Source organism: Maribacter sp. HTCC2170 (assembly GCF_000153165.2).
Classification (GTDB): domain Bacteria; phylum Bacteroidota; class Bacteroidia; order Flavobacteriales; family Flavobacteriaceae; genus Maribacter_A.
In genome coordinates this window covers 2,578,358-2,809,043 of record NC_014472.1, presented here as the reverse complement: position 1 = coordinate 2,809,043, position 230,686 = coordinate 2,578,358, and the positions used below count along the sequence as shown (strand labels likewise).

Genomic DNA, 230,686 nt, shown 5'->3' with positions numbered 1-230,686 from the left:
GTTATTCCTATCTGAGGAGGTTATTTTATTAAAATGCCCTCTTGCCTTATCATATTCCCCATTCCAACTATACGTACTTGCCAGTAAATTACGAACATCATGGTATTTCGGGTATTTTTTTAGAATATGGTTCAAGGTATCTTGGGCGATATCATATTTACCACTAAATGCCAAATCCTGAGCTACATAGAAAGACATGTCTGGGTTACCATTGTACTCCTTTTCTTGGGTTAAGCCCAAAAAGCAGGAAAAGCAACTTAATAAAAGTAGATATATTTGTTTAGTTGTCATTTGTTGTCTGCAGAAACCATATTCGATTCCTTTTTTGCTTGTTCAGTAGCTTTTTTCAAAGCCATATTTCGTATTTGTTCTTTGGCCCTAATAATTTTGGCTTCAATTTCATGGGAAGAAATGTCATTCCGCGAGATTGTTTTAAAAAGTTCAGTAACCTCTTCGATATTCTCTGACCAATAGTAAGTATCCAATAAAGCGGAATACGCGTCTGTATATGTCGGGTATTTTCTAATTGCCTCTTTCAAAAGGCTTATCGAAGTCTTATAATCTTTTTTCCAGGAATAAACTCTTCCTTTTAAAACCTCAGCATCGGCATGTCTTGGAATCTGGCTCAAAATATAGTTGGACAATAGTAAAGCTCTGTCCCAATCCTTATCAAAGGCCAACTCTCTAGCAGTTTTATAGGCGTTATCAAAGTCGCTTCCATTAAAAACACTCTGTAGCCAAACCATTTCCGTCTTTGTGAATTCATAGGATGCTTCAGCATACATGGCCTCTGAATCTGGAAGTATTTTATTGTTGGCGGTTACATAGTTATTTATCGCCCTAAAAGATTTGAAATTATCCTTTGCTTGGTCGATTTGAGCATCATCTGCTGCGCTTTCAAGCTCTAAATCTGTATTTATTTCATAAACATTGGTGCCAGAAACAAATAGATTCTCATGAATATAATCTTTGATATTCTTCTTGTCCCTGAATAATGGAATTTGTTTTGTCTTCTCGAAAACTCCGTAATGTATAAGGTTATCACCTAACCAAGCGACTTGATTTGGCATTTTCAATTCATATTTTTTGTGCAGCATGGAGAGAATGGATGGGGCTATATCAGCATGCGAAACCAAAGCCTCGATTCTTTTTGGAAATTTCAATAATGGTCCAAACACCATTAGCGGCACTTTATATCTTCCTAAATTGTCTTCCTGCGGTAATTCTTTTAAATTATGACTACCGGTAACCATGAAAATTGTGTTGTTGTAATTGGGTTGTTCTTTATACTCCTGAATAAATTCTTCAAGGGCTTTGTCGGCATAGATCAAGCTAGCGAACACTTCTTTGTTTTTCTTTATGACCTTATTTGTTCTTCTGCCCATTTTAGAGTTGATGAGTATACTGTCAACTTTTTCTTCGTAAGTATGGAGATTTGGAGCCAGAAATGGCTTTTTGGTGCTAAGAGTCAAGAAAACATCCAATCTAGGCTTATCTATTGGTTTGTCCAGCGAGAGCCATTTCTTGAAAAGCTCTTTATCAGGATAGCCGAGTGATATTCCTGCTGCATCTTCGTCTTGCATTTGATAACCTTCCCCAAATCCTTTTTTGTCCAATATTTGGTCTACCCGTTCTTCATCTAAAAATCTATCCAAACCGTTCAAAGCACTATTGCCACCATAACTAAAAGATGTCTTATATCCGTTTTCCTTAAGAAGGCTAAATATAGTTTGTCGATTGACTTTACCAGAAAGGTTGGTGAATCCTGTTTTGCCAAATGGTAAAGAGCCCATTATCGAAGGTAGGGCGGCAAAACTCTCGCCAGTATTACTCAGGTGGTTGTTCCAAAAAAGCGATTGCTTGGAAAGTGATTCCAAGAATGGCGTAAAACCCTTATATTTAGGCTCATTCCCAATAAAATCGGAACCAAACCCATCAATAATCAATACTACGATATTCGGTTTCTTGGTTGATAATTCAAAGTATTTACCCAGCTCTTTATGATGGTCGAGCTCTTTTAGCGCATTAAGCTCTTTTGCCATCGGGTACTCAATATCTCCCTCATATTTGTTAAAATCGAAGATAATATTTATCGCACTCTCAAGATAATGTTGGGTTTTGTTTTCGTTAATTGGTTTTTTGGCTGAGTTCAAGACTGCCAAAAACAAACTGAACAATATAATGGTCAGAGGATAGGTTCTACTCACAACATTGTACAAAGACTTTGTAATTTTTCCGAACCAAAGAAATAAGAATATTAGGACCACCAAGGTAATCAGGATAGGTATTATCGAATATCCTGCCCTAATAACTTCAGTAAGACTGAACCTACCATAACCCAAGGCCTCATAATTTTGAATATAATGTTCTATCAGAGCGCCTTCTATAAGAATAAGCACCGACAAAACTATTATGGAAACCTTATAACCCAAATGAGGGGTTTTTCTTTCCAGATAATTAAATAAAAATGACAATAGCAATGCGGCCAGAGCCCCAAAACCGGAGTGATGCATTATCAATAAAAAGAGGCTCTTATTAAAAAAACTATCCAATACGCCATCAAAAAACAATCTTAGATTTTGATAGAATGATAACAATATCATACAACCATAGAATGCAAACACCAGAGGAATAAAGTCCTTTAGCGCTTTACGCTCCAAATTTGATGATATGTTTTCTTTAACCTGCATATTTTTATGTTGCCTTGGCAAATCCTTTTCGTACTTGAGACCCCCAACCAGATTTTATTTTGAACAGCTTCTTATAATTACCTCTTATTGCAGCCCAGACTACTATTGGATGAAAAACAAAGGGTTCAATTATAGCGCATAGCATTAGCGTAAGTATATCCTTGGTTTTTCGGTATTCGTTATAAGAATAGACATCCCAAAGAATGGCAAAAAAGGAGAACATAACCGAAAACACATAAACAGTGGTTGTTATTGCTATGAAAAAATCAAAGTTCAAAATACCTAAATAGATGAATAGGATTACCGAGATAAACCCAAAGAACTCTAATAAAGGAGATAGCCATTCATAAAAAAACCAATATGGATAACTTACCATTCCCAATCTACCATAACTTGGGTTAAAGAACATTTCACGATGCTTGTACAATGTCTCTAGGTTTCCTCGACTCCATCTATCTCTTTGATTCACTAAAATCTTCAAGTCTTCGGGAACCTCTGTCCAACATAATGGATCAGGCATATATTCAATGGTGTATGGCTCTTTGCGCTCATGCATATATTTACGCATCTTGAAAACAATCTCCATATCCTCACCTACGGTATTGGTATCATAACCACCTACCTCAAGAGCTATTTTTCTATCAAAGAAGCCAAATGCACCTGAAATAATCAAAAGTCCATCAATACGCCCCCAAGCCATTCGACCAAGAATGAATGATCTAGTGTACTCCAATAACTGAAATTTTGCCAACCAGTTTTTAGGCAAACTGATCTTTTCCAATTCCCCACCAGTAATGGTACACGAATTTGCGACCCTGATAACACCCCCAACGGCAATGACCTTTTTTTTAGATCGACGATAAAATGATTTAGCTACATGTAACAATGCATCAGGTAACAAAAGACAATCTACATCAATACAGCCAACGTATGTATTGGCAGACAATGCCATACCAGTATTTAAGGCATCTGACTTCCCACCATTTTCCTTATCTACAATAGTTAGTTTCGAAAAAGAACTTTGTTTTGACTTGTAAATACCTCTAACAGGTTTGGATTTCCAATCTGGATCAATTCTAACATCAATCTTCTCCAGATTATAAGCATCGATCATTTTTTGTAAAGTATCGTCCTTGCTACCATCATTTACCACCATGACCTCATAGTTTGCATATCTTAAAGACAACAAGGACCTTACATTTTCAACAATGGTCAAGCCCTCGTTATAAGCTGGTGCAATAATGGTAATACCTGGCTCTAATGGTGATCCGGCAATTTTTGTGAGATTATCAAAACTATCCTTGTTTTTATAATGCAATGAATTCATCGATGCCAAATATCCCATGGCACTGAACACTAGAAACAACACCGCAGTGTATGTTAGAAACACAATGTTTATATAGTCCAGGATGATATTTAGGATATCGTTATTCATTTAATTTCTCCAGTAATCTATTGGGTATTGACATTAATTGAGATAAAAAACCAGTATTTAAATTAGTATCGGAAATAGGTTGATTCATATTATTTATTAAATCACCTTCTTGGCTTTCCAAAATAAACTCATCGGTAAAAACCAATAAGTCCTCATCTTGATCAGTCAAAGAAATTTTATGGGATCCCGTAAGGTCATGTGCCTCAACATTCATTTCTCTTAGTGCCTTATCTGATAGTCGCTCCTCAAGTAACCTTAGTGTTGACTCTGCCTTTGTACTGATTTCAATATTTGTGTCCTCCAATAATTTAGTAAGGAATACGAACTCTTTTTCATCACCAATGGCAACCATTTGGTCCATAAGAATAAACTTTGATTCTGTATCACAGCTTTTGAACAGCTCTTCAAAAACACTATGCCTTACCGTTTCATTTTTTAAATCATTTTTCTTTTCAATGCCATAAATAACATCTTGAATCCTCTCCCTAATCAATGGTCTAGGCTCTTCCAAGAGCAAATCCGTTAGTAGTGGAATTTCACGATGATCACCCAATTGCTCAATATCTGATAATAATTGAATCAAAATTATTGTCCTATCGTCGAACTTATAGGATTTAGGTATCAAGGATAAAATGGATTCAATTTCAAACTCCTCATTAGTATCATAAATCTCTGTTTCCTCATCTTTTGTTGTAGCCCAGTCGATAAAATCATTGTCTTCAGCTACTACTTTCTCATCTGAAATCAATTCCTCACATTCAACCTCTATAGTAGAAATCTCAGCAAGTCTTTCTTGTTCCATCCTAAAGTTGCTCTCTAAAATCTCTTCGATGACCGTTCTTTCCTTTTCAATTAATGCTTGATTATATTCTTTATCAAATTCCTCGATTGATTTTTCAAATAGATCGTTGTCATTCGTAAGGACATCGTCAATATCATCAGAAACTACAATAGGTAAGAATTTTAAATCCTCTTTAGTAGTTACAAATTCTGAATTGTCAATTGTCTCAGTATCTTCCTTAATTTCCTGTGTAGCTTTTATCTCATCATACACGACCTCAATATTTTCAAGAATGTCATTTATCTCAATCGTTGTTTCATCAGCAGTAACAATTGGTAAAAAATCCAATTCTCTATCAGTTAAATCAATTTCCGGGCATTCCAATTCCATTTGTTCCTCATTATTGGCGCATTCAACTACCAATTCTTCATAATCAATATCCAAATCCTTAATATTATCCTGTATTTCATCCTCTGACTCAGCGGACACGATTGGTAAAAAGTCCAATTCTTCGTAATTGACTTCCAAATCTCTAACTTCAAGCCCTTCTGCATCAATATTGCTTTGGGGTTCTTCTTCACCAGCTATTAACTGTGAGTTCAAGTCTTTAGGCAGACTATCTTGGGTTTTATAATCCTCATATTCAATTTGTGCATCTTCTTTGACTTCTTTCTCCGTGCTATTTTCGATAGCGTCTTCTGGTATTTTTATATTGGATACTTTTTCAATGCCTTCAGTGGGCATTATAGACTCAGGTACGATTGAATTTATGGCACTCAATGCTTTACTTTTAACTGTAAAATCGAGCCTTTTACGCTCGATTTGCTTTAAAAATCCTATATCGCCAGTATCTCCAAGTTCGCTGATGGCACCAAGAATTGCTATTTTAACTTCTGTAGAACATCTCCAAAAAACCAGCTTCAACATGTCCTTGGATTCTACAACATTAAAAATCTTTAAACAGCCTATAGCTTCCAATTTAATGTGATCATTACGATGCTTCAACAGTTCAATCAAAGCGGCTTTCGCATCGTTTTGGCTATAGTGCTTTATAAGTCTAAGAGCGAATAAAACAACATGCTTGTTTTTCGAAGTCAACCAAGCCTTGAATTGAGGAGGGTCAAAATCTTTATTATTTCGTAAGATTTCCAAAAGACTTAGTTGTTGCCATTCTGAAATTTTATATTTCGTGGTGTCCATAAAATACATAATCCCTTCATTTTTAAGCGTTATCGTTGCAATTTCAGCTTGTTTTCTTACAGTACTTCGTCGGTCATTGATAAAACGCACAATTACTTGATAAGACTCAGTAACCTGCATCTGTGTAAGCTCTAAAATTCCCTTGGCGACCACCTCCCATCTCCAACTTTTAAGCTTCTCGTAGGCATCAAGATGAAGTCCTAAATTCTTGTAGAGATCTATTAATTGATTTTGTGCCTGACCTGAAACGTCCTTTCTCAATTCTATCAAAGTACTAGCAAGCACTTTGCGATCAAAATCATCATTCAACAATTCCCTAATATGGATTTTGTGGTCTATATAAGTGCTTTTTTCTTCTTTGGTAGCATCGTCAGTATAAAAGATAAACTCACTGATCATAGGTGACAGCTCCCTCTTCTTGTCCAAAGTTCTCCGTGAACGTTTTGTAATCTTGTTCCTGAAAAAGAAAATGCTTACGAAGAAAACAACAGCCAACACAACAAACACGATTGTTAGATCCCACAAAAGATCCGCATGGATCTTTGGAGCACTAAAAAGTGATATTGAATAGTATGTTGGGCTGTTCGTCAATTCCTATCTCTTTCTCAATTCCCGGTTTATTCGCATTATCAATTCGGCAGGACTTACTGGTTTTGAAATAAAATCATTAGCACCTAAATCAAATGCTTTCAATACATTCTCTTCATTTCCTGCTGATGAAACTATTATTATTGGTATTTCCAAACTAAGCTCATTGCGGACATAATCCACAAGCTCTAAACCAGAAAAATATGGCATCATAATATCGCTAACAATCAAATCAGGTATTTCCCTTATCAATTGTTCCTTTACTTCTTTGCCATTATTACTTAAAACCACCTCATATCCTTCCTTTTGAAGTCGATAGTTTAGTAATGAGGCCAATAGTTCATCATCCTCTGCGAGTAAAAGTTTCTTTGAATCCATCTAATCTTTCTTCTTGTTTTTAAAATCCTTTAACTCTATGTCAATAGCTTCCTCAACCAACCCATATTCTTCCAAAAAGGCAGTTTTCAATTCTTTAAGTTCCAATAGATTTTGTTCTTTTTTACTAAGCTCCTCAATTCTCAAAACAATGGTCAACAAATAATCTGCTTGCACCATCTTTAGTCCAGACTTTAATTTATGTGATGCAAAGGCAATACCTTCATAATCCTCATTTTTTAAGTGGACTGAATATGCACCAATAAATTCAATCACGTTTACTTTAAAAAGTCTAACCAGCTCTTCGAAAAAATCTAACTCACCCATACATTCTTCAATTAAGGGCTTCAGGTTTACCTTTTTCAAGTTCACATCCATTTTACTTTTCTCTTTTTCTTTTTGGATCATATCTTCATTATTTTCCAGAATTCTTACAATCTTGTTCATCAACGCCTCGGGGCTAAACGGTTTTAAGATAAAATCGTTTATTCCAAACGTACTGCAATTCTCAACTTCGTTTGCAGTTATATCTGCTGTTACGGCTATGATTGGGGTTTTTCTTAATTTTGGGTTATTGTGACCTCGTATTTTTTCTGTAATCTCAAAACCGCTCATTCCTGGCATTCTTAAATCCATGAGGATAAGGTCAATATTGTGTTCCTCTAAAAATGCAAGTCCAGCAGGTCCATCGTCGGTTATATAGGATTTACATTCCCATGATTTCAAACGTTGTTTGAATAGATGTTGGTTCATAGAATTATCCTCAAAAACCAATATCTTTTTGTTTTTTAAGGGGTTCTTGGTTTTGAATTGATCTATAACCAGGAAGTCATTTGTAGGAATTCCAGATTCATCACCTCGCTTATAGGGCAAGGTGAATTTAAACACGGTACCCGTCCCTAATTCGCTCTCAACCTCAATTGTTCCACCCAAAAGATCGATTATTTGTTTAACGATGCTCAATCCAAGACCAGAACCGCCATAATTGACAGAGGTATAACTGTCTGCTTGTTTGAAGTATCCGAATATATGCTTTAGGTTTTCTTGAGAAATGCCAATGCCGGTATCGGATATAATGAATTCTAGGTAAATATCTTTGTTCCTTTGATTTTTCAAGGATACATCCAGGATAATTTCCCCTTTTTCAACAAATTTCACAGCATTCCCAATGAGGTTCAATAAAATCTGTGAAAGCTTGGCGGGATCTCCTTTCAATATCTTGGGAATTCCGGGATCAATTTTTGATTTTAAAACAACATCTTCGCTCGTGATTAAAGTATCACAGAGGTACATTACATTATCTATGACACTGTCAAAATTAAAATCATCCTGATTTATACTTTCTAGACCTTCTGAAAGTTTGGAGTATTCCAAAAGTTCATTGATAATCCCAAGAAGAGAATGCGACGCTGTTTGAATGGCTTCTACCTTCTCCAATTGATTTTGGTTCAGATTATCTTCCTTAAGTAAATCCGTGAATCCAATAATGCCGTTGAGAGGCGTACGAATTTCATGGCTAACATTGGCTATGAGCTTAGTAACATTGTTGGTTTTGTCCTGAAAGACTAGAGGCTTATTATTTGGAACATTCTGCTCATCCGGACTAAGTCCAATCTGTTCTGAACTGGCCGGTATATGCTGAAAAATCATTTTTTCAAGACAATTCTTGAAAACTTCAAAGCTATTTTTAAGTTGAGCGCTGTCATTAGCCCTCAGTTCCTCAAATGAATAATCGTTGAGAATCGACTCAATGCTATCTAGTTGGTTAAGTAATTTTCTTTCCTTCAAAAGGGCGGTTTATTTGGGTTATTTTAACTCATTTTGCTTCTAAAATCTGTGGTTCATAAATGCCCACAAAGATTGTAACAGTTTAAAACTCTTCATAATCAGTAGTATCTGCAATAAATTGTTATCGGATTGGCCTTTTTTGTTGTCAAATTGCTTTATTTGTAGGTATAAAAAATTTAAGACATGAAATATTTGATTTATCTAGCCTCATTTTCATTATTCCTTTCTTGCGCTGAGCAAGCGAAAAAAACAGAGATGAGCGAGATTGACAGTGTTAAGGAAATACATGAAAAAGTTATCACGATTGACACTCATGATGACATCAACGTGAATAATTTTACAGCAGATAAAAACTATACACAAAGACTTCCTACTCAAGTAAATATTCCAAAGATGGAAGAAGGCGGGTTAGACGTTGCGTGGCTTATAGTTTATACTGGTCAAGATTCACTGAATGCAGCTGGTTATGAAAAGGCAAAGGCGAATGCAATGGCGAAGTTTGACGCAATCCATAGACTTTGCGAGGAAATAGCACCAGACAAAATTGAACTTGCACTTACCTCTGAAGACGTCCGACGAATTAACAAGGCTGGGAAAAAAGTGGCCATGATAGGTGTTGAAAATGCCTATCCGATTGGAGAGGACCTTTCTAATTTTGAAAAGTACCATAAACTTGGGGCTCGATATATTTCATTATCACATAATGGCCATAGCCAATTTTGCGATTCCAATACTGGTGAAGTTGATGACATATGGTTACATAATGGTTTAAGTGACTTGGGCAAAGAGGCTGTAAAAGAGATGAATAGACTTGGAATAATGATTGATATCTCTCATCCATCCAAGGAGTCCATCGTCCAAATGATAGAGCTGTCCAAAGCTCCAATTATTGCTTCACATTCATCTGCTAGAGCTTTATGTGACCATAGTAGAAACCTAGATGATGAACAGCTGAAAATGCTAAAAGAAAATGGTGGGGTTGTTCAAACCGTTGCATTCACTTCTTATGTGAATACAGAAAAAAGCGATAAACTTTCCGCTTATATGAAAGAGGTATATGCTAAAATAGCAGATTCATTAGGCATAAAGATGTATGAAAGATCCGAACTTGGAGCACTAAGTGCGGATGAAAGAAATGCATTCTATCAGAATTATGTCAAAATCAAGGACATGGGCAAAGAAATGGTGGCCAGTCGCCCAGATGCCCCAGAAGGAGTAAATGTTGCTGACTTTGTAGACCATATCGATTATATGGTGAAATTGATTGGGATAGACCATGTAGGAATCAGTTCTGATTTTGATGGCGGTGGCGGAATCGAAGGATGGTCAGATGCTTCTGAAACAATGAACGTAACGGCAGAATTGGTTAAAAGAGGTTATACAGTAGAAGAAATTGAAAAACTTTGGGGCGGGAACCTTTTAAGGGTTTTAGACGAAGTACAGGCCATAGCTGCAGAACTTTCAAATAACTAGGTCCAAGGTCAAAATGGCTTAGGCGGTGAATCTCCCACTAGCGTTTTTGGTGTTATCAAATCACAACCAAGTTTTTGATTTAATTTAGGGATGATGTACGCTGACAATAAGGGTGATGCCAATTCTAAATTCTGATGTACAAAAAAGTGAAGGTGTTTTAAGCCCTGTTGTTGCCATTTGCAAAGCCTATCTACCCAATCATCAAGTCTTGAGTAATCGCTCGCATGATTGGCTCCAACATATCTAATAAAAGCCTCGTCATTTGTAAGTCGCATGTGCATTAAATCTCTTCTGCCAGCAGTGTCGACCAGAACATTGGAAATATTATTCTCTTCCAGTAAATGATAAAGTTCTTGCGATACCTTATCATCTGTAAACCAATCTGTATGCCTAAATTCCATAGCCAATCTAAATTCCTTTGGCCAATATTCAACAAAGCGCACTACTCTATCCCAGTTTTTAGGGCCAAAATTACCATGCATCTGTAAAAAGATGGTTCCTAACTTTTCTTTTAGGTTGGAAGTTACATTTAAGTATTCGTCCAAAATAGGGTATGCTTGGTCATTCAGTCTTCTTAGATGGCTCACATTTTGTACTATTTTCGGAAAAAACTTGAAATTTTCAGGGGTCTTATCGTACCATTTTGTATACTGTTCGCCTGGGAATATGCGGTAAAAAGTGGCATTCAACTCAATACAATTAAACTGGGTCGAATAATATTGTAATTCATCTTTGGTACCCCGGGGATAAAAGTTCTTGAGATCTTGTCTGTTCCACTTTGCACAACCAACGTAGACTTGAAGAGGTTTGTTGGTTTTATGCTTCGACAAAACCACCTCAGTATCTGGGTGATCCGATGGGATGGAAAAATCAATCAGTTCTGGATGCTCTACTTTTCCAAATTTCATAGTCCTAAAACTAACAATAAAAGAATTATACTAGAAAATATAAGAAAACCATTACGCCCTTAGGCTCAATAACCTTGTTCATAACCTCGTTAAAAACTATAAACAGAAAAAATAATGCTAATTAATTAATGAATTACCTTTAATAAAACTTCGTGATATGTGTGATAGGTCCCATAGTCTTTTACAAATACGTCCACAGATTTTAAACGCCAAAGTCAATGATCTTATGAGTTTGGACGAACAGTTTCAGAACAAGACCCTTAGGCCAATTATTAAGCTCCAAAACGAGCTGTTGGTTGCTGCATTTCAAAATTACATTTCCAAGCACAAGAACAAATTCTATGAGTTAAGCGTTGAGAACCAGTTGAATTATATAGAAAATGCTATTCAGAAGGACATAAAATTTCGAAATTCCTTAAAAGGTATGGTCATTGGACAATTTACTTCTGAGGAATATGAAAACTACATAAAAAACTCCTCAGCGCTGAACAAGAGAATGATGAATATGGTCATTGATCGATTAAAGAATCAAATTCAAATTTTTGCGGAAATAGAACTAATCCAATAACGACTCTCCATTTAAGTTAGTTGTAAGCACATCACTCATTAAATCAAAATAAGGCCTTATTGCCTTGAATGAATCGTCAATTTGCTTGGCAAAATTCGAGGACAAAACTTCTTTATCAGTGAACTTACGAACAAAGATGTATTGTTTCTTTTTTATAAGATCAATGTTTTCATGTTCCTTATTGAAACCTTTTGGAGCAGTTTTCACTTCATCACCGACCAAATCTCCCCAGTTGGCCTTGAATTTCTTAGTACCTATAACCTTTCTAAACTCATCGGCATCCAACTCCAGTTCCTTTCGAATACGTAGCAAATCCTCTTTATTAGGCTCCCAAAAACCTGTGGCAATAAAACTATCACCAGGCTTCAGATGAATATAATAACCACCTCTTAATCGTGCTCCTGCCCTAGCAAATGAGCCCCCGAAATGAGCTTTATACGGTGTTTTATCCTTCGAGAACCTAACATCTCTGTATATTCGGAAAATCTTCATTTTCTCAATTTCATCATGTAGTTTTAAATTGTCCATAGCAGACGAATAAAAAGCTTTGACATCAGTTTCCAAGCTCTTAAACCTCACCTTGTTTTCAGCAAACCATTCCCGAGTATTGTTTTTCTCCAATTCTTTTAAAAATTGAAATACTTCTTTAGTAATTATTGGCTTTAGCATACGACTCAACTGTGATTATTTTAAGCTAAAGTTAACCAAATGGAATAAACTCCTTTTAAAATTATAGTTAATTTTGATTTTGAAATCATAGACCAATGGACCATCAATCGATTATTAAAAGTATTCAACAACATAAAAAACAGCCTAATCTAAGGTATGCTTTAAAGGAAAAGGTAGAGGTATTTACAACTCATCTTTTTTACACCCTATTTGATATTGACACTCCTGTTGCCGACAATCTTAAAAAATTGGAGATTGAATTTACCGAGCTAACAGATTTAGCATGCTGGGAGACAACAAAACCTTGTGGAAAGATTTGGGAACGTTACCTATCTTCTTTGCCGGCGGTTTTGGAAAGTCTTAATCTAGATGCCGAAGCCATAGTGAACTGTGATCCTGCCTCACTATCAATTGAGGAAGTATACATGGCATATCCTGGTTTTTATGCCATTGCGATATATAGATTAGCCCACGAACTTTATAAAGAAGGATTTCCTCTTGTACCGCGTTTAATGACCGAATATGCACATGGTAAAACCGGTGTGGACATTAACCCTGGTGCCCAAATCGGAAAATCGTTCTTCATTGACCATGCAACAGGTGTAGTTATAGGGGAATCAGCAATCATTAAAGACAATGTTAAAATATATCAGGGTGTAACCTTAGGAGCTCTTTATGTTAATAAGGAATTGCAACAAACCAAAAGACACCCCACTATTGAAGACAATGTTACAATATATGCAAATGCCACAATCCTTGGAGGCGATACCATAATTGGGGCAAATAGTACTATTGGTGGTAATGCTTGGGTGACTTCATCGGTCCCTGCTAATTCAACGGTGTTCCATACCCCAGAGATAAAAATAAAAACTGCAACGAATGTCTAATTCCATCCTTGACCTAATAGGCAATACTCCCTTAGTGGAATCAAAGGTTGTCAATACAAACCCCAAAGTGAAACTTCTTTTCAAAATGGAAGGTCATAATCCTGGAGGAAGTGTCAAGGATCGTGCCGCCTATAATATGATAAGCGAAAGACTTGCAAGCGGAACTATATCAAAAAATTCAAAACTAATTGAAGCCACAAGCGGTAACACTGGAATAGCGTTGGCTATGATTGCTGGAATCTACGGATTGGATATTGAATTGGTCATGCCTGAAAACTCCACAAAAGAACGCGTACAAACAATGCGAGCTTATGGGGCCAAGGTGACACTTACCCCAACAGATGTTGGAATCGAAGGCGCGAGGGATTATGCTGAGGCAAAGGTTAATAACGAAGGTTTCGTATCCTTAAACCAATTTGCCAATGACCACAATTGGATGGCGCATTACAAAACCACCGGACCCGAGATTTGGAAAGATACCAGTGGCGAAATAACCCATTTTGTTTCTGCCATGGGTACAACTGGTACTATCATGGGGACTTCTACCTATCTAAAGGAACAAAATCCTGAGGTTCAGATTGTAGGGGTACAACCCACAGATGGTTCAAAAATTCCTGGGATTCGAAAATGGCCCAAAGAATATCTACCAAAAATCTTTGACCCAAAAAAAGTAGATAAGGTCATTGAAGTCAGTGATGTTGAAGCCCGTGAGATGGCCAAAAGATTGGCAAAGGAAGAAAGTATTTTTGCAGGAATAAGCAGCGGTGGTGCTGCGGCAGCTGCAGTAAAACTTGCCAACACCCTAGATTATGGTACTATTGTCTCCATTATTTGTGACCGAGGTGACAGGTATCTTTCCTCAGATTTATTTGATTGATTTATTCCAGTGCCTCCTCGATTCCTTTTGAAAATGTCTTAAAATCAACAAGATTATTGTGCCCACCGCACTCGATGGTAAAAAGTTTTTTTGAGTTATGGGGAATTGCATCATACAATTTTTTTCCCGATTCATAAGGCACCACAGTGTCATTAGTACCATGAAAAACAGTGATGGGACAGCTCACATTTTGTATAAATTCATAGGATAAAATCTTGTATTTCAACAACCAATCAAGAGGTAAAAACGGAAAACGGTTTCTTGCAACTTCCAAAAGACTATAGTATGGCGTTTCCAACACTAACCTGATTGGGTTATTGGTTGAGGCCAGCTTAGTGGCTAACCCTGTCCCTAAAGACCTTCCATACAATGTTATTTTTGATTCCTCATAATGCCTCAATGCATACTCATAAAATAATTGTGCATCATTATGCAAAGCCAATTCACTCAATTTACCAGTGCTCTTTCCATAGGTGCGATAATCCATTACCAAAACATCGTAACCCTTATCAACAAATGAAGATGTTATCTTTCCCCAGCGTGATAAATCGCCAGCATTACCGTGAAAGTAAAGGATTAACCCTTTTGGGTTAACTTTCTTAAAATGAAGGGCATTAAGAACTGAGCCATCGTCTGTTTTTAAGTTTAACTCTTCAAAATTATGTGAGAAAGAATATTCATAATCCTGAGGCAACTTCGTTGGAAGAAAAATTATTTTCTCTTGTAAAAAATAGAGCATAAGAGTAATTAAAACATAAAGAAAAAGTAAAACTTTGATTGTTTTTTTAAACTTTCGCATTACTACGTTTTGAAGAATGACGAACATTTATACTTGAACCTTTCAAATCTACTTCTTTTGGTCTTGTGAGAATAATTTCTGAGAGCATTTTATGATAATCGGGGAAAGTATTCAAGTTTTTGTGTCCTCCACCTATCACAGTATACAAACGAGTGTATTTTGGTTTTATCTTAGAGAGTTTTACACTGGTTTTATATGGAATTAATCGATCATCTGTTCCATGGATGATATGTATAGGACAATTCACGTATTTTAACCATTTGTATGTGGGCATGGGAAACTTCAAAAGTAATGATAAAGGCATAAAAGGAATGTACTTCTTGGCTACCTTGCTCAAACTATAATAAGGGGCATCCAATATCAACATTCTAGGGTTATTCATAGATGCCAGTTTTGCAGCAAAACCAGAGCCCAAAGAACGCCCATAAAGAATTATATATTTTTCAGGAGTATGTTCCTTGATTTTATCGTAAATCATTTGAAGGTCCCTTTTTATGGCTTTTTGGGTTCGTGTACCCGTGCTTTTGCCAAAACCACGATAATCAACCATCAATACATCATAACCATGTCGCGTAAAGTCCACAGCGAATTTACCCCAGCCTTTGATACTCTTTGAGTTTCCTTTTAGATAAAAAACAACACCTTTGGGTTCTTTTGATTTGAATCTAATACCGTTGATTATTGCCCCATCTCTCGTTTCTACATTATATTCCTCAATCTCCTGGTTCTCGTAATGAAATTCAAAATCCTTGTGAAGTTTTTCAGGCTTAAACATCAGGTAATCCTGTAAAAAATAAAGCAGAACACTTATACCCAGGTAAATACCCAAAATCAGAAGTGAAATATAAACCCAATACGGCATGCATTAATGTTTAGCAACAATGTACAAAAAAAATACGCTTTCGTTAATCCAAGTCCAGACGGTTCAAGAGTAACCCTGAGCCCGGCGCAACATAAGTCAATTCTATTGATTCGGGATTGGACAAGGAATTCTCTATATCTGCGAATAACAATTCCCCCTTACCCAATTGAATGAGCGCACCCATCATCATTCTTATTTGATAGCGCATAAAACCAGGCCCTTCTACTCGAAATGCATATGATTTTTCTGGAAAGAAATTTGCCTGTAATATCTTATTTTCGATTATTTCACAACTAGTTATGGTTCGCTTTTTATGTGCATTGTTTTGCGCTTTTACTGTATAGACCGATAAATCGTGGGTACCAACATATAGACTCGCTGCTTTTTTCATCAGTTCTAAATCGAGTTCATCCAAAACATTGGTAATGAAAGGTGAACTATAAGGGTGATTCTTACTTCCATAGGAAAAGAGATAAACATACTCCTTCACTTTGGGATCTTGAATAATATTGAAATCCTCATTTACCTCTTTAATAGACATTACTCTAATGTCAGACGGCAAGTTTTTGTTAAACAACCCAATAAATGCTTCAAAATCAGTAAGTGGTTCATTAATAAAGAGTTCAAAGGCAGCATCAAGGGCAGAAACCTTAGAATCTGTACGACCAGCACTCAATATTTTAAACTCTGAATTCGGCAGTATAAACTTTAAGGTTTTCGTGATCATACCTTCTACAGTTTTCTGTCCAGGTTGTTTTTGCCAACCGCTGAACCTGAAACCTAAGTACTGTAGTTTGATGACGTAATAGAACCGCTGTTTTTTCATAGTTGCTATTTTCGTCAAAATTACTGCATTAAACCATTTCAAGTAAATTTTGTACTTTGAAAGCATTAATCAACTAAACATTTTATTATGACAAACAGTGGTATAACAAAACCGCCCGTGTGGTTTTGGATAGTAAGTGCACTTGCACTTATTTGGAATTTAATGGGAGTCCTGGCTTACTTAGGGCAGGCATATATGAGTATTGAAGATTTAGAAAAAATGTCACAGGCTGAGCGGTTACTCCACGAATCCCAACCTGTTTGGGTTACTGGAGCTTTTGCAATTGCAGTGTGGGCCGGTTTAATTGGCTGCATCGCATTGTTACTTAGAAAAAAATGGGCGAAACCTGTACTATTAATTTCACTTCTTGGGATCTTAGGCCAAATGACGTATATGTTCTTTTTAAGTAACACTTTTGAAGTAATTGGCTCTGATAAGATGGGAATGCCCATTATGATAATTATTATAGGTATTGCATTAGTATTATTTGCGAAAAGCTCAATCAAAAAAAGCTGGATATCTTAACAAGTTTAAGAGCAATTTAAATGAAGTGTGGCTAGGTCAGAAGTGACTTTGACCACACTTTTTTCTATGTTCCCAACATTAAATGTTTTTCATCGATTTATTTAAATAAAGGAAAGTTGGTAGCGTTTTAAGATTTGAACCAGGGTTCCCCCAAATCCTTGAAACCTACTTAGAATGAAGTTGATTTTACGAATAATATCGTGGAAAAGTGGTCTTTTACTGTCTGTGGTAGTTTTACTTTTGTTGATAGTTTTTAGTTTTTACGGTCTTTATACCAATAAATTCTACTTCTTCAAATTTGACAACTACATCTTCCCTTTACTAACATTTTTGCATTTCACCTATTTATATGCTATCTGGTTTAAAATCAGGGAACAAGAAGGTCCTGATCCACAAATGCGTAATTTGGAGTTTGCATTGTATATCATTTTTTTCATTTATATCTATAAGTTTATTGACACACTCTTTATTTTATTGAGCTATACTGATTTCGAAAGTCAAGTCATTCCTGCAACGTTCATTCCATTTGGTATTGTCATTCTCTTTTTATACTTCATGCTATTGGCATTGACATTGATAATGTTTAAGCACAGAAAGGCAATAATTGGTACTTATAGATTTGACAATGTTAATGACCAAATAGACACTTGGGAATAGTTGCAATCTAAAAAAAGCTCCCACATTATGCCAGAGCTTCTTCCAAACCAACCTTCAAAACAAAACATTTTAATTAGACTCTATCATCACTTTTACAAGATTATAACCAATTCTTAAATCTCCATACTCTGCAACGCCTTCAGATGAAGAGATTGCACCTTTTCCAAACTGAACATCATATATTTCTGTAACTCTGCGAACCGTTGTATCATCATCTGCCGCATCAGTATTGGGCCCTGTTTGAAATGAAGCTGATTCATCCACATTCATTCCTCTTGAGTTGCTTCTCCTTTCTTAACCCTATTTCATTTAAGAAATAGGAGTTAAACACAATGAGAGAGAATCATTGTCATTGAAAAGATGATACTCCCTCAGTTACAGTTTACAACTATTCATTAACTCTTGTTACGTTTCCACTTGGAAAAGATTCTAAGTTCAATTGAAAGAGGTATGATTCCGGTGCCGTATCATTTCCTGATATCGCTACCAATGGTTTTAGCACAAAAGGTTCTGGACTATTGTCTGGTACCGGTTCAATACTAATTACAACCGTTCTTCCACGAATATCAAGAGGAAAAGTCTCTCCCGCAGGTGCATTAAGAAAGAAGTCCTCTCCTGGAAGTGGGGGTCCCAAATTCTCAGTACCTCCAAAACTCGACGCGGAACCAGCATTATCATCCATTACATCAAAAGAAGTAAATGTTCCAGTGGAAAGTGGCCCTGCATCACCAACGACCCAACCTTCGTATGCCCAACCTGTTGGTAATGTTGGCAAAACGAAATTAGCCCCAGGAGGCATACCCGGTAGACCAAACCAAATACCGTTTTGATCATTTCCATTGTTCGCCGAGCCTACTGGTTCATCTGTTGGGCTGCGTAAAAAGAAACTTCCAGAAGCACCACTAAAGTCACCAACCCCAGGCATTACATTGGAAGCTATGACAGCGGAATTTCCTGAAAAGTCACCAGCAATCAGTTTTTGATAGGATGGAGCGGGATCCGAATCTGGATTTGGTTCAATAGTCAAAACAAATTTATGCGCATTTGCCAACAAAACTGAATCAACTTCAAATGAGCTTTTTGAAAGTGAACCAGAGTCATTAACAGAAAAAATCCCTGTTGATTGAGGAGCTCCGTCAACAACGATCCAACCTTCATACAAATAATCAGGACCTAGATTTTCCAAACCATTAAGATTAAAGTCCAAGGTCGCCATTTTTGCTATATCGGCACCATCCTGACCATCTACGCCATCTTGACCATCAGCACCGTCTTGACCATCTATACCGTTTATGCCATCCAAACCATCTTCGCCATCACTACAGGACGATAATGTACAGAGCATAATCATAGTTAATAAAGTAAACAGATTTCTTACATGTTTCATATACCTTTTGTTTTTAGGATTACACGACAAACTAACAAGCATTAAATAACAGGAGAATCACAAAATGATAAACTTTTAGTAACTCGTTGTAAGGATTTTGTGATGAGTTCAACTACATAAGACATGCAGACACTTGGAAGTATCATGGTTTACTTACAAAACAGGCTTCTTTGTTTATATCTTTTCATTGTGATAGTTATGTGATATCTTTTAACTTCATTCGTAGTAGACAATTATGAAAAACATTCTTATCATAGAAGATGATCCGGAGATTATAAAGCTTCTAGAAATTCATCTCACCGATTTAATCTATACAACAGCCAAGGCAATGGATGGACAACAGGGTTTGAATATGGCCTTGGAAAATAATTATGATCTTATTCTCTTGGATTTAACCCTACCAACACTGGATGGGGTAGAAATATGTAAAAAACTTAGGGCTGTAAAGAATACACCAATTATTATGCTTACAGCTAAATCTGAGGAGATAGACAGGGTACTTGGTCTTGAGATAGGTGCAGATGACTATATCACCAAACCTTTTAGTATCAGAGAGTTATTGGCAAGAGTGAAAGCAGTATTAAGAAGAACTGATATTAAAGAAACTAAAAAAGAAAACACTGCCTCAATACATGCTGAAGGCTTGTTTATTGATATAGATAAAAGAAAAGTTCTATTGGAGGATGACAAGATTGAACTTAGCCCGAAAGAATTTGAACTCTTGGTATTAATGGCTTCAAATCCTGGAAGGAATTACACAAGGACGGAGTTACTGAACATTATCTGGGGATACAATTTTGAAGGATATGAGCATACGGTCAATTCGCATATAAATCGGCTGCGCGCAAAAATTGAATCAGATATGACACACCCCACTTTTATACTTACGACATGGGGTGTAGGATATAAATTTAATGAAGACATTTTATTATGAGTTCAGGAAACACATTAACGCCAAGATTGGTCAAAAAGTTATGGCTGGCCTTTATACTACTTATCGTAGTCATGGGAACTTCATATATTATGGTTACTGGGTATTTTGCCAACAAGCATAGTGAGGCAACAGCCCAAATAGTCAATGCCAATCTCGCCAATCACCTCATAGAAGAAAAATTCAATGGTGCATCCCCTTTTTTAGAAGATGGTAATGTAAACAAGGCTTTGTTCGGGGACCTAATGCACGATATGATGGCCGTAAACCGCAGTATAGAGGTTTATCTATTAGATAAAAAGGGAGAGATTCTGTATTCGGTGGTTCTTGACCATAGTGATGGGTCTGAGGCAAAAAAAGTATCCTTGGCTCCTATACAATCTTTTATTGAAACAAATGGTGAGCAACATATTTTAGGAGATGACCCAAGAAATCCGGATAAGCAAAAAATATTCTCTGCTGCACCATTCGATATTTCAGGAAAACAAGGATTTATCTATATAATACTGGCAGGACAAGAATTACAACTGGCAAATGACAATTTAATTGGTCGGTTTTATTCAAATCTTGGAATTGGAGCCTCACTGCTATCCATACTTTTTGCAGGTCTCATAGGGTTTTTGAGTATTTGGTTCTTAACCAAAAACCTAAGACTAATGACTGGGACCGTACGTAGATTTCGAGAAGGGGATTTAGAGGCGCGTATCGAAAATCCAAAAGATTCAGATATTGAAGTGTTTGCAAACACCTTTAATGAGATGGCAGATACCATCGTAGGAAATATAGATAAGATGAAATCTGTAGATCTGCTAAGACGAGAACTTATTGCCAATGTTTCGCACGACCTCAGAACGCCACTGGCCGTTTTAAAGGGGTATATAGAAACCCTTCAAATTAAAAATGATACACTCTCTGAGAGAGAAAAACAGGAGTATTTGCAGATTACCCATGATAATGTTGATAAATTATCTAAATTGATCAATCAATTGTTCGAGTACTCAAAACTTGAAGCTGAACAGATTACCCCGGTAAAAGAACCCTTTTCAATAACTGAGTTGTCACATGACCTTATCGCCAAATTTGAAGTGTTGGCGCAAAAGAAAGACATACGTTTGCGACTGAACAATCCTGAAGAGAATTGCATGGTATATGCCGATGTAAGCCTTGTGGAGCGTGCTTTGCAGAACCTCATTGAAAATGCAATAAAATACACCGAACCAAAAGGTGAGGTCACCTTGTCATTGAACCATATCAACGATCAGATTGAAATAAATATCACGGATACCGGGGCAGGAATTGCAAAAAATGAACAACCATTCATCTTTGATCGCTATAAGCAAGTAAACAAAAACACTAAAAAACAAGGTTACGGGCTAGGCTTGGCAATTGTTAAAAAAATAATGGATTTACACGATACAACCATCACAGTTTTAAGTAAACCCAAAGAAGGTAGTTCCTTCATTTTTAACCTGCCCGCATATCAATTATGATGGGAAATTGATTGCAGTGAAAAGGAAAGCCCTTCCAAAATTGGAAGGGCTTTTTTTTATTATAGATCGTTGATATAACTACCGTAAAGATCTTTAAATTGGTATCCTTCCGAAAACCGATGTTTGCTCAATTTTTTATAAGCGACAAGACCCCATAACAACAACTCTTTTAAAAAGTAACTGTCTGTTTTTGAAACATCTGGCTGAAACGTTTTAATCAATTGATTTAAAGGTGGAATATCATCCAAAGCCCTTTTATATTCAGCATCAGTATACTCGTCTTCCAATTCAAATCCTTCACTTTGAAAAAACCAAGAGGTCAATTCATCATACGGACTCTCGGCGTCCTTGCGTTCCAATTTATCTATTTTAGGAAAGTATTGTGGAAAGATAGATTTTACAGCTTCATCAATTAGAATAGATGCAACAATATCTGCCCCCTCCTGCTCTCCTTCATATACCAATTCAATCTTTCCTGTTATTGCAGGAATAACGCCAATAAAATCGCTTAGCCTAACCGTTGTGCTATCAGCTCCTGAAAGTAATGTCCTGCGTTCCGCCGTACTTAGCAGATTCTCAAAAGCAGTTATACTTGTTCGTGCACTAACACCACTTTTAACATCTACATATTCACTATCACGGGCTTCAAAACTTATTTGCTCTAATAAATCCTTGGCAATTTCAGGAACATAAACACCTTCAATCTGTCGATTATCCAAATTTGATTCTTGTTCGGTTATCTTCTTGGCTGTTGAAATATCATCTGGATAATGCGTTAAAATCTGAGAACCAATTCTATCTTTCAATGGCGTTACAATACTTCCCCTATTCGTGTAATCCTCCGGATTTGCTGTAAATACGAACTGTAAATCCAATGGCAACCGCAATTTGAATCCACGAATTTGAATATCACCCTCTTCCAGGATATTGAATAAGGATACTTGTATTCGAGATTGTAAATCAGGCAATTCATTGATTACGAATATACAGCGATTGGCACGTGGGATCATCCCAAAATGTATCACTCGGTCATCAGCATAGGATAGCTTTAGATTGGCTGCTTTTATAGGGTCTACATCGCCTATTAAATCAGCAACAGTTACATCCGGAGTAGCCAGTTTTTCATAAAAACGGTCCGTTCGAGGCAGCCACGATATCGGGGTTTTATCTCCTTTTTCCTTTATCAATTCCTTGGCATACCTCGAAATAGGTTTTAAGGGATCATCATTGATTTCAGAGCCTTGGACAATTGGAATGAATTCATCCAACAAACCAACCATCAATCGCGCCAATCGGGTTTTTGCTTGTCCTCGTAAACCCAACAGATTAATATTATGTCGTGAAAGGATGGCACGTTCCAATTCAGGAATAACCGAATTTTCATAGCCCCAAACCCCTTCAAAGGTTGCTACGCCATCCCTAATATTCGAAATTAGGTTAGTGCGTAACTCATCTTTTATACTTTTACTTTGATAGCCTGCTTTTTTAAGCGCTCCCAAAGTGTTTATCTTTTTTATATCCAAATTCATAATCCTATCTATTTCTTAATGCTTAATCGAATTTAATTATTAGTACTTACCTCATTTTTGTCAAAAACCATTATGGTTTGCTTCATTTTAATGGGTTGTTTTATTCGTACCCGTATTTTTTGATATTCCCATTCCCCGTTGACTTTAAAAGCCACGAGGTCCATTTTTGAACGTATTTTTTTTATTTCTTTATCTCCAGTAACATCGATTGTTATTGCCACAGAATCACCTCCCTTTGAATAAAACACAGAGCCATTGAGCATATCCAGACCTCCTGTAGCTTCCAATTCGCCCAAAAGATTCAATACTTTGGAATCTTTCTTTGTTATCTCAAAGGCCCCTTGACATACTTCGGGCTCGGCATATGCTTTTACTAAATACATGATGTTCATGGGTAATTCTGACGGCAAACTCCATATAAACAAAAAGAACAGCACACCTCCGGCCATAAAGAACCTATTTCTTTTACGCTGCCACCATTTAATTCTTCCAGTTTTCAAATTAATCCCAGTTTACCTCGTACTTTATTTAAGTCTTCGTTTCCGATTCGCTTCATAATCCTCAAAAATCATTTCCCCCAATCCAGATAAGCCTGTGAAGAATGCCTTGCCTTTATTGGCTTCAGTGAATTGACGAACAAACTGCCTTAAATATGGGTCTTGGGCAATCATAAAAGTCGTAATTGGAATATGGAGTTTTCGTGCTTGACTTGCCATATTGTAGCATTTCTCAACAATATACTCGTCCAAACCAACACTGTTCTTATAATAGGTACCATCTGGCATTCGCAAGCAACTGGGCTTACCATCGGTGATCATGAATATCTGCTTGTTAGTGTTTCGCTTTCTACGAAGCATATCCATAGCCAATTGCAATCCGGCTACCGTATTAGTATGATAAGGACCCACTTTTAAATACGGCAAATCTTTGATTGGTATAGGCCATGCATCATTTCCGAACACTAAAATATCCAAGGTGTCTTTTGGGTAACGTGTGGTAATCAATTCTGCCAAAGCCATGGCGACTTTCTTGGCAGGTGTAATACGGTCTTCTCCATACAAAATCATGCTATGACTAATATCAATCATCAGTACCGTACTCATTTGCGCCTTAAAATGGGTGTCTTCTACAACAAGGTCGTCTTCCGTCAATGAAAAATCGCCCACACCATTGTTAATTTGAGCATTTTTAAGACTTTCAGTCATAGAAATATGTTCTAGCCCGTCACCATATCTATATTCCCTAAAATCACCTGTATGTTCGTCACCACGACCTGTTTTATTCGTACGATGGTTACCTGCGCCACTTCGTTTTAACTTACCAAATATCTGGTCCAACGCCCGTTGCCTGAGCATACGTTCCATTTTGGCCGTAATGGATATTGACCCTCCGCCATCTTCGCCTTCATCACCTTCTCCACCACCATCTTCAAACTCTTCTCGTATATAGCCTTTTGCCTTTAGATCTTCGATAAAGTCTTCAATGGTATAATTCTCATCGGTCAATTCATATTCCTTGTCCAATTCGCGCAACCAATCAATGGCTTCGTCAAAATCACCCGAAGTATGCGTAATGAGTTCCTGAAAAATATCGAAAAGTTTATCGAAAGGTGTTTGTTCCGGTGCTTCGTAGGGCGTAAACCGAAACCCTTTTCTCGTCGTCATAGCCATCTTATAAAAATAAGACAATTAACCAAGGCCATATGGTGTTTTATATAAAACTTAACGTAGCATAAAAACTTGAGTGTAATCAAAAAAAGGAAAAAACTATCTTGTTTAATAACCTTGTACAGGATAGATACCGATTAATTCTTGTTAACCCTGTACGTTATTCGTCTATTGGAAATAATCGTGTTTACCTGATAAGTTAAGGTTGCGGTAATCGAAGTCGTTGTATCACAAACGAAAGCTGCATTCGTCAATACAACCCGATATTGGTTGCCGTTATCAGATGGGCCTGTATTGGCTAGCACCAAGGTCCCTGTTGTTGTACCACTGTGTATTCCGGTATCGGTCAAATCAACCCAACTTACTCCATTAAAAAGTTGCCATTGATAACCACTTACATCTGTAGCAACAACAGAAATCGCGGTACTACAACCTGGGCAAATAACAGGACCACTGGGTTGAGTGGATATCGAAGGGGCCGCTGAGGCCTCCTGGAAATCATAGATGCCATTAGTATTATTATCATCTGGAGCAGTATAACCATCAATTACACTTGTTCCTGTTACCAAACCAGTACTACTCACTGTTGTGGGTAATGTGGCTAAAATTCCATCACTATTGTTATCGGTGAACCCCGATTCAGTAACATCATTACAAGAATCATTGTCCGCATCCAACTCATACGGGTCATAAATACCATCGGTATCTGAATCACGTATTGTATACGTTAAATCAGCATAGGGCATATCATTATTTTCAATCGAACTAAAGAGTCCGTTGTTACCAAAAGTTGAGGCAACACCGTCAATAATTCCGTCATTATTTGCGTCATTAACACCAGATTCATTTAAAACTCCTGCCTCTACTATATCATAGATTCCGTCATTATCAGAATCCAAGTCTAGGCTATTCAATACACCATCCCCATCAGTATCGCATAATGCACTAACAAAAAGAACACCAGTGAATCCCTCAGGACCTGGCCCTGACTGATTTGTAACGGTAAAAACATTATTCGCACCTGGAACCCAAGTAATGGTATTAAAAGGTGTTCCAGCTTCAGCTTGCATTATCTCCAAGGTTGTTGAAGAAGAAGTTCGCGTTCCGTAGAATGAAACTGACCCTGTTTCATCAATGATTAAACGAAGACGTGGCAGTCCATTGGAATTCGCAACCCATGGACTACTTATAAAGGCATTGTCTGACTGAAAACGAAAATATTCTTCACCTGCGCCCAAAGCCCCATTTTCAAATTCTAAAATTGAGGGATGAACAGTTGTACCATTTATATCAAGTTGAAATGAATTATCCATTGAAGAAAAATCCAAACGTAGATATCCAGAATCTGTATGGTTTAAAACCACGGTTCTCGTGCCCACATCTTGCGAAAGCAAAAACGTCGTATTGGCTGTTGTACAGTATTCTTCCTCATCGGTCATACCATCATTGTCATCATCTAAATCCACATCATCAAAAATTCCGTCTCCATCAGAATCAGGAGCTGTTGTGGCAGTAATGATAAAATTGTCAATATACGCACGATCATTACTGGCATTCCAGTTTCCTCCTCCCTTAATAAAGCGAATAGTAGTATTTGCAGATATATAGGTCGATATATCTTGATTAAAATTTCCTGTAGTTGAACCTGTTATAGTTGTTAATGTTGTGAATGTAGTACCATCACTTGAGGCCTGTATAGCAAGTGTTTCACCACTTTCTAAACTTGATGTGCGCCAATTGAATGTAAGAACCGCGCCGGTCGCGGTAGAAAGATTTGCCGTTCTTCTAATATTGTGTGATGTAAGACGATGGAATCGCAACTCGTTGCCGGTTATTCTTATTCTCCCGTTTGATGCCGAATTATCGTCATTTGATTCTATCCAATTTGTCGCGAAGTTGGTATTGCCATTATTATTGGAATAGGAAACCGACGAAAAAGTATCGGAATAGGTATCCTGTCCGAAAAAAGAAATCGAATACAAAAACAGAATCAAAAATAGATAAGGGGTCTTCATCGCTGATCGCTAATATACTCTTATCCCAAAACCCCACATTACTATTGTTGTATATAGGTCATTTTGTGTTGCAAAACATGCTTTTAGAACTGAATTGTAGGATGGAAACACCTCTAAAACACAGAGGTCCGATTAAATATCCCTGAAAGATTATCAAAAAATATTCACGTAATTTAGTTCTCCTTATGCCACAAGAAAATCATCAAGGCCAATTTTTTGGGTTTCTAAATACTCCACCCCTTTGGGAAAAGGAACAGTTTGGAATACAACAGTTCGATTTTCCGGATCTAGATTTGGCATCTTTTGTTCCATCTCACATTCCCAATACAATTCGTTTGGGCCATCAAATGGAATATGTCTTTAAACAATTGATGGAGCAATCTGAAACCTATGACCTGCTGCTACATAATCTTCCCATTAAAAGAGAAAAGAGAACTATTGGAGAAATAGATTTTGTTCTCAAAGAGCAAACCTCAGAGAAACTGACCCATGTAGAACTCACGTATAAATTCTATATCATTGATCCAGAAGTTGGGGAAGCTATTCATCAATTGATCGGTCCTAATAAGCTTGATAGCTTCTTTGCCAAAATGCAAAAAATAAAGCACAAACAATTTACATTATTACATGCTGAAGATGGCGTAAAAGCCTTGGAGCAACATGCAATTGACCACACACAAATTGAACATCAATGTTGCTACAAAGCCCAATTGTTTAAGCCGTATGGTGAATCCAAAAGCAATATAAATCCATTGAACAATTTATGTATTGTAGGATTTTGGTTAGGATTTGAAACGTTTAGGGGAAGTGATTTTCAGCATTATGAATTCTACATTCCCAATAAATCCAGTTGGGTCATTGCCCCGCATAATGATGTTGAATGGAGCAACCATTCCGAAATTAATACGGCGATACAACTGCAAATGTTCAAAGAAAATTCACCCATGGTTTGGATGAAAAAATCGGAAACGGAATTTGAGAAGTTTTTTGTGGTCTGGTGGGATTAAGAATAACAAGCCTAGAGGCAAAAGACCTTCCTTTTACCTCCAAGCTCGCACTCCGCTCCTACTCAACCGTATAGCTCACTTTGTTCACCTCAGTAAGTCTAAAATACCCATGGGCATAGTTATCCGGATTAGTGGCATTCACACAGTTTCCTTTTACTGATACGGGTGTGGCCTCAAAAAGTCCTACACCACCAATTTGGTCTATAAGTATTTCCATATAATTCTTGTAGGCCTCCGAGATACCATACATCTCAATAGCAACAACATCATCGGGTTGTAAGGACTCGTTTTTATCTGTATCCTCATCATCTTCCAATTCGTACCACCAATCAATTTCATTGCCATTAACGAACTCATCATAACCCACCTCTAAATCGGGTAACAACTCACCACTTTTTCGGAAAACAAACAAGTATGAATTTCCTTCTTCAGGTGGGTCATTGAAAACAACGTGTAATTCTATATCCTCATCACTAAAACCATCTTCGGTATCTTGGTATAAATCGATTATGTCCGGTACTGCGGTCAATGTTTCAGTAGCAAGGTAGGTTTGACCGTCATGAATTACCTCCAAGGCATAGGGTTGTCCAAGTACAGGTACAAATTCATTGGTCGTATAGTTTCCATTATTCTGGTCCTCAAATATGAATACGGCACCGCTATCATCGTTGGTAACTGTTACCGAAGCACCAGCTGCTGCCGTTGTACTTGACGAATCAAAAAATGCCGTCGATGTACGTAATGTAATACTTTGCTCATTTCCCGTTGTGCCTTTTTCCCAATCTAAAGAAGCTTCTATGACCAATCTGGTTTGTGCCGTTTGTACGGGTACATCAATTACATCTTCACATGAGGTGAATGCAACGATTAAAAGTAGTAAGCTTGTTCTTATATAGTTCTGCATGATCTTAAAATTTAAAGTTGTAGGTAAGTGAAGGAACAATTCCGAAAATGGCTGTTCTTGTAGCCTCATTGGCTCCGGTCTCAAAATTCTGTCCAAACGAAATGGAAGCTGCATTCTTACGATTATAGGCATTATAGATTCCCAATACCCATTCTCCTTTCAGCCGCTTTTCCGGTTTACGATTGGGTTTATAATTTACCGAGAGATCCAAACGGTGATATGCTGGTAAACGATCTGAGTTTCGTGGGGCATAACTGGCTATTGAAAGCCCTTCATACTCATATTGCCCATTCGGGTAGGTTACCGGTCGTCCTGTCTGGAACACCAAGTTTGTTCCAAAACTCCATTTATCATTGAGTTTATAGGCCCCAGATACTGAAATATCATGTGTTCTATCATAAGGCGTATTGTACCATTCGCCATCAGCGATTCCTAACCCACCTGCGGTACCTCCTGGTGTACGTTGTTCCGATTTTGAAAGTGTATAGGCTATCCACCCCGTAAATTTTCCTTCGTTTTTACGGAGCAGGAATTCCAATCCGTAAGCACGGGATTCACCATTCAATATTTCCGTTTCAATGGTATTCTGTCCAATCAAATTAGAACCATCTATATAGTCTATTCTATTGTCCGTGTTTTTATAATAGGCTTCCACCTCCATAGAATATATTTTATCCTTGAAGTTTCTGAAATACCCTAAAGCATATTGATTCGACAATTGTGGTTTTACATATTTTCCACTGGGCGTCCATACATCCAAGGGTGTTGCCGAAGAAGTGTTGGATAATAAGTGGATATACTGCGCAGCTCTTGAAAAACCAGCTTTTATTGAAGATACTTCGTTCAACTCATAGGCCAATGAAACCCGCGGTTCAAAATTACCAAAGGTTGCTATGGATTCGTCTTTTTTATAATCGGTCTCCCCTATTTCGGTTCCTCGTTCATAAATACCCAAGACCGTATTGTACACTACCGGTTGGTCATTTTCATAATCTACCATGGCCTGACCACCCAATCGTGCAAAACCACTATAGCGCAAACCGTATTGTGCGGTGAGCTTATCGGTGAGTTTGTGTTCTGCATTTACATATACCCCGCTTTCAAAGGCTTTTTTACGATCTAAAGACATTGCGTTCACCGCTGAAGTTTCTGTGGTAGGCTTAATTTGCCCTGGGTCAAAATCGTAGTAAATACCACTTGCTCCAAAATCGAGCTTGAATTTGTCACTGAAATAGTATTTAAAGTCATATTTCAAGTTGTAATTGTTGATTGAGGATACCCAATCAAATTCGGCTGCTGTTATGCCCAAATCATAATCGTACTTGCTCACAATTACCGATAAATTGGAAAACAAGCGATCATTGAAAATATGATTCCAACGTAGGTTACCTGTTGAGTTACCATAACTACTATTAAAATTATCACCCAATTCAAAAGCATCACGCCCAAAATAACCAGAAAGGAAAATTCGGTTTGCTTCATTAAGTTTATAACTTGCCTTAAGGTTAAGGTCATAGAAACTTACGCTATTATCTTTCCCTGCTGCTTTTAATAAAAGGTCGGCATATGAACGTCGGCCAGCAATCAAAAATGACCCTTTATCATTGAACATGGGGCCTTCTAACGCCAATCGACTAGAGATAATACCAATACCACCTGTTGCGGCAAAGCGTTTGCTGTTCCCATCTTTCTGGCGCACATCGAGTACCGAGGACACACGACCACCAAAACGGGCAGGAATACCCCCTTTGTACAGTTTTACATCTTTTATCGCATCGGCATTAAAGACCGAAAAGAAACCAAACATGTGCGAGGTGTTGTAAATGATCGCTTCATCGAGTAAGACCAAGTTTTGATCACCCGCACCACCACGTACATGAAACCCACCCGTACCTTCACCATTATTGGTAACGCCGGGTAGCATTTGCAAGGACTTTAATACATCTACTTCGCCCAAAACCACAGGCATTTGTTTTACTGTGGCAATGTTCATTTTAGCAACGCTCATCTCTGGCTTACGCAGTATGGCGCGCTCAGGCTCATCGGCGGTAAGTATGACCTCGTCTAGTTGGGTAGAGAACTCGGCAATTTCAAAATCCAATTTTTGATTGCTCGTTAGACTTATTTCCTGATTGATCTCTGAATACCCCATATATGAAATATGCAAGCTGTACTTCCCTTCCGGAGCGGTTAGTGAGTAGAACCCGTATTCGTTGGTGACTACCCCAATAGCGGTGCCTTTTAAAAAGACCGAAGCCCCAAATAAGGTTTCCCCATTGTTTTGATCACTGATCGTACCACTAATGGTATACTTGGTTTGCGCAAGGGCATTGGAGGTAAGTAGAAAAGTGAACAGCCAAAGGCCAATGACCAATGGCCGATTACATTTGATTTTTTGAAACATTGATTGATGATTTTTATGATTGTTTTTTTGTTCCCTACTAGAGACAGCGGCAAAAGTAAAAGGTTGCATGCCACCTAAATTTTATTTGTGAAAAGTTTAGCAAAAACTATTAAAGATTCGATAAAGACGCGATTTAGTGAAGGTTGATAAGTTCGAATAAAAGTTGACAAGTAGGGTTTTTCCAAGGAAAATAAAATAGTAAATTCGTAGGAATGACATAAGGTGGATAGCATCAATGATAATATCCCCATGTTAGGCAACATTATGAAAAGGGCAAATTATTTTGGAATGGCATATCAATTTTGGAACCTAACTCGCGAGGCCATTGTTGAAATGAAAAAGTTGGAAAACAAAACAATGGTTTTTTCTAATTATGACCCAAACCAAACCGAAGATGAATCGAGATTGACATACAAGGATAAAACAAAATGGAATGATTTTAATGTTGGTGTTCCAATTTTGTTCAATTTCTATCATGGACTTGAATTATTCATGAAGGGATTACTTCAAGAAGTTGGGAAACTTACTCCAACTCAAAAAAATCATAAAATAACAGAAATATTAAGTCGAATTAAAGAAAATGAATCATTATTCACATCAGAAATAATTGATTTATTAGAATATTACATTGGCACAAATAATCCTTTCCATTTATTCTTTGAAGCTAATGAAGGAAATGTTGATGATTTCTATATCTTTCTTCGTTATCCTGAATCAAGGAATAGTGAAAATGATTATACATTTAAGGAAATATGTGGCAATGAAAAGCCTGGTCTAAAAAGGTTTGTACAAATTCGGAAAGGATGTAATGATTTAAAATGTTCCATAATTAATTGGAAGAAAAACGTTGCCTAACAATACCTATAATCCATTGCGGTGGATTTCCTAACGGAAATCCTTAATTTTATACAATGGCTCGGGGCTAAGCGGAAAAGTCCTGTGGACGTTTTCCGCAACAGATCATAGACGAGCCGTTGTAGCAAATAAACAAGTTGTTTCTAAAACAAATGAACTTAACACGAACCTTAATAGCGGTAATTTTATATTCTACTATTGCTCTGTTGTCTTGTAAGAGTGATAATAATGGTGTCCTACTTTCGGCAGATGTTGTTATTTATGGAGGCACTTCTGCGGGTATATCAGCTGCAATTCAAACTGCACGACTTGGTAAGTCGGTGATATTAATTGAACCAACTAATCGCCTGGGAGGACTCACCACAGGTGGTCTTGGGCAGACTGATATAGGCAATAAGCAGGTAATTGGAGGTATTTCCCGTGAATTTTATCAGAATATCAGGAAATACTACGAAGATTCTGCCAATTGGATTTGGCAGATAAGAGCCGAATATAAGGATGGAGGACAAACCCGATCAGGGAAAAGCGAAGATGCTATGTGGACGTTTGAGCCTTCTGCCGCTCTAAAAGTTTTTCACAACATGATAAAGGACCTCGACATAAAAATAATATATGAACAAAGACTTAACAGGAAAACTGGAATAACTAAAGTTGACAATGCCATCCACTCTATTACTACTGAGTCAGGAGACACCTACTTTGGGGAAGTTTTTATTGATGCAACTTATGAGGGAGATCTCATGGAAGCTTCAGGAATCTCTTATACAGTGGGCAGAGAATCTAATTCCCAATACGGAGAATCCCTAAATGGTATTCAGGCTAATAAAGTGAGTGAAACATTGCTGGGGACTGTTTCGCATAACAGCGTACACCATGATTTCATAGATGGGGTAGATCCCTACATTGTAAAAGGCGATTCATCAAGCGGACTTCTGCCTTTTATCAATGCTGGTGGTCCTGAAACTGATGGCTTGGGTGATAAAGGAATACAAGCGTACTGCTTCCGAATGACCCTGACAGACCATCCCGAAAACCGAATACCATTTAAGAAACCAGAGAATTATGACGAACTGGAATATGAACTCCTGTTCCGTAATTATGAAGCAGCTGACGGAGCCTTAGAAGAGATGTATTCTTATGGCGACCCTCTACTCCCTTGGATAAATTCAGCTATGCCCAACCGGAAAACAGACACCAACAACCAAAAAGGGTTTTCAACTGATTTTATTGGACAAAACTGGGACTATCCTGAAGCTTCGTATGAAGAACGAGAAGAAATTGTAGAACGTCATCGTCGGTATCAGCAAGGATTAATGTGGACACTGGCCTATCATCCCCGTATTCCTAAAGAAGTGAGAACAAAGGTATCGCAATGGGGAACCTGCAAAGATGAATACGAACGCAAAGATGGTTGGCAGCAACAACTCTACATTAGAGAAGCCCGCCGTATGGTCGGCGCATATGTAATGAGTCAGAAAAACTGCGAAGGAATTGAAAAGATTCTCGACCCAATAGGTATGGCTGCCTACGGTATGGATTCCCATCATATTAAGCGCTATGTAAACTCCAAGGGATTTGTTTCCAACGAGGGAAATGTGGAAGCCAGTGTTAAAGCTCCTTTTCCAATAAGTTATCGTTCCATTGTGCCCAAAAAAGAAGAATGTGATAATTTGCTTGTACCAATATGCCTCAGTGCTTCACACATAGCATTTGGTTCAATTCGTATGGAGCCAGTGTTCATGGTTCTTGGTCAAAGTTCAGCAGTTATAGCATGCCTATCAATTGATGAAGGCAAAACTGTTCAAGATTTAGAATTCAACAAATTAGAAAAAGAGTTGCTTAAACAAAAACAAATATTACGGTAAAAAATTGATACAACATTGTATAAAAAGCATTCAACCGCTTCTTATACTTGCCGTTACCATCAACGGAAATAAACAACCGAGCGAATATGACTGAATTAGAAAAAACGTTACAAACCATTTTGGATAAAAAAGTGGATTGTAAAAAGGTATTCGGGACATCATTTGCTGTCAAAAAGGGCAGTTTTGTTTGGCATGGAACTTCTGGAAATTTATCTAAAAACCAGCCTTACTTCATTGCTAGTACTACCAAATTATTTTCGACTGCTATAATTCTGAAGCTAAAAGCAGAAAACGTTCTAAAACTTGATGACAAAATCAGCAACTATATAGACAAGTCAATTTTATCAACTCTGCACATCTATGAAGGGAAAGAGTATTCAGAAAGAATATTAATCAAACACCTCCTCGCTCACACATCAGGACTTCCTGACTACTTTCAGGATAAAGGAGCAAACGGTAAAAGTTTAGAAGATGAACTACTAAATGGAAATGACCAATCTTGGAATTTTGAACAAGTTATTGAAAGGGCAAAAAAAATACCCACTCTTTTTGCTCCAGGCACTAAGAATAAAGCACATTATTCTGATACAAATTTTCAGCTATTGGGTAGAATCATTGAAAACATAACAGACAAATCATTTTACCAAAACTGCAATGATTTAATCATTAATCCACTTAATCTGACAAAAACCTATTTATATCAAGACCCAATAGACAGTAAACCAAAAACTCTTTATTACAGAAAAAATGAACTCAACATACCCAAAGCAATGACCTCTTTTGGACCAGACGGTGGGATAGTTTCAACATCCGAAGATATGCTTGTGTTTATTGAAGCATTTTTTACTGGAAAATTGTTTCCTTCTTCGTTCATTGACGAATTGAAAGAATGGAATAAAATATTTTATCCAATGCGTTCTGGAATTGGATTACATTTATTTAAACTCCCATGGATTTTCAATCCAACAGGTGTTGTGCCTAGTTTCATTGGATATTCAGGACTTTCTGGTGCATTAGCATATTACAGCCCTAAAGAAAATATCTACATTGCCGGAACAGTAAATCAGGTGGCGCATCCTGATATTTCGTTTAAAACTATGATAAAACTGACACAAAAATTGAAGAACAAATAGGAAGCGCTGGTGGTAACAACGCATAACCCAGCCATGACTAGATTGGGCTAACTAGAAATTCAGACAAATAGTGTAACTTAGTCTAAACTGGAAAAACTAGCACACGGCTTTGCCGGCGCTTGCGAAATTTGAAAATCCTCGTCTCATCTCGTTAATTGGAGCTCAGTCTGGCGGAAAGTTTTACGCTGGCGTTCAATTGAGACTCCCTTGCCGACCGTGCAGCCGCATACCGCCACGGGCGTTATGCAAAACCGTTGGCGGTAATTGTAAAAAGAATTTAATTAAACATTAAAAAGCATAACATTATGAAAAATATTTTAATTACAGGATGCAGTTCGGGCTTTGGACTAATGGCAGCGAAATATTTGGCTAAAAAAGGACATCATGTGTATGCTAGCATGCGCAATACACAGAATAAAAACAAATCAAAGGTTGAAGAAATTTTGAACTTTGCTAAATCCAATAACTTGAAAATTGAAGTAATTGATATAGATGTTACTTCGGATAAAAGTGTTGACGAAGCAGTATCACAAATCGAAAAAGTAGACGTACTCATTAATAACGCAGGTCGTGGTTATGGAGGTCCGATAGAATCGTTCAGCTCTGAACAATTTATAGATCAATTGGATCTTAACATCGTTGGAACTTTTAGGGTTGCCAAAGCCGTTTTGCCCATTATGCGCGCTCAAAAAAGTGGTTTAATTATTCAAATAAGTTCTATCGCAGGTCGTTGTTGTTCGCCTGGTTTTGGGATTTATCATGCTAGCAAATGGGGATTGGAAGGATTTAGCGAATCTCTACGCTATGAACTAGCACCTTTAGGGATTGATGTAGTTATGGTGCAACCAGGTCCTTTTGCAACAGACTTTTTCAGTACTGTAATTCCATCTGAAGATCAAGAGATTTCTCAGGCTTATCAGCATGTTGGTGAATTCAGTGAGACTTTTGGTAGCCAGGTAATGTCGGCGTTTGAAGATAAAAATGCACCAACGGATCCAATGTTAGTGGTTCAAGCATTTGAAAAATTAATCGACACGGAAGATGGTAAACGACCTATTCGCACCATGGTGGGCATGGATTTTGGATTGCAAGCTATTAACGAGGTCACCGAGCCAATTCGCCAGAGTCTTTTGAAAACTTTTGAAATTGTCGATTGGGATGGACCAAAAGCGAATTGAATAAAAATCAATGGGAGTCAAATTAGGGTAAACTATCGTCAACAGTGGCTATAATTCATTATGGCAAAGAGTTAAAACAAAACTTGATTTATAAATCTATCGACTAGATTTCGACGGAATAACCCTCCGGATGATTCCACCACGAGATTATAGCCGAATCGTTGGCAAACATTTAAAAACTCCTCATGAAAAAAAGAAAGATTATTTCATTGTTACTTTTGATTATTGGACTTGCTTTAAGTGTTGCATTTATAATAAAGATTGAATTTCCTCAAGGATTCGAAGAATATTTTAAAAGAGAATACTACAACCAATTTGGTCCTTTAGCAATAAGTGTTGAGCTATTAATTGCAAGTTATTACCTTTTTATAGGTCATAAAAAGACAAATTTTACTTTAGCTCTTTTTGGATTTACTGCTTTACTAGATCCTCTTTTTAATCAGATAGGGCTTTTCAATAGCATAGTACCCTTATACGGCACAATAGTTTTATCGATTTGTGCTCTTTTATGTCTATGGCTAGCATTTGCAAACACATTTAAATTAAAACGTTTATCTAATATTGCAGCTATATTAGGTGTTGTCCTTGGTGTTTTTGTTGAACTATTCTTCAATTACCTATAATAAACTTTAGCCAACAACGTGTATAATTAATTGCTGCGGATTTTTACTTCGGAAAATCATTCGCATTAATTATCCTAACCAAGAGCGGAATGTTTCTTACGAACCATCCCGCAACTAATCATAGCTCAACCGTTGTGCAACATATGTAAAACAGAACGAAACACAAACCAAATGGAAAAGAATTCAATTTTAAAACAAACATCTAAAACGGTAACTGACAGTTCTGAACAAATATTAACTCAACTTAAAAATGGATTTTCTAAAATTGGAGATATTGGGACTAATACTAAAAACAAATTTGTTGATTATGTAAAAGATGTATTTGATGTTTTACCTTTAATTGAAAACGTTGGATTTAAAACAAATAGACTGATTGTTGGAATTTCTGTTCCTCCATCGATAGAAATTCATTTCAGTAGATTTAAAGAACTTAATCAAGAAGAGACTGAAAAATTACTTGAATTATATTCTGACCGAAAAATGTTTAAATTGATATTCAAAGCGTTGAAAATGTCCAATGAATTTCAAGGAAAATTATCCTCGGACACCTTAGTTTTTAGTGAAACTTGTATTGAGATTTCAATTCCACCAAAAGTCAGTATTAAATATCTGAACAAAGACATTTCAAATCTGACTAAAATAGAAACTGAATTTGATTAAAAAACGTTGCACAACAATGTATAAAAATAATTACTCGATTTTGGGCCAAACCAAAGGTAGTTGCAAGTTTACTACGTCTGATCTTCCTGCCGAAAATCCGCGACCGTAAGCCCGCAACGAAATCATAGCCTTACCTTAGCAATAATTATGAAAAATACGTTTCTAAAGAAAATATTACTTCTGAAAATGATGTTGATTTCCTTCAATTCATTTGCTTGTGACTGCGAATGCCATGGAGATTGTTCTTTTAGTCAAATTTCAAGCGGAATGGAATTTGTTGCACTTGTGAAAGTGATTGAATATTCGGATTATCTTGACCAAGAAATAATTGGGTACGACAAAAAAATGCCTTTTTCAATGACCGTCGAAATCATAAAAAAGTATAAAGGAACTGAATCACGAAAAAGAATTAGAATCTGGGGAGATGATGGAGCACAATGCAGACCATATATTACGGAATTTGAAGTTGGAAAATATTATTTAATTGCACCAACTCTGATTAAAGAAAATTCTGAACTTGGAAAGAAAGACGATTATGATTTTTTCTTTTGTTGGACTGATTATTTGATTGTTGATTACAACAAAGGAATTGCCTATGGAGAATACTCAAAACGGAAAAATAAAATAGCGCTGAAAGAATTTGAAAGCGGAATAAAAAAATAACTACTGCCAACAAATTCTATAAACAATAGCGCCATTATGGGAGGCTACTGCTCATGGCCCAACCGTTGTACCTAATAGCGAGAATATTCTACTTTTGTAATTGAAAAAAGAGGTATGGCGCAATTGTTATCCAAATCAGGACTAAGATCCAAACCCTACCTTTCATAATATTGTAATCATGGAGCAACTTATCCCAAGAATTCCCTACGATATAGTGCCCGAAAACAAATTCGAAAACTACTGTAAAGAATAGCCATAAGAAACCAATCATTATTGCTTGATTGACCGACTCAGGTTCCCATATTTTGAAAAGTACCCATACATAAATACCAAAAAGCACTATCATAGTACCTGTGGACATCTGATGAGCTTGAAGTTCATTTAAACGATTCACTAGAAATTTCTCTCGAAATAGTCCGTTAGCGATTGCTATTAGAATCATGGGGAACCAGGCAATTATATATTTCCACATTGGCGTCATTTACTATTAATAATTCATCTTAGCTATTAATTGAAACTAATTATTGATAAATATAATCAATAGGTGAATAATCTTTAAGCTCTACAAATACAATAAGGTACAACAACGTGTATAGTTCATTACTTTGATTTTCCCAATCGTAAAATCCAACGCTGCTGAACCATGGTCTGGCTAATTTCCTATCTTAGTCGATGCAACGAAACCATACACAAAGCGTTACCTGCAATAGTAATAAAATCGTCCAGAAATAGGTTGACCAAAAAATGAGCTTCTAATTCATGAGTACTACACCACCAACCAAGAATACGGTAAAAATAGCATTACAGGCATTTATCAGTAGTTCTGCTTGGCGTTGGTTTCAAAAGGTCATTGTATTGACGATTTTCTCTTTAGTGGTAAATCATTTAGCAACACGTGATAGTTTTCCAGGTGGTGAATCGTATAGATTCCCCATAGAAGGTTTTCTGTCATCCATTGTTTTATGTATTCTGATTGGAATCATAGCGCATTTTAATTTTAAATTCTACAAGAAAAAATATTTCTCTAAAAAGGTAGAAATTGTCACTATTATTTGGTTTATGGCTTCTACTCTAGGATATATTGCACTCATGTATATTCCTGTAAATATTATTGCAGATAAAGCTGTGGGTGGACAGACAGTGTTTTATTATTTATTAATTGGTTTGCTACTTACCTTATTATTGAGTTTTATTCTAATAGGTTTATGGTATGCACAAGACATATATAATTTGTACAAGCTATCCATAAAAGATGCTGAAATTACAATTGAAAGCGGCGCAAAAATCACAAAGCTCACTTATGAAAATATCCTGTGCTTTTACAGCGAAAACAAAATTGTGTATACGGTTCAAAAAGATGGTACAACAATTACCACCGATTTTACATTGAATGAGCTCGAGGAGAAAGTAAATGATCAATTATTTTTCAGAGCCAATCGTAAAATTATAATCCACAAAGATGCGGTAGACCAAATTGAAAAGATTGAAAATGGCAAGTTGCGTATTCGGTTAAAAGCCTCTATTGAAAACGATGCAATTGCTGAAATCTATATCAGTCGTTACAAGCGAAAAGCATTTATGAGTTGGTTTTAATAAAAGATGCCATCAACTACCGACTATTCAGTTATAAATATGCTACCATTCAGTAAAAACGTAAGTATTTAAAAGGTTTTTCAGAGATTTAGTTCAGTATTTCGTAAAGAACTAAAATCAATTAAAAATGAACAAACTGACCTTACAACAAACACTAATTCCATTAATCACCATTACAATCATCTGCTTTTTATGGTTTGGACCCATCAGTTTAAGCTACATAGAAAATGTAGTTATTTCAATATTAATCATTATTGCTAATTATATAGAATATAAAGGAAAACCATTTTCAGCACTTGGATTTCATCGTGAAAATTTCACCGTCAAAAACATAGCCGTACATGCTCCATTAGTTGCGCTAGGACTCTTTGCTTTTTATGTCTTTGCATTAGTTCCAGCAACTACCAAACTCACAGGAGTTCCTATAGATTATTCAAGTTTTGATTCATTGAAAGGAAATCTTCCGGCCTGTTTAATTGCAATACTGGTAGTTTGGGCTACCGCTGGTTTTGGAGAAGAAATTATCTTTCGCGGTTATTTTATGCGTCAATTTGTAAAATTCTTTGGAGAGAGCAAAGTCAGTATGGTGCTTAACATTGTCCTACTTGCTTGTTTTTTTGGCTTAATGCATAGTTATCAAGGAATTACTGGGCAACTAGTTGCAGGGTCCGTCGGAGCGCTTTTAGCCCTGATATTCTACTTGCGTAAATACGATTTGTGGTTCATTGTTGCTGTACACGGTTTTTTTGACACCATTGCCATAATTTGTATTTACTATGGTTTGGCGTAACCATAACAAGTAATAACAATTATTCCTTGAATTTACTCAATAAAATATGCCTTTTACACTATATTTTTACGATAAGAATTAATCAGAACAAAACCTATAATCCATTTCGGCGGATTTCCTAAACGGAAATCGGTAGCTTTATAAAAAGAATCAGGCTACGGCGGAAAAGTCCTGCGGAAATTTTCCACAACAAATCAAAGCCGAACCGTTACCTGCAATTTAAAAAAACGAAAATCTAGTAAATAAATGAAAATAGTAATTTACATATATAACGGAATAACAATGCTGGATGCTATTGGTCCATATGAAGTTTTAAGAAATATGAGAGATGCTGAAGTTTATTTTGTAGCAGAAAATAAAGGCGAAATAAAAGCAGACTCTGATTATGTTCATTTAAACGCAAAATTTGACATTAATGAAATCGAAAGTGCAGATATTTTATTAATTCCAGGTTCTGCAATTACTTTCATTAGAGAAATGAAAAATGAAAAAGTTCTGAATTGGATTAACAAAATTGACAAAACTACTAAGTGGACCACTTCTGTGTGTTCTGGTTCTCTAATTTTGGCGGCAACAGGATTACTCAAAGACAAAGAGGCAACATCGCATTGGAAACCAATAAATTTGTTAAAAGATTTCGGAGTAAAACCAAAAAACAAAAGAATAGTTAAACAAGGAAAGTATATAACCGCTGCAGGAGTATCAGCAGGAATAGATATGGCATTATATTTATCAAACGAAATAGTAGGAGAAATAGAAACTAAAGCAATACAACTGGTGATTGAATATGACCCAAATCCAATTTACGATTCAGGAAGTATTTCCAAAGCATCAAATGAAGTTGTTAAAATGGCAGAAATAAAACTTGCTAAAGACGCAAAAAAGGAAATAGGATTGATGGACTTATTCAAATCTGGAAAAACATTAATGAAAATAAAAAAAAGCAGATGACAATGTAAATAAAAAATATAATTAAAAACATTGTACAACTTTGGCTATAAGAAATTAAAATGAATAGAACATTTAGGAAAGGAGCTATTGGGGCTTTAACTGACGAATACGAAAAAGCTCTGAACGAATTAAAAAACTTGCACCTGCAGATTCCTGACGCTGAATTCCAAAAAGTATATAATGAAAAAACTGACGTTGACTTTCAATCAGTAAGGAATATAGTTTTGCATATGATTAATTCGGGATATGTTTATGCGAATCATATTAGAAAAAGGTTTGGGAATAATTATGTTGTTCCAAAAATAGAAATTGAAAAAACTGAACAAGGAATATCTAACCTTGAAAAAATGTTTGAATATACGGTTGAAACTTTTGAAGACAAATGGCATTTGACATATGACCAATTAATGAATACTATAATCAAAACTTCTTGGACAACTTACGATTTAGAAGCTATTACCGAACACGCAATCGTTCATATTTTAAGACATAGACTTCAAATTGAAAAAATGATTGCAAAACACGGAATTATATAGTACTTATGAGATTAAAAACTACCGCCAACACTCTATAAAATTAATTGATATTATGATTAGGACTAAAATTTTCATGGCAACCTTCGCATTTATAAGTTTGATAGGTTGCAAATCCGGTCAATTTAAACCTACAACCATACCACAAACTGGAATGTTTAAGGTAGAAATACTTTACCCGAATGGAGAAGATAAAACCTTTGACATGGACTATTATGAAAAAAAGCATATGCCAATGGTAGCCTCATTTTTAGGCGCAAATTTAAAATTTTATGAAATTGATAAGGGTATAGCTGGCAGAACGTCAACTGATAAAGTGCCTTTTGTGGCAATAGGCTATTTTTATATTAGCGATGTTGCTGAATATAATAAAGCGATAGGACAAAATATAGATGCAATTATAAGTGACTTTAAAAACTATACCAATATTCAGCCCGTTATACAGATTAGTGAAATTAAAAAGGTGAATACCTTAATACTAAATAATTAAAAGATGGATATTACTGAAAGAAAAATGTTCGAATTTAATAGAAAACGGAATTTAAAAGGCACGTAACTGAATTAGGAGCTACATATATCAACGAATTGAATTGGAAATGGAAATAAAAAAAATACTAATGACAACCATGCCTATAAGTCCATTACTTACGGATTTCCTAAACGGAAATCCTCGCTTATTCACTAACTTTATGCTATGACAGAAAAGTCTGGTGGACATTTTCCGTAGCAGATCATAGCCGAACCGTTGGCAATAATTATGAATTATCTTAAACACATAGTTTTATTAGTTATTATTTTGACTTCTTTTGAATTGAGTTCCCAAGATACCTTGAACATGAAGGAAATATATATCGACAACGATTTAGTCTATAAAATGGATGGACAGAGATTTACAGGACTTGCTCAACGGAAACGAAAAAATGGATATTTGACTTACGAAGAAAATTACAAGGACGGAGTTATTTTATCTAGTAATCTCTATTTTAATACTAAAGAAAAAAAGATTTCTGATAAAACCATATATAACCGATACAAACTATGGGTTATTGAGAAGGAAATAAGGTTTAGACTTTCAAAAGATACATTAGAGATAATAAGTTATGATGAAAGTGGAAAAAAAGTATTACTTGAACAGTTTGAAAATAATAAATTGACCTACAGCTGTGAATACGATGGCAGAAGAAGGCATGGAAAAGAATTCTGTTATGACAATAATGGAAATGAATTAATTTTTGAATATATAAATGGTAAAAAAGTAAAAGAATGAAACCATTGGTAATACTTGGTGTTGGACTTGTATTATGGATATTGAGTATTTACTTAGTTCGTAAATGGAAATATTTTTGGATTTTTTTTGCTGTTAATTTTGCAATTTTAACCATTTACACCATTTATACAATCTATGGGAATTTGAGTTTTTTAGGCCATGACGAGTATGGCTTGGGAAGATTAATAATGTTATTCGCGGTACCTCTAATACATGTTTTAGTTGCCTTCGTTCTTGCAATAATTATAAGATACCGCCTGAAAAAAATAACTATTGCCAACTAAACCTATTAATCCATTACTTACGGATTTCCTAAACGGAAATCCTTAACTTTATACAATGTCGGGACCAGGAAAATTATAATCAAAACGTTGCGTGTAAGCCCCCAAGTACGAACAGAAAATTAAAATCATGTAATATGAAAACAGAATTGAACTTTAAAAGACCATTTTTGAATTTATTCATTGCAATTCTTTTCTTAACGAGTCCTGAACTAATTGGTCAAGAAAAAATATCAGTTGATTTAAAAGATTTTAAAGTTATCGTTGAGAAAACCGACAACGGCATACGAATGAAAGGTGTTGAAGGAAGTGCTTGGAGTGACTTGTCGTTTAGTCTAAACGCGTACCAATCACAGGCAGTTGATGAATATGGAATGGCCAAATTGGATGATGTTTCTCTGGACAAAGACAACAATCTTGCTGATTTTTTATTTACGATAACTAAAACGGAAAACGGACTTGAACTCAAAGGAATCGAGGGTACCGCTTGGACTGAATTAAGTTTTGCACTAGCTGAAAACAAAAAACAAGCTATTAACCAACTCGGAATGACGAGTATGAATTAAAACACTTATACGATCATGAAAAACGGCAATTAGTCATGCTTATTGCTCCGCTCATAATGGCAGTTGCCCTACCCTCTCAAAACAATAATCTTTAATTTGGATATATAGAACAAGCGAAAATAATTGTACCAAATTTGGTATTGTTAGGATTCCTTACTATTTTTGTATTGCAATTGTGCATTAATTATAAAAACCCTTTAAAATGAGTAAATCAATTTTCTATCACGCAGGTTGTCCAGTTTGTATAAGTGCAGAACACGACATCATAGGATTAGTAGGAAGTGAAAACGTAGAAATAGTAAATATTGGAGAAGACAGGTCACGAATAGTTGAAGCCGAAACGGCGGGAGTAAATTCTGTTCCGGCTTTGGTTACACCTAATGGCAATACACTTCATATCAACTTTGGTGCTTCTATGGCAGATGTAAAAGGTTAATTTTAATCTATAAAGTTAGGAGTCCTAATTTAACAGGCTCCTAACTCTTAAACATCGTAATATGAAAGTTTCAGTTTGGGATACCTACGTAAAACGTAAAGATGGCACAACAATGCACTTTGATATTCTAGTACCGAGTAATTTGAAAAATGAGCATTCCATTTATGGTTACGGTAAAGAATACTTAAAAGGCAAATCATTTAAAACCAATGACTTAACTACAAAAGAATGCAGGTTTTGTCATATTGAACAAGCAACGGAAGAGATAATCCTATCCGTTGAAGAAAAAGGGTTTGCCGTCATAGAAATGGAAAATTGCAACTAATTTAATTAGGATTGCTAACTTTGGCTGTCTGCCGAAATTCGACAGGCTTTTTATTATGGGCAATAGTATTTTTAATCCAAGCAATCAAGAGAGCGATATTTCAAGTAAAATTGTAGCTGGTCTTGAACGAATATCGGAGGCATTTAAAGTTCTTCTATGGGAAAAAGCCAAATTGTTAGGGTTAAGTCCTATTCAAATCCAAATCCTGATTTTTATTTCCTATCACAAAAATGACATTTGTAATGTAAGTCATTTAGCCAAAGAATTCAATATCACTAAACCAACAATAAGTGATGCTATTCGAGTTTTGGACAAAAAAGGCATGATTACAAAAGACTACTCTTCGACCGATAGCCGTAGCTACTCAATTAGACTATCAAATTCAGGGAAAAATATCGTTAAGGAAACTGAAGATTTTGCCAATCCTATACAAAGTCAACTCAAAAGCAATGAGCGTACCGATTTGGAGACTCTATTTAAAACTTTGAGTAAGTTGATTTACCAATTGAACCAAAATGAAATACTTACCGTCCAACGTACTTGTTATGGCTGCAAATTTTACAGCCATAGCGAAAATAAAGATTACTGTAACTTATTGAATAGTGAATTATTGAATTCTGAGATACGACTGGATTGTCCAGAATTTGAAGAAAAAACAGCCTGAATTAACTTCTATATAAAAAATAGTATAAAAAGGGTGTAATAATCTTTAACTTCTGCCACTAACCCTAAAAATACTATTTGAGTAGCGATTTTTATACATCATCTATTTTACCCTATTCCGGAATAATCATTAAAATATGTAGGGCCTATACTGATTCTCAAGAAGACTTTGAGGATTATTATCAGGAAGTCTGTTTGCAAATATGGAGAAGCAAGGATAAGTTTCGTGGTGACTCCAAATGGTCAACTTGGATCTATAGACTATCATTGAATATATGTTTAACGCTAATTCGGAAGAAGAAAAAAACACGTCAATATTTTAACACAGATGCAATTGCTGAAAATGAAGCAATAGATGAAGACGCTGCTTTTACCAACGAGGATCTGGGTTATTTATATGAAGCCATAAAGCGATTATCTGAACTGGACAGAGCAATTATTCTACTCTATTTAGAAGAAAAACCAAATAAGGAAATTGCAGAAATTATTGGTACTACACCTAATAATATTGGTGTTCGGGTCAACAGAATAAAAGAACGATTAAAAAAATTATTGGATGGAAAAATCAATTGAATCAATTTGGAAAGAAGGGTTTTTACAAAGTAATGCTATGGTAGCGCCAAAGCTGAACAATCTTTACTCTAAAAAATCTATACACATAATAGATAAGTTTAAAAGAATGTTCAGAATAAACTTAAATGCCCTTGTTGTGTTTTCGTTTGTTGTACTTATTGCCTCGTTTCTTGTGAAAATACCGGTCATGGGCGTTCTTATGTTCATTCTATTGAATGTTTTGGTCCTAGTGAATAAACGACTTTTTAAAAGCTTGGAAAAAATTGATAAAAATGTAAGCAGTTATCAGTACTTAAAATCTTTTGATGCATGGATGAAAGAACAGATCGCTGTTAATACGAAGATGTCACGCTACATGTATCCCTATGTTTTTATTGCAATGGTTTCGGGGTTTTGGTTTTCCAGTCCTATGCGAGGAACTTTTAATCGCATTTTTGGAGATCACCAGCCATATATGGTATCTGGTATACCCGTATTTTGGGTGCTTGCAATGCTTGTGATTATTGCGGTATTGGCCATTTTTGGAGGACGTATTTATAAATGGGATTTAAATATTGTATACGGAAGGGTTTTACGAAAATTGGCCGAATTAATTGCAGATATGGAAGATTTAAGAGCTGAATAACTAGTCGGAAATCAAATAAAAAGCAATGGACTGTAATATTCTTTGATTTTTAGCACTAACTAAATAAAGACAAAAATCATGAACATAAAAAATGCAATTGAAATTATCGAAAAACTGGTTACCCAGACAAACAATAAACGAGAATTGAAAGTTTATAAAAAATTCATTGCAATTCTAGATAATTTAAAGAACAGAGAGTTATCCGCAGCCCAAGTATTGGAAATCGAAGATGAACTTAAAACCTTGGATTTATCATCAAATCCTGAAAATAAACGTAGGTACTATTATAAAAAACTTTCCACATTCAAACAGTTTTTGAAGGATGAGTTTTCTTTTGTTTCAAAAGGTTACTATACCGCTATTGGAATGAGTGTAGGCATGTGTTTAGGATTAGCTTTCGGCACTAGTTTTGGCGCCTCTGGCACTTCAAGTGGTTTGGTCATTGGTATGGCTGTGGGAATGGTGATTGGCCGTTTAAAAGATCAAGAGGCAGAGAAGCAAAATAGAGTATTAAACTAAAGTTTTAAACTTATAAAGTTTTCACAAAGTTTACTGCGAGAAGCATTCTAATGTAACATCACCATTTATGTATCGTCATATATGTTCTAAACCAAATGAACATATAAATGAAGCTTACTTTTCCAAGTAAAATAATCCTCAACGCCGTGGTTACACTAACCACGGTTCTAACAATGTCGTGCACCAGTGATGACGGCGAAGCAGATTTTGATAAAGACGCTTATGTAGCTATTCCAGATGTGGACTTTGAATTGATTCTAATTAACGAGGGTATTGATTCAGATGGTGAAATTAACCAACAACTTTTGCGAGCAGATGCAGAAAAAGTCACTACGTTAGATTTAAATTCCACTCCAAATACCCAAATCAGTGATTTAACAGGTATAAAGGGTTTTGTCAATTTGACGAAACTGTCCGCTTCCCAGCATATCATAGACAGTATTGACCTAAGTGCCAATGTTAAATTAGATACAATATACCTTAACGGTAATCGTATTTCTTCTATTGACCTTAGTAACAACCCGAATTTAGTTTTGGTTGAAATTCTGGCCAATGAACTCCATACAATAAAGGGACTGTCTAAAATGACGCAACTAAAGGAGCTTAACTTATCCTTTAATAACTTCGAAGAATTAAACATTCAAAATGAAGCGGTAGAAGTCTTACATATGAGTAACAACCTTTTGAAGTCTATTGGTACGAATGAGGCCATTAGCCTGAAAAATATTCTATTGACCAGTAATAAGATTACCAATGTAGACTTTAGTACCAATACGCTATTAGAAACGGTATTGATTTCTGATAATAGAATTAAGAACATTGATCTTACACAAAATAGTAATTTAACCCACCTCTATATTTCAAGTAATTCACTTACCAATCTAGATGTGGGCAACAATCAAGGGCTTGTTGAACTGAAGGCTGATAGGAATCCAGATTTATCCTGTATTAAAATCGAAAGTGGTCAAGAAATTCCCTCAGTAACAACATCAGACTATCAAAATATAAATAACATATGCCAATAGTGTGCTAAAAAGCATGCAGGTCTAAAACAAATAACTTAAGTATGATAATAGCAGTAGTAGGTGCAAGTGGAGCAACAGGAACACAATTGGTTAAACAGTTGTTAATTCAAAACCATACCGTTAAAGTAGTTGTACGATCTCCTGAAAAATTACCTGAATCGTGGAAAAAGAATGTCAGCGTGCAAATTATCACTGCTAGCATTCTAGATTTAAGTGACCAAGAAATGAACGAGCTTGTTCATAATTGCGATGCTGTTGCCTCTTGTCTCGGTCATAATTTAACTTGGAAAGGTATGTATGGGCAACCTAGAAAACTTGTGACAGATGCTGCCCGTCGCCTTTGTAATGCTATAATCACCAATAACACAAAACGTCCTATTAAGTTTGTTTTAATGAACACGACCGGTAATCGTAATCGTGACTTAAACGAACCTATTTCATTTGCCCAAAAATGTGTTCTCGGGCTGCTTCGTTTACTATTACCACCTCATGTAGATAATGAAAAAGCGGCAGATTTTTTACGCACCCAAATTGGTCAAAACAATGACTTTATTGAATGGGCAGCTGTTCGACCAGACGGTTTAATCAATGAAGATGAAGTAACCGAATACGAAATACACCCATCCCCTATCAGAAGTGCTATTTTTAATGCAGGCAAAACAAGCCGTATTAATGTAGGTCACTTTATGGCCAGTCTTATAAACGAAAATGAGTTATGGACGAAATGGAAAGGGCAAATGCCAGTCATTTATAATAAATCATCGCTGCAAGAATAACTACAAATACCACCCTCATGTTTCATCTTTTTGGGGACATACCTCAAATTTTTCGTCTTTTTTCTTTCAGAGATGCAACTATCTTACATTCGTGTTGTCTTTGAAGTAATAAAAGTAATTGAGTAGGTAAAAACCATCCTGTAATCCTTGGAAACTGATATCCGTTTTACGCACCGTGACCTTGTAGAACAATGCAAGTCCGGAGACCCAAGCTCGCAATACCAGCTGTATTCGCTCTATGTTGATGCGATGTACAATATTGGCATGCGTATGTTGGGTAATAAAGAGGATGCCGAAGATATTGTACAGGACAGTTTTATAGATGCCTTTAAAAACCTTTCGCGCTTTGAATATAAAAGTTCGTTCGGAGCATGGCTAAAACGAATCGTGATCAACAAAAGCATTAACTACTTAAAAGCAAAACAGCTACCAGTTGTTCCCATGGAATCGCATGAATATCACTTAACAGAAGAAGTGGTTGAAAAAACGGAGGCCATGGATATAAGAAAGGTAAAAAAAGGTATTGCAAAATTACCGACTGGTTACAAGCAGATTATTAATCTGTATTTGATTGAAGGTTATGATCATTTGGAGATTGGGGAGATTTTGGATATCTCAACATCGACCTCAAAATCACAATATCACAGAGCCAAGAAAAAATTAGTGGAAATTATACAAACATTGTAATGGACAATTTTGAAAAACACATTCAGGAAAACGCAGCAGAGTTTGACGAACATAAAGCGGACAAGGCGAAACTTTGGGCAAACATAGCGCAAGAACTGAAAGTCGAAGAACCTAAGGTCATTCCTCTTTGGAAATCACCAATGATACGTATTGCTGCCAGTGTATTACTGCTAATAGGTCTTGCCGGATTTATTGGAATGTCGGTCCTTAAAACCTCAACTACAGAAACACAATATGTTTCTAAGGAATTGTTGGACATTGATGTGCACTATAAAAATTTGGTCTCATACCAGGTGGAACTGGTACAGAACCATCCAAAACTTTCGGATGCCGATAAGACCGAGTTTTTATCCTTTATGGATGAACTGGACGACGAATACGCACAATTGCGATTGGAGATGCGCAACAATCTAGACAACCAGCGTGTACTCGAGGCTATTATTTCCAATTACAAACAGCGAATAACGCTCATTGAAAAACTTTTGCAACAGATTAATGATTCGAAAATAACAAATGAAGATTATGGATACATTTTGTAAAAAAGGGCTAATACTTGCCTTAGCGATATTCGTAAGTCAAGCGATTACGGCGCAGATAGAAGTATCTAAGCAGGTAACGGAAACCTATAGTATGACCAATGCAGGTGAACTACATTTGGAAAACAAATATGGGAACATAAATCTCTTTGGATGGGACAAAGATGAAGTATCGATTGTTATTGATATTGTTGTCAACCATAAAAAGAAAGATAACGCCCAAGACTTGTTGAAAAGAATGAATCCAGTAATAAAGGATGGGGATGATTACGTATCTATCAACTATGAGATAGCTGAAAAGAGTAGCGGGTTTTTCGGGAATCTTTTTGAAAAGGCCAATCCGTTTGATTTTGATCGGAGCAATGTTCAGATTGATTATACTATTTACTTGCCGGTACAAGCGGAAATCGATGTTACCAATAAATTTGGTGATGTTCTTATCGAGGATTGGACTGGCAAACTAAAGGCCAATGTAACACATGGCGATATTTGGATCAGTGAAAATCTTACAAAAGCTGATATTGAAATGGGGTACGGTAAACTACGGGCAAGATCTATCGACTATGCAAGTATTGGCTTGAAAAATGGGTCTCTTGATATGGAGACTACCAAGAACCTGCGGTTGAACAGCAGTGGGTCCAATATCTATGTCGATAGCGTGACGTCGCTCGAAGTCTACAGTAATAAAGATGAAATTGAAATTGAGACGATAGGTGCCGTTTATGGAAACTTAAAGTATACAAACATGGTATTGAGTCGCTTGGACAAGGATATTGACCTAACAATGAAAATTGCCGATTTCAGGGTGTCTCAAGTTTTAAATCCCCAAGCAGATATTGCCATAAAACAAGAATCCTCTGAAATTGTACTTGATGTGACCAATTTTCCACTGCACTTTGACGCTATTTTGGAGCAGGGAGTTGTAAGACTTCCGAAGAGTTTCGAAAATGTAGATTCAAAAATGCTGGACAAAGGCAAACGCATACGAGAGATCAGTGCAACCTACGGGAAGAATCCACAGGGAAAGATCTCTATTTCTGGCAAAAAAGGAGTAGTGCTTTTAAAGGAATAATAAGTAAAACACCATTTTTTCAAAAATAAACTTCTATAGATGCAACTTTTGAGAAAGTAGATTGTCTATAAAATATCAATCAAAATAAAATACAAATGAAAACAACAATCACAACTTATCTATTGGTAGCTTTTGGCGCAATGTTCATGGTGCATGCCCAAGACAATGACCAAAACATCGAACAAGAAGAATACATGGAATTCAACGATCGAAAGAACGTAGTTCATGGAGTCTATTTAGGCCTTACCATGGGTTATGGCGAAGTAGATGGCGACGATGCCTTTATGGGAGGGCTTAAAGTTGCCTATGTTGCCAATCAACAATTTGAGGTCGGTTTTGTAGGTAACTTTATCTATTCTGACCAAGACATTTACAATACTGCACTTTCACAACGTGAAGATCTTATCGGTGGTTACGGTGGATTGCATTTAGAGCCGATATTTTTTAGCAAATCCAGGGTCAACCTTTCCTTTCCTTTACTCGTAGGTGCAGGAGCAATAGGTTATATAGATGACCATTTCGATAATGTATATTATGAGGAGGATTTTGATGAAGATGATTTTGATCCCTTTTTTGTGGCCGAACCGGGAGTCAACCTTCTTTTTAATGTTTCAAGGTATTTGCAATTGGAAGCCGGAGTTAAATATAGATTTACAAGTAAGGTAGACCTTAGACCAAATGGCATCGAGAATGTGAACGGATTTTCCGCAGGTATTGGAATTAAAGTAGGTGTATTCAATATGGGCAGAAATAGATACAAAAAGAACATCTAATGAAAACAATAGCAATACGAGCTGTTCATCATGCTGCCATTAAAACCCAACATGTGTTCACAGCAGACAATCAAGTATTTCTTAGAAAAGAAAATGACATTCAAACTCAATCAGATTTACACAGTGAAGAGTGGTTACCAATCAATTTTCAATGGGCGACTATTTCAAATTGAGTTTGCCAATTTATTTAATCATCAATCAAATATATCATCAAAATGAAAACAAAATCAGTAATATTCGGACTAGTATTTTTATGTGCATTAATAACTTCATGCGACCATGATACCATACGGGCAAAAGGTGCTGTAACAGTAAATGAAGTACAGCTAAGTGGCTATACAGGCCTTGAGTTATCCAATGCTTTTGACGCCTATGTAAAATTCTCTGATAGTGAAGAAAAAATTGAAATAGAGGCCAATGACAATCTTCATGAAAAAATAGTTGTTAAAATAGAGGGAAATAATCTAATCGTTAAGCTTAAAAATCATACCACTGTAAAAGGAAATGCTACGTTAAACGTATATATTACCACTAATAATATTAATTACTTTAATATTTCTGGAGCTTCAGCCATTTTCCTTGAGGACGAATTGAATACACAAACGGCCAAAATTCGTATGTCGGGCGCATCTACTTTCTCTGGCGATATCTATGCCAATGAAGTGCAGTTGAAGTCGAGTGGAGCCTCTGATATTTCTTTATTCGGAAATGTCGATGTCTTGGATGCCAATTTATCGGGAAGTAGTAAATTGGGTGGTTATGATTTAATAACAGAAAAACTGAATATAGACCTTTCTGGAGCCAGTGACGCCAACCTGACCGTATTAGAATCAATAGATATTAAGGCCTCAGGTGCTAGTTCTCTCAGATACAAAGGTGATGCTGTGATAGATCATAAAGATCTTTCAGGCGCATCTGAAATCATCAAGAAAGATTGATGGATGGAAAGCAGTAAATGGTAATAGTTGGTGGTGGTATATAATCCACTCACTGGATCTGTTTGCTGCTTACTTTTTATCCCTCCCCTTTAAAACTTCAACAATGTCATTGAGCTCATACCCTTTTGCTTGGAGTAAAATCAAATAGTGGAATAACAAATCGGCACTTTCATTTAAGAAAAGGTCTTCATCATTATCCTTGGCCTCAATAACCACTTCAACAGCTTCCTCCCCTACTTTTTGCGCAATTTTATTAATGCCTTTGGCAAATAATGAAGCTACATACGATTTCTTTTCATCAGCCAAATTACGACGTTCGGCAATAGTGTTCTCAAGCTTGGAAAGAAACCCAAAATTGCTTGAATTATTATCCCCCCAGCAGGTATCTGAACCTTTATGACATGTTGGCCCCACGGGATCAACGGCAATAAGCAAAGTGTCATTGTCGCAGTCATTTTTGATATCAACTAGATTCAAAAAATTACCGCTCTCTTCTCCTTTTGTCCACAAACGTTTTTTGGTACGACTAAAAAAAGTGACTTTTTTAGTTTCAACCGTTTTGAGATAGGCTTCTTCGTTCATGTATCCCAACATCAAAACATTTTTTGTTATTGCATCTTGGATGATAGCGGGAACGAGTCCGTCTGTATTTTTATTAAAATCAATTTTCATTTCAACTCTTCTAATTTATTAAACCTATTGCTCGGTGGCAAACTTAACCGCAGCTTCTGCATGAATTTTTGTGGTATCTATTACTGGGATACTGCAATCTTCTTGTTGAATCAATAAGGGAATTTCGGTACAACCTAAAATGACAGCTTCCACACCTTCTTCCTCTGATTTTTTGATAATATCTTTATATTGCTTTTTAGAGTCTTCAGAAATGATTCCCTTGGCCAATTCGGTATATATGACATCATGAACCACTTCTCTATCCTCTTTAGAAGGAATCATCACTTCGATACCGTATTGATTCTTAAGTATATCTTTGTAAAAGTCAAGCTCCATGGTGTATTTTGTGCCTAATAGTAAGACTTTTTTACATCCTTTACTGGTTATTTCCTCACCGCATACATCGGCAATATGTAATAATGGAATAGTTACTTTTTCCTTAATGGCATCTGCACATAAATGCATCGTATTGGCACAAATCAATAACACCTCAGCACCGGCTTGTTCCAATTTATTGGCCATTTCGGCAAAATCCTGATTTAGCAAATCCCATTGACTTTTCTCTTGTTTTAATGAAATATCGGCAAAATCTACCGATTCTATTAAACACTTGGAAGAATGCTTGCCACCAAGGGCTTTTGCGGTTCCTTCATTTAAATATTGGTAGTACAGCAATGTTGACTGCCAAGTGATACCACCGATCAAGCCTATTTTTTTCATCTTTTCTTTCTTCTCTTATTTGTTCGCTAACCAGAAATACAATAGTATTTAATTTAACCGCATAAAATATATTGGATAACCTAAAGACTCTTCTTTATGCTCTATCCTAAATCCGAATTTTTGGTATAACCGTACATTATAATCTGATACCGTATCCAATACTACCGGAAGTTGATTTTCTTTATAATAATCAATTACATCCATAATCAATCGTGCACCAGTCCCAGCGCCAAACTTATCTTTCATAACCCCAGTTATAATGGGCCGTACATGATTTTCTTTAGGGTACTGTTTTTTTACCAGTCTTTGTCTTTTTACAACCTTTTTAAGGTTTTTTAAATCAATGCATTTTATTGCCAATTTCAAGTCCATTCCAATAGTCTTAAAACTCACCCGTTGTTTTTCTGAAAAAGTTAGCAATACACAAGCCTTTTCATCATCAGAAATATAGGCCTTCCCAAATAACAATGCCTTTTCAAACAAATAGCCCATTAGTATTTTCATTCTATCGGACCTTCTCTCATCTTGTTTCACTACAAAATTAATAGAGTTATCTTCTTTGATATCTTCAAATGCAGAAACCAAAATACTAACAACTAAATCTTTATGTTCTCTATTGGCTTCAATCAAAATTTACAATCGCACTGGAATCTTGTTGCTTTTTAATTCCTTTTTCAAATCCTTTATTTCTATTTCCTTAAAATGAAAAACACTGGCCGCTAATGCTGCATCTGCCTTTCCATCAACAAATGTATCTACAAAATGTTGGATATTCCCGGCACCACCAGAGGCAATTATCGGTATATTCAGCTCGTCCGAAAGTCTTGCGAGAGCTTCATTCGAAAATCCATTCTTTGTACCATCATGATCCATGGAGGTAAAAAGAATTTCGCCTGCTCCTCGCACCTCAACCTCTTTGGCCCAGTCAAAAAGTTTTAATTCAGTCGGGACTTTGCCCCCAACAAGGTGCACGATCCATTCACCATCAATTTGTTTGGCATCTATTGCCACAACAATACATTGTGACCCAAATTTAGCCACTAGGTCATTGATCAATTGTGGGTTTTTAACTGCTGATGAATTTATTGAAACTTTGTCGGCCCCATTATGGAGCAATACATCTACATCCTCAACAGATGAAATTCCGCCGCCGACCGTAAATGGAATATTTACTTTTTCGGCAACGTGGTATACCAACTCTGCCAATGTCTTACGTTTTTGTTCTGTAGCCGATATGTCTAGAAAAACCAACTCATCCGCTCCTTCTTTACTGTAGATTTCAGCCAACTCCACGGGATCACCTGCATCGCGAAGATCAACAAAGTTGACACCTTTGACCGTACGACCGTCTTTAATATCCAAACATGGGATTATTCGTTTTGCAAGCAAACTAATTATTTTTAGTTATTATAAATTCTTCCAACTGTTTCAAGGATATCCTATTTTCGTAAATTGCCTTACCAATGATTGTTCCTTCACAACCTAATTCAGCAAGCTTTGGTAATTCATCAAAATGTGAGATACCACCGCTAGCTATTAATTTTAATCCAGACTCGGACTGCTCCAATATTCTTTGATAAAGTTCAAAAGAAGGTCCTTCGAGCATTCCATCTTTATTGATATCGGTACAAATAACGTACTCAACACCTTCTTTCTGATAGGCTTGAACAAATGGAATCAAATCCTCTGTAGACTCTTCTAACCATCCTGAAACGGCCACTTTTTCTTTCATAGCATCTGCACCCAAAATAATTTTATCAGACCCGTATTTCTGCAACCAGCTTAAAAAAACCTCCTTATTCTTAACAGCAATACTTCCTCCTGTAATTTGACTGGCACCACTTTCAAACGCAATATGCAAATCATCATCAGTCTTTAGCCCACCTCCAAAATCAATTTTCAAGGATGTCTTAGCAGCAATTTGTTCCAATACTTTATAGTTGACAATATGTTGTGATTTTGCACCGTCCAAATCAACCAAATGCAAGTATTTAATGCCATGGGCCTCAAACTCTTTAGCAACTTCCAAAGGATGCTCGTTATATATCTTTTTGGTGTCGTAATCCCCTTTGGATAACCTCACACACTTGCCGTCAATAATATCAATTGCTGGTATTATTCTCATCTCTCTTTTATAGTAATATTAATTTATCATTTGCCATCCATAATTCCGAGTCCCCAATAGATTTAAAGTCAAATTTGCGATAAAATTCTTGTGCGTCTTTTGTCTTTAGAGCAATGGTTTTAAGCCTTGAGACCACTTCATGGTTCATAATATGTTCTACTAAATCTTTTCCACAACCCTGCCCTTGGTATTCTTCAAAAACAATAACATCCATAATGTATCCGAAAAACAATTGATCCGTTACCACGCGGGCGAAAGCGATTTGTTCATCTAATGAATCATACATTCCAAAGCATATGGAATTTTTTATAGTAGTTTCTACCTCTTCCAGCGTTCTACCTCTACCCCAATAAGATATATTACTGATGTATGCTTGAATTTTATTTGTATCAAGCTTTTCCTTCTCCGTCGATATATAAACTTTCCGATTCACTAAAGCGCTAAAAAATTGTTTAAAATCTTTTCCCCGACTGTACTACTTTTTTCAGGATGAAACTGTACTCCATAGAAATTATCTTTGCCTAAAGCAGCACTATACGACAACCCATATTCTGAGGTAGCAATAGTTTCTTTTCCTAAAGGAGCATAAAAGCTGTGCACCATATAAATATGCTCTTTTTCATCTATGTTTTTGAACAACTCAGATTTTAGCCCAGAGATTTCATTCCATCCAATTTGCGGAACCTTAACCTTATTGTTGAATTTTACCACATCTGCATCAAAAATCCCCAACCCCTGAGTGTTCCCTTCTTCTGAGGAGTGACACATTAGCTGCATGCCCAAACAAATTCCTAAAACGGGTTGTTTAAGTTGGGGCACTAAGTGGTCTAGTTTGCTTTCTCTTAACATTCGCATAGCGCTACTCGCCTCTCCCACTCCAGGAAAAATCACTTTATCGGCACCACTTATTACTTCGGGGTTATTGGTTAGAACGGCTTCATGCCCCAGTCGCTGAAAAGCGAATTTTATACTTTGGATATTACCAGCGCCGTAATTGATTATTGCAATTTTCATTTAAAGTATCCCTTTGGTTGATGGTAATACCATCTTCTCAACATCTCTTTTTACAGCCATTTTAATTGCTTTGGCAAAAGCTTTGAATATAGCTTCAATTTTATGGTGTTCGTTCTGACCTTCTGCCTTTATATTTAAATTAGACTTGGCACCATCCGTGAACGATTTAAAAAAATGTTGAAACATTTCAGTAGGTAATTTACCGATCATCTCGCGTTTAAATCCCGTTTCCCAAACCAACCAATTTCGTCCCCCAAAATCAATAGCAACTTGGGCCAGACAATCATCCATCGGCAAACAGAATCCGTATCGTTCAATACCCAATTTATTTCCTAAAGCCATGGCAAAAACTTCACCTAAAGCAATGGCTGTGTCTTCGATAGTATGGTGTTCATCTACATCTAAATCTCCTTTCACAGTGATATCAAGATCCATTTGACCATGGCGTGCCAATTGATCCAACATATGATCAAAAAAGGCCAAACCTGTATCTATATTACTAATTCCTGTGCCATCAAGATTCAATTTGATATATATATCGGTCTCATTGGTTTTACGCGATATTTCTGATACCCTATCCTTGAGTTTTAGAAATTCATAGATACGTTCCCAATCATTGTTTTCAAGTGCAATAATATCATTTAGAGCTCCCCTATCTACGGTAATTTCACCAGTTCCTAAATTGGTTTCATCATTTATAAAAATACCTTGTGACCCCAAATTTTTGGCGAGTTCCATGTCGGTTAAGCGATCACCAATGACAAAAGAATTACTCAAGTCATATTCCTTAGAAAAATACTCAGTCAACAACCCTGTCCCTGGTTTTCTAGTATCTGCATTCTCGTGGGGAAATGTACGATCCAAAAACACTTTATTGAAAGTAACACCCTCATTTTCAAATGATTTAATAATAAAATTATGAACAGGCCAAAACGTATCTTCTGGAAAGGAATCAGTACCCAAGCCATCTTGATTGGTAATCATGACCAATTCATAATCCAACTCCTTGGCTATTTTACCCAAATACGTAAAAGCTTTTGGATAAAAAATCATTTTTTCAAAAGCATCAATCTGCTCATCCGCGGTTTCTTTGATCATGGTCCCATCCCGGTCTATAAACAATACTTTTTTCATACTAGATTATCTCTTTAAGAGCAGTTATTAGTTTCATATTTTCAGATTTGGTCCCAACAGTAAACCGTAAAGTATTCTCACAAAGGGGTTGAGTCGTTCTATTTCGTACCACTATCCCTTTTGCAATCAGCTCATCATATCTTTTCGTCGCATCATCTACTTTAACAAGCACAAAATTTGCATCTGAAGGATATATTATATCAATGAACTCGATTGAATTCAAAACAGTTATAAGTTCATTCTTTTGTACTAAAATTTCTGAAACCTCAGTTCGAAGGACATCAGTTTTCAACACTTGCTCCAATGCTCTGGACTGTGTTAATTGGTTTACGTTATATGGTGGTTTTATTTTATTTAAAACAGCAATTATTTCTTCAGATGCAAAACACATTCCCAGTCGAATACCTGCCATACCATACGCTTTAGACAAGGTTTGGGTCACTATTAGATTTGGAAATTCGTTTAATCTTTTCAGCCAACTTTCTTTTGAAGAAAAATCAATATACGCCTCATCGATAATTACAAGTCCTGAAAATTCATTTAAAAGCTTGACAATATTTTCTTCGTCAAAGCTATTACCAGTAGGATTATTGGGCGAACATAGAAAAAGTAGTTTACTATTACCATCAACTACATCTAGAATTTCTTCTACATTAGGCTCAAAACCATTCGTTAGCAAAACCTCTCTATTCTCAATAGCGTTAATACCAGACAATACTTTGTACATGCCATAGGAAGGTGGTAAAGAAATGATATTATCTTGGTTTGGTTCGCAAAAGGCTCGAAATATTAGGTCTAACACTTCATCACTACCGTTTCCTAACAAGATATTCTTGACTCCAACATTTTTTTTCTCCCCCAGAACTGATTTTAAATTTCTCTGTTGTGGGTCAGGGTACCTATTTACACCATTCTCAAATGGATTCTCATTCGCATCTAAAAACACCATTTGTGTACCATCTGACACATATTCATCTCGTGCAGAAGAATAGGGTTTTAAACCCTTTACGTTTTCGCGAATTATGTTATTTAAATTAAAATCCAACTTTCTTATTTTAAACTTTCCAATCGTAGTGTAACTGCATTTTTGTGCGCCTGAAGCCCTTCCGCTTCAGCCATCAACTCAATGGCTCTACCAATTTCCTTTATTCCTTCTGTGTTTATTTTTTGAAAGGTCATACTTTTTTTAAAACTATCAAGGTTTACCCCACTATACTGTTTGGCATAGCCATTTGTAGGTAAGGTATGGTTGGTTCCCGATGCATAATCCCCGGCACTTTCAGGAGTGTAATTTCCAATGAACACAGAACCTGCGTTCATTATTTGAGTTAAGTATATTTCTTCGTCTTCAACACACAGGATATAATGCTCAGGACCATATTCATTAATTAAATCAATAGCTGACTGTGAATCGGTAACAAATACTAATTTGCTATTTTCAATGGCCTTCTCAGCAATTGCTTTTCTAGGCAATTTTTCTAGTTGTTTTTCAACTTCTTCCTCAACGGCATGAATCATCGCTTTTGAAGTAGAAACCAAAATAACTTGGCTATCAGCCCCATGTTCAGCCTGACTCAACAAATCTGAAGCAACAAAAGAAGCATTGGCACTATCATCTGCCATGACCAATAATTCACTGGGGCCGGCTGGCATATCAATAGATATCCCATACTTAGTCGCAATTTGTTTTGCGACTGTTACGTATTGATTTCCAGGGCCAAAAATCTTGTACACTTTAGAAATACTTTCCGTTCCAAAAGTCATTCCCGCTATTGCCTGAATCCCTCCTACTTTGAAAATTTGTGTAACCCCACACAAATTGGCCGTATACAAAATAGCTGGATGAACTTTTCCTTCCTTATTAGGTGGAGTACATAATACAATCTCTGTACAACCAGCAATATTAGCCGGTACAGCTAACATTAAAATTGTAGAAAACAAAGGTGCTGAACCTCCTGGAATATATAACCCCACCTTTTGTATAGGTCTTTTCTCTTGCCAACAAAAAACGCCTTTAGTTGTTTCAACCTCAACTTTATTTGTTTCTTGGGCCTTGTGAAAAGTTTCAATATTCTTTTTGGCTATGGCTATTGCATTTTTTAGTTCTTGACCAATACGATTTGCAGCTTCTGAAATTTCAACTTCAGATACTTGTAAACTTTTCAATGTTACACCATCAAACTTCTGGGTATATTGTTTAAGTACTGGGTCGCCTTCTTTTTCAACCTTGGCAAAGACCTCATTAACAACATCCTCAATATCTGAAACCGTCTGAGTAGGACGTTTGAGTACTTGACTCCAATCTTTCTTTTCTGGATTGAATATTTTATTCATTATAAAACCATTTTTTCTATTGGGCAAACCAATATCCCTTCTGCCCCTACAAGCTTTAATTCATCTATTACCTCCCAAAACTTATCCTTGTTGATAACCGTATGAACTGAACTCCACCCTTCCTCTGCTAATGGTAAAACCGTAGGGCTCCGCATTCCAGGCAACAATTTCAAAATACTCTCCAAACTATCGTTAGGGGCATTCAGTAATACATACTTCGATTGTCTTGCCTGTAAGACCGATTTAATCCTAAACTGCAATTTGCTTAAAATTGTCTTTCGCTCCTCTGAAATTTTTTGTGATACTGCGAGTACTGCTTCGCTTTTAAGCATAACCTCGACCTCTCTAAGATTGTTTTTAAACAAGGTGCTACCACTAGAGACAATATCGCAGATACCATCGGCTAGACCAATATTGGGCGCAATTTCCACCGATCCATTGATAATGTGCAAATCAGCTTCGACCCCTTTGCCTTTAAAGTACTCCTTAACTGTATTTGGATATGAAGTAGCGATTCTTTTTCCCTGAAAGTCTTGTACTGAGTTGTATTCCACTTCTTTTGGGACTGCTAAAGAAACCCGGCATTTTGAGAACCCAAGTTTTTCAGCAATATCAATATCCCCTCCTTTTTCAATTAATACATTTTCACCTATAATGGCAATGTCTACCACTCCATCTCTGAGGTACTGGGGTATATCACCATTTCTTAAATAAAACACTTCCATAGGAAAATTACGTGCAGATGCTTTCAGCTGGTCTTTTCCATTGTCGATTGATACGCCACAGTTTTTCAAGATCTCTAATGAATCTTTGTTCAATCGTCCTGATTTCTGAATAGCAATTCTAATTTTGGTCATCATTTCTGTTTTATTAATCAAAAAACCCGTTTGATTTCTCAAACGGGTTAGCTATATGTTGTAAATACTACAATACATTTCTACCTCGCTTGAGAGCAAGTATAAAAATGATGATGTGTATTTTGGTTTCTCATTACAAGTGTAAAATTAGAACTAATTTTTAATTCACAAAACATTTGTTTTAAATAGCACAATTCTTTTTTACAAGTATCAGCTATTAAACAATATTAGTTATTCCCTAATATTAGTGGCAGCCCAGAATCTCCACTACCAACTACAACAACCTTTGTGTTAGGTGATTTTGAAAGCTCTAAGGTTGCGTCAATACCTTTATCCTGAAGAATTTTATCGGTCAAAGAAGCACTTAAAATTCTATTCGCATCGGCTTTACCTTGCGCTTCAATAGTTACTTTTTCAGCTTCTTTCTTTGCCGTAACCAATCTAAACTCATATTCCAACGACTCTTGCTCTTGCTTTAATTTTCGTTCAATCGCTTCTTTTATTGTAGGTGGTAAAGTAACATCACGAATTAATATTTGATTAAGTTGAATATATTGATCGTCGACAATCTTGTGAGTTTCTTCATAAATCTCTACCTGTATTGCATCTCTTTTACTTGAGTACAATTGTTCTGGTGTATATCTACCAACTACACTTCTTGCAGCAGATCTAATTGTAGGCAGCAAAACCCTCTGAACATAAGCCTCGCCCTTTTCTTGATGTAGTTTCCCTAACACGTCATATTTCGGTTCAAACCAAGCAGATGCATCCAGTTTTATCTCTAATCCGTTAGAAGACAGTACTTGCATTTTTTCAAATACTTCTTGTTGTCTTACTTCATATATAAACACTTTGTTCCATGGTGCAACAATATGAAAACCCTCTCCCAATGGAGGTTCATCTGTAACTACACCATCGCCAAACGTTTTGTAAAGAACACCTGCCTCACCAGAACCTATGGTTACGGCAGATTTGGAAATCAATATCACAGCAAGAATTAGAATGAAAATTGCTGGTAATGCTATTTTAGGTAATTTATCCATTTTTATACTTTTAAGTTAATCCGTTATACTTTCTAATAAACCATTCTATCGTAAAGGCTGCAATTATTAAGGCCAGTAAGAATTTAAAATCAACCAAAGATACGACATTTTCATGGCTTTTTTGGATAGGAACATATTTGTCTTCAGACATTAATTCATCAATTAAATTGGATATTTGGTTAGGAAAAAATAAACCGCCACCAGTTCCCACTGCCAATCTATCCAACTTTTTATAATTGCTTGATGTGAATTGCTGTTCAACATCAAAGTCCAATATACTAAAGCTCCCGGATTTGGAGATGTTTTCATTAACCACTTTGGCCGTAAAAGAATATTGTCCGGGCGGCATACTACTTAAATCGGTTTCATAATAACTTCCCTTTAACAACATTGGAAACTCTTGGGTTTGACCCTCTCCTTGTGGTTGAAGTCTCAAAGAAATTTCTGCTCCAGCATCAAAAGTAAATGACTCATCAAAATAGTCAGCCCTGATTTTTGCTTCAGTATTACCTTCGTAAAAAGAGTCATAGCTCAGCACCAATCTACTTTTGCTTTCATTTACCGAAAGATAAAAGACCAGCTTACTCATTAATTCATCAAAATCATTAAAATTCTTATGTTCCCTAAAATTCTGAACTCTCCATTTCCATAAGTTCTCCCCAAATAAAATGGCCTCCCGCTCCAAATTATTTTCTGATACCACCAACAATGGCTCACCAATATCTACTCCCTTAATTTTTTGATTCAATAGGACTTCATGGTTTTTATTGATAATTACTTCCCCCAAATTTGTTTCCAGTGGCGGATGGATATCAAAAATATAGTTGGATATATCGAATTTGGAAAACGCCTTGTTCAGTAGCGGAGTTACCTCTTCGGTTTGATTATAACTGTCCTTGGTATAAGCCTTTTGGGCAGTATTGAGAAAATTCCAATCAGTTCGTGGGCCACTTATTATGAAGTTGCCAATCTTCGTGTTTTGCACATACTCAAGAATATTTTTGAATGAGGCTGTCGGCTGATAAAGTATTATCAGGTCTATTTCATTCAATTCATTTATTTTAGTTGTTGGTTTTATTATTGTTACTGATCGTTGCTCATTACTCTCTATAGATTTCTTGAGCGCACCTATATCTGGATGTGAAATTTCTGATACAATGGCAACATTGGTCTTTTCATCAATAACCTCAATAGAAACATTTTTTACATTATTGTGAATATTCTTCTCAACTTGCAGAGGTTCTAGACTTACCTTTACGCTTTTCAATCCAACAGTGGACTCACTCAAATGAACCACAATTGATTTTGAATTATTTCCTTTTGATAAACCTAGTTTTTGAGAATGAACATTTTTTTTGCCAACAGCGATATTCAATCTTGTATCAATATCTTCCTCTCCTTCATATGAAACAAAAATTTCGATTGGAAACTTGTTCTTCAAAAACGCATATTTATTGATATTGACTTGAGTGATTTTTAAATCTTCATACTGAGTAGTGTCTCCCAAAACCACTGGATATACAGGAAATTTATGTTGCTTTCCAAAATACTCGTAATCGTGCCCTAATGTGTTGTTTCCATCAGTTAGAAGAACAACAAGGTTTTCACTACTTCGAAATATGGAGTTAATCGTACTAAGAGCATTAGCAATGTCGGTGGTGCTCTCACCAAATGTCAAGTCATTAATTGCGCTAACTTCACGACCAAATTTATACTCTTCTATATTGAACTTGTTGGATAATTCAGTAGCGTTTTTTACAACTTTAAGAATTGAATCCACAACAATATCTCCATCTTTTGCGCCTATCGAAGAAGAATTGTCGACTAGAAATATTAGATTTGATTTAGTGATGGAAAAATCCTTTTTTACGAACTTTGGATTTATCAATAAAAGAAAAATCGCAAACAAAGACACAAAACGCAAAAAGGAAAGTGCCCAACGTAACTTTCCTTTACTTTTTTGTTTATAAAAATATTGAAAAAGTACAATTCCCATTGCCGCAATAGCGGCTAAAATGACCAAGAGTACCGTTGTTATCTGCATTTACCTGTTAGGTTAACATTCCACCATCAACATTTAGAACTTGGCCGGTAACATAAGCGGAAAGATCAGATGCAAAAAATAAACAAGCATTGGCAATATCTTCTGTACTTCCTCCTCTTTTCAATGGAATACCATCTCTCCATCCTTGAACCACTTTTTCATCTAACTTAGCAGTCATTTCAGTTTCAATAAACCCCGGAGCTATAGCATTACATCGAATATTCCTTGACCCCAATTCCAACGCAACAGATTTTGTGAACCCAATCATACCTGCTTTGGATGCGGCGTAATTGGTTTGCCCCGCATTACCTTTAACACCAACAACACTACTCATATTGATTATTGAACCTTTTCGTTGTTTCAAAAAGGTGCGCTGAACGGCCTTTGTCATATTAAAAACAGATTTTAGGTTGATTTCAATGACTTGATCAAAATCTTCTTCGCCCATCCGCATTAAAAGATTGTCCTTAGTTATTCCTGCATTGTTTATCAACACATCAATTCCCCCAAAATCTTCCAAAACCTTGGCGACTAAATCTGCTGATTCTTGAAAACTTGCGGCATTACTTTTATAAGCCTTCGCCTTAACCCCTTTGGAAGTAAGGTCCTTTTCCAATTGAAGTGCAGGTGCCTCACTCGAACTATAAGTAAATGCCACGTTGGCGCCGTGATCTGCAAATACTTCTGCAATCCCTTTTCCTATACCTCTACTTGCCCCAGTGATAATTACGTTTTTTCCGTCTAGTATTTTCATTGAAAATTATCTTTATTCTGTTGATTATCAAATATAAGTTTTGTTTGAACCAAAGGTGAAAAAAATCCCGAAAATCCTGAAATTAATTCAAGCTAATCGGGATATTTATTCAATATTATAAGCTCTTTTTTGAGACCATGGGTTTAACCCATCACCTCTTTTACTTTAATTCCTATTTCAGCTGGAGAATCAACAACATTAATACCACATTCGCTCATAATTCGCTTCTTAGCTTGTGCAGTATCATCGCTTCCTCCTACAATTGCTCCTGCATGACCCATAGTTCTTCCTGCAGGGGCAGTTTCACCTGCAATAAAACCAACAATTGGTTTTTTACTACCACTGGCCTTGTACCATTGTGCAGCGTCAGCTTCTAATTGCCCGCCTATTTCACCAATCATAACAACACAATCTGTTTCGGGGTCATTGATCAAAAGCTCTACCGCTTCTTTTGTTGTGGTTCCAATAATTGGATCACCACCAATACCAATTGCAGTGGTTATACCTAACCCTTGTCGTACTACCTGATCGGCAGCTTCATAGGTTAGCGTACCAGATTTAGATACAATTCCTACATTTCCTTTTTTGAAAACAAACCCAGGCATAATTCCCACTTTTGCCTCCCCAGGAGTAATAACTCCAGGACAGTTGGGACCTACCAATCGGCAATCTTTATCTTTAATGTAATCTGAAGCTTTTACCATATCAGCAACAGGTATACCCTCTGTAATAGTTATTATTACTTTTATCCCTGCATTGGCCGCTTCCATAATTGCATCTGCAGCAAACGCTGGTGGAACAAAAATAATCGTCGTATCAGCACCTGCTTTTTCAACAGCCTCTTCCACAGTATTGAAAACAGGTTTACCTAAGTGTTCCTGCCCTCCCTTACCGGGGGTAACACCTCCAACAACATTGGTACCGTAATCTATCATTTGTCCAGCGTGAAAAGTACCTTCACTACCAGTGAAACCTTGTACAATAATTTTGGAGTCTTTATTAACTAGAACGCTCATACTATAACTGATTTATTTTTCGTTGCACAAAAATATGCGATTACTTATGATTTTAAAACTATACGGTTGTTATTCTTCCAATTTTTTAATTATGCCTGGTATTTTCTTTACATAGGCCAATTGTTTCAATTTTTCCCTTGATTCTTCTATGGGGGTTCCAAAATAACTTTTACCTCCTTCAACAGATTTCGTAACACCGGTCTGACCCATGATAACTGCCTTAGCACCAATGGTAATTCCACTATTTGTTCCTACTTGCCCCCAAATAGTCACCTCATCCTCAATTACCACACAGCCAGCTATTCCCGTCTGGGAGGCAATCAAACATTTTTTACCGATTAATGTATCATGACCAACATGAACCTGATTGTCCAATTTTGTCCCTTCTTTTATAGTGGTATCACCTGTAACCCCTTTATCAATTGTACAAAGCGAACCTATCTCAACATTGTCCTCAAGAACCACTCTTCCGACAGAGAGTAATTTATCAAAACCTTCTGGTCTATTCTTGTAATAAAAAGCATCAGATCCCAAAACAGACCCTGAATGTATGATGACGTTATCACCAATTATACAATTGTCATAGATTGAAACATTGGAATGTATTAGACAATTCTCACCTATTTTTACATTATTTCCAATAAATGTATTTGGCTGAACTATAGATGTTTTACCTATTTTAGATGAAGTAGAAATTGAATCAATGGATTTCTCAAAGGGCTTAAAGAATTTAGAGATTTTATTAAAATCCCTAAATGGGTCATTAGAAATAAGCAACGCCTTCCCCTCTGGACATTCCACATCTTTATTTATCAAAATAACAGAAGCCTTTGAATTTAAAGCCTTATCATAATACTTAGGATGGTCCACAAAAACAATTTCCCCTTTTTGCACAACATGAATCTCGTTCATCCCAAGAACTGGAAAGTCATTTGGGCCCACAAATTTGCAATCAATAATAGTTGCTATTTGCTGTAACGTATACGAATTTGGAAATCTCATCTAGGCTAATGAATTGCGTATTAAACTAATCCTTAACTCTTTCCATATAGCTACCTTTTTCGGTCTCAACTTTTATTTTATCACCCTCGTTGATAAAAAGCGGCACATTCACTTTGGCTCCCGTCTCCACAGTTGCCGGTTTGGTAGCATTAGTTGCCGTATTACCCTTTACTCCTGGCTCGGTATGTGTAACTTCTAAAATAACACTTGCGGGCATATCAACCGATAAGGGCATGCTGTCTTCTGTATTGAACATAATAGTTACTACCTCCCCTTCTTTCAGCAGACCAGGTGCATCCAAGGAACTTTTTTCCAAAGAAATTTGATTGTAGTCACTTGTATTCATGAAATGGTACGTATCACCCTCTGCGTAAAGAAATTGATACGAACGGGTTTCAACTCTAACATCCTCAATTTTGTGACCGGCAGAGAATGTATTATCTATGACTTTTCCTGTTGTAACACTCTTAAGCTTTGTTCTTACAAATGCAGGGCCTTTACCAGGCTTAACATGTAAAAATTCAATTATTTTAAAAATATCATGATTGTACTTGATGCACAAACCTTTCCTAATATCTGATGTAGATGCCATATTCTTTATTAATTAGTACTGAAATAACCCTTCATAATGCCACGTTGTGAATCCCTTATAAATTGCAGGATTTCATCCCTTTCGGGTGTAGCTTCCATTTCGGCCTCAAGAATTTGAACTGCCTGGGTATTGTTATAATGCTTTTGATATAGTATTCTGTATATATTCTGAATCTCACGTATCTTTTCGGAACTATATCCACGTCGTCTTAGTCCTACTGAATTTATTCCCACATAAGACAGCGGTTCACGAGCAGCTTTCACGTAGGGAGGAACGTCTTTTCTTACCAAAGAACCTCCTGTTACAAATGCATGACTACCAATGGACACAAACTGATGAACTGCCACCAATCCTGCCAATATCACATTATCACCTATGGTGACGTGACCGGCAAGGGTTGAGTTATTCGAAAAAATGCAATTATCCCCTACCAGACAGTCATGGGCAACATGACAATAGGCCATTATCAAGCAATTCTTACCAATAACTGTTTTATTACGGTCAGATGTGCCTTTATGAATTGTAGCGCACTCTCGAACAGTAGTATTGTTGCCAATGGTCACAGTTGTTTCCTCACCTTCGTACTTTAAATCCTGAGGTGGGGCTGATATAACTGCTCCTGGAAATATATTACAGTTTTTTCCGATTCTAGCCCCTTCCATAATTGTAACATTGGAACCAATCCAAGTACCATCACCAATAGTAACATTATTATGAATGGTGGTAAAAGGTTCCACCACAACATTTTTGGCAATCTTAGCACCGGGATGAATATAAGCAAGCGGTTGATTCATATTAACTCTTCTTTACAATTTGCGCCATCATTTCCGCCTCACAAACCAATTTGTCATTGGCGTACGCATAGGCCTGCATATGACATATTCCCCTTCGTATGGGAGAAATAAGGCTACAGTGGAATATAAGTGTATCTCCTGGCAATACTTTTTGTTTGAATTTTACATTATCAATTTTCATAAACAACGTAAGATAGTTCTCAGGATCAGGGACTGTGCTCAATACAAGTATTCCTCCGGTTTGTGCCATTGCTTCTACCTGTAGAACACCTGGCATTACAGGAGCTCCTGGAAAGTGGCCAACAAAAAACGGTTCGTTCATTGTGACGTTCTTCATGCCTACCACATCCTTATCAGACAACTCTAAAATCCTGTCAATCAATAAAAAAGGTGGGCGGTGTGGCAGCATAGCCATTATTTGATGAATGTCCATCAAAGGTGGTTGGCTTAAGTCAAATTTTGGAACGTTATTACGTTTCTCCAATTTAATAATCTTAGCCAATTTCTTCGCAAATTGTGTATTTACAAAATGCCCTGGCTTATTTGCTATTACTTTTCCTTGAATACGAGTACCCGCCAAAGCCAAATCACCAACTACATCCAACAATTTATGTCGAGCAGCTTCATTAGGTTGGTGCAAGGTCAAATTATCCAGGATTCCATTAGGTTTCACCGAAAGCTTCTTTTTATTGAAAGCTTTTTCTAGTTTACGCATGGTTTCCTCAGAAATCTCCTTATCTACATAAACAATAGCATTGTTAAGGTCACCGCCTTGAATCAGGCCATTTTCCAATAACATTTCCAATTCATGAAGAAAACTAAATGTTCGTGCATCGGCTATTTCAGCTTTAAAATCTGATAGCTTTTCCAAGGTGGCATTTTGAGTACCCAAAACCTTGGTCCCAAAATCTACCATAGAAGTCACTTGGTACGTATCTGAAGGAATAACCGTAATCTCACTACCTGTAGCTTCGTCCTTATAGGAAATAACATCTTTAACTACATATTCTTCACGTTCAGCATCTTGCTCAACAATTCCTGCCTCTTCCAAAGCTTCAACAAAAAATTTAGAAGACCCATCCATTATAGGAGGTTCAGGGGAATCCAATTCAATCAAAACATTATCAATTTCAAGACCTACCAATGCAGCTAAAACGTGCTCTGAGGTCTGGATTTTAACTCCGCGTTTTTCTAAATTGGTTCCTCTTTGGGTGTTCACAACATAATTGGCATCGGCCTCTATTATGGGTTCTCCCTCTAAATCCACACGCTTAAAGGCATAACCGTGATTTTCTGGTGCAGGCGCAAACTTCAAGATTACATTTTCACCCGTGTGTAAACCTACACCCGTTAAGGTAACCTCTTTTGCAATTGTTCTTTGTTTATCTGTTGTCTTGATCACTGTCAATCTTTTTTTCCAGTTTGTCAATCTTTTTTACAATCTTCGGTAAGTTCTTAAAATGAACATATGATTTGTTATAATCAGCATAAGTTAATGCAGGCGATCCCTGCAAGACTTCATTATCCTTAATATTTCTTCCTATACCTGATTGGGCCTGAATCTTAACATTGTCACCAATTGTGATGTGGCCTACAATACCAACCTGACCGCCAATCATACACCTTTTACCAATTTTGGTAGAGCCCGCAATACCTGTTTGAGCGGCAATTACAGTATGCTCCCCAATCTCAACATTATGGGCAATCTGTATTTGATTATCCAACTTTACGCCTTTGCGTAAAATGGTTGAACCCAAAGTAGCCCTGTCAATTGTAGTACCGGCACCTATATCAACATTATTTTCCAAAATAACATTACCCGTTTGTGGCACTCTGCTGAATTCACCGTTTTTGTTTGGCGAGTATCCAAATCCGTCAGCACCTATGATGGCTCCACTATGAATCATGCAATTTTCACCAATTACCGTTTCGGAGTATACCTTTGCCCCTGCAAAAATGATAACATTATCAGCAATTTTCACGTTGTCGCCTATATAGACGTTAGGATAAATTTTCACATTGTTGCCAATGACCACATTATTGCCCAAATATGAAAAAGCCCCAAGATAAAAATCATCGCCATAGGTAGCGCTATCTGCAGTGAAAACAGGAGATTCGACCCCTACTTTGTTATTCTTTACTTGGTTATAATACTCAAGTAATTTTGAAAATGATTCGTATGCATCATCAACCTTAATCATGGTTGTGGCTATATCTTGCTCTGGAATGAAATCTTTATTCACTATTGTGACAGAGGCTTTTGTCGTATAAATAAAGGAAGTATATTTTGGGTTGGCCAAAAAGGTTAAAGACCCTCTTTCCCCCTCTTCTATTTTTGCAAGTTTATGAACTGCAATCTCCGGATTTCCTTCGACTTCGCCTTCTAAAATGCCCGCAATCTGACCTGCTGTAAATACCATGGCCACAAAAGTAAGAAAAATAGTTAAACAGATACTTTGGGGAAACAGATATAATATTTGGTGACTTTTTTGGAAAGCGCCTTTATGTTCAAGTGGTCTGAAGCCTTGGCCACATCCTTTAATTGGCCATTTTTTTTCAAGATATTAATATTCTGTTTTTCAATATCATAGGCGGTGTTTTCTATTTCTCCTTTAAAAACAAAATAAGCTGTTTCCTCATCAGATAGCTTATTTTCTTCTTTGAAGGCTTTAAACATTGCCTCATATTTCTTATCTGCTATAGGTTTGTTCTTAAGTTTAATAGTGAGCAATTTTCGATGCATTATCATACTGCATAAATTCGAAAGTACGAAATCATCATGATGCTGCCATTTCTTTAAGGCCGCCAAAATATCAACATCGTCAAGTTGAGCAAATTTATCCAATGTATGTGCATTAAAATTGTGCTTTTCAATCTTATTGCTCATGAAATACATAAGATCTTTTGCACAATCCAACGCCATACCTTTTGCCAAAAGTTGTTTAGCTCTTTTTAGAATACGAATCAAAAGTTGCTCGGCCACCAGTCCTGTTTTGTGCAAATAAACTTGCCAATACATAAAACGTCTGGCCATAAGAAACTTTTCGACTGAGTATATCCCTTTTTCTTCAACCACTAATTCGTTATCCACAACGTTCAGCATAGTGATCAAACGTTCCGCATTTATACCGCCTTCTGCCACTCCTGTATAAAAACTATCCCTTTTCAAATAATCAAGCCTGTCCATATCCAACTGACTGGAAACAAGTTGATTTAAGAACTTTTTGTGGTATTTACCCTGAAAAATTTCAATTGCAAGCGTTAAACTTCCGTTAAACCTCTCATTTAACTCCTGCATAAAAAGGAGTGAAATATCTTCATGCGAAATACCCTCAACAATACTATGCTCCATCGCATGCGAAAAAGGACCATGCCCTATATCATGCAAAAGTATGGCAACAAGTAAACCTTCTTCCTCTGGTTCACTAATCTCAACCTTCTTAAAACGAAGCACTTGTATTGCACTATACATTAAATGCATACTACCAAGGGCATGATGAAAACGGGTGTGATGCGCGCCCGGATAAACCAAATATGATAGACCCATTTGAGAAATTCTTCGCAATCTCTGAAAGTATGGATCACCTATTAGATTAAAAATGAGGGTGCTGGGAATTCTAATAAATCCGTAAATTGGATCATTGAAAATCTTAAGCTTGTTCGATTCTGTCAAAACAAAAATTCTTTACAAGCGCAAATATAACTACTAAATGAACAAGATAACAATCCTTTGGGTCGATGATGAAATCGATCTGTTAAAACCACACATTATTTTTTTAGAAGGAAAGAATTACGAGGTTGTTACTTGTAAAAGCGGACAAGAAGCTCTTGAAGAAATACAAGAATCTGCGATTGATATTGTTTTCCTTGATGAAAATATGCCTGGACTTTCCGGGTTGGAAACCTTGAATGAAATTAAGGTCATAAATTCATCAATTCCTGTTGTGATGATCACAAAAAGTGAGGAAGAACTTATTATGGAAGAGGCTATTGGGTCCAAGATTGCAGATTACTTGATTAAGCCAGTAAACCCAAATCAAATTCTTTTATCACTAAAGAAGAACCTTGACCATTCACGTTTGGTTTCTGAACGAACCACTGCGAATTACCAACAGGAATTTAGAAAAATAGCGATGGATTTATCCATGGTCAATTCTTACGCAGAATGGATAGAGTTGTATAAAAAATTAATTTATTGGGAGTTGCGACTAGAGGATATTGAGGACAATAGCATGTTCGAAATTCTGGAATCACAAAAAATAGAGGCTAATAACCAATTCGGAAAATTTGTTGAAAACAATTATGAAGATTGGTTCAGTGACCACGATAGACCAGTGATGTCACACAACCTTTTTAAAGACTGGATTAAGCCCGAAATCAAAGACGATCCAACCCTTTTGGTTGTTATTGACAACTTAAGGTATGACCAGTGGTTTGCCTTTGAAAAAACAGTTAATTCCTTTTACAAGAAAATCAAAGAAAAATCATATTTAAGCATACTTCCCACAGCAACACAGTACGCGAGAAATGCTATATTTTCAGGACTAATGCCTTCCGCAATGGAAAAAAAATACCCAGATTGGTGGAAGAACGACACGGATGAAGGTGGTAAAAACCTCTTTGAAGATAAGTTCTTGGGTGAACAGTTAAAACGCTTGGGATTGGATTTAAAATGGGAGTACCATAAAATTAGCAGCTTAAAACAAGGCAAACACTTGGCACAGAACTTTAAGTCCCAAAAGGATAATGATCTTACTGTTATTGTTTACAATTTTGTAGACATGTTGTCCCACTCTAAAACTGAAATGGAAGTAATCAAAGAACTAGCTTCCAATGACAAAGCTTATCGTTCACTGACTCAAAGCTGGTTTAAGAACTCCCCATTGTTGGAAATTATTCAACAAGCCCAAAATATGGGCATGAAATTGATCATTACTACAGACCATGGTACAATAAATGTAAAGCAACCTTCAAAAGTAATAGGTGACAAAGAGACTAGCTTAAACTTAAGATACAAAACCGGTCGCAGCCTTAGCTATGAAAAGAAAGATGTGTTGGAATCAAGAAACCCGACTGACATTCATTTACCATGCATAAACATGAGCAGCTCGTTTATATTTGCTAAAAATGATTTGTTTTTTGCTTACCCCAATAATTACAACCACTACGTTAGTTACTACCGAAACACCTATCAGCATGGCGGGGTTTCTTTAGAGGAAATGATAATTCCATTTGTTGTTTTGGAGCCTAAATAGATTTGATAAAATGGAAATTACTTATAGCGAGGATCAAATAACCAAGGTAGCTGAACAACTAATTAATGAAGTGCCAAATAAAACATTATGTTTCTATGGTGACATGGGGGCGGGAAAAACAACATTGATCAAAGAAATTACAAAACAACTTGGAGCGATTGGTGAAGCCAATAGTCCAACTTTCGGTATTGTGAACGAATATCAAGATGCCAATGAAGCGGTTTTGGCTTACCACTTCGACTTTTACCGACTAAATGATGAGAATGAAGCCCTTGATTTAGGAATTGAAGACTATTTTAGTTCCAATACCTGGATATTTATAGAATGGCCCGAAATAATCGAAACATTATTACCTTCGGAAAGAGTAAATATCCAATTAAAAGTCGTCAACCCCAACACCCGCAAGCTTTCCTTTGACAATTAACCAAAAGAACCTGCAACGAATTCTACCAATTCTTTATTGCCTTCTTTTCGATGAACAACAATTAAACCGTTGAAATGCTCGATTTTTACGTTTAAATGTCTGTTTTTTTCGATAAAGTGCAGCATGGTATTCTTTTTTTCTTTATTTTAGCAACGTTATTGTCCGATTTCTAACTAAAAACCTCGATGAAAATGAAGAAATTTGTATTTGGCCTTTTGGCATGTGTAGCGCTAACGGCTTTTTCTTGTGAGCCTAATTCAACCGCTGATGAAGATCAGCTATACGAACAAGGAGTTGACAAAAAGAAACTAACGAAAAAATTATAATCTTTTTTATAAACCGTTAATCGAGGGACAATGTAAATTGTCCCTTTTTTTATACTATTTTATCTGTTCCGTCGTTTGCGCAATATAAATAGTCCCCAATAATGACAGAGAAGAAGAATAAGAAGAAGGCAAAAAGGAAGATTTTTATAGAATCTGTATTTGTGTTTTTTATTACATTATCGCCCTTTCTTTATAAAATCCATGATTATTTCCCAGAGGATCCTGAAGCTACAATTTCTTTTTTTGGTTTTGTAATAGACAATAATGGTTTTAATGATATTTCCTTATATGTCTGGTTCGTTATGAGTAAAGTAATACCCTTGTATTTATTGATTTTTTGGTTTATGACAGCAAAAAATTGGTGGTATCATATCATTCTTATCCCTATCGCCATGTATGCTTTCCAACTATTTGAAGTAATATTCGATTCCGATGACTATATCGACACGGAGAATATTTGGTGGTTGCTTCCTGTTTGTATGATTATTATTCCGGTCGTTTATTTTATAAGAATCAAATTATATGATAAATATGTTCACGGCATTGATCTCGAAGCCATGGATGCTGAATTGAAATCACTAAAAACTTTTTACACAGGTGAAGAAAATTCAGAAAAAGATATGGGGCAAAGCGCTGATGAACACGCAGAAAATCAAGCAACAATTGGCTATCAAACCATTTCTGAATCTATAAACACTAAACTATCCACAGATAATATTGAAAGAGGTATTAAAGGTTTTCAGAACAAGTTAAAAACTTTATTCGGAGGAAAAGCATAGCGGATTCCGTATGTTTATTCACATCGGGATTTCAAAATTAGTTTCATAGATTTATTGTAATTTTACTTGTAATCGTCTTTTATCGATTAGATAGAACCTTTTATGAAGCAACCAACCTCACCATTTAGTAAGCAACAATTAATTCCGCAAGAAGAAACCCTCGAGGTCTTAAAACAAAAAGGTGAACTTTTTATTGGGATTCCAAAAGAAAACCAATATCAAGAAAAAAGAATCTGTTTAACACCTGATGCAGTTAATGCCATTACCGCACATGGTCATAGGGTTCTAGTTGAGGCGGGAGCCGGTGAAGGCGCCCATTTTTCGGATATTGACTATACAAACGCGGGAGCCGAGGTTACCAAAGATGTGAAAAAGGTTTTCGGTTGCCCATTGATTTTAAAGGTTGAGCCTCCTACCCTATCAGAAATTGAAATGGTTAATCCCCAAACCACTATTATTTCTGCGCTACAGATCAAGACCCAGAATAAAGCGTATTTCGAAAAGATGGCCAAGAAACGCTTAACGGCCGTAGCCTTTGAATTCATTAGAGATGAAGATGGTAAATATCCTGCCGTACGTTCATTAAGTGAGATTGCGGGCATTTCTTCCGTTCTTATTGCTTCTGAGCTTATGGCAGCAACAAATCAAGGCAATGGATTAATGTTCGGGAATATTAGTGGTGTCCCCCCAGTAGAAGTGGTGATAATTGGAGCTGGTACCGTGGGTGAATTTGCTGCCAGATCAGCTATAGGTCTTGGCGCCAATGTTAAGGTATTTGATAATTCATTGACCAAACTAAGAAATATTCAAACCAACCTAAACCAAACTGTATACACATCCACAATTCAACCTAAAAATCTTTTAAAGGCGTTAAAACGTTGTGATGTTGCCATTGGTGCTGCCCGTGGCAGAGAAAGATCTCCAGTAGTCGTTTCGAGCACTATGGTAGAACATATGAAAAAAGGTGCAGTTGTAATTGACGTGAGTATTGATATGGGTGGTTGTTTTGAAACAAGCGAAATCACGGATCACATTAAACCAACTATTGAAAAATACGGTGTAATACATTATGGCGTACCAAACATACCTTCTCGTTACCCTAAGACGGCATCAATATCAATAAGTAACATCTTTACCCCATACCTCCTTAAATTAGGTGAAGACGGGGGATTGGAAAACTCATTACGTTTTGACAAAGGCTTGCGCAATGGGCTGTACATTTACCATGGAATTTTAACCAGTAAGGCAGTTGGTGAATGGTTTGACCTTCAATACAGTGATATCAATTTCTTGATATTTTAAAAGTGCAAATCACTTTAAAAGTGATTGTATTTTATAACAAAAACATATCTTGCGTCTTATTTTCAATTACCACTAATATTATTACATGGCTTTTTTAAAACGTTTGGGATTCTACCTTTTCGGACTCGCTATTGGGCTCGTGTTTTTGACTATTTTTTTTAAAAATAAAACTGAAGGGACAGGTGTTGAGTTTTGCTACTTTCCTAACTGCAGAACATTAAAAGATATTCGCTCCAAACCACTTTCATATTCAGATGACGTTGAGGATTTGATAAATTCGCAACAGTTGGATTCATTGAAAATATCTCATTTCTTGAGGGAAGGTGAAGTAGATTTCAAGAAAAGCAATACCAAATCGTCTCCATGCAAAACCTATATTATAGAGGCAGAGTTAGATGACAAAGAGGCAATTATGACGATTAAAAATTGTCCTGATAGCGCCCTAATCGAAAGTATTGTATTCTAAACTAAATCTTTCTTCGTTTGCGTTCCTTTTTCAGCAACGAAAGCTCCCTTGTAGTTTGTCCTGCAACCGAAGTGTTTTCTTCAGCCCTTCTTATTAAATATGGCATAACATCACGTACTGGTCCAAAAGGTAGGTATTTAGCAACATTATAACCTTGGGCAGCCAGGTTAAAGGATATATGATCACTCATGCCATACAACTGTCCAAACCAAATTCTTGTATCATCATTGGCAATTCCCCTTTCGGCTAATTGCTCCATCAAACGATAACTACTCTCTTCGTTATGGGTGCCCGCGAATAACGAAATAGTCTCTAAATTTTCTAATGCGTATTCTACACAAGAATCAAAATTATCATCTGTAGCCTGCTTTGAAGCACAAATTGGGGATTTATACCCTTTTTCTTGGGCTCGCTCATTTTCCTTTTCCATATAAGCACCGCGAACAGCTTTGATTCCAATTTTAAACCCTTCTTCATTGGCTTTGGAATTTAGCTCTTTAAGATAATCCAATCTATCCCACCGGTACATTTGCAGTGTATTGAACACCACAGCCTTTTCTTTATTATACTTCACCATCATTTCTTCAACCAATTGATCTGCCGCGTCCTGCATCCAGCTTTCTTCAGCATCAATTAGCAATGAGACATCCAAATCATGTGCCTTCTTACATGTAACATCAAAACGGTTCACAACTCTCCCCCACTCCTCCTTTTCTTTGGCTGTAAGCGTTTTACCTTCCCCTATTTTCTTAAACAATTTAAGGCGTCCATAACCTGTAGGCTTAAAAACCGCGAAGGGAATACCATCCTCCTTCTTAACAAATTCTAGGATTTCCAAAATCTTGGCCAAACAATGATCCAATGGATCCTCATCATCTTGCCCTTCTACTGAATAATCCAAAACCGAACATACTCCCTTATCCCACATTTTATGCACAACAGCCATACAATCTTCTTCGCTCACACCTCCACAAAAATGGTCAAATACCGTAGCACGGATCAATCCGTCGACAGGAAGGTGTGCCTTCAAGGCAAAATTGGTCATTGCTGTGCCAATTCTTACCAAAGGTTCATTGGCTATCATCTTAAAAAGAAAATACGCTCGTTCTAACTCAGAATCTGTTTTTAAAGCAAAAGCTGTTGAAGTATCCTCAAAAATTCGGTTCATTTCTAATTATTATTTAATGAATCAAATATAAACACAGATTTTGTATTCTTATCATTAAAAATAACGTTTATTTTGTGTTTCAGATTATTTTCAAATGGAATCAATTACCACGACCGATTACGTTGTACATTTCAACAAAACGGCTTTTGCCGCATTAAACGACCATCTTGCAAACAGCACCTATTCAAAGGTTTTTGTACTGGTCGACGAAAATACGCGTACCCTCTGTCTACCGCTTTTACAAAAACGGCTTTCAAATTCTTTTGCCTTTGAATTGATTGAGATTAAATCTGGCGAAGAAAACAAAAACATAAGCACTTGTAATGATGTTTGGTTGGCCTTATCTGAACTTGATGCGGACCGCAGGAGTCTAATAATCAATCTCGGTGGCGGCGTTGTCACTGATCTAGGAGGATTTGTAGCTTCAACTTACAAAAGAGGAATTAATTTCATTAATATCCCCACTACCCTATTATCAATGGTCGATGCCTCTGTAGGCGGCAAAACTGGAGTAGATTTAGGTCCACTTAAAAATCAGATAGGTGTTATAAATCAACCTGAAATGGTATTGGTTGTTTCTGAGTTTTTAAATACCCTCGAGGATCGACAGATGAAGAGTGGATTTGCTGAAATGCTAAAACATGGGCTTATTCAAAATATAGACTATTGGGAAGAATTAAAAGGGTTGGAAAACTTTGAAGATATCGATGGCCATATTTACAAATCAGTATCTATAAAAAACAAGGTGGTAATTGAGGACCCTACCGAAAAGCATTTAAGAAAAATATTAAACTACGGGCACACTTTGGGGCATGCGGTAGAATCCTATTTTCTTGAAAACAAGGATAAGGAAACACTATTGCATGGTGAAGCAATCGCCGTAGGAATGATACTGGAGGCTTTTCTTGCCCACAAACTTACCGGACTTGCAAAGAATGAACTTGAAGACATAAAATCAACATTTTTAGATAGGTACAAGAAAGTTAACTTTACAGATCGTGATATTGAAACCATCCTGTCATTATTGAAATTTGACAAGAAAAACTCCCATGGCCATATTAATTTTGTGCTTCTTGAAGCCATTGGTACGCCAATTATCGATGTTAAAATACCGAATGAATTGTACGTACAAGCTTTTGCTTACTACAAAAAATAAGGACTTCATATACTAAAACAACCGTTATACAACTCTTTGGTTTTTTCATGATGAAAAATAGCTAGATTAGGTTATCGAAATTATCCATTTAAGGGCAACATAGAAAAACCAAACTACTATGATTCGCAAACTTGTTGATTACAAAAAGCTTGACCATGCTCTTGCTGCTAAATTTATTGAAACCTATTCCGATGGCTATGGTGATGATGATATCATAATCTTTAAAAATGTCAAAGGTGAAATCATTGAAACTGTTGAACTCCGTACAGAGGACACAGTTTACCTAGTCAAAATAAGTAAAAGTCTTGCCAGTTTCATTTCAAATTTTGAAGGCCATATGGAAAAGGAACTGGAAGCAAAAGTTGAACCCATCAATGAAGAAGAGGAAGCTCTTACAAAAAAGATGGAACTACACTCAGAAGAAGAGATCAACGAAGAAGCCTAGTGGATATTCACTAGAGGTATCTTTCCCTGATTACGTTTCTGTGGTGCTTTTGATGCCCGCAAATAATGAATCCTAGAGCGGCAACGCTCATTGGGGAATCACTGGCCATACCAACATTTTGAAGAGATTTACCGTTCATATTCGAAAAAAGAGCGATTGTTGAACGCCGTACAGCTTTATATTCTTCAATTATACTCTCTTTAGTCCTTCGATCTGCATTGGAATTTGGCACGAAAGTATCTTGGTCAAAACCGGGCAATGGCGTACTATCACCTCGCATAAATCGTAAAGCCCTGTATTGAAAAACTCTTTCTGTATCCAGTACATGCAACAACGCTTCAGCAATTGTCCATTTACCATCCGCATACGCATAGCTTAATTTTTCGTCTGGTAAACTGGCCAAAAATTGAGGAAAATTATCGAGTTGTTTTCTTAAAAGGTCAAACAGTTCAACATCCCCCAAAACATCGATATAGGTCTGGTAAAACGGATTATAGTCTTCAGCTTTAAGTTCAGAGATTCTCATACGATTATAACTTAAAAAATCCCAAAGACAAAGCCCAAGGGATTTACAAATTAATAAATTTTAGGCACTACATTTCATTAAAAATCCTATGCATCAAACGCTTTTTATCGTTTATACTTTCTTCAAGTGAAATCATTGTTTCGGTTCTGCTGATCCCCTCAATATCATCTATTTTAAAGATAATGTTCTTAGCATGGTTTGTATCTTTCGCCCTGATTTTACAGAAGATGTTGAATTTTCCCGTTGTAATATGCGCAACCGTAACATTTGGTATTTGCTCTAAACGCTCCAATACAAATTTCGTCTGGTGTGTTTTTTCTAAAAATATACCCACATAGGCTATAAATGCATATCCAAGTTTCACATAATCCAAAGTAAGCGAAGAACCGCGAATGATACCTGCTTCCTCCATCTTTTTAACTCGCACGTGTACCGTACCTGCAGAAATCAAAAGCTTCTTAGCAATGTCTGTGAAAGGTGTTCTGGTATTGTCAATCAACATATCCAGAATTTGGTGATCTATTTCGTCTAATTTAACTTTTGCCATTGAATTATATTTTTGGCAAAAATAAGTAATTAAGAAATTAAATTTAACGAAAGATCGTTTTTTTTAACAAAAATGTAATGAAATATTGTTTTTTGAAATTATTATTTAAAAAAACGAATTTATAATACTTCCCAAAAAGACTGTTTTTTAATAAGCTCTAAATCTTCCATTTTTGAACAATCATACTTTTGATGACCATAAAAATCAAGTAAAGAACCTACTTTTTTTATTTCCGGTTTAAAACAAATATTATTACCCTCTAGAACTTCCTTGAAAAGTATTGCTACAATGTCATTTGCCCTATATTTTTCAGAATTGATTAAATGAGCATTCTGAATCAGAACATCATAGAAGAGCTTCGCGTTTTCCGGTATATCAAAATATTCCTTTTTGGCATAATCACCGATCTTATTACCTACAATAGTCCCCATTGCCACAACAAGGGCTTGAAAAATATACTCTCGTGTGTTTTCACGCATATAATCCTCAGGGTAATGACCGGCTTCAAATAAAACCGTAGGAACATCAAGCATTTGAAAAGTATCCCCGATGCAATTTTCGTTAAATGAATCGTCATATCTCCCTACTTGCCCTGGAATCATTTTTTGGAGCCTTTTGTTCATCGCTACTATCAAATGCATGCTTGTGGCCCTTGATTTGGAGATACCACGCTCTTTATTAAATGAGGGGGCTAAAAACGACACCGTGGCGGGTTTTGTAGTACCCATAACATTGAATATTGTTCTTTGGTCATGTAAGTTGAAACAATAATTAGGCTCAAAAGATTCAAAACATTCGCGAAGTACATTACTTTCTGGCTGACTCCTGATTCTTGCATCCCTATTAAGGTCCACCCCATTTGCATTTACTCTTGTATACGCCTTAGCACCATCTGGATTTAATATGGGTATAATCTTAATGGTACAATTTTTTAAAATGGAGTTGGACAATTCAACTCCCGAATCCATAAAATTGAAGAAATCAAATACAGCTTTCGTTGTCGTAGATTCATTCCCATGCATTTGGGACCACATGAGTATTTTTTTCGAACCCTTTCCGAAGGTAACCGATTCAATAGGAAGTCTATTTACTGATTGGCCAATATTCTCAACTACAAATTTTTCGGATAGTCCATCCAATATTGAAGAAATATGGCCGCGGGTTATATACCTTCCATGGAGTGCATTTTGCTTTATAAGGTGGTAATCTTTCTGAGGAAAATCCATTTTTGAAATTTTGTATCGATTACAAATGTAGCATCATTATAAATTACAAATGTGACTTATCAATTCACATTTGTATACAATAAATTGTGTTGATTCGTAGAGATTATAATACATTTGTAAACAAATAAATCTAAAATTTTAACAATTCAATTAATTAAAATTTAAAGTGCTTATTTTCAGTTATTTATGGCATCTTATATGAACATAAATATTATTAATACAAAGGGTTTTGACCAGTACAAAGCTCCATTTAAAGCAATATTTTTACTAGATTTGCACAAACTATTGTTACAGTGGTAAACACCGAGGATTTTATTAAAAGGTTAGAGAAAATACTTCGGTATTATGACTTATCGGCCTCTGTTTTCGCAGATAGGATAAGCGTGCAGCGATCAAGTATTTCCCACCTATTATCAGGAAGAAACAAACCTAGTTTAGAGTTTGTTTTAAAAGTGATAAAGAATTTTCCTGAAGTAAATTTGTATTGGTTATTGAACGGCAAAGGGTCATTTCCATCCGACCCAAACACAAAAGCAAATAACCTCACCCCTACCCAAAATATAATTCCTCAAAAAGAGGCACCACTTAAAACGGAACCGAAAAAGGAAAAGACAATTGAGAAAATCATCATTTTCTACGATGACGGAAGTTTCAAGTCGTATCATGAATAAGAATCTGAACCAAAGTGGTTGTTATTTTGAATTGTGTTATTTTTTGTGGCACTAAATTCTTTATTTTGTGTTCATGTTAAGAAGAATCATTTTTTTATTAGTTACGCTTTTTACTCTATACTCCTGTTATCTACCGGAAAGAAACTGCAAGGACTTCAAGGATGGGGAGTTCAGCTTCACATCTGTTTTAAATGACAAAGAGGTCACAACTACCTTCGTAAGAAAGGGTGACTTAGAGGTGGATTATTTTGAAGGCAAGATTGATAGCTCGTCAGTTAGATGGATAAATGACTGCGAATGTATCGTGAAAAAGCTTCACCCTAGAAACAAGGCGGAAGAAAAGTCAGTTCACATGAAAATATTGACTACAACAGATAATTCATATACATTTGAGTACAATATTGTAGGGGACAGCAATAAATCTAAAGGAATAGCTATAAAAACCAACTAACCATGTTCGAAATACTTTCAAGCCCTGATGCCTGGGTAGCACTACTTACGTTAACATTCTTAGAAATTGTATTAGGAATTGACAACATTATTTTCATTTCAATTGCCGCAGGCAAGTTAGATAAAGCTCAACGAAAAAAAGCTACGAACATAGGGCTTGTTTTAGCCATGGTAATGCGTATAGTGCTATTGTTTGGTATTTCGCTCCTTACCAGCATGAAAAAGCCGTTTTGGATTTTAGATAGCGACTGGATCTCCGGCGGAATCAGTGGACAGGGATTGATATTGTTTGGAGGCGGATTGTTTCTACTTTATAAAAGTACTTCTGAAATACATGAGAAAATTGAAGATAAAGGTCATGATGAGCGTGAAGTGAAAAGCCACCGTTCAGCTTCCTTGATGAACGCCATCCTTCAAATCACTGTGATTAATATCGTCTTTTCATTTGATTCAATTTTAACTGCTATCGGTATGACCAACGGTATCTCACCCAACCCCAATGACGCCTTATTATTAATGGTCATCGCAGTAGTGATTTCTGTTTTGATAATGATGCTTTTTGCTAACCCAGTTGGTGAATTTGTAAACAGACATCCATCTATTCAGGTTTTAGGGTTGTCCTTCTTGATTTTAATAGGATTTATGCTGATAGCCGAATCTGCACACCTATCACACCTTGTAGTGTTTGGCAATGAGGTGGGAACTATTCCAAAAGGGTATTTATATTTTTCAATAGCATTCTCCCTAATGGTAGAATTCTTCAACTTGAGAATGAAGAAAAACAAGGTTGTAGTACAGGAAATAGAAAAGGATTAACCTAATTATTCAAGAGTTAATTAGGCCTGTGATAAGCTACTTTCGGATTCTTTTGCTTATGCTCCCTAAATAAACGCTGCTGCTGCTTAACGGTTAAAGTACTGCCATCATGGCTCCAGCCCGGAGGACCAAAGACATACATAATCTTGTGCCAGATATTAGGGGACTTTTTCATATCATTCCAAATATCCTTAAACTCATGGGTAAGAATCACTAGTGGGTTATAGGATTCAGGGGCATGAATTACACCATACTTAACATCTATATCATCATCAAGTTCTTTCCAAGTGCCAAATATTTTATCAAAGATGTTCAAAAAACCACCATGGTTTTTGTCCAAATATTCGACATTCTGAGCATGATGCACCTGATGCATGGTATGGGTATTCATTATTTTCTCAACCCATCCCATTTTTGGAATATACACTGTATGCAACTGAAATTGCCATAATGCTTCTATCCCCAAACAAACAACAACCATCTCAGGGGCAAACCCTAAAGCTGGCATCCACATGTAAAACAATGGTTTGTAAAGAATGGTGAACCAACCATTTCTAACAGCTGTCCCTAAGTTATAATTATCCGAAGAATGGTGAACAATATGCGCGGCCCAAAGAATTCGAATTTCATGATTGGCCCTATGAAACCAATAATACGTAAAGTCGTCGGCCAGTTGACACAACAGCCATATATACCAAGCATACCCAAAGGACTTATAACCTAAAACATTAGATCTTACACCATCAACAACTGGATTGAACAATTCATAAGTGAATTCAAATATAACAATGGCGGAAATCACCTTGATCAAAGGCGCAATAATCGCTGAACCCACCCCCATAAATCCACTTGCAAACAGGTCTTTCCACTCATACAAATCCTCATCACCATGGGTTTTGCTATAAGCTAATTCCAATAAAATAAATGCTATAAAACAGGGTACACCGTATACCAGGGGGTTGGTAAAATCCATAAATTCTAAAATTAGCGCAAAGGTACGGTATAAAGTAGTACCCCTGCAAAACTATTAATGGTCTTATTCTTTTTTATCTCTTAAAATTTTGTTTTGTTCTTTCATGAGCTCCTCAAGGTTGGCCAGTAACTCAATATTCTTTGGAGTAGTTTCCTCGAGATTCTCTGGATCTTCAGCCTTTGTACGAAAACGGTTCATGAATTTAATGACTACAAAAACAGTAAATGATATTATTGCAAAATCAACTACAACCTCAATCAGTTCACCGTAACCAATAGCCGCCTCCTCAATATTATCCGAAGCCTCTCTCAATACGTACTTCTTATCAGAAAATCGAACTCCATCGGTCATTAATGACAGGGGTGGCATGATAACCTTCTTAACCAAAACATTAACAACCTTGTTAAAAGCGGTACCAATGATGATACCGATGGCCATATCGATCATATTACCTTTAATCGCAAAATCCTTGAATTCTTGTATGAAGTTCTTCATTGAAACTTTATCTCTTTAAAACAAAGCCGTTTGCCCCTCATCATCTATATCGGGATCCTCTGGTTTTTCAGAGCTTCCCTTCTTTGACTGCGCAGTCTCATTACTCACATCTTCCTCATCAACAACCTCGATTTCATTGGCTTCCTGTTCTTCTGGCTCCTCATAGGGCAAAGAGTCCATAGCATTGACGTTTTTAACTTTTTCCGAAGTCAACTGATTACCTAAAGCTTTTATTCCTTTAATCGATATAAAATCTTCTATATCAATACTTAAGTTTGGTTTGGCATCTTTACCTCTAGGCTTTGGAAACTCCAACTCAATAACCGGACGCCAATCAGTAGAAACCAACTCCAAATACGATTTTGGATGCTCCGAAATAAACAAATCTTCTCGATTTCCTTGTTCGATTAAAAACCGTTTCACATAAAAACGTTCTTTACCACCGTCCCAATAAATTGCAGATAACGGTTTATTTGGGTTCCATTTTTCAAGCACAATCATATCATCATCAAAACGCGAAGTCATTGTTGGCACAAGTGTTTTGGCAATTCCTTTTTGATTAATGACCAACAAAAGATCATCTCCCCGGAATTCACCCAACAACTCTCCACGACCATCTACATTCAATCTACGAACAACATCATCGAACCATATTTTTCGAGGTTTTAGTGTCGAAACCCCTTTTTCTTTAAGTTCAATCCTCTTTACTGTATATTTAGTGACGATATTCCCCTTTGAAGCTCTGCCCTTAATGAGTACGTCTGCAAAATCCACATCCCACTTCAGCTTCTTAATACTCCCCACCTGCCTAAGATTAACAGTGACCACCTCAGCTTCTCCATTAGGGTTTGCCGAAAAATAGTACACCACTGTCAATGGCTTTCCAGGAGTAAGGTCATACAGCCTGTCACGAGTAACACTTGTCACATTGAACCTTTTGATGTAAGTAGGGCCACCTTTACCATCCTTATAAATCATATTATAAGTGGTTCTCTTATCTTTTTTCTTAAAGACCGCAACATGAATAATGTTCTTACCAATAAAAGTTTTGGAATCAACCTTGGTAATCATGGCTTTACCATCCTTCGTAAAAACAATGATATCATCAATATCGCTACAATCGGTAACATATTCATCTCTACGCAATGAAGTGCCCACAAAGCCCTCTTCCCTATTCACATACAGTTTCGTGTTCCGAATAACCACTTTAGTAGCCTCAATATCGTCGAAAACACGAATCTCAGATTTACGCTCACGGCCTTTACCATATTTGGTCTTGAGGTTTTTAAAGTAATCTATCGCAAAGTCAATTAGGTTTGCCAAATGGTGTTTCACCTCAGCGATTTTCTCTTCCAAACTATCAAGATACTGCTGGGCCTTATCAATATCGAATTTGGAAATACGCTTGATACGAATTTCCGTCAAACGCACGATATCCTCTTCAGTGACAGCGCGTTTCAAATGTTTGGTATGAGGTTTTAGGCCTTTATCAATAGCAGAAATCACTCCCTCCCATGTCTCTTCTTCCTCTATATCCCTATAAATTCGATTTTCTATGAAAATACGTTCCAAAGAAGCAAAATGCCATTGCTCTTCCAACTCAGAAAGCTGAATCTCCAATTCCGCTTTCAACAATTCAACCGTTAAATCAGTTGATTGCTTAAGCATTTCAGATACCCCAATAAAAATCGGTTTATTGTCTTCAATAATACAGCTTAAGGGAGAAATGGACGACTCACATGAAGTAAAGGCATATAATGCATCAATGGTTTTATCTGGGGAAATGCCACTTGGCAAATGCACAAGTATCTCGACATCTGCAGCAGTATTATCCTCTATTTTTTTTATTTTTATCTTCCCTTTATCATTTGCTTTTAAAATGGAATCTATTAAAGAAGAGGTGTTGGTACCATACGGTATCTCATTAATAACCAACGTATTCTTATCTTTTTGAGACATTCTGGCGCGAACCCGGATCTTACCTCCTCGCAAACCGTCATTGTAATTGTTTACGTCAATTATTCCTGCAGTTGGGAAATCAGGATACAGCTTGAACCGCTGACCCTTGAGATGCTTAATTGAAGCATCAATCAATTCATTGAAGTTATGCGGCAATACTTTTGTCGAAAGCCCAACAGCAATACCCTCAGCACCTTGAGCCAAAAGTAAAGGGAACTTTACCGGGAGATTAACAGGCTCCTTTTTACGTCCGTCATACGATAGCTGCCATTCCGTTATTTTTGGGCTAAAAACCACATCTAAAGCAAATTTAGAAAGCCTTGCCTCTATATACCTGGAAGCTGCTGCCCTATCCCCAGTCAAAATATTACCCCAGTTACCCTGAGTATCAATCAACAGGTCTTTTTGACCAATTTGAACCATGGCATCTGCTATACTCGCATCACCATGAGGGTGATATTGCATGGTATGACCAACAACGTTAGCAACCTTATTGTAACGACCGTCATCCAATTCTTTTAACGAATGTAAAATCCTGCGTTGCACAGGTTTAAAACCATCTTCTATAGCTGGTACCGCACGTTCTAATATCACATAGGATGCATAGTCCAAAAACCAATCCTTGTACATACCAGTAACCTTGGTCAGGGCATCTTGGGAATCATCTATTCCCGAACCTTCTTCAATTGGTTGGTCTTCGTTAAGCTCTTGGTTCAGTTCTTCATTATCTTCCATAAAGAAAGAATCGTATTATCTTGATTTATAATTGGTTTTCTTCAACTAGGTCAATTTCTACTTTAAGGTTGTTGATAATGAATTCCTGACGATCTGGGGTATTTTTACCCATATAAAATTTTAGGAGATTCTCTATAGACATTGCCTTGTCTAACATCACGGGCTCTAATCTAATATCCTCTCCAATAAAATGTTGGAATTCATCTGGCGAAATTTCACCTAGACCTTTAAATCGTGTTATTTCTGGTTTTCCCGTTAACTTATCTAGGGCACCCTTTCGTTCATCATCACTGTAACAATAAATTGTTTCTTTTTTGTTACGGACCCTAAACAAAGGTGTTTGTAAAATATATAAGTGATTCTCTTTAATCAATTCAGGGAAAAATTGAAGAAAGAATGTGATCAACAATAATCTAATATGCATACCGTCAACATCGGCATCAGTTGCAATTACAATATTGTTGTAACGCAAATCCTCCATTGACTCTTCAATGTTCAAAGCAGCCTGTAAAAGATTGAATTCCTCATTCTCGTATACAATCTTTTTGGACATACCATAAGAATTCAAAGGCTTTCCCCTTAAACTGAAAACAGCTTGTGTATTTACATCACGGGATTTTGTGATTGAGCCAGAGGCTGAATCCCCCTCTGTAATAAAAAGAGTGCTTTCCAAACGACGGTCATTTTTCATATCACCTAAATGAACTCGACAATCACGTAGTTTTTTATTGTGCAGGCTTGCCTTTTTAGCTCGATCTCTGGCCAATTTACGAATACCGGAAAGCTCTTTACGTTCTTTCTCAGCCATCATGATCTTTCGCTGTAGCTTTTCAGAAGTATCAGGATTTTTATGCAAGTAATTATCTAAGTACCTACCAACAAAATCATTGATATAAGTTCGAACAGTTGGAAAATCACCTCCCATATCAGTTGACCCTAATTTGGTTTTGGTCTGACTTTCAAAGACGGGCTCCATCACTTTAATGGCAATTGCCGAGATAATCGATTTACGAATATCACTGGCATCATAATTCTTACCGTAGAAATCACGGATAGTCCTAACTAAGGCCTCGCGGAATGCCGCTTGATGTGTACCGCCTTGAGTAGTATGCTGCCCGTTAACGAAAGAATGGTATTCCTCGCTGTACTGAGTCTTACTATGGGTAATAGCAACTTCAATGTCCTCTCCCTTTAAGTGGATAATTGGATATAAAAGGTCCTCAGCATTGTTATTATCCTCAAGTAAATCTTTTAAACCGTTTTCAGAGTGGAACTTTTCACCATTGAAAACTATGGTCAATCCTGGATTTAAATAAACGTAGTTCTTGAGCATACGCTCAACATACTCATTCCTGTATTTATACTTTTTGAATATTGTTTCATCTGGCGTAAAAGATACTCTTGTACCTTTTCTCTTGGATGTCTCTACCGGACCTTCCTCCGACACTAAAACACCCTGTTCAAATTGAGCGGTCTTGATTTTATTTTCTCGAGAAGATTGAACCTCAAAGAAACTGGACAAAGCATTAACGGCCTTGGTTCCAACCCCATTTAACCCAACTGATTTTTTGAATGCACGACTATCATACTTCCCCCCGGTGTTCATCTTGGAAACTACATCTACCACCTTTCCCAAAGGAATACCACGACCATAGTCCCTTACCCTTACTATATTATCTTTTATTGATATTTCAATGGTTTTGCCCGCTCCCATAACAAACTCATCAATACAGTTGTCCAGGGTTTCTTTAAGAAGAATGTAAATACCATCGTCCGCAGAAGAACCATCACCCAGCTTACCAATATACATACCTGGACGCAAGCGAATATGCTCTTTCCAGTCGAGTGATCGAATATTATCTTCGGTATATTGGGACTGTGCCATAACGGGTCAGGGTTTATCCCTGCTAATATAAAATTTCAAAGCAAAAATCAAAGTACTTAGCTCGGAAAGTAATTAACAACGAAAGTACCATTTTTGTTGATATTATTAAATGGGACACGGACTAAATGTTTGCGATTTGAGCTTCTACAATAAAACCCGATCTCTGCAAGGTTCAGGTTCATAAACTGAAATATGTACTCAAGCTTTCTTCCTTGAAACCAATATAACTCCGCAGATTACCACCAGCATCCCAAAAAATTGTAGTTGCGAGATTTGTTCACCCAGAAAGAAAAATGCCAAAACAATAGTCGAAACAGGGCCTAAACTTCCAAATATTGAAAAGGTAGATGCGCCAAGGCGGTTTATGGCCGCAGAAACAAGGAAGGAAGGTATTAAGGTTGAAAAAATTGCCATCATGAACCCTAACAAATACACTTCATTTGGGTAATTGGCAAGATAAAATCCATTTACAAAAACATAATGTAGAACAACGCAAATAGTAGATACTATCATGGCGTATGCAGTAAATTGTACAGCTCCAAATTTAGGAATCAACCAACCACTGCCAACTAAATAGGAAGCGTAAGTAAAAGCGCTTAAGAAAATCAAGAAAGCTCCAAAAACTATGGAATCACCACTAATGCCAACCTCATTCCAAAACGTTATTAAAACTCCAATATATGTAACTGCGATGGCCAAGGCCTGCAATCTGGTTATTCTATTTTTAAAGATAATCCATGATAAAAGCACAACAATGGTCGGGTAGATAAAAAGGATTATACGCTCCAAACCTGCCTTTAAGTATTGTAAGCCCATAAAATCGAACAAACTGGCGAGATAATACCCTATAAACCCAAAAAACACAACCCACAGATAATCCCTTTTCCCAATCTCTTTAGGGTGTAAAGGTCTTTTCCAAAAAGCTATTACTAAATAAAACGGAAATGCAAAAATCATTCGAAATAGCAGCAAGCTCAAATGGTCTATGTTATACTCATATGCCATCTTAACCATTACGGCCTTTGCGGAAAACAAAACAACCCCAACAATGGCAAATAATACACCGCCGCCTGTGACCGATACTTTTTTAGTCATACGGCCAAACTAAAAGTTTTAGTTTACTCTAAAGTATGGGATTCCTTGGAATTACAATACCCAGTTGAAATCAAAAAAATGTTGAATGTTGAAAAATGTATAGTTACTGCTACACATTGAATCTAAAATGCATAACATCGCCATCACGAACGACATAATCCTTACCCTCGACCCTCATTTTTCCGGCTTCCTTCACTTTGGCTTCGCTACCATATTTTACATAATCATCATATGCTATCACCTCAGCACGAATGAACCCTTTCTCAAAGTCGGTATGAATTACACCTGCTGCTTGAGGGGCAGTGGCACCAACAGGAATTGTCCAAGCTCGGACTTCTTTTTCCCCAGCGGTGAAATATGTTTCTAAATCAAGTAATTTATAGGCCCCACGAATCAACTTGGCCGATCCAGGTTCTGATAAACCAAGATCCTCCAAAAACATTTGGCGTTCCTCGTAGGTTTCCAATTCGGTAATATCTGCTTCGGTTCCCACAGCGAGAACAACGACTTCAGCATTTTCATTGGCTACAGCCGATTTTACCTTTTCAACATATGCATTCCCTGAAACAGCAGCTTCTTCGTCAACATTGCACACATACATCACTGGTTTATCTGTTATAAACTGTAATGGTCTAACATAGTCTCTTTTATCATCATCAGAAAGTTCAATCGCCCTGACGGATACTCCAGATTCAAGACCTTCTTTTATCTTCAACAAAGCTACCTCTTCCTTTTGAGCTTCTTTATCCCCTGTTTTCGCGGCTCTTTTAACCTTGTCAAGTTTCTTGTCCACAGTTTCCAAATCTTTCAACTGCAGCTCCATATCAATGGTCTCCTTATCTCGAATGGGATTGACTGATCCGTCAACATGAACAATGTTGTCATTGTCAAAACAACGCAATACATGCAATATGGCATCAGTTTCACGAATATTACCTAGGAACTGATTTCCAAGACCTTCACCCTTACTTGCCCCTTTTACCAAACCAGCAATATCAACAATTTCGACCGTGGCGGGTAAAACTCTTTCTGGGTTCACAAGTGATTCAAGTTTCTCCAATCTTGAGTCAGGAACATTTACCACACCTATATTAGGTTCGATTGTACAGAATGGAAAATTCGCACTTTGCGCCTTCGCATTAGACAGACAATTGAAAAGTGTTGATTTACCAACATTAGGAAGACCTACGATACCAGCTTTCATTATAGACTATTTAAAAACGGTGCAAATATAGATCTTAACAGCATATAATTCTCGCTGTTCTGAAAACAAATAACTTATTACCTTTAATTCACAGTAAACCACATTAATTAAGGGTCTATGAAAAGTGATAAAATAGGATTACAGGGTATATTGTTTGATGCAAAATCATCTTTTATGCAAGGTCCTGCCTTGGCTCCTCCTTTGATCAGAAAAGCCTATAACAGTGATTCCGCAAATTATTTTACCGAATCAGGGTTGGAACTACGTCCTGAAAGCTTTAATGATAAGGGTGATTTCGCAATTGAGAAGTATTTTGAAATCGAAAGAATCACGCAGAAAAATTTAATCACAGACCAACCTTTGATTACCCTAGGTGGTGATCATTCAATTACATACCCTATTATAAAAGCCATGACCAACACATATGGTCCGGTAAGTATTCTACATATTGATGCCCATAGTGACCTATATCATGAATTTGAAGGTGATAAATACTCGCACGCCTGCCCTTTTGCCCGGATTATGGAAGACAAATTGGTCAATCGTTTGGTTCAGGTAGGTATTAGAACATTATCAAAACATCAAAAAGAGCAAGCGGATAAATATGGAGTTGAAATCATTCAAATGAAAGATTTTAATATAGGTGCCTTACCTAAATTTGATGCCCCCATATACATATCATTGGATATTGATGCCTTAGACCCTGCCTTCGCCCCTGGTGTATCTCACCATGAACCGGGTGGTTTAAGCACAAGGGATGTACTTCATATAATTCAAAATATTAATAGCCCAGTTATAGGAGCCGATATTGTAGAATACAACCCATCTCGAGATATAAATGGAATGACGGCCATGGTCTGCGCTAAGTTTCTAAAAGAAATAGCGGCCAAAATCGTTCAAAATAAAATCTGATTGTTTTTAATCCTCTGGATGCATGAATTTCTGCTTACCTAGAAGCTCCTCCTCTGTCTCTACTTGGTCATCATCAGGTACACAACAATCTACGGGACAAACTGCTGCACACTGTGGCTCATCATGAAATCCCTTACATTCGGTACATTTATCGGGCACAATGTAATAAAGCTCATCGCTAACAGGTTCTTGTGCATCTCCAGCATTGACCGATTTTCCATTTGGCAGAACCAAATCACCTTCCAAAGAAGTCCCATCGCTATATCGCCATTCGTCCGCACCCTCATAAATAGCGGTATTCGGACATTCAGGCTCGCAAGCTCCACAATTTATACACTCATCAGTTATTATAATTGCCATAATTTTCTTTTTCTTTTAAACTGAATTAGATTCAGCATGCTTATTTTTGCGCAAAGGTAAACGCAATTAGATTTCTGCACAAATATTATGGACAACCGGAAAGAAAGAATAAATGCAATTATTGAACTCGGAGAATTCTTTAGAGCATTTTGCGAAATCGATAAAAAAGAAGAAATGGATGAATGGTCCTCTAAATTAGAGGACGTCATTTCACTTGCAAATCATAAAAACGGATGGTTTACCAAAGAAAACATTGTTTATGCTCTTGATAATTGGGGAGTGCTGTTAACTAAGAAGAAACTGGAACAATGGTTATCCCGGTATAACCTAAAGAATAGCAAACCTAAGACCGTTGCCTTAATAATGGCAGGTAATATTCCTCTGGTAGGATTCCACGATTTTTTATCAGTGTTACTTTCAGGTAATAAGGTCCTTATAAAGTTATCTTCCAACGATGCCATATTACTTCCCTTTATCGCAGATTTTTTAAAGAAACAATCATCAGTGTTTGAAAATGCAATTGAATTCACAGAAGGAAAACTAGATCATTTTGATGCAGTAATTGCTACAGGTAGTGATAATACGGCTCGCTACTTTGAGCATTATTTTGGAAATAAGCCCAATGTAATTCGTAAAAATCGAAATTCTGTAGCGGTTCTAACGGGAAAAGAGTCCACTGAGGAATTAAATGCTTTAGGCGAGGATATTTTTAGGTATTACGGTTTAGGCTGTCGCAGTGTTTCAAAAGTATTTGTACCCAAAGGGTATGAATTTAAAAAATTCTTTGAGGCCATTTTTGATTTTAACCCCATAATAAATCAGGTCAAGTACGCAAACAATTACGATTACAACAAAGCTGTTTATTTGATGAGTGAGTTCAATATTTTGGAAAATGGATTTTTAATGCTCAAAGAAGACAAAAGTTATTCTTCGCCAATTGCAACACTCTTTTATGAAGAATACGACGAATTGAATAAGTTAAAACAACATCTATTAACAGATAAAAAGAAGATACAGTGTGTTGTTGGCAATGGTATTCTCGAAGATGAAATCAAATTCGGTAAAACTCAAAAGCCAAGTTTGACCGATTATGCAGATGGTGTCGACACTGTTGAATTCCTGTTAAAAACATAGCGTAATTATTACGTAAAACATACCAATAGTTCCCATTTTATTCATGACCTTTAAGGTCTTAAATTTGACAAGAAAATGAAGAGACATAATTTTAGTGCAGGTCCTTGTGTTCTACCACAAGAGGTATTGTTAAAAGCCTCTGAGGCCATAATGGATTTTAATGGCTCAGGCCTTTCACTTATTGAAGTTTCGCATAGAAGCAAAGATTTTGTTGAGGTAATGGAAAAGGCACGTTCACTTGCCCTAGAGCTTCTTGGGCTAGAAGGTAAAGGCTATAAGGCATTGTTCTTACAAGGAGGTGCCAGTCTTGAATTTTTGATGGTTGCCTACAACCTATTGGAAACAAAAGCCGGGTACTTAAATACTGGAACTTGGAGTGATAAAGCAATAAAAGAGGCTAGACTTTTTGGTGAGATCATTGAGGTCGGTTCTTCGAAGGATGAAAACTTCAATTATATTCCAAAAGGATACAATATCCCAAAAGACTTGGATTATTTACATCTAACATCCAACAACACCATTTTTGGGACTCAGCTAAAGAAGTTCCCTAAAATTGATGCTCCTTTGGTATGCGATATGAGTTCTGATATTTTTTCAAGACAGTTGGATTTTTCTCAGTTTGACTTAATATATGCGGGAGCGCAAAAAAATATGGGCCCTGCAGGAACTACTTTGGTTGTTATCAAAGAAGATATATTGGGCAAAGTATCAAGAAAAATTCCTGCAATGTTGGATTATAAGGTTCATCTAAACAAAGACAGCATGTTCAATACTCCATCTGTTTTTGCAATTTATACTTCTATGTTGACATTGGAATGGCTTAAGAACTTAGGTGGAATTTCTGCAATTGAAGAGGTTAATGAGAAAAAAGCGCAGCTCTTATATTCTGAGATAGAGTTGAACCCTGTTTTTAAAGGTTTTGCAAAAAAAGAGGATAGATCAAACATGAATGTCACTTTCAATTTATCAAATGATAGTTTAAAGGAAACCTTTGACAATATGTGGAAAGAAGCGGGTATAAATGGATTGAACGGACACCGTTCTGTTGGAGGTTATAGAGCTTCTATGTACAATGCCTTATCTCTGGAAAGTGTGGGTGTATTGGTAGACATAATGAGTGAAATGGAAAGAAAAGGCTAACCAACAAGTAAATAGTATGAAAATTTTAGCAAACGACGGTATCTCTCAAACTGGCATCAATGAACTTGAAGCAGCTGGTTTTGAAATTAGCACAACAACTGTTGCACAAGAACAATTAAAGGAATTCATCAATGAAAATCAAATTGCTGGTTTGTTGGTTCGCAGTGCAACCCAGGTTCGCAAAGATATCATAGACAATTGCCCTTCTCTCAAACTAATTGGGCGTGGTGGTGTTGGTATGGACAATATTGACGTGGCCTATGCAAAAGAAAAAGGGTTACATGTAATCAATACCCCAGCCGCTTCTTCTGAATCTGTGGCCGAACTGGTATTTGCCCATTTATTTGGCGGAGTACGTTTCTTATATGATGCCAATAGGAATATGCCTTTGGAGGGTGATAGCAAGTTCAAACAACTTAAAAAATCCTATGCCGGTGGTTCTGAGTTAAGAGGAAAAACTTTAGGAGTGATTGGCTTTGGGAGAATTGGTCAAGCAACGGCAAAAATAGCTTTGGGTATAGGAATGAAGGTAATATACTCCGATCCTTTTATTGAAAAGGCATCAATAGAACTACCCTTCTTCGATGGACAAAAAGTCTCTTTTGATTTTGTAAGTAAATCAAAATCAGAACTATTGCAAAACGCTGATTTCATTTCTCTTCATGTACCTGCGCAAAAAGAATATGTCATAGGCAAAGACGAATTCAGCATAATGAAAAATGGTGTAGGTCTTGTAAATGCAGCGCGTGGTGGGGTTATTGATGAAGTAGCTTTGGTCGATGCCCTTGAAGAAGGCAAAGTATCATTCGCTGGGTTAGATGTTTTTGAATCAGAACCTAAACCAGAAATTAAAATCCTTATGCATCCACAGATTTCTTTGACCCCTCATATAGGTGCAGCAACGGGTGAAGCACAAGATAGAATAGGTAGTGAACTGGCTTCGCAGATTATTTCTCTTTTGAAATAATATTTTGCATTTCGAGATTTTAATACTGGAACACTTTTTGTACATTACAAAACGTATTAACAAATTAACTATAACATAACATGTCTGGATTATTAGATTTACTAAACAGCCCTATGGGCAAACAATTAATTAGCGGTGTTGCTGGGCAAACAGGGCAGCCAGAAAACAAAACTGCGGACGTACTTAGCATGGCTATGCCTCTTTTATTGGGAGCTATGAAAAAGAACGTTTCTTCACCTCAAGGAGCAGAGGGCTTAATGAATGCACTTTCTTCAAAACACAGTGGTGGAATCCTTGATGATTTAGGTGGATTGTTCGGTGGCGGAGTTGATGACTCTGTAATGAGCGATGGCGCCGGAATATTGGGCCACGTTTTTGGAGGCAAACAACCCCAGGTAGAAAACGCTTTGAGTCAAAAATCAGGAATGGATGCAGGCTCTATTGCCAACATCCTAAAAATTGCAGCTCCTATAGTAATGGGCTTTTTAGGAAAACAAAAAGCGCAAAACAATGTTAGTGACGCAAGTGGTTTAAATAGTTTACTTGGAGGAATGCTAGGAGGTCAACCAAAGCAAAACCAAAGCCTTATTACCACTTTGTTAGATGCTGATGGTGACGGGAGCATTTTGGATGACGTTGCCGGTATGGTAATGAACAGTGGAGGTAAAAAAGGTGGTCTCGGAGGACTTTTAGGAGGCTTATTCGGAAAATAAATAATATTACCAAATGTAATTGTATGGCCGGTTGAGTTTTCAACCGGCTTTTTTTGTATCTTTCTACAAAAACTCCGTAAGGAGTTCATTATCAAACTGACTGATAGTGAGCATACTTACATAAAAAAGCTATTGAAATGAAAAAATTAATTCTTAAGACAGGCGGACTTTTATTCACAATTCTAATAATCGCCAGCAGTTGCGGTACCAGCAAAGAAGCCATTACGGTTTCTGAAGATGAGAAAATGGCCTTTAAACAACAAGAAGGTGATACGATTACCATTTCCAGTGATAAGACGGAATATGAAATCATAATTATTGAACCTGGTTTCAATGTTTGGTTGCAGACCATTGCCAGGCCAGAAGGTTATTACACACAATCTTACTTGGAAAACCGTAACCATCAATATGTAATTGAGTGGAATCAACGTGTTTTGCAACCACAGCGCTTTAATGCAAATTTGTACGAACTACGAATAGACTATTCCCCAACTATTGATTATGGATATGAAGTCAATTATAAACTCCATAATTATTTTATATATTTTCAACGTAAATACAACCAACGCTTAGGGCCTTTTGTCCCTCGGATTTAAAAAGTATATTTGCGCTTTAACAAAATCCCGAAATGGAGAAATTAAAGCAGCGTTGGGGCATTGAATCCAATTTTCAGATTATTATGATTTTTATCGTATTTGCGGTAACGGGTTCTGCTGCTGCAAAGTTAGCCGCACCGGTCACCGATTTGATCGGTCTTGATAGAGAAACGACAAATGCTTGGTTGTATTGGATAATCCGCATCCTACTTATCTTCCCAATTTATCAGGTTTTGTTAGTGGTTTTTGGGTGGCTTTTTGGTCAATTTAAATTTTTCTGGAATTTTGAGAAAAAGATGTTACGACGAATTGGATTAGGTTTTCTTCTCAAATAAATTACCCTTTTCTTAACAGAATTTAAACATAAATTATGGTTAAATTTGAGGAATGAAATTATTTCGACAAAAAGATTTCATAGCTATTCTATCAATACTATTGATCGTGTTTTTGTTTACACCAACAATAGTAAAACTGTCCCATGCCTTAAATGAACACAAACATTTTGTTTGTGAGGCTGTTGGTGAACTGCATTTACATGAAGTTGAACTGGATTGTGACTTTCAAGATTTTAATCTGTCACCTCAATTTAGCTCGTCTTTGACTGAGGCTCCCGATCCTCTGACTGTTCATAACCCTAAAGAAATTACTTCTCAATACACCTTTTTAAGTAAATATCAAAAACTTCATTTTGCCTTACGTGGCCCTCCTATTGCTTCATAGATTATTCCGCTTTAATTAATTTTTACATTAACATTAATCTTATTAGAATGAAGCAACTATTGTTATTCATAATGATTGCATTGCCATTGCATATGGGCTTTGCACAAAACAGTATTTCTGGTACCGTTACTAGTACCGAACAAAAAGAACCTTTAGAACAAGTAGCCCTATATTTTCCTGAGCTAGAAAAAGGAACTACCACTGATTCAGCTGGTTATTTTATATTCAGGTCTATTCCAAATGGAGATTTCGAATTAATTATCTCATCTATTGGGTTCGAAACGCAATCAATCCATGTAAATCTAAATAATCAAGAAGAAAAAACCCTGAACATAAGCATGTTGCCAAGTGCAATAGAAATGGAAGAGGTAATCGTATCTACCCCTTTTCACAAATTACAGAGTGAAAACGTAATGAAAGTTGAACGCGCGAACCTTAAAGAGCTTAAATCCAATGGTGCCATAACCTTATCAGATGGAATAACCAAAATAGCTGGAGTAGAAACTATTTCGACAGGTGTAGGTATAGGTAAACCGGTAATTAGGGGTTTAAGTGCCAATAGAGTATTGGTATACTCTCAAGGAATAAGAATGGAAAACCAACAATACGGTGATGAACATGGTTTAGGTTTAAATGAAGCCGGTATTGATAATGTGGAAGTTATTAAGGGGCCCGCTTCCCTACTCTATGGTTCAGATGCCATGGGTGGTGTACTTTATTTTAATCCTGAAAAATTCGCATTGCCTAATGAAACAAAAGGTGATGTGAACATGAACTATTATACAAATACCGAAGGTGTTGGTATTAATGCAGGACTTGCGACCTCTTCCGAGCATTTTAAGTTTTTAGTACGTGGTGGTCATACCTCACATGTTGATTATAAAACAGGAGATGGTTCAAGATTGACAAATTCAAGGTTTAGAGAAAATGACCTGAAAACGGGTGTTGGTTATCAGACAACCAACGTTACTTCTGAATTAAGGTATAATCTTAATTATTCCAAATTAGGTATTCCTGAAGAAATGGGTACTCAAACAAAAACCAGAACGCTGGCAATGCCATTTCAGGAAATAAGTAATCATATGTTAAGTTCCAAGAGTAAATTCTTTTTGGAAAACTCTTTGATTGAAACCACAATAGGGTACACTTTCAATAAGCGAAAAGAATTTGAAGAACACCATCATGAGGAAGAAGAGGAAGAAGAGGAAGAAGGGCATGAAGAGGAAGGACCTGCCCTTCATATGAACCTTTCAACATTGAGTTATAGTATACAATACCATTTACCTAAATGGGATAATTTAGAAACTATAGTTGGTATCCAAGGAATGAATCAGAAAAATGAGAACTTCGGGGAAGAAATGCTTATTCCTGATGCCAGCACCAATGATATTGGCGTATTACTTACCTCGCATATTCATTTTAAAGATGAAAGCGGACTACAATTAGGTTTAAGGTATGATCGTAGAAATCTAGACACAGAAGCAACTGGTGATGGGGCTTTTGAAAACTTGAACCTTGATTTCAACAGCTTCAATGCTGCAATTGGATACAAATTCAATGTACTGGAACATGTTATTTCTCGGGTAAATTTCGCCACAGGATTTAGAGCTCCAAACTTAGCGGAATTAACCTCAAATGGTACTCATGAAGGAACCAATAGATACGAATTGGGTAACAGCGATTTAACCCATGAAAAAAATATCCAAACGGATATATCATTAGAATACAGCAATGAGCATGTCGAGTTTTTCATCAACGGCTTCTATAATTCTATCAACGATTATATTTTTATTCAACCAAACGGGACAGTTCTGGAAGAAGAAGATGTATTTGAATATACTCAGGAAAATGCTGAATTATATGGCGGTGAAATGGGTTTTCATATTCATCCACACCCTCTAGACTGGTTACATTATGAAAGTAGTTTCGAAATGGTTGTGGGAAAAAAGAAAACAGGTGATAATTTACCTTTGATTCCTGCGAACAGTTTATCAAATACATTGAGGTTTGAATCAAATTCAAGCACAACCAGAGTAAAGAATAAATATGCTTTTATCACATTGAAATCTGTATTTGACCAGAACAAGACAGGTGAATTTGAATCAGCGACTGATGGGTATAGCCTATTGAATATTGGTTTTGGAGGTAACTTTTCAATTAACAAAACCTTGTGTGAAGTACGCCTAAGTGGTAACAATATTCTTGATAAAAGTTATGTGTCTCATTTATCTAGATTAAAGGTAGATGGAATAAATAACATTGGAAGGAATATATCTTTGGGAGTTACAGTAAATCTGTAATAGACATTTTAAATTGTATTGGGGTCGATCAATCCGTATCGACCTCAATAATTCTCCCTTTTTTCTTTTTTCCTTTTAATACATACGTATATATCCACATAATTGTAAAGGTGGGAACAACATCTAAACCAGGTATAATTTCTTCAATAAAAGTGAATACCCCAGCTGCCTGACCTACTTTTCCTTTATACAGTTGTGTCATTAGCCAACCCGCTAAAGGCGCCCATATAACATCGGCAAAGTCACCAATAAGGGGTACAACGAATGAAAGCATTCCAATACCGTCGAACAATAACCCCAATAAAAGGGTTTGGTACTTCTTATCTTTGTTTTTTGACATATTTAAATTTATGAATTCAACTTAAGCACTACAACAAAGATGCCAGTTTAGTGGTAAAAACAAAGCTTCTTAGGACAGACTGGAACTTATCAATTTCAAAAATTCATTTCTTGTTTCCTCCTTTTCAAAATTACCCCTAAATCCCGAAGTTGTAGTTACAGAATTCTGTTTCTGAACTCCTCGCATCATCATACACATATGCGCAGCTTCAATAACAACTGCAACACCTTGTGGTTTTAAGGTATCATTTATACAATCCAATATCTGCTCAGTCAATCGTTCTTGTACCTGTAACCTTCGAGCAAAAACATCAACAATTCTGGGTAATTTGCTTAATCCAACAATCTGCCCGTTAGGAATGTAAGCTATATGCGCTTTTCCAAAAAAGGGAAGCATGTGGTGCTCACAAAGCGAATACAGCTCAATATCCTTTACAATGACCATTTCATTGTAAGATTCTTGAAACATCGCACTTTTCAAAATTTCGGCAGCGTCTTGTTGATAACCTTGGGTAAGGAAAAGCATTGCTTTTGCAGCACGTTCAGGAGTTTTCACCAAACCTTCACGTGAAACATCTTCCCCTATTTCTTCAATAATTTTTGAATACCTGTCTTTAACATCGTTTGTTATTTCCAAATTGTATTCCTCTAAACTTTTATATGATTTCATTTAGTTTCTTGTTTTCTGATGTATTTTTTCGACTCTAAAGTAAGTCTACAATCGTTTAAGAAAATTACATCTTCACAATTTAAGGTTTAAATAAGTAAAACAAATCTACAATCCATTCTTGATAAACACAATGTTGTTTTGGTATGTCTTTAGTAATGACTAATTTTCATGCTGCTAAAAAAGGTTTAAATGATCCAAGCAACCAATATCCAGAAATTTTACGGTGAATTACAGGTTCTTAAGGGAGTTGATATTCATGTGAAAAAGGGGGAAGTAGTTTCTATTGTAGGAGCCTCCGGAGCTGGAAAAACAACACTTTTACAGATTCTTGGAACTTTGGATGTTCAAAGTAACAAGGTCGACAGCAGATTGCTTATCAATGATATTGAAGTAACGGACCTCTCCGATAAAGACCTTGCAAAATTCAGAAATGAACATATAGGTTTTATTTTCCAGTTTCATCAACTTCTTCCTGAATTCACAGCTCTGGAAAACGTTTGTATTCCTGCCTTTATAAAAAAAACACCTAAAAACGAAGTTGAGAAAAAAGCAAAGGAGTTACTGGAATTTTTAGGTCTTACCCATCGTATTCACCATAAGCCGAGCGAGCTCTCGGGAGGAGAACAACAAAGGGTGGCCGTTGCGCGCTCATTAATCAATAATCCCTCGATTATTTTTGCAGATGAACCAAGTGGTAATTTGGATTCTGAAAGTGCTGATAATCTTCATAAGCTCTTTTTTGAATTGCGGGATAAATTTGGGCAAACATTTGTGATTGTTACGCACAACAGACAATTAGCAGATCTTGCAGATAGGAAGCTTACAATGGTCGATGGTCTAATTACAGATTCTGAAGGTATAGAATGGGAAGATTATACGAGTAGGCCATTACTATGAATCAAGCAGAACTCAAGGAGTTTTTAGATGCGAAGGTAATCCAATACAACAGACCCCAGTTTTTAGAAAGCGACCCAATTCAGATTCCACATAGATTTACCAAGAAAGAGGATATTGAAATAAGCGCATTTTTAACCGCAACCATAGCTTGGGGCAATAGAAAAAGTATTATCAAGAATGCCAATAAAATGATGCAATTATTGGATTTCTCTCCTTATGACTTTGTTAAGAACCACACTGACAATGACTTAGGTGTTTTTGACGGATTCGTTCATAGGACATTCAATAGTGAAGATCTCTCCTATTTTATCAAATCATTACAAAACATTTATTCTTACCATAATGGGCTCGAGGCCGTTTTTTCAAAAAATGCCCAGCCAAATTCGGTACAGGGTTCAATTTCAGAATATAAAAAAGTATTTTTTGAAATACCTCATCCGCAAAGAACAACAAAACATATCTCTGATCCATTGAAGGGATCCGCGGCAAAGCGGATTAATATGTTTTTACGTTGGATGGTTAGAAACAATTCAACTGGAGTTGACTTTGGCCTATGGAAGACGATTTCACCCTCTCAATTGTCCTGCCCTTTAGATGTACATTCGGGAAATGTCGCACGCAAACTCAAACTCTTAAAAAGAAAACAAAACGACGCCAAAGCTTTGGCGGAACTAGATGCCTCGTTACGTCAACTTGACCCTCAAGACCCCGTAAAATATGACTTTGCCCTATTTGGCCTTGGTGTTTTTGAGAAGTTTTAATTTCAGGAGGTAAAATTTTTCAGCATCAATCAAATTCGCTACATTTAATCTTCTACAAAATCAACCTGAAAATGAAAAAAGCACTACTTACTTTATGCCTTCTTATAGGCTTTTTAATCTCAACGGCACAAGAACGTAAATTACCGATAGACACGGTTATAACAACGCAGCACAATGTAACTATTAATGGAACATCTGTAAATTATACTGCCAAAACAGGCACACAACCAGTCTGGGACGATGAAGGAAAACCGATTGCATCATTACATTATACCTATTACACTAGAAACAACGTCAAAGATCGCGCTTCAAGACCTTTATTGATTTCTTTTAACGGAGGCCCAGGTTCTGGTTCAGTTTGGATGCATTTGGCTTATACTGGCCCTAGAATTTTGAAGATTGATGATGAAGGGTACCCTGTACAACCTTATGGGGTTAAACACAATCCGTATTCTGTATTGGATGTGACAGATATTGTTTATGTAAACCCGGCGAATACAGGCTATTCACGTACTATACCGGCAACAGGGAAAGATGTTGACCGGGACAAATTCTTTGGGATTAATGCAGATATCAAATATTTGGCAGAATGGCTGAACACTTTTGTTACTAGAAACAATAGATGGCGCTCACCTAAATATATTATTGGGGAAAGCTATGGAGGCACTAGGGTAATGGGGCTTTCTTTGGCATTACAGAATCAACAATGGATGTATTTGAATGGAGTAATTATGGTTTCTCCTGCCGATTATAAAGTCATTAGAACGGGTGGGCCAGTTTCCGACGCAATGAATTTACCTTATTACACGGCCGCTGCTTGGCATCATAAGGCATTACCGACTGCGCTTCAAAACAAGGATTTACTGGAAATTCTACCTGAAGCAGAGGACTATACCATAAATACATTGATCCCTGCCATTGCAAAAGGTGGTTTCATTGGTGAAACAGAGAAAAATTCCGTTGCCAAAAAAATGGCTCATTATTCAGGGCTTTCAGAAAAAGAAATACTTGATCATAATCTTGTGGTACCCACAGGGTATTTCTGGAAGAACCTGTTAAAAGATAAAGGATTCAATATAGGAAGACTTGATTCCAGATATTTGGGTATTGATCGGCAGCAGTTTGGTTCAAGGCCAGATTATAGTGCCGAACTTACCTCTTGGCTACATAGTTTTACACCAGCCATAAATTATTATTTGCAAGAAGAATTGAAATTCAAGACTGATATCAAATACAATATGTTCGGTCCTGTTCGTCCATGGAACAATGAAAATGACGATACTCGCGATAATCTGCGACAAGCCATGGCGCAAAATCCATATTTGAATGTTTTGGTTCAATCCGGTTATTATGATGGCGCCACTACATATTTTAATGCAAAATATACCATGTGGCAAGTTGACCCTAGTGGAAAAATGAAAGATCGTTTTGACTTTAAAGGATATCGAAGTGGGCATATGATGTACTTGCGTCGCGAGGATCTTAAAAATGCCAACAATGATATTCGGGAGTTTATCAAAAGAACTACATCGGGTGGCAAAAGTGCCAAATATTAACTTATAATAGAATTGTAGATTAGAATTAAGGCTTATACACAGATTCTAGCAACAGAATAGGTACCGGCCTATAAAAAAGCAGAAGACATTTTTTTTGTCTCTTCTGCTTTTTTTATTCAATAAACCCGGCTGTAACACAAATACACCGTTCGCAGGATAACCCCTTTTATTCCTGAAGTATCATGCAACTTTTGGACCATTTTTTTAACTAAAAAACACCTGTAAAAGTGCAATTTCGATGACAAGTTTTCGTTATAGAGGATATTAAGTATAAATCCCAAACGTTATGAAAACTAAAATTATTTATGCACTATTGGCTCTTACGTTAGTATTTGCTGTTTCATGCAACAAGTCTGATGATAACGATGATTTACAGAACGAAGCCTTACAATTACCCCCATTTGAATCTATGGCCATTGATTTAGGCAATTTTCTCGATGATTCGGCATCCGGCAAACAAGCTTCGACAGCCAAAGTTGGTGGAAATTGGCTGTATCCACGATTGGTTGTTGGAATTTGGAACACTGCCCTTTTTACAAATTTGGCGGTACCCGTAGCCTCTTTTAGTAGCGCGTTTAAACATAAAGCAGAGTTTCTAGGAGAAAATACTTGGCAATGGGAGTATACTGTTGATGGATTTACAAGCGAATATACAGCAAGGCTCACTGGTGAATTGATGACCGACGAGGTTGTCTGGAAAATGTATGTGACCAAAGCTGGAGTTGGCTCTTTTGATGAATTCCTATGGTTTTCAGGGGTCTCAGATCTTGATGGTAAAAGTGGAGCATGGACATTGTACCAAAGTCATGAACGACCAAATCGTATGATAGATATTGAATGGAGTATAGAAAATGAAGAAATAGGCAGTATAAAATATACTTGGGTACGTGAAATGAATGACGATGGTATAGCCGATACTTTTAAAGACAGTTATTTGGAATACGGTTTACAAGAAGGTGATTATGATGTTTTCTATGACCTTCATGTGTATGATTTACAAATGGAAGATTTTGTAGATGTTAGTATTGAATGGAACAGTAGCATGTATAATGGTCGAGTAATGGCTCCTTCCCACTTCGAAGATGAACTTTGGCATTGCTGGGACACCGATGGTGAAGATATTGAATGTGAGTAATCTTTTTATATATTAGTGTTGAAGCCCTGACCATATGGTCAGGGCTTTTTGTTTGCCAATATTTCTTAAAGTAACATATTTCATTATCTTTATTTACTCATCACGCAGACCATTTATATTAGAAAACTGACTCAATGAAATTCAAAATTTTAATTATTTTCCTTTTCATGATAGGAATTACCAATGCCCAGGACTGGGCCAATTTAGAACATTTTAGAGCTGCCAATGAGAAAATTGCGCCACCTAACGAAAACGAGAACCGAGTAGTTTTTATGGGAAACTCAATTACAATAGGTTGGTTACATTCCATGCCCGAATACTTTGAAAACAAACCTTATATCAACCGTGGAATCGGAGGTCAAACCACACCTCAGATGCTTGTGCGTTTTAGGCAAGATGTAATAGCCCTTCAACCCAAAGTTGTGGTAATTCTAGCCGGTACCAATGATATTGCTGGAAACACAGGTCCTTCGACACTGGAAATGATTGCCGACAATATAAAATCAATGGCTGAGCTTGCAAAAGGTAATGATATCAAGGTCGTACTCTCTTCTACCCTGCCGGCATACGATTATCCCTGGAAACCTGGGCTTGAACCTGCCAATAAAATAATATCCCTGAATAAGATGTTGAAAGATTATGCCTCAACCAATGGGCATATATATCTTGATTATTTTTCATCAATGGCGGATGAGCGAAATGGTTTACCCAAAAAATACGCTGAAGATGAAGTCCATCCAACAAGACTAGGCTATGAAGTTATGGCTCCACTTGCCGAAATGGCTATTGCCAAAGCATTAGAGAATTAATTTATGGAGAAATCAAAAACCTTGCGTATAGCATCAATTGATGTTTTACGTGCGCTCACCATGCTATTGATGATTTGGGTGAACGATTTTTGGACGCTGACCCAGGTTCCTAAATGGCTTACTCATGCTAAACCCAATGAAGATTACCTCGGGTTTTCAGATATAATCTTTCCCCTTTTTCTCTTTATTGTAGGCCTAAGTATTCCATTCGCCATTAATAATAGAATGGCCAAGGGCGAACCTAGGTCTATCATGTTCAAACATATCGTAATTAGGTCAATTTCTTTATTGATCATAGGCGTGTTTATGGTCAACTATGAAACCCATCATGAAGTTTTAGGGTTGGGAAAATGGTTATGGTGCTTGATAATGGCCATAGGGGTTTCACTTATATGGATGTTATGGAAAAAAAGCCCTATTCCTCGAAAATGGCATAATTATCTTCAAATGTTAGGCTGGATTATTTTAATTGGGCTTGCTTTTTTGTACAAAGGCGGATCCGATGGTGAAGAAATGATGAGTCCTCAATGGTGGGGTATACTTGGATTAATTGGTTGGGCTTATTCAATTAATGCCATAGCGTATCTTTTCACTAAAGAAAATTTAATGTTACTAGTATTTATGTGGCTGATATTCAATATTTTATCGGTTGCAGCTGTCACGGGTTATTTAAATAACATTCCTTCTTCATTCTCTTATTTTTCTACTTGGTATTCTGGAACAATACCTGCATTTACAACGGCAGGAATCATTGCTTCACTCATTTTTCAAAAAGTCTCCAAAGAAAGCATGGCAAAGGCATTGTCGATACTTTCTGTTTTAGGAATATTAAATATTGCAACTGGTTTACTTACTAGGCATTTTTGGGGAATATCTAAAGTGCCGGGAACTCCTTCTTGGCTTATGGTCTGTACCGGAATTGGTTTTTTGTCATTCGTTGTTCTTTATTACCTCATCGATATCAAAAAACAGAGTTCTTGGGCAAAAGTCATTGTTCCCGCAGGTACGGCAACCCTAACCTGCTATTTGATTCCGTACTTCTCCTACCCCATTCGAAATTTAACCGGTATTGAATTACCTGAATTTTTGAATGATGGGACAATAGGACTTGTTGGTTCTTTTTGTTTTGCCCTTTTGGTAGTGGTTTTTACAGGGTGGTTGCAAAAGAAAGGATTCACATTAAAACTCTAACAAGTTTTTTGTGCTAAAGACCTAGCTTTAAAAGCTTAGCGAATTAAATATCCACCAAGAATCTAATTCTTGATGGATATTTAGATAGAAATAATTTGGTAAAATATGTCCTAAATCATAATTAATATTCTCTGTTTTCTCTGTGCCGCATGGCATTTGCCTCTGCATCACCTTTAAATTGCTCTTTAGAAGGATCCCATTCCAAATCACGACCCAATTGATAAGCAATATTCGCAATGTTGCAAATAGTTGCAGATCTATGTCCGGTTTCGGCATCACAAATTGGCTGTGTTCTATTCTTAATTGAATCTAACCAATCTTGATAGTGGTTGCCATGTGTATTATAAAGGCGAATATCAGAATCTTTTAATTCTGCCGTTTTTATATTCAATGGGTCAGTCTCAAAAAAACTACGGCTTATATCCATCGAACCTTCACTACCTATAAAACGAACTCCCCAACCTCTTCCAAAATCCTCGTGAACCATTTCAACACCATTTGCATAGAACATTCGTAATCCACGAACTGAGGTTTTATCTGCAGGTGGTATATATCTCACGGGGCCTGTCTTATCCATACCCAGAGCCCATTGGGCAATATCGAACATATGGGCACCCCAATCACAAAGTATGCCTCCTCCTACTTCCTTGAACAATCTAAAGTCTGGCCAAAAATCTACATCGTTACGGGACGGAGCCAATCTATGGTTATATGGTAAAAGTGGAGCTGGACCACACCAACTATTCCAATTCAATTCTTTTGGTACTGGTTCTTCCTCCATATTATAATCTACAGCAGGATCACCAACATTTACCAATACTTTACTAATATCACCTAAATAGCCATTACGAACCAGTTCGCATGCTTTTCTAAAATTATCACCAGAACGTTGCATACTTCCGGTTTGTAAAATCTTCCCAGTTCTTTCAGTTGCTTTCACAAGGTCCATCCCTTCTGTGATTCTATGTGTCAAGGGTTTTTCGCAATAAACATCCTTACCGGCTTCCATGGCATCAATGGCCTGTATGGCATGCCAATGATCAGGGGTTGCAATGACCACTGCATCAATATCCTTTCTGGCCAATAGTTCTTTATAATCCGAATAGCTTGTAAGCCCCTTGTATTTTTTAACTTTTCTTTCTTTTGCATAAAGCTTCCCAACGTGTTTTTCAAAAGCGGCGGTTTTTGTAGTCCAAACATCACAACCCGCAACTATTTGTGAACTGGTACTATCAACGAAGCGCCTTGCTAGGCCATTAGTCTGTTTTCCCAAACCTATAAAACCTAAATTAATCTTATCACTTGGAGCAATGAATCCTTGGCCCAACACATGTCTAGGTATAATACTGATGGCCCCGACGGTCAATGCCGTGCTTGAAATAAACTTTCTTCGTGACAACGGAGCTAATACCTGTTCCGATTTTTGTTTTTTAGATTTTGATTTTTCCATCCTATCCTGTTTTTCTATTCTATATTAAAATTTCATATCATTCATTAAACTATCAGGCCACAAAATTTGTCAACATACCTATTGGTTCTATACTTATTCTAATTTCATCCCGACTTCTAAGGGTAAAATCATCTGGTGGCACTATCCCAGTTCCTGTCATTAAGAAGCATCCTTTAGGAAACTTGCATTCCCTAAATAAAAACCCCACCAACTCTTCGTGCTTTCTTTTCATATTATCAATAGAAACGTCTCCTTCGAAAATAACTTCAGATTCTCGGAGAATTTGCATTGAAATAATTGTTTTAGGGTCAATCGGTTTTTGAGGAACATAAATGCAAGGGCCTAATGCCGCACAACCATCATAGGTTTTGGCTTGTGGTAAGTAGAGTGGGTTCTCCCCTTCAATACTTCGTGAGCTCATGTCATTTCCTATAGTGTATCCTTCAATACTTCCAATTGAACTCACGAAAAGTGTTAATTCTGGTTCCGGAACATTCCAATTTGAGTCTTGTCTAATTCGAACAAATTCCTTGTCACCCACAATCCTATTGGCCATAGCCTTGAAAAATAACTCTGGCCTTTCTGCATCGTAAACTTTATCGTAAAAACTACCTCCACCTGTTTTTTCTGATTCGTGCTTTCTTGCTTCGCGACTTCGCTTATATGTTACGCCAGAAGCCCAAATTTCATGGCTCCCTATTGGTTTTAACACATCTTTCCCAAGATCTTGTAACTCTAAAGGATCAAGGTTCTCTATTTCATTTTGAATTAAACTGTGCAGTCCTACTCTATTCATAAAGCTATCCCAGTCCGATTGTACAGCCCTATAAAATTGATTGCCTTTTTTAATTATTATACCTTGTTTGGTTTTGAAAACCTTCACTTTTTGTTGGTTATGAAGTATTTATTCTGCGTAAACGGCGTATAAATAAAGATACGAATTTGCACTTATTATTTCAAGTTAGAATCATATAACTTGTCATTCTTCTTCAGATTAAATGTTATATATTTAGAATTCTTACAAGAGTGTGGTATCAGAACCAAATCTTAAATATTTATAAATGAATATGCTTCAAACATGGCGATGGTATGGTCCAAGTGATCCAGTGAGTCTTAAAGATATAAAACAGGCTGGTGCAGTTGGGATTGTAAATGCCTTACATCATATTCCAAACGGGGAAGTTTGGTCTATTTCTGAAATTGAAAAAAGAAAAAAAGAAATAGAAATAAACGGATTGGTTTGGTCTGTTGTTGAATCATTGCCAATTCACGAAAATATCAAAACGCGATCAGGCGATTACAAACAACATATTGAAAACTATAAAATTAGTCTTCGGAACTTAGCTCAATGTGGTATTCATGTGGTCTGCTATAATTTTATGCCCGTCTTGGATTGGACGCGAACAAGTCTTGATTATTTGGTAAATGATGGATCTAAAGCTTTGGCCTTTAACAAAGACGCCCTTGCTGCTTTTGACATTCATATTCTCAAGCGGCCTGAGGCACAAGCAAGTTATAGTAAAGAAAGAATAAAAAGTGCCACGACATACTTTGAGAATATGTCCGAAACTGATATATGGGAACTTGTAAAAACTATTATAGCAGGTCTTCCAGGTTCTTCTGAAGGGTATCCAGTTCCTGAAAAAGGTTTTGATCTAGGCAAATTTCAAACTATTCTAGATACCTATTCCAATATCGGCGAAAAGGAAATGCGGGATAATTTGGTTTATTTTCTGTCGGAAATAATTTCAACCGCGGATGAGTATTCAATGAAAATGTGCATACACCCTGATGACCCACCATTTCCAATTCTAGGGTTACCTAGAATTATGAGCACGGAAGACGATTATGCCTATATTTTCGAAAAGGTAAAATCAATCAATAATGGAATAACTTTTTGTACAGGTTCATTAGGGGCTAGAGCCGACAATAATCTTCCTGGTATGTTGGATAGGTTTGCAGACCGTATTCATTTTTTGCACTTGCGAAGTACGAAAAGAGATAACAAAGGTAATTTTCACGAAGCAAATCATTTAGAAGGAGATGTTGATATGTATGAAATTATCAAAAGAGTTCTTTTAGAACAAGAACGTCGCCAAAAGGTGGGGAGAAAAGATATTGCCATACCAATGAGACCGGATCATGGCCATCAAATGTTGGATGATTTAAAGAAAACTACCAATCCAGGATACTCAGCCATCGGTAGGCTTCGTGGACTTGCAGAGTTAAGAGGGCTGGAAATGGGTATTCTTAAATCTCTTTTTAGCTAAAACTAAGCTCGAGGGAAATTGAAATAGTCTTTTGCATTATAATAGCAAATATCTTGGACTATTTTACCCAGCCACTTTTCATCAGCAGGTAATTCGCCTCTTTCAACATCTTGTCCAATGAGGTTACAAAGAACCCTTCTAAAATATTCATGCCTAGGAAATGAAAGAAAACTTCTAGAGTCAGTTAGCATACCCACAAAACAACTTAACAAACCTATATTTGACAGCGTATTCAATTGCTTCTCCATTCCATCTTTTTGATCTAAAAACCACCAAGCTGCACCATATTGTACCTTTCCTTTAATACTCCCATCATTGAAATTTCCCGCCATAGTTGCAAAAGCCTCGTTATCTGAAGGATTTAAATTATAAATAATGGTCTTTGATAATTGATCACTGCTGTCCAATTCATTTAAAAAACTACTTAAAGCCCTCATTTGCGAAAAATCTCCTATAGAGTCAAATCCGGTATCGGCTCCTAGCTGTGATAACAAGCGTTTGTTATTATCCCTAATCGCTCCCAAATGATACTGCTGCACCCATCCCTTCTTATGATAACATTTACTCAAGAACAACAAAGTTTCTGCTTTAAAGTAGGAAATCTCTTCTTTCGTAAGCTGTTTATTGTCCTTTAACTTTTTAAACAAGATGTTACAATCAAGTTTCTTAGTAGAGAAATGATATAATTGTTCAAGACCATGATCCGCAATTCTTGATCCTTTTGAATGAAAGAAATCAATTCGATTTTCCAGCGCGGTTAAAAGGTCATCATAGTTTTTAATAGTAAAGTTTACAGTTTCGGATAATGCGTCAATATAGTTTAAATAGACTTTGGGGCTTTCAACCCCATAAGCTTTATCCGGCCTAAAAGCTGGATAGACATTTAGCGAGCCATTGTTGCTTTTTATTCTTTCATGATACTCCAATGAATCGATAGGGTCATCTGTTGTGCATAGTGTTTCCACATTTTGCTGTTGTAGTAACCCCACGGTATGATGGGTACGGTTTTGTAACTTTTCCGAGGTTTCTTGATATATCGCATTCGCATTTTGTTCAGAAAGTAATTCCGAAATACCAAAATAACGTTGTAACTCAAGATGAGCCCAATGATACAAAGGGTTTCTCATAGTAAATGGAACAGTACTCGACCATTTACTAAACTTTTCTTTATCACTCGCAGCCCCGGTGATAAACCTTTCATTCACACCCAAAGCACGCATAGCCCTCCATTTATAATGATCACCTGCCAACCATACTTGGCTAATATTCTCGAAGACTCTATTTTTACATATTTCTTTAGGCGATAAGTGATTGTGATAATCTATGATTGGTAAGTTCTTTGCATGATCATGGAATAATACTTTGCCAAAATCATTCTGTAAAAGAAAATCTTCAGAAATAAATGTTTTCATTCAATGGTATTTTGAAGTAATTAACTGAACGTTACTTAAATTCTTTATCTAATATGGGCCGCATTACATCAAAACCAGCATCGGCGTCTTTGTATTTTAAGCGTTCTTCAATAATCGCCTTTTTCATTTCAGCAATTATTGATGCGTACTGCGCTTCACCATAGGAGTTGTGCATTTCCTTAGGGTCTTTTTCTAAATCAAAAAACTCCCAAACGGGCTCGGTAGTCTCTTTGGATGTTCCTTTCATCCCCAAATCCTGACCATAGAAAAAGGCCAATTTATAACGTTCATTGCGAACACCAAAATGTGCAGGCCTATCAGGGCTATGTAACCAATACCTATAATACATTTGCTTACGCCAGTTTTCGGGAGTCTTACCTTTGAGGTTAGACCTAAAGCTCTTGCCTTGTATATAATCTGGTTTTTCTATACCGGCATAATCTGCCAATAACGCAGCAAAGTCTATATTAAGAATAATATCATCAATCCTCTTCCCTTCTCTTATTTCTTTTGGATATCGTATTACAAATGGCATTCTAAGCGATTCTTCATAGATCATACGCTTATCAAAAAAACCATGCTCTCCTAAGAAATAACCCTGATCGGCAGTATAGACCACAATGGTGTTATCCGCAATTCCTTGATCTTCAAGATAGTCCAACAACTTGCCAATGTTGTCATCTATAGCAGCGCCACAACGCATAAAATCCTTTACTAATTTTTGATAGATTTTTTTACGTTTTTGAATACTATCAAGACCTTCCAAAGGATATGGCAATCCAGGATAGGATGTCCAAAATGTTTCCGGGTTTTCTGTTGCCTTATCCCACCGCGCACCAAGTCTTTCCAGTGTTTGGCCATGAAAAGTGCGTCCTGTGTTATTTGGGTCAAAATCCAACAGACTTTCAGGTTCTGGTATTTCAATATTTTTATAAAGGTCATTGTACCTTTCCGGATATTCAAATGGTTCATGTGTTGCTTTGAAATTACAGAACATCATAAAAGGTTTTTCTTTATCTCGCTTTTGTAGATGTTCAATTGTCAAATCTGCAATTACATCCGTAGAAAACCCCTTATATTCCTTCCCAGTACTACTGTCATATCCATCACTCCAATTATCTTCACTTTTTAAAATGGGGTTCCAATACCTTCCCTGACCTGGCAGTACATTATAATAATCAAAACCTTCAGGTTTTCCCACCAAATGCCATTTACCAATCACAGCAGTCTGATAACCATTTTCAGATAACGTTCGTGCTATATTGGGGTGATTTCTGGGCAAAGGTTCGCTTAACGTATAGACTTGGTTCATATGACTGTACTGTCCAGTTAAAATACTTGCCCTACTGGGAGTACATATGCTATTGGTACAAAATGCATTGTTCAAGACCGTACCCTCATTGGCTAAACGATCTATAGTTGGGGTCTTAACATAATCGGCCAAAATACCCCCATAAATACCCCATGCTTGTGAGGTGTGGTCATCCGAGAGGATAAACAAAATATTTGGCCTTTCATTCTCTTCAATAACCTTTTGGGACTTACAGGAATTGATTGTTAATATGGCACCCAATAAACCAATGCCAAATACAAGTAGTCGTATTTTCATGAATTTTACAATTGAATTTAATGTTAACAATATATGAAAGTTTAACCGCAAAAGTTGCAATCAGAACTGATATATATTAATATGAAATATTCATTATCTTTGTAAGGCGATGGCCAAGTTTTTCTCCATATCATTATCTTTTTTAATTCTTTTCCAAAGTTTCAATTTGGATTTGACTGATTTGGCACATATTGACGAGTTGATTGAACATGCTCAGTTTCATTCGGAAAAGTACGGTGACAACTTCTTTGTGTTCATTTCAAAGCATTATGGAGAAATGGAAAAAGAACATAAGGCCGAGCATCAGGAAGAAAAAGATGAGCATGAAGAACTGCCATTCAACCATCATTGTTGCTCACACATTTTTACGGCTTTTGTTCATAACAAAACACAGCTTCCTGAACATAAAACAGTTCCTGTTGCCGACTATACGGCCAATTTCTTTTATATAGACAATTATAATTCCCTTGAAAAAACAGATATTTTTCAGCCCCCAAAAAACTCATAATCCATTTTGATTTAGTTCCTCTATGCCCACAGGTCATAGATGCTTTGTATCACCTTCGAATAAAGGATTATGTTATCAAAAATTATACAATTCAGTATAAAGAACAAATTGATAGTTCTTTTACTAACTCTTTTTATAGTTTGTTTTGGGATTTACTCCCTTACTCAAATCTCAATTGGTGCAGTTCCAGATGTAACCAATAATCAAGTGCAGGTCATAACCACCTCACAAAACCTTTCAACACAGGATATAGAGCAGTTCATTACCTATCCAGTAGAGCTGGAAATGGCCAATTTACCTGGTGTTGTTGAAATTCGTTCAATCTCAAAGTTTGGCTTATCAGTTGTAACTATCGTCTTTGAGGACGACATGGGTACCTATCTTCCACGCCAATTGATTGCCGAAAAAATAAAATCAGCTTCTGAAAAAATCCCTGAAGATTTTGGAACCCCTGAAATGGGACCCATAACAACCGGACTAGGTGAAATCTATCAATATATATTGGATACTAAACCAGGATACAAAGACCAATACTCGGCGATGGATCTGCGTACCATCCAAGATTGGATCGTTAAACGACAACTATCAGGAATCCCCGGCGTGGTAGAAGTGAATACGTGGGGCGGTTTTTTAAAGCAGTATGAAGTTGCGATTAACACCCAAAAACTAAATGCGATGAATATTACCATCGGCGAAGTTTTTGAAGCACTTGAAAACAATAATAGTGTTGCAGGTGGTGGCTATATTGAAAAAACGAACCAAGCATTTTTTATTAGGGGTGAAGGATTGATTTCTTCCCTTGAAGATATTGAGAATATTGTTGTCAAGAATGTTGACGGAATCCCAATTCTAGTCAAGAATATTGCAAATGTTGGGTTTGGAAGTGCTACCCGTTTTGGTGCGATAACGGGGAATGGTGAAGGTGAAAAAGTGCTTGGACAAGTAATGATGCTTAAAGATGCCAATTCTAAACAGGTCATTGATGCGGTTAAAGCGCGTGTTGAATCAATTTCGAAAACCTTGCCAGAAGGGGTTTATATTAATCCTTTTTTAGAGCGTAGTGAGCTTATTGGAAAAACCACCTTTACAGTAGCTGAAAACCTTATTTTGGGGTGTTTGATCGTTATCTTCGTTGTTGTTCTATTATTGGGGAATTTTAGGTCGGGATTAGTAGTAGCTTCAGTTATTCCTCTTTGTTTATTGTTTGCATTATCTTTTATGTATTTGTTCGGGGTTGATGCCAATTTAATGAGTCTAGGGGCCATAGATTTTGGGATAATCATTGACGGAGCAGTCATAATTGTAGAATTTATAGCCTTCCAGATAACATCCAAGCGAATGGAATTGGAGCGATTATCACCGGCAGAACTTGCTCACGCCAAAGACAGAATTACATTTAATGGTGCATCCAAGATGATGAATTCAGCAATTTTCGGGCAACTGATCATCCTAATTGTTTTCATTCCCATTCTATCTCTAAGTGGTGTTGAAGGCAAAATGTTCAAACCAATGGCATTGACATTCAGCTTTGCGCTTATAGGGGCCATGCTTCTATGTTTTACCTATGTCCCGGTCATTTCAACACTGATACTGAAGCCTACCAAAGTGTCGGATAAGAATATTTCGATACGATTGATGCGGTTTTTACGTAAAGTATATGAACCGGTCATCGAGTGGGCATTGGCCAGTAAAAAATTGGTGTTGGGAATTGCAACGTTTTTGTTGGCGTTTTCCATATACCTATTTACAACCATGGGCGGAGAGTTCGTACCCACTTTGGATGAAGGTGACTTCGTAATACAGCCTATTCTAAAAACAGGGACCTCATTGAGTAAAACAGTTGAAACCACAACAAAAATTGAACAAATTCTATTGGATGAATTTCCTGAAGTTGAACAGGTTGTAACAAGAATAGGTGCTGCAGAAGTTCCTACAGACCCAATGTCTATGGAAGAGACCGATGTTATCATAACCCTACAACCAAAAAAGGAGTGGGTATCGGCATCTTCTAAAGATGAATTGGCTGATAAATTCAAGGAAGCATTGGGGATTATTCCAGGAATGGAGGTTGAATTCACCCAACCAATTGAGATGCGCTTTAATGAATTGATAACCGGTGTTCGCGCGGATATCGCCATCAAAGTCTTTGGAGAAGATTTGGACATCCTCAATAAAAAAGGGAATGAAATCAAAAGATTGATTGAAGGTGTTGATGGGGCAGCTGATATAAGCGTTGAAAAAGTTGCAGGATTACCACAAATGAACATCAAGTTCGACAGAGCTAAAATCGCACGCTACGGGCTAAACATCAATGATTTGAATAAATTGATTTCGATGGGTTTTGCAGGCACAAATTTAGGAAGTGTCTTCGAAGGAGAGAAACGTTTTGACCTCACCCTACGACTGGATGATAATAGTAGAAAGGATATAGATGATATTAAAAACCTCTATGTTGATTTGCCTGCTGGCGGCAAAATTCCGTTAAGTGAACTCGCACAAATATCATATACCAAAGGAGCTGCAAAAATATCAAGAGATGATACAAAACGAAGAATTGTAGTTGGTATCAATGTTCGTAACAGGGATTTACAATCTGTTGTTACTGATGTTCAAAATCTAATCGAGTCTAACCTAAAACTGCCAGTAGGGTATACCATTACTTATGGGGGGCAGTTCGAAAACTTGCAAAGTGCCAAAGACAGATTAAAAATAGCTGTGCCCATTGCTCTGCTATTGATTTTCCTATTACTCTTCTTTGCTTTTAAATCAGTAAAAGAGGCATTGATGATTTACTCCGCCATTCCGTTAGCAGCCGTTGGGGGGGTGTTTTTTCTTTGGATAAGGGATATGCCTTTCAGTATTTCTGCCGGAGTAGGCTTTATCGCTCTTTTTGGAATTGCTGTTTTAAATGGAATTGTCATGATAGAACACTTTAAAGAACTTAAACTTCAAGGAATGAATGATACCGAAGAACGAATAAAAAAAGGTTCAAAAGATAGGTTAAGGGCGGTGCTTTTGACTGCTTCAGCCGCGGCTCTAGGTTTCTTGCCCATGGCAATTTCTACGAGTGCAGGAGCCGAGGTACAACGACCATTGGCCACTGTGGTCATTGGTGGTTTGATTACCGCTACAATACTCACACTTGTCGTGTTGCCAGTACTCTATTCAATTTTTGAGAATAAAAATGAGATAAAGAAAATCCTCAAAAAGAAACCTGCCAAGGTTTTATCAATTCTTTTGATGCTTGGTACGTTGTCGGTAAATGCACAGGAGAGAGGATTTGACTTTGAGCAGATTAGAAGTTTGGCATTGGAAAATAATGCCGGGCTAAAAGCAGCAGCGCTAAAAGTTGATGAATCAAAAGCCCTTATCGGAAGCGCCTTTGATTTTGAAAAGACCGAGATATTCTATCAATATGACCAAAATAATTTGGCATTCAATAATGAACCTCTCAAAGTTTATGGTATTCAGCAGAACATATTGTTTCCTACACTGTATTTCAAAAGCAGGCAAATAAACAAGATGAGCACAGCCATTGAAAACAGTCTATATGACATTCAAGAACAACAGCTTGAGCATGAAATAGCTTCCGCCTATTACGAGCTTTTATATACCCGTGAAAAAAGACAAGTTTATAAATATTTAGACAGCGTATATCAAAAGTTCGCTCAGGCTTCTCTACGTAGATTTGAGTTGGGCGAAACCAATTATCTGGAAAAGATAACTGCTCAGGCCAAACATAAAGAGCTCCGTGCCCTTTTTAATCAAGCTAAGGAAGATATTACCATAGCCTTTTCAAGGCTTCAAAAAATAACCCAAGTGGATTCTTTGTTGAAGATTGCAGTGATGCCCCTTAAAAAACTGCAAGTCACCAAAAATGATATTTCATTGAATGCCGGTATTTCTCTTTATAATAAAAGAAATGAATTGTTCCGAGCTAAAAGTGGATTGGAAAAACAACGTCTTTTACCTGATATAAGCTTTGAGTACTTTCAAGGAACCAACTCGGGCCTTGGTGAAAACCTTTATGGATATCAGGTTGGTCTCAAAATTCCACTATTATTCAGTGGCAACTCGTCCAAAATCAAAGCTGCCAACATTGCCAAAGAAATAGCCTCTGAGCAATCCAATGAGTATACAAATAGACTCCTATTGAAAAAAGAAGAATTAATGGGAGAGCTTCAGAAGTATGAAGAAGCCCTGTCTTATTACCAAGTTGATGGGCAAAGCCTTTCGGATGAAATTCTAAAAACGGCATCCTTAAGCTATAAAAATGGAGAAATAGACTTCTTTCAATATATACAGAGTTTGGAAAATGCATACCGTTTAACTCTATCGTATTTAGAAAACCTGAACAATTATAATCAAACGGTTATCGCAATAAATCATTTGACATTATGAAAAATAAGCAGTGTATAATGATTAATAGATTTTCGAATAAACAAATTAAAACAATAGACATGAAACAAATTTTATACATAACCTTTTTTGTTTTTGCATTTCAGCTCACTTCATGCGGAGAAAATGCGAGCAAAACTGAAAGTGGCTCTGAAAGTGAAGTGACTTCCGACGATTCGGTAATTCAAATTACAAAGGAACAGTTTAATGACAGTAGAATGGAGCTTGGCACATTGAGCGAACAATCATTTCCTAAAATCGTACAAACCACAGGTATGATAGATGTACCACCATCGAATAAGGCAATTATAAGTTCATTCGCCGGCGGGTATGTCAAAAACAGTAATTTGCTCATTGGAGATAAAGTGAAAAAGGGTCAGGTCCTGGCAACTTTAGAAAATCCAGAATTTGTCGAGATCCAACAGGAATATCTTGAATCAGCCCAGAAATTGAAATATTTAAAATCTGAATATAATCGTCAAAAAACCCTAGTCGAGGAACAGATAAGCTCACAAAAAAACTTTCTAAAAGCTGAGAGCGATTACAAAAGTACTTTAGCAATTTACAATGGTCTTAAGAAAAAGCTACAGATGCTCAATATCAATATACAAAATGTTGAAGCGGGAAAAATGAGCTCAATCATTACGCTATATGCCCCGATTCATGGCAGCATAACAAGATTGAATGTGAGTAAAGGTACATTTGTATCTCCTGCAGATGAGATTATGGAAATAATCAATACAGATCATGTGCATGTGGAACTTTCTGTATTTGAAAAAGATATTCTTAAAGTAAAAGAGGGACAGAGAATTATGTTCAAGGTTCCCGAAGCAGTTGAGCAAACCTATGAAGCCGAAGTACATTTAGTTGGAACGTCGATTGACCCAAAAAACCGTACCGTTAAAGTTCATGGTCACTTGGCAAATGATGAAAACAACAACTTTGCAGTAGGTATGTTTGTTGATGCCCAGATAATAACAGAATCAATCTCTGGAACAGCCATACCAGAGGACGCTATTATTACAATTGATGATAAACAGTATGTACTTCTAAAAAAATCAGACGAAAACGAACAATTAGGGTTTAAACAACAAGAAGTGGAAACCGGAAGCACTTTCAATGGTTTCACAATGCTTAAAAACGAAAATCTGTTTTCAAAAAATGATAGTTTTCTTATAAAAGGAGGGTTCAGCCTTTTAGGTGAATAAAACTGTTATGATTGATTTTGAGCTTAAAATAAAATCTAGCAAAGACTAGAATTTTCTATGAGGAGCAAACGCACTAATATCTAGAGAAGTCTTTTTATTGTTAACGATTTCCGATACCAATTTACCAGTAGCTGGTCCTAAACTCCAGCCCATCATGGCATGACCAGTGGCAAAAGTCAAGTTATTGATTGTATCGCATTTACCAATATATGGTAACCCGTCTGGGGAGACCGGTCGCATTCCACTTTTTGCATCTTCCAATTCATCTTGGCTGATTGTTATTTCAGGATAAAAATCTCGCGCAGCATTTCCAATGGCTTTGACACGCTCTTTCTTAATAATGGAATTTATTCCTGAAAATTCCATCGTCCCTGCAAAGCGAGTGAAACCTTTCATAGGTGTTACGGCTACCTTGGCTTCCAGCAATATTGCGGGGAGATTAATTCCAGTTGGCCTGTCCACATTAACCCTATATCCTTTTCCAGCCTGAATGGGTAACTTAATATTCAATTTTTTTGATATAATGCCACTCCAGGATCCTGCGGCCAAAATAACCTCATCAGCAGTATAGGTGCCTTTTGCAGTTTTGATTTCAGAAATATTGCTTCCACTCAAAGTGATATCCAAGATTTCCTCATTCGTCTTAATGGAAACACTTTTTTCCTTTAAATATTCGAGCATTTTAGGCATAAACTCCGTCGGGGTCATATGCCTATCACATTTGTAATGAATGGCTCCCTTGGCATCAATCTCAACATTGGGTTCAATAGCATCCAGTTGTTGTTTATTCAACAATGAAACTTCCAATCCTAAATACTTCGCTTTTTCTGCTACCGTCATTTCTTCTTCTCCGGCAGCATCAGTCTTATAAAGCATTAATAGCCCTTTACGTTCTAATTGAAAATCACCCAAATCATTTGATGATTTTAAATCTTCAAACAAATCCCTACTTAAGAGGTTGATATCCTTTATAACAGGAATCGCCCTTTCTACTTTTTCATTGGTTGAGGCCCTATGGAAGTACCAGGACCACTTGAAAAAATCCAAATCAAAACGAGGTTTCATATAAAATGGACTCGAAGAATTGAACATCCATTTTATTCCCTTGGCAATCATACCGGGTGAGGCAATGGGAATGATATGACTAGGGGTTAAGTAACCAGCATTTACAAAAGATGCTCCGGAAGTAATATCCGACTTATCAATTACAGTGACCCGGTGGCCCTCTTTACTTAAATAATAAGCAGAGCAAAGTCCGATTATCCCCCCTCCTATTACAATAACATTCTTACTCATACTAAATTACCTGAAAACCATGTGCATATGGGTCATCATCATCAATACTGATGGTGTTATGACCATAAATTCTCGCCCATCCTTGAATACTTGGAATAATGGCTGGTATACCATTTAGAGTAACTTCTTCTTCTACCCTACCAATAAATTGGGACCCGATATAACTCTCATGAATAAACTCTTCGCCTATCTTTAGTTTCCCTTTTGCATGCCACTGGGCCAATCTTGCCGATGTGCCTGTACCACATGGAGAACGGTCGATTGCCTTATCACCATAGAAAACGGCGTTTCTGGCAGTTGCGTTCGGAGAAATTGTATCTCCCGTCCACAACATGTGACTTACACCATTGATGGTTTCATTCTCGGGATGAACAAACATGCTAGGAAACTTTTTATTGATCTTATCGCGAATTTCCTGACTATACTGGATCAACTTACTCGCTGTAAAATCCTGAATTCCTGGAAAATTCTTTTGGGGATCAACGATAGCGTAAAAATTGCCACCGTACGAAACATCAAAAACCAATTCGCCAAGTTCGGAGCAATCAATTGTCAAATCAGTGGCCGCCAAATATGATTTCACATTAGTGAGTTTCACCCAATCTACCTTATTTTTCGTTTGTTGGTATTCTACCTGAACCAGTCCGGCAGGTGTCTCCATTCGTACTTTTCCAGGAGTTTTAGGTTTTAACAACCCTTCTTCTATTCCAATAGTGATTGAACCTATGGTACCGTGACCACACATGGGCAAACAGCCACTAGTCTCAATAAACAGAATACCAAAATCATTTTCAGGATTTGAAGGGGGATAAAAAATACTACCACTCATCATATCGTGACCTCGCGGTTCAAACATCAAGCCTTTTCGTATCCAGTCATACTCCTTTAGAAAGTGTTGGCGTTTTTCACTCATGTTATCACCCAACAATTCTGGACCTCCTTTCGATACAACTCTAACGGGATTCCCACAGGTATGAGCATCAATACAAGTAAACGTAGTACGACCCATTTTGAATAAAATTAGATAGTATCCTTGGTTTGAACATTATTCACCAGTCTTGTAATACCAAGAGGGTTGGAGTTTTGTAATTCTTCCGGTAATTGCCCATTTGGCCAGTCCTGAAAGCTTATTGGTCTCACCCATCTTTTTATAGAATGAATCCCCACTGCCGTAAAACGACTATCTGTGGATGAAGGATAAGGACCACCATGGTGCATTGAGGGGCAAACATCCACTCCTGTGGGAACACCGTTGTATATTAATCTTCCAACTCTATTTTGTAATGCACCAACGACACCGGAATAATTCCTCAATTCGTTTTCTTCAGCAATAATAGTACCTGTAAGCTGTCCTTCAAGTTTTGATATAATCTGCTCCAATTGAGCGGCATTTTCACATTGAACGACTATGGAATATGGTCCAAATACTTCTTGATGTAAAGTTGAATTAGACAAGAATGTACTGCCCTCAACCGTCGTGACCGTTTGTCTTGCATAATTTGTCTTTACCTCGGTACCATAATCGGCTACCACTTTCAACCCATCTTGGGAAACTGCTTTTTGCTTATTGTTTTCATATGCTCCTATAATATTCGGATGTAGCATGCATGAAGGTTCTATTTTGACAATTTCATTCGAAATGTCCTGAATAAACCCGGTTAGAGCATCCCCTTTAATTCCCAAAATCAAACCTGGGTTCGTACAAAACTGACCGGTTCCTAAAGTGATAGACCCAGCATAAGTTTTTGCTAAACTCGCCCCTCTTTCTTTTACAGCTTCTGGTAAGATAACTACTGGATTAACACTTCCCATTTCAGCAAAAACTGGAATGGGTTCTTCGCGCTGAGAAGCTAGATCAAACAAAGCCCTTCCTCCTCGAATGCTACCTGTAAAACCAACTGCTTTAACTCCTGGGTGTTTTACCAATGCCACACCTACTTCAATACCGCTGCTGTTTAGATTGGAGAATACACCATTTGGCATATCAGTTTTTTTTATGGCATTCACAATTGCACATGCCACCAATTCACTTGTACCCGCGTGCATGGGGTGTGACTTTACAATAACAGGGCAGCCCGCAGCCAAGGCCGCAGCCGTGTCACCGCCTGCAGTAGAATAAGCCAAGGGGAAATTACTGGCTCCAAAAACAACTACAGGGCCTAGGGGCATCATCATTTTTCGTAAATCAGGTTTTGGTATAGGTGTTCTATCAGGAATAGCAGTATCGATTGTAGCTTCAACCCAGGAACCATCAGCCACCAAGGTTGCAAAAGAACGCAATTGACCAACAGTTCTACCCCTCTCGCCCAGTGCTCTTCCTTCTGGTAATCCAGTTTCGGAACAATAGGTTTTAATCAACTTATCATCCAAAGCTAAAATCTCATCAGCTATTGCATTTAAAAAACCTGCTTTTTTAGAACCTGAAATTTTATTGAATTCTTTATATGCCTCTTTAGCTAAGTTAACCGCTGCATTGATTTCATCTTCCGTGGCCTCAACAAAAGTTGAATCATTTTCTTTGTTCAGTTGAGGGTTAAAAGTTGTATATGTTTTAGAACCTTTTGCGGATAAATCGTTCCCAATATAATTCTTTCCTGTAATCATTTTCAAACTAGTGTTATGTGAATAAATCAATGGAATACCAATGTATAGAAATATTCTCTCATACAAGGTATTCCATTAAAAAAAGGTGTATTTATACTAAACCAGTGCCATATAATCTGGCAAAGCTGGCCTTGTTCTTAGGCCCTCTTCTATAATTTTCAATACTCTTTCGCGTTCAGCTCCATGTAGTGGCAATCTTGGAGCTCTAACCACTTCAGTTCCTATCCCTGTACCTACCTCTGCCAACTTTATATTTTGTACCAATTGAGGGCTAATGTCCAATTCCAACAAAGGCAAAAACCATCTGTAGATATTTATAGCCTCTTGTACTCGGTTAGCTTTGACCAATTCATGAATGGCTACAGTCTCTGCCGGAAACGCACAAACTAAGCCAGCTACCCATCCGTCAGCTCCCATAAGTATACTTTCCAATGCCAAAGTATCTACGCCACAAAGCACTTTTAACCTATTTCCAAATCTGTTTTTAATCCTTGTAATATTTGAAATATCACGAGTAGATTCTTTAACAGCTTCAATATTTTCACATTCGAGGAGTTCTTCGAACATATCCAAAGTAACCTCAATTTTATAATCAATAGGATTGTTATAAATCATTATAGGCAAATCCGTACTATTGGCAACCTCTTTGAAGTAAACAACAGTTTCATGGTCCGTTGCATTATATCTCATAGGTGGTAACATCATTAAACCACTTGCCCCATATTCTTTAGCTCTTTGAGCTGCCAAGATCGCATCTTTTGTGCTTTGCTCAGCAATATTAATAATTACCGGTACTCGACCAGAAACTATTGCAACCGTTTCCTGTATTAAAATTCTCTTCTCATCATCTGTCAAGGTACTGGCTTCGCCCAAAGTTCCACCAAGAATAATACCACTGACACCGGCACTAAGCTGTGCTTCTATATTAACACGAAACATGTTCAAATCTAATGTGTCATCTGCATTGAACTTAGTCGTTACTGCTGGCATTACGCCTTCCCATTGTACTTTCATAGTTATGATTTTTAGGTAAATATTGGGCAAAATTACATAACAAAGCATGGTCATAGTTAAATTAATATTATCCAAATATATGCGTATTTTACCCCTTATTGCATATTTTATGGTTAATTAGTTATTAATATTTACATATTTTTGTAATATGAAAGTGCTGCCTTTTAAAATTCCTAAACCACTTAACCAAAATTTGATAGTTCAGGTTGATGAATCGAAAATGTTCTACAATCAATTGCATCAACATGAAGAACTACAGCTAAGTTTAGTCGTTAGGGGATCGGGAAAAATGATTGTTGGGGACAGTGTACACCAATTTTCTGCTGGTGACTTTTTTGTAATTGGCTCAAATTGTCCACATCTGTTTCAAAGTGAAGAATCTACAGAAAGTGTAAAAATGATATCACTATTCTTTACCAGCTCTTCATTCGGAAATGATTTTTTTAACCTCCCGGATCTAAGTGATTTAAGATCTTTTTTTGATCAATCTACAAATGGCTTTTCCTTAACAAGTAATCAACTAGAAGTCAGTGAATTAATGAACGAGATTCCCAAACAAGATAAACTTACCCGCTTTATAAAACTACTAGGGCTTTTAAAAATCGTCAATAAATCGGAAAGGAGAGTACTGACGAATTTCATCAATCCAAAAAAAATAGGAACACGGGATGGCCAACGTCTTCAGATAGTATATGACTTTGTTATTAATAACTTTCAAAATGAGATTAGTTTAAATACAGTTTCAGAACTTGTATTTATGACACCAAACGCATTTTGTCGCTTTTTTAAGGTTAGAACCAATAAAACACTCTTTCAGTTTTTAATTGAATTAAGACTTGAGCATGCTTGTCAATTATTGCAGCATTCAGGTTTGTCAATTGCAGAAATCGCCGAGCAATCAGGGTTTAATTCGATTTCAAATTTTAATAGACAATTTAAATCTCAAAAAGGAATATCCCCTTCTCTATTCATCAAGAACAATCAAGCTTAGAGGTGATTTTGTCTTTGGTTAAGCTGTATAAAAAGAATAACGTTCTTTTCGCTATTTTTGAGTGTTATAAATAAATAATAAATGAAAAACATACTTCTTATTTTTCTTGCCTTGGCCATGTCCTGTAATTCTTCACAGAAGGCTGTTCCTGAAAATTCCTCGAATAGTATAAAAGAAGAGCCTTCGGTAACATTTGCTAAAACAATTACTGAGGATGAATTAAAAGAGCATTTGTTTGAATATGCCTCTGATAAATATGAAGGGCGTGAGACGGGTGAACCAGGGCAAAAAATGGCTTCCGAATATATCAAAAAAGAATATATGGCCCTTGGTATTTCTTCTGCAAAAAGTGATGGGGATTATTATCAAAACGTACCTCTAGAGTACAAAGGAATCCCTGAAGGATCCATCGTCATAAATGGTGAAACATATGGTTTAGGGGTAGACGTTTTGGCTTTTTCCGCTGCCGTAGGAACATTTAGTAACATTGTATATGCTGGTTTCGGAATTGAAGACGAAAACTATAGCGATTTCACTAACATAGATATCAACGGAAAACTAGTACTTGTAAAGTTTGGCGAGCCTAAAAATTCTGATGGTACATATACAGTTTCAGGAACCAATAAAAAATCTAAATGGAGCTCAATGTCAGATGCCATAGGCAAGCGCACCAAAGCCATAATTGATAATGGTGGATTGGGTATGATATATGTTGACCAAAGTAACTTTGGAAGATTCGAGAGCTACTTTAATAGGATGAAAAAAAGGGGGTCGGGAAATTTATCAGTGAAAGCAAACAATGCCGATTTCATCAATATTATTTTGAATAACAAAACCGGAACGGCAATAATGCCCGAAATAACAAAAACAAAAGAACCGAGAATTTTAGATACAGAATTGATTTTAAATCTTTCAACCGAGAGTAATAACGTTGATTCTGAAAATGTAGTTGCTTATATAGAAGGATCAAGTAAACCAAATGAATACGTTGTAATCTCCTCCCATTTAGATCATATTGGGGTAACAAAGAATGGAGAAATAAACAATGGTGCCGATGATGATGGGTCTGGTACCGTGGCCTTATTGGAAATTGCTGAAGCTTTTAAACAAGCTGAAAAAGCTGGTCAAAAGCCTAAAAGATCTATTGTATTTCTTCATGTTACTGGAGAGGAAAAAGGACTTTTAGGATCTAAATACTATACAGACAATGATCCTATTTTCCCCTTGCAACAAACAGTCGCCAATTTGAATATAGATATGATAGGTAGGATTGACCCTAAGCGCGAAGGTGATAGAAACTACATTTATCTAATTGGGTCAGACAAACTAAGTACTGATTTGCATAATCTTTCAGAGGCCGTGAACAAAAAGTATGCGAACATTGAACTGGATTATACCTACAATGATGAAAACGACCCTAATCGCTTTTACTACCGAAGTGATCACTACAATTTTGCGAAGAACAATATTCCGATTATCTTCTATTTTAATGGTACTCATGATGACTATCATAGACCAAGTGATACGGCCGATAAAATAAACTATGATTTACTTGAAAACAGATCTCGATTAATATTCCATACTGCTTGGGAAATAGCCAATCGCGATCAGAAAGTAATTGTGGATAAGTCAACTAAGTAAATTAAAATTATAACGTACAAAAAAAGCCTTGTCAATTGACAAGGCTTTTGCTTTTTGGGTGGAAGACGGGATTCGAACCCGCGACCCTCGGTACCACAAACCGATGCTCTAACCAACTGAGCTACAACCACCATTTGTAAGCGGTGGCAAAGTTAATTTTTTTTCACTGATCTTTCCAACTAAAACGAAGTATATTTTTTACATAAAAATCAAAGCCTATTTATACGTCCCTTTACAAAACGCCCATTGAAGATTTACTAAGTAGCGAAATCATCGACCAAATGCAGACTTTTATAGATGTAACACACAAAAAATGGCGTTTCACAACATTTCTTTTTAATCCGAATATTGGACATTTATTTTTACTTTTTGAACATTCTATGTGTTTTAAATCCAAAACTGTTTAAACAGAAGATAAAATAAACCCAAACCCAAATTGAAAAGGTCCCTTTTATTACTAATTATATTAGTGTTTGGATTCAACCAAATCTGTGCTCAACTAGCCCGTAGGGATAGTCTTGAGTATCAAATTAAGAAACAGCGCTCCGAACAAGGGTTTAGCCCAAAGGATAGTACTTTCATAAGCCTATTGAACAATTTAGGCTCCGAGTTACGTTATTATAAGACGGATAGTCTATTAGCACTTTCACAAGAAGCCTATAAATTGAGTGTCGACATTGGCAATGGTCATACCATGGGCGAATCTTTGGTTGGTATCGGAAATTTCTATTCAGATAAAGGTGATTATGATCAAGCTATAAAGAATTACCAAAAAGCATTGAATGCTACAAAACAACTAGAGAATAAGCATTTAACCCTTACTATTCTAAACAGTATTGCAGGGGCTTATGACTTTAAGGGTGATTATGCAGAAGCTCTTAGTGGATATTTGGAATGCATTGAAATAGCTACTCAAATAGACAATTTGACCATGCTGTCAATAGTCAATGAAAACATTGCTAATTTATATGCCGCTCAGAAAGATTTTAATCAGGCCATTGAGTTTTTCAAAACAGTAAAAAAAATAAACAAGAAGATAGGTAATGAAATTTACGCAGCGGAGACAATGAGCAACATGGCTTCCGTTTATGCCGATATGGGCAATTTGGAGTATGCAATGTTCAATATAAACAGCAGTATAACAACCTTTGAAAAACACAAAAAAATGGATTGGCTTGCCTATGCTTATGAAATAAAAGGCAAGACATATTTAAAAGAGAAAGACTATAAATGGGCTCTTTTTTGGTACAAACAAAGCGAAATGATCCATAAAAACCTTGAAGATGACAGAGGAGAGACTTCGTTGTTGAATGGCCTTTCAGAAGCCTATTTCGGTAAGGAAAAAGATAGCCTCTCTGAACAATATGCTTTAAGAGCATATGACATATCCAAAAAAATAAAATTTCATGAAGAAACGCAAAGAAGCTCATTCATTCTGTATAAATTAAAGAAAAATAAAGGTGATTTTGATTCAGCTTTGGCCTATCATGAGATTTATCAAACATTGAATGATACTTTATCGGCGAATAAAAATGAGAAGAATCTGACTATGCTGGTGACCAAGTTGGAGTATGAAAGACAAAAGGAAAGTCTAATGGCAGAGAACGCCAAGGCTCTTGCCAGCCAAAAAAGATACATTTATGCAGCATTGTTCATTCTTGTAATATTCTTGATTGTCACATTGATTGTTCGAAGAAATGAAAAAATCCAAAAAAGACTCAATACTGAACTTTATGATAAAACGGCTGAGTTGGTAAAGAATGAAAAAGAATTAAGAGACATAAATGAAACCAAGGATAAGCTATTCTCAATAATAGGGCATGACCTTAGAGGACCAATTGCCGCATTTCAAGGTCTTTTAAAACTCTATAGAGGAGGAGAAATCGATGGCAAGGAATTTTTACAATTTATCCCCAAATTAGGTGCGGACATTGACCATATTTCATTTACCCTAAACAACTTATTATCTTGGGGTAGAACCCAAATGAATGGATCTGTCACCAAGCCAGGTATTGTATCCTTGGAAAGCTTGGTGAATGAAAACATCAATTTACTTGATGAAACGGCCAAAGTCAAGTCTATTAATATCGTGAATAAATTGACTACTAAAACGCTGACCTGGTCTGACAATGATCAAATTGATATAGTTATTAGAAATTTAATGAGCAATGCCATCAAATTTACTCCTGAAAAAGGACTTATTACTATTGACGCCATTGAAAGAAGTAGTAATTGGGAAGTCTCAGTTCGAGATACAGGTGTTGGAATTGATATCGAAACTCAAAAGAAAATATTCAATAAAAACTCCAATGTAACCACATATGGAACCAATGATGAAAAAGGTACTGGATTAGGATTGTCCCTGTGTAAAGAAATGGTTGAAAAGAACAACGGCAAAATATGGGTTGAGAGCTTTATGGAAAACGGCTCATGCTTTTATTTTACCCTACCAAAAGTGAACAATAAGTTTCAGAAAGCCGGCTAAATCAAACTGCTTAAATTATTAACTCCAAGAAAGCGCTCCACGGTAAAACCTTCTGCATGCTGCACTCCTATCAACCTGCCTAAATCCCTTGCCCTATAATTGACACTGTCCAAGAAATTCTTACTACTGATAGGCGTTTCAGGTTCCTGACTTTTAGGGTCATGAAATTGAGATGAATATGCTAAAATTGATTCTATTTTCTTTTCAATAAATCCAGATACATCAACTACAAAATCAGGCTCTAAATTTTTCCATTGTATGTAGTGATAAACTTGCTTAGGACGCCATGGTTCCTGCCAGTTATCATCACCTTCCATTTTAGTATCAATCTTCATTAAGCCACTTAAAAAACAGGCGTCACTTACAAGTTTACTGCCCTTTGGATGGTCTATATGCCTATCATCAACTGCATTGCATAATACAATTTCTGGTTGATATTTTCTTAGCATACGAATAATCGCCATTTGATGAGGCCTGTCATTTGTAAAAAATCCATCTGCAAATTCCAAATTTTCTCTAACGGCTACTCCTAAAATCTTAGCAGCTTTTTTAGCTTCCTCATCTCGAATTTCAGCAGAACCTCTCGTTCCGAGCTCTCCTCTTGTTAAATCAACAATACCAACTTTTTTACCTTCTGCCACTTCTTTTGCAATAGTTGCTCCAGCTCCAAGCTCAGCATCATCTGGGTGTGCCCCAAAAACCAATATATCCAGTTTCATTTACTATTTTCTATTTAATAATTCCCAAAACATGGGAATGAATACTCATTTATTTTTAATGAATCAATCTGTCGAAACCATAGAACTATTCCTTACTTTTTCCAAAGCTTGTTCAATATCAGCAATCAAATCTTCAGCCTCCTCAATTCCAACTGAAAACCGAATCAACCCATCGGCTATTCCTTGATTTTTTCGTTCTTCCGGGCTCATTAAGGCATGGGAAGCCAATGTGGGCGACAGGACGGTACTTTCAACACCTGCCAAACTCATTGAAGGCTTTATCAAACTCAATGCCTTTTGAAATTCAGAAGCGTCATAACTTTTATCCAACTCAAAAGACATCATTCCTCCAAACCCCTTCATTTGGGCTTTAGCCAAATCATGTCCAGGATGATTTGGTAATCCAGGATAATAAACACGGTCTATTTCCTGATGTGCGTCTAAATATTCTGCCAAATATTGGGCATTTGCATTTTGTGCTTTTACCCTAATGCCCATTGTCTTTATACTGCGTTCCAAAAGCCAAACGGTATAGTCACTTAAACTACCGCCCAAATTTTTGGCCAAATGAAAAATACGTTCCATATTTTCTGCTGTGGATGCCACTGCGCCGGCACAGATATCAGAATGTCCCCCCATGTATTTAGTGGCACTATGAATGACGATCTCAATACCAAAGTCAAGAGGGTTTTGATTGACCGGACTAGCAAACGTATTATCTATCATAGAAACGAGTCCATGCTTTTTTGCAATTTTGCCAATAGCAGCCAAATCTGTTATTGTTAGTAACGGATTTGACGGTGTTTCAACAAAAATAACTTTGGTATTATCCTTTATCTTGGATTCAAAGTCCTGAGGTTCCAATCCTTCGGTAAAGGAAAATTCAATTCCATATTTCGAAAACTCCTCATTTACAAAATTATAGGTTCCCCCATAAAGCGCTTTCTGTAAAACAATATGATCCCCAGCCTGTAAAAAAGCAAGCAAGGCCGTACTGATTGCCGCCATTCCACTACCGAAAATCATTGCTGCCTCTGCATGTTCCAAAGCTGCAATTTTTTGGGATAACGCAACTTGGTTTGGTGTATTGAAGTATCGCGGATAGCGCTTTACGTCTACATCCTCAAAGGCATAGGAAGTACTCATGTACAAAGGAGAAATAGCTCCTTTGAACTGTTCATCATGTATTTCACCCACATGGGTGCAAATTGTGTTAACCCCTTTGTTACTCTTGCCCATTATCTGGTTTTTAATGAAAGTTAAAGTTATGAAATTCCAATAAACAAATTAATCATATTGCCAAATGGCTTGCTTGTATTTGGAAAGAACATTATTCATTATACTTGAACTCTTTTCCAATTTCCTTTTTTGAACCATACGATTGCGATTACTGCAAGCAAGACCTCAGCCAAAGTAATGGCCAGGAATACGCCCAGTGCACCCATTTTAAAAGTAATGGCCGCCAAATAGGCAAACGGTAGCTGAAACATCCAAAAAGCGATTAGATTTATTTTGGTTGGAGTTTTGGTATCTCCAGAACCATTAAAAGCCTGTGTAACAACCATACCGTATGCGTAGAAAATATAACCCGCAGCAATTATCTGAAGACAGAGTCCGCCATTTTCTACAACTACCGGGTTATCATTGAACCAACCTACTATATCATGGGCAAAAAGCAAATATATCACTGAGACAATAGCCATAAAATAAGCATTGTATTTACCTGTTTTCCAAACCGAAATTTCTGCTCTTTCTGGTTGCTTGGCCCCTAAATTTTGACCGACTAATGTTGCTGCTGCATTACTCATTCCCCATGAAGGCATCAAAGTAAAAAGCATTACTCTGATTGCAATTGTATAGCCTGCAAGTACTTCACTTCCAAATTCGGACATCATACGCATTAAAAATACCCAACTGGATGTTCCAATTAAGAACTGTGCTATACCTCCCATTGAGACCTTAATCAAATTGATCATCGTAGAAATTCGAACTACAACATCTTTTAGACCTATTTTAATTCGGCTCCATCCAAAGAATAGGATTCCCAATTGAAATAACACCGCCGTTCCACGACCAATATTTGTAGCAATGGCCGCGCCCATAACTCCGTATTCAGGAATAGGGCCCCATCCAAAAATAAAAATGGGATCTAGAATAATATTGAGGCCATTCGAAAGTACCAATGTCCACATAGCGATTGAAGCATCACCGGCTCCTCTAAAAATAGCGTTTATCAAGAACAATAAAAGTATGGTAATGTTCCCGCCAATAAGCAATTGGGTATAGCCATACCCTTCATTGATCAAGTCTTGTTCGGCTCCCATTAGGGCAAGAATCTCCTTTGCATAAAGAAAACCTATAACCCCTACTATAAGTGCAACAACAATACCCAGAAGAATGGCCTGCACTGCGGATTCTCTTGCACCTTTTATATCCTTCTCCCCTATTCTACGAGCAACTACGGCAGTTGCCGCCATACTTAACCCAATGGCCACGGCATATACAAGGGTGATTACAGATTCTGTTAGGCCAATTGTTGCCACAGCATTTACACTGACTTGAGATACATAGGCAATGTCTACAATTGCAAAAATGGATTCCATCATCATTTCCAAAATCATGGGAATGGAGAGCATAAATATCGCCTTGCGAATACTACCTGATGTGAATTCGGTTTCTTTACCAGTAACGGCAATTATGAAATAATTGAAAAGTTGTTTAAGCGTAAGTTTATTTTGAGTTGTCATTTTTATTGAATTATGTTGGAAAGAAGAAAAAAGATGTTGCAAGAAGTACGACTTTTAGTCGATTACTTCCTGGCCACTATCGCCAAAACATCTATAAATAACATAATTCGCTTACTTCATGATAAAGCAAAGATGCAAAAAATAATTTAATCCTTGAGAATTGATTCGGAAGCAATGATAATTAACGAAGTATTTTAAGTTTAAATAAAACCTTTCAATTGGATTATTGCAATATGCACAAAACAAGATTAAATTCGCTGTAACAATGTTTTTAATCATCCTTAATTACGATTGTACCGAATAGTAAAACCATCATTTGTCAAAGCAGAAAAGAAAATGAACACAACTGAAGTCTTCAAGGACATCAAAGATGTTATTGACAGTTTAGAAACTGAAAGCATCCCAGATGAAAGAAAAGTAGTTTTAAAACCATTCATAGAATATATTCAAGGAAAGGTAAAGTCCAAAAAGGAAATTCGTCTAAATTTCATTTGCACCCATAACTCACGTCGTAGCCATTTGTCCCAAGTATGGGCACAGGCTTTGTCCTGTCATATGAATATTCCAAATGTAATGTGCTATTCAGGAGGAACCGAGGCTACTGCCCTATATCCTGTCGCTGCACAAACATTGACTGGGTTAGGTTTCAAAATTACCGCCCTATCGGAAGGGAGTAATCCCGTCTATGCTATAAAATATGCCGAAAATGCACACCCTATCATTGGTTTTTCAAAAAGATTTAATGACGAGTTTAATCCAAGTTCAGGGTTTTTGGCAATAATGACCTGCTCTGAAGCAGATAGCGGTTGTCCATTTGTATCTGGTGCTGAACAACGCCTACCTGTAACCTTTGAAGATCCTAAGGCATTTGACAATACCCCTTTACAAAAAGAAAAATACAAAGAAAGAGCTATTCAAATTGCTACCGAATTAGTGTATGTGTTTTCTCAAATTGATTTAGCTTAAAGCATGAAGAAAAAATTAAGCTTCTTAGACAATTATCTGACCCTTTGGATTTTTCTGGCCATGGCTGCAGGAGTTTTGATAGGGTACGCGATTCCGTCATTTCCAAAGGTCATCAATTCATTAAGTAGTGGTACAACGAACTTACCCATTGCAATTGGGTTGATATTAATGATGTACCCACCTTTGGCAAAGGTAAATTATGCCCTATTACCAAAAGTCTTTCAAAACACAAAAATCCTATCAATTTCACTGATTCTCAATTGGATAATTGGTCCGGTCTTAATGTTTTTATTGGCTATTACATTTTTGCGGGATTACCCTGAATACATGGTAGGGTTGATTCTAATTGGTCTTGCACGTTGTATTGCCATGGTTTTGGTATGGAACGACCTTGCGGAAGGAAGCAGCGAATATGGGGCCGGATTAGTAGCTTTGAACAGTATATTCCAAGTTTTTGCCTATAGTTTTTATGCATGGATTTTTATCACGGTTCTTCCACCCTATTTTGGTTTCGAAGGTGCTATTGTCGATATCTCAATAGGGACAATTGCTGAAAGTGTTGCCATTTATTTGGGCATTCCTTTTCTGTTAGGCATATTATCCAGAACCATTTTAGTAAAACTTAAGGGTGAAGAATGGTATTCCACCAAGTTCATTCCAACAATTTCACCTATGACTTTGATTGCTCTTTTGTTCACGATTGTAATCATGTTTTCTTTAAAGGGTGAATTGATTGTTGAAATACCTTTTGATGTATTGATAATTGCAATACCATTGTTGGTATATTTTGCAATTATGTTCTTTATTGGTTTTTTCGTCAGCAAAGCAATGGGCGCTAATTATGACAAAAACGCTGCTATATCATTTACTGCTGCAGGAAACAATTTTGAATTGGCCATTGCAGTTGCCATAGCGGTTTTTGGTTTAAATTCTGGGCAGGCCTTTGCCGGTGTAATAGGCCCTTTAGTAGAAGTACCAGCACTTATCTTATTGGTACGCGTTTCTTTTTGGTTACGAAAAAAATACTATATAAAAGAATGAGTTCTATCTCCAGAAAGCAAAACCTATTTTTTTCTATGTACAATATATTTCTCTACTACCACAGCAGTGATAATCACTAAATAAAATTGCCCAGCCAAACCAGTTAAGATCGCTGCTTTCTGAGCTACAGGTGTTAATGGGATTATCTCACCGTAACCAATGGTTAACAATGTGATATAACTATAATACAGAAGGGAATCTATACGTTCAGTTAAATTTTCGCTTGCCATCAGAAGGCCTTCAAATGAACCAGGATTGGCCATTTCAATGCTTATGAACATAAAAAATGCCAGTAAACCCAAGGACACATAACCACTCATAAGACCTATGATTACGTTTTTATTTACGGATTTAGCCCGCCAAACTTGTTTGATTATTTCTAAAGTAACAACAATGTAAAAGACAAAATAAACGCCCATTCTTATAAATTGATACGAATCGGTTTGTGTCTTTTTTAATATGCTACCCCCAAATACAAAGGCTGCAATTGCAAACAATAAAATAAAAGCCCACATAAGCTTTTTCTTGTTCGAAATCAGTAGTATACCTGCAGCAATATTTAAAAGAAACAACATAGGGGATAAAACTTCCTCAAACCATACTACAGGAAATACCAAGGACCCAAAAAGAACAGCTATTTGACTGGTAAAAAACAGTTCGAAACGATAAGGGTATAGTTTTTTTATCATAACTCGCTGAGGGTATGTATATTAATTTCTTTGTGTTTTCCTTTTAAGAGAACAGTACCTAAAGACGCAGTCGTATAAGCTTTATTGACTCTTAAGTCTTTTAACAAAGTCTCGGAAATCAAAATTGGGACATTGTGCTTATTACATTCCCCTTGAATTCGTGCTGAGGTATTGATTACATCGCCATGATAGGCAAGTTCTTTCTTAACAATACCGACTTCGGCCACCATTAGAACGCCACCGTGTAATCCTGCCTTGAATTCTGGGACTACGCCATATTTTTCGGAATAATAATCCCTCTTTGCCAATTTTTGTCGCCGAAAGTCAAAAAACAAACCCACGCAGTTGTTGTTTACCAATCCTTTTTTATAAGGCCAGCTCAACACAGCTTCATCTCCCACATATTGATAAATTTCGGCATCATATTTTGGAACTACTTCATTGAGGTCATAAAAACAATCTTGAATCAGTTGGCTGTATTTAAAATGCCCCAATTCCTCCGCAATAGCCGTAGAACTCTTTAAATCCAAAAACATAAAAATGCGCTTTTCCTCTTTTGGATTCTTGTATTTACCCAATAGCATTTTTAAGAACACACCTTTTCCAAACTTTTCACTGGCAATCTCTATGAACGAAAAAACCAGGGACAACAGGACAATATAAAGTAGGACCGTCCAAAATGTTTTGTTGGTGCGCCACCACCCTTTTCCGTGGTCTATATTAACTTCCCCAACGTTTGAAAAAATCTCCAGTACAAGAGTGAAAATAACAATGGTCGCAGTAAAGTAAACAAAGGTTTCAATTACTAAGCGAAGCCCAAGCGATAATTTCTTAGGGCCATATTTATCAAAAACAAAATCAATGACAGCGTACAAAATACCAATCGAAAAGCCTGTGAAAACATGATGCAAAACTATTTTCGATATATGTGTCTCTGCTAAATTTCCTGAAAGCAAAATACCTTCATTATCATCGATACCATAATACCTGAATATTCCGAACAAGCCTATGCCAATAGACCAAAACAAAAGGGGCTTCCACAGTAATCTAAAAAAATGTCCAAGGTTTTGATTCATTTAACCAATACGAAAATTAGTTTTCCAAAAGATCTTTATTAAATGTGTAATCCTTATAATCCACTTTATAAAGAACACTAAAAAACGAAGGAATAAAAACCAAGGTAATTATCGTTCCAAAAAGAAGTCCTACCATAATGCCTACTGCCATTCCTTCCCACATTTCGCCTCCACTTAAATATAGGGGAATTAATCCTAAAACAGTCGTGAACGTGGCCAACAGTATGGGCCTAAAGCGTTGTAAACAAGCCGCGATTACTGCATCTTGCACCTTATCCTTGGTCTTGATCTCTATTTCTATGCGGTCTATCAATACAATAGCATTGTTAATGACAATCCCTGCCAATGAAATCACTCCTAAAAATGGCATAAACCCAAATGGCTCTTGAAAGACCAATAAACCAATTACAACTCCGATAATTGCAAGTGGAATCGTTAAGAGAACCATAGTCGTTTTTCTAAAGGAGTTGAATTGAATAATCAATAGCATAAAGATGATAAATCCAGAAAGCGGTAAATACGATATAACGGCGCCCATATTTTCGCTTGTGCTTTTCGCATCACCCCCTAGCTGATAGCTATACCCTGCTGGCCAGTTCTGTGTCTGCTCGTCTAACCATGGAGTTACTTCATTCATAATCGCCGAAGCATTTCCTGTATCGGTTATTTCACTCGACACATTAATGGTTCGGTCTAGATCCAATCGTTTTATCTTGGTGTATTGCCATTGTGGAACTAGGTTCGCCACTTGCAATAAGGGAACGCTTTTTCCAGAATTCTGGGAATAGATGTTCATGGTTTCCAAAGATTCCAATGTCTGCTGCTGACTAGCGTCACCTCGCATAATAATGGGTATCGATTTGTCATTTTCTCTGTAAGAACCTGTATTGAAACCATCCAAAACCGTTTGTAAGGATGTAGCAATATCTTGATTGGTTACCCCCGCAATTTGTGCCTTGTTCTGATCAATATCGATTACGAATTTTTTACTTTTCGGGCCCCAGTCGTCTTTAATGTTCTTTGTTCCTGAAATGCTAAATAATTTTTGCTTCACGGTTTCAGCCAATATTGCCAATTGATCGGGGTCTTTTCCTTGTACTTTGATTTCAATAGGCGTACCACCACCCCCAGCCCCTAAAGGTCCAACTTTAATATCCGCATTAGGAAAACTCTTTAATGAATAGTCATCTAATTTATTTATGAGGTATTGATTGACAGTTGCATCTGACGTGTTTACCAAAATATGTGCATAACTTGAATTCGCCTCATCAGGATTATAACCTAAATCATAGGATTCCGGCCCTTCTCCAATGTACGATAACCAATCTGAAACACCATTTAGCCGGGATTCGGTTACTTGCAATGAATCTTTTATAAATACTTCAATTTCTTTTACCAATTCCTGGGTCCGTTCAATTTTTGTTCCCTGAGGAAGATTAATATTAATGGTGATCATATTACGATCACTATCCGGGAAAAAGAGAAATTCGATTTTTGTAAATCCCCACAACGAAACTATAAAGGCACCAAAAATTGTTAAAAGAACCAAAGCCTTACGCGATAAGGCAAATAGTATCAAATCTTTATAATACACTTTTAAATTATTGATCAATTTATCAATAAAGCTTTCCTTTTTGTCTACGCCAATCTTTAAAAACAAGAAACAGAATAAAGTAATTACTGTCAGCGAAATAAACCATGAAGACACCAAGGCAATCGTAATAACCACAAATATGGGCCCGGTGATATCTCCCATTATAGATTCTGCCAAGTAAAAGGATAAGAAAGCCGCTGAGGTGGTTAGCGTTGAAATCAATAAGGGAGTAAATAATTCGGAACAAGAATCAATGGCTGCTTTTTTGGCAGAAACCCCCTGCTCCATTTTAACCATAATCGATTCCGAGACCACAATAGCATTGTCGACCATCATCCCCAATGCCATGATTAACGCGGCCAAAGTCACCTGATTTAAGCCGACATCGATAATACCCATTACCATAAGCGTCGTAATGGTTACAATTGGCACAAGGCTGGCAATTATAAAGCCTGTTCTAAAACCCAAAAAGACCAACATTACCAATAAGACTATGGCTATTGACTGCATTAAATTACTAATGAAGTTAACAATGCTATTGTCTACATAGGCATCTAAAGACGACAACCGTGAAATTTCCAATCCAATGGGAAGCTTTTCTTCCCATTGTTTCAAAACAGTATCTACTTCTTCTCCTAATCTCACAATGTTCGCCCCTTCAATCAGTGAAATATGTAATGAAAGTGCATTTAATCCATTTACTTGTACTATTTGCTTAGGAGGATCTATGTACCCTTTCTTAACGGTTGTAATATCTTCCAAATACACAACCTGACTACCATCACCTACAGGCACCAAGGTTTTTTTAATATCATCTACCTCATTAAAATTCCCCGTGGGTTCCAATACAATGCGTTCGTCCTCTAGATTTATTTGTCCTCCAGAACTCAGTATATTGGTTGAGGCAATACTACTTTGTAGTTTATTGGCAGTTAAACCATATTCCTTTAATCGTGCATTATCAAACTCCACAAAAACCCTTTCCTCCTGAATACCTCCAACTTCTACTTTGGCGGCATTGTCCAATTTTATTAGATCATCTTTCAGGTCATCTGCGTATTCCTTCATTTCGGCATAAGAGAACCCGTCACTCTTAAGACCGACAACAATGCCATATACTTCCCCAATTCCATCATCATTTAAGTTAGGGGTTACATTATCAGGTAAGCCTTGAACAGCATCGATTTTTCTACGCAATCTATCCCAAACAGATTGTAGGTCTTTTGGTTTTACAATGTCCTTTAACGAAACACTGACTATTGAAAGTCCTGTACGTGACGTACTACTAACTTCTTTTAATTCGGGTAATTCCTGTACTACCTTTTCAATTTTATCGGTTACCAAGAGCTCCACACGCTCCGGGCTGGCTCCTGGAAATTGTGATACTATAGTAGCAACCCTTATTGTATAAGGTGGCATACTGTCTCTAGACAATGATTGGTATAAGGATACCCCTAATAGAACTATTACCGCAAGTACGGTATAGGTAATTCTATTTTTTTCTATGGAAAATTGGGTTAAATTCATATGTTGGTTTTTTGAGTAGGACTTGTTTATTGCAAACGTACTTGTTGACCATTCAATAATGTCTGCAAACCTGCGGTTGCTATTTTTTGTCCTGCCGAAAGGCCGCTTTTTATTTCGAACCCTTCAGAAGTCAACCCACCGATCGTGACCTGTTGTTTTTTTGCTATGCCCTGTTTACCGTCTTCAGATTCTATGATAAAAACAAAATTTCCCTCTGAATCCTCACCAACGGACTTTGCTGGAACCGTCACAATATTTCCTTTATTGTCTCCATTGCCAAAATCAAAGGTCACATTGGTTGCCATCCCTGATTTTATATCATCTATAGGATCAACAATGATTACCCGTACTGGATAGGTAGATGTATTACTATCGACAGAAGGAGCCACCTCCGACACCTTCCCTTTAAAGGTCTTATCTCCAAGAGCCGAAAATGTAAGCTGCACAGGCATTTCCTGTATTACATTGTTAATCACACTCTCAGGTATGCCTAAACTAATTTCCATGTCGCCGCTTACGTTGAGGACCGCAATGTTCTGCCCTGCACTTACAAATTCATTAATCTCAGCATTTACAGATGCAATGGTTCCATCTGCCGGTGCATATAAATATCCGTACCCTATCTGGTCTTGTTGTATATCAACTGTTCGTTTTGCCGATTCATGACTTGCCTTGGCAGTAAGAAAAGAATTTTTAGCGCTTTCATAATCACTAAGCGAGGAACTTCCTTTCTCATAAAGTGAGCGTACCCTGTCCAAATTTGATTTTGCCGTATTCATTTGAGAGGCAGCACTATTAAGCGAGGAAACCGCATTCTCATAATTCAAACGTGATTGAACATTGTCCAGTTTCGCCAATAATTGTCTTTTTTTTACTTTTTGCCCCAATTTAATGTCAAAGGTGGTAATGATACCTCCATTTCTAAAGGTTAAATTAACCACTTCGTCGGTTTTAGAAGTCCCACTAAAGGTTCGCGATTTTTCTCCCCCCAAGTAACCCACTTCTTGATAACTAACGGGGCGTACTATCTTGTTTTCTTCTTTTTTTTCATCCCCGCATGAAATGAAAATCAACATCGTAATTATGGGTATATATAAATATTTCATATGTTGGTTTTTTTAGTTTCCTGTTTTGATATTATTAATTTCTGTTCAACATAAACTCGCCAAACCGTTGAATAAACTCTTGATTTTCAGTTTCGGTATGCAATAGAAGATATCCTCCTAAATAGCGCTCCATCTGCAAAAAACTCAAGAGGAAGTTATAGCTAGCATTCGCTTTGGATAATCTTGCCTGTAAATAATTGCGCTGCGCATCCAACAACTGTGTTATAGGTACAGCCCCATTTAAATAGGACGACTGTGTTAAATCAAGGCTTTCCTTAGCGGTTTCCTCAGATACTTTGGAAAGCTCAATATTGGCAATCTCATTGATAATGTTCAGCACTGCATCATTAACATTACGCTCGATATTCAATTGCGTATTTTCTTTATTGATATTCAACTGATCTTGTTGAATTAGCGCTGTTTGTTTGTTTATGTTTTGTTGATATTGCTGAAAAATAGGAATAGAGACATTAAGCCCTATATTATAATTATCATTTAAAGTAGGTGCTGGAATGCTCCCTACCCCCCATTGATTAAAATCTCGATTGTATTGGCCCTGTAACCCCAAGGTTGGCACAAACCTGCCGTAACTATTAAGTTTTAGACTACGTTCGTTGGCTTTCAAATTATAATCCAATGATTTTAGCTCAGGAGCTACGTTTTTTGCCTCTTCAATTAAAAATGCCACAAAATGTTTACGCGTTGTGGGATCATCAATAAGTCCCCCGATTCTTTTATAGTTATAATTTTTAAATAACCCTTCTTCCAATTCTGCATCTACAACATCAATCTCGTAATCAATGGGGTTGTTAAGCAATTGGTTCAAGCCATAGAAGGCCTGATCCAATTGATTTCCAGCTTCTACCAAAGTCTGTGTATTTTGCGCCCGCTCACTCTTAAATCGTAAAACATCAGTCTTACTGGCTTGGCCTGCTTCATAGTTTTGTTCGGCGATTTGCAAGTTCTTTTCTGTGACTTCAAGGTTCTGAGCTTGTATCTGTACGTTGGTTTTTAGTATCAACGTATTAAAGTAAGCAGTAGACGCATTTAAAATGGCATCAAGTTCAGCCGCATTATAAGTCTCTTGTTGTGCTTTTTCAAGATTCTTTTGAATAGCAATGTTGGCGTTTGCAGCTTCTGAAAATATGGTCTGATTTAGAACTATACTCCCATTTGTACTGTATTCAGGGTTTTGTCCACCTGAAATTTCAGCCACCCTGGGATCCAAATAACTTCCTGTCGCGTTTGCTGAAACATTGGGGTAATAATTACTCTTTGCTGTTTTTACCTCCTGCTTTGCCAAGGCAACACTTTTCCTTTCGGATTGTAGGGAAAGATTATTTTCAGTAACCTCTTTCATTACGTCCAACAAAGTATATGTCCGTTTAGAAAGAACATTCTTAAAATCGCCAACGAAATCGATAGTTGTGATAAGGCTATATTTTATTGGCACTCCCACCAATTCAGCGGTATTATAATTTACCGTCAGATTGTTATCGGAATCAAGAAAAATAGGCAATTTAGAAGGGTTGGTGCCATTTACAATGGCTTCGATATCCAAGGCAATTCTTCTAAAGAATATATTCATATTTTCCTTGGCCTGGTTGGTTGCCAAGAGCCCTATTGATACATCATCAATATTTGTAGCCGTAAACGAAGGCAACTCATTAGCTATTAAAAAATCGGCCAGCTCTTTGATTTCGTCAAGAGTAAGAAGAAAACCTCCCGCCAAATAAACAGCATCAAAACCCTCTAAACTATTTTTAATATCATCAACATTGCCAAAGGGAACCAATTCAAAAGATGCACCGATTTTTGTCAATTCTTTGTCTAATGTCTCTTTTAATGGAACTACGGTCGGCAGAAAATCCTCAACCAAAATACCAAGATTTTGATAATCGTAAAGGCTTTTGAACGTTTGCAAATCTTTTTTATATGATTGCGAAGTGATCAAATACGTAAAATTGTCAATTCCTGAGGACTGCTTATTTGGGTCAATATCTACCAAGTCACTATTAACCGCTCCGAAAAGAATTGTCGGTTTTTTATGAACGGTTTGTTTAGTAATCACCAAATTGTTCACAGTGCCAAAGGCCAAAATAATATCTGTCGAGGAATCATTAATTAAGGATTCATAGTTCGATTGCGCACTCTGCAAATCAAACCCATTACCCAAGACCTCACCAAAAAGGATGGTGGCGTCTTGCCCAACTACCGCTTTAATTTCATTCTGTAATTGTGTAAACAACCCCTCCATTTCTTCGGAAGTTTTATCAGCAAGAATACTTATCGTTACTGTTTTTGCGCTTTGCGAAAACCCAAAACCCGTTATGAACAACATCAGGAACAATGCAGTAACATTTCTCATTTTTTTTAGATTAGTGAATACCAATAAATGTATTAATTTAAAGATAAACTATTTATATTTTGTTATTCTGCTCTACAACCAATGGTCGAAATGCCCTTTACGATGAAGAGTAGATATGTTTGTTTTTGTAAAATCTTGGCGAAGTTATTTCTTCTGTATAAGTATCAATTGGATAAAATGGTCATTTTTGGACCACTCACCTCAGCAACCGAGTTAGAACATCATTCTTTGTAAAAAACTATAAAGAAACTATGATTTGCTATAATTGACTTTATACCGCCAATAACTGATAGCGCCCAAAACAAGCACCCCAAAAACGGTATAATAAATAAACGTAGGAGTGATTACCTGTGCCCCACTAGCATAACTATGTAAACCTGCTAAGTAGAAGTTAACACCAAAGTAAGTCATCATAATACTGCCAAAGGCCACAATGCTTAAAAAGTTGAAAAGCCATCGGCCTCGCATACCTGGCACCAAACGGGCATGAATTACGAATGCATATACCATGATCGAGATCAAGGCCCAAGTTTCTTTTGGATCCCAGCCCCAATAACGACCCCAACTTTCATTGGCCCATTGGCCTCCCAAAAAGTTGCCTATGGTCAACATTACCAAACCTACCATCAAAGACAATTCATTGATTGTGGTCAATTCCTTTAAATTGAGCTGCATCCGCTTTTTATTCTTTTTATTGGTGAGAATAATCAGGATTAACGACACCACTCCCAAAATCATCCCAACGGTCAAAGGACCGTAACTACCAACAATTACTGCTACATGAATCATAAGCCAATAACTATCCAAAACTGGTTGTAAATTGGCAATGGATGGATCTACCCAGCTTTGATGAGCGATCCACAATAACATTGAAGTTACAAAGGCTGAAGCTGCTATGGTCATGTCGCTCTTTCTACCTAACAATAATCCCATTCCAATAGTCGCCCAGGCCACATATAGAATACTTTCATAAGCATCACTCCAAGGAGCGTGACCGGAAATGTACCAACGTAATATCAATCCTGCCGTATGCCATAAAAACAGGATATAAATAGTGCCTTTAAAGAAATAAGTACCTATTCGCCATATTTCCCGTTCCTTAAAAATTTGAAAGATCAATACAAAGAACATTAAAGCACCTACTAAGGCATAGCCCATGTAGAGGATATTAAAAATATCAAGCTTATTATAAATAACCTCAGTATTAATTTTAGCATCAGTGGGTAGCACCTCACTCCCGTGGTTTGATTGGTTCTTTTTAAATGCTGCCAGTAATTTGTCGGCCTCGGTATAATCACCACTTGACTGAGCCTTTTGCAATGACATTAAATAATACGGAATCGCATTTTTTATAAAGTTGGCATAAAGCGAGTCCGTTACCTGATACTGCCCTCCCCTGTATTCCACAGCCGATATCCACTTATTGTTCTCACCATTCAAAAGTGGAAATATTTTCACCATTTGTCCGCTCAAGGCCTGATCTAAAAGGCTCAACCGAATATTGGCTTCCTTAAAATCTTTTTCGAACTTATTGGGGTTATTTGTGGCGGTAGCAGCTCTCAAAAAAGGCTCTAGTTTGTAACTACCCTCCTTATCAAAAAAATCAATGGCCTTTACATATTCTTGGTCTTCCGAGACGCCAATAACACTTCTAATACTATCATTTATGCCCGTTCTCTTTGTACTTTTATCCAATAAAATGAATTCAACATTATACCAAATCGAGGGGTTCATCATCATGGAAAGGAACACCTGATCAGAGTTCATATCCTTATACTTATCCTTCAAGCTTAGTTTTCTAAGTAATTCCGAAGAAAAGGTATTTATTGGTTTCATGCGCCCACCTTCATCTTGAACCACAAGTTTACCAAACTTCTCGGCATGCTCCGCCGGTATTATGTTTGCATTTAAAACAGAATCTATCTGAACTTGTGTTGGCATCTTGGAATGATCATGACCATCATTATCTGTATGGTCCTGTGCTAAACCATTGAGCGATGCCCCCAAAACAAACAACACGGATAAGGCCGCTTTCTTTGCTTTTATTTTATCCAAGGATTTTGCCAAATCCTGAAAACGGGTCTTTCCGAAGAACATGATTCCCATTAGCCCGGCATATAATAGAAAATATCCAATATATGTAATCCATGTTCCCCAAAAATCATGATTCACAGAAAGCACAGTACCTCGTTCATCCTGATCAAAACTTGCTTGAAAAAAACGATATCCATTATGATCCAAAATATGGTTCATATAAATGTCATAGTCAAAAGGGCGTTCGTCTTCAACGGTGACCTTACTCATAAAAGAGGCATACCCCTTCTCTGTTCCCGGGTATTTTTCAGCAATAAAGTCATTCAATTTAACACTAAATGGCAGTTCATAGACTTTGGAACCGTAGGCCAAGGCAAATTCCAATCCGCCTACCTTAATTCTGTCTGAAAAATTAGAAACTCCCTTGCCTCCTAGTAATTTTTGCTGTACTGTTTCTCCATTGCTTGTCACCTCTACCACTAATGCATCCTGGGTAGCGGGTGTTATCTCAGCTTCAGGGACTTTAACCACACCATAGGATCCTTTTACGATAGGCTCAGGAATTACAAACTGCATTCCTGCGGTATTGTACAATGAACGTAATTGTAGGGTTTGCAAGCTATCCTTTATTAACACGCCTCGAAATTGATCCGCCATACGCATAAAATCACCCTCAAAAGGTGACTTTATATGATATGTACTATCTGTTGTGAAGATATTTATGGCACCTTCGGTTTCTTTGTTCAAGGTCACCAAAACATTATGAATATTGGCAACTTTACCATTCTCAAGATAATGCTCATGTCTCTGTCCTCCCCCAGCTTCAACTATTTTGAGATATTCTATCCCATTTTCATCAGGAACCAACCCTCTTTTAGCTCCTTCAATAAAATCAACATAAGAAATAGTGAATGGTTGGCCGTTAAAATCATTGTTCAAAGGAAGTTTCGACTTCATAGCCTCTGAAGTGACAATCAAGTCCGTCTCCAGCGTTTTACGCCTTGGTTCTCCATTTATCTCACCATCAACATATGTCGTTAAAAATGTTTTATCTGAATAGAATACTTTCTCAGAATTACCTTCTCTGATGGGCATCATACCCTCAAAACTTATGTAGCGGGTAACAAATGCCCCAATAATAATGAGTATCCAAGAAAGATGTAATAGCAAAACCGGCCATTTCTCCTTTCTGAGTAATTTGTACTTATAAATATTACCTATAAAATTAATTACAAAAAACACCATGATCACTTCGAACCAAGTGGCATTATAAATCCATATTCTAGCCGTTTCTGTACTATACCAGCTTTCGATAAAAGTTCCAAAAGCCATTGCTGTTGCAAAAACGACAAATAATACCGCCATAAGACGAGTGGAGAAGAAAACCTTTTTAAGTAAATCTTTCATAGGAACAAAATACCTGTTAATTACGGTCAGCAAAAATAAGGTATTTTAAAGAGAAATTTGCAGGAACTTTACCTATGTGAAAATATTCATAATCACTGGATTATTTGATAAAAAACCCCCTAAATTCTAATTAAATAATCTGCATCACATTAAAAGTAATCCGATCACACTTAGTATTGCCAAACTCAAAAAGATCATTGCTGCCTTTTGCAGTCTCATACAATTTTGCCTTGAGCATAGCTTTGGCCCTATGAATTCTAACCTTTACATTGGAAGAAGAAATATCAAGACATTCTGCAATTTCCTTAACGGACATACCCTCAACCTCCTTTAAAATATAAACAGTACGGTATTTGGCATCTATTGAATCAATTGTGTCTTCTATTAATCTTTGCATTTCTTTTCTTATAATTCTTTTTTCAGGATTCAATTGGTTTTTATCAGGAATTTCCAACACAGTATTGCTTTTATAATTCGAGATTCCCGTGTTTATATCAACCACCTTTCCTTTTTCACGCAATCGAGCCAAAACTTCATTAATACCTATTCGTACCAGCCATGTACTATATAATGAAGATTGCTTGAACTGGTGCAGCTTCTCATAAGCTTTTAGATAGGTGTTCTGCATTACATCCTCTATCTCAGCCTCATCCTTTATATAACTTCTAATTACGCGGTATAGCTTTTGGTTATTTCTACGTAGCAGGATTTCATAAAGTTCTTTTTCTCCAGATAATATACGCTTAATGATATCAGATTCGGAAACCCTTTGATTATTATGGTCACTAATTTTTATGGCATCCATGGACTTTCTTTTTGCTTTAGATGTTAAAACTTGAAAATAGTTACAAAATCGTGTAACCTTTTTGACCCTTTCTTATCTAAAGTCTGAATTAAAGTTATGAATAATAAAACCGAAACCTTATGAAAGAAAACGTTCAATTAGTAAAAACAATTTTAAAATACACTTATGGCCTCGTTCCAATAATCGCAGGAGCTGACAAGTTCACCGGCCTTTTGACCGATTGGGGCAAGTACGTTTCAAACGGTCTTATAGAAATGCTTCCTTTTGGAACAGAAGCTTTCATGATGATTGTGGGTGCAATTGAAATCATAGCGGGGGTTTTGGTTCTATTAAAACCTAGAATTGGTGCATTGGTTGTGATGGGCTGGTTGGTAGCCATTGCCCTAACCCTCTTATTTAGCTGGAGTTTCATTGATGTTGCCATACGAGATTTGGTCATGGCCGTTGGTGCATTTTCAATGGCTATTCTATTCAAAAAAACAAGTGTTCAACAATGAGGAAAGTCTATTTAAAAGACGCTTCCCTGTTAGGTCTGAGACATTTTCTTGACCAAACCAATAACAGCTTAAAACATTTAAAAGGAGTATTAACGAAAAATCAAAAACTATGAACAGAAAAACTTTTATCCAAAAATCTGTTGGAGCATTGTTGATTGCCGTACCGGCCGTTTCTATGTTAAGTTGCTCAAGCTCAGATGATGGTGTAGATGAACCACCAAAACAAAATGCCAATGCAGATTGTTTAGCGAATGGCACTTCGATATCAATTGGCAGTAATCATGGCCATTCTTTGACTGTTTCAAAGGCTGATGTGAATGCGGGCGTGGCCAAAACCTATTCCATTCAAGGAACATCTGGGCACGGTCATACCATAAACCTGACGGCTGCAAATTTTACCTCACTCAAGGCTAATTCGTCTATTTCAATAACTTCTACCAACGACAATGACCATACGCATGCCGTGCAGGTTTCATGTGCTTAACAAAAAATGAAAAAGGAAATATTGAGGAGCCACATTTTTATGTGGCTCTTTTTTTACTTCTAAGCTACATTGATGATACTTCAATTATTGCTTCAGAAAGAATGATTATATCACTATTTTCGTGGCATGATTGGCGTAACTATTCTTGGAACCGGTAATGTAGCTAAACATTTGTTCAATGCCTGCCTTGCCAGTACAGAAATAAGTATTATACAAGTATATGGGCGAAACGCTGAATCTTTGTCTTATTTTCAAGAAAAGGCCCAAACCACCGGTAACATTTTAACCCTTGCTCCAGCAGATATTTATATTATTGCGATAAGCGACTCGGCGATTGCAAAAATTTCCAAAGAACTGGTTCATAAAAAAGGGGTAGTTGCCCATACATCTGGCAGCACTCCCATGAAAGCACTTTCCAAAAATAATCGACGCGGAGTTTTCTACCCGCTTCAAACCTTTACCGAAAATAGAACATTGAATTTCAAGGAAATTCCCTTATGTATTGAAGCTGAACATGAATCGGATAGGGTTCTTTTGACTTCATTTGCCAAAATTCTATCAGATAATGTATATGAAATAAATACAAAACAACGTAAAGGTTTACATTTGGCGGCGGTTTTTGCCAATAATTTCACCAACCATATGTATCATAAGGCTAAAGAGATTTGTGATACAAATGATGTTGATTTTGAATTGTTACATACATTAATCAATGAAACGGCTGCCAAGATTAAGGATATGACACCCTATGAAGCGCAAACAGGTCCCGGAAGAAGAAACGATACAAAAACCGTAAAGAAGCAGTTGAAAAAACTTAAAAATAAAAACCACAAAAAAATATATTCGCTTTTAAGCAGATCAATTACAAAGACCTATGGAAAAAAGTTATAAGCAATATTTAAAAGATATTACCACATTCGTTTTTGATGTAGATGGTGTATTTACAGATGGTACGGTACTCATTACCAATGAAGGCGAGTTATTACGTAAAATGAGTGTAAAAGATGGTTATGCCCTTAAAACGGCTATTGTAAAGGGGTATAACGTATGCATCATCACAGGTGGCACTAATGAAGGGGTAAAAGTTCGCTTACAAGGTCTTGGAGTAAATACATTTTATATGGGCGCTCATCATAAAGATGAACCCTTACAGGAGTATATGGATGTATATGAAATTGCACCTGAAAACATATTGTACATGGGAGATGATATGCCCGACATTCCGCCTATGAAAATGATTGCATTGCCTACGTGTCCGCAAAATGCAATCCAGGAGGTAAAAGCAGTAAGTAAATACATTTCACATAAAAATGGTGGTGATGGCTGTGTTCGTGATGTTATTGAACAAGTGTTGAAAGTCCGTGGAGATTGGATGGACAATTTTAGTGCAGAAAACGATTAGACATGTTGACCGACAAGTTAAAGGGTTATAATATAATTTTAGCTTCAGGTTCGCCAAGAAGAAAACAGTTTTTTGAGGACATGGGTATTCCTTTTGAAATTCGACTTAAAGAAGTTGAAGAAGTTTATCCAGTATCATTGAAAGCAAGTCAGATTTCTGACTACCTCTCACAACTCAAAGCATCGGCCTTTGATGGAACTTTGACTGAGAATGACATATTAATCACCTCAGATACCGTGGTTTGGCACAACGAAAAATCCTTAGCTAAACCTGATGGTTATAAAGAAGCACATGATATGCTCAGACATTTATCTGATGATTGGCATGATGTAATCACCTCGGTCACATTTACGACCAATACTTCTCAAAAAACCGTAAATCATACGACCAAGGTAAAATTTAAACCACTCACTGAAAATGAGATTTGCTTTTATGTTGAAAATTACAGACCATTTGATAAAGCGGGTGGCTATGGTATACAAGAGTGGATAGGACTTATTGGTATTGAAGAGATACAAGGAGCATATACCAACGTGGTCGGGCTCCCTACTCAATTGGTTTACAAAACGTTAATGAACATGGTAGTTTAGTTGATTTTAATTAGATTTAGTAAAAATCCAAAAGATGAAAAAGTGGTTAAAGTTTGAATTGGCCGTTGTTATTTTTGCCCTAATTATTGGTTTTGTAGAATCCTGTGGTGAAATACGAGCCGAAAATAACTCTAAAAGTGAAATTGTTGAAAAGGCCGTTATTGTTCCTAAAACATCTTTATCAAATGAGTTCAAGTCATATTGGTATTCGGGTAATGCAGAAATATCTTCGTATAAACTTGAGCAAGCAAGGTATGGTGAGATCAGGGAAGGTAAGTCTGTTTTGATTTATGTTACTGAACCCTTTGTATCCGATAAACAAGTAAAGGCTGATAATAATAATGCCAATAACATCCCTGTTTTAAAACTAAACAGCACTAAAAAATACCTAACCGGTATTTACCCTTATTCCATAATGAACAGTAGTTTTTATCCTGTTCATGACAATCAACATGTATTGAAATTGACCTTTTCTGCCCAAGAGTGGTGTGGGCAGGTTTTTGCCCAATTGAACAATCGTGATAAGTTTCAAGTAAAATCATTCTCATACTTCGAAACCGAGGGTGACAGGGAGATGGAATTGAACAAAGGTTTATTGGAAAATGAAGTATGGAACAGGATTAGAATCAATCCTGAAAAATTACCCATCGGTGAGATTAAAATGATTCCATCTTTAGAATATATCCGACTGTCACATAAGGAGTTAAAATCATATAATGCAATAACTGATTTAAATATAAAAGAAGGGATAAGTACTTATAGTATTACCTATCCTACCTTAGAGCGTAGTTTGGAAATCAAATTCAAATCAACCTTCCCCTATTCTATTGAAAGTTGGTCGGAAACCTTTAAAAGTGGGTTTGGTAAAAATGCCAAAAAAATGACTTCGACCGCCACAAAAATCAAGACCATAAAAACACCTTATTGGCAGCAAAATGGAAATAACGATTTATCTTTGCGCGATACTTTAGAACTATAGTTTATGCAAGAATTCATTGTAACCCACCAACAGGAGCTAGTAGCAACTTCAATTACACTTGTTATACTCTTATTGCTCAAGCTCATTATTACAATGACAATACGTCGATTGTCTAAAGTCAGTGACTTTAACCAAGCGCGTACACGTTTGATAATCAAATATATATCAATAGGGTTATTTGCACTTGGCATTGGAATATTAATTTTTATTTGGGGCGTAAATTTCAGGGAAATAGGGCTTCTATTTTCTTCAGTATTTGCTGTTATTGGTGTTGCCATGTTCGCTGCATGGTCTATTTTAAGCAATGTAACTGCGGGAATCATATTGTTCTTCTCTTACCCTTTCAAAATTGGTGACCGTATACGGATCTTGGACAACGATCTTCCTGATGAAGCAGAAATACTTGACATAAAGGCTTTTCATCTTTATTTAAAGTTGGACAATGGTGAATTGGTAACCTATCCCAATAACCTGTTGTTACAAAAAGGAGTGGCATTAATAGCTAAAAGCAGCGTTTCCGAGGAGAAAGACAGCTAACTTTTTCGGCTGTTAAAGAAAATGTAAATGTTATCGGTTGCTTGGGTTTCTTTATATCTTTGGGAACCAACTAAAACAAAATCATGCGAAATTTATTGGTATCCTTGATAGGATTCTTTTTGGTTATTAATCTTTTAAATGGCCAAGCCCCAAAGAAGAATTCGTCTTCAGATATTTATCATTCAGTTCAAAAATTAAACTTCCTAGGGTCAGCCTTATATATTGCTGCACACCCCGATGATGAGAACACACGACTCATTTCATATTTATCAAACGAAGTAAAAGCTAGAACAGCCTATTTATCACTTACCAGAGGAGATGGTGGCCAAAACTTAATTGGTCCTGAGCTGAGAGAGCTGTTGGGCGTTTTACGTACCCAAGAATTGTTGGCTGCTCGCCGAGTAGATGGTGGTGAACAGTTTTTTACCAGAGCCAACGATTTTGGATATTCAAAACACCCGAAGGAAACCCTGAAACTGTGGAACAAGGATTCAGTTTTGAGTGATGTTGTTAGAACAATTCGAAAGTTCAAACCAGATGTCATCATTAACAGATTCAATCATAGAACACCAGGTTCCACACATGGACACCATACGTCTTCCGCCATGTTGAGTGTAGAGGCCTTTGATTTGGCAGGTAACCCCAATTCTTTTTCAAACCAATTAAAAGGAATGGATGTCTGGCAGCCAAAACGTCTATTTTTCAACACTTCGTGGTGGTTCTACGGAAGTGAGGAGAAGTTTAAGGAAGCTGACAAATCAAATATGTTGAATTTTGATATTGGTGTCTATTACCCCATGCTTGGAGTTTCAAATAATGAAATTGCTTCTTTGGCAAGTAGCCAACATCTATGTCAAGGGTTCGGTAGATTATCAACCCGAGGCAGTCAAAACGAATATGTTGAATTGTTGAAGGGTGATTTACCAAAAGATAAGAATAATATTTTCGACGGAATTGATACTTCTTGGTCAAGAATCGAAGGCGGTGAGGCCATAGGAAAACTATTATATGAGGTTGAAAATAATTTTGATTTCAAAAATCCTTCTAGGCATCTACCAAATTTACTCAAGGCTCATAACCTGATTCAAAATATTTCAGACGAGCATTGGAAATCCCTAAAAACCAATCAAATAGAAGATATAGTTGCTGCAGTTACAGGCCTTTATCTTGAGGTATCGGTAAGCAATCCAATGGCGAATCCTGGAAATTCCATCAAAATCAACATAGAGGCCTTGAATAGAAGTAAGGCAGAAATCGTTTTGAAGTCAATTTCAGTTAATCACATTACCGAGAATAAAGAACAAGTCTTGTCAGAAAATGAAAAACTCAATTTTGATTTAGAATTGACGATTCCAAAAACAACCGCTTTCACCAGTCCTTATTGGTTAAAGAAAAAAGGTAGTTTAGGAATGTACACTGTTGAAAACACTTCATTGATTGGTAAACCAGAGACACCACCTGCTTTTTTCGCCTGCTTTGTTTTAGACTTTAATGGTTATGAAATAGAATTCAAAAAACCCGTGGTCCACAGATATTCGAGACCTGATAAAGGCGAGTTATACCAGCCTTTTAATGTACTGCCAGAGGCAACAGCTAAATTCAGTGACAAGGTTATTATTTTTGCAAATGGAAATACTAAAAAGATACCTGTTACCGTAAAGGCGCATAAAGATAATCTTAAAGGAGAGGTACAATTCTGTTATTCAGAAGGATGGAAAGTAGATCAAGAAAGTAAATCATTCGAAATTGCTAAAAAAGGTGATGAACAGGTTATTGTTTTTGAATTGACCCCGCCTAACAATGAAGATGAAAACTATATTTCCCCCATAGTTAAAATAAACGGTAATCAATATACTAAAGAATTGGTAACCATTGCTTATGACCATGTACCAACCCAACAAATTTTACTTCCTTCTGAGGCTAAAGTTGTTCGACTTGATATACAGAAAGTGGGTGAACATATTGGTTATATAGTAGGTGCCGGAGATCAAGTTCCTGAAAGTTTAGAGCAAATTGGATATCAGGTCCATACAATTGACCCCAACTCAATTAACGAAGAATCCATAAAAAAATATGATGCCATTGTTGTTGGTATACGAGCATATAATGTGGTAAGCGAATTAAAATTCAAACAAAAATATTTATTTGATTATGTTGCCAATGGAGGTAATTTAATTGTACAGTATAACACTGCTGGGAGATGGGACAAACAATTCGATAATTTAGCTCCTTACCCTTTAAAACTCTCAAGAGATAGGGTGACAGATGAGAATTCGGCCGTTGAAATAATTGCAAAAGACCATGAACTTGTTAATTACCCCAATAAAATAACCGAATCCGACTTTGATGGTTGGGTACAAGAACGTGGTCTATACTTTCCGAATGATTGGGACAAACAATTTACCCCAATCCTTTCTATGAGCGATGAAGGAGAAACTTCTAAGTCAGGAAGTTTATTGATTGCACCTCACGGAAAAGGAAATTATATATATACGGGACTTAGTTTTTTCAGAGAACTGCCAGTTGGAGTATCTGGAGCTTATAAATTGTTTGCCAACATGTTATCCGTAGGAAAACAAAACGTTGATAAAAAAAGTGAAATTAAAGGTTGATCATGGAGAAAAACTTTGTTTGGAAAAAAGAATATTCATTGGTGCTTGTTCTTAACATCATTTATATTTTGGTATTTAGTTATATAATGACAGCTTTTACTTGATATGGGAACACTCGATTGGATAATTCTTTCTGGAACGCTTTTGTTCATCGTTAGTTATGGGGTTTGGAAAACACGGGGCAGTAAGGATGTAAATGATTATGTGCGCGGTGGAAACCAATCAAAATGGTGGACCATTGGTCTATCGGTTATGGCAACCCAGGCCAGTGCAATAACTTTTCTTTCGACTCCAGGACAGGCGTTTCATGACGGAATGGGCTTTGTGCAATTTTATTTTGGTTTACCCATTGCAATGATTATCATCTGCCTGGTATTTATTCCAATATACCATAAACTCAAAGTTTACACGGCATACGAATTCCTTGAAAACCGATTTGACCTCAAAACAAGATCTTTAGCTGCAATTCTTTTCCTGATTCAACGTGGTCTTGCAGCTGGTATAACAATCTTTGCCCCATCAATAATTCTTTCCGCAGTTCTAGGTTGGGACTTGAGAACCTTAAACATTATAATAGGCTCTTTGGTGATAATCTATACTGTTTCAGGTGGTACAAAAGCGGTTAGTGTTACGCAAAAACATCAGATGTTCATCATTTTCGCTGGAATGTTCATGGCATTTTTCTTTATTCTTGGATACTTGCCTGAAGATATTGGTTTTAGTAAAGCCTTGAAAATTGCAGGAGCAAGTGATAAATTGAATATTCTTGATTTTAGTTTTGATACAAAAAGTAGATATACATTTTGGAGCGGAATAACCGGCGGACTCTTTTTGGCACTTGCTTATTTTGGTACAGATCAAAGCCAAGTACAACGTTATTTATCGGGAAAATCGATTAGAGAAAGTCAACTGGGGCTGATTTTTAATGGTATTTTCAAAATACCAATGCAGTTTTTTATTCTTTTGGTCGGCATTATGGTTTTTGTATTTTATCAATATAATCCTTCTCCCTTGAATTTTAATCCTGCAGCCACACAAGGTGTTTTAAATTCAGAATATGCAGAAGACTACAAAGTTCTCCAAGAAAGACAGCTGGCGTTGGAAACTGAAAAGATTATTGCGCAGAACAAATTTTCCACTGCCCTTGAACTTAAAGAGTATACTGCAATTGAAGCGGCCAAAATGCAGATTATCAATATCAATAGTAAGGACAGTACTAATAGAGCCGTTGCCAAAACCTTGATAAAGAAGGCCGATGACTCAATTGAAACCAATGATAAAGATTACGTCTTTATCCATTTTATTCTGAACAATTTACCAAAGGGGCTTATTGGTTTACTCCTGGCTGTAATACTGTCTGCTGCAATGTCCTCTACTGCATCTGAATTAAATGCACTGGGCACCATTACCGCTTTGGATCTTTACAAGCGAAATAAAATAAAGGATTTACCTGATAAACATTATGTACAGGCCTCAAAGGCCTTTACCTTATTATGGGGAGTTATAGCTATTTTAATTGCATGTGTTGCAAATCTATTCGACAACCTTATACAATTGGTAAATATCATTGGAAGCATATTTTACGGCAATGTGCTCGGGATTTTCTTATTGGCATTTTTCTTTAAGTATGTAAAAGGAAATGCAGTATTCTTTGCTGCAATTTTAACTCAATTGTTAATCTGCGTTATCTATTATTATTTGATTCATATTTATCCCTCTGGTCAAGAGAAATTGGGCTATTTATGGTTGAACTTTATTGGTTCTGCCTTGGTCATAATTTTGGCGCTAGCATTTGAAGCTTTTGATAGGTTGTTGAAAAAACCGCTTGAATAAAAAAATCCTGACTTTCATTTTTTTGTCTAGCTTTATATCTATTAAATTGAATATACTTCAACCAGATGTACCATGAATGCCAAAAAACACACGATAAAAGATGTTGCTGAACTGGCCGGAGTATCAAAAGGTACAGTTGACAGAGTGCTGCATAAACGTGGTAAGGTTTCTAAAAAAGCTTATGAAAAAGTTGATCGGGCGTTAAAAGAATTGGATTTTATCCCCAATCCGATTGCGCGAAACCTCAAAAACAACAAAATATATAAAATAGCCGTACTTCTACCCGATTCTAATCTGGACCCATATTGGAAGCCTGCAAGGAAAGGAATCAAATCTGCAGCGCAGGAATTTAAACCTTTTGGCGTTTTGGTAGAGGAGTTTTTATATAACCCTTACGACAAAGAATCCTTTATCCACAGATCTAATGAAGCAATGAATGTGGATCCTGATGTTGTATTGATGGCGCCATTGTTTCAAGAAGAGTCAATCAAAGTTTACGAATTATGTAAAGAAAGGAAAGTTCTATTAGCTTTATTCAATAATTATATAGATTCTATACAAGGTGAGTTTTTCATTGGACAGGATTTGGAACAATGTGGAAGAATTGGGGCAAATTTGATTGACAAAATGGTAAAAAAGGATTACGAAATTGCTATTATCCACATTAACATGGAACCCCATATGCAACTAAAAGAAAATGGGTTTAGAAATTATTTTAAAGAACTCGGGTATCAAGAAAACAAATTAACAATTAAGAGATTCAATACAAGTAATCTCGCAAATTTCGAAAATGAAGTATTCTCCTTTATTAAGACCAATCCTAATATTAAGGCCTTTTTTGTAACCAACTCGAAGGTCCATTTATTGGTCGCTGAATTGCAGAAATTCAAATTTAAATGCACCGTCGTGGGTTTTGATCTTTTGGATGAAAACATTAAGTATCTTGAAAATGGAGAGATTGACTTTTTAATTCATCAAAAACCTAAAAGACAGGCTTATTTAGGCGTAGGATATTTGGCGGAGTACTTCTTATTTGGCAAACCTGTACCTACTCAAAGATTTTTACCAATAGATATTATTACTTCGGAAAATGTAAAATACTATTTAAAATGAGTGCGTTTACCAATAAACATTTTACGCAAACGTTGTAGTAAGCCCTATTTTTAAAGAGCTAGCGCTCCAAACATCAAATACTATTAAGTTTTGAATAATTCTCAAAAAAAGTTATATAATTAATGTGCTCGAACACATTTTGAGAAGGTGTAGTTGTTATATTCAAAAAATAGTTTAAATTCACAAGATATTAATATATCACACAAAAAAAATACAACTAAAAAACTAACTGTATGATTAAAACCCATTCACTTTTCTAAAATTTTACTATTACTCGAAATTGATTCTACTTTAACAGAATTGTTAGTTAGTCAAATTCACATTTAAAAAGAAATGAAATCAGTTAACTGGTGTTAGCGTTAATTGTCGTTAAGCTTTCGACAATTGTTATTTGTCGATACTTTCCTGTTACTCTGAATTTTTATTCCAAGATTTATTTAATACAAAAAAACTAAACTCTATTAGTATGAAAAAAAAAGTACATTACTTTTTGACAGTTTTGGCTCTTCTCTGCATTCAGGGAATGATTGCCCAGACTAAAACAGTATCAGGTACTGTTACTGATGCATCAGACGGATCTCCTCTTCCAGGAGTAAATGTTCTGGTACAAGGTACTACCAATGGTGCTCAGACAGATTTCGATGGAAATTATTCCATTCAGGCCTCCGAAGGAGATGTTTTATTATTTTCATATCTAGGTATGAAAAGTCAAAGTGCAACCGTTGGTTCTTCAAGTACAATCAATGTTACAATGGAAGAAGATGCCGAAGCTTTGGATGAAGTCGTTGTAACGGCCCTAGGTATTAAACGTAAGGAAAAAACCTTAACATATGCCCAACAAACTGTTGGTGGTGAGGAACTTACAAACACAAGGGACGTAAACTTTGTAAACAGTATCTCGGGTAAGGCCGCTGGTGTTGAAATCAGAAAAAGTAGTTCAGGTCCAGGTGGGTCAACCAAAATTCAAATCAGGGGTAGTAAATCTCTTAATGGAGATAGTTCTCCCTTATTTGTAATTGATGGTATACCAATGGTTAACAATAAAGGAAGTCAGCCAGGTCTTTGGGATGGGGTTGATCAAGGTGATGGTCTTTCTCAGTTGAACCCTGATGATATTGAGAGCATGAGTATCCTTAAAGGTGCGAATGCTGCTATTCTATATGGTAGCCAAGGTGCGAATGGTGTTGTCATCATTACTACAAAGAGTGGTAAAGAAGGAGCTGCAACCGTACAATTTAATACAGGTATAACTTTCGAGAGTATAATTGATACTCCTGAGCTTCAATTTAGATATGGTAGTGAAGGCGGTACTAAGGAAAGTTGGTCAACTACCAGAGGTGATTATGACAGCAATTATGTTGATGATTATTTTGAGACGGGAGTTAATTACTTCAATTCTGTTTCTGTTAGTGGTGGTAATGAAAAAACACAGGCTTATTTTTCATATGCAAATACAACTTCTTCAGGTGTAACTCCCATGAATGATTATGGGAAAAACAATTTAACCTTTAAACAATCAACGAAATTATTCAATGATAAAGTTAAGGTTACCTCTAATATTTTATTAGCTCAAGAAAAGACTGATGGTAGAAACCGTGCAGGGTACTATAATAACCCTTTAACAGGTCTATACTGGTTTCCAAGGGATAGAAATTTTAATGATTTCAAGAACAATTATAGTGTACCCAATCTAGCGAGAAACACCAATGAGATGAATTGGTTTATTGCGGATCACTTACAATCCAATCCATATTGGTTGTTAAATGAGGAATCTCAAGAAGATAAGACCAGTAGGGTTATTGGTAGTTTAAATATTGAATATGATATAAGCGAAGAGTTTAAGTTTCAACTCAGAGGAAATTATGACTATGCTGCAAAAGAATTCAATAATCAGCGTAATGCGGGAGGTAATACAACTACGGTACCTTCAAACGGACGTTGGAGGTATGAAAAATATGATGACACCAGTGTGTATTTGGATGGTATCCTAACTTATAATGAAACATTTGGTGAAGATTTCACTTTAAGCGCTTTAGCAGGTGGAACATATCAAAAAACCACGTTTGGTAATGGTGTTGCGGTAGATACGGGAGGAAGTGCAGATGGTCTTCAGTATGCCAACGAATTCTATTTCCAAAATCTTTTACCAGTTGTACAGGTGCGTTCTACTCTTGATAGTAGAGTTGAAAAGCAATCTTTGTTTGCAAATGCCACCTTTGGTTATAAAGAGATGTTGTTCTTGGATGTTGCAGGAAGAAATGACTGGGCTTCTACCCTCGCTCTTACAGGAAATGATTCTTATTTCTATCCTTCGTTTGGTCTAACGGCTATATTAACTGAAATGTTCGATATGCCTCAAGAAATCAGTTTTGCAAAATTCAGGGCGTCTTATGCCAGTGTTGGTAATGAAATCCCATATAATGCAATATTTCCAAGACACAGCATTAATTCCGATGGTTCAGTTAATTTTAACACGACAAAACCATTTACAGATGCTAAACCAGAGATTATCACTACCACTGAATTTGGATTGGATTGGAGATTCTTCAATAATCGCTTAGGTCTTGATTTAACCTATTATAATATAAATAGTCAGGATCAGTTCATTAGAATTAATCAACCTATCGAAGATTATACTTCGTTCTTTGTGAATGCAGGTGAAATCACAAATAAAGGTGTTGAAATAACACTATCTGGTAAACCCATAGTAACTGAAGATTTGACTTGGTCAACGGCGTTTAACTATTCTAACAATACGAATGAAATTGTTGAATTACATCCTGATACCCAAAACATTGGGCAGGGAGGTGCTGAAGGTATATCAATTAGAATGGTAGAAGGTGGTTCTATCGGTGATATTTATGCACGTAAATTTCAACGTGATGACCAAGGACGTATATTATTGGATGATGGAAACGGCAGGCCTTTAAGAACGGATAGAGAATTATTCGGTAATGCAGAACCTGATTATATCTTAGGTTGGAGCAACACAGTTAATTATAAAGACTGGGGATTGAATGTTCAAGTTAATGGTAAGTTCGGTGGCTTAGTGGCCAGTCAAACAGAAGCATTATTAGATGGATATGGTGTATCAGAAAGATCTGCAGTTGCTAGGGATAGAGGTTATGAGATAATCAATGCAGTACAAAATGGTTCAGCTGTTACTCAAATTGATCCTTTTACTTATTATGATGCCATTGGCGGTAGAAATGGTATTGATGAGCCACATATTTACGACAGAACCAGTGTTAGATTGGCTCAATTGGCACTTTCCTACAACATTAATGTAGATTCTATTGATTGGGTAAAAAATGCCTCGGTTTCATTTATTGGAAATAACTTGTTCTTCTTTTACAAAGACGCACCATTTGACCCTGAAATTCAACAAGCCACTGGACGAAACAATGTTGGTATTGACAACTATAATTTACCGTCAACACGGACGTACGGTCTAAACTTAAGTTTAACATTTTAATAAGTAAGACATGAAAAAAATAATATACATATTTATTGTTGCACTTTTGTTGAACACAAGTGCATGTACGGACGATTTCGTAGAATTAAACGAAAATCCGTACCAAGTTACCGATGAGTCCTTAAAACAGGATTTCAACAATGTGGGAGCTTTTTACCCTCCAATGTTGAAAAATCTATTTGGCCATCAAATTGAACATAACTTATCCCATGATTCGTGGGTAAGGCATTTGGCCACTCCTACCCCTTTTGTAGGTGGTATTAACAATACCACTTATTATATAAGGTGGAATACGTACTGGAATAGAATTTATGGAAGTATTATGGCGCCTGCAACCCAAGTATCCAAAGTGGCAGTTGCTGAAGGTTATCCTGTATTTGTAGAATGGGCAAAACTGATTAAGTTATTGGGAATGTCTAGATTAACTGCCTATCATGGTCCAGTAATCTATACAAAATTCGGAGAAGAACCAGCTACTTATGATTCTGAACCCGTACTCTACGATGCCTTTTTCACACAGCTAGATGAAATTCAAGCCGTATTTGCAGCGAATACAGACTATACAGGACTTGGCAAGTTTGATGCCAGTTATGGAGGGGATGTCAACGCATGGATGAAACTGGTGAATAGTATGCGTTTACGTTTAGCTATTCGTCTTTCTAAAGTAGATCCTGCATTAGCTAAAACTCAAGGAGAAAAAGCAATGAGTGATCCAGCTGGATTAATTGAGGCCAATGGCGATAATTTTATGGTATCACTATACGGAGCGGTATTCCCCCCTGTTACTATTAGTTTTGGTTGGGGCGATACACGTATGAGTGCATCTATGGAATCTATTTTAATTGGTTATGATGATCCAAGGATTGCTAAATTCTTTGATCCTGCAACTGATGCTACACTTTATCCTGATCACGCGGCCTACCCATACAAAGGTATTCGAAATGGTGCTGAATTGGTGGCCAAAGGTGATCGTTTAGATTATTCCAATATTAGTTCTGATTTTAAATCTGTAGAAAATAGACGATTTTTCACAGCTGCCGAAGTGCACTTCTTAAAAGCTGAAGCTGCCTTAAGAGGTTGGACAGGCGCTGGTGATGCTATGGCCAATTATGAGGCTGGAGTCAATGCCTCATTTGAGGATTGGGGTGCTGGAGGTGCAGCTACTTATTTAGCCAATGATACCGGTTTACCTATTGATTATGATGATCCCAAAGCTACTGGGGCAGTTAATGATTTTGTTAACCGCATAACAAGCACTGTTGCATGGGATGATGCTGGAACTAATGAAGAAAAGCTAGAAAAAATCATCACACAGAAATGGATTAATGGGTATACAAACTCTATTGAACCATGGGTTGATCATAGAAGAACTGATTATCCGAAACTACCTTTCAATTATCAGAATGACAGTAACGCTGATTGGGGGGTTATCCCAGCCGATGACTTCTTGAGAAGACAGGTTTTTGTTCAAAGTCAAAGAGAGAACAATACAGCATCTGTTGCTGCGGCCACTGGCTTCCTTGGAGGTCCTGATGAAATAGGAACCAGACTTTGGTGGGATGTAGACGGACCGAATTTTTAATTTTTAATTCCAATATCTTTAAAAGAGTCGTTTTTAGAAAACGACTCTTTTTTTTTGCATTTATATAGGATTAAATAGATTCATAGAACTATAAATCTTTGTATTTTTAATTGACCAATAATCATTAGAATGATTGATACTATCAAAAAAACCATTTCAACTTTATTCATTTGTTTTTTTCTTATTTCATGTAATAATGAAAAAAAAGAATCCGAGCCTATGGATACACTGTTCACAATGGTTTCAAAAGATTATTCAGGCTTACTGTTTCAAAATTCCGTAAAACAATCTAGAGAAAATAATCATATGATCAACTCGGCGTTTATTTCTGGTGGCGGAGTTGCCATAGGAGATATTAATCAAGATGGACTGCAAGACGTTTTCTTTACAGGTAATCAGGTTAGAGACCGACTTTTTCTCAACAAAGGAAATCTTGAATTTGAAGATGTTTCGGACAAATCCAATATAATAAAAGATAACAGCTGGTCTACGGGTGTAACAATTGCAGATATTGACAATGATGGTGATCAAGACATCTATGTATGTAAATTTACATATCTGGAAAATGAAAAAAGTGCTAACCAGCTATATATAAACAATGGCGACCTCACATTTACAGAGCAGGCAGCTACTTTTGGTCTTGCGAACAAAGGTTTTTCAATACAGTCCACTTTTTTTGATTTTGACAATGATGGTTTATTGGATGTTTATATTGTAAACCAACCGCCAAGTATCCCAAACGTTGGAAATAAGCTCAATTATGAACAATTTTCCGATATACTTTTTAGTGATCGTTTATACCGAAATCTAGGTAATGGCACCTTCGAAGATTATACAGAAAAGGCAAATGTTAGAAATTTTGGATTTGGGCTTTCAGCAACCACAGGAGATTTTAATAATGATGGTTGGCAAGACATATATGTGACCAACGATTTTGATGTTGCCGACCATTTGTACATAAATCAAAAAGATGGCACATTCAAAGATGAGCTTAAAACAGCAACAAAACACATTTCAAATTTCAGTATGGGGAGCGATGTTTCCGATTATGATAATGATGGTTTTATGGATGTTATGATTGTAGATATGATGGCCGAGGATCATAAAAGAATAAAAACCAATATGGGAAGTATGGCGCCTGAGCAATTTTGGGAAATTGTTGATAAAGGCGGCCATCACCAATATATGTTCAATACACTACAGAGAAATAATGGCAATGGCTCATTCAGTGAACTAGGACAACTTGCTGGTGTTACAAGTACTGATTGGAGTTGGGCACCTTTATTTGGGGATTTCGACAATGATGGTCTCAAGGATCTATTTATAACCAATGGCGTGGTTAGCAACAATCGAAACAGTGATTTAACCAACTTGTATGAGAAGAAGTTAGATAGCATTAGACAATTGGCGCAGAGGAACGGAGTGAATCCAAATTCCATGATCAATGTTATGGACTTTGCAAATTTAGCTCCGACTGATAAACTTGCGAATTATATTTACAAGAATGCAGGGGATTATACTTTTGAGAATAAAATTAAAGAATGGGGTATGGAAATACCCACATTGTCCAATGGTGCTGCCTATGCAGATTTGGACCTCGATGGAGATTTGGATTTGATAATCAATAATATCAATGAAAATGTAATGCTTTATAAGAATGAAAGTATTGAGAAGGGCTTGGGCAATTACATACGTTTCAAAATAGTGTCAGAGGACAACAAAGCTATTCAAGGAGCAAAAGTGACCTTGTATGAAAATGAAAATATTTTACAGTCCAATTTCATTTCCAACGCAAGAGGCTATATGTCTAAAAGTGAAGATGTAGTTCATTTTGGATTGGGTCAAATGAAAATAGTTGAAAGGGCAGTTGTTGAATGGCCAGATGGTACCATTACAAAGCTGGATAATTTGGCGGCCAACAAGGTTTATGAAGTATCAACTTCAGTCCCCAAAGCAGAAATCTTGAATACAGAAGAAAAAAAGAGTCTGCTCTTTTCGGACATTACAAAATCATTGTACCTCAATAATGTAAGACATGTTGAAAACGAGTATGATGATTATGAGAGCGAAATTCTACTTCCACATAAAATGTCCCAGTTTGGCCCCTCGATAACCGTTGGCGATGTAAACGGTGATGACCGCGAAGATTTTTATCTTGGTGGGGCGGCAGGATTCCCAGGTAAATTGTTCACACAAAATAGCAACAATACATTCGATGAAATAAACGGTCCATGGTCTAAAGACAGTGCAAGTGAGGATATGGGAGCTACATTTGTGGACATTGATGGTGACAAAGACCTTGATCTATTTGTAGTTAGTGGTGGTAATGAATTTGATTTGGATGACCCTGCTTTAAAAGATAGACTGTATATAAATAATGGCTCGGGTTCTTTTACAAAAAACACTAATGCCATTCCCAATTATTTGTCAAGTGGTTCCTGTGTAATGCCACATGATTTTGATAATGATGGTGATATTGACTTATTTATCGGGGGGAGACTGATTCCTCGAAAATATCCTCATCCTGCCAATAGTGTTCTACTGGAAAACAAAGGGGGCAAGTTTATCGATGTCACTTCTACCCTAGCCCCTGAGCTTAATGAATTAGGCATGCTCACAGCAGCCACTTGGACTGATTATAATGGAGATGGACTAGTTGATTTAGTCGTTGTTGGAGAATGGATGCCGATTACGATTTTCTCCCAGAATCGTAAAGGGGGATTTACTAAAAGCAGTATTGAAAATACAGAAGGTTGGTATTATGAAATAAAATCAGATGATTTAGATGGCGACGGTGATCAAGATTTAGTCGCTGGCAATCTTGGGCTTAATTATAAATACAAAGCTTCTGTTGAGGCTCCTTTCGAAGTACACAGTTATGATTTTGACAATAATGGTTCTTTAGATATTGTACTTAGTTATTATGAACATGGTGAGGCTTTTCCTGTTAGGGGTAAAAGTTGTTCAACACAACAAATCCCATCATTGAGTACCAAATTTCCAACATATGAAGAATTTGGTAATTCTAATCTAGATAATATTTATGGGCAATCATTGAAAACGGCCCTAAATAGAAAAGCTAAGACCTTTGCATCGGCATATTTAGAAAATGATGGAAGTGGTAAATACTCAATCAGTCCCCTGCACTCCTTAGCTCAAACGTCTTCAATAAATAGCATTTTAATAAATGATTATGATCAAGATGGCTATAAAGACCTATTACTAGTTGGTAATTTATATCCGGCAGAAATAGAAACTCCCAGAAATGATGCTGGCACCGGTCTATTCTTAAAAGGTAATGGCAATGGTGAATTTATACCATCATCTATAAATGAAAGTGGTTTTTATGCACCACAAGATGCAAAGAATATGAAAACAATCAAGGTTGGTGAAAAAGAGGTTATTCTTATTGCAAATAACAACGACTACATTCAGGCTATAGAATATATAAAACCAAATTAATGATGAAACAAATTAGTATTGTACCTTTTTTTCTTGTTGTTCTATTTCAATCATTATTCATTCATGCACAATCTGTCTCAATAAAGGAAGAATCACTTCCTCTAAGTACCTATGGATTTGGTAAACCTAACCCAGTGCCAATATTGGCTGAAAATCCTAAAATATACCCGTACTTTAAATTCGAAGAATATGAGCACGTCTCAGAAATAAAAAACTGGAAGGTTGTTACCCTTGAGAACGATTATATAAAAGTCTTTGTCTTACCAGAAATAGGCGGTAAAGTTTGGGGTGCAATTGAAAAAAGTACAGGTGAAGAATTTTTATATAAAAATGAAGTAATAAAATTCAGGAATATTTCAATGCGAGGACCGTGGACCTCAGGTGGTATTGAGTTTAATTTTGGAATTATAGGTCACCACCCGTCAACAGCAACTGCGGTAGATTTTTTAACCCGAACCAATGAAGATGGTAGCGTTAGTTGTGTTGTCGGAAATACAGATTTACCATCAAATACCAGATGGACGGTGGAAATTAGATTAGAAAAGGGAAAAGCTTACTTTGAGACCAATGCCTCTTGGTATAACGCCTCACCAGTAAATGAATCTTATTACAATTGGATGACTGCGGCTGCAGAAGCTACATATGATCTTGAATTCTTTATACCAGGCAATAAATATGTCGAGCATAACGGTAATCCGCATAATTGGCCGGTAGATCCTAAAGGAAGAGATTTGTCTTTTTATAAAAACAATACGTTTGGTCCTTCCAAAAGTTACCATATTGTTGGAGAGTACAACGAATTCTTTGGCGGGTATTACCATAACAAAAAATTTGGTTTTGGACAATGGGCACCTTATGAAGAAATGCCCGGGCAAAAACTTTGGTTATGGGATTTATCTAGAGGAGGTGGAATTTGGGAAGATCTCTTGACAGATTCAGATGGACAATATATTGAATTCCAAGCAGGAAGGCTTTTTGATCAGTATTCCCCGGGAGTAACCAATCCTATTAGTCAAGTTGGCTTTGATCCGTACGTTATGGACAGCTGGAGTGAAATCTGGTTTCCATATAAAGAAATTGGGGGAATGGTAGATGCCTCAAAACAAGGGGTTCTTAACCTTGAAACAAAAGACAACGAAACTTACATCGGAATAAATGCCCTTAACGAGATGGACAATGATTTAATAATTAAGGTTAATGGCGAATCAATTAATTCGGAAAGATTAAAGCTACGCCCAATGGAGGTGTATTCTACTACAATTGCGGCTGGAGAAAATGACAAAATTGAAGTTTCCGTTAAGGGTACAGAATTGCATTATAAAAATTTTATAAATGAAAATGAACTGAAAAGACCTTTTGAACATAATAAAGAACTGAAAGTATCGGATTCAGAGAAACTGCTTTTTGAAGGAATAGAGGCACTGGAATTCAGAGAATTCTCATTGTCGCATGAAAAATTGTCAAAGCTGATTGAAAACGATCCCTCAAACCAAATAGGATTAGTAAAATTGGCTGAGCTTGAATATAGGCGAACCAATTATCAAAAAGCTCTAGAACTTGTTAACAACGTCCTTAAAATGGACACTTATAATTCTCCTGCTAACTATATGGCAGGTATAATATACAGAGCTTTAGATGACAAAACCAACGCCTTAGAGTCTTTAGGTTGGGCTGCAAGAGATATAAAGTATAGGTCTGTTTCTTTTGCCCAAATGGCCGAGATATATTTAAAGACTAAAAATTATAAGAGAGCATTAACATATGCCCAGAAAGCTTTGGACTTTAACACATTTAATTTAAATGCTCACAAAGTAATATTGGCAATTTATAGAATTCAAAATAATACAAATGGTTTTCAACAACGTGTCAAAACTATCTTAAACCATGACCCGCTGGATCATTTTACCCATCGAGAAATTGCATTATTTAAAAATGAATCCAATCTTGGTTTATCTGTTCAAAACGAATTTAATGAGGAGAGCGCATTACAAGTGGCTATAGATTATCATTCACTGGGTCTTGAGACTGAGGCTATTTCCACTCTATTACAAGGGTCAAATGACACAAAAAATCAACTTTGGGCAGCTTATTTATTAAGAAATACCAATTCAATAAAGAGTTCTGCAATACTTGAAAAACTTACCTCAAAATCCATAGATTTTGTGTTCCCTTATCGAAGAGAAACTCGACCAGTATTAGAATGGGTCGTAAAGCAAAATGGAAATTGGAAATTTAAATACATGCTGGCCCAAAATTACATTGCTGTTGGCCTTGCCAATAAAGGCAAGTCTATACTTAGAGAATTGAATACTGCACCAGATTCTGATGTGTTTTATAGATTCAGGGCCAAGATTCTATCTGAAAATAGCTATGAAGAAAAGCGTGGGGATATTGAAAAAGCAATAGATTTGAATCCAAGGGATTGGAAGATTTGGGAAGAAAGCATTCAATTTTATACGGACAATAATAAATACGATGAGGCCATTTCCAAATCAAAAAAAGGGTATAGAAAATTTCCTGAGAATTATAATATTGGACTTGCACATGCTAAGGCATTATTGAACAAAGAAGAATTTAAAAAAGTAATTAATGTATTGTCCTCCATTCAAATCCTCCCTTTTGAGCATGCCAGTGAAAGTCGCAGAATATTTGAACAAGCTCATATTGGTGAAGCATTGCAACAATTAGACGCTAAAAACTATGGGGCGGCAATAAATACTTTACAAGATAGCAAAGAATGGCCTGAAAATATTGGGGTCGGTAAACCTTATAGCCCAGATGAGCGGATGCAGGATTATTTGTTAGCAATGAGTCATGGTGCAACAAATCAAAAAAACGAACAAAAAAAGTTGCTCCAAACAATTGCTGATTATTCTATTAACTCAAATGAAAGATCAACCATCAATAATCTTTTCTCATTACTTGCATATAAAGACCTTGGAGAAAAAGAACTTTACGATCAGTTGATTAACCGATTGAAAAAATCAAATAAAACGCAGGACAAAATTATATTGGCCTTTATCAACAAGGATAAAACATCGCTTTCTAATTTGAAGAAACAATTTAATCTAAGGCCTAATTTATGGAAAGTAATGAAAAAAGCCGTTGGACTTTAATCCCAACGGCTTGTTCATCTAATTATTTTAAAGGTCTAATTATATAGCTATAGGATAAATTTTCGGGTTGAATTTGGTATTTATCCAATGCCATAAATCCCCAACTATTATCACCACCAACTCCCATTTGTTTATAGTCTATGTTGATGTTCACCAAATCTCTTTTTACGATATCTACATCATGTCGCTGTTGTTTGGTTTCACCGGGGTCAAAATCTGAATTATACTGATGATGTGCGCTAAATTCAAATAATTCGGGCGCAAATATTTCAATTCCTGCTCCAGTTTCATTCACAAACCTCAGCTTACGAACATCAACTCGAGTACCATTTTCTTGAGGTCGAATATAGGGAAAGTACAAATCCTCCACTTTCGCATCATAATTGCCTACTAGTGCAGATGTTTTACGATCTTGGTAATTTTCATGTGGTCCACGACCATACCAGTTTACATTTTGATATTCATTCTTGATAATCAAATTATTACCAAATCGCGGTAGCACAGGCAATTCATGTGAAATGCCTTCTAAATCCGTCGTTATTCTTATTTCACCCTTGTCATTTATTTCGTAGCTAATTCCAACACTACCATTTACATCAGGAAGATTGAAATTCGTAGTTAATTTGACTAAATCATTCTCAACTTTGAACGGATTTTGGGCCATTTTCAATTCTTCAATGGTTTTGTTGTTTGCTCCAGAATCCAATTCAAGGTTTTGTAATTTTTGATTGTTGCTAGCCTCATTCCATACTTTCATCCTTTTTGGCATATTATACCCAAAGTCATTATCGATGGAGGCCCTCCAGAAATTAGCCCGGACACCTCTCAAAAGAATATTGCCGTTACCATAGTCAATTGAACTTATATCGCCTTTTTCCGTATCAAATTGAACTTCAAATCCATTTCCTTTTATTTTGACTAAGTTGTTTTCTGTAGAAATTTCAAATCCTTTTCCAGTATTATTTTTGGTGAATGTTTCTGGTCTGAACTCAGAAAGCTTAAACTGTTCATAAGCAATAGTATGGTCCTTTGGTAGCAATATGGTTTCGCCTTTAGTTTTTGCATAAATGTTCAAGAAACTCTCACCATCCGTAGATTTAAAATCAGGATATTCAATTTTGACTTTTTCGGTAGTTTGAGGTTCTACATTCATTTCAGGAAGTATTCCTGTTGCTGTTTCTTCACCATTTTCAAACAATTTCCAACTAAATTCAAACTGATTTAAATTTGTGAAATCATAGATATTTTTTATTGCAAATTCCCCTCTCTTGGCATTTACAGCATTGAATTTGATGTACTGGTATACTTTTTTTACCTCATGTAAAGACGGGTGTGCTGATCTATCAGGATTCACAACGCCATTCAAACAAAAATTCACATCATTTTGGTAGTCCTCACCACCTAAATCCCCGCCATAAGCCCAATATTCTTCACCAGCTTCATTCTTTGAGAGAATTCCCTGATCCACCCAATCCCAAATAAAACCACCTTGCAGTACATCATATTTCTCAATGACATCCCAATATTCTTGAAGGTTACCAACACTATTACCCATTGCATGGGCGTACTCACATTGAATGAGAGGACGTTCAGGATTATTCTCTGCATAATTAATCATATCTGGAATACGCATATACATAGGTGCCTGAATATCTGTATTCTCATATTGTGTTGCCCCTTCATACTGTGTTGGCCGTGTGCTGTCATGCGCTTTTAGCCATTCATAAGTTGCACGAAAATTATCACCATTACCCGCTTCATTCCCCAAGGACCAAGTAACTATACTAGTATAATTCTTGTCGCGTTCAAACATCCTGACTGTGCGATCTAAATGCATTTCTTTCCATTCAGGTAAATAAGCCGGATGTACTTTCTGTGCCTCTAAATTTTCATCCAGCCCTTGGTTTGTTGCTCCCATACCATGAATCTCGATATTCGCCTCGTCAATAACATAAAAACCATACTGATCGCACATTCTATAAAAATGTGGGTTCTTGGGGTAATGACTACATCGAATAGCATTCAGATTGTTCTGTTTCATGACCTTAAGGTCCAAAAGGGTAAGTTCTTCTGTGACCACATGTCCTGTATGTTCGTTATGATCATGTAAATTGGCGCCTTTCAATAAAACGGCTTTCCCATTTACCAGAAATTGGTTATTCTTGATCTCTACCTTTCTAAAGCCAACTTTTACGCTTGTAGCCTCTGTGACAGAACCATCTTTGGATTTAAGGCTAATCAAAAGGGTATATAGGTTAGGTGCTTCCGCATTCCATGTCTTTATTTTTGGCAGTTTCTTTTCGAAAACCACTTCAGAAGTTCCTACTGTATTAGTTAGTATACTTGAATCCGAATATATTTCCTCCCCACCATCACTCAAGGTAATTTCAACTTTATCAACCAAATCATCGCCTGCATTGTTAATCTCTATTTGTAGGTTCAATAATCCATCACTGTATTCATTTTCAAGGTCAGCAACAACGGTAAAATCCTTGATTGTTGTTTTATTAGTCGCATATAGGTAAACATCGCGATCAATTCCGCTCAGTCTCCAAAAGTCCTGATCTTCCAAATAACTGGCATCAGACCAACGTAGAACTTGCACAGCAACAGTATTAATTCCCTTTTTTACATTCTTGGTAATTGAGAATGCCGCAGGTGTTTTACTTCCTTCATTATAACCAACTTTTTCTCCATTTACCCAAACGTATGCAGCACCGCTGATTCCTTCAAAATGAAGGTATATTTCCTTACCATCCCAACTCTCTGGAATCTCAAAATTTCTTCTATAGCTCCCTACAGGGTTTTCTTCATGAGGAATATATGGAGGGTTTGGAGGAAACATATAGGTGACGTTCGTGTAGAATGGTATGCCATGCCCTTGAATTTCCCAATTTGATGGAACATCCAATTCATCCCAACCGGTTAAATCAAAATCATCCTGATAGAATTCAACAGGGCGTTTTTGAGGGTTGTCCGCATAGTAAAAATCCCATGTTCCATTTAAAGATTTATACAATGGTGAATTCTCCCAACTTTGATTTTTCAAAGCTGTTGACTCATCTGCATACCTATAAAAAGAAGCTGTTGGTTCCTCACGATTTATTTGGAATATTTCAGGATTTTCCCAATCAGGATTTTCCCATTTGTCCGCTGTATATTCAGGTTTCACAACTGTCTTCCCACAAGAGATAAGTAAGATTGACATTAATACAAATACAAAGGATTTATTCATAATCATCGTTGGTTTAATGAACCAATAAAGATAACCAAAATAGAATCAAATAAATCCTTTCAAAAGAAAAACCCCGACCTATGTGGTCGGGGTTTTATCCTTGTAAGTAAAAGCTAATTTACATTCCTCCCCATTCTTTAAGGGAATCCTTGTTCATTTTTACATAATCATCATTACCAGCTTCTTTTGCTGCAGCCAAAGATTTTTTAGCTGTCGCAATAGCCGCTTTTTTGTCACCAGCTTTCGCCTGAATCAATGATTGCTGTCTTAGTTGCCAAAAGGCTGGCTTTTCATTCATCGCCATAGCCTTATCCATCCATTCCTTTGCTTTGTTTATATCCTTGCCAGTACTTGAATAATAAACCGCGGCCGCATAGTAATCACCGGCTCCTGGCCCATTAAGAACTCTGTCAATGTTTTTAGAAACGGCAGCATCTGTTGGCACTTCAAATTTTACCCCAACATAGACCTTTTCCCATAACAATCCTAAAGTTGCCCCATTATTTGTAAGGTCATCAATTGTAATTGTAAATGTTTCAACTGGCATTCCTTCAGGCATTGGATAAACCGTTGCTGTGGTCTTAGCAACAACTTTGTTATCATCCCAATCTCTTGGTGTTCCACCACCTTGGGTATCAGTATAAAAGAAAACCTCCCATGAATCAGTACCTGGCTTTGTAAAGATAGAGTAAGTACCTGCCCTAACATCTTGACCGTCTACTATTACGTCATTACTAAAAGTAATCAGCGTATACCCATTGGCACCTGTTCTCCATAATTTGTCATAAGGAACCAAATCTCCAAAAATGGTTCTTCCACGCATTGAGGGTCTTGAATACTCAACGGTCACATCTGTTAATCCCACTGTTTGCTTTAATTTTGAAGCAGGGCTGGGTGCTGGCGTATTTATTTGCGCTTCCATTGAAAAGGAAACCAAGGCAACACATAGTAATAAAAGAAATTTTTTCATTTTTTCAATAGATTTTTAGTTCACACAAAGCTAAAAATAAACCCTTGGTGGTTTTGTTAAGATATTCTTAAAAGTAAGAGGTCAAAAGAAATTATTTTCTGAAGAATGGCTTAGATTCTACTGTATCACCCAAATAAACAACGAGGTGATAGATGCCTGTTTTTAAGGTAGTTACATTTATTTCACTTTCACCGAACTCAGAAGATACATGAAACTGTACTCTCTTGCCCGTAATATCATATACCGCCCTTGCCAGTACTTTTTTTTCGGAGCGTAATTCATATGTCATTATATTGGGACGTTGATCTGGGTAAACTGCAAAATAAGTTTCATTTTCTTCCTCAGGCTTCGGTTCTGGTTCTGGTTCTGGCTCGGGTTCTGGAATTCCCACCTCAATAATAGGTAGCTGTAAAGCAAATAATTTGGAGCTTAAATTAATTGCCGGCACATCACGAGTATAGCTTTCAGACGAAACAAGAAATCTATTGCTCCCCACAAAGGCAATCCCTTCTGTTTGCCCAAACCCAAAAGACACATCTTGTTTTAATCCCCCACTTACAAAAACATCTTGAACTTCAGGTTCTATCACTCTGTAAATAAAGGGCTCTAAAATCATTGAATACCCAAGTACTATCAGCTCATTTGTTTCAGTATTCATACTTGCCCCCGTAACAAGGCCGTTTATGCCATAATTACCGGCACGTGTTGCAGTATGAGTACCAGGAGTAATGGGAATGGCATACGCCACTGTCCCCAAGCTTTGCCACTGCTTCGTTAAAACTATTAGTTGTCCATCTAAAACAAATAATGCTTCTGCATCCCAGTCACTATTGCCTTGGTCGCCAAAATCATTTTGGTCTTCATAATTATAGGCTATTATTTCGGCGGATACTGAATCTGATTGGTCAAAATCTTGTTTAGAAATCCTATAAATAGCCAGGTCAGTTCTTGTTCCTCTATTGTTTCCTATATCACCAATATAAATATACTGCTCGTCCTGTGTAAGATCTTCCCAATCGACATTCTCGACATTTGTTATTGAAATAGTCCTTGTGATTGCCAAAGAAAGGGTGTCAACCTCATAAAGTACAGGATCGTTCCCAGAATCATTATGTGTAATAAGCTTATCCCCGTAGAATATCAAACCTGAATTTTCACTTAATATTGAGGGTAGAACACCAATATCTGTCACTTCACCTTGGGCACAGACCAAAGACGAAGAAAGTATAAATAGCCAGGATAATAGATTTATTTTCAATTAATGTTCTTTGCCCACAAAGTACAAAAAATGGCTGCCATACAAGTTTAAGATGGTTTTTACCCGATAAAGTGACAAACTTTATTGATGAAGTAAAAATATATTAAAACATATTGTCTAACTTTTAACTATATTTATTTGACAAATAGTAATTATGAAACTATACCAATTACACTCAAAACAGTATTTACCCACAACTGCAAAAGCAGCATGGGATTTCCTATCCAATCCATTTAATCTTGGAAAAATAACACCTCCTTACATGGGCTTCAAGATTTTGGATGGAGCAGATAAGTCTATCTTTCCAGGTCAAATCATTCAATACATGGTAACCCCTTTTCCCGGTTACAAAACAAAATGGGTCACTGAAATAACGCATGCCGAAGCCGGTAAATATTTTGTTGATGAGCAGCGTTTTGGTCCATATTCGCTATGGCATCACAAACACTTCATAAATTCAATTTCCGGTGGTGTTGAAATGGAGGATATTATTGATTTAAAACTTCCTTATGGTATTATTGGCAAATTTGGATTTCCACTAATCAAAAAACAACTTCTCAAAATCTTCGAATACCGAGAACAAAAGCTCATCGAAATTTTTGGGAAAATTGAAGGACGATCAAACTCATTGAAATTCAAATCTTTTTAAATGAACAATAAAATATCAGTCTTTTGGTTTAGACGCGATTTACGACTTGAGGATAACACAGGTTTGCTTAAAGCCCTTCAAGGCCCTACACCAGTCTTGCCCATTTTCATTTTTGATACAGAAATACTTTGCCAAGTGCCTAAAAACGATGCGCGGGTAAATTTTATCTACAATACAATTGAAACTCTGAATACCAATATAAAAAAGAAACACAAGAGTTCAATTGCCATTTTCCATGGTAAGCCTATCGAAATATTCAATACTTTGATAAAGAAACACACCATAGATGCAGTATTTGCCAATCACGACTATGAACCCCATGCTCTTAAACGTGACACGGCAATAAAAGAACTGTTGGCAAATAATAGTATCTCTTTTCACACTTACAAGGACCAAGTGATTTTTGAAAAGAATGAAATCATCAAATCGGATAAAAGTCCTTATGTTGTCTATACACCGTATAAAAATAAATGGAAAGAAAATTTCGATCCTAAAATCCATTTAAAGAATTCTAGCAACTGCCTAGAATCCAACAATTTTGTCAATAATACTAACCTACCTTTTTTTGAACTACGTGATATAGGTTTTGAGTCTTCGTCAATCACGGTACCCGAGTTTATTATCACTATAACATTTATTGAAGGTTACGAAACAACTAGAAATTACCCTGGCGCGACCAATGGCACATCCAAAATAGGGCCTCATCTACGGTTTGGAACTGTTTCAATCCGAAAAATAGTGAAGCATGCAATTAATAGTGATAATAAAGTGTTTTGGAATGAATTGATATGGCGCGAATTCTTTATGCAAATACTTTGGCATTTCCCCAATACTGTCAACAATGCCTTTAGGCCAAAATATGACCGAATAGAATGGCGGAATAATGAGGCTGAGTTTGAAAAATGGAAAACCGGTCAAACAGGGTATCCTCTAGTAGACGCGGGAATGCGCGAGTTGAACGCAACAGGTTTTATGCACAATCGGGTTAGAATGTTGACGGCTAGCTTTTTATGCAAACATCTTTTGATAGATTGGCGATGGGGTGAGGCCTACTTTGCGGAGAAGCTTCTGGATTTTGATCTAAGCGCCAACGTTGGTAATTGGCAATGGGCAGCTGGTTCTGGAGTTGATGCCGCCCCATATTTTAGAATATTTAACCCTTCAACACAAATTGACAAATTCGACAAACAAAAGACTTATGTAAACCAATGGGTTCCCGAACTTCAAGAATTCAATTATCCTACACAAATCGTAGATCACAAATTTGCCCGCGAGCGCTGCCTGAAAGTTTATAAGGAAGCTCTCGGGTAATGTTTTTTGAGTATATTTAGTCCTTTGCATATAACTTAATGACTAATTGACCAATTCTATGAAAAATACATTATTCGCATTGTCCTTGCTTCTTACCTTCTCGGTCTCAGCACAAAAATTGACCAAGAACAAAAAGGCGCTCATAACTTCGGTGGAAGAACATAAAAAGGAATTGATAAAAATCAGCGACTCCATTTGGGCACTTGCTGAAACGGCTTTTGAAGAGTATGGTTCTTCGGAAATACTGGCAAATTATGCCGAAAAAAATGGAATGAAGGTTGAACGAGGTGTAGCTGGTATGCCTACAGCTTTTATCGCGACCTACGGGTCAGGAAGCCCTGTAATAAGTATTCTAGGGGAATTTGATGCCTTGCCCGGCATTTCGCAAAAGGCACAGCCCACCAAACAACCTCTTAATGATGGAGCTGCTGGTCATGGATGCGGCCATAACCTTTTCGGGGCAGCAAGTCTTGGTGCTGCAATCGCCACTAAAGAGCTAATTGAGCAAGGTAAAATTAAGGGGACGATCAAGTTCTTTGGTACTCCGTCCGAAGAAAAATTCTTTGGAAAGATATGGATGGTTCGAGATGGCCTTTGGGATGATGTTGATGTTAATTTAAGCTGGCACCCCTCTGCAAAAACTGAGGCTGATGTTCAGAGCACTTTGGCATTGGTAGATTTTAAAGTTGAGTTTTATGGACAGGCTGCACATGCCTCTGGGGATCCCTGGAATGGTAGAAGTGCTTCTGATGCTTTAGAACTTTACACTACCGGAATCAACTATTATAGAGAACATATTAAACCTACGGTCCGAATTCATTATCACATACAAGATGGCGGACAAGTGGTAAACGTAGTCCCTGATTATTCCAAACTTTGGGTGCGCGTACGGGACACCAAGCGAAGTGGTATGATGCCTGTCTATGAGCAGGTTAAAAAAATGGCGGAAGGGGCAGCCATAATGGCGAATGTTGATTATAAAATCTCTTTAATATCGGGAATTTATGAAGTATTGGTCAACAGATCTGGTGGTGAGATAATGCAAGGTAATTTAGAATTATTGGGTCCTTTGACATACACAGCTGAGGAAACTGCATTTGGAAAGAAAATTCAAGAAGCAACTGGCAAACCACAAGTAGGAATGGACAGCAATATTAAGCCCCTTCTTGAAACAAAAGAACATCCCGGAGGAGGTTCAACTGATGTTGGTGATGTAAGCTGGAACGTACCAAATATAAATCTTGGTGTAACAGTAGCTCCTAAGGATACCCCTTGGCATTCTTGGGCTGTTGTGGCTTGCGGAGGAATGAGCATAGGACACAAAGGAATGGTTCATGCGGCCAAGGCTTTGGGAATGACTGCCGTTGACTTATTTGAAAACCCAAAAGAAGTGGCCAAAATAAAAGCTGAATACAAGGAAAGAAAAGGTAATGAGGTCTATGAACCTATTATACCTGATGGTCCCCCACCTATTCCGGAGAACCAATCAAAAAAATAATACTTGAATGGAAAAAGAAATTGTAAAAAAATATAAAAAGGGGGATTTCAGCATCGTCTGGAAGCCAAAAACCTGTATACACGATGGCACCTGTGTAAGAACACTTCCCAATGTCTATGACCCAAAAGGCAAACCTTGGATAAAACAAGAAAACGCAAGTGTACAGGAGTTAAAATCACAAATTGAAAATTGCCCTTCTGGAGCATTGAGTTACGAAATATCAAGCGAACAAAAAACTAAAGAAACACAAATGAAGAGTACTAAGGTTCTTATAAAAACCAACGGACCACTTTTGGTCTATAGTGATGAAATAATAATAGAACAAGACGGTTCTGAACAGAAAAAAGAAAGAGTGGCCTCTTTTTGTCGCTGTGGTGCCTCACAAAACAAGCCATTTTGTGATGGGGAACATAAGAAAATAGGTTTTGAGGGTTAAGAATTGAATAATGGTTAAATCTCTCTTTAAACCATTCTATTTTGTAGCGCTCTTTGTCATAATCGTATTTGCTGACTTAATTGCGGGAAGTCTGGAATCAATGAATTTGCGGCATTATACGAAACCTCTTATTCTGCTCTCATTGTTCTTATATTTCGCTTATAATGGCAAGTTTTTGGGTAAAGCCGTTTATATGCTTATGCTGGCGGCACTCTTCTTTTCATGGTTGGGAGATGTGATGTTGATGTATGACCATATTTCTGGTTCATACTTTGTATTAGGTTTGGTGTTTTTCTTGGTTGCTCATATTTTATATATTATTCTTTTTCTTCAAAATTGGAACAGGACTAATAGCAATTCGTTCTTTGTAGTCTTTCTTTTGTTGCTTATTTACGGTGGATTCTTGTTTTTTCAGATGAAAGACAACCTTGGTAAACTTCAAATCCCGGTCGCAGTCTATATTATTGTTATTCTGTCAATGGCTATAACAGCATTTCGCAGAAAAGAAATGGTAAACCGAAAGAGTTTTGTTTTAGTTCTCTTGGGCGCTCTTCTTTTTATAACTTCTGATAGTCTTTTGGCTATAAATAAATTTATGACCAACCTGGCCTATTCCAATATTTTGGTAATGGCTACTTACGCCGCAGCTCAATATTTAATAGTAAAAGGTATACTGCATCAAAAAGAAGTTAGTCAGCAGTAAGTATACTCGAAAAAGTAATGGATTATACATTATACTCGTGTAATCCTAGCGCCTATAGCCCTTAAACGGGTATCTATATCTTCGTAGCCCCTATCAATCTGTTCAATATTATGAATGGTTGAAGTACCTTTGGCAGACAATGCTGCAATCAAAAGGGAAACTCCTGCCCTAATATCTGGCGAAACCATAGTTGTAGCTTTTAATGATGATTTAAAATCATGACCAATTACCGTAGCTCTATGAGGGTCGCATAAAATAATCTTTGCTCCCATATCAATAAGTTTATCCACGAAGAACAATCTACTTTCAAACATTTTTTGGTGGATGAGTACTTCACCCCTAGCCTGTGTCGCCATCACTAGGATTATGCTTAATAAATCAGGAGTCAATCCCGGCCAAGGCGCGTCTGCGATGGTCAAGATTGAACCATCGATATAATTTTGAATTTGATAACCATCTTTATGGCGCGGAATATGAATATCATCACCTTCTCGTTCAATTGTAATTCCGAGTTTTCTAAAAACAGTGGGTATTTGTCCTAGGTCATCCCAACTTACGTTTTTAATGGTCAGTTCACTTTTTGTCATGGCCGCTAAACCTATCCAGCTACCTATCTCAATCATATCTGGTAGCATGGTATGATCCGTACCGCCCAATTCTTTAACCCCTTCAATAATCAGCATGTTTGAACCAATACCGGAAATATTGGCTCCCATACGATTCAACATTTTACATAATTGTTGTAAATAAGGCTCGCAAGCTGCGTTGTAAATTGTAGTCCTACCTTCTGCCAGAACTGAAGCCATGACAATATTGGCGGTACCCGTAACAGATGCCTCATCAAGTAACATATAAGTTCCCTTGAGTTTTTCTGCCTCTACTCCATAAAAATGCTCTTCTCTATTATAACGGAACTTTGCGCCTAGGTTGATGAATCCCTCAAAATGGGTGTCCAATCTTCTACGTCCAATTTTATCACCACCCGGTTTGGGGATGTATCCCTTGCCAAAACGAGCTAAAAGCGGCCCTACCAACATGATTGAACCTCTTAAGCCTCTACCATCTTCTTTAAACTGGTCTGATTGTAAATAATCAAGATTAACATCATCTGCCTTAAAGGTATATGAGCCTTTACCTTTCTTTTGAATCTTCACACCCAAATCCTCAAGCAAGGAAATAAGTTTATTTACATCTACAATGTCTGGAATATTGTTTATTGTAACTTTTTCAGCAGTCAAAAGCACAGCACAAAGAATTTGCAATGCTTCGTTTTTGGCGCCTTGAGGTGTAATTTCACCGGACAACTGATGGCCGCCTTCAATTTTAAATGTTCCCATTTAGGATGAGAGTATTAGTATCGCTTTTTTCCGCGATTGTTGTTTCTTTGATTTTTCTTACCAGAGTTACTGCGCTGTGTCTTAGCTACCCTATTTTTTAGAAATTGCCCACTATCTGTAAGGCTTTCGTCATTCTTTGCAAGATCTATTCGCCCTTCACTCAGTTCAAAAAGATGTGCAAAAATAGCCTTGTCATCAACAGTATCTTTGTTCCAGTTTAAGTAACATTTTTTCATGTGGTTGGCAATCGCATACTCCAAACCATCCCTCATATCGCCCTTTTCCCATTCAACGGCAACATCGATCATACGTTTTATGTTGTTTCCATAAAAACGATATTTCGGAAAATTTTGAGGATAACCAAGAGGTTCTGGTCTCTTCCTTAATACTTCTTTGGAAGTAATGGGGAATGGAGAATCAACATCCAATTTAAAATCGGACATTATAAACAATTGATCCCATAATTTATGCTGAAAATCTGGTACATCTCTCAAATGAGGTTGCAAATTCCCCATTACACTTATAATGGATTTTGCTACTTTATTGCGCTCATCGCGGTCTTCAATAGATACCGCATGATCTACCATTTTCTGAAAATGACGCCCATATTCGGGAATAATAAGTTGCGTTCGCTCAGTATTATATTCTAAGTTTTCTACTAAATTCAAATCTTAAATTTTATTGCTTAAAAAAATAGGAAGTACTTCTATAACGGCTGCAAAATAAGAAAATTATGCTGCATTTACTATTTTATAATGATATAACACCCTCTATCATTCCTACCTCCTTGTATTTGGCAATCACCTCATCAGGGTTCTTAAGGTTTACCCTGATTGAAAGACTGGTGTACTTGCCATTTTTGGACTGTTTAGAATCAATCACCGCACCGGTGTTGTCGAATACTGAATGTACCTGTCTAATCTTATCGGTATCAGTCAAAACTATAAACTTATATAGATATAATGAAGGCCATTTTGTACTCTCGTTTAATTGTGTTTTTAGACGACTGTAAAACTCATCAGGATTTTCTGCACCCATAGGTCAATTTTACTGCAAATATAGGAGTTCATACGCAATTTTATAATCATTAGGTATTCATTACTTTTGCATGCACAACTTTATTCGATTGAAGGCAAAAAAAATAGTAATTACAGGAGGTCCCAGTACGGGTAAAACATCGGTTATAGAGCAACTTGAAAAAGAAGGTCATTATTGTCTACATGAAGTTATTCGAACTATGACTTCTGAAGAAAAAAATCAAGGAGAACAAATTAAAATGGTCTCCAACCCCATTGTCTCTGTTTCAGATCCAATGAAATTCAATACAAAAATATTAAATGCCCGAATAGAACAATACAAGCTCGCCCAAGAGGTCAAAGAAGGAACTGTATTTTTTGACCGTGGAATTCCGGATGTATTGGCTTACATGGACTGTTTTGATCAAAACTACGGCCCCACCTTTAGCAATGCCTGTAAGAGCCTTCGCTATAACAAGGTGTTTCTTATGCCACCTTGGAAAGAAATCCACATTTCGGACAACGAGCGTTTTGAAACCTTCGAAGAGTCCAAAAACATTTATGATTGTCTAAAAAAGGCTTATGAAAACTATTCGTATGAGGTAATTATAATTCCTATAGGAAGCGTAGCAGAAAGAGTTGATTTTGTTTTAAAACAAGTAAAGTCATTATAATGCACAAGGACCCAAAATCAATCTTAGAACATTATTGGGGCTTTAAATCATTCAAAGGGTCCCAAGAAAAAATCATAAACAACGTTATTTCCGAAAGAGATGTACTGGCTTTAATGCCAACAGGTGGAGGTAAATCAATTTGTTTTCAAGTTCCTGCATTGGCGAAAGAAGGCATCTGTATTGTCGTATCTCCTTTAATCGCATTAATTCACAATCAAGTTGAAGCCCTAAAATCAAAAGGTATAAAAGCCATTGCTTTGACCGGTGGAATTTCCTTCGAAGAAGTAAACAACCTGCTCGACAATTGTCTCTTTGGAAATTATAAATTCCTATACCTCTCCCCTGAACGCTTACAGCAGGAAATAGTTAGAGATAGAATTCAGCAAATGAATGTAAATCTTATTGCCATTGATGAAGCACATTGTATCTCTCAATGGGGACATGATTTTAGACCAGCTTACCTTGAATGTTCGATATTAAGGGAAATTATCCCCTCTGCCCCTATTATTACCCTAACGGCAACTGCGACCCCCAAAGTTGCTCGTGATATTGTAGAAAATCTTAAGCTTATAAACCCATTAGTGGTTAAAGATTCGTTTTCCCGAAACAATATTGCTTTCTCAGTCGTCAAGGAAGAAGATAAAAGATATAGCCTAAGAGAACTTTGTCTTACAACCAAGCAGAGCTCAATTGTATATGTGCGCACCCGAAGAATGGCCCAAGACCTTACCAATTATCTGAACGCCAATAAATGTTCAGCTTCTTATTTTCATGGTGGGCTTTCAAAGGAAGAAAAAAAAGAGAGACTAAATAAATGGTTAGATAATAAAACCAACACCATGGTTGCAACCAATGCCTTTGGTATGGGTATAGACAAGCCAGATGTAGAGTTGGTAGTTCATTATCAAATTCCTGATTGTATTGAGAATTATTTTCAAGAAGCTGGTAGAGCTGGGAGAAATGGCAATCCTGCAAAGGCAATTCTTCTTACCAATAAAAATGATGAGGATCAAGTAAAAAAACAATTTTTAAGTGTATTGCCCAATATCTCTTTCATAAAATTGGTATACAACAAATTGAACAACTATTTTCAAATACCTTACGGTGAAGGCTATGATGAGAATTTTCAACTGAATTTCAATGGATTTTGTGAGACCTATGGTCTAAATCCTTTGATTACGTACAATGCTTTCAAGATTCTCGATCAAAATTCGGTTCTTGCACTATCAGAGGCATTCTCGAAGAAAACATCGCTGCGTTTTATAACAGATAAAGAACAGTTGTTCACTTACCTTGAAAAAAATAGAAATTTTGCCGATATTATTCAAACCATATTAAGAACGTATGGCGGTGTTTTTGAATTTGACACTAAAATCAATACGACATTGATTGCCAAAAAAGCTGGGGTAATTGAGGCTTCAGTCTTTGAAACCCTTAGGCAGTTAATGACGGACAATATTATTGAATACCAAGAACAGAATAGTGATTTAGAACTGACTTTTTTAGTTCCGCGTGAAGATGACATTACCATAAACGTCTTTGCCCATAAAGTAAAGGCCCTTAATGAGACAAAAGTCAAGAATATTGAAAGTATGTTAGTTTACATCAATAATACTAAAGTATGTCGCAGTAAACAGTTGCTCGATTATTTTGGGGAGAAAATTCAAGCTGATTGTGGCAAATGTGATATCTGCAAAGCGAAAATCCCTATTGATTCTGACCTAAAGGCCTTTGTGTCAGAAGAGTTATTGAAATTATTAAAGAATGGAGGCAAATCCTCTAGGGATTTAATAAAAGAATTGGTTTTTGATAAACAAACAATTCTTATCTCGATTCAAAGTCTGTTGGAATCAGGAAGAATCAAAATAAACACCCTAAATGAATACGAGCTTGAATAAAAAAGATAAACTAAGAATAGTTTTCATGGGCACTCCGGAGTTCGCAGTGACCATTCTCGACAAATTAATACAAAACGATTATGATGTTGTGGGGGTAATAACTTCACCAGATAAACCTGCTGGGAGAGGAAGAAAAATAAACAAATCGGCGGTTAAGAAATATGCCGAATCTAAAGGCTTGAACATAATACAACCCGCAAACCTGAAGGCCGAGGATTTTTTGGAAGAGCTTGCGGCATTAAATGCAAACTTGCAAATTGTTGTAGCATTTAGAATGCTACCAAGGGCAGTTTGGGAAATGCCAAAATACGGCACCTTTAATCTTCATGCATCTCTACTTCCTGATTATCGAGGTGCAGCACCCATTAATTGGGCAATCATTAATGGTGAAACAGAAACAGGGGTTACCACCTTCTTCATTGATGACAAAATAGATACCGGCGAGATGGTATTGCAAGAAAAAATAGGTATAGGTGCCGATGATTCTGCTGGTGACTTGCACGATAAACTTATGCACCTAGGTGCAGACCTTGTGATGGAAACTGCAAAACAAATACAGAATGGGAACGTTGTTCGTACCAAACAAACATTTAGTGACGAATTGCGGTCGGCACCAAAAATCCATAAAAACACCTGTAAGATAGATTGGGGTAAACCTGGATCTCAGATTTACAATCATATTCGAGGGTTAAGTCCTTACCCAGGATCTTGGACAACACTGACCAATGATGGAGAAGAAATTTTTATCAAAATCTATAAAGTCACCAAGGAAGAAGAAAAGCATGGTTATAACAATGGTCAAATCATTTTTGGTAAAAAGGAAATGAAAGTTGCTGTAAAAGATGGGTTCATAAATCTTTTGGAAATTCAACTTCCTGGTAAACGTAGAATGGATATCCGGGATGTTCTGAACGGTCTAAAATTGTCAAAATCTGCCTCAATGGCGTAAAGTCCCACTCCCATTGGGCTGCGGGAAGCGTAAAAAAACCCCTACTTTATCAACAAACGTACTTAGTTATCAACAAAATCGCCGATTTCCCCTTATTTTACTTGCGTTCACCGCAAATCCGTATAAATTTGTTAGAAGGTTTAAAATTATTTTTAAAACAATTAATTTAATTACATTATGAACAAAACAGAATTAATCGATGCAATGGCTGCTGACGCTGGCATCACAAAAGCCGCGGCTAAAAAGTCATTAGAATCTTTCTTAGGTAACGTTGAAGGTTCTCTTAAAAAAGGTGATCGTGTATCTTTAGTAGGTTTCGGATCTTGGTCTGTATCTAGAAGAAATGCAAGAGAAGGTAGAAATCCATCAACTGGAAAAACTATCCAAATTGCAGCTAAAAATGTTGTAAAGTTTAAAGCTGGAGCTGATTTAGGCAAAGCAGTAAACTAGTCTATATTACCATATTATTCAAAAGCCTTGACTTAACTGTCAAGGCTTTTTTATTTTCCTCCAATTTGTTCTTTATAGGATTTATCTTATTTTAGTTACTGCAAGAAATTATTTACATGGTAGATTTAAAACCAAAAAAAGGCAAATTGCTTATTGCAGAACCAACACTCACGGGTGACGTTTCTTTCAATAGATCGGTAGTTCTGTTGGCTGAACACAATGAAGAAGGTTCTGTTGGTTTTATTTTGAACAAACCTCTGGAATACCACATCAATGATCTTGTGACCGAAATTTCGATTCCCTTACAGGTATTTAACGGAGGGCCTGTTGAGCAAGACAACCTATATTTTATTCATAAGGTTCCACATCTTATAGACAATAGTATAGAAATTTCCGATGGCATTTATTGGGGTGGGGATTTTGAAAAGACGGTTAATCTTATAAACGAAGGTGTAATTGCCGATCAGGATATACGTTTCTTTTTAGGCTATTCAGGATGGTCTTCTTTGCAATTGGACGAAGAACTATCCTCCAAATCATGGATTGTCGTACCCAACGAATATGAAAGCGCCATTATTCAAAAATCTTCTGTGGCTTTTTGGAAAGAAAAAATGGTTGAGCTTGGAGGTAATTATCTGTTATGGTCCAATGCTCCTGAAAATCCAAGTTTAAACTAGCCTAGCCTCGCGGCTGCATTTAATTTACCCAATAGGTTTTTAGCGACATGACTTTCAAATTCCTTTTTCCTATATTTTGTTATTGGTTGAATGCCGATAATAGAATTTGTAATAAAGAGCTCATCAGCTTTTTGGAGTTCAAATGGAGAAATGGAAGCCTCCACTAGTGTATATTCTCCTATATTCTTTATAATACCAATTAATTTGTTGCGAATAATCCCTTTTAAACACCCATCAGAAACAGGGGGCGTTTTTATAACTTTTCCCTTTACCAGAAATAGATTTGCGTTCAACGCCTCTACGACGTTCTTATTTGCGTTCAATAACAAACAATTCTGATAATCATTTTCTTTGGCAAATATGCTCCCGACCACATTTAGAATTCTATTATTGGTCTTTAGAGTTGAAAGCATATCAGGATTAACAAAAAAGTCTTTAAATAGTTCAACTTCATAGGCATGGTCTTCAATAGTATAAAAAGAAGAGCTAAGCAATTTTGTTTCAATTAAAAAAGAGACATCGTTCGTGTTGGGTGAATATAATCCGCCATTTTTCCTAAAAACTGTCAATCGAATTCGGGCAGCTTCAGTTTGTAGCTGATTTGCCTTAATAGACGTGATTATTTGCCCTTCAAGAAATTCCATGGTAAAGTTCATTGGAATCTCCATCCTCAGGATTCGCATTGACGACATTAATCTAAGATAATGCTCTTCCCAAAAAAACATCTTCCCATTAATCACTCGAAGAGTCTCAAAAAGAGAATCACCATACTTTAAACCCCTATTTTCGTGGTTTAAAAAATCAGTGTCTTTTGAAAGTAATTCGCCGTCAAAATTTATCATAAAAAAAGCCTTGAAAAATCAAGGCCAAATATACTGTATAATAATAAGTTGATTCTATTTGGAACCTAAAACATGTTTTAAATCTGTTATCTGGTTTTCCCATAGCATCTTAGCCTCATCCAGTTCATCTTCCTCAGCGAAGTCGGTTATAAAAAGTGATACATCTTTTGTTATCTCATCAACAATGATCTTCATCTCAAAATATGCGTCATCTTCAACTTCTTCCCAAGCAAATTTTACAAACTCATCACTTTTCTTTTTCAGGAGTATTGCATCTTCCTCTGTCCCATCCCAAATGAAACTGAATTTTTCACCACGAGAATTCACATTGTCCGCAAACCACTCAGAAAGACCTGAGGGCGTTGAAAGGTACTGATATAACAATTGAGGTGATGACTGTATCACAAACTCAATTTCAAACTTAATCTTATCGCTCATTACGATTTGGTATTTATTAAGGGCAATATATATATTTCTAAATGATAAAAAAATTAAAAGGGTTAGAATATTTTTTAGCAATTGAATGTTGAAGAACAAAAAATTAAACTTTATATTTGCAGCCGTTTTAAACAACATGGCGAGGTAGCTCAGCTGGTTAGAGCGTCGGATTCATAACCCGGAGGCCGAGGGTTCAAGTCCCTCTCTCGCTACCAGTAAACAAAGGAACTTCAAAAATTGAGGTTCCTTTTTCTTTTTTAAGGTGCAGCATAGGTACAACAAATTGAAGTTAAATCATATTGGATTTTAAGTACATTTATATGACATCTTATGAACGTAGAACTTTGGAACCTAGAACTTTGGAGGCTATTTTGCCATATATTCTTGCCAAGTGACCAAAACATATTTTTCCTTTCCGTTGTTTTTGGTTCTCAAAAATCCATATTCATAAACGAAAAGATATACCTCATTTTTTTTGTTCTTCCAATAGTGGGTGAAGAATTTAGGATTGAATCCTTGAGAGATAAGTTCGGATTTTCTAATTGTAGTGAAACCAGATTTATTATATCGCTTTAACAATTTTCTATTGACCCTTAACTGCCTATCCACTTTTAGGTAAAAAACTTCAGTTTCTTGACGCTGCTCATACTGCTGTATGGATTTGCATTTTGTGGAACAGAATTTCTTATCAGATCTTCCTTTTAAGGCTACACCACACACCGGACAGTTTTTAATCATAGTCATTTTTAATCGCATATTATATGGTTAATATACTATTAAATATATAAAACATGGGTAAACTTGTCATATGAATACTTTAAAATCGATAACACTTTACCATCTTATGATCAACAATCAAAAGATGATAGGCATTAAATTTTCCCCCGATAAGTTGATACAGGGCTTAATCAGAGGTCTTCCAAATCCGAAATGGAGTAAGCTGCACAACATGGCCTATATCTCCAATACAAAGGGTAATCTTGGAATTATATTCAATACTTTCAAGGGAACAGTCTGGATAAACTACAACCGGTTTTTAACAAACAAACCTGTCAACACCAATAATGGGACTGTTGATATCGAGTGGTTCAGGAAAAGGAAGCCGATACCTGAATACAGGTTATGCCCAGAAGAGTATTTATTAAAACTGGAACTAAAAAGGTATGCAAACAGCACAGTTCGCACCTACGTGTCCTTTTTTGAACTGTTCATCAATCATTATAAGTACAAAGAACTGAATGCGATCAATGAAAGTGACATAAGGGCTTTTCTTCAAAAACTGATACACAGGAATGTTTCCAATTCCTATCTAAACCAATCAATAAACGCTATCAAGTTTTACTATGAAGTTGTTTTGGGAATGCCTAATCGGTTTTATGAGATTGAAAGACCCAGAAAGGAATCTAAACTACCTAAGGTAATTTCAAAAGATGAGATACTTACTATCATTGAAAACACCAATAATATTAAGCATAGGTGTATTGTACAGTTACTATATGGGTCAGGTTTGCGGCGTAGTGAACTATTGAATCTAAAAATAAATGATGTGGATAGTAAACGAATGTTGATTCATGTTTCCGATTCTAAAGGTAATAAGGATAGACAAACTTTACTGTCTAAAACATGCCTTCACGATTTAAGGCTTTACTTCACTAAATATCGGCCACAAGTATATCTTTTTGAAGGAAGGTATGGGAAAAAATATAGTGGGGAGAGTGTATTGAGTATTGTAAAATCAGCTGCTGAGAGAGCAAGAATTCGAGTACGAGTCACCCCTCACGTCTTACGACATAGTTTTGCTACCCACTTATTGGAGTCAGGTACAGATTTAAGACATATCCAGGTGCTTTTAGGTCACGGTTCGACCAAAACAACTGAAATATACACCCATGTTGCTACAAATACTTTTGAAAACATTAAAAATCCATTAGATTAGTACTACTAAAAAAGGGCTAAACGTAATATTACGCTTAGCCAATTGTTGGCAGCAATTTGACTAATTAATGAAATATATACTATACATACTTGCAGGATTGTATTTGATTTCTTGTGGAGAAGTAAAGAAGAAAGAAACTGATTCAACTATTGACCATGGACTGCTTGAAGTAAAAATAGACTCATTATTTAATCAATATTTCAATGATAATACTCCAGGGGCGGCAATACTAGTCTCCTTCGAAGGAAAAAAAATAATTACCAATGGTTATGGATTGAGCGATTTAAATAAAAGTCTACCTATAAAAGCAACTACTAACATGAGGTCTGGTTCCCTTGCTAAACAGTTCACAGCATTAGGTATTTTACGCTTACTAGAACAGGGAAAGCTAGATTTGAAGGACTCTGTCTATAAATATATTCCGTATCCAGTATTTAGAGATGTTACGATTAATCAACTGATTTCTCATACTTCTGGTATTCAGGACGTGGAATATGTTTTTGAAGACCATTGGGAATCTTCAAATTTTCCTAGTAATAAGGATGCAATTGAATGGTATTCTAAAAATGACAGCTTGAATTTCAAACCAGGCAGCAAATTTGAATATAATAACGGAGGGTATTATGTCCTTACTAGAATTATTGAAATTGTTTCAGACACTTCATTTCGTGAATTTATGCAAAATGAAATATTTAATCCAATTGGAATGAATTCAACTTCATTTATCGATATGTCAGCATCACAAATCATAAAAGAGAAGGCCTTATGTTATGAAAGGGATAGTCTATTGAACTGGCAAACCATGGAGGGTCAAGTTGTTGATGACCTTGTTGGAGCTGGAGGCATTTATACAAATCTTGAAGATTATAGTAAATATGTTGAAGCACTTCGGGATAAGAAAATATTAACGCCAGAGTTCCATGATTTAATATTCAAACCGATTTCGATGAATATTGAATTACACTCTGAAGACATGAGAACTTTAAAAGGAAAAAATTCTTCGTATGCCATGGGATGGGAAGTGTTTGACGATATGGCTGTATCGGCTGGATTATATTATGGGGTTAACAACTGGTCTATTTTTGAATTTGAAAGACCGCTTACCATTGTGATTTTTACTAATAACGATATCCTATTTAAAGAAAATCTAGTGGATAAAGCATATACAATAATTGATGAATATTTTAAAAACTGCTGCCAACAAAGTATATGAGCCATTAAAACGGCTCATATACAAGACCGTTGTGTTTAATGTGACAAAATCTACTAAATTGAATTATTAATTCATAAACCAAACTATGAAAACCAAAAAATATGGAATACTATATTTCGCCATTCTTACAATCCTCTTAAGTTTTTATGGTTGTACCAATAAACAATCTGAAATCCAAAATTCTCTTACGAATACTGAAGATGCGATGAAGTTTCTCAATGGGCTCGAAGGAAAATGGATTGCTGTACTTGATGGTGACCAAAGCACATACGGATTTGAATATATTTTAAGTGCAAGGGATAAAGTAATAATTGAACGATTAAGAACCGATATTCCAACAGAAATGTTAACGGTTTATAATCTTGACAATGGAATTTTACGAGCTAATCATTTTTGTCAATTACAGAATCAACCGAATCTTATAGCAGTTACTTCAGAAGACGAAGGTGACCTTAATTTCCTTTGTGTTGGAGAAGTAGGTAATACAAAGACTCATGATGAATTACACATGCATGGTTACCATTTAATGAAAACCGATTCTGGTATTAAAGTTTGGATGGATATGTACCAGGACGGAGCAACGGCCTTTCAAAGCAAATATGAACTATTTAGAGTGGATTCAGAACGAGGACAGGAATTGACTAATTTGGAACAAAAACACTAAACACAACAAAGCCTATAATTCATTGCTTGCGGATTTCCTAAACGGAAATCACGCGCAAAAAGCTATCTTTAGGTTCGGCTGGATTGTCCTTCGGACGAATCACAGCAACGAACCTTAGCCCAACCGTGGTACGCAAGCATGAAAATCGGAACAAACAAGAAATATATAACATCAAGAAAATGAAAAAATCAATTTTCCTCCTATTAATTTTAACCTCTGTATCTGTATTTTCCCAAAACTCAGATTACAAGGTATCCTCCTATTTAACGGAGGGAACAAAAGCACCAAATACTCATTATATCGGAGAAGCTTGGTTGAATGCTATTATCCACGATGATGAGGAATTGGGTTATAATATTACAAAAGCAACTTTTAAAGCCAACTCAACCTTGGACTGGCATAAACATGGAACAGCGCAAGTCTTAATAATTGTAGAGGGAGAAGCCTATTATCAGGAGAAAGGAAATGAGCCTGTAATTTTGAAAAAAGGCGATGTAATTAAATGTGAGAAAGACATCGAACATTGGCATTCTTCTACCAAGTTCAGTGATGTAACGTATTTGGCTTTATATGGTGGTGGAAAACCAACTTCTTGGACTGAAGTAGTTACACAGGAATATTATGATGAAGTAGCTGAAAAACTAAAAAGTAATTGAAATAACACACTCGGACGGAAATGCCAGCGTACAACACAACCTATAAACAATACGGGCTTGGCTGCTTAAGATATAAACCTGGTATATCAACGAACACCGCCAAATCTTTTGGATTTAGCGTTAAATAAAAAAAGAAAAAGCAAAACAAAAAGGTTTGGCTAATTGCGTGGCGGAATGCAAGTGCTAACTTGCTCCCGTACTGTTCATAGCTCAACCGTTAGAAACAATATAACATGAAATTAAATACTTAACATATGAAAAGGATAATAATCGTCTTCATTGCATTTGGAATATTTTCTTGTGATCCCAATTCGGGAATTAAAAATGATGAAAAGACAGGGAACTTTAGCGGAATATTTAAACATGGTAACTTTTCCGATAAGATACTATTCGAAATAGAGCGAGATTCTGTCAGTTTCAATGTTTTATTTACGAGTTTAGAACAAAATGCAAATCGTATTCCTTTTCAAGGTATCGAATCAATGGGTGATTCTATAAATTTTAAATTGCAAAGTGATTTTTATACTTACTCTTTCAGAAACAAATGGATTGAAGATAACAGCAAACTTCAGGGAGCTCTTACTGTAGACTCAATTACAGTTCCTTACACTTTAGAAAAGGAATTGCCAAGTAATAACCAAAACCCCAAAAATGAGGATGTTAGTTTCGAATCCAATGAATTAAAAATAAATGGAACTATTTGGTATCCTAAAAATGAAGGGAATAAGGGAATAGTAATTCTGACTTCATCTGGCAATGCAGACCGGAGTGCCTCAAGAGCAGAGGCTAAGCTATTTGCACAAAGGGGATTTACAACGTTTCATTATGACAAAAGAGGGACTGGAAATTCGGAAGGCGATTGGCAAATAGCTACGATTGAGGAACTTGTGGAGGATGATATCAATGCAATCAAGTTTTTTTCTGATAAGACAGGTATTTCACTTACGAACATTGGAATTAAAGGTAGTAGCCAAGGAGCTACTAAAATACCGTATGTCTTAAATGAATTAGAAAGTCTAGAATATGGTGTTGCCGTAAGTTGCCCCGGAGTTTCATTGCTCGAAAGCGATTTAAATTATTGGAAAAATAGAAATGCAGAAACAATCGGAAATGAAATTGAAGCCGCAACCAAATTTCAACGAAAGGTTTTTGAATTTATAGCAGGTAAACTATCCAGAACAGATTTAGAAAAGGCCATAGATAATGCAAAATCTAATTCATGGTTTGCCAATGTATGGGTGCCAAATCTGGATGAAGTTCAAATAGATAAAAAACTTCTCTACAGTCCTATTTCTTATTTTCAAAGAACAAAACAACCAATCTTGATTCTGCAAGGGACAAGGGATGAAATAATACCAGCAAATAGTCATGAAATCATTTCAGCGGCACTAGCAAAATCAGATAATGATAATTATAAAAACGTGTTATTAGAAGGAGCCTCTCATTCAATGTATAAAATTGGAGAAAGCGATTTTCCTTATTGGTCTAAATTGCATCCTGATTATTTGGGAACGATAGAAGATTGGATAAATACTGTTTCTAACAATGTATATACAAAATAGGCGTAACAGTAGTAAATTCAAAGGTTGCAACCCGCTTCAACTTCGTAACTGTCCAATAGGTTCGAAGCCCTCAATCGCCTACTTTGCATATACTAACCGTTGTGCTTCATTATGACTAACCGCTAACCAATGATAAAATTCTTCAGAAAAATCCGCTACGACCTTATGGAAAAAAATAAAACCGGGAAGTATTTTAAATATGCCATTGGAGAAATAATCCTTGTTGTTATTGGAATTTTAATTGCTTTAAGTATAAATAATTGGAATGAAAAACGCAAAATAAAAAATAAAGAAACAGTCATTCTAAAAGAGCTTCTTACATCCATAAATTCGGACCTAAAAGCTTATGAAAGTTTTTCTGGCCCTAGGATTGAAAGAAAAAAAAGAGGCCTAGATAGTCTTTTCAGCCATATTTTTGACAAAAAAGAAACCAAGGATTCGCTCTTCATCGACTTTTATACGAATATGAGTCAAGATATCTTTTTAAGGTTTGACAATGGCCCATTTGAAGACCTAAAATCCTCTGGGCTAGATATTGTTAGTAACGATTCCTTAAGAACAGCAATCAATAACGCCTACACAGTAAAACTTCCGTTATATACTCATTCATCCAATATTCTATACGATGAAAGTAAACCTAAAATTTCAAAATTTGAACATAAATCCCTAAACCTCATTCCTATTCTTCATAAAGACGGCAGCAAAAATCTTCACTTTAATCTAAAAGAAATTGATATTTTAAACAATCAAGATTTTCTTTGGGTTTTGGATATTCAACAGAAAAAATACGATGAATATATATTGCAATTAAAGCAAATTAGAACGACTTTAAACCAATTAAAAACCGATATTGAAAAAGAATTAGAAAAATAACGAAAGCACAACAAAACCTAAACGTAATGCGGACTTTAGGGCGAAATCTAAAGGTCTGTTTATATTTATAAAGTCGCTAAATCTTATGGATTTAGCTTTGGACAAGAAAAAATAAAACTAAACAGTAAGCTTTAGCTTCGTCGGCAGACGGAAACGAAAAGTTTCCTTGCCTCCGCACTACGCTTAGCTCAAGCGGTTGTGTGTAATTTGAATAAACAGTATAGATGGCAGAAAAATTAGAGGAAATAGATGATTATTTAGATCCACATTATATTCAAAGAAGCAATTGGTTAAGAGCTGCTGTCCTAGGAGCTAATGATGGAATTTTGTCAACTGCGAGTATTGCGATTGGTGTCGCTGCTGCGAGTAATATTAGAGAACCAGTGATTTTGGCAACATTAGCAGGTTTAGTTGCTGGCGCCTTATCAATGGCAGCTGGGGAATATGTTTCAGTAAGCTCACAAACAGATGTCGAAAAAGCCGACATTGAACGTGAAAAGCAAGAACTAAAAGAAATGCCCGAAATCGAATTACAAAGACTAGCGGAAATTTATGAAAAAAGAGGTCTGAAAAAAGAAACTGCCAGAAAAGTGGCTGAAGAATTAACCGAACACGATGCATTAGGAGCTCATGTTAGGGACGAATTGGGAATTAATGAAATTAGTCAAGCCAAGCCTATGCAAGCTGCATTGGCGTCCGGAGGAGCATTTACAGTAGGCGGTTTACTTCCTTTTCTTGTCACTCTCTTTCTTCCATTAGAGAGTATGGAATATTCATTGTACGGTTTTGCACTGTTTTTTCTAATAATTTTGGGAGCATTGGCAGCCAAAGCGGGTGGCTCTGGTATTGGAAAAGCAATTCTTCGTATTACATTCTGGGGAACTGTGGCAATGGGATTGACTGCTTTAGTGGGATATTTGTTTAATGTAAATGTTGGTTAAAAAACTACACACAACAACGCGTATAGCCCATGCCTCTGCATACACTAAAATTTATCTATCTTTAAATTATATAAATTTTGTGTAACTCACTCAAACCCTAAAACGGCACAAGCCATACACGAACACGTTGTATGCCATTAAGTACAATCCGATAGTTTAATATTAATGACAGTTAAAACGAACCTATTATTAGCCCTTCTATTATTGGTTTCCTGTGCTGAGAAATCAGCCGAAGACCACGTGACTGAATGGATATCTGAGAATGCAATTCAAATAAGCAGTGTAGAACCTGGAAATGGATTTGAAGACCTATTACCAATCGGTGAAATGATTGGTGATGCTCGTATCGTATCCCTAGGCGAACCTACTCACGGAAATCGCGAGGTATTTCAACTTAAACATCGGATGATTGAATATCTGGTAGAGAAAAAAGGCTTTAACATTTTCGCACTTGAATGTCCTTTTGGCGCAGCTCGCGATATCAATCGGTACGTAGTAGATGGCATAGGAGATCCTGAAAAAGCACTAGCTGGTACTTATATGTGGTCATGGGAAACTAAGGAAGTTCTCGACCTTATTGTATGGATGCGCGAATACAATGCAGACCCTGACCATAAGAAAAAAGTTAAGCTCTATGGATTTGACCCACAGCACCCAGAAAGAGCAGTCAGAGTTATGCTGGAATACTTGGCTAAAGTTGACCCAGCCTTGGAAAAGAAAGTTCGCCCAGAACTAGGCACACTAGAAATACCTTATTCAAATCCTGAATTTATCGGAATTCGGCAATGGATACCTGAAGATTACGATTCATCATCCGTTCAAAAAATTAGTCTTGTGATGGATTCATTTGATAAAAACAAGGAGCAATATGTTCAAAACTCCAGTGACACAGAATGGAAACTAGCTAAACAGCATGCACAACAAGTAGAAATTGTAATCAATTCAAATTTGAACGAAATGGAAAACTACAATAACGTTAGGGATCTTGGTCAGGCTCAGAATTTAAAATGGATTATGGATCATGAAGGTAAGGATGCTAAGATGATAACATGGGCACATAATACACATGTATCCAATGCTTCTTTTGAAGGTGTCAACCACATGGGATTTAATCTGAAAAAAATGTATGGCGATGATTTAAAAATAGTTGGTTTTTTCTTTAACCAAGGTGATTTTAGAGCCATAGACTTAGGTGTTCCTTCAAAAGGAATCCATGATTTTTCTGTAGGACCGGCTCCTGCAGAACTCTTTGAGCACACCATGGCGCAGACAAAAATGCCCTTGGTGGCTATTGATCTAAGTAAAATAAAAGATAAAGGCGTTGTTTATGATTGGTTTAATCAAGAACGTGGAACGAGACATTCTGGAGGGAGTTTCAATGAAGAACGACCTTTCTACTGGCCATATAATCTAGCAAAATCCTATGACGCTCTTATCTATTTAGATTCAACCTCAGCAGTAGTTGATATTGATGATTCAGACTATGATCACATTTGGCTCAATCCTCATAAATTGCATGAGCCTACCAATACTGATTTTGAAAACAACCGTCCTGGAGATATTCCAGATGGCTGGGTGGCATGGTCTAAGTTTGAGCGGTTAGGAGTAAAAATGATCGTCAGTGATGAAGACCCTTATAAAGGGAAACACTCAGCCATGTTACAGCGTGTAGAAGGCTTAAAGTATGGAGAAATTACGGCCAGTCTGAGGCAGTACATAGATGCCGCGCCTTACGGAGGTAAAACCATACGACTTAAATTGGCAGCTAAGACGGAAGTTACTGAATCTAACTTTGCCTTTTTTAGGTTATCTATTGATCCTGACCACTCAAGCGATCCATATGAAGTAATGTCACCACTATTTGATAGTCATGACAAATATCGTGTGGACTCAAGGAATTGGAAAATCTATGAAATTGAAGCTCAGGTAGATGAAAAAGCGGATATGATACACTATGGAATTTATCTTCGTGATTTTGGCACGGTTTGGATAGATAATGTGGAAATAACAATTATAGAATAACCTGTAAATTAGAAATAAGCATTAACGGCATACAACAATGTATATAAACCATTAAAACGGTTCATATACTAGACCGTTCTAACAAATTAAAAAAATGAAATTAGGATTAAAATTTTTCTGTGTTATAGGATTACTTTTTTTTGTTACTAGCCACATATTATTTTCTATGGCTTCCGATTTTGATTTTTTCTTAAAGCCTATTGATTTTGCACATTGGTTAAATCTCATTGGTGCTTCATTTTTGATTTCATTTTGTTTTGTATTCCCGAAAGGGAAAATTAATTCTATTGCATCCTTTTTAACAATATTAGGTGTTATCGGACATATCGGAATGTGCACTATTGACTTTATATTTTGGAGTTTTGGAGATGATTATGATGGTAGGAGCAACTTATTTCAACATTTAAGCAAAACTCCCGCGATATGGTACCCTTTTATGATTATCGGACCATCTTTATTATTTGCAGGATTAGCAACTCATTCTTGGAGTTTTATAAAAAGTCATCCAATAGGTTCTATTATGACCTTGGCAGGGGCGACTCTTGCAGGAGTTGCTAATTTTATATGGGACGATAGAGTTTATGTAACACTAAGTGTTGTACTCTTTGCAATTGGACTACTGCTTCTTTTGTATAGAAAGGAAATAAAAATAACTAGTTACAACAAAGCCTGAAATTCATTGCTTGCGGATTCCCTAAACGGAAATCACGCGCAAAAAGCTATCTTTAGGTTCGGCTGGATTGTCCTTCGGACGAATCACAGCAACGAACCTTAGCCAAACCGTTGTGAAATATTTAAAAAGAACTATATGAAATATTTAATGTTGAGGATTTGTATAATGACCTCATTATTTTGTTTCTCGCAAACAGAACATAAAAATTTTGATGAAGTTGCCTCCAAGTTCCAGTCGAAATATAATGCATCGAATTATGAGGATGTTCATAATATGCTAGATGAAGTAATGAAGAGTCTCATACCTAAGGAAAAAATGACTGATTTTCTATATACAGTTAGGTCTAATTTTGGCACAATAAAAACAATGGAATTTTATGACGTAAACAATTCGGCTTATGTATACAGAACTTCTTTTGAAAAGGCTATTGTGGATATATCATTTTCATTAAATAAAAAGAACCAAATTATTGCCTTATTTATCCCAAGAAATAGCTTGGAGAATTCCTCAATATTAAAAAGAAATGCTACCAAAATGATTTTCCCATTTAAAGAAGAAGCTTTTGTCTATTGGGGTGGAGAAACTGCGGACTTAAATTATCATATGGAAGATTTGAGCCAGCAGTATGCGTTTGATATATTGATGGTAGCAAATGGAGCTCCATATAAAGGAGATGCAACAAAGAATAAGAGCTATTTTGTTTTTGGCAAAGAAATTATTGCCCCTTGTGACGCAAAGGTTGTAAAAGTAATTGATGGAGTCAAGGATAATGTGCCTGGCACGTTAAATAAGACTGATATCTCTGGCAATACCATAATCTTAGAAACAGCGAGGAAGGAATACTTGCTATTTGCACACATTAAAGAAAACACAATTTTGTTCAAAGAAGGAGATTCGGTAAAAAAAGGTCAGGTAATTGCCCAATGCGGGAATTCTGGAAACACATATGCAGCTCATTTGCATTTGCAACTTCAAAATACAGACGATTTGTTCAATACCATTGGAGCAAAAATTTATTTCGATGAATTGATTGTAAATGGACAAATTGAGAAAGACTACATGCCAAAGAAAGAAGATTTTGTGAAGAACAAAAAAAGATTTCTAGAGTAAAATAACATTTCACAACACAGCCTATAAACAATACGGGCTTCGGGCTAAATCGCAGGGTTTGTGTACATTTATGAAGTCCGCAAAATCTTTGGGATTTTGCTCTGGACAAGAAAAAATAAATCAAAACAAAAAGATTTCGCTATATGTGTGGCGGAAAGCAAACGCTAGTTTGCTCCCGTACTGTTCATAGCTAAACCGTTGTAAAAAATGTTGCACCACTTTGCTTCTATTCGAAATCAGTGATTGCCGATCGTCACAATCACCAACCAAATATATGCTAGTAATTCGCCTTGTTCTTTCTTTAAATATTTATAAGTCGAGCTTCTGTTTTATTCATTAACTTGGTGGCTACTAGCAATACGTTATACATGGCAAATTTCAATATTGATGCAAAAAAGGATATGGTCTATGACGCCATCGTTATCGGCTCCGGTATCAGCGGTGGCTGGGCTGCAAAGGAACTCTGCGAAAAGGGCCTCAAAACCCTAGTTCTCGAGCGGGGCAGAATCGTTGAGCACGTAAAAGATTATCCAACCATGAACTTAGACCCTTGGGATACCGAGCTAAGAGGCGGACTGACTCCTGAACAAAGAAAAAAACACCAAGTTAGTATCCGTTCAAATTGGGTAGGTACTGATACAGCCCATTTCTGGGCAGATGATGAGGCCAATCCTTATACGGAAGTAAAACCTTTTTTATGGCTTCGTGCCCATCAAATGGGTGGAAGGTCTTTGTTATGGGGAAAGCAAACGTATCGCTGGAGCGATCTGGATTTTGAGGCAAATTCCAAAGATGGTCACGGAGTAGATTGGCCAATGAGATACAAGGATATTGAACCATGGTATACCTATGTGGAGAAATTTGCAGGTATTAGCGGAGAACCTTTAGGGCTTCCACAATTACCAGATAGCCATTTTCTACCGCCGATGGAGCTCAATTGTGTAGAAAAACATATAAAAAGTAGAATTGAAAAGGAGTTTGACAGTAGGCATTTAATTATAGGGAGGTGTGCTCATTTAACGGTACCACATAACGGAAGGGGGCAATGTCAAAACAGGAATAGATGTAGCAGAGGTTGCCCGTACGGAGCCTATTTCAGTAGTAACTCAGTTACGCTACCTGCAGCCCATGCAACTGGTAAATTGACAATTCGACCATTTTCGATAGTGCAGTCGATTATTTATGATGACACTAAGGACAAAGCTACTGGCGTTCGTATCATCGACGCAGAGACCAATGAAGACATTGAATATTCGGCCAAAGTGATTTTCTGCAATGCCTCAACTTTGAGTACAACTCAGATTTTGTTGAATTCAAAATCAAACCGCTTTGAAAACGGATTTGGAAACGATAGTGGAGAACTTGGCCACAATCTTATGGATCATACCTATAGAGTTGGAGCCATGGGAAAAGTGGAAGGATTCGATGATAAATATTATAAGGGTAGACGGCCTAACGGAATTTATATTCCCAGATATTGGAATGTAGATGAGAAAACCAAGAACGATAAATTTCTACGTGGCTTTGGCTATCAAGGAGGAGGATATCGCGGTGGAAACGCTGCCAATAACGAAAATTTTGGAGCCGATTTTAAAGAAAGCATCCTAAAACCTGGGTCGTGGGAATTCTTCATTACAGGTTTTGCAGAGTGTTTGCCCTATCATGATAATCAAGTTAGTTTGAATACTGATGTTTTGGATAAATGGGGACAACCTACTTTAGCAATTGACGCAGAATTTAAGGAAAACGAAAGAGCAGCTAATAAGCAAATTCAAGAAGATGCAGTGGAAATGCTCCAAAAGTCGGGATTAAAAGATATTATAGGCTTTGACAATGAACACCCACCCGGTTATGGTGTGCACGAGATGGGCACCGCTAGAATGGGTCTGGACCCAAAAACCTCCGTGCTGAACGGATTTAACCAAGTTCATGCCGCGAACAACGTTTTCGTTACCGATGGTGCTTGTATGACTTCTTCTTCTTGCGTGAATCCGTCATTGACTTATATGGCAATTACCGCGAGAGCTGCGAACCATGCAGTATCTGAATTAAAAAAAATGAACCTTTAGGTTATGGATAGAAGAAGCGCACTTAAAAAAACAGGTTTATTGGCAGGTGCTGCCGTTGCAATGCCCACAATGATTTCATTACTACAATCTTGCGAGAATGAACCAAGATTGACCTGGAAACCTGAATTCTTTACAAAGATAGAAGCCAACACTGTAGGCACGCTGGTCGAAATGATTTTACCACGAACAGATACACCAGGAGCTTTGGATGTAAAAGTAGATGTGTTCATTGACAAAGTAGTTTCTCAAACCTATGACCAAAAAGGACAGCAAAACATGCGGAATGAAATCACCACCTTCAATAATCGTTGTAAGGAGAAATTCGGTACTATCTTTGCTAGCCTTGATGAGTCCAAAAGAGATGAGGTATTAAAAGCCGAAGAAAAGTCATCGGGTAAATTTAATCCAAGAATTTGGGGCACTACCATTGGTAACCAAGAACCCATTGGTTTTTATCGTTCAATGAAATCAATGGCGATATGGGCCTATTTCACTTCTGAAGAAATAGGCGAAAAGGTATTGAGCTACGACCCCATTCCGGGTAACTACGAACCATGCAAACCACTCTCTGAAGTCGGCAATCGTTGGAGTTTATAGTCGCCGCACCTATCTTAGTTCGTGATAATTTGTATTCATAAATGTTTGAACTGTAATAGCTCCCCATTACAGTTAGTGCAATGTTGTAAAAAAGTGCTGGACACATACCTAATAATTCCAATATCAGTAATCGGATTTGTTAACAGTTCGCAGAAGGACTTGGAAAACTTTGCACAGATGGACTTCTTATTCCAGCACTGATCGTTGTGGTTATTTTCCAATGTGAATGGAGTAAAACTTAATTTCATTCGCGAACTTTTTTCCTATCTGAAAGCATACCGTACGAGATTAAATAAACACTTTTTACAACAATACCTATAGTTCATAGCTGCACTCCCTTATCCTGAAAATTCTTACTTTTATGTGGCTGGATTTCTAGAGCGAAAAATCCTAATTAATTTATCGCTACGAAATCATAGCCGAAACGTTGGCAACAATTAAAAACAATGAACTATTTAAAAAGAATAGGAATATTTATAGGAATTTTTTTAATCCTTTTAGTTGGGTTTTATTTTTACTACTTTAAAATCCATGTCGACGATTACTTTAACAAAGATGGAAGTTCCTACTATATGAATGATGAAAATATTGGTGTTGGTGGTTATGATGTAACTGAATATTTCACAAATAATAAAGCCACTAAAGGAGACACTACCTTTTCTTCTAAATATGACGGAGTCAAATATTTGTTTGCGAATGAACAGAATAAATCCCTTTTTTCAGAAAACCCTGAAAATTTTCTACCTCAATATGGAGGTTATTGTGCGTTTGGACTCGGAATGGAAGTTGGCGACGGAATCGGAATCAATAAACCTGGAAAATATCCAAGTACACCTACTTCCTTTAAAGTTGTGGATGAAAAACTCTATCTATTTTTCGATGCACCAATATTTCATGCAAAAGAAAAGTGGAATAAAAATGAACCTAAATTCCTCAACAATGCCAATAAATCTTGGGAAATTATTGAAAAATAAAAAACTGTAGCCAACAACGCGTATAGTTCATTGCTCTGAAATTCCTACTCGGAATTTACAACGCTACTGAACTTGGTTCTCTCCTATTTGCTATCTTAGTGCTGATCGCAACGAAACCATACACGAACACGTTGGCTACAATAGAATACGAGAATAATCCATAGAAATTAAGAAGAGCTTATGTCAACTTATGATAAAAAAAATCTGGATTCTTTCAAAGAATGATAGACATTGGTGCTAATGATAACTCTTCCTTTACTGAAATCAGATATTTGCGCGTAACGAATATCGCTTCGATTTTAGGAGTAATTTATAATGTAATTTGGATGCTAATTGCATTGTCTCTCACAGACTCATTAGCGATTTATGGGAGTAATGCCTTGTTGGGTTTAATGTTTCTTATGGCCTTAATTTTCAACAGGAAAGGGTGGCGGGTCCTAGCTTCTATATGGCTTATTCTGGCATCTTATATGTGTGTTCTCTTGTTTCTTTATTTGTTGGGATATTCCTCAGGCGTTGCAATCGTTTGTTTCCTAATTATCATCCTACCATACATGACTTTCCCCAGAAAGACAAGGGATATAGCCCATATCTTTAGTATTCTAGCTTGCCTGACATTGATTATTACTGTAATATTTCAATCAAATATAACAGCTCATTTTGACGGAATAGATTCTTACATATCGCAAATAGTTAATATCAGCATTACTGGATTCATTTGCCTCATACTCATATCCAGTTTGTCTGTTCTAATTGATAAATCAGAGGAATCTTTAATGGCTGAACAGAAAAAATCAGATGACCTTCTGCATAATATTCTACCAGCAAACATAATCAGGGACTTAAAAGAAAGCGGTAAAACAATTCCTAAAAGACATAAGGATATCACTGTACTATTTACTGATTTTGAAAATTTTACGAAGCTTGTAGCATCCATATCGGCAATCACTTTGGTCAATGAACTCAATGACATTTTTGGTCGATTCGATGAAATAATGGCAGAAACGGAAGTTGAAAAAATTGAAACAATTGGTGATTCATATATGGCAGCATGTGGCCTTGAAAAAGAAATGGCAAATCACGCTGCAAACTGTATTAGAGCAGCACAAATGATGCTATCCTATCTTGAGGAGAGAAATAAAAGCCATGAAATAAAATGGAAAATGAGGGTTGGGATACATTCAGGAACTGTAGTAGCAGGTGTTGTTGGTAAAAAGAAGTTTGCGTACGACCTTTTTGGAGACACAATAAATACTGCCAGCAGAATAGAATTCGCTGGTGAGGTAGGTAAAATCAATATATCTTCATCCACCTATGAACAGATTAAAAACGACTTTAAATGTCTTTCTCGTGGAAAGATCTTTGCAAAGGGAAAAGGGGATTTGGAAATGTATTTTGTAAAATAAACTGTAGCTAACAACGTATAAAATTAATTGCTAGTGCAAGCCTACTTACGAAAATCCTAGCGGATTTTCTATTCGGTTTGTATTTGCTAAATTAGGTGCTTAAACAACGCAACTAATATTATACAAAACCGTTAGCAATAATTACAAAAATGAAATACTTAAAAAGAATAATAAAAATAATTTCAGCTTTATTTTTAACATTAACTATTGTAGTTGTCTTTTTCGTAATAGTGGATGTTTATAATACCGCATATCTCAAAATTAAAAATAACCCTAGTCTACATGAAACTTCCTACTTAATAACCAATATCAATATCGTACCCATGTCAAAAGACACCATTTTGACACATAAAACGATATGGGTGAAAAATGGAATTATTGAAAACATCGCTGATTCAATTCGGATGGAAGGCATTGAAATCATAGATGGGGAAAACAAATTTTTGTCTCCAGGATTAATTGATATGCATACGCACCTATGGGACAAACAAGAGCTTGGACTCTATCTAGCCAATAGTGTGACCACCATTAGAAATTTATGGGGATACCCTATGCATTTAAGAATAAAAAAAGCCTTAAATGACGAGAATATTATTGGCCCGCTATTTTTTACTTCGGGTCCCAAACTAACAGGTGAAAATGACTTTGGAGATGACAAAGTACAGGTCAGCACTCCTGAAGAAGCTAAACAATTGGTTATATCCTATAAAAAACGAGGGTTTGATTTTATTAAAACCTATGCTGGTTTACCAGAAAACATTGAACATGCTGTTTTAGAGCAATCGATCCTTTCTAATATTTCGATTGTATCTCATCCCAGCCGAGAAATACCTTATCTAGACCAATTTCAACCTCAAATATCGAGCATTGAACATGCAGAGGAAATTGTTCAGCAAGCACTCGAGTACAAACTTGACAGTATAAAACTAGACACAATAATTCAAAAATTCGCGCGTACCCAAAAATCATTTTGTCCAACATTGACAGGCTACTACAAGATTTTTGAAATGCTTGAACTAGGTGAAGATGTTTTGACATCAGACCCCGCCTATTATGTAAATCCACTAATGCAAAAGTTCGATAGTAAGGTACAATACGATAGATGGGCAAACGAAAAAGAAAATAATAGCTCCATCAAAACATATATTCATACTCAACATCAATTTCATTTATATATCATAAAAAGGATGAATGAAGTTGGAGTAAATATAATTTGCGGAACAGACGCAGGCATAGGCATTACAGCCCCTGGATACTCTATTCATCAAGAACTCGCATTCTACAAAGAAGCAGGATTAAGCAATTATGACGTATTAAAAACAGCAACAATCAATCCAACCAAAACACATACAGAATTGGAACAAATTGGATCGATTGAGAAAGGCAAATTGGCAAATTTTATATTGACATCTAAAAATCCTCTTGAAGATTTGAGTGTATTGAATAATCCTGAATGGGTTATGATTAAAGGTAGAAAAATAGATAAAAGAATTTTAAATGAATTTACAGAGAATGCTCTAGATCGAAATAATTTAGTTGTAACTGGTTTGAGGTATGCAGAATATTTGTTCACTGAAAAATGAAAACTATTGCTAACACCGTATATAATTTATTACTAGTTCTAGCCTACTTACAAAAATTCTCTCGGATTTTCTATTCAGTTTGTATTTGCTAAATTGGACACTTAAAACACGTAACAAACCATATACAAACACGTTAGCCTTCATTTGATGAAAATATCGAAATATTTAAAGATGAATTTCCTCAAAGTAGCCATCATTGCATTGGGCTACGTTACCATAAACCTATTCATCTTTTTTTTTAATTATGCATTACTTAATTCCGTATATTCTATCGGTCCATCTCTTCATTTTAATGTGAAGTATTATTTACTTACGAACATCTTCGTTGGTGTGATTGCAGGTTTACTTGCGGGAATTGCACTTGTTTCAGTTAATAGTCGACTGTTTCGCAGGCGATCATTCAAATTTGCCATTGGCACTACGCTCATCTCTTATGTGGTGATTTTTATACTGGTTACTTTCGTGGCGACATTCTCAAACTTAGTAAGAGAATACGGACTACAAGGAATAACCTATGACACTGTGAAAATCACACTCGGGCACGTTTTCGATTTAGCATTGTTAACCTATTTTATTTTATGGGGTTTCATCACACTTGCAACGCTTTTTCTATTACAAGTCAATGATAAATTTGGCCCTGGTATGTTGCTAAAATTCCTTGCCGGAAATTACCACCAACCTAAAAAAGAGGAACGAATTTTCATGTTTATGGACATGCGTTCTTCAACAACAATTGCAGAAAAAATTGGCAATGAGAAATACTTTCATTTATTAAATGATCTGTTTTCTGACATTGCAGATACGATATTAAACAATGAGGGCGAAATTTATCAATATGTTGGAGATGAAATTGTAATCTCATGGTCAATTAAGAAGGGGGTTCGAAATGCCAATTGCCTCAGGTGTTTTACTGAAATTCAAGAAAAATTGACTGTTTTACGGCCCATCTACGAACAAAAATATAAGGTTATGCCAGAATTCAAGGCAGGCCTTCATTATGGGCTTGTGATGGCTGGTGAAATTGGTGTCATTAAAAAGGATATAATATATTCGGGAGATGTGTTAAATACAACTGCTCGAATCCAAGAGCAATGCAATCAATACAGCGTAGACATCTTGATTTCTACGGAGACTTTTAATCTTCTTTCTGATACAAACGGTTACGAGCTAATCACTTTGGGAAATATTGAACTGAGAGGAAAGGAAAGGAAAATAGATTTAAACACTGTAAGAACAATCTGATAATACAATTTGTAAACAAAGGCTAACAAAGTGTATATTTCATAGTGCTTAAGGATTGTTTGGGAAATTCTGGCGAATTTCCGCACTCTTGGTCCTTTTTCGCTAACTTAGTTTCTCAACACTACAAACCATACACGAATACGTTGGCAATAATTTAATCCATATGAAATTTAATATTAAATACAGATTAAATAAACTTTATAAAAGTTCTTGGTTTATTACACTTTTCGCAACAACACTTGGTGTTTTATTAGCTTTTTATCTTAATAATTTAAACGATAACTTAAAAATAGAATCTAGTAAACAAGTAGTCATAAAGAATTTAAATAATGAAATAACAAACAACAAATTAACTCTTAATGATCCTAGTGATAATCAAAGATTAATTAATTTTCTCCTAGAAGTGAGAGAAATTGATGAAGAAATTTCAAATGAATTAACAACATCAATTCATAACATCAATGAATTAAAAATCAATTATCCTGATTTTATTGAAATTAAAGATTCAATAGACATAGACGTTAATTTGTTTAAATATAATGTTTCATATAAGCTTGAGCTTAATTTTAATGACCTTCAAAAGATAAGTTGGGAAACCTCAAAAATGAGTGATGTAATTAATGAATTAAACTATGATTGTTTAGAGGCTCTTAATGAAATTTATTATCGTCAAGGAATTTACACCAATCAGCAGCAAAAAACATTAGAATATTTTGTTAGTGCTGAGCATAAAAAATTATTGAAAGCCTTAAACATTATTGAACAGCTTAAATCTCAACTTATAGATCAAATTTCAGAAAGTCAAAATAAAATTAAAAACTGTGACTGATTTTTGTTAAAAATAAATCTATGGGATCACATCCAATCAATCTAATATTTAGATTTATTCTTGAATTATGTGCTTTGACTGCCATAGGAATATGGGGTTGGCACCAAAGTCATGGTTTATTGCGATTTGTTCTAGCTATTAGTATACCAATTATATTTGCTGCCATTTGGGGTGTCTTTGCAGTTCCTGATGACCCAAGTCGTTCTAGAACAGCACCAGTTATTGTTTCTGGAATTGTTCGTCTTACAATTGAATTGGGCATTTTTACAATTGCCATTTGGGCACTTCAAGACGCTTGCTTTATAAAATTAAGTTGGATCTTTGGAATAATAGTCGCTCTTCATTATTTTATTTCTTACGATAGGATTGCATGGCTAATAAAACATTAGAATGAAAACTATAGCCAACAACGTGTATAATTCATAGCTTGATTTTCGCCTACTTACGAAAATCCTCGCGGATTTTCTATTCGGCTTGTATTTACTAAATTAGTTACTGAACCACGCAACGAAACCATACACAAACCGTTGTACAGAATTAAAACCTACCTCTTTAATAATTAATGATGAAGTATTCAAAATTACTTGAGCTAATTAATCAAATTACTATTTTAGAGGCAAGAGAAATTGAACTCATTAAAAGTAGTTTTATACCTATCCAACTCACCAAAGGTGAGTTCTTCCTAGAGGCTGGTAAAATCAATAAACATGTAGGTTTTCTTAATAAAGGTCTAGTTAGGTATTTTGTTTATAAAGATGAAGATGAATCAACATTTGAGTTTACTAAAGAAGGCGAATTTATTGCTGATTATCAGAGTTTTAATAACAAATCTAAATCTGTTCAAAATATACAAACTATAGAAGATTGTGAAATACTTATTATAAATTATGATAATGTTCAGAAAATATTCAATTCTACAAAAAAGGGGAACCTGATTGGTCGTCGAATAATTGAACATCGCTTTGATATTATGGTAAATCAATTACTTGCAATATACATGCAAAACCATGAAGACCGCTATCAAAGTTTTATTAAGCAATATTCCGATTTATCACAAAGAATACCTCAATATCTAATTGCCTCATATGTAGGCGTAAAGCCAGAATCTTTAAGTCGCATAAGGAAAAGGTTTTCGAAAAGAATTTCTTAACTTAAGTTAATCACTATATAGTCTAATTCTGTCTAAATTGTATTTTCAATTCAAACTTCGAATACAATGACAAGTGAAAACAAAAAACTAGGAAAAAAATTCTTGCAAAATTGGATCTTGGCTAACGGAATTGGTTGGCTGGTTGGATTTATCAGCGCATTCATTTTATCATATTTGGTTGTAAATATATTCTATGACAAAGAAACAAATTTAATTGTGGGCATTTGTGTAGGTGCAAGTATTGGTTATGCACAGTGGTTTATTTTGAAAAGAATGTTTAAAATAAGTAGTATGTGGGGTTTAATATGCACTCTTTGTTTAGGTATTCCCGTATTAGTTGGTGTAATAATGAATGAAAACGGACATGCTACCCCTTACTTCCAGGGAGATTACGAGATACTTGGTCGATTTTTGTTCGGATTAATCGTAGGTGCAGTAATTGGATTACTTCAAATGCAATTACTCAAACCCTATTTTAAAAAAGCATCTCGCTGGATACTTATAAATTCTGTTGCTTGGGGTATTTGTGCCCTAGCATTATCAGCTCCGATGCCGCTAGCGACTCTAGTTGTTTTAGCAGGAGGAATCTTACTGGGCGTTTTAACTGGTTATGGTATAACCTGGATGAATAAATATGAAAGTTAAAATGCCAAATTGAACAGATCACTTACAATGAGTAAAACTGCACACAACAACCTGAATAATTCATTGCCAGTACTTACCTACTTACGAAAATCCTTGCCGACTTTCTGTTTGGTTTGTAATTGCTAATTTAGTTTCTGAAACACGCAACGAAACCATACACAAACACGTTGTATGTAATTTGACAAATGACAGATAAAGAGCATAAAATAGAAATTGATTTTTTAGACCACGTAGCAATTCGAGTTGCTGATATAGAAGCTTCTGCATTGTGGTATGAAAAAGTGTTGGGACTGAAACGATATAAATTACCTGAATGGGGAGACTTTCCAATCTTTTTACTTTCTGGAAAATCAGGAATCGCATTGTTTCCGGCGAATACAACTGACACTAAACTTAAACCAACTTCAAAAAATGTAAAAATTGACCATTTTGCATTTAATGTGACAAAAGAAAATTTTGAAAAAGCTATAAAAAGATATATAGAATTGAATATGGAATTTAATATTCAAGACCATCATTACTTTGATTCAATATATACTAAAGACATAGACGGACATACGGTTGAACTAACCACAATTAAAGTGGATGAACGTAAATTTTATAAATAAAAACTACACACAACAATGGCTATAAGTAATTGCTTGTTATCGCTACTTTGGAAATTTCATAGGAATTTCCAACTTGGTTTGTACTTGCATAGTTTAGTGCTAAAACACGCAACTATTCATAGTCGAGACGTAGCACATTTGTAAGAAGAGAGAATTATGATAAACCCAAAAGGAATATTAAAATTTCTTCCCACTATTGGCATATTACTTTTTATAGGTATTTACATTTATGCATCTAAATTATATCCTGGAGGTTCACAGGCAGACCATAACTCGTTAGGATTTGATTGGTCTAACAATTACTGGTGTAACTTAATGCGAGACGATGGTTTGAACGGAATTAAAAATAAAGCACAACCAGTGGCAATTACAGGAATAATCATTCTTTGTAGCAGTATGATTATTTTTTTCTTTCAATTTGCAAACTACTTTGAAAAACATAGAATTTGGAAAATGACGATTAAAATCTCTGGTGCTTTGGCAATTTTATCTGCCCCTTTCATATTTTCTGAATTTCATGATATTATGACCACCGTTTTGAGTGTATCTGGCACAGTGGTAATAATCGGAATGATCCGAGCACTTCACAATAGGCAATTGACTTTCTTGAAGGTAATGGGAATATGTTGTATTCTGGTAATTGCGTTAAATAACTTTTTTTACTACAATGAAGATCTAATTAAATACGGTCCTTTGATTCAAAAAAGTGCTTTCATTCTGATACTTTCTTGGACAATGGGTCTTAATTTTATAATGAATAGAAATAACGTGCCACAACAACGTTATTAATTAATTGCTTGGGCATGTTTAATGATTACTCACAGATTTCTGTCGAAATCTTAAAACCTCAATCCCTTTTGCTATCTTAGTCCTAATCGCAACTAATCATACACGAACACGTTAGAGTTTATTAAAATAATGCAAAATAAAATTAGCCCAATCATTAGTTCTGTATGTAACATCTCTAATAAGTCTTCAGAGAAGATTGTTAACATAGCCAAATACGAGAATTACAAAAAAGGAGAATTAATCACTTCAGTTGGACAAAAGAACAACCTGGAGTATTTCATAACTGATGGAATCTGCAAAAGTTTCCTAACAACTCCTGAAGGTGAAGATGTAACTATTTCTTTATTCAGGTCAGATTCAATAATATCACCTAGTACAATTAGAAATAAAGGGGGTGAGTCAATAATTAATATTCAAGCATTAACAGATGTTGAAATTGCAACGATAGATGCTACTGAATTTGAAAAATTAATGATAGAGGATCTAGAAATTCGAGATTTTGGTAATTCAGTATTAAGAAATGAGCTAATGGCTAAGGTCCAAAAAGAAATAGCGTTAGCATCACTCAAAGGTATGGATCGATTACTCCTTTTAAGAAAAAATTTCCCTAATATAGAAAACCAAATACCCCATGCTGACATAGCATCATACATAGGCATAACAACAATTTCTTTGAGCAGATTGAGAACACAATCTTAATCATTATCATTTGTTAATGGAATCAGATTTTAAATTAACAACCTTTGACCTCTAATCAAAACACCAATTATGTCAATTTTCACATCACTGCTTCATAAGACTTCTTCGTTAAAAAGTATTTGTATCCTTTTCATCTTCAGCCATCTTGTTTTAGTATCAATGATGCTATTTACTTTTCCTGTTATTAACCATCAAATAGGAACGAAAGCTTTTGATTTACAGACTTTTGGATATTCAGTAACTGTAGCAGAATCGATTGTAAATAATTTGAATGAACAAACTACTCAATTTTACTTATTTCCTCAATTGACATTTTTAGATTTATTGTATCCATTTCTATTGGCTCTATTTCTTAGCAGCCTTTTATCTCGCATTGTTAATAGGAACACCCCATTAGGTATGGTATTGCTAATTATTCCATTTTTAGCGATGACTTTTGATTACCTAGAAAACATATGCGTGATTTTAATGATATCAAAATCAATAGACATATCCGAATCGATTGTACTAATATCAAGTTCATTCACCATATTAAAGAGTATTTTAACTTCAATAGCATGGCTAGCCATATTGATATACTCTATAAAATGGTTAATATTGAGAATTAAAGAAAAGAATAAAAAACAAGCTCCTACAAAACCTAAACTGCATTGAAACACAGTTTAGCCAAACCGTTGGCAATGATTTGTAACAATGTATAATTCCAAACGACTAAGAAGTCATTATCATTAAATCAAATAAATGAAAACAAAAATATTAATGACTTCAAGCGCCATATTCTTGGCAATTATTGGATTACTTCTTTCTTTTTTACCAAATGAAATAGCGGACTATCTAAATGTTGAGCCCAATATTATTACAACGCTCTTTTTGAAAATATTGAGTGCATTTTACTTGGGTTTTGGAATATTAAATTGGATGGCAAAAGGAACCCTAATTGGAGGTATTTATAATAGACCTGTTGCCATTGGAAATCTAATGCATTTTGGAGTTGGGGCAATTGCATTAATTAAAGTTGTTTCTCATATCAAGGCTCACTCGGAAATTATTATTTCACTCACAGTGGTTTATGTGATTTATGCAATGCTTTTTGCCTATGTTTTTAAAACTACCCCAAATAGTGCGAAAAAATAAAAAACAAGCTCTAATAAAACCTAAACTGCATTGAAACGCGGTATAGCCAAACCGTCGTCATGTGTGATATATGTCAAGAATCACTTTCCTATATCACCAAAATCAATATAATGTTCCTGTATTTCTAACCTTGTCAGGGCATCAGTGTGTACCAACACCCTATACCTTAACTTCAGTGTTTCATCCTTATAGAACATTATTGGATTGTTGAACAAGAGGGCCGCATTGAAAAAGGCAAAATCGCCATCCTTATAAATATACCATGGTACCTTGCCATCTCCGTTTGATGGGTGATTCAATATCGTTAATCCAGATTCTTTCTTAGAATCGAAAAGAAATCCCGATAAATCCATCCATTCCCCCTTTTCACCGTAGCCTACAAGATCTTCTTCACCAGTCCAACCTGAAGAATGCCTATAAGTGTGTTGGGTCATGTTCGCCGAAGCCCTATAGGACAGTCCAGCATATCCCCCATAGAAAGGGCCTCCATGCTTTCCTGGAGGAGTTCTGTTCAAAACAACACTGTCCTTTTGGGGAGTTAGATGTAGTGTCCAATCAATAAAATAATTGCCTCTTTTGTCCGGGGGTGATACGCTAATAGCCCTTTTTTCAATCAGAACAAGTGTACTATCCTCCAAAGCATAATTGATCTGCATTTCCATATTGGCATAAAAATCATCGGTAAGAGTTCTTGAATATTGGTGCATTGTAGCTATTCCTTCTGCCTTTCCAGTATATTCATCCTCTTCCCAAAAATTCTTTTCATTAATGAACTTCCAAGAAAACCACAAACCATAGTGCCAAGGGTGATCAACAGGCCTCAACCATATCAAATCACGGCCTTCGGCCGTGTTCAAGGGAGAAAAATATGGCTTTCCATTAGCATAATTGAATTTCCAGACGACTTGGGAGTCGTGTAACAATTTAAGGGTGGTATCAGATTCTTGCCAAGAATATACAGGTACATCGTTTGTGATCTTGCGTTTTTCGAAACTGTCCTTACAGCCATTTAAAAGGGCAATAAATCCATTCAAAACCATAAAAAAGATGAGATGTTTCCTCATATCAATTTTCAATTTTCAATGATTGTAAATACCCTAAAAGATCTCTAATTTCCATTTCGGTCATTCCTGAAAGCAAATCAGCTGGCATCAAAGATCCCGTAACCAACTTATTTGATTCTATTTCACTCCTTTTCAAGTCAATGACCTTATTCCCAGCAATCATTACTGATATGCCTTTATCACTTGCCGTAATCATTCTACCACTTAGAATGCTTCCATCTTTTTTAGTGATAATATATTGATCAAATCCCGTTTTTATATTCTTGTTTGGATTAACAATCGATTCCAATAATTGATCTCTTGGCAAAAGATTACCAATATCAGATAAATCCGGCCCTAAAAGTGCTTCATTACCATCTACTGAATGACAGGTAGCACAAGCCCTGTCCTCAAATATGTCCTCGCCCTCATGTATGTTCCCATAAACAACCGACGTATTCTTACTCTGATCATCCGGTTTCACCCAAGGCGCAACGATCATCCTGTAGATAGCACCCATTGGTTCCTCGTAAGGCTTATGCCAAGGGGCTTCGGTCCCGAATTGCGAAACATATAGGTCTCCATGATCTCCAAACTCAACATCAGAAAGTTTTGCCATCTTATCAGCTACCGGATATTCTTTTGCCTCATAATCACCATTCTCGCCTTTGTTCAGCCTTACTCTTGAAATTGACCCATCTTCCCACTGTCCGTCAGGGCCAAAAAAAGCAATGAACAAATCTCCCGCAGTGCCACCAAAGTCATTACTCTTTTTGTTGAAGGTTATTCCAGAAGGCGCAAATCCATACTTTAAGTTCAATAGAGCATCAGTAATGGGGGCATGATTCGGGTATTTCGGCAAGTTGTTACCGTAGAATCTATCCTTTATGGCCAGATTCAATTCTTCATATTTATTCTCATTCCCCCTATTGTCGGAAAAAAACAAATCCCCCTCTTCATTGAATCTCATTCCGTAGGCAAATCGTAAGCCAGTCGCATACCTTTCGTAAGATTGTCCATCAGGGGCAATCTTTAAAATAGCCCCCCTGAGCCCTTCCGAGTCCCGTGCAGGATTATCATTCCATGAATCGGTGCAGAGAATCGCATAAACATATCCTTCTGGACCAATCTCAAGGCCGAAAGTCCAATCGAAAGGATGCAAAGTATATGGAAAGTCGTTGAAAAATGTATGGCTCAGATCAGCAACCTCATCATCATCAGTATCTTCATAAACCCGAATTTCTTGAGTTGTCCCAACGAAGAGCTTCTTACCCTTGAATATCATACTTGTGGGATATCTTATACTGTCATTTTTTACATCGCAATAAAGTTTGGCGTAATCCTCGAGACCGTCACCATCGGTATCATGCAATGAAAAAATCTCACCAGTGTAATTCGCTGCATAGATTATTCCATTTGGCCCTAAAGTAACTTGTGTTGGATTCCACAATTCCACTCCTTTAGTAATGGGTAATTTAACCGCTGCATAGTGTCCATAAACACGGACACTGGTATCAATATGCCTTGTTATTGTTTCTTCCCAAACCGATTTCTTTGTTTGAAAAGTTTTTTCTTTCCTGCCACAGGAAAGCAATAAAACAGTGAACAACATTGTAATTACCAAAGGGATTTCCGCTTTAAAAGAATATGTCATTTTTATAATTATTGAATTCGATACAAACCATTTTCAATTTAACATAAAAATATGATGCGACAATTAATTTTTTTTTAAACGAAGAGTCTCAAGAAGATTCAAGAACCCTTCATTACTTTGGGCTAGCCAATTACAGACATCAAAATTGGCTGGAAAACCTGATATAGAGTATCGAGAATCTTTAAAATGAAAATGCGGACATCTATCGTAAAGTTCATTATATTAGACCAATCCTAATCCACAACCATTTAAACGAATGTATATGAGAAATGGCATTACTTCTATTGTTCTTATAGTCATTGTATTCACAGGTTTCAATTTTATTCAGGCCCAATCCCAAGAAAACGTCGCTCCGTTTTTTAAAGATGGAGAGGCCCAAATAGTGCCTGCATTTGAGGACGCATCATCATGGATCAGACATGACCTTTGGGTGGAAACCGAATTTGATTCAGACGTAGATGGGTCGTTAGACCGCATGCACGTGGCTGTTACAAGACCTCTGCAAACAGAATCTGAGGGACTCCAACTTCCTGTGATTTATGTATCAAGCCCTTATTTTGCTGGCGTTGCCCCTGATGTCGATGGTGTTTTCTGGGATGTAAAACATGAACTTGGTGAAATGGGTCCAGAACGTGTTCATCCCGAAGTTACAAGACTTGGGGAGAGACCTATTATTTCAAATTCACATATAAATAAATGGGTTCCAAGAGGGTACATTGTTGTGCATTCATCATCTCCCGGGACTGGACTTTCACAAGGTTCTCCTACTGTAGGCGGTGATAACGAGTCATTGGCACCAAAGGCTGTTGTGGATTGGCTTTGCGGGCGGGCAAAAGGTTTTACAACCCCAGATGGCAATGAAGAGGTAGAAGCTTTTTGGTCCACCGGGAAAGTCGGAATGACTGGGACATCCTATAATGGAACAATTCCTTTAGCGGCGGCGACGACTGGAGTTGAAGGACTTGAAGCTATTATTCCAATCGCTCCAAATACTTCGTACTACCATTACTACCGATCAAACGGATTGGTACGGTCCCCAGGAGGTTATTTAGGTGAGGATATTGATGTGCTTTATGATTACATACACAGTGGTGATGAATCAAAACGTGCTGGTAACAATGCCCGTGTAAGAGATATAGAAATGAAAAACGGTATGGACAGAATCACCGGAGATTATAATGATTTCTGGGCTGGTCGTGATTATCTAAATGATATGAAACCTATGAAGGCAGCTCTATTAATGTCACATGGCTTTAATGACTGGAATGTAATGCCCGAACATAGTTATAGAATTTATAAAAAAGCAAAGGAAATGGGATTGTCTACCCAAACTTTTTATCATCAAAACGGGCACGGCGGACCACCACCAATGAAAATGATGAATCGTTGGTTTACTCGCTATTTACATGGTATTGAGAATAATGTTGAAAATGATGCACGTTCTTGGATTGTTCGTGAACATGATGACCGTGACAAACCAACGGCTTACAAGGATTATCCAAATCCCGATGCTTCGGATGTTACCTTGTACTTATCGCCAGGTGCTCCTGAAAAAGGTGGATTAGGTTTAAGCAAGAAAGATATGCCAGGAACAGAAACATTAGTTGACAATTACTCTTTTGATGGCTCAACTTTGGCGAAAGCCGAAAACACAAATCATCGTTTACTCTATGTAACACCTAAGTTGAAAAATGACATTCATATCTCAGGAATACCAAGAATCACCGTTAAACTCGCTAGTAATAAACCTGCAGTCAATCTTTCGGTTTGGTTAGTTTCATTGCCTTGGAACGAAGGAAGAAACAGTAAAATAACGGATAATATCATTACAAGGGGTTGGGCTGATCCACAAAATCGTAAATCTATCAGTAAGAGTTTACCTTTAAAACCAGGTAAGTTTTACGAGGTATCTTTTGATTTAATGCCCGATGACCAAATTATCCCGGCAGGACAACAAATTGGATTAATGGTTTTTTCGAGTGATAAAGAATTTACACTTTGGCCAGAACCCGGCACTGAATTAACTGTTGACTTAAATGGAACAACATTGACACTTCCTGTGGTAGGCGGGTCAAATGCTTTTACCAAAACGTTCTAAAGTTCAATGAGGGACCGATGTAAGAAATAAGAAGCGGCTGGTCTTTAATCCTTTTTCAAATAATCAAGTACATTCTGCTCTATACGCTCTTGAATATTTGAAATGTCGGCTTTTATGAATGTTTCTCCAGTAATATTTTCATAAAGTTCAATATACCTATCCGAAACAGTTTCAATGTACTCGTCGGTCATTTCTGGTAGGGTTTGTCCTTCCAATCCTTGAAAACCATTACTGATCAGCCATTGACGAACAAACTCTTTTGAAAGTTGCTTTTGTGCTTCTCCCCTATCTTGCCGTTCTTGATATCCATCAGCATAAAAATAACGTGAGGAATCTGGAGTATGAATCTCATCAATCAATACAATTTTTCCATCCATGGTTTTTCCAAATTCATATTTAGTATCAACCAAAATCAGGCCACGTGAAGCAGCAATTTCACTACCTCTGGCAAACAATGCTCTGGTGTACTTTTCCAAAACCACGTAATCAGCTTCAGAAACGATTCCCCTCTTCAAAATATCCTCTCTTGAAATATCCTCATCATGATCTCCCATTTCTGCCTTGGTGGCAGGAGTAATAATGGGTTCAGGGAATTTATCATTTTCTTTCATTCCTTCTGGCATTGGCACACCGCATAATAATCTTCTACCTGCTTTATACTCACGGGCGGCATGACCAGACATATAACCGCGAATAACCATTTCTACTTTAAACGGATTGCAAGCATGGCCCACGGCTACATTTGGATCTGGAGTGGCCATTAACCAGTTTGGAACAATATCTTTTGTATCGTCCATCATTTTTGTGGCAATCTGATTCAGTATCTGACCTTTGTACGGAATACCTTTTGGCATAACTACATCAAAGGCCGAAAGCCTATCAGTCGCAATCATTGCTAAAACATTGTTCTCAAGGCTGTAGACCTCTCTTACTTTACCTTTATATACACTTTTCTGTCCTGGAAAATTGAAGTTGGTATCTGTAATCGTATGGCTCATTTTATTTTTAATTCTGATGTTCTATATTCTTATAGGCGTCAATGACCTTCTTAACCAATTTATGACGGATAACATCCTTATCATCCAAATAAATTATTTTAATACCCTCAACATTGCCCAATATCAGTAACGCTTCTTTTAGACCAGATATAACTCTTCTAGGCAAATCTATTTGACCAGGATCTCCAGTGACCAAAAACTTTGCATTTTTTCCCATGCGTGTTAAGAACATCTTCATTTGTGCATGAGTGGTATTCTGTGCTTCATCCAAAATAACAAAGGCATTGTCTAATGTACGCCCTCTCATGAACGCCATTGGTGCTATCTGAATAGTTCCATTTTCAATATAATGTGCCAATTTCTCGGTAGGAATCATATCACGCAATGCATCATATAATGGTTGCATGTAGGGATCTAATTTCTCTTGAAGGTCCCCGGGTAAAAAACCTAGATTCTCACCAGCCTCCACGGCAGGTCTTGTAAGTATTATTCTTTTTACCTGCCTGTCTTTCAACGCCTTAACAGCCAAAGCAACACCTGTATATGTTTTACCCGTTCCTGCCGGGCCAATGGCGAAAACCATATCGTTTTTAAGAGAAGCGTCTACTAATCTTCGTTGGTTGACCGTCTGGGCTTTAATGAGTCTTCCGCTTACACCATGTACTAACACCTCACCGCTGTTTTCGGGTGAAGCATAGTCCTCTTTTCCATTACTGGTCAATACCCTTTCAATACTGTTTTCGTCAAGTTTATTGTACTTGATAAAGTGCTGGGCAAGCATATCAAAACGTTTGTCAAACTCTTCCAACAGTTCTTCATCTCCGTATACTTTAATTTTGTTGCCGCGAGCAACTATCTTTAACTTCGGGAAGTATTTTTTGATGATATCAATGTGTTGGTTCCCTTGTCCAAAAAACTCCCTAGGATTTATTTCGGTCAGCTCTAAAATAAGTTCGTTCAAAGAATATATGTGTTAAGATTAAGGCCGGAAAATAATAATTTCACGTGGCTTTTTTTTGTTGTAATTTTGTCATACAAACTTAAGTAAAATTCAGTTTGCCCAATCAAAAACATATCAACATTGCTGCATGGCAATTATTACACTAACTACAGATTTTGGGCTTAAAGATCATTTTGTAGGCACTTTAAAAGGTGCTATATACAAAGAGCTCAGCGACGCCAGAATTGTTGATATTTCGCATAACATAAGTCCCTTCAATATTCAGGAATGTGCCTATGTTTTAAAAAATTCGTACAAAAGCTTTCCCCAAGGTACAATACACATCGTTGGGGTAGATTCTGAAGCTACTCCTGAAAATGAACACATTGTTGTTTTAGTTGATGGCCATTATTTTATTACCGCGAACAATGGAGTCATAGGACTTATCATATCCGAAATAAAACCCGAAAAAGTTTTTGAAATAAACCTACCCAATTCTATTGATGGCTCTTTTCCAGTAATGGATGTTTTTGTCAAAGTCGCTTGCCATATTGTTAGAGGAGGTACCCTAGAGGTTGTGGGTAAAGCTTTTGACGGCCTAAAAGACCTAAGGGAATTCTCTCCAAGAATCACAGATGACGGCAAGAAAATAATTGGCAGCGTAATATACATAGATAACTATGGAAATGTGGTGACCAATATTCAAAGAAGCCTTTTTGATGCTTATAGAAAGGGGCGTTCATTTGAACTACATGCAAGAACAAGTTTGATTACGACGGTTCAAGACAATTACCACGAAATAGTTAATTATAACTTGGACAGAAGTAAAAGAAAAGGTGCTGGCGATTTGTTGGCATTGTTCAATTCTTCGGATTATATAGAACTTGCCATTTATAAAAGTAATTTAAAAACTGTAGGAGGAGCCTCTACATTATTAGGACTCGACTATCGAGATACGGTAACCATTAACTTTATTTAAATGCTGACACGAATAGTAAAATTGACTTTCAACGTAGAAGACATTTCAAAATTTGAAAAAATTTTTAGTCAAACCAGTAGTTTTATACAAGATTTTAAAGGATGTAATTCGCTAGAATTGTTACAAGACACAACAAACCCTAACATCTTTTTCACTTATAGTCAATGGGCCTCTGAGGAAGATTTAGCTAGGTATCGAAACTCTGATTTTTTCAAGAAAGTATGGAGCCAAACCAAAACTATGTTCAGTGCCAAGCCTGAGGCTTGGAGCGTCAACAAGAAAACCCCACTCCCTAAAGACGCGATTAGCAACGCTTAGAAATGTCTTGTTTATAGAAGATTCAGGGCTTTCACTTATAAACATTTGATTGTCCCAAGAAGTTTACTCTTGTGGTGGACATAGCCAGTCGATAATTTATTATTTTAGATTATTGTAGTCTTTATAGCTGATTTAAAGGTTTATCCACAGTTGAATTTTGAGTTATGCCCATCAATTTTAAAGTCCAATTCGCGATTAAAAATGTTGATAAGTTTGTTTCCTTAAAAAGGACAATTAAAATATCTTTGTTTGACTGCCAAATGAAGGTTTGTAGCCATTTAAGGTTGTAATATCTTCAACGTAGAAAGGGCATTAACTAATTCAGTAAAAAGCAAATCGAATGAAATTTATAGTATCTAGCACTTATTTACTTAAACAATTACAGGTCCTAGGAGGGGTGATAAACAACAGTAACACACTTCCTATCCTAGACAACTTTCTTTTTGACTTAAAGCAGAATAAATTAACGGTTTCTGCTTCTGATTTGGAAACCACAATGAGTTCCGTGCTCGATGTAGATTCAGATAATGAAGGTACAATTGCTGTACCTGCTAAATTGTTACTAGAAACACTAAAAACGTTCCCGGAACAACCTTTGACTTTTGTTGTTGAAGACAATAATACAGTTGAAATAAGTTCTAACCACGGTAAATATGCCTTGGCTTATGCAGATGGTGCTGAATTCCCAAAGGCTGTTGAATTGGCCAATCCAAGTTCAACAAATATTATGGGTGATATTCTTGCAACCGCCATTAATAAAACCATTTTTGCTGCAGGCAATGACGATTTAAGGCCAGTAATGAGTGGGGTGTTCTTTCAATTTTCACCAGAAAATTTGACGTTTGTAGCAACTGACGCCCATAAACTAGTAAAGTACCAACGTTCAGATGTAACGGCTTCCCAAGTTGCAGAATTCATAATGCCGAAAAAACCTTTGAATTTGTTGAAGGGAATTTTGGCAGGTAGTGAGTCTGAAGTGGCCATAGAATATAATGATAGCAATGCCAAATTCACCTTCGATAATGCGGAATTGATCTGTAGATTGATTGATGGAAAGTATCCTAACTATGAAGCCGTAATCCCTAAAGAAAACCCTAATAAGCTTTCGATAGCCAGAAATCAATTTTTAAGCTCAGTTCGTCGTGTCTCTATATTTTCAAATAAGACCACACACCAGATTCGTTTAAAAATCGCAGGAGCTGAGTTGAATATTTCTGCAGAAGATATAGATTACAGTAATAAGGCGGAAGAACGATTAACTTGTTCATACCAAGGTGATGACATGCAGATTGGGTTCAATTCGAGGTTCTTGACCGAGATGTTGAACAATCTTAATTCTGATGAAGTAGCCTTAGAAATGAGCTTACCGAATAGAGCCGGAATTCTTACTCCTATTGACGGATTGGATGAAGGTGAGAATGTAACAATGCTCGTAATGCCGGTAATGCTGAACAACTAATTCGAAAAGATCATAAACAAAAAAGACCACCAAAAGGTGGTCTTTTTTTATATATGTTTTTGTGATTAGGATATGAATCTAATCGTACCAAAATAACTAGGTTCTTCTCCATTACTAGCTTTTACAGCATTGACAATAGGCATAATTAATGATAATACTCCAGCAAAAATGAGTAATAATATTCCGGCGCCTAAAAGCAAAATACTAGGAATCCCAATAATTAAATAAAGTACCAAACTTAATTGCAAGTTAATTACAGATTTACCATGCTCATTCATTCCAATTACCGACTCCTTTGATGTGAGCCAAAGAATTAGAGGAACTATAAGCCCTCCAAAACCTGTTACATAATCTAAATATTGTGATAAATGCGTTATGACAAGAAGTTGCCTATCCTCCCGCATTGCTATTTGTTGATTTACTATTTCCATGTTTTTGATTGATTTTAAGATGAATAACTATTGATATGACGCAAAAACATTTTTTTTGTTACAAACCAACCCAATTATCCCCTCTTCCTCAGTTTCATTAATTTTTCTTTGTCTGTGGTAATTGACATTTTTAATTTGGAGATTTTTGAATTCATCTTTTTAATATCCATAGGAGAGAGTTTGCCTTTTTCTGAACCTCTGGCCAGTTTCTCCGTTAGACTAACAATCTTCTTCTCATTTTTAGCAATTCCCTTTTTAAGTGAATTAACCCTTTTTACTCGTTTTTCCTCCTTTTTACGCTCTTTTTCCTCCTTTTGAACTTTTTTCTCTTGTTTTTTAGCCTTTTTCTCTTGTTTTCTTACTTTCTTAATTACTCCTTTCTGCTCTTTTAGCTCCTGTTCTTTAACAACTGGAGCATCATTTTCAGTGGCTTGACCAATCGCCAAATTCATCGAAAAGATTGAAATAAAAATTACCAAAATAGATGTTCTCATAATTATTTAAAAATTAGTTAATGGGTAATATGAAGATATGTGTTTTTTACTTTTTTACATAGCGAAAAGCGTTTGAATTACGCTCTTTATTTTCGGTCTATACTTTTGATTTGTCTATTTTTGCGAAGAAATTGGTAAGATGAATACAGTAGATACCATAGTCGCTTTAGCAACTCCCGCAGGTTCGGGAGCAATTGCTGTTATTCGCTTGTCAGGTAAGGACGCTAAATCTATTGCAGGTTCTTATTTTAGGTCAATTCATGGGAAAGACTTAAGTAAACAAAAAAGTCACACAATTCATTTGGGCCATATAATAGATGGCGATGTACTTATGGATGAAGTCTTACTCTCAATCTTCAATGGTCCCAATTCATACACTGGTGAAGATGTTATAGAAATCTCCTGTCATGGTTCTCCCTATATACAACAGCAGATTATTCAGTTGTTCTTACGTAATGGTTGTAGAATGGCCGAAGCAGGTGAGTTCACATTACGGGCATTCTTGAACGGGAAGTTGGATTTGAGTCAGGCCGAAGCTGTTGCAGACCTAATTGCCAGTGAGAATGAGACAACCCATCAAATTGCCATACAGCAAATGCGAGGAGGTTTTAGCAATGAAATTAAGCTCTTGCGTGATGAGTTAATGAACTTTGCCTCACTGATAGAATTAGAACTTGATTTTGCCGAAGAAGATGTTGAATTTGCCGATAGATTAAAATTTCAGGACTTGATTCTGCGCATTCAAAATGTCCTGAAAAAGCTTATTGATTCCTTTGCAGTTGGAAACGTTATTAAAAAAGGGATTCCAGTGGCCATCGTAGGCGAACCCAATGTAGGTAAATCTACCTTATTGAATGCTTTATTAAATGAAGAAAAAGCTATTGTTTCTGACATTGCGGGAACCACCCGAGATGCCATAGAAGACGAAATAGCAATTGGCGGAATCGGTTTTAGATTCATTGATACTGCAGGGATTAGAGACACTAAGGACATTGTCGAAAATATAGGCATTAAAAAGACTTTTGAGAAAATAGAGCAATCACAAGTAGTGTTATTTCTACATAGTGCTGAGGAATTTCAAAATGCCGAAATTAGTTTAACTAGTTTACAAAATGAAGTTGGTAAAATCTCAACTAAGCATCCGAACAAACCATTGGTAATAATTGTCAATAAAATTGATATTCTTAATAACAAGGAAAGACAACAACTCGAAACATTATTATCGAATATTGAAGGGACCACTTACAAGTTGATTTCCGCCAAAACAGGTGAATCGGTCGAAGATGTGAAAAATATGCTTTTAAACTTTGTTAATACAGGGGCATTGCGAAACAATGAAACCATTGTGACCAATACCCGTCACTATGATGCGCTTTTGAAGGCCCTTGAAGAAATACAAAAAGTGCAACATGGGATGGACAATCACCTTTCTGGGGATTTACTTGCAATAGACATTAGGCAAGCACTTCATCACTTTGGGGAAATAACCGGGGAGATTACTTCAGACGACCTTCTGGGTAATATTTTTGCGAATTTCTGTATCGGAAAATAATCTCAGTAAAATAAAGAAACTGAAAATAGGTTAAAAACAACTATTAGTTCTAAACAAAAAGGCTTACCGACGGAACAACTACAACTAAATACTACTCCTGTAAATGCAATAGCAAGCATTATATGTCTCAACCAAATAATACAAGATTGAAAAAACATTCATTGGGATATTCTATGCTTTCATCAGGCCTTACAATATGTACTAATCTCATCTTTAGCACTTTTTGTATTGTTTCTATTTTAAGACTTAGCCCAATATCTTCTTTATAAATAAAAGCAATATTTTTCTATAGAAATGAGTTATACCCTGTATAAACCTAACCACCATATTTTAACCCAAACATGAAAAAATCCTTGCTTCTATTCTTGTTGACAGTTATAAGTTTTACCGTCAATTCCCAAAATTCTTATGAAAGCGGATATTTTATGGACAGTTCTGGTCAAAGAATAAACTGCCTCATCAAAAATATAGATTGGAAAAACAATCCCACAGAATTTGAATATAAGGTTCAAATGGATTCCGAGGTAAAGAAGGCTACCATCAGTACGGTTAAGGAATTCGGTATTCATAATAGTTCAAAGTATATAAGACACACAGTCGATATTGATCGTTCTCTCGGAACTCTAGGTGACTTGAATAATTCGCGAAACCCTATATTTAAAAAGGAGCTACTTTTTTTACAGGTACTGATTGAAAGTAAGGCCACTTTATATCTTTATGAAGAGGGAAGTCTTCAGCGTTTTTTTTATGAAGATGCGAATGGATCGATAAAACAACTTATACATAAAAAGTATAAGACAGATAACAATTTTGTTGGTGAAAATAATTTATTTAGACAACAGATCTTGAATGAACTCAACTGTCAAGGGTTGTCAGAAAGGCAAATTGACAATCTAAAATACAGTAAAGGACAATTGGTCAATTATTTCATAAAATATAATGAATGTGAGGATTCCAAAGTGATTAATTATGAAACAAAGCATAAAAAAAAGTTATTCAATTTAAATTTTAGGGTTGGGTTGAATAGTACTTCTTTGGCTATTGACAATCTCGCTTCTGGCCCCTCTGGCATTGACCGGAGAATTACCGCTTTTGGAAATGAAACTGGACTTCGTATTGGTTTTGAGGCTGAGTTCATAATGGGATTTAACAACAGCAAATGGTCACTGATTGTTGAGCCGACATACCAATACTACAAAACTGAAAAGCAATTACCCGAGTTATCTGCTGACCTTGATTATACCACTATTGAAATGCCTGTTGGGCTAAGGCATTATATTTTTTTAACTGAAAAGTCTAAGTTGTTTGTAAACGCCTCTGTCGTTTTAATCTTAAACTCTGATTTATCTATTATCTATGAGCCTAATTCAAAGGATTTGGTGAATGGGGCATCAAATCCCAACTTGGCATTTGGCATGGGGTATAATTACAACAACAAGTACAGTATGGAGTTTAGAATTAACACCAATCGACAGGTCCTATCCAAATCGCAAAACTGGACAACTGACTACAATGTCATGTCTGTCATATTTGGGTATACTCTCTTTTAGGCCATTAGCTCAACGACTCATAAAAATCAATTACTGCGCTAGCGCAGTAATTTTTACTCTTTCATTCTTTAAAGTTTCTATAGGAGTTTGTCAATAATAGTTTTCTGTTTTTAATCTATTGTGTTAATTAGTTAATGAAGTTTTGTCACCTATGTTACATTGGAAAAGAATCATGACAATTGCCATTAAATAAGACCTATTAGGAGGTAAAGGAGCAAATTTAGCAGAGATGAGTGCCATTGGTATTTCTGTATCTCTAGGATTCACAATTACCTTTCTAGGAATCTACTTGCAATAGACATTAGGCAATCGCTTCATCACTTCGGGGAAATAACTTCAGACTGCCTTCTGGGCAACATTCTTGCGAATTTCCATAACGGGAAGTGACAACATCAAACCAAGCCTGTAAATCCTAAAAAGGCTAAGGAAAGCAAGCCTGCTACCAAAAGATTGATGGGTACACCCTTCATTCCTTTTGGGATATTGGCAAGTTCTAAATGCTCGCGAATACTGGCAAAAACGATAAGTGCAAGTGCAAACCCAATTGAATTGGCTATAGCAAAGAAAACCGCTTTAAGTAAACTCCCATTTTCAAGTCCCAAAGCCAAAATGGCAACACCCAAAACAGCACAATTAGTGGTTATCAAAGGTAAAAAGACACCCAATGCTTGATATAAAGCTGGGCTCACCTTTTTCAGAATAATCTCAACCATTTGTACCAATGATGCAATAACCAAAATAAAAGTTATCGTTCTTAAATAATCCATTCCGGACGGCACCAGCACGAACTCATGTAATAAGTAAGTAGCAAGCGTAGCAATAGTCATAACAAACAATACAGCCCCGGACATACCCACGGAAGTGGAGACCTTATTTGAAACCCCTAAGAATGGACAAATACCCAGAAATTGGGAGAGAACTATATTATTTACAAAAACGGCAGCGATAAGAATTAAGATATACTCCATTTTTATGTGTTTTTGGTTGAAATTCTATTGAATAAAAGAGTGAGATACGCCAATGCGATAAAAGCTCCTGGAGGCAGGATAAATAAAATCAAAGTATTTGCGTCTTCCGGAACAAATCGAATATCAAATAAACTTCCGCTTCCAAAAATCTCCCTAACTGCGCCAAGTAAAGTGAGTGCAATAGTAAAACCTATTCCCATACCTAATGCATCAACAATGGAAGATGCTAGATTGTTTTTTGAGGCAAAGGCCTCTGCCCTACCCAGAATCAAACAATTAACTACAATAAGCGGAATAAAGATTCCCAATTGTTCAAATAGAAATGGTATGAATGCTTCTAAAACCATTTCAACAATGGTCACAAAAGAAGCGATTACTATAATAAAGGCAGGTATTCTTACTTTTGCCGGAATTTGGGATTTAATCAAGGAAACCACAATGTTCGACATTAATAGTACAAAAAGTGTGGCAATACCCATGCCCAAAC

Annotated in this window: 216 protein-coding genes and 2 tRNA genes (2 of these 218 cut by a window edge); 127 read left to right on the top strand and 91 right to left on the bottom strand. The window is 36.5% G+C overall.

What is annotated here, in order from left to right:
- The 6 genes from FB2170_RS12305 to FB2170_RS17055 all read right to left on the bottom strand — a co-directional run.
- Positions 1–291, bottom strand: the start of a protein-coding gene (locus FB2170_RS12305) for a YaiO family outer membrane beta-barrel protein (RefSeq protein ID WP_013306890.1). Its footprint begins 951 nt before the window's first position; only the first 291 of its 1,242 coding nucleotides appear in the window; it begins with the start codon at positions 289–291; its stop codon lies beyond the left edge, outside the window.
- Positions 288–2,690: a sulfatase-like hydrolase/transferase gene (locus tag FB2170_RS12300; RefSeq protein ID WP_013306889.1), complete on the bottom strand. Its 2,403-nt coding sequence runs from the start codon at positions 2,688–2,690 to the stop codon at positions 288–290. Before FB2170_RS12300 ends, FB2170_RS12305 begins: the two co-directional genes overlap by 4 nt.
- Positions 2,691–2,694: 4 nt before the next feature.
- Complete coding sequence (locus FB2170_RS12295; protein WP_013306888.1) at positions 2,695–4,125, bottom strand: glycosyltransferase family 2 protein; 1,431 nt, start codon at positions 4,123–4,125, stop codon at positions 2,695–2,697.
- Positions 4,118–6,532 (bottom strand): HEAT repeat domain-containing protein, encoded by a 2,415-nt coding sequence (locus tag FB2170_RS12290; protein ID WP_148232106.1) that lies wholly within the window; start codon positions 6,530–6,532, stop codon positions 4,118–4,120. The genes FB2170_RS12295 and FB2170_RS12290 overlap by 8 nt, the downstream gene beginning before the upstream one ends.
- A 168-nt stretch (positions 6,533–6,700) precedes the next feature.
- Positions 6,701–7,072 (bottom strand): PleD family two-component system response regulator, encoded by a 372-nt coding sequence (locus FB2170_RS12285; RefSeq protein ID WP_013306886.1) that lies wholly within the window; start codon positions 7,070–7,072, stop codon positions 6,701–6,703.
- Positions 7,073–8,857, bottom strand: coding sequence for a hybrid sensor histidine kinase/response regulator (locus FB2170_RS17055; RefSeq protein ID WP_013306885.1), 1,785 nt, complete (start codon positions 8,855–8,857; stop codon positions 7,073–7,075).
- A gap of 183 nt (positions 8,858–9,040) precedes the next feature.
- Here FB2170_RS17055 and FB2170_RS12275 point away from each other — a divergent pair, with 183 nt between their 5' ends.
- On the top strand, positions 9,041–10,330 hold the full coding sequence (locus FB2170_RS12275; protein WP_013306884.1) for a dipeptidase: 1,290 nt from the start codon (positions 9,041–9,043) through the stop codon (positions 10,328–10,330).
- Between the two features lie 8 nt (positions 10,331–10,338).
- Here the strand turns inward: FB2170_RS12275 and FB2170_RS12270 are convergent, their stop codons facing one another.
- Positions 10,339–11,238, bottom strand: a complete 900-nt coding sequence (locus FB2170_RS12270; protein WP_013306883.1) for a DUF72 domain-containing protein — start codon at positions 11,236–11,238, stop codon at positions 10,339–10,341.
- Between the two features lie 157 nt (positions 11,239–11,395).
- Between FB2170_RS12270 and FB2170_RS12265 the strand changes: the two genes are divergently transcribed.
- Complete coding sequence (locus FB2170_RS12265) at positions 11,396–11,806, top strand: hypothetical protein (protein ID WP_013306882.1); 411 nt, start codon at positions 11,396–11,398, stop codon at positions 11,804–11,806.
- Here FB2170_RS12265 and FB2170_RS12260 read toward each other — a convergent pair.
- Positions 11,795–12,475, bottom strand: coding sequence for a DUF2461 domain-containing protein (locus FB2170_RS12260; RefSeq protein ID WP_013306881.1), 681 nt, complete (start codon positions 12,473–12,475; stop codon positions 11,795–11,797). The genes FB2170_RS12265 and FB2170_RS12260 overlap by 12 nt on opposite strands.
- A gap of 95 nt (positions 12,476–12,570) precedes the next feature.
- On the opposite strand from FB2170_RS12260, the gene epsC reads away from it, so the two are divergent.
- Positions 12,571–13,362, top strand: coding sequence for a serine O-acetyltransferase EpsC (gene epsC, locus FB2170_RS12255; protein ID WP_013306880.1), 792 nt, complete (start codon positions 12,571–12,573; stop codon positions 13,360–13,362).
- A complete protein-coding gene (gene cysM, locus FB2170_RS12250; protein WP_013306879.1) occupies positions 13,355–14,239 on the top strand; it encodes a cysteine synthase CysM in 885 nt (294 codons plus the stop codon). Before epsC ends, cysM begins: the two co-directional genes overlap by 8 nt.
- A gap of 1 nt (position 14,240) precedes the next feature.
- On the opposite strand, the gene FB2170_RS12245 is transcribed toward cysM, so the two are convergent.
- The 3 genes from FB2170_RS12245 to truA are packed head-to-tail and all read right to left on the bottom strand — an operon-like array spanning position 14,241 to position 16,726.
- Positions 14,241–14,978, bottom strand: a complete 738-nt coding sequence (locus FB2170_RS12245; protein ID WP_237701133.1) for an alpha/beta hydrolase — start codon at positions 14,976–14,978, stop codon at positions 14,241–14,243.
- Positions 14,979–15,024: 46 nt separating this feature from the next.
- Positions 15,025–15,900 carry an alpha/beta hydrolase gene (locus FB2170_RS12240; protein ID WP_013306877.1) on the bottom strand — a complete coding sequence of 292 codons (876 nt, stop codon included), beginning with the start codon at positions 15,898–15,900 and terminating at the stop codon, positions 15,025–15,027.
- Positions 15,901–15,943: 43 nt separating this feature from the next.
- Positions 15,944–16,726: a tRNA pseudouridine(38-40) synthase TruA gene (truA, locus tag FB2170_RS12235; RefSeq protein ID WP_041633203.1), complete on the bottom strand. Its 783-nt coding sequence runs from the start codon at positions 16,724–16,726 to the stop codon at positions 15,944–15,946.
- An 87-nt stretch (positions 16,727–16,813) separates the two neighbouring features.
- On the opposite strand from truA, the gene FB2170_RS12230 reads away from it, so the two are divergent.
- Together FB2170_RS12230 and FB2170_RS12225 are read left to right on the top strand one after the other, a co-directional pair.
- A complete protein-coding gene (locus tag FB2170_RS12230; RefSeq protein ID WP_013306875.1) occupies positions 16,814–17,251 on the top strand; it encodes a hypothetical protein in 438 nt (145 codons plus the stop codon).
- A 174-nt stretch (positions 17,252–17,425) separates the two neighbouring features.
- The gene (locus FB2170_RS12225) at positions 17,426–17,908 is read left to right on the top strand and encodes a hypothetical protein (RefSeq protein ID WP_013306874.1); all 483 of its coding nucleotides are present in this window, start codon (positions 17,426–17,428) and stop codon (positions 17,906–17,908) included.
- 69 nt (positions 17,909–17,977) lie between these two features.
- Here the strand turns inward: FB2170_RS12225 and FB2170_RS12220 are convergent, their stop codons facing one another.
- Both FB2170_RS12220 and FB2170_RS12215 read right to left on the bottom strand, forming a co-directional pair.
- On the bottom strand, positions 17,978–18,178 hold the full coding sequence (locus FB2170_RS12220) for a hypothetical protein (RefSeq protein WP_013306873.1): 201 nt from the start codon (positions 18,176–18,178) through the stop codon (positions 17,978–17,980).
- Between the two features lie 118 nt (positions 18,179–18,296).
- Positions 18,297–19,295 carry an anti-sigma factor gene (locus tag FB2170_RS12215; RefSeq protein WP_041632836.1) on the bottom strand — a complete coding sequence of 333 codons (999 nt, stop codon included), beginning with the start codon at positions 19,293–19,295 and terminating at the stop codon, positions 18,297–18,299.
- A 235-nt stretch (positions 19,296–19,530) separates the two neighbouring features.
- On the opposite strand from FB2170_RS12215, the gene FB2170_RS12210 reads away from it, so the two are divergent.
- Positions 19,531–20,229 carry a response regulator transcription factor gene (locus tag FB2170_RS12210; RefSeq protein ID WP_013306871.1) on the top strand — a complete coding sequence of 233 codons (699 nt, stop codon included), beginning with the start codon at positions 19,531–19,533 and terminating at the stop codon, positions 20,227–20,229.
- The gene (locus FB2170_RS12205) at positions 20,226–21,716 is read left to right on the top strand and encodes a sensor histidine kinase (RefSeq protein ID WP_013306870.1); all 1,491 of its coding nucleotides are present in this window, start codon (positions 20,226–20,228) and stop codon (positions 21,714–21,716) included. The genes FB2170_RS12210 and FB2170_RS12205 overlap by 4 nt, the downstream gene beginning before the upstream one ends.
- A gap of 59 nt (positions 21,717–21,775) precedes the next feature.
- Here FB2170_RS12205 and FB2170_RS12200 read toward each other — a convergent pair whose 3' ends face one another.
- The 4 genes from FB2170_RS12200 to FB2170_RS12185 all read right to left on the bottom strand — a co-directional run bounded on the left by FB2170_RS12200 (position 21,776) and on the right by FB2170_RS12185 (position 26,927).
- Positions 21,776–23,245: an AAA family ATPase gene (locus FB2170_RS12200; RefSeq protein WP_013306869.1), complete on the bottom strand. Its 1,470-nt coding sequence runs from the start codon at positions 23,243–23,245 to the stop codon at positions 21,776–21,778.
- A 32-nt stretch (positions 23,246–23,277) separates the two neighbouring features.
- Positions 23,278–23,745, bottom strand: coding sequence for a hypothetical protein (locus tag FB2170_RS12195; protein ID WP_148232105.1), 468 nt, complete (start codon positions 23,743–23,745; stop codon positions 23,278–23,280).
- 24 nt (positions 23,746–23,769) lie between these two features.
- Positions 23,770–24,915 (bottom strand): vWA domain-containing protein, encoded by a 1,146-nt coding sequence (locus FB2170_RS12190; RefSeq protein ID WP_013306867.1) that lies wholly within the window; start codon positions 24,913–24,915, stop codon positions 23,770–23,772.
- A gap of 134 nt (positions 24,916–25,049) precedes the next feature.
- Positions 25,050–26,927, bottom strand: coding sequence for an immunoglobulin domain-containing protein (locus tag FB2170_RS12185; protein WP_013306866.1), 1,878 nt, complete (start codon positions 26,925–26,927; stop codon positions 25,050–25,052).
- A gap of 185 nt (positions 26,928–27,112) precedes the next feature.
- On the opposite strand from FB2170_RS12185, the gene FB2170_RS12180 reads away from it, so the two are divergent.
- Positions 27,113–27,934 (top strand): DUF1853 family protein, encoded by an 822-nt coding sequence (locus FB2170_RS12180; RefSeq protein WP_013306865.1) that lies wholly within the window; start codon positions 27,113–27,115, stop codon positions 27,932–27,934.
- A gap of 58 nt (positions 27,935–27,992) precedes the next feature.
- On the opposite strand, the gene FB2170_RS12175 is transcribed toward FB2170_RS12180, so the two are convergent.
- Positions 27,993–28,838: a DUF4249 family protein gene (locus tag FB2170_RS12175; protein ID WP_013306864.1), complete on the bottom strand. Its 846-nt coding sequence runs from the start codon at positions 28,836–28,838 to the stop codon at positions 27,993–27,995.
- A gap of 4 nt (positions 28,839–28,842) precedes the next feature.
- Positions 28,843–31,242: a TonB-dependent receptor gene (locus tag FB2170_RS12170; protein WP_041633202.1), complete on the bottom strand. Its 2,400-nt coding sequence runs from the start codon at positions 31,240–31,242 to the stop codon at positions 28,843–28,845.
- A 288-nt stretch (positions 31,243–31,530) separates the two neighbouring features.
- Here FB2170_RS12170 and FB2170_RS12165 point away from each other — a divergent pair, with 288 nt between their 5' ends.
- The 7 genes from FB2170_RS12165 (at position 31,531) to FB2170_RS12135 (ending at position 38,219) form a co-directional block, all read left to right on the top strand.
- Positions 31,531–32,097: a hypothetical protein gene (locus FB2170_RS12165; protein ID WP_148232104.1), complete on the top strand. Its 567-nt coding sequence runs from the start codon at positions 31,531–31,533 to the stop codon at positions 32,095–32,097.
- A gap of 152 nt (positions 32,098–32,249) precedes the next feature.
- Entirely contained in the window at positions 32,250–33,962 is a 1,713-nt protein-coding gene (locus FB2170_RS12160) for an FAD-dependent oxidoreductase (protein ID WP_013306861.1), read from the top strand.
- An 86-nt stretch (positions 33,963–34,048) separates the two neighbouring features.
- Positions 34,049–35,095 (top strand): serine hydrolase domain-containing protein, encoded by a 1,047-nt coding sequence (locus FB2170_RS12155; RefSeq protein WP_013306860.1) that lies wholly within the window; start codon positions 34,049–34,051, stop codon positions 35,093–35,095.
- Between the two features lie 305 nt (positions 35,096–35,400).
- Positions 35,401–36,273, top strand: a complete 873-nt coding sequence (locus FB2170_RS12150; RefSeq protein ID WP_013306859.1) for an SDR family oxidoreductase — start codon at positions 35,401–35,403, stop codon at positions 36,271–36,273.
- Between the two features lie 185 nt (positions 36,274–36,458).
- Positions 36,459–36,896 (top strand): hypothetical protein, encoded by a 438-nt coding sequence (locus tag FB2170_RS12145; RefSeq protein ID WP_013306858.1) that lies wholly within the window; start codon positions 36,459–36,461, stop codon positions 36,894–36,896.
- A 171-nt stretch (positions 36,897–37,067) separates the two neighbouring features.
- On the top strand, positions 37,068–37,556 hold the full coding sequence (locus tag FB2170_RS12140; RefSeq protein ID WP_013306857.1) for a hypothetical protein: 489 nt from the start codon (positions 37,068–37,070) through the stop codon (positions 37,554–37,556).
- A gap of 147 nt (positions 37,557–37,703) precedes the next feature.
- Complete coding sequence (locus FB2170_RS12135; RefSeq protein WP_013306856.1) at positions 37,704–38,219, top strand: hypothetical protein; 516 nt, start codon at positions 37,704–37,706, stop codon at positions 38,217–38,219.
- Positions 38,220–38,307: 88 nt separating this feature from the next.
- Here FB2170_RS12135 and FB2170_RS12130 read toward each other — a convergent pair whose 3' ends face one another.
- The gene (locus tag FB2170_RS12130; protein WP_049782670.1) at positions 38,308–38,691 is read right to left on the bottom strand and encodes a hypothetical protein; all 384 of its coding nucleotides are present in this window, start codon (positions 38,689–38,691) and stop codon (positions 38,308–38,310) included.
- 287 nt (positions 38,692–38,978) lie between these two features.
- Between FB2170_RS12130 and FB2170_RS12125 the strand changes: the two genes are divergently transcribed.
- From FB2170_RS12125 to FB2170_RS17050, 21 genes are all read left to right on the top strand, one after another.
- Positions 38,979–39,812 (top strand): LytR/AlgR family response regulator transcription factor, encoded by an 834-nt coding sequence (locus FB2170_RS12125; protein WP_013306854.1) that lies wholly within the window; start codon positions 38,979–38,981, stop codon positions 39,810–39,812.
- A gap of 127 nt (positions 39,813–39,939) precedes the next feature.
- Entirely contained in the window at positions 39,940–40,602 is a 663-nt protein-coding gene (locus FB2170_RS12120) for a CPBP family intramembrane glutamic endopeptidase (protein ID WP_013306853.1), read from the top strand.
- 246 nt (positions 40,603–40,848) lie between these two features.
- Positions 40,849–41,553, top strand: a complete 705-nt coding sequence (locus FB2170_RS12115; RefSeq protein ID WP_013306852.1) for a DJ-1/PfpI family protein — start codon at positions 40,849–40,851, stop codon at positions 41,551–41,553.
- Positions 41,554–41,612: 59 nt separating this feature from the next.
- Complete coding sequence (locus FB2170_RS12110) at positions 41,613–42,089, top strand: DinB family protein (protein WP_013306851.1); 477 nt, start codon at positions 41,613–41,615, stop codon at positions 42,087–42,089.
- The gene (locus FB2170_RS12105) at positions 42,067–42,576 is read left to right on the top strand and encodes an EthD family reductase (protein WP_202795950.1); all 510 of its coding nucleotides are present in this window, start codon (positions 42,067–42,069) and stop codon (positions 42,574–42,576) included. Before FB2170_RS12110 ends, FB2170_RS12105 begins: the two co-directional genes overlap by 23 nt.
- A 345-nt stretch (positions 42,577–42,921) precedes the next feature.
- On the top strand, positions 42,922–43,353 hold the full coding sequence (locus FB2170_RS12100; protein WP_148232103.1) for a hypothetical protein: 432 nt from the start codon (positions 42,922–42,924) through the stop codon (positions 43,351–43,353).
- A 418-nt stretch (positions 43,354–43,771) separates the two neighbouring features.
- Entirely contained in the window at positions 43,772–44,200 is a 429-nt protein-coding gene (locus FB2170_RS12090) for a hypothetical protein (protein WP_013306847.1), read from the top strand.
- 202 nt (positions 44,201–44,402) lie between these two features.
- The gene (locus FB2170_RS12085) at positions 44,403–44,636 is read left to right on the top strand and encodes a hypothetical protein (RefSeq protein WP_013306846.1); all 234 of its coding nucleotides are present in this window, start codon (positions 44,403–44,405) and stop codon (positions 44,634–44,636) included.
- A 61-nt stretch (positions 44,637–44,697) separates the two neighbouring features.
- The gene (locus FB2170_RS12080) at positions 44,698–44,961 is read left to right on the top strand and encodes a DUF2024 family protein (RefSeq protein WP_013306845.1); all 264 of its coding nucleotides are present in this window, start codon (positions 44,698–44,700) and stop codon (positions 44,959–44,961) included.
- Between the two features lie 55 nt (positions 44,962–45,016).
- Positions 45,017–45,625, top strand: a complete 609-nt coding sequence (locus FB2170_RS12075) for a MarR family winged helix-turn-helix transcriptional regulator (protein WP_013306844.1) — start codon at positions 45,017–45,019, stop codon at positions 45,623–45,625.
- A gap of 77 nt (positions 45,626–45,702) precedes the next feature.
- Entirely contained in the window at positions 45,703–46,197 is a 495-nt protein-coding gene (locus FB2170_RS12070; protein ID WP_013306843.1) for an RNA polymerase sigma factor, read from the top strand.
- Positions 46,181–46,822 (top strand): hypothetical protein, encoded by a 642-nt coding sequence (locus FB2170_RS12065; protein WP_013306842.1) that lies wholly within the window; start codon positions 46,181–46,183, stop codon positions 46,820–46,822. The genes FB2170_RS12070 and FB2170_RS12065 overlap by 17 nt, the downstream gene beginning before the upstream one ends.
- Before the next feature lie 78 nt (positions 46,823–46,900).
- Positions 46,901–47,341: a hypothetical protein gene (locus FB2170_RS12060; RefSeq protein ID WP_013306841.1), complete on the top strand. Its 441-nt coding sequence runs from the start codon at positions 46,901–46,903 to the stop codon at positions 47,339–47,341.
- Positions 47,342–47,448: 107 nt separating this feature from the next.
- Positions 47,449–48,366: a leucine-rich repeat domain-containing protein gene (locus tag FB2170_RS12055; protein ID WP_013306840.1), complete on the top strand. Its 918-nt coding sequence runs from the start codon at positions 47,449–47,451 to the stop codon at positions 48,364–48,366.
- A gap of 41 nt (positions 48,367–48,407) precedes the next feature.
- Positions 48,408–49,142 carry an NAD(P)-dependent oxidoreductase gene (locus tag FB2170_RS12050; RefSeq protein WP_013306839.1) on the top strand — a complete coding sequence of 245 codons (735 nt, stop codon included), beginning with the start codon at positions 48,408–48,410 and terminating at the stop codon, positions 49,140–49,142.
- Between the two features lie 147 nt (positions 49,143–49,289).
- Entirely contained in the window at positions 49,290–49,829 is a 540-nt protein-coding gene (locus FB2170_RS12045) for an RNA polymerase sigma factor (RefSeq protein WP_041632832.1), read from the top strand.
- Positions 49,829–50,368, top strand: a complete 540-nt coding sequence (locus FB2170_RS12040; RefSeq protein ID WP_013306837.1) for a hypothetical protein — start codon at positions 49,829–49,831, stop codon at positions 50,366–50,368. The genes FB2170_RS12045 and FB2170_RS12040 overlap by 1 nt, the downstream gene beginning before the upstream one ends.
- On the top strand, positions 50,352–51,437 hold the full coding sequence (locus FB2170_RS12035) for a hypothetical protein (RefSeq protein ID WP_148232102.1): 1,086 nt from the start codon (positions 50,352–50,354) through the stop codon (positions 51,435–51,437). Before FB2170_RS12040 ends, FB2170_RS12035 begins: the two co-directional genes overlap by 17 nt.
- 95 nt (positions 51,438–51,532) lie before the next feature.
- Positions 51,533–52,210 carry a hypothetical protein gene (locus tag FB2170_RS12030; protein WP_013306835.1) on the top strand — a complete coding sequence of 226 codons (678 nt, stop codon included), beginning with the start codon at positions 51,533–51,535 and terminating at the stop codon, positions 52,208–52,210.
- The gene (locus tag FB2170_RS17380; RefSeq protein WP_013306834.1) at positions 52,210–52,383 is read left to right on the top strand and encodes a hypothetical protein; all 174 of its coding nucleotides are present in this window, start codon (positions 52,210–52,212) and stop codon (positions 52,381–52,383) included. Before FB2170_RS12030 ends, FB2170_RS17380 begins: the two co-directional genes overlap by 1 nt.
- A 42-nt stretch (positions 52,384–52,425) precedes the next feature.
- Positions 52,426–53,148: a head GIN domain-containing protein gene (locus FB2170_RS17050; RefSeq protein WP_013306833.1), complete on the top strand. Its 723-nt coding sequence runs from the start codon at positions 52,426–52,428 to the stop codon at positions 53,146–53,148.
- Between the two features lie 69 nt (positions 53,149–53,217).
- Here FB2170_RS17050 and hisIE read toward each other — a convergent pair whose 3' ends face one another.
- The 21 genes from hisIE to FB2170_RS11920 form a co-directional block, all read right to left on the bottom strand.
- Complete coding sequence (gene hisIE / locus FB2170_RS12020; protein WP_013306832.1) at positions 53,218–53,820, bottom strand: bifunctional phosphoribosyl-AMP cyclohydrolase/phosphoribosyl-ATP diphosphatase HisIE; 603 nt, start codon at positions 53,818–53,820, stop codon at positions 53,218–53,220.
- A gap of 24 nt (positions 53,821–53,844) precedes the next feature.
- The gene (locus FB2170_RS12015) at positions 53,845–54,540 is read right to left on the bottom strand and encodes an aspartate/glutamate racemase family protein (protein WP_013306831.1); all 696 of its coding nucleotides are present in this window, start codon (positions 54,538–54,540) and stop codon (positions 53,845–53,847) included.
- A gap of 48 nt (positions 54,541–54,588) precedes the next feature.
- Positions 54,589–55,170, bottom strand: coding sequence for a GNAT family N-acetyltransferase (locus tag FB2170_RS12010; RefSeq protein WP_013306830.1), 582 nt, complete (start codon positions 55,168–55,170; stop codon positions 54,589–54,591).
- A 3-nt stretch (positions 55,171–55,173) separates the two neighbouring features.
- A complete protein-coding gene (gene hisF / locus FB2170_RS12005) occupies positions 55,174–55,929 on the bottom strand; it encodes an imidazole glycerol phosphate synthase subunit HisF (protein WP_041632831.1) in 756 nt (251 codons plus the stop codon).
- A 1-nt stretch (position 55,930) separates the two neighbouring features.
- Positions 55,931–56,665 (bottom strand): 1-(5-phosphoribosyl)-5-[(5-phosphoribosylamino)methylideneamino]imidazole-4-carboxamide isomerase, encoded by a 735-nt coding sequence (hisA, locus tag FB2170_RS12000; RefSeq protein ID WP_013306828.1) that lies wholly within the window; start codon positions 56,663–56,665, stop codon positions 55,931–55,933.
- Between the two features lie 7 nt (positions 56,666–56,672).
- Entirely contained in the window at positions 56,673–57,098 is a 426-nt protein-coding gene (locus tag FB2170_RS11995) for a GNAT family N-acetyltransferase (RefSeq protein ID WP_013306827.1), read from the bottom strand.
- Complete coding sequence (hisH, locus tag FB2170_RS11990) at positions 57,098–57,679, bottom strand: imidazole glycerol phosphate synthase subunit HisH (RefSeq protein ID WP_013306826.1); 582 nt, start codon at positions 57,677–57,679, stop codon at positions 57,098–57,100. The genes FB2170_RS11995 and hisH overlap by 1 nt, the downstream gene beginning before the upstream one ends.
- The gene (gene hisB, locus FB2170_RS11985; protein ID WP_013306825.1) at positions 57,680–58,813 is read right to left on the bottom strand and encodes a bifunctional histidinol-phosphatase/imidazoleglycerol-phosphate dehydratase HisB; all 1,134 of its coding nucleotides are present in this window, start codon (positions 58,811–58,813) and stop codon (positions 57,680–57,682) included.
- Between the two features lies 1 nt (position 58,814).
- Positions 58,815–59,858 (bottom strand): histidinol-phosphate transaminase, encoded by a 1,044-nt coding sequence (gene hisC, locus FB2170_RS11980; protein WP_013306824.1) that lies wholly within the window; start codon positions 59,856–59,858, stop codon positions 58,815–58,817.
- A 5-nt stretch (positions 59,859–59,863) separates the two neighbouring features.
- Entirely contained in the window at positions 59,864–61,147 is a 1,284-nt protein-coding gene (hisD, locus tag FB2170_RS11975; protein WP_013306823.1) for a histidinol dehydrogenase, read from the bottom strand.
- Entirely contained in the window at positions 61,147–62,004 is an 858-nt protein-coding gene (gene hisG, locus FB2170_RS11970) for an ATP phosphoribosyltransferase (RefSeq protein WP_013306822.1), read from the bottom strand. The genes hisD and hisG overlap by 1 nt, the downstream gene beginning before the upstream one ends.
- A gap of 227 nt (positions 62,005–62,231) precedes the next feature.
- Positions 62,232–63,047 carry a prohibitin family protein gene (locus FB2170_RS11965; protein ID WP_013306821.1) on the bottom strand — a complete coding sequence of 272 codons (816 nt, stop codon included), beginning with the start codon at positions 63,045–63,047 and terminating at the stop codon, positions 62,232–62,234.
- 10 nt (positions 63,048–63,057) lie between these two features.
- Complete coding sequence (locus FB2170_RS11960; protein WP_013306820.1) at positions 63,058–65,091, bottom strand: hypothetical protein; 2,034 nt, start codon at positions 65,089–65,091, stop codon at positions 63,058–63,060.
- A 7-nt stretch (positions 65,092–65,098) separates the two neighbouring features.
- A complete protein-coding gene (gene fabG / locus FB2170_RS11955; RefSeq protein ID WP_013306819.1) occupies positions 65,099–65,845 on the bottom strand; it encodes a 3-oxoacyl-[acyl-carrier-protein] reductase in 747 nt (248 codons plus the stop codon).
- A 143-nt stretch (positions 65,846–65,988) separates the two neighbouring features.
- The gene (gene sucD, locus FB2170_RS11950; RefSeq protein WP_013306818.1) at positions 65,989–66,861 is read right to left on the bottom strand and encodes a succinate--CoA ligase subunit alpha; all 873 of its coding nucleotides are present in this window, start codon (positions 66,859–66,861) and stop codon (positions 65,989–65,991) included.
- A gap of 69 nt (positions 66,862–66,930) precedes the next feature.
- Positions 66,931–67,863, bottom strand: coding sequence for a UDP-3-O-(3-hydroxymyristoyl)glucosamine N-acyltransferase (locus FB2170_RS11945; RefSeq protein WP_013306817.1), 933 nt, complete (start codon positions 67,861–67,863; stop codon positions 66,931–66,933).
- A gap of 25 nt (positions 67,864–67,888) precedes the next feature.
- On the bottom strand, positions 67,889–68,455 hold the full coding sequence (gene efp, locus FB2170_RS11940; protein WP_013306816.1) for an elongation factor P: 567 nt from the start codon (positions 68,453–68,455) through the stop codon (positions 67,889–67,891).
- 8 nt (positions 68,456–68,463) lie between these two features.
- Entirely contained in the window at positions 68,464–69,249 is a 786-nt protein-coding gene (gene lpxA / locus FB2170_RS11935; protein WP_013306815.1) for an acyl-ACP--UDP-N-acetylglucosamine O-acyltransferase, read from the bottom strand.
- Position 69,250: 1 nt separating this feature from the next.
- Entirely contained in the window at positions 69,251–70,657 is a 1,407-nt protein-coding gene (locus tag FB2170_RS11930) for a bifunctional UDP-3-O-[3-hydroxymyristoyl] N-acetylglucosamine deacetylase/3-hydroxyacyl-ACP dehydratase (protein ID WP_410503861.1), read from the bottom strand.
- Positions 70,632–71,669, bottom strand: a complete 1,038-nt coding sequence (gene lpxD, locus FB2170_RS11925; protein ID WP_013306813.1) for a UDP-3-O-(3-hydroxymyristoyl)glucosamine N-acyltransferase — start codon at positions 71,667–71,669, stop codon at positions 70,632–70,634. Before lpxD ends, FB2170_RS11930 begins: the two co-directional genes overlap by 26 nt.
- 23 nt (positions 71,670–71,692) lie before the next feature.
- On the bottom strand, positions 71,693–72,922 hold the full coding sequence (locus FB2170_RS11920; protein WP_041632830.1) for an HD domain-containing protein: 1,230 nt from the start codon (positions 72,920–72,922) through the stop codon (positions 71,693–71,695).
- 37 nt (positions 72,923–72,959) lie between these two features.
- On the opposite strand from FB2170_RS11920, the gene FB2170_RS11915 reads away from it, so the two are divergent.
- The gene (locus FB2170_RS11915; protein ID WP_013306811.1) at positions 72,960–74,504 is read left to right on the top strand and encodes a bifunctional response regulator/alkaline phosphatase family protein; all 1,545 of its coding nucleotides are present in this window, start codon (positions 72,960–72,962) and stop codon (positions 74,502–74,504) included.
- Between the two features lie 10 nt (positions 74,505–74,514).
- A complete protein-coding gene (tsaE, locus tag FB2170_RS11910; protein WP_013306810.1) occupies positions 74,515–74,928 on the top strand; it encodes a tRNA (adenosine(37)-N6)-threonylcarbamoyltransferase complex ATPase subunit type 1 TsaE in 414 nt (137 codons plus the stop codon).
- On the opposite strand, the gene FB2170_RS17625 is transcribed toward tsaE, so the two are convergent.
- The gene (locus FB2170_RS17625) at positions 74,925–75,053 is read right to left on the bottom strand and encodes a hypothetical protein (protein ID WP_013306809.1); all 129 of its coding nucleotides are present in this window, start codon (positions 75,051–75,053) and stop codon (positions 74,925–74,927) included. The two genes, tsaE and FB2170_RS17625, sit on opposite strands and share 4 nt — an antisense overlap.
- 66 nt (positions 75,054–75,119) lie before the next feature.
- Between FB2170_RS17625 and FB2170_RS17620 the strand changes: the two genes are divergently transcribed.
- The 4 genes from FB2170_RS17620 to FB2170_RS11895 all read left to right on the top strand — a co-directional run bounded on the left by FB2170_RS17620 (position 75,120) and on the right by FB2170_RS11895 (position 77,801).
- On the top strand, positions 75,120–75,254 hold the full coding sequence (locus FB2170_RS17620; protein WP_262492769.1) for a hypothetical protein: 135 nt from the start codon (positions 75,120–75,122) through the stop codon (positions 75,252–75,254).
- 101 nt (positions 75,255–75,355) lie between these two features.
- Entirely contained in the window at positions 75,356–76,033 is a 678-nt protein-coding gene (locus tag FB2170_RS11905) for a hypothetical protein (RefSeq protein ID WP_013306807.1), read from the top strand.
- 102 nt (positions 76,034–76,135) lie between these two features.
- On the top strand, positions 76,136–77,335 hold the full coding sequence (locus FB2170_RS11900; protein ID WP_013306806.1) for an alanine dehydrogenase: 1,200 nt from the start codon (positions 76,136–76,138) through the stop codon (positions 77,333–77,335).
- Positions 77,336–77,420: 85 nt separating this feature from the next.
- The gene (locus FB2170_RS11895; RefSeq protein WP_013306805.1) at positions 77,421–77,801 is read left to right on the top strand and encodes a hypothetical protein; all 381 of its coding nucleotides are present in this window, start codon (positions 77,421–77,423) and stop codon (positions 77,799–77,801) included.
- 1 nt (position 77,802) lies between these two features.
- Here FB2170_RS11895 and FB2170_RS11890 read toward each other — a convergent pair whose 3' ends face one another.
- Positions 77,803–78,969, bottom strand: a complete 1,167-nt coding sequence (locus FB2170_RS11890) for a proline dehydrogenase family protein (protein WP_013306804.1) — start codon at positions 78,967–78,969, stop codon at positions 77,803–77,805.
- Between the two features lie 94 nt (positions 78,970–79,063).
- Between FB2170_RS11890 and aroB the strand changes: the two genes are divergently transcribed.
- Both aroB and FB2170_RS11880 read left to right on the top strand, forming a co-directional pair.
- Complete coding sequence (gene aroB, locus FB2170_RS11885; RefSeq protein ID WP_013306803.1) at positions 79,064–80,125, top strand: 3-dehydroquinate synthase; 1,062 nt, start codon at positions 79,064–79,066, stop codon at positions 80,123–80,125.
- 118 nt (positions 80,126–80,243) lie between these two features.
- Complete coding sequence (locus tag FB2170_RS11880) at positions 80,244–80,570, top strand: hypothetical protein (RefSeq protein ID WP_013306802.1); 327 nt, start codon at positions 80,244–80,246, stop codon at positions 80,568–80,570.
- A gap of 10 nt (positions 80,571–80,580) precedes the next feature.
- Here the strand turns inward: FB2170_RS11880 and FB2170_RS11875 are convergent, their stop codons facing one another.
- The 3 genes from FB2170_RS11875 to FB2170_RS11865 form a co-directional block, all read right to left on the bottom strand.
- Positions 80,581–81,096 (bottom strand): DinB family protein, encoded by a 516-nt coding sequence (locus FB2170_RS11875; RefSeq protein ID WP_013306801.1) that lies wholly within the window; start codon positions 81,094–81,096, stop codon positions 80,581–80,583.
- Between the two features lie 67 nt (positions 81,097–81,163).
- Positions 81,164–81,643: an Lrp/AsnC family transcriptional regulator gene (locus FB2170_RS11870; RefSeq protein WP_013306800.1), complete on the bottom strand. Its 480-nt coding sequence runs from the start codon at positions 81,641–81,643 to the stop codon at positions 81,164–81,166.
- A gap of 119 nt (positions 81,644–81,762) precedes the next feature.
- Positions 81,763–82,869 (bottom strand): M14 metallopeptidase family protein, encoded by a 1,107-nt coding sequence (locus FB2170_RS11865; RefSeq protein ID WP_013306799.1) that lies wholly within the window; start codon positions 82,867–82,869, stop codon positions 81,763–81,765.
- Positions 82,870–83,162: 293 nt separating this feature from the next.
- Here FB2170_RS11865 and FB2170_RS11860 point away from each other — a divergent pair, with 293 nt between their 5' ends.
- The 3 genes from FB2170_RS11860 to FB2170_RS11850 all read left to right on the top strand — a co-directional run bounded on the left by FB2170_RS11860 (position 83,163) and on the right by FB2170_RS11850 (position 84,806).
- A complete protein-coding gene (locus FB2170_RS11860) occupies positions 83,163–83,540 on the top strand; it encodes a helix-turn-helix domain-containing protein (protein ID WP_013306798.1) in 378 nt (125 codons plus the stop codon).
- Between the two features lie 73 nt (positions 83,541–83,613).
- Positions 83,614–83,991 carry a hypothetical protein gene (locus FB2170_RS11855; RefSeq protein ID WP_013306797.1) on the top strand — a complete coding sequence of 126 codons (378 nt, stop codon included), beginning with the start codon at positions 83,614–83,616 and terminating at the stop codon, positions 83,989–83,991.
- A gap of 2 nt (positions 83,992–83,993) precedes the next feature.
- Entirely contained in the window at positions 83,994–84,806 is an 813-nt protein-coding gene (locus FB2170_RS11850) for a TerC family protein (RefSeq protein ID WP_013306796.1), read from the top strand.
- Between the two features lie 16 nt (positions 84,807–84,822).
- Here the strand turns inward: FB2170_RS11850 and FB2170_RS11845 are convergent, their stop codons facing one another.
- From FB2170_RS11845 to ychF, 6 genes are all read right to left on the bottom strand, one after another.
- Entirely contained in the window at positions 84,823–85,779 is a 957-nt protein-coding gene (locus FB2170_RS11845) for a sterol desaturase family protein (RefSeq protein ID WP_013306795.1), read from the bottom strand.
- A gap of 63 nt (positions 85,780–85,842) precedes the next feature.
- Positions 85,843–86,274, bottom strand: a complete 432-nt coding sequence (gene mscL, locus FB2170_RS11840) for a large-conductance mechanosensitive channel protein MscL (protein ID WP_013306794.1) — start codon at positions 86,272–86,274, stop codon at positions 85,843–85,845.
- Positions 86,275–86,289: 15 nt separating this feature from the next.
- Positions 86,290–88,968 (bottom strand): DNA gyrase/topoisomerase IV subunit A, encoded by a 2,679-nt coding sequence (locus FB2170_RS11835; RefSeq protein WP_013306793.1) that lies wholly within the window; start codon positions 88,966–88,968, stop codon positions 86,290–86,292.
- 25 nt (positions 88,969–88,993) lie between these two features.
- Positions 88,994–90,853: a DNA topoisomerase IV subunit B gene (locus FB2170_RS11830; RefSeq protein ID WP_013306792.1), complete on the bottom strand. Its 1,860-nt coding sequence runs from the start codon at positions 90,851–90,853 to the stop codon at positions 88,994–88,996.
- Between the two features lie 198 nt (positions 90,854–91,051).
- Positions 91,052–91,948, bottom strand: a complete 897-nt coding sequence (locus FB2170_RS11825; protein ID WP_013306791.1) for a DMT family transporter — start codon at positions 91,946–91,948, stop codon at positions 91,052–91,054.
- A 109-nt stretch (positions 91,949–92,057) separates the two neighbouring features.
- Positions 92,058–93,152 (bottom strand): redox-regulated ATPase YchF, encoded by a 1,095-nt coding sequence (gene ychF / locus FB2170_RS11820; RefSeq protein WP_013306790.1) that lies wholly within the window; start codon positions 93,150–93,152, stop codon positions 92,058–92,060.
- A gap of 117 nt (positions 93,153–93,269) precedes the next feature.
- Here ychF and speB point away from each other — a divergent pair, with 117 nt between their 5' ends.
- Positions 93,270–94,064: an agmatinase gene (gene speB, locus FB2170_RS11815; RefSeq protein WP_013306789.1), complete on the top strand. Its 795-nt coding sequence runs from the start codon at positions 93,270–93,272 to the stop codon at positions 94,062–94,064.
- 6 nt (positions 94,065–94,070) lie between these two features.
- Here speB and FB2170_RS11810 read toward each other — a convergent pair whose 3' ends face one another.
- Entirely contained in the window at positions 94,071–94,424 is a 354-nt protein-coding gene (locus FB2170_RS11810) for a 4Fe-4S dicluster domain-containing protein (protein ID WP_013306788.1), read from the bottom strand.
- 87 nt (positions 94,425–94,511) lie between these two features.
- Here FB2170_RS11810 and FB2170_RS11805 point away from each other — a divergent pair, with 87 nt between their 5' ends.
- From FB2170_RS11805 to FB2170_RS11770, 8 genes are all read left to right on the top strand, one after another.
- The gene (locus FB2170_RS11805) at positions 94,512–95,558 is read left to right on the top strand and encodes an acyl-CoA reductase (protein WP_013306787.1); all 1,047 of its coding nucleotides are present in this window, start codon (positions 94,512–94,514) and stop codon (positions 95,556–95,558) included.
- A 75-nt stretch (positions 95,559–95,633) separates the two neighbouring features.
- Positions 95,634–96,698: a 3-phosphoserine/phosphohydroxythreonine transaminase gene (serC, locus tag FB2170_RS11800; protein ID WP_013306786.1), complete on the top strand. Its 1,065-nt coding sequence runs from the start codon at positions 95,634–95,636 to the stop codon at positions 96,696–96,698.
- Between the two features lie 16 nt (positions 96,699–96,714).
- Positions 96,715–97,665, top strand: coding sequence for a D-2-hydroxyacid dehydrogenase (locus tag FB2170_RS11795; protein ID WP_041633198.1), 951 nt, complete (start codon positions 96,715–96,717; stop codon positions 97,663–97,665).
- Positions 97,666–97,745: 80 nt separating this feature from the next.
- On the top strand, positions 97,746–98,378 hold the full coding sequence (locus tag FB2170_RS11790; protein WP_013306784.1) for a DUF937 domain-containing protein: 633 nt from the start codon (positions 97,746–97,748) through the stop codon (positions 98,376–98,378).
- A 137-nt stretch (positions 98,379–98,515) separates the two neighbouring features.
- Positions 98,516–98,974 (top strand): DUF6146 family protein, encoded by a 459-nt coding sequence (locus FB2170_RS11785; protein WP_013306783.1) that lies wholly within the window; start codon positions 98,516–98,518, stop codon positions 98,972–98,974.
- 32 nt (positions 98,975–99,006) lie between these two features.
- Positions 99,007–99,309, top strand: a complete 303-nt coding sequence (locus FB2170_RS11780) for a DUF6787 family protein (protein ID WP_013306782.1) — start codon at positions 99,007–99,009, stop codon at positions 99,307–99,309.
- A 52-nt stretch (positions 99,310–99,361) separates the two neighbouring features.
- A complete protein-coding gene (locus FB2170_RS11775; protein ID WP_013306781.1) occupies positions 99,362–99,694 on the top strand; it encodes a hypothetical protein in 333 nt (110 codons plus the stop codon).
- Positions 99,695–99,741: 47 nt separating this feature from the next.
- Positions 99,742–101,994, top strand: a complete 2,253-nt coding sequence (locus FB2170_RS11770; RefSeq protein WP_041632829.1) for a TonB-dependent receptor — start codon at positions 99,742–99,744, stop codon at positions 101,992–101,994.
- 28 nt (positions 101,995–102,022) lie between these two features.
- Here FB2170_RS11770 and FB2170_RS11765 read toward each other — a convergent pair whose 3' ends face one another.
- On the bottom strand, positions 102,023–102,334 hold the full coding sequence (locus FB2170_RS11765) for a hypothetical protein (RefSeq protein WP_013306779.1): 312 nt from the start codon (positions 102,332–102,334) through the stop codon (positions 102,023–102,025).
- A gap of 69 nt (positions 102,335–102,403) precedes the next feature.
- The gene (gene folE / locus FB2170_RS11760; RefSeq protein WP_013306778.1) at positions 102,404–103,003 is read right to left on the bottom strand and encodes a GTP cyclohydrolase I FolE; all 600 of its coding nucleotides are present in this window, start codon (positions 103,001–103,003) and stop codon (positions 102,404–102,406) included.
- Between the two features lie 189 nt (positions 103,004–103,192).
- On the opposite strand from folE, the gene FB2170_RS11755 reads away from it, so the two are divergent.
- From FB2170_RS11755 to FB2170_RS11730, 6 genes are all read left to right on the top strand, one after another.
- Complete coding sequence (locus tag FB2170_RS11755) at positions 103,193–103,900, top strand: ABC transporter ATP-binding protein (protein ID WP_013306777.1); 708 nt, start codon at positions 103,193–103,195, stop codon at positions 103,898–103,900.
- Complete coding sequence (locus FB2170_RS11750; RefSeq protein WP_013306776.1) at positions 103,897–104,661, top strand: TIGR02757 family protein; 765 nt, start codon at positions 103,897–103,899, stop codon at positions 104,659–104,661. Before FB2170_RS11755 ends, FB2170_RS11750 begins: the two co-directional genes overlap by 4 nt.
- A 71-nt stretch (positions 104,662–104,732) precedes the next feature.
- Complete coding sequence (locus tag FB2170_RS11745; protein ID WP_013306775.1) at positions 104,733–106,217, top strand: S10 family peptidase; 1,485 nt, start codon at positions 104,733–104,735, stop codon at positions 106,215–106,217.
- A 286-nt stretch (positions 106,218–106,503) separates the two neighbouring features.
- Positions 106,504–107,352 (top strand): hypothetical protein, encoded by an 849-nt coding sequence (locus FB2170_RS11740; protein WP_013306774.1) that lies wholly within the window; start codon positions 106,504–106,506, stop codon positions 107,350–107,352.
- A 134-nt stretch (positions 107,353–107,486) separates the two neighbouring features.
- Positions 107,487–108,161: an SGNH/GDSL hydrolase family protein gene (locus FB2170_RS11735; protein ID WP_013306773.1), complete on the top strand. Its 675-nt coding sequence runs from the start codon at positions 107,487–107,489 to the stop codon at positions 108,159–108,161.
- Between the two features lie 3 nt (positions 108,162–108,164).
- Entirely contained in the window at positions 108,165–109,352 is a 1,188-nt protein-coding gene (locus FB2170_RS11730; RefSeq protein WP_013306772.1) for a heparan-alpha-glucosaminide N-acetyltransferase domain-containing protein, read from the top strand.
- Between the two features lie 121 nt (positions 109,353–109,473).
- Here FB2170_RS11730 and FB2170_RS11725 read toward each other — a convergent pair whose 3' ends face one another.
- The gene (locus FB2170_RS11725; RefSeq protein ID WP_013306771.1) at positions 109,474–110,802 is read right to left on the bottom strand and encodes a Gfo/Idh/MocA family protein; all 1,329 of its coding nucleotides are present in this window, start codon (positions 110,800–110,802) and stop codon (positions 109,474–109,476) included.
- A gap of 52 nt (positions 110,803–110,854) precedes the next feature.
- Positions 110,855–111,685, bottom strand: a complete 831-nt coding sequence (locus FB2170_RS11720; RefSeq protein ID WP_013306770.1) for a fumarylacetoacetate hydrolase family protein — start codon at positions 111,683–111,685, stop codon at positions 110,855–110,857.
- Positions 111,686–111,863: 178 nt separating this feature from the next.
- Here FB2170_RS11720 and uxuA point away from each other — a divergent pair, with 178 nt between their 5' ends.
- Positions 111,864–113,072 carry a mannonate dehydratase gene (uxuA, locus tag FB2170_RS11715; RefSeq protein WP_013306769.1) on the top strand — a complete coding sequence of 403 codons (1,209 nt, stop codon included), beginning with the start codon at positions 111,864–111,866 and terminating at the stop codon, positions 113,070–113,072.
- Between the two features lie 2 nt (positions 113,073–113,074).
- Here the strand turns inward: uxuA and uxaC are convergent, their stop codons facing one another.
- Both uxaC and FB2170_RS11705 read right to left on the bottom strand, forming a co-directional pair.
- A complete protein-coding gene (uxaC, locus tag FB2170_RS11710) occupies positions 113,075–114,484 on the bottom strand; it encodes a glucuronate isomerase (RefSeq protein WP_013306768.1) in 1,410 nt (469 codons plus the stop codon).
- Positions 114,485–114,515: 31 nt separating this feature from the next.
- Complete coding sequence (locus tag FB2170_RS11705; protein WP_013306767.1) at positions 114,516–116,093, bottom strand: sulfatase; 1,578 nt, start codon at positions 116,091–116,093, stop codon at positions 114,516–114,518.
- 109 nt (positions 116,094–116,202) lie between these two features.
- Here FB2170_RS11705 and FB2170_RS11700 point away from each other — a divergent pair, with 109 nt between their 5' ends.
- The 3 genes from FB2170_RS11700 (at position 116,203) to FB2170_RS11690 (ending at position 122,207) form a co-directional block, all read left to right on the top strand.
- Positions 116,203–116,601 (top strand): hypothetical protein, encoded by a 399-nt coding sequence (locus FB2170_RS11700; RefSeq protein ID WP_013306766.1) that lies wholly within the window; start codon positions 116,203–116,205, stop codon positions 116,599–116,601.
- Positions 116,602–116,670: 69 nt separating this feature from the next.
- Positions 116,671–121,002, top strand: a complete 4,332-nt coding sequence (locus FB2170_RS11695) for a CusA/CzcA family heavy metal efflux RND transporter (RefSeq protein WP_013306765.1) — start codon at positions 116,671–116,673, stop codon at positions 121,000–121,002.
- A 59-nt stretch (positions 121,003–121,061) separates the two neighbouring features.
- Complete coding sequence (locus FB2170_RS11690) at positions 121,062–122,207, top strand: efflux RND transporter periplasmic adaptor subunit (RefSeq protein WP_041633195.1); 1,146 nt, start codon at positions 121,062–121,064, stop codon at positions 122,205–122,207.
- A gap of 45 nt (positions 122,208–122,252) precedes the next feature.
- Here FB2170_RS11690 and FB2170_RS11685 read toward each other — a convergent pair whose 3' ends face one another.
- The 4 genes from FB2170_RS11685 to FB2170_RS11670 form a co-directional block, all read right to left on the bottom strand.
- On the bottom strand, positions 122,253–123,503 hold the full coding sequence (locus FB2170_RS11685) for an NAD(P)/FAD-dependent oxidoreductase (protein WP_013306763.1): 1,251 nt from the start codon (positions 123,501–123,503) through the stop codon (positions 122,253–122,255).
- Position 123,504: 1 nt separating this feature from the next.
- On the bottom strand, positions 123,505–124,512 hold the full coding sequence (locus FB2170_RS11680) for a 4-hydroxyproline epimerase (protein ID WP_013306762.1): 1,008 nt from the start codon (positions 124,510–124,512) through the stop codon (positions 123,505–123,507).
- Between the two features lie 11 nt (positions 124,513–124,523).
- Complete coding sequence (locus tag FB2170_RS11675) at positions 124,524–126,107, bottom strand: aldehyde dehydrogenase (NADP(+)) (protein ID WP_013306761.1); 1,584 nt, start codon at positions 126,105–126,107, stop codon at positions 124,524–124,526.
- Positions 126,108–126,203: 96 nt separating this feature from the next.
- Positions 126,204–127,121 (bottom strand): dihydrodipicolinate synthase family protein, encoded by a 918-nt coding sequence (locus FB2170_RS11670; RefSeq protein ID WP_041633194.1) that lies wholly within the window; start codon positions 127,119–127,121, stop codon positions 126,204–126,206.
- Positions 127,122–127,269: 148 nt separating this feature from the next.
- On the opposite strand from FB2170_RS11670, the gene FB2170_RS11665 reads away from it, so the two are divergent.
- A complete protein-coding gene (locus FB2170_RS11665; RefSeq protein ID WP_013306759.1) occupies positions 127,270–128,112 on the top strand; it encodes an AraC family transcriptional regulator in 843 nt (280 codons plus the stop codon).
- An 81-nt stretch (positions 128,113–128,193) separates the two neighbouring features.
- On the top strand, positions 128,194–129,753 hold the full coding sequence (locus FB2170_RS11660) for a M28 family metallopeptidase (protein ID WP_013306758.1): 1,560 nt from the start codon (positions 128,194–128,196) through the stop codon (positions 129,751–129,753).
- A 56-nt stretch (positions 129,754–129,809) separates the two neighbouring features.
- Here the strand turns inward: FB2170_RS11660 and FB2170_RS11655 are convergent.
- A tRNA-His gene (locus FB2170_RS11655) sits at positions 129,810–129,885 on the bottom strand.
- Between the two features lie 304 nt (positions 129,886–130,189).
- On the opposite strand from FB2170_RS11655, the gene FB2170_RS11650 reads away from it, so the two are divergent.
- Positions 130,190–132,238 (top strand): tetratricopeptide repeat-containing sensor histidine kinase, encoded by a 2,049-nt coding sequence (locus FB2170_RS11650; RefSeq protein ID WP_148232100.1) that lies wholly within the window; start codon positions 130,190–130,192, stop codon positions 132,236–132,238.
- On the opposite strand, the gene bshB1 is transcribed toward FB2170_RS11650, so the two are convergent.
- The 3 genes from bshB1 to FB2170_RS11635 form a co-directional block, all read right to left on the bottom strand.
- Positions 132,235–132,957, bottom strand: coding sequence for a bacillithiol biosynthesis deacetylase BshB1 (bshB1, locus tag FB2170_RS11645; protein WP_013306756.1), 723 nt, complete (start codon positions 132,955–132,957; stop codon positions 132,235–132,237). The two genes, FB2170_RS11650 and bshB1, sit on opposite strands and share 4 nt — an antisense overlap.
- 63 nt (positions 132,958–133,020) lie before the next feature.
- Positions 133,021–134,196 (bottom strand): trans-sulfuration enzyme family protein, encoded by a 1,176-nt coding sequence (locus FB2170_RS11640; protein WP_013306755.1) that lies wholly within the window; start codon positions 134,194–134,196, stop codon positions 133,021–133,023.
- Between the two features lie 98 nt (positions 134,197–134,294).
- A complete protein-coding gene (locus FB2170_RS11635; protein WP_013306754.1) occupies positions 134,295–135,704 on the bottom strand; it encodes an MATE family efflux transporter in 1,410 nt (469 codons plus the stop codon).
- A gap of 336 nt (positions 135,705–136,040) precedes the next feature.
- Here FB2170_RS11635 and FB2170_RS11630 point away from each other — a divergent pair, with 336 nt between their 5' ends.
- Together FB2170_RS11630 and arsB are read left to right on the top strand one after the other, a co-directional pair.
- Entirely contained in the window at positions 136,041–136,670 is a 630-nt protein-coding gene (locus tag FB2170_RS11630; protein WP_013306753.1) for a low molecular weight phosphatase family protein, read from the top strand.
- Between the two features lie 3 nt (positions 136,671–136,673).
- Entirely contained in the window at positions 136,674–137,711 is a 1,038-nt protein-coding gene (gene arsB, locus FB2170_RS11625) for an ACR3 family arsenite efflux transporter (protein WP_013306752.1), read from the top strand.
- Positions 137,712–137,734: 23 nt separating this feature from the next.
- Here arsB and FB2170_RS11620 read toward each other — a convergent pair whose 3' ends face one another.
- From FB2170_RS11620 to FB2170_RS11590, 7 genes are all read right to left on the bottom strand, one after another.
- A complete protein-coding gene (locus FB2170_RS11620) occupies positions 137,735–138,400 on the bottom strand; it encodes an ion channel (RefSeq protein WP_013306751.1) in 666 nt (221 codons plus the stop codon).
- Positions 138,397–139,476 (bottom strand): adenylate/guanylate cyclase domain-containing protein, encoded by a 1,080-nt coding sequence (locus FB2170_RS11615; protein ID WP_013306750.1) that lies wholly within the window; start codon positions 139,474–139,476, stop codon positions 138,397–138,399. The genes FB2170_RS11620 and FB2170_RS11615 overlap by 4 nt, the downstream gene beginning before the upstream one ends.
- Before the next feature lie 16 nt (positions 139,477–139,492).
- Positions 139,493–142,597, bottom strand: coding sequence for an efflux RND transporter permease subunit (locus FB2170_RS11610; RefSeq protein ID WP_013306749.1), 3,105 nt, complete (start codon positions 142,595–142,597; stop codon positions 139,493–139,495).
- A 26-nt stretch (positions 142,598–142,623) separates the two neighbouring features.
- A complete protein-coding gene (locus FB2170_RS11605; RefSeq protein ID WP_041632828.1) occupies positions 142,624–143,703 on the bottom strand; it encodes an efflux RND transporter periplasmic adaptor subunit in 1,080 nt (359 codons plus the stop codon).
- A gap of 34 nt (positions 143,704–143,737) precedes the next feature.
- On the bottom strand, positions 143,738–146,071 hold the full coding sequence (locus tag FB2170_RS11600; protein WP_013306747.1) for a TolC family protein: 2,334 nt from the start codon (positions 146,069–146,071) through the stop codon (positions 143,738–143,740).
- Positions 146,072–146,320: 249 nt separating this feature from the next.
- Entirely contained in the window at positions 146,321–149,512 is a 3,192-nt protein-coding gene (ccsA, locus tag FB2170_RS11595; protein WP_013306746.1) for a cytochrome c biogenesis protein, read from the bottom strand.
- A gap of 130 nt (positions 149,513–149,642) precedes the next feature.
- On the bottom strand, positions 149,643–150,317 hold the full coding sequence (locus FB2170_RS11590; protein WP_013306745.1) for an RNA polymerase sigma factor: 675 nt from the start codon (positions 150,315–150,317) through the stop codon (positions 149,643–149,645).
- A 119-nt stretch (positions 150,318–150,436) separates the two neighbouring features.
- Between FB2170_RS11590 and FB2170_RS11585 the strand changes: the two genes are divergently transcribed.
- The 14 genes from FB2170_RS11585 (at position 150,437) to FB2170_RS11520 (ending at position 171,999) form a co-directional block, all read left to right on the top strand.
- Complete coding sequence (locus FB2170_RS11585; RefSeq protein WP_013306744.1) at positions 150,437–150,814, top strand: hypothetical protein; 378 nt, start codon at positions 150,437–150,439, stop codon at positions 150,812–150,814.
- 109 nt (positions 150,815–150,923) lie between these two features.
- Positions 150,924–151,298, top strand: coding sequence for a hypothetical protein (locus FB2170_RS11580; RefSeq protein WP_013306742.1), 375 nt, complete (start codon positions 150,924–150,926; stop codon positions 151,296–151,298).
- Between the two features lie 126 nt (positions 151,299–151,424).
- Entirely contained in the window at positions 151,425–152,189 is a 765-nt protein-coding gene (locus FB2170_RS11575) for a Rossmann-like and DUF2520 domain-containing protein (protein ID WP_013306741.1), read from the top strand.
- Entirely contained in the window at positions 152,173–152,700 is a 528-nt protein-coding gene (locus tag FB2170_RS11570) for a KdsC family phosphatase (RefSeq protein WP_041632827.1), read from the top strand. The genes FB2170_RS11575 and FB2170_RS11570 overlap by 17 nt, the downstream gene beginning before the upstream one ends.
- A gap of 2 nt (positions 152,701–152,702) precedes the next feature.
- Entirely contained in the window at positions 152,703–153,290 is a 588-nt protein-coding gene (locus tag FB2170_RS11565) for a Maf family nucleotide pyrophosphatase (protein ID WP_041632826.1), read from the top strand.
- Between the two features lie 34 nt (positions 153,291–153,324).
- Positions 153,325–154,269 (top strand): hypothetical protein, encoded by a 945-nt coding sequence (locus FB2170_RS11560; protein ID WP_013306739.1) that lies wholly within the window; start codon positions 153,325–153,327, stop codon positions 154,267–154,269.
- 3 nt (positions 154,270–154,272) lie between these two features.
- Entirely contained in the window at positions 154,273–154,806 is a 534-nt protein-coding gene (locus FB2170_RS11555) for a mechanosensitive ion channel domain-containing protein (RefSeq protein ID WP_013306738.1), read from the top strand.
- A gap of 83 nt (positions 154,807–154,889) precedes the next feature.
- Positions 154,890–157,418: a PIG-L family deacetylase gene (locus tag FB2170_RS11550; protein WP_013306737.1), complete on the top strand. Its 2,529-nt coding sequence runs from the start codon at positions 154,890–154,892 to the stop codon at positions 157,416–157,418.
- Positions 157,419–157,523: 105 nt separating this feature from the next.
- Positions 157,524–159,251, top strand: a complete 1,728-nt coding sequence (locus tag FB2170_RS11545) for a sodium:solute symporter (RefSeq protein ID WP_013306735.1) — start codon at positions 157,524–157,526, stop codon at positions 159,249–159,251.
- A 72-nt stretch (positions 159,252–159,323) separates the two neighbouring features.
- Positions 159,324–160,364 carry a LacI family DNA-binding transcriptional regulator gene (locus tag FB2170_RS11540; RefSeq protein ID WP_013306734.1) on the top strand — a complete coding sequence of 347 codons (1,041 nt, stop codon included), beginning with the start codon at positions 159,324–159,326 and terminating at the stop codon, positions 160,362–160,364.
- A gap of 466 nt (positions 160,365–160,830) precedes the next feature.
- Positions 160,831–163,839 carry a SusC/RagA family TonB-linked outer membrane protein gene (locus FB2170_RS11535; RefSeq protein ID WP_013306733.1) on the top strand — a complete coding sequence of 1,003 codons (3,009 nt, stop codon included), beginning with the start codon at positions 160,831–160,833 and terminating at the stop codon, positions 163,837–163,839.
- Positions 163,840–163,849: 10 nt separating this feature from the next.
- Positions 163,850–165,421 (top strand): SusD/RagB family nutrient-binding outer membrane lipoprotein, encoded by a 1,572-nt coding sequence (locus FB2170_RS11530; protein WP_013306732.1) that lies wholly within the window; start codon positions 163,850–163,852, stop codon positions 165,419–165,421.
- Positions 165,422–165,550: 129 nt separating this feature from the next.
- On the top strand, positions 165,551–168,883 hold the full coding sequence (locus FB2170_RS11525) for a VCBS repeat-containing protein (RefSeq protein ID WP_041632823.1): 3,333 nt from the start codon (positions 165,551–165,553) through the stop codon (positions 168,881–168,883).
- Entirely contained in the window at positions 168,883–171,999 is a 3,117-nt protein-coding gene (locus FB2170_RS11520) for a DUF5107 domain-containing protein (RefSeq protein WP_083802962.1), read from the top strand. The genes FB2170_RS11525 and FB2170_RS11520 overlap by 1 nt, the downstream gene beginning before the upstream one ends.
- A gap of 22 nt (positions 172,000–172,021) precedes the next feature.
- Here FB2170_RS11520 and FB2170_RS11515 read toward each other — a convergent pair whose 3' ends face one another.
- The 3 genes from FB2170_RS11515 to FB2170_RS11505 all read right to left on the bottom strand — a co-directional run bounded on the left by FB2170_RS11515 (position 172,022) and on the right by FB2170_RS11505 (position 177,462).
- On the bottom strand, positions 172,022–175,234 hold the full coding sequence (locus tag FB2170_RS11515; RefSeq protein ID WP_041633193.1) for a glycoside hydrolase family 2: 3,213 nt from the start codon (positions 175,232–175,234) through the stop codon (positions 172,022–172,024).
- 118 nt (positions 175,235–175,352) lie between these two features.
- Positions 175,353–176,204 carry a DUF2911 domain-containing protein gene (locus FB2170_RS11510; protein WP_013306730.1) on the bottom strand — a complete coding sequence of 284 codons (852 nt, stop codon included), beginning with the start codon at positions 176,202–176,204 and terminating at the stop codon, positions 175,353–175,355.
- A 91-nt stretch (positions 176,205–176,295) separates the two neighbouring features.
- A complete protein-coding gene (locus tag FB2170_RS11505) occupies positions 176,296–177,462 on the bottom strand; it encodes a T9SS type A sorting domain-containing protein (protein WP_049782649.1) in 1,167 nt (388 codons plus the stop codon).
- A 154-nt stretch (positions 177,463–177,616) separates the two neighbouring features.
- Here FB2170_RS11505 and FB2170_RS11500 point away from each other — a divergent pair, with 154 nt between their 5' ends.
- The 5 genes from FB2170_RS11500 to FB2170_RS11480 are packed head-to-tail and all read left to right on the top strand — an operon-like array spanning position 177,617 to position 182,059.
- Positions 177,617–178,111, top strand: coding sequence for an SRPBCC family protein (locus FB2170_RS11500; protein ID WP_013306728.1), 495 nt, complete (start codon positions 177,617–177,619; stop codon positions 178,109–178,111).
- Positions 178,112–179,422 carry a cryptochrome/photolyase family protein gene (locus FB2170_RS11495; RefSeq protein WP_013306727.1) on the top strand — a complete coding sequence of 437 codons (1,311 nt, stop codon included), beginning with the start codon at positions 178,112–178,114 and terminating at the stop codon, positions 179,420–179,422.
- Between the two features lie 58 nt (positions 179,423–179,480).
- Positions 179,481–180,920: an amidohydrolase gene (locus FB2170_RS11490; protein ID WP_013306726.1), complete on the top strand. Its 1,440-nt coding sequence runs from the start codon at positions 179,481–179,483 to the stop codon at positions 180,918–180,920.
- A gap of 7 nt (positions 180,921–180,927) precedes the next feature.
- Positions 180,928–181,356, top strand: coding sequence for a (4Fe-4S)-binding protein (locus FB2170_RS11485; RefSeq protein ID WP_013306725.1), 429 nt, complete (start codon positions 180,928–180,930; stop codon positions 181,354–181,356).
- A gap of 10 nt (positions 181,357–181,366) precedes the next feature.
- Positions 181,367–182,059: a lysoplasmalogenase gene (locus FB2170_RS11480; RefSeq protein ID WP_013306724.1), complete on the top strand. Its 693-nt coding sequence runs from the start codon at positions 181,367–181,369 to the stop codon at positions 182,057–182,059.
- Positions 182,060–182,088: 29 nt separating this feature from the next.
- On the opposite strand, the gene murA is transcribed toward FB2170_RS11480, so the two are convergent.
- The 3 genes from murA to FB2170_RS11465 form a co-directional block, all read right to left on the bottom strand.
- Complete coding sequence (gene murA, locus FB2170_RS11475; RefSeq protein ID WP_013306723.1) at positions 182,089–183,396, bottom strand: UDP-N-acetylglucosamine 1-carboxyvinyltransferase; 1,308 nt, start codon at positions 183,394–183,396, stop codon at positions 182,089–182,091.
- A gap of 14 nt (positions 183,397–183,410) precedes the next feature.
- Positions 183,411–184,064, bottom strand: coding sequence for a DUF4290 domain-containing protein (locus FB2170_RS11470; RefSeq protein ID WP_013306722.1), 654 nt, complete (start codon positions 184,062–184,064; stop codon positions 183,411–183,413).
- 82 nt (positions 184,065–184,146) lie between these two features.
- The gene (locus FB2170_RS11465) at positions 184,147–184,434 is read right to left on the bottom strand and encodes a DUF493 family protein (protein WP_013306721.1); all 288 of its coding nucleotides are present in this window, start codon (positions 184,432–184,434) and stop codon (positions 184,147–184,149) included.
- A gap of 70 nt (positions 184,435–184,504) precedes the next feature.
- Here FB2170_RS11465 and FB2170_RS11460 point away from each other — a divergent pair, with 70 nt between their 5' ends.
- The 5 genes from FB2170_RS11460 to FB2170_RS11440 all read left to right on the top strand — a co-directional run bounded on the left by FB2170_RS11460 (position 184,505) and on the right by FB2170_RS11440 (position 189,060).
- Positions 184,505–185,086 carry an AAA family ATPase gene (locus tag FB2170_RS11460; protein WP_013306720.1) on the top strand — a complete coding sequence of 194 codons (582 nt, stop codon included), beginning with the start codon at positions 184,505–184,507 and terminating at the stop codon, positions 185,084–185,086.
- Positions 185,086–186,984, top strand: a complete 1,899-nt coding sequence (locus FB2170_RS11455) for an ATP-dependent DNA helicase RecQ (protein ID WP_013306719.1) — start codon at positions 185,086–185,088, stop codon at positions 186,982–186,984. The genes FB2170_RS11460 and FB2170_RS11455 overlap by 1 nt, the downstream gene beginning before the upstream one ends.
- Positions 186,965–187,933, top strand: a complete 969-nt coding sequence (fmt, locus tag FB2170_RS11450) for a methionyl-tRNA formyltransferase (RefSeq protein ID WP_013306718.1) — start codon at positions 186,965–186,967, stop codon at positions 187,931–187,933. The genes FB2170_RS11455 and fmt overlap by 20 nt, the downstream gene beginning before the upstream one ends.
- Before the next feature lie 177 nt (positions 187,934–188,110).
- Positions 188,111–188,383: an HU family DNA-binding protein gene (locus FB2170_RS11445; RefSeq protein ID WP_013306717.1), complete on the top strand. Its 273-nt coding sequence runs from the start codon at positions 188,111–188,113 to the stop codon at positions 188,381–188,383.
- Positions 188,384–188,499: 116 nt separating this feature from the next.
- Positions 188,500–189,060 carry a YqgE/AlgH family protein gene (locus FB2170_RS11440; RefSeq protein ID WP_013306716.1) on the top strand — a complete coding sequence of 187 codons (561 nt, stop codon included), beginning with the start codon at positions 188,500–188,502 and terminating at the stop codon, positions 189,058–189,060.
- Here the strand turns inward: FB2170_RS11440 and FB2170_RS11435 are convergent.
- Both FB2170_RS11435 and FB2170_RS11430 read right to left on the bottom strand, forming a co-directional pair.
- Positions 189,057–189,902, bottom strand: coding sequence for an aminotransferase class IV (locus FB2170_RS11435; RefSeq protein ID WP_013306715.1), 846 nt, complete (start codon positions 189,900–189,902; stop codon positions 189,057–189,059). The genes FB2170_RS11440 and FB2170_RS11435 overlap by 4 nt on opposite strands.
- 54 nt (positions 189,903–189,956) lie before the next feature.
- On the bottom strand, positions 189,957–190,340 hold the full coding sequence (locus FB2170_RS11430) for an START-like domain-containing protein (protein ID WP_041633191.1): 384 nt from the start codon (positions 190,338–190,340) through the stop codon (positions 189,957–189,959).
- 138 nt (positions 190,341–190,478) lie between these two features.
- Between FB2170_RS11430 and FB2170_RS11425 the strand changes: the two genes are divergently transcribed.
- A tRNA-Met gene (locus FB2170_RS11425) sits at positions 190,479–190,555 on the top strand.
- A gap of 151 nt (positions 190,556–190,706) precedes the next feature.
- On the opposite strand, the gene FB2170_RS11420 is transcribed toward FB2170_RS11425, so the two are convergent.
- Positions 190,707–191,096, bottom strand: a complete 390-nt coding sequence (locus tag FB2170_RS11420) for a DUF2116 family Zn-ribbon domain-containing protein (RefSeq protein ID WP_410503860.1) — start codon at positions 191,094–191,096, stop codon at positions 190,707–190,709.
- Positions 191,097–191,148: 52 nt separating this feature from the next.
- Between FB2170_RS11420 and FB2170_RS11415 the strand changes: the two genes are divergently transcribed.
- The 24 genes from FB2170_RS11415 to FB2170_RS11295 all read left to right on the top strand — a co-directional run bounded on the left by FB2170_RS11415 (position 191,149) and on the right by FB2170_RS11295 (position 215,715).
- Positions 191,149–192,276 carry a tyrosine-type recombinase/integrase gene (locus FB2170_RS11415; protein ID WP_193363978.1) on the top strand — a complete coding sequence of 376 codons (1,128 nt, stop codon included), beginning with the start codon at positions 191,149–191,151 and terminating at the stop codon, positions 192,274–192,276.
- A 67-nt stretch (positions 192,277–192,343) separates the two neighbouring features.
- On the top strand, positions 192,344–193,489 hold the full coding sequence (locus FB2170_RS11410; protein WP_013306711.1) for a serine hydrolase domain-containing protein: 1,146 nt from the start codon (positions 192,344–192,346) through the stop codon (positions 193,487–193,489).
- Positions 193,490–193,574: 85 nt separating this feature from the next.
- Positions 193,575–194,153 carry a hypothetical protein gene (locus FB2170_RS11405; RefSeq protein ID WP_013306710.1) on the top strand — a complete coding sequence of 193 codons (579 nt, stop codon included), beginning with the start codon at positions 193,575–193,577 and terminating at the stop codon, positions 194,151–194,153.
- A 179-nt stretch (positions 194,154–194,332) separates the two neighbouring features.
- Positions 194,333–194,809: a cupin domain-containing protein gene (locus FB2170_RS11400; RefSeq protein ID WP_013306709.1), complete on the top strand. Its 477-nt coding sequence runs from the start codon at positions 194,333–194,335 to the stop codon at positions 194,807–194,809.
- 254 nt (positions 194,810–195,063) lie between these two features.
- A complete protein-coding gene (locus FB2170_RS11395; RefSeq protein ID WP_013306708.1) occupies positions 195,064–196,371 on the top strand; it encodes an alpha/beta hydrolase family protein in 1,308 nt (435 codons plus the stop codon).
- 129 nt (positions 196,372–196,500) lie between these two features.
- Positions 196,501–197,244 (top strand): DUF6090 family protein, encoded by a 744-nt coding sequence (locus tag FB2170_RS11390; protein ID WP_049782648.1) that lies wholly within the window; start codon positions 196,501–196,503, stop codon positions 197,242–197,244.
- A 224-nt stretch (positions 197,245–197,468) separates the two neighbouring features.
- Complete coding sequence (locus FB2170_RS11385) at positions 197,469–198,185, top strand: VIT family protein (RefSeq protein WP_013306706.1); 717 nt, start codon at positions 197,469–197,471, stop codon at positions 198,183–198,185.
- A gap of 165 nt (positions 198,186–198,350) precedes the next feature.
- On the top strand, positions 198,351–200,207 hold the full coding sequence (locus FB2170_RS11380; RefSeq protein WP_013306705.1) for an erythromycin esterase family protein: 1,857 nt from the start codon (positions 198,351–198,353) through the stop codon (positions 200,205–200,207).
- 94 nt (positions 200,208–200,301) lie between these two features.
- Positions 200,302–200,880 carry a hypothetical protein gene (locus FB2170_RS11375; RefSeq protein WP_013306704.1) on the top strand — a complete coding sequence of 193 codons (579 nt, stop codon included), beginning with the start codon at positions 200,302–200,304 and terminating at the stop codon, positions 200,878–200,880.
- Between the two features lie 135 nt (positions 200,881–201,015).
- Complete coding sequence (locus FB2170_RS11370) at positions 201,016–201,990, top strand: DUF3887 domain-containing protein (RefSeq protein WP_041632820.1); 975 nt, start codon at positions 201,016–201,018, stop codon at positions 201,988–201,990.
- A 368-nt stretch (positions 201,991–202,358) separates the two neighbouring features.
- Positions 202,359–204,059, top strand: a complete 1,701-nt coding sequence (locus FB2170_RS11365; RefSeq protein ID WP_013306702.1) for a GMC oxidoreductase — start codon at positions 202,359–202,361, stop codon at positions 204,057–204,059.
- Positions 204,060–204,062: 3 nt separating this feature from the next.
- Positions 204,063–204,656: a gluconate 2-dehydrogenase subunit 3 family protein gene (locus tag FB2170_RS11360; RefSeq protein WP_013306701.1), complete on the top strand. Its 594-nt coding sequence runs from the start codon at positions 204,063–204,065 to the stop codon at positions 204,654–204,656.
- Between the two features lie 446 nt (positions 204,657–205,102).
- Positions 205,103–205,630, top strand: a complete 528-nt coding sequence (locus FB2170_RS11355) for a YHS domain-containing (seleno)protein (RefSeq protein WP_013306700.1) — start codon at positions 205,103–205,105, stop codon at positions 205,628–205,630.
- 221 nt (positions 205,631–205,851) lie between these two features.
- Complete coding sequence (locus FB2170_RS17045) at positions 205,852–207,036, top strand: adenylate/guanylate cyclase domain-containing protein (RefSeq protein WP_013306699.1); 1,185 nt, start codon at positions 205,852–205,854, stop codon at positions 207,034–207,036.
- Between the two features lie 323 nt (positions 207,037–207,359).
- Positions 207,360–208,619, top strand: coding sequence for an amidohydrolase family protein (locus tag FB2170_RS11345; protein WP_237701131.1), 1,260 nt, complete (start codon positions 207,360–207,362; stop codon positions 208,617–208,619).
- A gap of 171 nt (positions 208,620–208,790) precedes the next feature.
- A complete protein-coding gene (locus FB2170_RS11340; protein ID WP_237701130.1) occupies positions 208,791–209,861 on the top strand; it encodes an adenylate/guanylate cyclase domain-containing protein in 1,071 nt (356 codons plus the stop codon).
- A gap of 163 nt (positions 209,862–210,024) precedes the next feature.
- Positions 210,025–210,690 carry a hypothetical protein gene (locus tag FB2170_RS11335; RefSeq protein WP_013306696.1) on the top strand — a complete coding sequence of 222 codons (666 nt, stop codon included), beginning with the start codon at positions 210,025–210,027 and terminating at the stop codon, positions 210,688–210,690.
- Positions 210,691–210,710: 20 nt separating this feature from the next.
- The gene (locus FB2170_RS11330) at positions 210,711–211,079 is read left to right on the top strand and encodes a YrdB family protein (protein WP_013306695.1); all 369 of its coding nucleotides are present in this window, start codon (positions 210,711–210,713) and stop codon (positions 211,077–211,079) included.
- 176 nt (positions 211,080–211,255) lie between these two features.
- Positions 211,256–211,840 (top strand): Crp/Fnr family transcriptional regulator, encoded by a 585-nt coding sequence (locus FB2170_RS11325; protein ID WP_148232098.1) that lies wholly within the window; start codon positions 211,256–211,258, stop codon positions 211,838–211,840.
- Positions 211,841–211,906: 66 nt separating this feature from the next.
- Positions 211,907–212,485, top strand: coding sequence for a hypothetical protein (locus FB2170_RS11320; protein ID WP_013306693.1), 579 nt, complete (start codon positions 211,907–211,909; stop codon positions 212,483–212,485).
- Positions 212,486–212,670: 185 nt separating this feature from the next.
- The gene (locus FB2170_RS11315) at positions 212,671–213,093 is read left to right on the top strand and encodes a VOC family protein (RefSeq protein ID WP_013306692.1); all 423 of its coding nucleotides are present in this window, start codon (positions 212,671–212,673) and stop codon (positions 213,091–213,093) included.
- Between the two features lie 156 nt (positions 213,094–213,249).
- Positions 213,250–213,882: a hypothetical protein gene (locus FB2170_RS11310; protein ID WP_013306691.1), complete on the top strand. Its 633-nt coding sequence runs from the start codon at positions 213,250–213,252 to the stop codon at positions 213,880–213,882.
- Positions 213,883–214,011: 129 nt separating this feature from the next.
- Positions 214,012–214,581, top strand: coding sequence for a Crp/Fnr family transcriptional regulator (locus FB2170_RS11305; protein WP_013306690.1), 570 nt, complete (start codon positions 214,012–214,014; stop codon positions 214,579–214,581).
- A 741-nt stretch (positions 214,582–215,322) separates the two neighbouring features.
- On the top strand, positions 215,323–215,715 hold the full coding sequence (locus tag FB2170_RS11295) for a membrane protein (protein WP_013306688.1): 393 nt from the start codon (positions 215,323–215,325) through the stop codon (positions 215,713–215,715).
- 80 nt (positions 215,716–215,795) lie between these two features.
- On the opposite strand, the gene FB2170_RS11290 is transcribed toward FB2170_RS11295, so the two are convergent.
- Both FB2170_RS11290 and FB2170_RS11285 read right to left on the bottom strand, forming a co-directional pair.
- The gene (locus FB2170_RS11290; RefSeq protein ID WP_041632818.1) at positions 215,796–216,779 is read right to left on the bottom strand and encodes a PmoA family protein; all 984 of its coding nucleotides are present in this window, start codon (positions 216,777–216,779) and stop codon (positions 215,796–215,798) included.
- Between the two features lies 1 nt (position 216,780).
- A complete protein-coding gene (locus FB2170_RS11285; RefSeq protein ID WP_013306686.1) occupies positions 216,781–218,412 on the bottom strand; it encodes a c-type cytochrome in 1,632 nt (543 codons plus the stop codon).
- 262 nt (positions 218,413–218,674) lie between these two features.
- On the opposite strand from FB2170_RS11285, the gene FB2170_RS11280 reads away from it, so the two are divergent.
- Positions 218,675–220,510, top strand: a complete 1,836-nt coding sequence (locus FB2170_RS11280; RefSeq protein WP_013306685.1) for a Xaa-Pro dipeptidyl-peptidase — start codon at positions 218,675–218,677, stop codon at positions 220,508–220,510.
- A 44-nt stretch (positions 220,511–220,554) separates the two neighbouring features.
- Here the strand turns inward: FB2170_RS11280 and FB2170_RS11275 are convergent, their stop codons facing one another.
- Together FB2170_RS11275 and FB2170_RS11270 are read right to left on the bottom strand one after the other, a co-directional pair.
- On the bottom strand, positions 220,555–221,508 hold the full coding sequence (locus tag FB2170_RS11275) for a phosphoribosylaminoimidazolesuccinocarboxamide synthase (protein WP_041632817.1): 954 nt from the start codon (positions 221,506–221,508) through the stop codon (positions 220,555–220,557).
- Positions 221,509–221,515: 7 nt separating this feature from the next.
- Positions 221,516–222,469 carry a PhoH family protein gene (locus tag FB2170_RS11270; RefSeq protein ID WP_013306684.1) on the bottom strand — a complete coding sequence of 318 codons (954 nt, stop codon included), beginning with the start codon at positions 222,467–222,469 and terminating at the stop codon, positions 221,516–221,518.
- A gap of 127 nt (positions 222,470–222,596) precedes the next feature.
- Here FB2170_RS11270 and FB2170_RS11265 point away from each other — a divergent pair, with 127 nt between their 5' ends.
- The 3 genes from FB2170_RS11265 (at position 222,597) to dnaN (ending at position 225,204) form a co-directional block, all read left to right on the top strand.
- Complete coding sequence (locus FB2170_RS11265; RefSeq protein WP_013306683.1) at positions 222,597–223,427, top strand: S-adenosyl-l-methionine hydroxide adenosyltransferase family protein; 831 nt, start codon at positions 222,597–222,599, stop codon at positions 223,425–223,427.
- The gene (locus tag FB2170_RS11260; protein ID WP_013306682.1) at positions 223,428–223,745 is read left to right on the top strand and encodes a putative quinol monooxygenase; all 318 of its coding nucleotides are present in this window, start codon (positions 223,428–223,430) and stop codon (positions 223,743–223,745) included.
- A 340-nt stretch (positions 223,746–224,085) separates the two neighbouring features.
- Positions 224,086–225,204, top strand: a complete 1,119-nt coding sequence (gene dnaN, locus FB2170_RS11255; RefSeq protein ID WP_013306681.1) for a DNA polymerase III subunit beta — start codon at positions 224,086–224,088, stop codon at positions 225,202–225,204.
- A 65-nt stretch (positions 225,205–225,269) separates the two neighbouring features.
- Here dnaN and FB2170_RS11250 read toward each other — a convergent pair whose 3' ends face one another.
- The gene (locus FB2170_RS11250; protein ID WP_013306680.1) at positions 225,270–225,635 is read right to left on the bottom strand and encodes a DUF4870 domain-containing protein; all 366 of its coding nucleotides are present in this window, start codon (positions 225,633–225,635) and stop codon (positions 225,270–225,272) included.
- A 74-nt stretch (positions 225,636–225,709) separates the two neighbouring features.
- Positions 225,710–226,087 carry a hypothetical protein gene (locus FB2170_RS11245; protein ID WP_041632816.1) on the bottom strand — a complete coding sequence of 126 codons (378 nt, stop codon included), beginning with the start codon at positions 226,085–226,087 and terminating at the stop codon, positions 225,710–225,712.
- A 181-nt stretch (positions 226,088–226,268) separates the two neighbouring features.
- On the opposite strand from FB2170_RS11245, the gene mnmE reads away from it, so the two are divergent.
- Complete coding sequence (mnmE, locus tag FB2170_RS11240) at positions 226,269–227,681, top strand: tRNA uridine-5-carboxymethylaminomethyl(34) synthesis GTPase MnmE (protein ID WP_013306678.1); 1,413 nt, start codon at positions 226,269–226,271, stop codon at positions 227,679–227,681.
- A gap of 341 nt (positions 227,682–228,022) precedes the next feature.
- A complete protein-coding gene (locus FB2170_RS11235) occupies positions 228,023–229,231 on the top strand; it encodes a tRNA modification GTPase (protein WP_013306677.1) in 1,209 nt (402 codons plus the stop codon).
- A gap of 392 nt (positions 229,232–229,623) precedes the next feature.
- Here FB2170_RS11235 and FB2170_RS11230 read toward each other — a convergent pair whose 3' ends face one another.
- Positions 229,624–230,199, bottom strand: coding sequence for an electron transport complex protein RnfA (locus FB2170_RS11230; RefSeq protein WP_013306676.1), 576 nt, complete (start codon positions 230,197–230,199; stop codon positions 229,624–229,626).
- Positions 230,200–230,201: 2 nt separating this feature from the next.
- A protein-coding gene (locus tag FB2170_RS11225) for an RnfABCDGE type electron transport complex subunit E (protein WP_013306675.1) crosses the window boundary here: on the bottom strand, positions 230,202–230,686 show its 3' portion. It continues 121 nt past the right edge of the window; 485 of the gene's 606 nt are visible here — the last part of the coding sequence; the start codon falls outside the window, past its right edge; the stop codon is at positions 230,202–230,204.

What these genes read in the sequence shown, in the direction of transcription:
- FB2170_RS12060 (WP_013306841.1), top strand. Translation starts at nt 46,901, where the DNA reads ATGAACATAAAAAATGCAATTGAAATTATCGAAAAACTGGTTACCCAG.
- FB2170_RS11430 (WP_041633191.1), bottom strand. Translation starts at nt 190,340, where the DNA reads ATGAGCGATAAGATTAAGTTTGAAATTGAGTTTGTGATACAGTCATCA.
- FB2170_RS11900 (WP_013306806.1), top strand. Translation starts at nt 76,136, where the DNA reads ATGAAGCAACCAACCTCACCATTTAGTAAGCAACAATTAATTCCGCAA.
- FB2170_RS12185 (WP_013306866.1), bottom strand. Translation starts at nt 26,927, where the DNA reads ATGAAGACCCCTTATCTATTTTTGATTCTGTTTTTGTATTCGATTTCT.
- FB2170_RS12225 (WP_013306874.1), top strand. Translation starts at nt 17,426, where the DNA reads ATGAAGTTGATTTTACGAATAATATCGTGGAAAAGTGGTCTTTTACTG.
- FB2170_RS11660 (WP_013306758.1), top strand. Translation starts at nt 128,194, where the DNA reads ATGAAAAACATACTTCTTATTTTTCTTGCCTTGGCCATGTCCTGTAAT.
- FB2170_RS12110 (WP_013306851.1), top strand. Translation starts at nt 41,613, where the DNA reads ATGAATAGAACATTTAGGAAAGGAGCTATTGGGGCTTTAACTGACGAA.
- ccsA (WP_013306746.1), bottom strand. Translation starts at nt 149,512, where the DNA reads ATGAAAGATTTACTTAAAAAGGTTTTCTTCTCCACTCGTCTTATGGCG.
- FB2170_RS12245 (WP_237701133.1), bottom strand. Translation starts at nt 14,978, where the DNA reads ATGCTCTATTTTTTACAAGAGAAAATAATTTTTCTTCCAACGAAGTTG.
- FB2170_RS11395 (WP_013306708.1), top strand. Translation starts at nt 195,064, where the DNA reads ATGAAAAGGATAATAATCGTCTTCATTGCATTTGGAATATTTTCTTGT.
- FB2170_RS11570 (WP_041632827.1), top strand. Translation starts at nt 152,173, where the DNA reads ATGGAAAAAAGTTATAAGCAATATTTAAAAGATATTACCACATTCGTT.
- FB2170_RS11735 (WP_013306773.1), top strand. Translation starts at nt 107,487, where the DNA reads ATGAAATTCAAAATTTTAATTATTTTCCTTTTCATGATAGGAATTACC.
- speB (WP_013306789.1), top strand. Translation starts at nt 93,270, where the DNA reads ATGAAAAGTGATAAAATAGGATTACAGGGTATATTGTTTGATGCAAAA.
- FB2170_RS11630 (WP_013306753.1), top strand. Translation starts at nt 136,041, where the DNA reads ATGAACACAACTGAAGTCTTCAAGGACATCAAAGATGTTATTGACAGT.
- FB2170_RS12295 (WP_013306888.1), bottom strand. Translation starts at nt 4,125, where the DNA reads ATGAATAACGATATCCTAAATATCATCCTGGACTATATAAACATTGTG.
- FB2170_RS11750 (WP_013306776.1), top strand. Translation starts at nt 103,897, where the DNA reads ATGAATCAAGCAGAACTCAAGGAGTTTTTAGATGCGAAGGTAATCCAA.
- FB2170_RS12145 (WP_013306858.1), top strand. Translation starts at nt 36,459, where the DNA reads ATGAAAAAAAGAAAGATTATTTCATTGTTACTTTTGATTATTGGACTT.
- FB2170_RS12135 (WP_013306856.1), top strand. Translation starts at nt 37,704, where the DNA reads ATGAAAAATACGTTTCTAAAGAAAATATTACTTCTGAAAATGATGTTG.
- FB2170_RS17050 (WP_013306833.1), top strand. Translation starts at nt 52,426, where the DNA reads ATGAAAACAAAATCAGTAATATTCGGACTAGTATTTTTATGTGCATTA.
- FB2170_RS11825 (WP_013306791.1), bottom strand. Translation starts at nt 91,948, where the DNA reads ATGACTAAAAAAGTATCGGTCACAGGCGGCGGTGTATTATTTGCCATT.
- FB2170_RS11405 (WP_013306710.1), top strand. Translation starts at nt 193,575, where the DNA reads ATGAAAACCAAAAAATATGGAATACTATATTTCGCCATTCTTACAATC.
- FB2170_RS12085 (WP_013306846.1), top strand. Translation starts at nt 44,403, where the DNA reads ATGAGTAAATCAATTTTCTATCACGCAGGTTGTCCAGTTTGTATAAGT.
- FB2170_RS11780 (WP_013306782.1), top strand. Translation starts at nt 99,007, where the DNA reads ATGGAGAAATTAAAGCAGCGTTGGGGCATTGAATCCAATTTTCAGATT.
- FB2170_RS12170 (WP_041633202.1), bottom strand. Translation starts at nt 31,242, where the DNA reads ATGTTTCAAAAAATCAAATGTAATCGGCCATTGGTCATTGGCCTTTGG.
- FB2170_RS11520 (WP_083802962.1), top strand. Translation starts at nt 168,883, where the DNA reads ATGATGAAACAAATTAGTATTGTACCTTTTTTTCTTGTTGTTCTATTT.
- FB2170_RS12015 (WP_013306831.1), bottom strand. Translation starts at nt 54,540, where the DNA reads ATGAAAAAAATAGGCTTGATCGGTGGTATCACTTGGCAGTCAACATTG.
- FB2170_RS11810 (WP_013306788.1), bottom strand. Translation starts at nt 94,424, where the DNA reads ATGGCAATTATAATAACTGATGAGTGTATAAATTGTGGAGCTTGCGAG.
- FB2170_RS12130 (WP_049782670.1), bottom strand. Translation starts at nt 38,691, where the DNA reads ATGTGGAAATATATAATTGCCTGGTTCCCCATGATTCTAATAGCAATC.
- FB2170_RS11515 (WP_041633193.1), bottom strand. Translation starts at nt 175,234, where the DNA reads ATGAATAAATCCTTTGTATTTGTATTAATGTCAATCTTACTTATCTCT.
- dnaN (WP_013306681.1), top strand. Translation starts at nt 224,086, where the DNA reads ATGAAATTTATAGTATCTAGCACTTATTTACTTAAACAATTACAGGTC.
- FB2170_RS11560 (WP_013306739.1), top strand. Translation starts at nt 153,325, where the DNA reads ATGAAAAAGTGGTTAAAGTTTGAATTGGCCGTTGTTATTTTTGCCCTA.
- FB2170_RS12035 (WP_148232102.1), top strand. Translation starts at nt 50,352, where the DNA reads ATGGATACATTTTGTAAAAAAGGGCTAATACTTGCCTTAGCGATATTC.
- FB2170_RS11915 (WP_013306811.1), top strand. Translation starts at nt 72,960, where the DNA reads ATGAACAAGATAACAATCCTTTGGGTCGATGATGAAATCGATCTGTTA.
- FB2170_RS11230 (WP_013306676.1), bottom strand. Translation starts at nt 230,199, where the DNA reads ATGGAGTATATCTTAATTCTTATCGCTGCCGTTTTTGTAAATAATATA.
- FB2170_RS11420 (WP_410503860.1), bottom strand. Translation starts at nt 191,096, where the DNA reads ATGCGATTAAAAATGACTATGATTAAAAACTGTCCGGTGTGTGGTGTA.
- FB2170_RS11245 (WP_041632816.1), bottom strand. Translation starts at nt 226,087, where the DNA reads ATGAATTTGGCGATTGGTCAAGCCACTGAAAATGATGCTCCAGTTGTT.
- FB2170_RS11290 (WP_041632818.1), bottom strand. Translation starts at nt 216,779, where the DNA reads ATGAGGAAACATCTCATCTTTTTTATGGTTTTGAATGGATTTATTGCC.
- FB2170_RS17620 (WP_262492769.1), top strand. Translation starts at nt 75,120, where the DNA reads ATGAAGAAATTTGTATTTGGCCTTTTGGCATGTGTAGCGCTAACGGCT.
- FB2170_RS12260 (WP_013306881.1), bottom strand. Translation starts at nt 12,475, where the DNA reads ATGCTAAAGCCAATAATTACTAAAGAAGTATTTCAATTTTTAAAAGAA.
- cysM (WP_013306879.1), top strand. Translation starts at nt 13,355, where the DNA reads ATGTCTAATTCCATCCTTGACCTAATAGGCAATACTCCCTTAGTGGAA.
- FB2170_RS11330 (WP_013306695.1), top strand. Translation starts at nt 210,711, where the DNA reads ATGGGATCACATCCAATCAATCTAATATTTAGATTTATTCTTGAATTA.
- FB2170_RS11510 (WP_013306730.1), bottom strand. Translation starts at nt 176,204, where the DNA reads ATGAAAAAATTTCTTTTATTACTATGTGTTGCCTTGGTTTCCTTTTCA.
- FB2170_RS11740 (WP_013306774.1), top strand. Translation starts at nt 106,504, where the DNA reads ATGAAAACTAAAATTATTTATGCACTATTGGCTCTTACGTTAGTATTT.
- FB2170_RS11435 (WP_013306715.1), bottom strand. Translation starts at nt 189,902, where the DNA reads ATGATAAATTTTGACGGCGAATTACTTTCAAAAGACACTGATTTTTTA.
- FB2170_RS11295 (WP_013306688.1), top strand. Translation starts at nt 215,323, where the DNA reads ATGAAAACAAAAATATTAATGACTTCAAGCGCCATATTCTTGGCAATT.
- FB2170_RS12300 (WP_013306889.1), bottom strand. Translation starts at nt 2,690, where the DNA reads ATGCAGGTTAAAGAAAACATATCATCAAATTTGGAGCGTAAAGCGCTA.
- FB2170_RS11965 (WP_013306821.1), bottom strand. Translation starts at nt 63,047, where the DNA reads ATGGATAAATTACCTAAAATAGCATTACCAGCAATTTTCATTCTAATT.
- FB2170_RS11370 (WP_041632820.1), top strand. Translation starts at nt 201,016, where the DNA reads ATGAAATATTTAATGTTGAGGATTTGTATAATGACCTCATTATTTTGT.
- FB2170_RS11540 (WP_013306734.1), top strand. Translation starts at nt 159,324, where the DNA reads ATGAATGCCAAAAAACACACGATAAAAGATGTTGCTGAACTGGCCGGA.
- FB2170_RS11880 (WP_013306802.1), top strand. Translation starts at nt 80,244, where the DNA reads ATGATTCGCAAACTTGTTGATTACAAAAAGCTTGACCATGCTCTTGCT.
- epsC (WP_013306880.1), top strand. Translation starts at nt 12,571, where the DNA reads ATGGACCATCAATCGATTATTAAAAGTATTCAACAACATAAAAAACAG.
- FB2170_RS11700 (WP_013306766.1), top strand. Translation starts at nt 116,203, where the DNA reads ATGGCCAAGTTTTTCTCCATATCATTATCTTTTTTAATTCTTTTCCAA.
- FB2170_RS11535 (WP_013306733.1), top strand. Translation starts at nt 160,831, where the DNA reads ATGAAAAAAAAAGTACATTACTTTTTGACAGTTTTGGCTCTTCTCTGC.
- FB2170_RS12125 (WP_013306854.1), top strand. Translation starts at nt 38,979, where the DNA reads ATGAGTACTACACCACCAACCAAGAATACGGTAAAAATAGCATTACAG.
- uxaC (WP_013306768.1), bottom strand. Translation starts at nt 114,484, where the DNA reads ATGAAAACATTTATTTCTGAAGATTTTCTTTTACAGAATGATTTTGGC.
- FB2170_RS11685 (WP_013306763.1), bottom strand. Translation starts at nt 123,503, where the DNA reads ATGAGTAAGAATGTTATTGTAATAGGAGGGGGGATAATCGGACTTTGC.
- uxuA (WP_013306769.1), top strand. Translation starts at nt 111,864, where the DNA reads ATGAATATGCTTCAAACATGGCGATGGTATGGTCCAAGTGATCCAGTG.
- FB2170_RS11335 (WP_013306696.1), top strand. Translation starts at nt 210,025, where the DNA reads ATGAAATTTAATATTAAATACAGATTAAATAAACTTTATAAAAGTTCT.
- FB2170_RS11285 (WP_013306686.1), bottom strand. Translation starts at nt 218,412, where the DNA reads ATGACATATTCTTTTAAAGCGGAAATCCCTTTGGTAATTACAATGTTG.
- FB2170_RS11600 (WP_013306747.1), bottom strand. Translation starts at nt 146,071, where the DNA reads ATGAGAAATGTTACTGCATTGTTCCTGATGTTGTTCATAACGGGTTTT.
- FB2170_RS12140 (WP_013306857.1), top strand. Translation starts at nt 37,068, where the DNA reads ATGGAAAAGAATTCAATTTTAAAACAAACATCTAAAACGGTAACTGAC.
- FB2170_RS11355 (WP_013306700.1), top strand. Translation starts at nt 205,103, where the DNA reads ATGAACTATTTAAAAAGAATAGGAATATTTATAGGAATTTTTTTAATC.
- FB2170_RS11585 (WP_013306744.1), top strand. Translation starts at nt 150,437, where the DNA reads ATGAAAGAAAACGTTCAATTAGTAAAAACAATTTTAAAATACACTTAT.
- FB2170_RS17380 (WP_013306834.1), top strand. Translation starts at nt 52,210, where the DNA reads ATGAAAACAATAGCAATACGAGCTGTTCATCATGCTGCCATTAAAACC.
- FB2170_RS12200 (WP_013306869.1), bottom strand. Translation starts at nt 23,245, where the DNA reads ATGAATTTGGATATAAAAAAGATAAACACTTTGGGAGCGCTTAAAAAA.
- FB2170_RS11790 (WP_013306784.1), top strand. Translation starts at nt 97,746, where the DNA reads ATGTCTGGATTATTAGATTTACTAAACAGCCCTATGGGCAAACAATTA.
- FB2170_RS12050 (WP_013306839.1), top strand. Translation starts at nt 48,408, where the DNA reads ATGATAATAGCAGTAGTAGGTGCAAGTGGAGCAACAGGAACACAATTG.
- FB2170_RS11870 (WP_013306800.1), bottom strand. Translation starts at nt 81,643, where the DNA reads ATGGCAAAAGTTAAATTAGACGAAATAGATCACCAAATTCTGGATATG.
- bshB1 (WP_013306756.1), bottom strand. Translation starts at nt 132,957, where the DNA reads ATGAAACTGGATATATTGGTTTTTGGGGCACACCCAGATGATGCTGAG.
- FB2170_RS11280 (WP_013306685.1), top strand. Translation starts at nt 218,675, where the DNA reads ATGAGAAATGGCATTACTTCTATTGTTCTTATAGTCATTGTATTCACA.
- FB2170_RS11865 (WP_013306799.1), bottom strand. Translation starts at nt 82,869, where the DNA reads ATGGATTTTCCTCAGAAAGATTACCACCTTATAAAGCAAAATGCACTC.
- FB2170_RS11315 (WP_013306692.1), top strand. Translation starts at nt 212,671, where the DNA reads ATGACAGATAAAGAGCATAAAATAGAAATTGATTTTTTAGACCACGTA.
- FB2170_RS12115 (WP_013306852.1), top strand. Translation starts at nt 40,849, where the DNA reads ATGAAAATAGTAATTTACATATATAACGGAATAACAATGCTGGATGCT.
- FB2170_RS11775 (WP_013306781.1), top strand. Translation starts at nt 99,362, where the DNA reads ATGAAATTATTTCGACAAAAAGATTTCATAGCTATTCTATCAATACTA.
- FB2170_RS12220 (WP_013306873.1), bottom strand. Translation starts at nt 18,178, where the DNA reads ATGAATGTGGATGAATCAGCTTCATTTCAAACAGGGCCCAATACTGAT.
- hisA (WP_013306828.1), bottom strand. Translation starts at nt 56,665, where the DNA reads ATGAGAATAATACCAGCAATTGATATTATTGACGGCAAGTGTGTGAGG.
- FB2170_RS11345 (WP_237701131.1), top strand. Translation starts at nt 207,360, where the DNA reads ATGTCAAAAGACACCATTTTGACACATAAAACGATATGGGTGAAAAAT.
- FB2170_RS12100 (WP_148232103.1), top strand. Translation starts at nt 42,922, where the DNA reads ATGAAGGAAATATATATCGACAACGATTTAGTCTATAAAATGGATGGA.
- FB2170_RS11855 (WP_013306797.1), top strand. Translation starts at nt 83,614, where the DNA reads ATGTTAAGAAGAATCATTTTTTTATTAGTTACGCTTTTTACTCTATAC.
- FB2170_RS11310 (WP_013306691.1), top strand. Translation starts at nt 213,250, where the DNA reads ATGATAAACCCAAAAGGAATATTAAAATTTCTTCCCACTATTGGCATA.
- FB2170_RS11830 (WP_013306792.1), bottom strand. Translation starts at nt 90,853, where the DNA reads ATGGCACAGTCCCAATATACCGAAGATAATATTCGATCACTCGACTGG.
- FB2170_RS11665 (WP_013306759.1), top strand. Translation starts at nt 127,270, where the DNA reads ATGAAAGTGCTGCCTTTTAAAATTCCTAAACCACTTAACCAAAATTTG.
- sucD (WP_013306818.1), bottom strand. Translation starts at nt 66,861, where the DNA reads ATGAGCGTTCTAGTTAATAAAGACTCCAAAATTATTGTACAAGGTTTC.
- FB2170_RS11680 (WP_013306762.1), bottom strand. Translation starts at nt 124,512, where the DNA reads ATGGGTCGTACTACGTTTACTTGTATTGATGCTCATACCTGTGGGAAT.
- FB2170_RS11590 (WP_013306745.1), bottom strand. Translation starts at nt 150,317, where the DNA reads ATGGATGCCATAAAAATTAGTGACCATAATAATCAAAGGGTTTCCGAA.
- FB2170_RS11525 (WP_041632823.1), top strand. Translation starts at nt 165,551, where the DNA reads ATGATTGATACTATCAAAAAAACCATTTCAACTTTATTCATTTGTTTT.
- FB2170_RS11695 (WP_013306765.1), top strand. Translation starts at nt 116,671, where the DNA reads ATGTTATCAAAAATTATACAATTCAGTATAAAGAACAAATTGATAGTT.
- FB2170_RS11745 (WP_013306775.1), top strand. Translation starts at nt 104,733, where the DNA reads ATGAAAAAAGCACTACTTACTTTATGCCTTCTTATAGGCTTTTTAATC.
- FB2170_RS11440 (WP_013306716.1), top strand. Translation starts at nt 188,500, where the DNA reads ATGGTAGATTTAAAACCAAAAAAAGGCAAATTGCTTATTGCAGAACCA.
- FB2170_RS11480 (WP_013306724.1), top strand. Translation starts at nt 181,367, where the DNA reads ATGGTTAAATCTCTCTTTAAACCATTCTATTTTGTAGCGCTCTTTGTC.
- FB2170_RS11725 (WP_013306771.1), bottom strand. Translation starts at nt 110,802, where the DNA reads ATGGAAAAATCAAAATCTAAAAAACAAAAATCGGAACAGGTATTAGCT.
- FB2170_RS11945 (WP_013306817.1), bottom strand. Translation starts at nt 67,863, where the DNA reads ATGAGATTTCCAAATTCGTATACGTTACAGCAAATAGCAACTATTATT.
- FB2170_RS12090 (WP_013306847.1), top strand. Translation starts at nt 43,772, where the DNA reads ATGAAAACAGAATTGAACTTTAAAAGACCATTTTTGAATTTATTCATT.
- FB2170_RS12075 (WP_013306844.1), top strand. Translation starts at nt 45,017, where the DNA reads ATGGGCAATAGTATTTTTAATCCAAGCAATCAAGAGAGCGATATTTCA.
- FB2170_RS12240 (WP_013306877.1), bottom strand. Translation starts at nt 15,900, where the DNA reads ATGCCGTATTGGGTTTATATTTCACTTCTGATTTTGGGTATTTACCTG.
- FB2170_RS12230 (WP_013306875.1), top strand. Translation starts at nt 16,814, where the DNA reads ATGACAAACAGTGGTATAACAAAACCGCCCGTGTGGTTTTGGATAGTA.
- FB2170_RS11265 (WP_013306683.1), top strand. Translation starts at nt 222,597, where the DNA reads ATGGCAATTATTACACTAACTACAGATTTTGGGCTTAAAGATCATTTT.
- FB2170_RS11455 (WP_013306719.1), top strand. Translation starts at nt 185,086, where the DNA reads ATGCACAAGGACCCAAAATCAATCTTAGAACATTATTGGGGCTTTAAA.
- FB2170_RS11705 (WP_013306767.1), bottom strand. Translation starts at nt 116,093, where the DNA reads ATGAAAATACGACTACTTGTATTTGGCATTGGTTTATTGGGTGCCATA.
- FB2170_RS11640 (WP_013306755.1), bottom strand. Translation starts at nt 134,196, where the DNA reads ATGGGCAAGAGTAACAAAGGGGTTAACACAATTTGCACCCATGTGGGT.
- truA (WP_041633203.1), bottom strand. Translation starts at nt 16,726, where the DNA reads ATGAAAAAACAGCGGTTCTATTACGTCATCAAACTACAGTACTTAGGT.
- FB2170_RS12210 (WP_013306871.1), top strand. Translation starts at nt 19,531, where the DNA reads ATGAAAAACATTCTTATCATAGAAGATGATCCGGAGATTATAAAGCTT.
- FB2170_RS11580 (WP_013306742.1), top strand. Translation starts at nt 150,924, where the DNA reads ATGAACAGAAAAACTTTTATCCAAAAATCTGTTGGAGCATTGTTGATT.
- FB2170_RS11485 (WP_013306725.1), top strand. Translation starts at nt 180,928, where the DNA reads ATGGAAAAAGAAATTGTAAAAAAATATAAAAAGGGGGATTTCAGCATC.
- FB2170_RS12180 (WP_013306865.1), top strand. Translation starts at nt 27,113, where the DNA reads ATGCCACAAGAAAATCATCAAGGCCAATTTTTTGGGTTTCTAAATACT.
- FB2170_RS12150 (WP_013306859.1), top strand. Translation starts at nt 35,401, where the DNA reads ATGAAAAATATTTTAATTACAGGATGCAGTTCGGGCTTTGGACTAATG.
- FB2170_RS11575 (WP_013306741.1), top strand. Translation starts at nt 151,425, where the DNA reads ATGATTGGCGTAACTATTCTTGGAACCGGTAATGTAGCTAAACATTTG.
- FB2170_RS11235 (WP_013306677.1), top strand. Translation starts at nt 228,023, where the DNA reads ATGAAAAAATCCTTGCTTCTATTCTTGTTGACAGTTATAAGTTTTACC.
- FB2170_RS11605 (WP_041632828.1), bottom strand. Translation starts at nt 143,703, where the DNA reads ATGAAATATTTATATATACCCATAATTACGATGTTGATTTTCATTTCA.
- FB2170_RS12205 (WP_013306870.1), top strand. Translation starts at nt 20,226, where the DNA reads ATGAGTTCAGGAAACACATTAACGCCAAGATTGGTCAAAAAGTTATGG.
- hisB (WP_013306825.1), bottom strand. Translation starts at nt 58,813, where the DNA reads ATGAAAAAAGTATTGTTTATAGACCGGGATGGGACCATGATCAAAGAA.
- FB2170_RS11845 (WP_013306795.1), bottom strand. Translation starts at nt 85,779, where the DNA reads ATGGATTTTACCAACCCCCTGGTATACGGTGTACCCTGTTTTATAGCA.
- serC (WP_013306786.1), top strand. Translation starts at nt 95,634, where the DNA reads ATGAAGAGACATAATTTTAGTGCAGGTCCTTGTGTTCTACCACAAGAG.
- FB2170_RS11835 (WP_013306793.1), bottom strand. Translation starts at nt 88,968, where the DNA reads ATGGAAGATAATGAAGAACTGAACCAAGAGCTTAACGAAGACCAACCA.
- murA (WP_013306723.1), bottom strand. Translation starts at nt 183,396, where the DNA reads ATGGGAACATTTAAAATTGAAGGCGGCCATCAGTTGTCCGGTGAAATT.
- FB2170_RS12265 (WP_013306882.1), top strand. Translation starts at nt 11,396, where the DNA reads ATGTGTGATAGGTCCCATAGTCTTTTACAAATACGTCCACAGATTTTA.
- FB2170_RS12065 (WP_013306842.1), top strand. Translation starts at nt 46,181, where the DNA reads ATGGAAAAATCAATTGAATCAATTTGGAAAGAAGGGTTTTTACAAAGT.
- FB2170_RS12190 (WP_013306867.1), bottom strand. Translation starts at nt 24,915, where the DNA reads ATGGCTATGACGACGAGAAAAGGGTTTCGGTTTACGCCCTACGAAGCA.
- FB2170_RS11960 (WP_013306820.1), bottom strand. Translation starts at nt 65,091, where the DNA reads ATGCAGATAACAACGGTACTCTTGGTCATTTTAGCCGCTATTGCGGCA.
- FB2170_RS11610 (WP_013306749.1), bottom strand. Translation starts at nt 142,597, where the DNA reads ATGAATTTAACCCAATTTTCCATAGAAAAAAATAGAATTACCTATACC.
- mnmE (WP_013306678.1), top strand. Translation starts at nt 226,269, where the DNA reads ATGAATACAGTAGATACCATAGTCGCTTTAGCAACTCCCGCAGGTTCG.
- FB2170_RS12080 (WP_013306845.1), top strand. Translation starts at nt 44,698, where the DNA reads ATGAAAGTTTCAGTTTGGGATACCTACGTAAAACGTAAAGATGGCACA.
- FB2170_RS12155 (WP_013306860.1), top strand. Translation starts at nt 34,049, where the DNA reads ATGACTGAATTAGAAAAAACGTTACAAACCATTTTGGATAAAAAAGTG.
- FB2170_RS12160 (WP_013306861.1), top strand. Translation starts at nt 32,250, where the DNA reads ATGAACTTAACACGAACCTTAATAGCGGTAATTTTATATTCTACTATT.
- FB2170_RS11375 (WP_013306704.1), top strand. Translation starts at nt 200,302, where the DNA reads ATGAAATTAGGATTAAAATTTTTCTGTGTTATAGGATTACTTTTTTTT.
- FB2170_RS11260 (WP_013306682.1), top strand. Translation starts at nt 223,428, where the DNA reads ATGCTGACACGAATAGTAAAATTGACTTTCAACGTAGAAGACATTTCA.
- FB2170_RS11615 (WP_013306750.1), bottom strand. Translation starts at nt 139,476, where the DNA reads ATGAATCAAAACCTTGGACATTTTTTTAGATTACTGTGGAAGCCCCTT.
- aroB (WP_013306803.1), top strand. Translation starts at nt 79,064, where the DNA reads ATGGAATCAATTACCACGACCGATTACGTTGTACATTTCAACAAAACG.
- tsaE (WP_013306810.1), top strand. Translation starts at nt 74,515, where the DNA reads ATGGAAATTACTTATAGCGAGGATCAAATAACCAAGGTAGCTGAACAA.
- FB2170_RS12175 (WP_013306864.1), bottom strand. Translation starts at nt 28,838, where the DNA reads ATGCAGAACTATATAAGAACAAGCTTACTACTTTTAATCGTTGCATTC.
- FB2170_RS11805 (WP_013306787.1), top strand. Translation starts at nt 94,512, where the DNA reads ATGGACAACCGGAAAGAAAGAATAAATGCAATTATTGAACTCGGAGAA.
- arsB (WP_013306752.1), top strand. Translation starts at nt 136,674, where the DNA reads ATGAAGAAAAAATTAAGCTTCTTAGACAATTATCTGACCCTTTGGATT.
- FB2170_RS11320 (WP_013306693.1), top strand. Translation starts at nt 211,907, where the DNA reads ATGACAAGTGAAAACAAAAAACTAGGAAAAAAATTCTTGCAAAATTGG.
- FB2170_RS11690 (WP_041633195.1), top strand. Translation starts at nt 121,062, where the DNA reads ATGAAACAAATTTTATACATAACCTTTTTTGTTTTTGCATTTCAGCTC.
- FB2170_RS11895 (WP_013306805.1), top strand. Translation starts at nt 77,421, where the DNA reads ATGGCTTTTTTAAAACGTTTGGGATTCTACCTTTTCGGACTCGCTATT.
- FB2170_RS11385 (WP_013306706.1), top strand. Translation starts at nt 197,469, where the DNA reads ATGGCAGAAAAATTAGAGGAAATAGATGATTATTTAGATCCACATTAT.
- FB2170_RS11565 (WP_041632826.1), top strand. Translation starts at nt 152,703, where the DNA reads ATGTTGACCGACAAGTTAAAGGGTTATAATATAATTTTAGCTTCAGGT.
- FB2170_RS11500 (WP_013306728.1), top strand. Translation starts at nt 177,617, where the DNA reads ATGAAACTATACCAATTACACTCAAAACAGTATTTACCCACAACTGCA.
- folE (WP_013306778.1), bottom strand. Translation starts at nt 103,003, where the DNA reads ATGAAATCATATAAAAGTTTAGAGGAATACAATTTGGAAATAACAAAC.
- FB2170_RS11275 (WP_041632817.1), bottom strand. Translation starts at nt 221,508, where the DNA reads ATGAGCCATACGATTACAGATACCAACTTCAATTTTCCAGGACAGAAA.
- FB2170_RS11495 (WP_013306727.1), top strand. Translation starts at nt 178,112, where the DNA reads ATGAACAATAAAATATCAGTCTTTTGGTTTAGACGCGATTTACGACTT.
- FB2170_RS11555 (WP_013306738.1), top strand. Translation starts at nt 154,273, where the DNA reads ATGCAAGAATTCATTGTAACCCACCAACAGGAGCTAGTAGCAACTTCA.
- FB2170_RS11850 (WP_013306796.1), top strand. Translation starts at nt 83,994, where the DNA reads ATGTTCGAAATACTTTCAAGCCCTGATGCCTGGGTAGCACTACTTACG.
- FB2170_RS12270 (WP_013306883.1), bottom strand. Translation starts at nt 11,238, where the DNA reads ATGAAATTTGGAAAAGTAGAGCATCCAGAACTGATTGATTTTTCCATC.
- lpxA (WP_013306815.1), bottom strand. Translation starts at nt 69,249, where the DNA reads ATGAATCAACCGCTTGCTTATATTCATCCCGGTGCTAAGATTGCCAAA.
- FB2170_RS11550 (WP_013306737.1), top strand. Translation starts at nt 154,890, where the DNA reads ATGCGAAATTTATTGGTATCCTTGATAGGATTCTTTTTGGTTATTAAT.
- FB2170_RS11390 (WP_049782648.1), top strand. Translation starts at nt 196,501, where the DNA reads ATGATAAAATTCTTCAGAAAAATCCGCTACGACCTTATGGAAAAAAAT.
- FB2170_RS11635 (WP_013306754.1), bottom strand. Translation starts at nt 135,704, where the DNA reads ATGACAACTCAAAATAAACTTACGCTTAAACAACTTTTCAATTATTTC.
- FB2170_RS11890 (WP_013306804.1), bottom strand. Translation starts at nt 78,969, where the DNA reads ATGAACCGAATTTTTGAGGATACTTCAACAGCTTTTGCTTTAAAAACA.
- fmt (WP_013306718.1), top strand. Translation starts at nt 186,965, where the DNA reads ATGAATACGAGCTTGAATAAAAAAGATAAACTAAGAATAGTTTTCATG.
- FB2170_RS11770 (WP_041632829.1), top strand. Translation starts at nt 99,742, where the DNA reads ATGAAGCAACTATTGTTATTCATAATGATTGCATTGCCATTGCATATG.
- FB2170_RS11460 (WP_013306720.1), top strand. Translation starts at nt 184,505, where the DNA reads ATGCACAACTTTATTCGATTGAAGGCAAAAAAAATAGTAATTACAGGA.
- fabG (WP_013306819.1), bottom strand. Translation starts at nt 65,845, where the DNA reads ATGAAAATACTAGACGGAAAAAACGTAATTATCACTGGGGCAAGTAGA.
- hisIE (WP_013306832.1), bottom strand. Translation starts at nt 53,820, where the DNA reads ATGAAAATTGATTTTAATAAAAATACAGACGGACTCGTTCCCGCTATC.
- FB2170_RS11250 (WP_013306680.1), bottom strand. Translation starts at nt 225,635, where the DNA reads ATGGAAATAGTAAATCAACAAATAGCAATGCGGGAGGATAGGCAACTT.
- FB2170_RS11875 (WP_013306801.1), bottom strand. Translation starts at nt 81,096, where the DNA reads ATGAGAATCTCTGAACTTAAAGCTGAAGACTATAATCCGTTTTACCAG.
- hisH (WP_013306826.1), bottom strand. Translation starts at nt 57,679, where the DNA reads ATGAAAATTGCAATAATCAATTACGGCGCTGGTAATATCCAAAGTATA.
- FB2170_RS11365 (WP_013306702.1), top strand. Translation starts at nt 202,359, where the DNA reads ATGGCAAATTTCAATATTGATGCAAAAAAGGATATGGTCTATGACGCC.
- FB2170_RS12275 (WP_013306884.1), top strand. Translation starts at nt 9,041, where the DNA reads ATGAAATATTTGATTTATCTAGCCTCATTTTCATTATTCCTTTCTTGC.
- FB2170_RS11400 (WP_013306709.1), top strand. Translation starts at nt 194,333, where the DNA reads ATGAAAAAATCAATTTTCCTCCTATTAATTTTAACCTCTGTATCTGTA.
- FB2170_RS17045 (WP_013306699.1), top strand. Translation starts at nt 205,852, where the DNA reads ATGATAGACATTGGTGCTAATGATAACTCTTCCTTTACTGAAATCAGA.
- lpxD (WP_013306813.1), bottom strand. Translation starts at nt 71,669, where the DNA reads ATGGTATTTACAGCAGGTCAGATTGCGGGCATTTTAGAAGGCGAAGTC.
- FB2170_RS11905 (WP_013306807.1), top strand. Translation starts at nt 75,356, where the DNA reads ATGACAGAGAAGAAGAATAAGAAGAAGGCAAAAAGGAAGATTTTTATA.
- FB2170_RS11670 (WP_041633194.1), bottom strand. Translation starts at nt 127,121, where the DNA reads ATGAAAGTACAATGGGAAGGCGTAATGCCAGCAGTAACGACTAAGTTC.
- FB2170_RS12030 (WP_013306835.1), top strand. Translation starts at nt 51,533, where the DNA reads ATGAAAACAACAATCACAACTTATCTATTGGTAGCTTTTGGCGCAATG.
- FB2170_RS11490 (WP_013306726.1), top strand. Translation starts at nt 179,481, where the DNA reads ATGAAAAATACATTATTCGCATTGTCCTTGCTTCTTACCTTCTCGGTC.
- FB2170_RS11415 (WP_193363978.1), top strand. Translation starts at nt 191,149, where the DNA reads ATGAATACTTTAAAATCGATAACACTTTACCATCTTATGATCAACAAT.
- FB2170_RS12120 (WP_013306853.1), top strand. Translation starts at nt 39,940, where the DNA reads ATGAACAAACTGACCTTACAACAAACACTAATTCCATTAATCACCATT.
- FB2170_RS12055 (WP_013306840.1), top strand. Translation starts at nt 47,449, where the DNA reads ATGAAGCTTACTTTTCCAAGTAAAATAATCCTCAACGCCGTGGTTACA.
- hisG (WP_013306822.1), bottom strand. Translation starts at nt 62,004, where the DNA reads ATGACCAAAATTAGAATTGCTATTCAGAAATCAGGACGATTGAACAAA.
- FB2170_RS11795 (WP_041633198.1), top strand. Translation starts at nt 96,715, where the DNA reads ATGAAAATTTTAGCAAACGACGGTATCTCTCAAACTGGCATCAATGAA.
- FB2170_RS11360 (WP_013306701.1), top strand. Translation starts at nt 204,063, where the DNA reads ATGGATAGAAGAAGCGCACTTAAAAAAACAGGTTTATTGGCAGGTGCT.
- FB2170_RS11730 (WP_013306772.1), top strand. Translation starts at nt 108,165, where the DNA reads ATGGAGAAATCAAAAACCTTGCGTATAGCATCAATTGATGTTTTACGT.
- FB2170_RS12285 (WP_013306886.1), bottom strand. Translation starts at nt 7,072, where the DNA reads ATGGATTCAAAGAAACTTTTACTCGCAGAGGATGATGAACTATTGGCC.
- FB2170_RS11620 (WP_013306751.1), bottom strand. Translation starts at nt 138,400, where the DNA reads ATGATAAAAAAACTATACCCTTATCGTTTCGAACTGTTTTTTACCAGT.
- FB2170_RS11545 (WP_013306735.1), top strand. Translation starts at nt 157,524, where the DNA reads ATGGGAACACTCGATTGGATAATTCTTTCTGGAACGCTTTTGTTCATC.
- hisD (WP_013306823.1), bottom strand. Translation starts at nt 61,147, where the DNA reads ATGAATAAAATATTCAATCCAGAAAAGAAAGATTGGAGTCAAGTACTC.
- FB2170_RS11410 (WP_013306711.1), top strand. Translation starts at nt 192,344, where the DNA reads ATGAAATATATACTATACATACTTGCAGGATTGTATTTGATTTCTTGT.
- FB2170_RS11305 (WP_013306690.1), top strand. Translation starts at nt 214,012, where the DNA reads ATGCAAAATAAAATTAGCCCAATCATTAGTTCTGTATGTAACATCTCT.
- FB2170_RS11465 (WP_013306721.1), bottom strand. Translation starts at nt 184,434, where the DNA reads ATGGGTGCAGAAAATCCTGATGAGTTTTACAGTCGTCTAAAAACACAA.
- FB2170_RS11340 (WP_237701130.1), top strand. Translation starts at nt 208,791, where the DNA reads ATGAATTTCCTCAAAGTAGCCATCATTGCATTGGGCTACGTTACCATA.
- FB2170_RS11325 (WP_148232098.1), top strand. Translation starts at nt 211,256, where the DNA reads ATGAAGTATTCAAAATTACTTGAGCTAATTAATCAAATTACTATTTTA.
- FB2170_RS11380 (WP_013306705.1), top strand. Translation starts at nt 198,351, where the DNA reads ATGACAGTTAAAACGAACCTATTATTAGCCCTTCTATTATTGGTTTCC.
- ychF (WP_013306790.1), bottom strand. Translation starts at nt 93,152, where the DNA reads ATGAAAGCTGGTATCGTAGGTCTTCCTAATGTTGGTAAATCAACACTT.
- FB2170_RS12040 (WP_013306837.1), top strand. Translation starts at nt 49,829, where the DNA reads ATGGACAATTTTGAAAAACACATTCAGGAAAACGCAGCAGAGTTTGAC.
- efp (WP_013306816.1), bottom strand. Translation starts at nt 68,455, where the DNA reads ATGGCATCTACATCAGATATTAGGAAAGGTTTGTGCATCAAGTACAAT.
- FB2170_RS11675 (WP_013306761.1), bottom strand. Translation starts at nt 126,107, where the DNA reads ATGATTACAGGAAAGAATTATATTGGGAACGATTTATCCGCAAAAGGT.
- FB2170_RS11445 (WP_013306717.1), top strand. Translation starts at nt 188,111, where the DNA reads ATGAACAAAACAGAATTAATCGATGCAATGGCTGCTGACGCTGGCATC.
- FB2170_RS11530 (WP_013306732.1), top strand. Translation starts at nt 163,850, where the DNA reads ATGAAAAAAATAATATACATATTTATTGTTGCACTTTTGTTGAACACA.
- FB2170_RS17625 (WP_013306809.1), bottom strand. Translation starts at nt 75,053, where the DNA reads ATGCTGCACTTTATCGAAAAAAACAGACATTTAAACGTAAAAATCGAG.
- FB2170_RS11755 (WP_013306777.1), top strand. Translation starts at nt 103,193, where the DNA reads ATGATCCAAGCAACCAATATCCAGAAATTTTACGGTGAATTACAGGTT.
- FB2170_RS11765 (WP_013306779.1), bottom strand. Translation starts at nt 102,334, where the DNA reads ATGTCAAAAAACAAAGATAAGAAGTACCAAACCCTTTTATTGGGGTTA.
- FB2170_RS12215 (WP_041632836.1), bottom strand. Translation starts at nt 19,295, where the DNA reads ATGAAACATGTAAGAAATCTGTTTACTTTATTAACTATGATTATGCTC.
- FB2170_RS12165 (WP_148232104.1), top strand. Translation starts at nt 31,531, where the DNA reads ATGGCATATCAATTTTGGAACCTAACTCGCGAGGCCATTGTTGAAATG.
- FB2170_RS11785 (WP_013306783.1), top strand. Translation starts at nt 98,516, where the DNA reads ATGAAAAAATTAATTCTTAAGACAGGCGGACTTTTATTCACAATTCTA.
- mscL (WP_013306794.1), bottom strand. Translation starts at nt 86,274, where the DNA reads ATGAAGAACTTCATACAAGAATTCAAGGATTTTGCGATTAAAGGTAAT.